Below are 225,402 nucleotides of genomic sequence, written 5' to 3' on the forward strand. Positions count from 1 at the left end.
CCGGTGGAGCCCAGGGCTTCGCGTTCCAGCAGGGCCTCGAAGATACGGCCCTGGTCCACGCCCAGAGCCTGGGCCGCAGCCTCGGCCACGGCATGAAGCGCCTGACGTTTCGACGAGGCGCCGCCACGCAGCACCACGCCGTTCGGCGCGAGCAGATCTGCGATATCCATGGGTAGCCCAACTCTAGATAAGCGACTGGCGGCCGCGGGCGCCCCTTTAGAGGCTCCCGCGGCAAAGTCAAACTAAGCCGTAAGTCTAATGCCCGTTCGACTTCTTCGTGCGCTCGGGGTCGATCCAGCCGACATTGCCGTCTGGGCGGCGATAGACGACGGACAGGCCGCCGTGCGCCGCATTGCGAAACAGCACCACCGGATAGCCGGTCATATCCAGTTCCAGGACCGCACGACCGACCGTGATGGAGCGGATCTCGTGCTCGGTCTCGGCGATGACCATGCCCACGGGCGGCGGGCCGTCGTTTTCGCCGGTGTCGCCGAAGACGTCGTCCTCGACGCTGTCGGGATCCCGCAGCACGATGCTGCGAGCGACTTCGCGGGCGGCGTTTTCGGTTTTTTCAGGCGACAGGCCCTTGGGCCCGATGTGGTGATCCTTGAGCCGGCGCTTGTAGCGACGGACCCGCTTTTCGAGACGATCCAGCGCCTCGGTGAAGGCGGAATGGGCGTCGCCGCCCATGCCCGTCGTCACCAGGGTCTGGCCCGACGCGAGGCGGACCCAACAGTCCACCTTGAAGTTGTGGCCGTCCTTGGACACCACGACCTCGGCGTCTTCACCGCCGCGGGCGAAGTATTTTCCGACCCCGTCTTCGAGTTCCTGGGAGATGCGCGAGCCTAACGCTTCGCCGACATCCACTTGCTTGCCGCTGACTTGGACTTGCATACGAATAGAACGCTCCCGCCCGCATTTGGTGTCAATCGGGATCACCGATTTGTGGTCACGCTTCAGCCGGTCTTAAGCATCCTGCGGCGCTCGACGGAGGACGGAATCCTCAAGGCTTCCCGATACTTGGCGACCGTTCTACGGGCTATATCTATGCCCGCCTCCTTAAGGATTTCGACGATCCGATCATCGGACAAAACGTCGCCCCCCACCCCTTCCCCATCGATCATGGTTTTTATCCGATGGCGGACCGCCTCGGCCGAATGAGTCGAGGCGCCGTCCACCGATTGGATGGCGGCGGTGAAGAAGAATTTCAGCTCGAACACCCCGCGCGGGGTCGAGACATATTTGTTGGAGGTGACGCGGCTGACCGTCGATTCGTGCATGCCGATGGCGTCGGCGACCGTCTTCAGATTCAGCGGGCGAAGGAATTCGACGCCGAAGGCCAGGAAGGCATCCTGCTGGCGCACGATCTCGGACGAGACCTTCAGAATGGTCTTGGCGCGCTGGTCCAGCGACTTGACCAGCCAGCTGGCCTGGGCGGCGCATTCGGCGACGAAGGTCTTTTCGGTGTCGGACCGGGCGCCGGCCTGAACCAGGCCGTGATAGCGTTTGTCGATCAACAGGCGCGGCAGGGTGTCGGCGTTCAGCTCGACCCGCCAGCCGCCGGCCGGGTCGGGCCGCACATGGACGTCGGGCACCACGGTCTGGGCCGGTTCGCCGCCGAATCCGGCGCCGGGGCGGGGCGTCAGGGCCTTCAGCTCGGCGATCATCTCGGCCAGGTCCTCGCCGTCGACGCCGCAGATCTTCTTCAGGCCCGCCAGGTCGCGCCGGGCCAGCAGGTCCAGATGGTCGAGCAGGGCGCCCATGGCCGGATCGAATCGATTGCGCTCGATCAGCTGCAGCTTCAGGCACTCGGGCACCGAACGGGCCATGATCCCGGTCGGCTCGAACCCCTGGCAGACGGCGACGACGGCCTCGATCCGGTCCAGGCTAACTCCGAGGCGATCGGCGAACTCGGCCATTTCGCCGCGCAGATAGCCGCCCTCGTCGGTGGCGTCGATCAGGGTCAGGGCGATGGCGTGGTCGGCGGCCGAAAGGCCGGCCGAGGAGGCCTGGGCCTGCAGATGCTCCCACAGGGTCAGTTCATGGGCGTCGGGGCGTTCGCCGTCGCCTTCGAAGACCTGGCCGCCCTTGCCGGCGCTGGACCAGTCGGACAGACCCGGCTGGGCCTCGTCCGTCATGCGGTCGCTGGTGCGTTCGCCGGGGGCGGCGTCGCCATAGACGTCGTCGGACCCGGCGTCCATCGACGCCACGGAATCCTGGCCGACCCCGTCGCCGAAGGACATTTCACCGTCCGGGGCGGCGTCGGAAACCGAAACCGGGGCCTCGGGGCCGTCGCCCTCGGGCTCGTCGCGTTGCAGCAGGGGATTGCGCTCCAGCTCGGCCTCGACGAACTCCTCGAGCTCGAGGTTCGACAGTTGCAGCAGCTTGATCGCCTGCTGCAGCTGGGGCGTGATGACCAGCCCCTGCCCCTGTCTGATCTCTAGACGTTGCCCGATCACGTTCGAAAAATCCTGCCGGCGCGCCAACTGGCCCGGAACTTGCTGTCAGCATGGATCGAGAGTGGTTAACGCCCGACAAACAGCGGTTCGCGTGGCGCCCGAACGCGGGCGCCGGAACACGGACGTGCAGAAGCCCCCTCGCGCTTTCGCTGCGAAGTTATGGAGGGCTGGGCGGGGCGCCGGGCCTTCGCCCGGAGTTTGGTGTTTTGAGTACCGTTTCGACGAAGGTTTGACGCTCCGCGCGAATGGTTGGCCTGCAAGCTCGGGGCGCCGAGCGGTGGCGGTCTTATCGCCTAACCCCATAAGCCTGCGACGGGTCGGCGGTCCCTGCGAAGAACCGTCCCGAGTGCGATCGAGTATCCCCCTCGACCCTCCGACGGCGTTTTGAGACATCGTCGGCGCGGAGGGATTGCACCCCCGCTCCCGTTCCATCCGCTCCCGCCGCCGCAAGGTCGCAGGCCTTACGAGCCCTCCAAGCGACGAGACCGAGGCGGATTATAGGGGGTGGGGAAACCCTGGCGGGGAAGTCGGGGCGAGAAACTGACAAGCCGTTGGAATCATTAGAGTGAGACCAGCGTCATTGTCACAGTTGGACCCGTTCGGACCCCCTCCGTCTCGCCGGCTTCGCCGGCGATCCACCTCCCCCAAGGGGGGAGGATTTCGGTCATCGCATTCCTCCCCCCTTGGGGGAGGTGGCGCGGCGCGAAGCGCCGTGACGGAGGGGGCGCGTCAGGCGTAGTTTTCGCCCAGATAGACCCGGCGGACCTCGGCGTCGTTGACCGCCTCTTCAGCCGTGCCTTCGAACAGGACCGACCCGCCCGAGATGATCGAGACCCGGTCGGTGATGTCCAGGGTTTCGCGGACATTGTGGTCGGTGATCAGCACGCCGATGCCCTGGTCCGCCAGATAGCGGATGACCGAACGGATGTCGGCGATGGCCAGGGGGTCGATGCCGGCGAAGGGTTCGTCCAGCAGGATGAAGGACGGCCGGCCCGCCAGGGCGCGGGCGATCTCGACCCGGCGACGCTCGCCGCCCGACAGGCCGGTGGCCGGGGCGTGACGCAGATGGTCGATGTGAAGCTCGTTCAGCAGGCGGTCGGTCTCGGCCTGAAGCTGATCGCGCGGATAGTTGAGCTCGACCACCGCCATGATGTTCTGCTCGACCGTCATGCCCCGGAAGATCGAGGCCTCCTGGGCCAGATAGCCCAGGCCCATGCGGCTGCGCTGGTACATGGGCTGGCTGGTGATGTCCTCGCCGTCCAGCCAGATCGTGCCGGAATCGGGCGGGATCAGGCCGGTGATCATGTAGAAACAGGTGGTCTTGCCGGCGCCATTGGGACCGAGCAGGCCCGCCACCTCGCCGCGCTGAACCGTCAGGGAGACGTCGCTCACCACCTGGCGCTGGCCGAAGGCGCGGGCGATGTTGCGCACCCGCAGGCCTTTTTCAGCAGCCGAGACCGCCGGTTCCGGCGTCGCCGCCGGCCGGTCGGACAGGTTCAGGGCGGAGAGTTCCTTGCGCGCCAAATCCTCAGATCCCGTTCTTACGTCCTGGGCCGGGCGGCCTCAGTTGGTTCCGTTGGGATAGAAGACGCCCTGGATGCGGCTGCCGGCGGTCCCGCCGCGCGGGGCGCCCGACATGTTGGCCGCGTCGGTGTTGACGTTATAGACCAGCCGCCCGCCCGTCAGGACGTTCTTGCCCTGGTTCAGGATGACGTTGCCGGTCACGACCAGTTCGCCGTTCGACAGGGTGTAGACGGCGCGGTCTCCGCGCATCGACTGGGTCGGGGTGACGAAATAGACGGTGCCCGTGGCCTCGACCCGCTCCGGATCGCCGGCGGCGTTGCGGAACAGGGTGATGGCCTCGGCCCGCAGGCGGTTCTGCCCCTGGGTCACTTCGGCCCGGCCGCGCAGGCTGATGCGTTCGGCGGACTGTTCGCCCGTGTCGGCGCCGAAGGCGATGGGCTGGTTCGAGCTGGTGCGCGCGCTCTGGGCGTCGCCCACGGCCGGCAGGGCCAGCAGGGCCAGGGCCGCCAGCGCCGCAACCGTCCGGGCGTAGTGGGTTTTCGCTGTCATCGCCGTCATTCGCCTGATCCCGAGGGATTGATGGTCCCGCTTATCTTGGTGTCGCCAGAGCCCTTGAACACCACGCGCTCGCCCTGATCATAGATCGCATAGGACGAAGCGTTGATGGTTCCAATAGGGCCGGCGCCCTGAACGCCCCGTGAACCGGTGATGATTCCGGTCGAGGTGTCGACCACCGCCTCGGGCGTGGTCAGGACGAAGCCGGAGCCGCCGTCCGAAATCCGCACGTTCGGACCGATGGTCACGGTCCTGGCCTGTTCGTTGTAGGTCCCGCCGTCGGCGGTCATTTCGGTGACCTTGCGGCCGCCCAGGTTCAGCTTCAGCGCCGGGCCGACCAGGCGGAAATGGCCGGTGGCGGGATCGCGGATCGCGCCCTGGGCGCCGACGGTGAAGGCGCGGCCTTGCGCGTCCTGGCCGTGGAACAGGGGCTTGTCCAGCCGGACCTCCTGGCCCTGGCTGGCCTTGCGCTCCACCCCCGACATGACGGTGCGGAACACGGTCCAGGTCAGGACGCCGCCCGCCAGCACCAGGATGATGATCGGCAGGACGCGGCGGTACAGTTTGACGCGCCGCGAACGCGCCCGCCAGCGCGCACCGGCCAGGACCACCCGGGCCTCGTCCGCGGCGTCCGCCTGGATCCGTGTCTGTTCGCCGGGGTCGGTCAAGCGCGCCTCAGCTATGGGCGAAGATGTCGATCTCGTCCCAGCCGGCGAGATCGAGCGCCGAACGGGTCGGCAGGAAGTCGAAACATTGGGCCGCCAGTTCGGCCCGTCCCTCGCGCGCCAGCATCAGGTCCAGCTTGGCCCGGGCGGCGTGCAAATAGAGGACGTCCGAGGCGGCGTAGTCCAGCTGGGCCTGGGTCAGTTCGGCCGCGCCCCAGTCGGACGACTGCTGGGCCTTGGACAGGTCGACCCCGACGGTCTCGCGCACCACGTCCTTCAGCCCGTGGCGGTCGGTGTAGGTGCGGGCCAGTTTGGAGGCGATCTTGGTGCAATAGACCGGCCGCGTCTCGACCCCGAGGTGCAGCAGGAACATGCCGATGTCGAAGCGACCGAAGTGGAAGATCTTGGTCACCGCCGGATCGGTCAGCAGCCGCTTCAGGTTCGGGCAGTCATAGCCGGGGCGGTTCAGCCGCACGACATGGGCGTTTCCGTCGCCGGCCGACAACTGGACCACGCAAAGGGGGTCGCGGCGGAAGCGCAGGCCCATGGTCTCGGAATCGATGGCGACGTCCGGTCCCAGGTCCAGGTCGTCGGGCAGGTCGCCCTCGTGCAGGTAAACGGTCATGGGCAGGTTCTTACACGGCTGGGGGACGGGGCGAAACGGCTTACAGCGCGACGGACGGGCCTCAAGCAGGCGAGCGCCGCGCGCGAGGCGATAGGCCCCAAAACGAAGATGGCCTCAAGCAGCAGAGCGCCGCGCGCGATGCGATAGGCCGAAAAAGCAAACGGCGCCGTGTCCGAAAACACGACGCCGTCTATAATATGGTGCCCAGAAGAGGACTCGAACCTCCACGGCCGTTAAGCCACTGGCACCTGAAGCCAGCGCGTCTACCAATTCCGCCATCTGGGCCCCGTCGGCAGCGCCTTGCGGCGTTTCCATCGGGAAGGCGCGGACCTCTAAGGGAGGGTCCGGGCGGGGTCAACAGGGATTTTTCGTCGGAGGTCGGTTTTATTTCGCAAGCGAGGCGGGAGGCCCCGACGCAGGCGTCGGTCGGACAGGGTTGCGGCCCGTTAAGCCTGTTCGCTTACCTCGCTTTGAGAGCCCGTCCCCTATCTGGGAGCGATGGCGGATCCGTCCCGAGTTCCCAAGGCGCACGAGCGGCGCACGACCCCTCGCGCGACCTATCGCAAGCGTCGGCGTCGGCGCGAGCGCGTCCACATGTTCGGCCAGCTGGTCGATCTGGTGAAGCCCGAGGAAGTTCTGCATCACGTCCAGGACGCCGTGGCCGAGGGCCGCAAGAGCGTGGTGGCCAACCACAATCTGCACAGTCTGTACCTGCTCCAGAAACATCCGGAGATGCGGGCCTTCTACGACATGGCCGAGCTGGTCGAGGTCGATTCGACGCCGATGATCTGGTTCTCCCGCGCCCTTGGGCTGCACAGCCGGGGCTTTCATCGCTGCACCTATCTGGACTGGCGCGACCATTTCTGGAGCGTCGCCAACCGCAAGGCCTGGCGGGTCATGGCGGTCGGCGGCGCGCCGGGCGTGGGCGAGGAGGCGGCGCGCCGGTTGGGCGCGCGCTATCCCAAGACCGAGATCCGCACCCGTCACGGCTTCTTCGACGCCCGGGCAGGTTCCGCCGACAACGCTGAAGTCGTCGCGGAGATTCAGGCCTTTCAGCCGCATATCCTGTTCGTCGGCATGGGCATGCCGCGCCAGGAGCTGTGGACCCTGGCCGTGTTCGACGCCCTGCCCGACTGCGTCATCCTGTCGGTCGGCGCCGCCTTCGACTATGAGGCGGGAACCCAGAATCCCGCGCCGCGATGGATGGGCCGCGCCGGGATCGAATGGGCCTATCGGCTGGCGCAGGACCCCCGCCGCCTGTTCCATCGCTATTGCATCGAGCCCTGGACCCTGGCGCCCCTGGCGATCCGCGACCTGCGCGCGGCCCGCCGCCGCATGTCCGGCAAGACGGCCGCCCGGGGCGCGGACTTCGGCGCGCCGCCGACCCGCAATTTTCCGCACGGAACCTGAAGGACCTGGGCCGCGCTCCGGCCGATCAGATCGGCATGGCCATGATTTCCTTGTAGGCGGAAATCACCTGGTCGCGGACGGACATCACGGTTTCCAGCGACGCCTCGGCCGAGCTGAGGGCCGTGACCACGTCGATCAGATTGCCGTTGCCCTGGATCGACTGGGTCATCTGGGTCTCGGCCGCGCGCGACTGCTGGGTCATGTCGGTCATGGCGTTCTTGACCAGGTCGGCGAAGCCGTTGTCGCCGGAGGCGGGCGGTTGCGCCGCCGTGGGCATGGCGCTGCCCTGAACGGCGGCGTAGGCGCGGGCGGCCATCATCGGGTTCATGGCCTAGTCCTCAGCGTTTGATGATGTCGAGGGTGCGGCTGTCCATGGACCGCGCCGTCTCGATGACGTTCAGATTGGCTTCGTAGGCGCGCTGGGCTTCGCGCATGTCCATGGCTTCCACCAGGGTGTCGACATTGGGCCGCATCACATAGCCCTGGGCGTTGGCCGCCGGGTGCGAGGGGTCGTAGTCCATCTTGAACTCGCCCTGGTCGGGCCGGACCTCGGCCAGGGTCACGCCGGTCGCGCCGTCGACCTCGCGCGCCTGAAAGACCGGGATCTGGCGGCGATAGGGCTCGCCGCCGGGGGTGCGGGCGGTGGACTGGGCGTTGGCGATGTTCTCGGCGATGACGCGCATGCGCGACTGCTGGGCCTTGAGGGCCGAGGCCGCCACCGCCATGGCGCTGTTCGAAGGGGGGATGGGATCAGGCATGGATCAGTCCTTCGTCTCAGCCCGCGCCAGGCTTGCGCGCGGCCATGCGGAGCATGGACATGGATTTCTGGTAGAAGCCGATGGCGGCGTCATAGGCCATGCGGCTCTCGGCCATCTTCAGCATCTGCTCCTCGACCACGACGGAGTTGCCGTCCAGCGTGGTTTCCGAGTCGGGCGACTTGGTCGGGTCGAACCGGGGCGCGCTGACGGGCGGGGCGATGTGGGCGCGGTTGGTGCGGACCACCTGAAGCCCCCCGCCCGAGCGCAGGGCGGCGGCGAAGTCGGTCGGCTGTTTCAGATCGCGGCCGCCGTAACCGGGCGTATCGGCGTTGGCGACGTTCTCGGCGATGACCCGCTGGCGTTCGTCCAGCCAGCCCAGCCGGCCCTTGATCTGCCCCAGCAGCGGAATGTCGGCGACGCCCATGGCGATCTCCCGTGGCGCAGATGCGCGCGATGGGCAGAAAATGCCGCCTCCATGGTTAACAGGCCGTTATCTAAACCCATCGTTAACCGTGGTGGTTAAGACTTGAGGAACAGCGCCGACTGCGCGGGGCCTTAAGCGTATGAATTTCCTCGATCTCGCCCGCGCCGTCTTCGGCCTGGCCTTCACCCTGGGCCTGATCGGCCTGGCCGCCTATGCGGCGCGCCGCTATGCGCCGCAGCTGATGGCCAAGCTGAACGCCCAGCGCGGCGAACGGCGGATGCAGGTGGTCGAGACCCTGGTGCTGGACCCCGCGCGCCGGCTGGTCCTGGTGCGGATCGATGCGGAAGAACGACTGATCCTTCTGGGCGAAGGGCGCGAACTGATCGAGCCGCGCCAGCCGGAGATCTTCAAGTGAAAGGGCCAAGGGGCGAGAGCGAGCTTCTCCCTCCCCCTGCGGGGGAGGGGGGCGAAGGCGTAGCCGAAGCCGGGTGGGAACGGCTGGGCCAAACACGCACCGGTCCTGTCTCAGTTCAGTGCGACGTCGCCTTGCCGCCCCCACCCCGTCGCTACGCGACGCCCCTCCCCCGCAGGGGGAGGGAGAAGGTGTTTGCGGTACCCGCCGCGTCCGAGCTGAAGCGCGCGGCCCTGCTGTCTCTGTTCACCACCCTGGTGTGCCTGGCCTGGCCTCTGGCGGCCTTCGCCCAGGACGCGGCGGCGGGCGGGTCGGCGATCAATATCGACCTGGGCAGCGGCGCGGGGCTGACGCAGCGGGTGGTGCAACTGGTCGGGCTGATGACCGTGCTGTCGCTGGCGCCCTCCATCGTCATCATGACCACCAGCTTCGTGCGAATCGTCGTGGTCCTGTCGCTGTTGCGGACGGCGCTGGGGATGCAGCAGTCGCCGCCGAACGCCGTCCTGGTGTCCCTGGCCCTGTTCCTGAGCGCCATCGTCATGGCCCCGACCTGGCAGGACGCCTATGATTCGGGCATCCGTCCGCTGCTGGATCAGCAGATGGAATTGCCCCAGGCCTTCGATGCGGCGTCGGAACCTGTGAAAACCTTCATGCTGGCCCAGGTGGACCGCGGAGACCTGGCCCTGTTCACCCGTCTAAGCCGCGTGGAGGCCCCGGCCAACCTGCAGGAGCTGCCCCTGCGCGTGGTCACGCCGGCCTTCATGATCAGCGAGCTGAAGAAAGCGTTCGAAATCGGATTTCTCCTTTTCGTTCCGTTCCTTGTGATCGATCTGGTGGTCGCCAGCGTGCTGATGTCCATGGGTATGATGATGCTGCCTCCGGTGGTGGTGTCCCTGCCGTTCAAGTTGATCTTTTTCGTGCTGGTGGACGGCTGGAGACTGGTCGCCGGCAGCCTGGTCGAGAGCTTCCAGCGGGCGTCCGGAACGGGATAATCCCCGCCCCATAAGGCTTTGCGCCTTTTACCCGCTTGCAATACCGGACGAAATCCGTGTTGATCCACCGGTCCTCGCCCTGAATCGGGCGACTAACACTGGAAACGCTTCTTATGACCACTCAAGCCGAACTGATCGCCGCCGTCGCCAAGGACGCCGGTGTCTCGCAGGCCGACGCCGGCAAGGTGCTGACCGCCATCGTCGAAAACATCCACGCCAGCCTGAAGGCCGGCGGCGACGTGCGCATCTCGAACCTGGGCGTCTTCGACACCGCCGCCCGCGCCGAGCGTGAAGGCCGCAACCCCGCCACGGGCGCGACCATCAAGATCGCCGCCTCGAAGGCCGTCCGCTTCCGCGTCTCGAAGCCGCTGAAGGACGCCGTCAACGGCTAAGGTTTTTCCGGTCCCCTCGGGGACCGATCAACCGATTCAACGGGCGGGGGTCGCTGGGCGATTCCCGCCCGTTTCCTTTCGGAAGTCCTGTTTGGCGGCGTTGACCCAGCCGACGAAGGTGTCGGCGTTGGCCGACAGGGCGGCGAAATCGTTCACTCCCGCCAGACCCGCCAGATTGTCGTCCAGGGCCACGCGGATCGCATTCGCTGACCGCGCCCGGGGGATGAAGGGCGAATACTGGCCGCGCAGACGATCCAGGGCGGCGGGGTTTCCACTCAGCGAATAGCCCACGCCGGCGCGAATCAGCCAGCTTTCCTCGGACGGGGTCAGGGGCGCCTCCGCCTGCTTGTAGCGGTCGCCCAGACGCGCTTCGTACAGGGGCGCGGCCTCGGCCCACTTCTGCTGTTTCCACAGGATGTCGCCGCGCACCTCGCGCGCCGGGGCGGACTGGTCGCGGTCCAGAACCTCCAGGGCGTGATCGTAGCGGCCCAGATCCATCAGGGCGCGGGCCTCCAGCGCCCGACGCTCGCTGTTGATGGCGTTGGGCAGCAGGGTGGTGCGCGAGCCCCAGATGGCCTGCAACGCCTTCTCCGGCTGACGGTCCATCAGATAGACGGTGGCCAGATCGGTGGCGACCTGGGCCTTGGCCACCCCGTCCAGCCGCTCGTCCACCTGGTGTTTCAGCAGTTCGGCGGCCTGGTCCAGCAGATCGACGTCGATCAGGCGGCGCGACAGACGGCGAACCATCTCGTCGCCGTCGGCGCCGATGGGGGTCAGTTCGCGGAAATCATAGAACAGCGCCAGGGCCTGAACCGGCTGCAGGCCGTCGGCCGCGCCTTCCAGGAACAGGGCGCGGAAGGCGTTGGACTGGTCGGCGTAGATTTCGGCGGCGCCGGGCACCCCGGACATCCGCTTGCCGGCGCCGCGCAGGGCGTCCAGGGCCTCGCGATAGCGGCCCTGCTGAAGATAGAGGTTGGCCAGTTTGCGGATGACGGCCAGTTCGGTGGCGTCGCCGCGCCAGCGCCACTTCAACTGCTCAAGCTGCTGGGCCGCCTGATCCGGCGTCAGGACGCCCTTGTCCAGCTCCAGACCGATGGCGCCCAGTTTGGCGGGGGTGGCGATGCCGTCCAGCGGCGCGCGGGCCACGGCCTTGTACACCGCCAGCGCCCGGTCCTTGTCGCCGGACAGTTCAAACAGCCGCGCCTGGACCACGCGCGCGGTCAGCTGATCGGCGGCCGAGGCGTTCTGGCTGAAGACATAGGCCAGCAGCTGGCGCGCGGCCGGCAGGTCGTTGGTCTGGATGGCGGCCAGGGCGTGGGCGGCGCCGAAGCGGGCGCGCCATTCCTTGGGGAAGTCGTCGATGACCGAGGCGCCGGCGGCGAAGGCGCGGCGCGCCCCCTCCCAGTCGCCCTGTTCGGCGGCGATATAGCCCTGCCAGACCTTGGCGGCGGGATCGTTCGACAGGGCCGAGCCGGCGAAGTCGGCCTGGGCCTCCTCCAGACGGCCGACGCCGACGCGGGCGGCGCCGCGCAGGCCGCGCACCTCGGGCTCGCCCTGCATGTTGGGGGCCTTGGCGACCAGGGCGTTGATGACGCCGATCGCCTCATAGTTCAGGCCCGAGCCGACCAGGAACCGGGCCAGGGCCATGCGCGCCGCGATGGGCGCGCGGGGATTGTCGGTTCCGGCGATGGTTTCCTGAGCCGCCGCGTCCTGAAGGCGGCGATAGCGTTGCGAGAAGCCGTCCTCGCCTGCGGTCGCCCATTCCTCCAGGATCAGGGCCGGATAGGCCGCCGGCTTCGGCGCGTCATCCTCATGGGCGGCGGCCTCCAGCGTCGCCGACGGCGGCGACAGGGTCAGGCCCTGCGGGCGGCTGAGGGTGACCAGATCGCCCGCCGCCTCGATCTTCAGATCGTCGGTCGTGGTCTCGACCGCCAGGCCCTGGGCGGTGGGGATCAGGCTGAGATCGACGGTGCTACGCGTGCCCGAGAACCCCTTGCCGGGCGCCAGGGCGGTGACGGCGGCGAAACGGTCGCCGACCAGGGGATCCGTCAGCCAGACGGTCTTGGTCGCGCCCGCCATCCGCGCCACCAGGGTGGCCGAGCCGTCGTCGGAGCGGTCGATCTCGACGCCCGAGGCGCCGGCGGGCGGACCGCCGATGGTCACGGTCCAGGTTCCGCCCTGCCCTTCGGCCGCCACGGGCAGGCCGTCGGGAGCGGCGATGCGGACGGCGGTGTAGTCAGGGCCGGCGGCCCAGCGGGCGTCCTTGGCCGGACCCAGGGCCTTGGCGCCGGTCAGGTCCATCTTGGCGGCGGTGTCGAACACGACCCAGACGGCCTCGCCCCGCCGGAAAACGGCGGCGCCCACCGGCGCGCCCCACTGGAAGGTCAGGACCGTCTTGTCCGGCGTCGAGACGGCGCGGACGGGCACAACGGAATTGATGGCCGCCGCCCGTTCTTCCGACGTCGGCTCGGGCGCCTTGCCCGGCGCATAGAGGTTCAGCCAGACCGCGCCGTCAGCCGCGCCGGACCGGGCGTCGGCGCCCTCGGCCAGGGTGATGACCAGATCGGTCGTTCCGCCCCGCGCCAGCCGCGTCTCGACGGCCTTGACCCCCTCCGGCGGATCGACGCGCAGGCGCGAGACGTCAGGCGCGGCCGAGACGCCCAGGCGGACGATCACCTTGTCGCCCTCGCGCCGGACCTGGCTGCGCGCGCCGATGACGCCGCCGAATTCGACACGGGTGAATTCGCTGGATTGGCCGATGCTGATCGACAGCGGATCGCGCGACCGGCCGGCTTCCTGGGCCAGCGGCGCCAGTGGCGCGAACACGACCGCGCCGGCCGCGGCGGCGGCCACGGTCGACTTCAGGATACGCTTGCTGTGCGGGGTCCCGGACATATCCGTCGAGCCTTGCCCCACAAGCTCTTTAATCACGGTTAACCGACATTGACCGGGATTCTACGGATAGGACGGTTCGTCCGGCGACAGGCGGCGCGATCCGGCCCATGATGGGGCCATGACCGATTACCCGCGCCTGAGCACCCTGAAAACCGGCCTGGCCTGTCGCTGTCCCCGCTGCGGCGAGGGGGCGCTGTTCAAGGGCTATCTGACCCTGCGCGAATCCTGCCCGAAATGCGGGCTGAACTATGGGTTCGCCGATCCGGCCGACGGCCCCGCCTTCTTCGTCATGACGGCGGTGGGCCTGGTCGGGATGATCCTGCTGATGGTCTTCGACTTCAGCGTGAAGCCGCCCATCTGGGTGCACGCGGTTGTGACCCTGCCGATCCTGGTGATCATGTGCCTGGGCTGCCTGCGGCCGTTCAAGGCCTGGCTGGTGGCGGAGCAGTTCATCCACAAGGCCGCCCCGCCGGAGTTCTCCAGCAACGGCAAGCACGGGGATTGAGGGCGGGGGCGCAGCCCCCCTCTCACGCCGTCATCCTAGGGCTTGTCCCTAGGATGACGGTCTTATGGGATAGGCGGTCTTCGCCCGAACCTTACGCCTCAGTCGATGCAGAGCGTCGGGCCGGCCTTGCCGTCCTCGACCGGCGTATTGCAGCCGAAACGGTCGCTGTCAGCCTGGCAGACGCCGGTCGTGGCCGCGCCCGGCGCGATGCCGCTGTTGCCTTCGACGCGGCAGTCGCCTTGGCATTGGTCGCCGTCGGTGCAGGACTTGCCCGCGTCGGCGTAGCTGATCACGCACTGCCAGGACTGCATCCGGCCGACCTGTTTCATCGTGCCGCCCCGCGTGGCGCAGGCCGAGGCGTCGGCGCTCTGCATCGGGGCGTCGGAGCCGGCGCCTGTCGTCTGAGGGGTGCAGGCGGCGGCCAGCAAGGCGGCGGCGGCGATGAGGGCTATACGGATCATTTGACCTGTCCTTTTGCGAAGCCCGACCAGACGTCGTCGTAGTCGAGCTGCATCTGCGGTGATTCCGACGCCCATTTCGTGACCCGGATCGGCGCCCGGGTCTCGAACATGAAGGCCAGGGTGTCAGTGATCTTGTGCGGTTTCAGTTCCGCCTGGATCGCGCCCTCATAGCTGGCCTGATCCGGGCCGTGGCCGCTCATCCGGTTGTGCAGGCTGGCGCCGCCGGGGGCGAAGCCGCCGGCCTTGGCGTCATAGGCGCCGGTCACCAGGCCCATGAACTCGCTCATGACGTTGCGATGGAACCAGGGCGGGCGGAAGGTGTGCTCGGCCACCATCCAGCGCGGCGGGAAGATGACGAAGTCGATATTGGCCGTGCCCGGCGTCTCGGACGGGCTGGTCAGGACGGTGAAGATCGACGGGTCCGGGTGGTCGTAGCTGACGGTGTTGATCGTGTTGAACCGCGCCGTGTCATAGCGGCAGGGCGCGAGATTGCCGTGCCAGGCCACCACGTCCAGCGGGCTGTGCGCAAAGGTCGTGGCCCACAGACGGCCGCCGTACTTCTGGACGCACTGGGTCGGGCGATCCACGTCCTCGAACGCCGCGACCGGGGTTTCGAAGTCGCGCGGATTGGCCAGGCCGTTGGCGCCGATCGGCCCCAGGTCCGGCAGGCGGAACGGACCGCCGTAGTTTTCGCAGACATAGCCGCGCACGGGCCCGTCGACTTCGACGCGGAAGCGGACGCCGCGCGGGATCAGGACCACGTGGCCGGGCTGGGCTTCGATCATGCCCATTTCGGTGACGAAGCGATGGGCGCCTTGCTGGGGCACGATCAGCAGTTCGCCGTCGGCGTCGTAGAAGACGCGGTCGATCATCGAGCGATTGGCGACATACAGGTGGACGCCCGCCCCGCCCCCGGCGTCGGGATCGCCCGCCCCGCCATAGGTGACCAGGCCTTCGACCCAGTCGGTCGGCGCTTCCGGGATCGGCAGCGGGTCCCAGCGCATCCGGTTGGGATTGGGCGGGGTCTCGTCGAACGGGCCCGACCGCACCCGGCCCTGGTCGAAGGGCGCATAGGGGCCGTGCTGGGCCGAGGGGCGCAGGCGGTACAGCCAGCTGCGCCGGTTCTCGGCGCGCGGGGCGGTGAAGGCCGTGCCCGACAGCTGTTCGGCGTACAGGCCCATCGGCGTCTTCTGCGGCGAGTTCTGGCCCTGCGGCAGGGCGCCAGGCGCGGCCTCGGTGGCGAAATGATTGCCGAAGCCGGTCAGATAGGCGGGCGCGTTGGATCGCGTCATGTGTGTGGTCTCCCTATTTCGCTGGTTTAGCGCCGCCGCCGGCCATCGTCACCCCAAGCCGTCATCCACCGAGCGGTGCAACAGCTTCGCCGTTCGCGCGTTCAGGGCCGCCAGGAGACGACCGTCATGACCTATCTGACCCGCGCGGTCTTCGCCTTCGCCAGCCTGCTGCTGCTGTTGTCGGCCTCGGCCCTGATCGGGTTCGGCCTGATGGACGCCATCCACACCATTAGGTCCCCGGACAAGTCCGGAGCGGACGCGGCGCTGGACATGCTGGGCTATGTCATCGTCGCCATCGCCGTCTTCGACGTGGCCAAATACATCTTCGAGGACGAGGTGCGGCGCGGCAACGAACGGCGCAGCGCGGCCGAGGCCCGGCGCAGCCTGACCAAATTCCTGTCCACCATCGTCATCGCCCTGTTCCTGGAGGCCCTGGTGGTGGTGTTCAAGACGGCGCGCCAGGACGTGGCCCTGCTGATCTATCCCACCGCCCTGCTGATCGCGGCGGTGCTGGTCCTGGTCGGGCTGGGCGTGTTCCAGCGCCTGTCGGCCACGGTCGAGGAGAAGGTCGGCGACGACGACGACGCCGAAGAACGCAAGGACAAGGTCAAGCGCAAGAGCGCCTAGCCGCCCTTGGGCAGGAAGGGCGAGAAGGTGATGACGGTGAAGGTGTCGCGGACATGCGGCCGGGTCTGGACCTGTTTGGTGACGAAGGTCCCGATGTCGGCGTCGCGCGGCAGGTTGAACTTGGCCAGCAGGTCGTGCTGGCCCGAGGTGGAATAGACCTCGGAGACGTTCTCGACATTATCGACGATGTCGGCCGCCACATCGTTGGCGTAGCCCAGCTCGGTTTTGATGAAGACGAAGATGGCGGTCATCATGGGCGGGGGCTCCTGTTGCTGGCCCGCGTCCTAAACCGTTTTGGACGCGGCGTCGAAGACGTCGGATGAAACAATATGTTCCGCCGCAGCGCCATGAACCCGGCCGCGCGGCTTTCGCTTTCGGCGGCGGCTGGGATAAGCAGGGGGCGAGGCCGGGCGACCGGTCGGTGCAACACAGGCGTTCCGGCGCGGCTCGGGACAGGCGGAGATTAAGACATGGCCCATGATCGCGTCAGCGTGCTTCAGGCGCTCGAGACCCAGGGCGTCTGCCCCGTCTTCTATCATCCCGATCCCGAGGTCAGCCTGAACGTCATCCGCGCCTGCGCGCGCGGCGGGGCGCCGGTGGTCGAGTTCACCAATCGCGGCGACTTCGCCTGCGACCTGTTCGGCGAGATCAATCGCGAACTGATCAGGACCGACCCGGACGTGGTGCTGGGCATCGGTTCGGTGGTCGACAGCGGCACGGCGTCGCTCTACCTGAACCGGGGCGCGCGCTTTGTCGTCAGCCCCTGCCTGGTCCCCGACGTGGCCAAGGTCTGCAACCGGCGCATGGTCGCCTATTTCCCCGGCTGCGGCTCGGTGACGGACATCGGCGAGGCGCACGAGCTGGGCTGCGACATCGTCAAACTGTTTCCGGGGTCGTCGGTCGGTGGGCCGGACTTCGTCAAGGCGGTCAAGGGGCCGATGCCCTGGGTCAAGATCATGCCCACGGGCGGCGTCGATCCCGATGAGGCCTCGATCGCCAAATGGTTCGGCGCCGGCATCGTGGCGGCGGGCATGGGCTCCAAGCTCGTGACCGACGAAGCGGTCAAGTCGGGCGACTGGGCCGCCATCGAGGCCAAGGTGCGCGCCACCGTGGACGCCGTCGCCGCCTATCGGGCGTCGAACAAGGGCTGAACCCGCCTCAGCCCGGACCGTCGGGGCCGTCCGGTCCCGGCGGCCGGGGCGCGGCGTTGCGGCCGGCGTCGGGCGTCGGGGGACCGGACCGTGGCCCACGCCGCATCAGCAGGCCGGACAGGACCTTGCGGTCCTCGACGTCCAGGTTTTCCAGCATGGTGATGGCCTCGCCTTCCAGACGGGCGCGACCGCGCATCTCGGCCGTGCGCGACTGATCCAGCAGGGCCTGGACCCGGGCCGCGTCCATCCGGGGCTGGGACGCCGCCTGGACCGCCTGGGCCCGCGCCGCGCGAGCGGCCTCGAAATCGGGCCGGGCCGCGAGCGCAGCAGCCCGCATCCTGGCGCGAACGTCGCGCCGGACTTCAGGCTGCAGCTGGGCGATCACCTCGCGGAAGGGACCGTGGCGCGCGGTGCGGCGCAGGTCGGCGACCCGTTCGTCCACCCTGGCCCAGCTGACCGCGAAGGCGACCCCGCCGGCCAGGGCGAACAGGTTCAGGGCCACCGACACCGCCAGGGCGATCTTCAGGCTGCGTCCGCTCATCCCAGAACCTCCGTATCGTCCACCTCGACCAGGGTGGATTGGTAAAGCACCGCGTCGGCCCGCTCGTCGGCGGTGACATGGGTGGTCAGACCCACGCCCGCGACCACGCCGGCGCAGGCGGCCGCCGCCCAGCCCGCGCCCAGGAACAGGGCGATCCGGTCCAGATGATAGCGGCTGGTCTTCGCTTTCGGCGCGGCGGCCAGCAGGCGCGCCGTCAGGTCGGCCGAGGGCGTCGGGGCGGGCGAGGCGTCCAGCAGGGCGTCCAGCGCCGCCGCCTGGGCCAGCGCCGTCTTCAGCGACGGATCGGCGGCGATCAGGCTTTCGGCGAAGACGCGTTCAGACGCGGGCCACCGACGCAGGTCGGCGCCGTAAGCCTCCGCCAGAGCGTGCAACCGATCCGCCTTCATCGTCCGACTCCCTTAGTCATCCCTGGCTCCATCCCCGGCGCGAGGTCCGCCAGGGCTAGACGCAATGCGCGGCGTCCGCGCGACAACAAACTCTCCAGCGCCTCGACGCTGATGCTCATCAGGGCGGCCGCCTCGATATTGGACAGCTCCTGATAATGACACAGGACCACCGCCTCGCGCTGACGGTCCGGCAGGCGTTTCAGCGCCCCGTCGACCTGAGCCCCCGTCTCGGCCGCCAACAGGGCGCGATCCGGCGCCGGGCCGTCATCGGGGCGATCCGGCGGCGTCTCCATGGGTATTTCGCGCCGTCGCCGCAGCCGATCGTAGCAGAGATTCAGCGCCACCCGGTGCAGCCAGGTGTCGAACCGGGCCTTGCCGGGGGTCCATTTCGGCGCCTGTCGCCAGGCCTTGAGCATCGTCTCCTGGGCCACGTCCTCGGCCTCGGCGGCGTCGCCCAGCATGCGTTGGGCCAGGGCCAGGATGCGCGGCAGCTTGCGCGACACAAGCGTCTGCGCGGCCGCCGGGTCGCCCTGACCCACGCGGCGCACAAGATCCTCGTCGGGGTCGACGATCGCGACCAAACCCGCCTCTTCCGCTGCTGACGAAAGGGACCGATTCGCCCAGGACGGCCGACCCCGACACCGTTCTTACTCCGAAGCCGGAGCCGGGGAAGCGGGTTGTTGCACCGGACGGACGGCGCGGCGTTGCTGACCTTGGCCTCCCCGTTCGGCTCGGCGCTCGGCGCGATTGGCGGTCATGGCGGCCCGGCGCTCGTCGGCGGTGACGACGCCGTTCTTGTCAGCGTCCATCTTGTCGAACTGTTCGCCCAGTCTGGCGGCGGCCTCGGAGATCACCACGGGGCCGCGTTCACAACCTTCCAGACAGCCGGGACCACGCATGGCGTGACGGGGACCGCCGCGAGGCCCGGACCGGCCGCGCGCGGCCCAGTCCGGGCGGACGGCGTGACCGGCTTCGAACTCCGCGCGGCTGATGGAGCCGTCGCTGTCGGCGTCCAGCGTGGCGAAACGGTCGTCGGCCCGCTCGGCGCGCTTGGCCTGCATGGCGGCCTGACGCTCGGCCACGCTGACCGTGCCGTCGCGGTCGGCGTCCAGCGCAGTCAGGCGGGCGACGCGAGCCTCGACGAAGGCGGCGCGGGTCAGGTCGGCGTTCCGGTCGGCCAGGCCGCGCGCATAGGGCGGCGGGGGACCATCCGCCGGCGGCGGCGGAACCTGGGCCGTGGCGACCCCGGCGCCGGCGCCGAGGACGGCGGCCAAGGCCATGGCGCTGAAACCGTTCAGAACGATGTTTCTCATCTCGATAATCTCCTCGAACCGCCTTGAGCGGTCGTTGACGACCCTGTCAGGAGATTGAACGCGGCTCCTCGGACTCTCCGTCGCGACTGATCTCTTCGCGCGTGAGCGGGACCGCCCGTTCGAAGGCCTTGCGCGCCCGCGCCCGCAGTTCCGTCAGTTCGGTCTTCAGCGACTCGAAGTCCTGAGCCCCCGCCGCCTCGGCCAGCCGCAGCCGGAAGACCGACGGCTCGGCCTCGGGATCGACCCGGCCCTCGAAGGCGGCGGCCAGCAGATGAGCCAGCCGCTGCTGCACCCGCCAGGCCTCGGCCAGGACCGGGTCGTCGTGCAGGGCCTCCAGCGTTGACAGGGTCAGGGGCTCGCCCGCGACGGCGGCCTGGAGCTGGCGGTACTGGGCCGCGAACTCGGCGTCCACCTGGCCGCCCGGCGACAGTTTCAGATCCCAGAAGCCGTGGGGGCGGCGCTCGCGATCCATCAGGGCGCGCATCCTGCGGACATCGGCGGCCACATCGACGCCGGGACGGGGCCGACGCAGGGCCGCCTCGATCGCCGCGGAGACCCGGTCGCCGAAGACCGGATCGCTGGCCCAGACGACGCGGGCGCGGGTCAGGACCATGAACTCCCAGGTCTCGGCCTCGCCGGCGTAATAGTCGTCGAAAGTGGACAGCCGCACCGAAACCGGCCCCTTGGACCCGGTGGGCCGCAGCCGCATGTCCACCTCGTACAGGCCGCCCTCGGCTGTATGGGCCGACAGGGCGGCGATCAGTCGCTGGGTGAACCGGGCGTAGAAGACGTCGGCGGTCCAGCCCTTGATCTCGGACACCGTCTCGGGCGGGGCGTCGTACAGGGTCATCAGGTCCAGGTCGGACCCGGCCGTCATCTCGCGTGAGCCGGCCTTGCCCAGGGCCACCACGGCGACCGCGCCGGGGAAGGCGCCGCCCAGCCGTTCGGTCTCGGCCAGGGCGGCCGGCGACAGGGTCCGCATGGCGGCGTCGGCCAGGGCGGCGTAGGCGCGGCCGGCCGCCTCCGGTCCGGCGCGGCCGGTCATGGCGTGGATGCCGATGCGGAACATCTGCTCGCGGTGGAGACGGCGCACGGCGTTCATGGCGCCCTCGAAATCCTCGGTCTCGCCGGCTTCACGCAGGATCTGTTCGGTCAGGCCGGTCTCGTCCGACAGGTCGGCCAGGAAGCGGGCGTCCAGCACCCCGTCAAGGGCCGCCGGCTGACGCCCCAGGGTCCGGGCCAGGCGGGGCGCGAAGGCCATGACGCCCAGCACCATCTCGAACAGTTTGGGCTGGTTCAGGAACAGGGCCTGGACCTGAACCCCGGCGGCCAGGCCCGAGAAGAAGACGGCGAACCGGCGAAAGGCGTCGTCGGGCGCGCCCGACCGGGCCAGGGCCTCCAGCAGGCGCGGCGCCAGACGAGTGAACAGTTCGCGCCCGCGCTCGGTGCGGGTCGCGGGGATGCGGCCGTGGTGCCAGGAGCGGATGGTGTCCGCCACCGACGGCGCCTCGGAAAAGCCCATGCGACGCAGGGTCTCCAGCGTCTCGGGATCGTTCTCGACCCCGGTGAAGACCAGGCTGCCATAGGCGGAGTCCAGTTCCTCTCCGCCTTCGAACAGTTCGCCGTAGCGGGTGTTGACCCGGACCAGCAGGGCCTCGACATGGGCGTCGAAGGCGGCCAGGTCGGTCCAGCCGGCCAGGGCGGCGACGGCGGCGCGGCGCTGGGGGTCCTCGGGCAGGCGGTGGGTCTGTTCGTCGTCCAGCATCTGGACCCGGTGCTCCAGGCCGCGCAGTTCGACATAGGCGGCCGACATCTCGTCGGCGACGGCGGCGGGGATGTGGTCGGCCTGAGCCAGGGCCGCCAGGGCGTCCAGGGTGCGCGTCGCGCGCAGGTCGGGGTCGCGACCGGCCAGGATCAACTGCTGGGTCTGGGCGTAGAATTCGATCTCGCGGATGCCGCCCCGGCCCAGTTTCAGATTGGCCCCGGCGGCCTGCAGCCCCTCGCCGGTCTTGTGGACGTGGATCTGTTTCTTGATCGACTGGATGTCGAGGACGGCGGCGTAGTCCAGGCTGCGGCGCCAGATGAAAGGGCGCAGGGCTTTCACGAACCGGGCGGCGGCGCGCGGGTCGCCCAGCACCGGCCGCGCCTTGATGAAGGCCGCCCGCTCCCAGTTCTGACCGACGCTTTCATAATAGGCCAGGGCCATCGGGCCCGACACCACCGGCGGGGTCGAGGACGGATCGGGCCGCAGCCGCAGATCGACGCGGAAGACATAGCCGTCGGCCGTCCGTTCGGTCAGCAGGGTCGCGATCCCCTTGCCGACGCGATTGGCGAAGTCCTGCATCTCCTCGCCCTCGCGCAGGGCCAGGCCCAGCAGGCGCGGCTCGAAGAAGAGCGAGATGTCGATGTCGGACGAATAGTTCAGCTCGTTCGCGCCATGCTTGCCCATGGCCAGACCGAACAGGCCGGGGATGGGGCCGCGCGAATCGTCGGGCGGCGAGACCAGGCGACCCCGCGCGCGCTGTTCGGCGGCGACGGCGCGCAGGGCGGCGCGGCAGGCGGCGTCGGCGAAGCTGGACAGGGCGCCCGTCACCTGGTCCAGGTCCCAGACCCCGCCCAGATCGGCCAGGGCCGTCAGCAGGTGCAGATCGGCCTTCAGCACCCGGAGCGGCGCGCGGACATCGTCGGGTTCGGCGTCCAGGGCGTCGGTCTCGGCGAGGATGCGGATCAGTCCCGAGGTCGGGTCCCGTTCCAAAATCCGACGCAGATGAGCCGGCCGACGACGCATCAGGCCCGCCAGATAGGGCGAGGCGCCGGCCACCGGCGCCAGGGCGGGCCAGGCGGCGTCGAGGGTCTCGCGCCAGCCGTCGGCATCGGCGGCCTCGATCAGGGTCTCCAGCAGGCGTTCGGCGGCGGCGGGGTTCGCGACGGGGCCGGCGGCCTTGATCCGCTGGCCCAGCGGGATCGTCGCGGAGGTTTCAGTATCGGCCATCAATTTATCCGCTCATCCCGGCGAAAGCCGGGACCCAGTGCTTTCGCTCGGCGCCGCCGTTGGACCACAATCCTGACACGCGCCACAAGGCCGCGCGCCCAAAGAACTGGGTCCCGGCTTTCGCCGGGATGAGCGGAAATGATGAAGTCAGGTCGAGGATGAAGCCGGGGGCAGCACCAGGGCCACCCGCAGGCCCGGCCCGAAGCCGCCATAGGCGCCGGGGCCTTCGTCCAGCACCACCCGGCCGCCGTGGGCCTCGGCCACCGCCGTGACCAGGGACAGGCCCAGGCCCGAGCCCGGTTCGGTGCGGCTGTTGTCCAGGCGCACGAACCGCTGGACGACGCGCTCGCGGTCCTCTTCCGGCACGCCGGGGCCGGTGTCGGTGACCGAATATTCGATCTCGCCCGACGACCGACGCCGCGCCCGCAGCTTCACCGCCCCGCCGGCCGGGGTGTATTTGATGGCGTTGTCGATCAGATTGGCCAGGGCCTGGGCCAGGAAGGGCTGGTTGCCCTCGATCATCAGGCCGGTCTCGACCTCGGACGAGAAGTCGATCGACTTGTCCTCGGCCGCCGGTTCGTACAGCTCGGCCATGTCGGCGGCCAGTTCGCCCGCGTCCATCGGCTTGGGATCCGGCGCCCCGCCGGCCTGAAGCCGGGCGATGGCCAGGACGGTGTTGAAGGTCTTCAGCAGGTGATCGGCCTCGTCCAGGGCGATGCCCAGGGCGTCCACCCCGTCGATCTTGCCCGCCTCGGCGTCGATCAGGGCCACCTCCAGCTTGGCCCGCATCCGCGTCAGGGGCGAGCGCAGGTCGTGGGCGATGGCGTCGCCGGCGTGACGGATCGAGGCCATCGACCCCTCCAGCCGGTCCAGCATGACGTTCAATCCCTGGCCCAGTTCGTCCAGTTCGTCGCCCGAGTTGCGGATGGGGGCGCGGACCTTCAGGTCGCCGTCCTGCACCGCCTGGACCACGCGGTTCAGCCCGGCCATGGCGCTTTCGACCCGGCGGCTGATGTAGAGACCGCCCGCCAGGCCCAGCAGCATGACCAGGGCCATCGCCCCCCACAGGGCCTGGGTCAGGCGCGACAGATATTCCTCGATCCCGCCGATGTCCTCGCCGACGAACAGGGTGTCGCCCCCCGCCAGCGGCATGATCACCCCGATGGAGCGGCGGGTCTGGACCCGGCCGTCGGGATCGGTGCTGGTCAGGCGGAAGGTGCTCCATTCGCCGGTCCCGGTCCGGCGCGCCTCCTTCAGGTCGAAGGGCATGACCGACAGATTGCCGGTGACGATCTTACCGTCCGGGCCGGTCAGCAGATACAGATAGGGACCGCCCCGGATCGTGCGTTCCACCAGGGCCTGGTTCAGGGCGTCGATCCCGCGCGTGCGGTGGACGGCGGTCAGGGCGGCCAGCTCCGTCTCGACGTCGGTCCGCGCCCGCGTCTGGGCCTCGGACGCCGAGGCGAAATAGACATAGGCCAGGATCGCCCCCGCCGCCGCCACGAACAGGGCCAGGAACAGCAGGGTCAGCCGGAAGGGCGTGCGGCGAAGGAGGGAGGGAAGACGCATGGGTTAAGAGAACTCTCCCTCCCCCTGCGGGGGAGGGGGGTCGCCGCGCTGCGGCGACCGGGTGGGGCGGGCCAGGCAATGCGCGCGCACATCTTCGATGACCTGGGCCAACTGATCCCGGACCCGGAGATTGTCATACCGCAAGGTTATCAGCCCCTCTCTGGCAAAGACCGCGTCACGCACGCGATCCTGCCGGGCGCGGTCTTCGTCGAGATGAGACCCGCCGTCCACTTCCACGATCACCCCTCGGGCCCAACAAAAGAAATCAATGTAGTAGCCCCGCAGGGGCGCCTGTCGACGAAAATGCAGACCGTCAGATCGGAGCGCGCGCAGGGCGATCCACAGACGGGCTTCCGCCGGGGTGAGCGCTTTCCGCATGGCGCGCGCCCGAGCAATGATCGCCATGTCGCCCTGCCCTCCCCACCCGGACGCTACGCGTCCCCCCTCCCCCGAGGGGGAGGGAGAATTATGGCTAAGCCTCCAGCCTGTATCCCGCGCCGCGCACCGTCTGCAGCATCGCCCGGTCGAAGCCCTTGTCGATCTTGGAGCGCAGGCGGCTGATATGGACGTCGATGACGTTGGTCTGGGGGTCGAAATGATATTCCCACACCTTCTCCAGCAGCATGGTGCGGGTCACCGACTGGCCGGCGTGGCGCATCAGGAACTCCAGCAGCTGGAATTCGCGCGGCTGGAGATCGATCTCGGTCGCGCCCCGATGAACCGTGCGGGCGATCAGGTTCATCTCCAGGTCGCCGACCTTCAGCACGGTCTGGACGCCGCCGGTCTCGCGACGGCGCGACAGGGCCTCGACGCGGGCGATCAGTTCGGCGAAGGCGTAGGGCTTGACCAGGTAGTCGTCCGCGCCGGCTTTCAGGCCCGTGACCCGGTCCTCGACCTCGCCCAGGGCCGACAGGAACAGGACCGGGGTCTGGTCCCCGCCCTTGCGCACCGTCTCGACCATGCCGACGCCGTCCAGGCGCGGCATCATCCGGTCCACCACATAGACGTCGTAGCCGCCCTTTTGCGATTCCAGCAGGCCGAAGGCCCCGTCCACGGCATGGGTGACGTCATGCCCGGCTTCGGACAGGCCCCGCACCATGGCGGTCGCCGCCTCCGCGTCGTCTTCGACCACCAAAATCCGCATGGAACCCCTCCCGGAATCAAAATCGCCGCCGATGGTAGCGCATCGGCGGCGATTGACGAGTTAAGGCTTGGTCAGAATGCCGATCATTCTTCCGTGGCGAAGCGGAGCGGCACCGGGCTGGTGCCCTGGGGCGTGCGGACGAACAGCAGGATGCTGGGACGACCGGCCGACTTGGCTTCCTGAACCGCCGCCCGCAGATCCGCCGCCGAGGCGATGGCGCGGCCGTTGGCGCGGGTGATGACGAAGCCGGGCTGGAAGCCCAGACGCGCCGCCGAAGACCCCTGGGCGACATTGGTGATGACAACCCCGTTCACGCTTTCGGGGATATTGAAGCGCGACCGCGCGGCGGCGCTGAGCGGGGTGACCGCCAGGCCTTCGATGGTTTCGCTCTGGCCGGGTTGAGCCTGACCGGGCGCGGCGGAGCCGCCCTCCTCGCCGGCGTTCAATTCTTCGTCTGACGGGCGGACGCCGGAGCGGACGTTCAGCGTCTGGCGACGGCCGTCGCGGATGACCTCCAGGCGGATGGTGTCGCCAGGCTTGGCCGCGCCGACCCGACGGGTGGCCTCGGCGCTGCTGTCGATGGCCTCGCCGTTCACGGCAACCAGGATGTCGTTGACCTTGACGCCCGCGCGGGCGGCGGGGCCGTCCTCGGTGACGGTCTCGACATAGGCGCCCTTGAAGTCCTTGGGCTGACCGAGGGCTTCCCAGGAGTCGGGGGACAGGCTGCGCAGGCCCAGGCCGACGTAGCCGCGCTCGATCGCCTGGCCGCGCATCAGCCGCTCGGTGATCGACTTGGCGGTCTCAGCCGGAATAGCGAAGCCGATGCCGACCGATCCGCCCGTGGGCGAATAGATGGCCGAGTTCACGCCGATGACGCGCCCGTAGATGTCGAAGGTCGGGCCGCCCGAGTTGCCCCGGTTGATGGCGGCGTCGATCTGGATGTAGTCGTTATAGCCGGACGGATCGATGTCGCGGGCCTTGGCCGAGACGATGCCGGCGGTCGCCGTACCGCCCAGGCCGAACGGGTTGCCGACCGCAATGACCCAGTCGCCGACGCGCGGCTGGGCGGTCTCTTCGAAGCTGACGTATTTGAAGTCGTTCCCCTCGACCTTGATCACGGCCAGGTCCGTGCCGGGGTCGCGGCCGATCAGGCGGGCCGGCAGTTCGCGGCCGTCCGACATCTTGACCTTGATCTCGGTGGCGTCGGCGACGACGTGGTTGTTGGTGACGATGAAGCCGTCCTGGGAGATGAAGAAGCCGGAACCGGCGCCCTGGGTCGTCTGAGGCTCGTCCTCCTCGCCCTGGCCGCCGCGCCCCTGGGGCGGAACGAACTGGAACGGCAGGCCGGGGATCTGGAAGGCGCCGCCCTGGGGCTGTTCGACCTTCACCGTCACGTCGATCTGAACGACGGCGGGGGCCACCTGTTCGAAGATGTTGGCGAAGCTGTTGGGCGCGCCCGGCGGGGGCGAGAAGCTGTTTCCGTTGGCCGGCACGGGGGTGAGCCGGTTCACCGCCTGGGGGTCGGCGTGCGCGCCGGGCCAGTTGATGACCCCGCCTGCGGTCGCCGCCGCCGCCAGGGTCAGGCCGGCCGCGGCCCCGAGAATGAACTCTTTGCGCTTCAGCATCTTGGTCCTTGCGATCCTCTCGGGGCGACGCCCCGTCTTGGCTCTTGATATAGGCCGAACCGGCGCGACGCCAATTCCGGTGTTCGATGGATGATCTCGACTAGCGCCCGTCGTGAGGCGAGGTTGCGTCCAGATCACGGCGAAGCTTCTCATTTGCGAGAATGTCTTGCAGTCGACGTTCCTCATCCGGGGAAAGGGGCTGCGCCTCGACGGCGCCGCGACCTGCGCGGACCAGGATGACCAGCAGCGCCAGGGCCGCCAGAGCGAACGGCCCGAACCACAGCAGCCAGGTTCCAGCCCGCACCGGCGGGGTGAACAGCACATAGTCGCCGAACCGACGCACCAGGTCGTCGCGCACCGCCTGATCCGTGGCGCCGGACGCGATTTCCTCGCGGATCAGGCGGCGCATGTCGCCGGCGACGCCTGCCGGACTGTCGGCGATGGCCTCGTGCTGGCAGACGACGCAGCGCACGTCCTCGAACAGGGCTTGGGCGCGGGCTTCCTGGGCCGGGTCGCTCAAGGGGCGGTCGGGGGCGGCGGCGGGCTCGGCCGCCGTCAGCATCAGCGCCAGAACGGGCGCGATCAGCAGGATCAGCCGCCTCATGGGGCCTTCCTCCGACGCGGCCCGACGCCCAGCCGCAGCCGGCGGTCCAGCAGGGACAGAAGCCCCCCAAACGCCATGATCATCGGCCCCAGGAAGATCAGCCGCGCCCAGGGGTTCCAGTACAGACGCACGACCCAGGCAGGCTCGGCCGGGCTGCCCGCCCGTTCGCCCATCACCACATAAACGTCGTCCAGCCCGCGGAAATCCAGCCCGACCTCGGTCGTGGTCTGGCCGCCGGCGGGGAAGAAGCGGCGTTCGGCCGTCACCGTCTTCGCCCGGCCCCGGTCGTTCGACGGCCGCACGGTCAGCCGGCCCTGTTCGGCCAGATAGTTGGGCCCTTCGACCACCCGGACCTGATCCAGGGTCACGGTCCAGGGGCCGGCGGAGACGCTCTGGCCCAGAGAAAGAGCGCGCGCGGCCTCGGCCTTGAAGCCGGTCTCGACCACCGCCCCCAGGATGAAGACGCCCAGGCCCAGGTGGGCCAGGCTCATGCCCCAGGCGCCCAGCGGCAGACCTTTCAGACGACGCATCGTCTCGGCGCCCGAGGCGCGGAACAGACGCGCCCGTTCGGCGACCTCGGCCAGCGAACCCAGGATCAGCCAGGCGCCCAAGCCGATCCCGGCGGCGGCGAAGGCCTTTCTGGGCTCCCACAGGGCGTAGGCGGCCAGGGCCGAAACCAGGGCCAGGCCCGCCGCGACGGCCAGCCTCTGCATCGCCCCCGTCAGGTCGCCCCGCTTCCACGCCAGCAGAGGCCCGGCGGGCAGGATCAGGAAGGCGACCGTCATCAGCGGGACGAAGGTGGCGGCGAAATAGGGCGGGCCGACCGAGATGGTCGCGCCGGACGCGGCCTCCAGGATCAGGGGATAGAGGGTGCCCAGCAGCACGGTCGCGGCGGCGGCTGTCAGGAACAGGTTGTTCAGCACCAGGGCGCCCTCGCGGCTGACGGGGGCGAACAGGCCGCCGCCCTTCAGCTGGGGCGCGCGCCAGGCGAACAGGGCGAAGGCGGCGCCGGCCGTAAGGCCCAGGATGGCCAGCAGCATCAGCCCGCGCTGGGGATCGACGGCGAAGGCGTGGACGGAGGTCAGCACCCCGGACCGCACCAGGAAGGCGCCCAGCATGGAGAAGCTGAAGGCCAGCAGGGCCAGAAACACCGTCCAGCCCGCCAGCGCCCCGCGCCGCTCGGTCACCACCGCGCTGTGGAGCAGGGCCGCGCCCGCCAGCCACGGCATGAAGCTGGCGTTCTCGACCGGATCCCAGAACCACCAGCCGCCCCAGCCCAGCTCATAATAGGCCCAGAAGGAGCCCAGGGTGATGCCGACGGTCAGCAGGGCCCAGCTGGCCAGGGCCCAGGGCCGCACCCACCGCCCCCAGGCGGGCCAGAAGGCGGTCTGGGCCCTGCCCTCGATCAGGGCGGCGACCGCCAGGGAGAAGCAGACGGAGAAACCGACATAGCCGGCGTAGAGCAGCGGCGGATGCACGGCCAGGGCCGGATCTTGCAGCAGGGGGTTCAGCGACGCGCCCTGGAACGGCGCGGGGTCCAGGCGGGTGAAGGGGCTGGAGGTGAAGACGGCGAAGGCCAGGAACAGCGATCCCAGCGCCCCCTGAACCGCCACGGCCGAGGCCTTCAGCCCGAACGGCAGGCCGCGCGCGCGGGCCAGGGCTCCGCCGAAGACGGTCAGGACCAGACACCACAGCAGCAGAGACCCCTCGTGACTGCCCCAGGCGCCGGCGACCTTGTACAGCATCGGCTTGTCGGTGTGGCTGTTGGCCGCGACGTTGGACACTGAGAAGTCGGACACGACGAAGGCGTAGATCAGTGCCGCGAAACTGAGGGCCACAGCGCCCGCCGCCGCCAGGGCCGCCCCTTGCGCCGCGCCCGCCAGCACCGGACTGCGCCGCCAGCGCCCTGCCGCCGACAGCGCCGTCTGCAGGATCGACAGGGCCAGGGCCAGGGATAGGGCGAAGGCCCCGAGTTCGGCGATCATAGACTGTTCGTTGCGCTATCGGCCTGCGGCCTGCTTGAGCGCGTGTTCTTGGTCGAGGTCTCCGGCCGCCACTCGCCCTTGGCCTTGATCCGGTCGGCGACCTCGCGCGGCATGTAGTTTTCGTCGTGCTTGGCCAGGACCTGGCTGGCGTGGAAGACGCGGTCGGCGCCGAACGAACCCTGGGCCACGATCCCCTGCCCCTCGCGGAACAGGTCGGGCAGGTCGCCGTGATACTGGACCTGGGTCACAGCGATATTGTCGGTGACCGTGAAGACCACCAGCCCGTCGCCGGATTTCCGCACGCTGCCGGTCTCGACCAGACCGCCCAGACGGATGTCGCGGCCTTCCGGCGCCTTGTCGGCGGTGGCCTCGGACGGGGAATAGAAGAAGGTCACGCTGTCCTGCATGGCCCACAGCGACAGGCCGACCGCCAGGGCCAGGATCGGGGCCACGGCGGCGACGACCCACAGGCGACGGCGCGCCTTCGGCGATTTCGGCAGCCAGCTCATGGCCTGACAGTCCCGCTCCCCGACGGAATTTTCCTCGGGTCTATAGCGGCGGGGGCCGGCCGCCAATGTGTCATTGCGCCTTATCCGCAGGCAGGCGCCGTTCCAGGTCGATCCGGCGCGGATCGGCCGGGTCCAGGGCGGCGATCAACGGCGTCCATTGCGCGCGCGTCGTCGTGGTATCGCCCCGCTCCAGCGCCGCCTGGCCCAGGAAGAAGCGGGCGCCCAACTGGTCCGGGTCCAGGTTCACCGCCTGGCGGAAGGCGGCCTCGGCGTCGCCGCCGATCCGGCCGTCATCGGCCCGCACCAGGCTTTCGCCCAGCCGCGCCCATGCCCGAGCGTCGGTCGGCTCCAGTTCGATCAGCCGGCGAAAGGCCGAGGCGGCGCCCAGCGGATCGTCGGCGGCGAACCGGGCCGCGCCCAGCATGGTCAGGGCCTGACGGTCCTGCGGATTGTCCCGCGCCACCCGCGCCGTCACCGCCGCCAGCTGCGCCGGCTCCAGGGTTTCCAGCTGGGTGGACCATTGATCGACCCGCCGCTCATAGGCCTGGTCCGGCAGACCCGGCGACCCGGTCAGGACATAGAGGACCAGCGCCCCCGCCGTCGTCGCCGCGATCCCGCCCAGAACCCAGAAGCGGTCATGCCGGCCGGCCACGGGCGTGGCCGCAGCCACGGCCTGACCCGCCAGCAGCCGCCGCCCCGCCTCGGCCCGTGCGGCGGCGTGGGCCGTTTCGTCCAGCAGGCCGCGCGCCTTCAACCGGTCCAGTTCGTCCAGTTCGCGACCGCCGACATCGGCGTCGGCGCCGGCCGCGTCAGCCCCGCGTCGCGCCCCGGTCAGCACCAGCAGGCCGGCCATCGCCGCCGCCAGGCCGGTCATTATCCAGAAGACGATCATCCCCGCCGTCTATCGCATCAGACGACGCCGGGCGAGGCCCCAGTCGTCGCGCCAGTCGTCACACCTGTCGTCGCCCTTGCGGCCTCGGCGGCGGCCGCGCGCCGTCGCACCGCCCGCGCCGCCTCCAGCGCCTCGACCAGGGTCAGGAAACGGGCCGCCGTTCCGACCAGCCGCAGGGCCTGATCGGGATCGGCCACATCGCCGTCGGCGATACTGTCCAGCGCCTCATTGGCCCAGGTGGACAGATAGTCGGTCAGCTCGGTCTTCAGCGCCATCCGGTCCGCCTCGCAGCCGAAGGTGTTGGCCGCGCCGCGCAGGCCCGAAACCGCCCCCAGCAGGGCGGCCGCCGCCTCGATGGGTTCGCCCTTGGCCGGCGCCTCCAGCCAGGGGCACAGGCGCGTCATCCGCCCGGTCAGGACCTGACGCTTCATCGGCAGGGCGGCGTGGACGGCGGCCGAGGTCGATTTCATCAGGCCCGACAGCTGGCCGGCCACCTGGACCCGCGCCATCCGCGCCGTCTTGCCCCAGGGAGAATCGGGCCGGACCATCAGGGTCATGTCCATTTCGGCCAGCACCCCGGCGCACCAGGTCGCATCCTCCACCGCCTGGGCCATGTCCGGCCCGTCGCGGGGCGACAGACAGGCGGCGATGCGCTGGACACGGCTCTGGACCGACGTCAGCAGCCGCTCGACGAAGACGCCCATTTCGGAATGGCTGAGAATGGCCTCGGTGTCGGCCAGGCGGCTGGTGCGCGTGACGATCCGCAGCATCCGCTCAGCGTCGGCGACATGGGCGAACAGAATGTCGATCATCCGCCGCCCGCCCTCGGGGGATATCGCCAGACAGTCCTGGATCAGCAGCCGCAGCCCCGCCAACTGATTGTCGTCGGGCCGCTCCAGCCAGACCGACAGGCGGGCCACGGCGGTTCGCGCCAGGGGCGCCAGGTCGAAACAACCGGCCAGTTCCGCCGGGCTGGCGGCCGGGGTTTCAGCCTGGCCGGCCGTCGGGTCGGGCCATTGGTCGTCCGGCCAGACGTCGCGAGGCCGGTCCCGCAGCACCGCAGCCGCCCGCGCGCACAGCCGATCCGCCGCCAGGGTCCATTCCCCCTCGCCGACGCCCGCCCCGTCCAGCAATCTCAGGAAGGCCTCCTCGCCCGTCCGCGCCTCGCGCCAGACCCGCGCCAGCACGGCCGGCGGAAAGATCAGGGCCGGAGTTCGGTCGGCGCGGGGTTGGAACAGGGGCAGAAGGGGGGCGAAGGCCAGGTCGCGCCGGGCGCGGTCGCGCGCCTCCTGCACGATCATGGCGGTCAGTTCCGCCGCCTTGTCCCCGCCCAGGGACGGGACGGCCGCCCGCAGCTGCGTCAGGACCGCGTCAGGCGCGGCCTGGACGACCGCCTGCAGGGCGGCGCGATGGGCGACGGACAGCGAGGACAAGAGGCACTCCCGTCTGCAGGCGACGAAGACGCCACCGTGCCGTCTTTGGGTTAACAACGGCTTCTCGTCCCTGCAGAGACCGGCGCCCCTTGAGCCCAGCCGATGGCACGCCATATTCCCGCCACGACGACGCCAGGCGTTTCCGCCTCGGATCAGGAGCGCCCATGCCGGTTATCGAGATCGAAGGCCTGACCAAGACCTACAAGTCGGGGCTTCAGGCGCTGAAGCGCGTGGACCTGACCATTGAGAAGGGCGAGATCTTCGCCCTGCTGGGTCCGAACGGAGCGGGCAAGACCACCCTGATCTCCATCGTCTGCGGCATCGTCAACGCCACGACGGGGACCGTGGTCGCCGACGGCCACGACATCAGGAAGGATTTCCGCGCCGCCCGCACCAAGATCGGCCTGGTGCCGCAGGAGCTGACCACCGACGCCTTCGAGACGGTGCTGGCCACCGTCACCTTCAGCCGGGGCCTGTTCGGCAAGCCGGGAAACCCGGCCCTGATCGAACAGATCCTGAAAGACCTGTCGCTGTGGGACAAGCGCGACGCCAAGATCATGACCCTGTCGGGCGGGATGAAGCGCCGGGTGATGATCGCCAAGGCCCTGAGCCACGAGCCGGACATCCTGTTCCTCGATGAACCCACAGCCGGGGTCGACGTCGAACTGCGCCGCGACATGTGGGCCATGGTGCGCAAACTGCGCGAGCGGGGCGTGACCATCATCCTGACCACCCACTATATCGAAGAGGCCGAGGAGATGGCCGACCGGGTGGGGGTGATCCTGAAGGGCGAGCTGATCCTGGTCGAGGAAAAGACCGCCCTGATGAAGAAGCTGGGCCGGAAGACCCTGACCCTGAACCTGGTCGAGCCGCTGGCCGCCCTGCCCGCCGACCTGTCGGACTGGGATCTGGCGCTGAAGGCCGATGGAAGCGAGCTGGAATACAGTTTCGACGCCCAGGCCGACGACACCGGCGTGCCGTCGCTGATCCGCCGGCTGGAACGGCTGAATATCGGCTTCAAGGATCTGAACACCCGCCAGAGCTCGCTGGAAGACATCTTCGTCAGCCTGGTCCACCGCGATGGGGAGACCGTCTGATGAACTTCAACGGACATGGCGTCTGGGCCATCTATCGCTTCGAGATGGCGCGGGCCCTGCGCACCATCTGGCAGAGCGTGGTCACGCCGGTGATCACCACCGCCCTCTATTTCATCGTCTTCGGCAGCGCGATCGGCAGCCGGATGGAGGCGATCGACGGCGTGGCCTATGGCGCCTTCATCGTGCCGGGCCTGATCATGCTGAGCCTGTTCACCCAGTCGATCTTCAACGCCTCCTTCGGCATCTATTTCCCGAAATTCACCGGCACCATCTACGAGATCCTGTCGGCTCCCGTGTCGTCGCTGGAGGTGGTGATCGCCTATGTCGGGGCGGCGGCGACCAAGTCGGCGGTGCTGGGCCTGATCATCCTGGCCACCTCGACCCTGTTCGTGCCGCTGCAGGTGCTGCACCCTGTAGGCATGCTGGCCATGCTGGTGCTGATCTCGGTGACCTTCAGCCTGTTCGGCTTCATCATAGGCATCTGGGCCGGCAGTTTCGAACAGCTGAACTTCATCCCCATGCTGATCGTGACGCCCCTGACCTTCCTGGGCGGCTCCTTCTATTCGATCAACATGCTGCCTGACGTCTGGCGCGCGGTGGCCCATTTCAATCCGGTGGTCTATCTGATCTCGGGCTTCCGCTGGACCTTCTATGGCCAGGGCGACGTTCCCATCGGCATCAGCGTGGCCGCCACCATGGGCTTCTTCGTCGTCTGCCTGGCCGTGGTCATGTGGATGTTCAAGACCGGCTACCGCCTCAAGAGCTGAGCCGTCACGAAACCGGCCAGATCGCCAGCGATTAGAGTATCATGTCCGACGACGCCAAGATCACCCCCGCTACGCCGCCCGCCTCGAACGGTCCATCGGGAGGACCGCCGGAGCCGTTCGTGCGCAAACAGGTGACCTGGGGGCGCATGCCCACGACCACCTTCCACGTCGGCCCGGTGCCGGTCGCGCCCAATCCGCTGGACCGGATTCCCAATCGCCCGCCGCGCACGACGCCGCTGGGCCAGACAGGCCCGAGCGGGGGCCAGGTTTCGGGACAGGTTCAGGAGCCGCCGCGCCGTGTCCCTGCGCCGCGCGCCGGCGGCAATATCCTGAGCGGGTCGCTGATCCCCCAGGCGCGTCCGCGCTCCGGTCCGGTGACGCCTGCGCCACAGCCAGAGCCCGCACCCGCGCCCGTGCCCGTGCCCAGCGCCGACACGACCGTGCGGCCCCTGCCCGGCGCGGGTCTGACCAACGCTCCTTCGGCGCCTGTCGATCAGCCCGATGTCGCCGAACAGGCCGCCGCGACGCCTGTGGTCGCGGCCCCCGCCCTGGCCCCGCTTGAGCCGTCTCCTGCTGTTGAGGCCGCCCCTTCGGTCACGCCCAGTTTCGCGCGCGCCGCGACCCGGCGGCCGTCGCGCCTGCCGCTGTACATCGGCGTCGGGGTGCTGGCGGTTCTGGCCGTCGGCGGCGGCCTGTGGTTCGCCCTGCGTCCCGCCCCTGTGGCCGCGCCGGTTGCGCCCGCCCCGGCGGCGGCGCCCGAAGCCGTTGCGCCTGAAGCCCTGACGCCGGCCGCCGCGCCCGTGGAGACGCCGGTCGAGACCGCAGCGCCCGTCGAAGCCGCACCGGTCGAGGAAACACCCGCGGGTGCGGCCGCGCGGCCTGCGGCGGCCCCGGTTCCGACCACCCCCCAAACCACGGGCCAGACCACGGCCCAGACCTCGTCCGCTCGCCCCGCGACGACGACGCGTCCCCAGACGCCGGCGCAATCAACGACGCAAACCCCGGCGCCCCGGGTCCCGACGGCTCAGGCCCCGGCGGCCGTCTCGACGCCCCCCTCCGCAACGCCGGCGCCGGTCGTCGTCGTCGCGCCCGCGCCGACCGCCGCGCGTCCGGCCCAGACCGACCCGAACGCTCCGGTCGTGACCCGGCCCCAGCCGCTGGACTGAAGCCGCTGGACTGAAGCCGCTTCCGCCCCCGCGCCCCGGCGTGTGGGGCGGTTAGGCCGTGCGGATGACGCCGCCGCTGGTCGTCACCGGCCAGGGCGTCAGTCGCCCGCCGGCGCAGGGGCCGCCCTTGCATTCGCCGGTCAGGGGTTCGAACACCGCCCCGTGCCAGCCGCACAGGATCAGGGCGCCGTCCGGCGTCAGATAACGGTCGATCTCCATGGCGATGGGAAAACCGGCGTGCGGACAGCGATCGACCCAGCCGGCCACAGCCCCGTCCTTGCGCACCACGAAACCGTGGAAGAAGGCCTCGCCGATCTGAAGCACGAAGCCGCGCGCGCCGGGCTCGGCGATGTCGGCCTCGGCGCACAGGGCCACGTTCGGCGGCGTCTTCCAGACCCGTTTGCGCTCGGTCGGCGCCTCGTCAGACACGCTCGGCCTTCAGCGGGCGCGACAGCAGGCCGTCGATCAGGCCATCCACGGTGATCTCGCCCGCCAGCAGGGCCGCGATGCCCTCTGCGATGGGGGTCTCCACCCCCAGACGGGCGGCCAGGGCGCGCACGGCCGGCGCGCTCTCATAGCCCTCGGCCACCGAGCGTTTGCCCGCCAGCGCCTGTTCCACCGTCTGGCCCTGCCCCAGGGCCAGGCCCAGGCTCATGTTGCGCGACTGAGGGCTGGAACAGGTCAGGACCAGGTCGCCCAGGCCGCACAGGCCCGCCACCGTCTCGGCCTGGCCGCCCATGGCGACGGCGAGGCGGGTCATTTCCGCAAACCCGCGCGTGATCAGGGCGGCGTGGGCGCTGCGGCCCAGCTGACGCCCCTCGGACACGCCGCAGGCGATGGCCAGCACATTCTTCAGCGCCCCGCCCGCCTCGGCCCCGATCAGGTCGGTGGCCAGATAGGGCCTGAAGCCCGGCGCCGACAGGGTGTTCAGCAGGGCCTGACCCAGGACAGGATCGGCGCAGGCCAGGGTGACGGCGGTCGGAAGGCCGCGCGCCACTTCGCCGGCGAAACTGGGGCCGGACAGGACCGCCGCCGGCGCGTCCGGCAGGGTCTCGGCCAGCACCTCGGTCATCAGTTTCATCGTGCCGCGCTCGACCCCCTTCGAGCAGAGCACCACCGGCACGCCGGCGCGATGATGGGGCGCAAAGGCCGTCAGGGTCGCCCGCATATGCTGGGCCGGGGGAACGGCCAGGATCAGGTCGCAGTCGCGCAGATCGGCCAGATCGGCGGTGAATTTGAGATCCTCGGCCAGGGTGACGCCCGGCAGATACAGGTCGTTGGCCCGCGTCGTCGCCAGGGTCTCGACCAGCTGGGGCTCGCGCGCCTGAAGCGTCGTGTCCAATCCGGCGCGGACGCAGACCTGGGCCAGGGCGGTGCCCCAGGCGCCGGCGCCGATAACCCCTGCGGTGCGGAATTCCATGCGCCCTCCCGAGGCGGTCTCGTTGGTCATGCTTTCGCGCCCTTGCGGCCCGGCTTGTGCGAAGGATCGGCCAGGGCGCGGGCTTCGTCCAGCGGCCATCGCGGCCGGGCGACCACGTCGATGTCGCTGGTCAGCCCCAGGGCCAGCCGCTCGGCTCCCGCCAGGGCGATCATGGCGGCGTTGTCGGTGCAATAGGCCATGGGCGGCGCCAGGAAGTCGAAGCCGTGTTTCGCCGCCGTCGCCTGCAAGGTCGCGCGGATCGTCTTGTTGGCCGCGACGCCGCCCGCGACCACGAACAGCCGGTGATCGTGGGTCTCGGCATAGGCGGCCAGGGCCCGCTCGGAGCGATCCGACAATTGCCGGGCGATGGCGTTCTGGACCGCATCGGCCAGATCGGCCCTGTCCTGCTCGGTCTCGCAGGTCTGGGCGATGCGGAAGGCGGCCGTCTTCAGACCCGAGAAGGAGAAGTCGCAGTCCTTGCGGCCCAGCAGGGCGCGCGGAAGATCGATCTTCGAGCCGTCGCCTTGCTGCGCCAACCGCTCCAGCGCCGGCCCGCCGGGATAACCCAGGCCCAGGGCCTTGGCGATCTTGTCGAAGGCCTCGCCGGCCGCGTCATCGATGGTGGCGCCGATCCGGCTCATGTCGCCGACGCCGCGCACCTCGAGCAGTTGGCAATGGCCGCCGGACACCAGCAGCAGCAGGAAGGGATAGGCGACCTCCTCGCCCAACCGGGCCGAGACCGCGTGCCCCTCCAGGTGATTGACCGCCACCAGGGGCAGACCCCGCGCCAGGGCCGCCGCCTTGCCGAAGCTGAGGCCCACCATGACGCCGCCGACCAGGCCCGGCCCGGCCGTCGCGGCGATTCCGTCGAGGCCGTCATAGCCCAGGCCGGCTTCGGCCATGGCGCGGCGCGTGACCCCGGCGATCATCTCGACATGGCTGCGGGCGGCGATTTCGGGGACGACGCCGCCATAGGCCGCATGGTCGTCGATCTGGCTGTGAACGACCGAGGACAGGACCTCGGCCCGACCGCCCCGTTCGGACGGGTGCAGGCGCACCACCGAGGCGGCGGTCTCGTCGCAGCTGGTCTCGAGACCCAGCACCGTCAGGGGTCGGACATCGCGTCCGGTTGCCGCTGCGGCGCCGCTGCTATAGTCGGCGGAACTCTCCATCGGGTCGAGGTAGCGATCCGGCGTCCGGTAAGCAACGATCATGAACCTTCCTCTCCGCATCGGCACCCGGCGGTCCAAGCTGGCCCTGGCCCAATCGGGCATGATGCAGCGGGCCATCGGCCGGGCGCTCGGCGTGGCCGAGGCCGAGATCGAGGCCGCCGTGCCCCTGGTCGAGATCGTCACCACCGGCGACCGGATCCAGGACCGCCGCCTGATGGAGATGGGCGGCAAGGCGCTGTTCACCAAGGAGATCGAGGAGGCGCTGCTGGACCGGCGAATCGACATCGCCATCCACTCGATGAAGGACGTGCCCGCCGAACAGCCCGAGGGCCTGTGCATCGCCGCCATCCCGGAACGCGAGGACGCCCGCGACGCCTTCATCAGCCGCGACTTCGACAGTTTCGACCAACTGCCCTTCGGCGCGCGGCTGGGCACCGCCAGCCCGCGTCGCCAGGCCCAGGCCCTGGCCCTGCGGCCCGATCTGAAGGTCGAGATGCTGCGCGGCAATATCGACACCCGGCTGCGCCGCGCCGCCGAGGGGGATTTCGACGCCATACTGCTGGCCGTCTCGGGCATGACCCGGCTGGGCGTGACCGAACATATCCGCGAGAAACTGTCGCTGGACGCCTTTTTGCCGGCGCCGGGCCAGGGCGCCCTGGCCATCCAGACCCGCGCCGACGACATCGACGCCCCCTGGGTCGCCGCCCTGAACCACCCGGAGACCGCCGTCGCCGTGGCCGCGGAGCGGGGGGCCATGACCGCGCTGGAGGGATCGTGCCGCACCGCCGTCGGCGCCTACGCCCTGATCGAGGGCGACACCCTGCGCCTGACCACCGAAATGCTGAGCCCCGACGGATCGGCCCGCTGGCGCCGCGTCGGCGAACTGTTCCAGCCCACCGAGGCCGACGCCCGCGCCCTGGGCGAACGGCTGGGCGGCGAGGTCCACGCCTTCGCCGGCGATCAGGAGGTCGATCCGGCGAGCCTGGACGGATGACGGCCCCGGGCGCCGCGGATCAGAGCCCCCGCGTCTGGATCACCCGCGCCCAGCCCGGCGCGTCGCGCACCGCCGCCCGTCTGCGCGGCATGGGGTTCACGCCCCTGATCCAGCCCCTGCTGGCGGTGGAGACCCTGAGCCCGCCCGTCCCGGATCTGGATCGGTTCGCGGCCCTGGCCTTCACCAGCCGGAACGGCGTCGCCGCCTTCGCCGCCCTGACGTCCCGGCGCGACCGGCCGGTCTTCGCCGTCGGCGACGCCACCGCCCAGGCGGCGCGCGAGGCCGGCTTCGTCGCCGTCCGTTCCGCCTCGGGCGACCTGACCGCCCTCGCCCGCCGGATCGCCGCTGAACTGAGCGACGCCGCCCTGCTGGCGCCCCAGGCCGAGACCCCCGCCGGCGACCTCGCCGCCGCCCTGGCCGCCGCCGACGCCCGCGCCGTCAGCCTGCACCCCCTGAACGTCTATCGCACCGCCCCGACCGCCGCCGCCGCGCCGCCAGAGGCGTTCGACGCCGTGCTGATCCACTCCCCGCGCGCGGCCCAGGCCCTGGCCGCCCTGGTTCCCGTCTCCCTGCCGGCGGCGCGCCTGGCCGGCGTCGTGATCGCCTGTATCTCGCCTGCCGCCGCCGCGCCCCTGAGCGCCGTCGGCCTGACGCCGGCGGTGGCGGACGCCCCGGACGAAGCCACATTGCTCGCGACCTTGAAAGCGGCGCTTGGCAAGCGCGATACGCCCGTATAAAGAGCCCCTCTCGCGCGGGCTGCTTCGCCTTCGCAACCGGGCCGCTTTAGCTCAGCCGGTAGAGCACCTCATTCGTAATGAGGGGGTCGCGTGTTCGAGTCACGCAAGCGGCACCACCGTTTCCGAGCTTTCAAATAGAAGAGTGTTCGCCCTGAACCTGGGTGCGAGGCCCAGTATCGGCTCGCTGCGGGCGTATCGATTTCGGATCCGAACCGTAGTCTTCAGGCTTCCCTTCGGTCAGTTTTCAGTCCCTTGAAACGGCCGGATAAGGTATCCTGTTCATCTGAGGCGAGCTTGAGACTCCAGTATCGACTGAAACAGTCTTGGTTACTTTCGTTTCAGTTGCGAAGGATTCGCTCACAACCTCTCCCTCAAGTTGAATATTTACCTATTCGCGGTACGTAGGATTCCCGTATCGTCGAGCTTTGGCTTGACGCCCTTGTCATTTTCAGGCCTGACGCAGGTATTCTCGCACGCCCGAAGGCCAAGATGAACGACGCAGTCGACCCAGTAGACATCGCAATCGGCGCCCGCATTCGCGCCCGTCGCGAGGAACTCCGCATCACCCAGGCGCAACTGGCCGCCGGCGCCGGCGTGACTTTCCAGCAAATTCAAAAGTATGAGCGGGGCGTCAACCGCGTCTCGGCCGCACGCCTGCTGCAGATCGCAGCGGTGCTGAAGTCCACGGGCGCGGCTCTGCTGGGCGAACTCGAGACGGCCGAAGGCGATGAACTGGCTCTGGCCGCGCCGGGCGTGGCGGAACTGTTGTCCGCCTTCCGCAGCATCCGGGACGCTGAAAAGCGCGACGCCCTCCTGGTCGTGGCCAAGGGCCTGCGCGACTGATCCGTCAGACCTGAGTCTGTCTCAACACCCGCTCCACCGGTTCGCCGCCCCGCGCGCCGACCGAAGCATCGGCGAGCCAGGTTTGGACCGCGACGATCGCACGAAGATCGAGACCGTCGGAGCGTCCCGCATCGGCGATGTTCTGGCGCACGACCTCAAGCAGACAGGCGGCCTCCGCAGCGTTCGCGGGCTGGTGGTTGAGCAGGCTCGTCTCCGCCTCGACCATCGGTCCGAGATCCAGGTCGGCCAGCAGATTGTCCTCGCTGCCCGAGAGTCCCGCTCCGCCGAGTTTGTCGGCCAGTCGGGTCGTGTCGAACCATGACCGGAAAAGCGGCATGAAGGTCTTCAGAGGTTGGGTATTCACGCTGTGATGTCCTTGTAGATTTCAGGCGATGCGCGACTTGGCGCTGAGGGATGTTTGAGGTCTGGCGTAGGGGGCCGCGGTCGCTTCCCAGACGCCGATCAGACCGAGGATCATGATCTCCACCCAGACCACCATCCGCGTGGTCACGATCGACCAGGTGAGGACGTCGGAACCAAACAACGACGCGGCATGGGTGCCGAGCGCGAGAAGCTGAGCCCCGGCCGCGAACAGCAGCCACCAACGGTCGTAACGAAGGCTGAGCCGGACCAACCAGACCAGAAGGCTGAGGGAGACCAAGGCGACCGCCCATCGGAATTGACCGATGATGAGGTGATCGACCCAGCCGGAAACCAGTTGCACGACGAAGAGGCCTGCGGCCGCCTCGCGCTCGGGCCGGCCGCCCTTCCAGATGAGCAGCACGAGCGCCAGGATGGTCAGGGCCGTACCGAAAAACCAGAGCGGCGAAGGCATTCCGTCGGAACCGATCAGGCGGCCAGATGCAACACGCCGGACGACGCCGACGACGACGCCTGAAGTATGCTCTTGTTCTCGCTCATGCCGTCCAAACGCCAACCGATCGCGTGGTTGTCAGCCACGGTTGACAGCCCCGCGTGGCCGGCGGCGACCGCCGCACGAACCGTCGTGAGCCGGTTCAGACCGGTCACGATGTCCTCCAGCGCCGCCTGACCGACCTCGGCCGCCAGACGCGCCTCGAGCCGCCCCTCGAGCGCGGTCTGGATCAGCTTGCAGACCTCGATCATGGCCTGGTCGATCGCGTGTTCGGCGGTCCTGACCTGGCGAGCGACTTTCACCCCGACGTTCATGTTTCGCATTCTGCCGTCCTCCAAAAGGATCCCCGCGTCAGCGAGCCCATTCGGGAGCGATCCGGTCGAACAGGGAGGGAACCACCATGCCTGCCGTCACGATCCCGATGGCGAGCAAGAGGGCGACGGCGGCCCCCGCCACGATGACCGCCAGTCGTGCGCCGACGCCGCGAGGCGGAACCGGCAAGGACCAGGCGGACCGAACGAGCGGGCCGTCGTCGTCCGATTGTCCGGCCGACGCCGCATCACCAAGCCCGTCTTCCGCCGGTTCGGGAATGAGTATCGGCTCCCCTGAGTAGCCGTTACTCAGCCGCCGGGCCGCCAGTCTGCGGTCAGAGACCTTCAGTTTGACGTAGGCGCGATGCAGGTGATTGCCGACCGTGCGGGGGGAAATGCCCAATCGCGCAGCGATCTCCTTGTCCTCGAGGCCCAGGCCGGCCAGGCGAACGCACTCGATCTCTCTTGCCGACAGGCTTTCAGGCATTCACGCGCTCCCCGCCTCGTCATAGCGGATTTCACCGGCACGACCAGACACGGCGTGGTTCCTGCGAACCAAAGACGGGAAGATCACTTGAACATATAAGCATGTCTTTATATGTTTGCCGGGCTGACATTGACAGGAGCCTCTTTTGGCCGCTCGTTCTTCCTTCCTCTTCACCTCGGAAAGCGTCTCCGAGGGCCACCCCGACAAGGTCGCCGACCGTATCTCGGATACTGTCGTCGACGCCTTCCTGTCGAAGGATCCCGAGGCCCGCGTGGCGTGCGAGACCCTGGTCACGACCCAGCGGATCGTCCTGGCCGGCGAGGTCCGCGCGACCCAGCCGGGCAACACCAAGGAACAGAACGAGGCCTTCACCCAGTCCATCATCGACAGCCTGGAGCCTCTGGTCCGCGCCGCGGTCAAGGACATCGGCTACGAGCAGGACGGCTTCCACTGGGAAACCGCGGAATACGCCTGCCACCTGCACGCCCAGTCGGCCGACATCGCCGTCGGCGTCGACTCGACCAATGAAAAGGACGAGGGCGCCGGCGACCAGGGCATCATGTTCGGCTATGCGTCGAACGAGACGCCGGAGCTGATGCCGGCGACCCTGCAGTACAGCCACAACATCCTGAAACGCCTGGCCGACGTCCGCCGCGCGGGCGGCTCGCAACTGGAGCCCGACGCCAAGAGCCAGGTGACGATCGAATACGAGGATGGCAAACCCAAGCGCGCCGCCTCCATCGTCCTGTCGACCCAGCACGCCAAGGGGCTGAGTTCGGAACAGGTCGCCGAGATCGTCAAACCCTATATCCTGGAAGTCCTGCCCGAGGGCTTCACCGACGAGAACACCGTCTGGCACATCAACCCGACCGGCATCTTCGAGATCGGCGGGCCGGACGGCGACGCCGGCGTGACCGGCCGCAAGATCATCGTCGACACCTACGGCGGCGCGGCGCCCCACGGCGGCGGCGCCTTCTCGGGCAAGGATCCGACCAAGGTGGACCGTTCGGCCGCCTACGCCTGCCGCTACCTTGCCAAGAATGTGGTCGCCGCCGGTCTGGCCGACCGCTGCACCATCCAGATCTCCTACGCCATCGGCGTGGCCAAGCCCCAGTCGATCCACGTCGATCTGCACGGCACCGGCAAGATTTCCGAGACCCTGCTTGAAGAGAAGCTGCTGGGCCTGATCGGCGGGGCGACCCCGCGCGCCATCCGTAGCCATCTGGGGCTGAACAAGCCCATCTACGCCCGCACCACCGCCTACGGCCATTTCGGCCGCGAGCCGGACGCCGACGGCGGTTTCAGCTGGGAAAAGACCGATCTGGTCGAGCAGTTGAAGGCGCTGGCCTGATCGCTCAGGCGGCCTGATCGTCCAGGGTCAGGCCGCGAACGCCCGTCAGATTGGCGCCCGTGAGGTCCAGCTGACGGGTCTGGGCGCCGTGCAGGATCGCCCGGCCGAGGTCCGCGCCGGTCATGACGGCCCGGCGCAGATCCGCGCCCGACAGGTCCGCTCCCCTCAGCACCGCCCCGGTCAGGTCCGCCGACAGCAACCGGTCGGCCGCGATCAGCAGGGGACCGAGTTGGGCGCCGCGCAGATCGGCGCCGTTCAGCTTGGCGTTCTTCAGGCGCGCGCCGCGCAGGTCGGCGCGATGGAGGTTGGCCGAACGCAGGTCGGCGTTCTCCAGATGCGCGCCCTGCAACTGCACCCCCTCCATATCCAGCCCGTAGAAGATCGCGCCCTTGGCCGAGAGGGCGGTCAGGTTCAGGCCGGTGATCGACTTCAGCGGTCGCAGGTCCACGCCGTCGAACACCGAGGGCTGCCCCTCGCTTCCGCCCGTTTCGCACCAGCGGGCGTGTTCGCGCAGCATTTCGGCCGCCGGCATCCGGGCCACGGACTCGCCGACCGTGCTCTTGTCCGTCAGGGCGCCTTCCATATTGGCGCCGTCGGCGCACCACATGGTCATCTTGCAGCCCACCAGAATGGCGTCGCGCATGTCGGCGCCGGACAGATTGGCGCCCGAGAGGTCTGCGCCCGCCAGGTCGGCGCCGCGGAAATCGGCCTGTTTCAGGTTGGCGCGGACCATCTTGCAGTCCTTCATCACCGCGCCGGAGAAGTCGGCCTTGATGGCGATGACGCCCGACATCTTGGAGCGTTGCAGGTTGGCGCCGGCCAGACAGGCGCCCGTCGCCTCGGTCTCCTCGCGCTGGCGCGGCTCGATCACCTTGAAGCCCAGTTTGGCGTCGGCGGCGGCGATGGTGCCCTCGCGCAGGTCGGCCTCGAACAGGTCCGCGCCGGACAGGTCGGCCCCGCGCAGACAGGCGCCGCGCAGGTCGGCGCGACGCAGGCTGGCGTCGGCCAGGACGGCGTCCTGCATGTCCGCACCGAAGAAGATGGCGTTGTCCAGCTTAGCCCCGGTCAGGTCGCAACCCTCAAGACAGGCGGCGGCGAAGTCGGCGTCGGCCAGGTTGCGTCCCTTCAGGCTCAGACCGGAGATGTCGAGCCAGGCGAAGACCGCGCGGGCGCCACCGGGGCGGGCCTGGAACAGACGGTCGTGCCGGGCGCAGACGAGGTCCAGCTCCGCCTGGGTGAGGCGCTTGCGTACAAGGGGTTCAGCAGCCTGGACCATTCAGCCAGATTAACCGCAACCGGCTTAAGAAAGCCTTGCGCAACAGGCGGTTGTCACTCGGTCAGCAGACCCTGTTCGCGAAGGGCGTCGGCCAGATCCCCCGCAGATGTCCAAAGGCGGGTGTAGCCCGCCTCGCCCAGCCGCTTCAGTTCGGTCACCAGATCGGCCTTGGCCGCAGCGACGAACCGACCGTCAAAGCCCACGCCGTCCGTGCTGATCCGCACCATGGGCCGCCCCGTCTCCAACCGGTGCAGGAAGCCCTCGCACAGGGCCGCCCCCTCGTCGCACATCAGGCCGGTCTCGACCGTCAGACCCTTCGCGCGCAGACGTTCGGTGCCGCGCCCGGCGGCGAAGGGCGAGGGGTCCAGACAGGCGATGACGACCCGCTCCACCCCCGCCTCGGTCAGGAAATGGGCGCAGGATTGGCGGCCCGACGACCGGGCGCCGCAGGGCTCCAGCGTGACATAGACGGTCGCGCCTTCGATCTCGGCCCCGGCGGCCGGCACGGCCTGTTCCTCGGCATGGGGACGCCCGCCCGGGGCCGTGGCGGCCTGGGCGATGATCCGACCGTCCTTGACGATGACGCAGCCCACGGCCGGATTCGGCCAGGTCTCGCCCATGCGGGCGGTGGCCAGATCGATGGCCTGGGCCATGAAGGCGCGGTCGGCGTCGGTCCAGCTCATGCGACGGTCGGCAGCTCTTCGGCGCGGGCGGCGTCGAGATAGCGGGCGGCGGTCGGCTTCAGATCGGCGTCCAGATCGATCTCCAGCGGATTGCCCGTCGGGATCTCCACGCCCACGATCTTGTCGTCCGGCACGGCGAACAGGAGTTTGACGATGGCCCGCAGGGAGTTGCCGTGGGCGGCGATCAGCACGTCCTCGCCCGCCTTCAGGCGCGGGGCGATCTCGGCGTTCCAATAGGGTTCGACCCGCTCCAGCGTGGTCTTCAGGCTTTCGGTGTCCGGGATGGGCTTGTCGGCGTAGCGGGGGTCGGCGTTGAAATCGAATTCGCCGCCCGGCGCCAGCGGGGGCGGCGGCACGTCATAGCTGCGGCGCCAGATCTTGACCTGATCCTCGCCGTGCTTCTCGGCCGTCTCGGCCTTGTTCAGCCCGGTCAGACCGCCGTAGTGGCGCTCGTTCAGGCGCCAGTCCTCGATCACCGGGATATCGGTCAGACCCGCCGACTGCAGGGCCAGGGCGCCGGTGCGCTTGGCGCGCGTCAGGACCGAGGTGAACATGACCGCAGGGGTGAACCCGGCCTCGGCGATCAGTTCGCCGCCGCGACGCGCCTGGGCCTCGCCTTCCGCCGTCAGATCGACATCGACCCAGCCGGTGAAACGGTTTTCAAGGTTCCACTGGCTCTGGCCATGGCGGAGCAGGATCAGGCGCGGCATTCGATCAGTCCTCGACAAAACAGTCTGTCCGGGTAAGCCGCAGTCATGAGCCGGTCAAGGCTTGCGCGCCTCGCCGTGTTGCAACGCACAGCCCAGCCGACGCGCGCTCGGCTTGTGGCGGCCTGGGGCGGCCGCTAGGCTGTCGCCATGTCCGACCGTCTGTTCTTTCCCCTGGCCTTCGTCGCCATCGCCGTCCTGATCGCCCTGGCGGTGGTCTGGCCCTGACAGGTCGGAGGGCCGACAGGGCGGAACGGCGCGAGCCCCGCCCTGCCCCTCGGATCAGTACAGGATCTTGCGCAGGTTGATCCGGAACACCCGCCCCTGCGGGTCCAGGTAGTCGCGCTGATAATTGACCGGCGTCGCCCCGTCGCTGCTGGTGACGGACGTTCGGTCGTCGAAGATATTCTGCACCCCAAGACCGACACGTGATCCCTTCAGGAAGGGAAAACGTTCGACCCAGGCGGTGCGCTGGGTCAGATCGGCGAAGGCGAACAGGTTGACCGTCGTGCGGTCCGAGAAGTCCAGATCGGCCGAACCCGCGGTGTCGCCCTCGACCGTCGTGCCCGACCGCCAGTTGGCGTTGACGAAGGCGCCGAAGCCGTTCTTGAACAGGCCGGTCTGCACCTGGACCTCGTGACGCGACTGGCCGCCCGAGCCGGAGATGGAATCCCCGTCCAGCAGGTTCAGGGGCGCCAGGCCGTCGCGGATCACCACCTCGTCCTGGACGCGCCAGGTGTGCGTCAGGGAGAAGTTGAACATGCCCTGGCCGGGTTGCATGCCGGGGGCGGCGGAGCCGCGCAGCCGCCCGCCGCCAGGACCGCCCGGCCCGCCCGGCCCGCCGCCCATACGCATCGCCCCCCCGGGGGGCCGGCCGCCAGGGCCGCCCGGCCTCTGCCCCATCATGGCCGGATTGGGCTTGCCGAAGGGCTTGGAGAAGTTGAAGCCCCACTGGACGTCCTGCTGCTCGCGGCTGGCGAAGTTCAGCGGACGGGCGTCGATGGACTGAAGCGTGCCGTCGTCGGCGCGGGTGAACCGCTCCGGCAGGGCGGCTTCGAGGTCGGGGGTGATGGCCGGGAAGCCGGAAATCTCATCCTCGACCTCGGTGCGGGTATAGGCGAGATTCAGGCGCAGGTCGGTGGCCGAAAGCGGTTGCCAGTTGACGCCCAGTTTCAGGATTCGACGGTTCTCCGCCTTCAGGTTCGGATCGCCGCCGGTGATCTGGACGACCTGGACGGTCTGGCCGGTCGAATAGTCGAAGACGGCGGTGTTCGGCGTCGAGATGGTGGGATCGTTCAGTTGCTGGATCGTCGGCGCCTTGTCCTCGTCCGAATAGTTGGCCGACAGGGACAGTCGGGCGACCGGCGACCAGTTCAGACCACCGCCCAGCGTCGAGACGCCGCCGAAGTCCGACAGTTCCTGATAGGCCAGGTTCATATTGGCCGACAGATCGCCGATCTTGGGCAGGACGCCGCGATCGACGCTGGAGATCGGAAGATCGAAATTGGCCTGCAGGCTGCCCAGGTCGCGCGACTGGGACCGGTCGGTCGTCACGCCCGAACGGACGCTTTCGGAATCCAGGGACTGATGTTCGCCTCCGACTTTGAAGGTCGTGGTGACGCCGCCGGCCGGCAGTTCCCAGGCCGTGCCGTTCAGCACCAGTTCGGCTTCCGCCGACTGGGAGATCGAATTGGCGGTGTCGCGGGCGGACGTCGTCACCGCGCCGGTCAGGTCGCCGAACGGGTTCACGGTCGTGTCGCCCGCCGTGATCGCGGCCTGCAGGGCGGCGGCGCTGACGCCGCGTCCGGTGGTGGTGTCCGTCTCGGTGCGGCTGTATTCGCCCGTGGCGGTCCAGCGCCAGTCCCCGAGGTAGCCGTCGAACACCGTGCCCAGTTCCGCAGCGCGCGTATTGGTCTGGCGCTGCAGGGCGTCCGGCAGGCCGACGTAGCGATATAGATCGGCCGCCGCCCCGCCGGGCGACCAGGGATTGCCGGCCGGCAGGCTCAGACTGAAGCCGGGCAGACCCGAGTAGCTGCGGCTGCTGCTGTCCTCCAGGCTGCCGCTCAGGGTCATGCCGACCTTGTCGTTCAGGTCGTGCTTGTAGGTCCCCGCGACCGACGCCTCGGCCGCGCGCGGCAGCAGGGTGCGATAGGCGTTCCGCTCGCCGTTGTCGCCCGCCGAGTCGACCCTGTTCGAGTCGGTGCGGTCGATATTGCGTTCGGTCTCGTACAGGGCGTTGCTGCTCTCGCCGTTGATGTCCAGCGACCAGCGGTCGGCCCCGGCGATCTTGAGAAGGTTGTTCTCGCTTGCCGTCGTCGTCCGGCCGCCCTGGTCCGACCGGCTGACGTTGACCGAGGCGGTCAGCGAGCGGAAGTCGGCCTTCAGCACGATGTTCACGACGCGCTGGTTGGCGCTGTAGCCGTAGGACAGGGCCGTCTCTTCCGGCAGGACGTCGAACCGCTCGATGGCCTCGGGCGGAATGCCGCGGATTTCACGGAAGCCGGAAATGCGACGGCCGTTGACCAGGAAGACCGGGGACCCGCCGCGCGCGCTGCGGGTCTGGGCCTCCAGCAGGGTCACCAGTTCGCCGATATTGGTGGCGCCGAAGGCCTGGATCTGGGCGGCGTCATACGAGACGATCGGTTCCTGCCCGCCCAGGGCCACGCCGCGCTTGGCGGCCGTCACCTCGATGTCGGGCAGGACCGTCGTCACCTCTTCCTGCTGCAAAGGCTGGATATCGGCGGCGCTGGCGGTCGGAGCGAGTGCGAGCAGCATGAGCGCGGTCGGAGTCATGAAAACCGTGGTCCAGAATGTAGATTTCAGGCCCTTTGGGCGTGAAAAACATGGCTGGAAAGCGGCGGAATTCATGACGTTTTGGAAAGCGTTGCATGCACCCCACACAGCCTGAACTTGTGCGACGGAAACGGATCGACGGCGCGTTCAACAGGGTTGGACTCGGGTCTTGCACGTCCGATGACAGGGCGGGGCGGAACCTTGGTCCCGCCCCCTTCTGATCAGAATTCTTCCCAGCCGTCGTCGTTCGAACCGACCGTCATGTCGCGGCCGTTGGCGACCTTGACCACGCGCTGTTCCGCACGCGGGGCCGGGCGAGGGGACGGGCGGGGCGCGGCGCGCGCGGATGGGGCTGCGGGCGCGGCTGAGACCGGCTTTCCGCCCGAGACCTGGAAGAAGGACACCTGGGCCGACAGCTCGGCGGTCTCCTGGCGCAGGGCGTTGCTGGCCGCCGTCGCCTGTTCGACCATCGCAGCATTCTGCTGAGTGACCTGGTCCATCTGGTTGACGGCGACATTGATCTCGTGAAGGCCGGTAGCCTGCTCCTTGGCGGAGGCGGCGATCTCGACCACCAGATTGCTGATGTCGTTGACCTGGGACGCGATGGCCTGCAGGGCCGAACCGGCCTCGCTGACCAGGCGCACGCCGTTCTCGACCTCGGCGCCCGAACTGTTGATCAGGGTCTTGATCTCCTTGGCGGCCTCGGCCGAGCGCTGGGCCAGGGCCCGCACTTCAGAGGCGACCACCGCGAAGCCGCGTCCGCTCTCGCCGGCCCGCGCCGCCTCGACCCCGGCGTTCAGGGCCAGGAGGTTGGTCTGGAAGGCGATCTCATCGATCACGCCGACGATCTGGCTGATCTGGCGTGAGCCGTCCTCGATCTTCTGCATGGCCTGGACGGCGTTCATCACGACCGCGCCCGAGGCCTCGGCGCTCTGGCGGGCGCCGCTGGTGACCGTGGCGGCCTGGGTGGCGCCCTCGGCGGTCTTGCGGACCGTGACCGTGATCTCGTCCAGGGCCGCGGCGGTTTCTTCCAGGCTGGCGGCCTGTTGTTCGGTGCGGCGCGACAGGTCGTCGGAGGCCTGACTGATCTCGCCGGCGCCGGAGTCGATGCCGCGGACCGAGCCGAGCACGCCGGTGACCGTCTCTTCCAAACGGGAGATCGAACGGTTGAAATCGGTTTTCAGGACCTCGCTGCGCGCCGGGAAGGGCGCGTCGATGCGGTAGAGCAGATCGCCGTCCGCCAGGGCGGACAGCCCCTTGCCCAGGCTTTCGATCACGACCGCATTCTCGGCCGCTTCCTGCGCGGCGGCGGCTTCGCGGCGCCGACGCTCGACTTCCGATTCGTCGCGCATGGTTTCCGTTTCGAGCTCCAGCGCCTTGGCGCGCAGGCTGTTGTCGCGGAAGATCTGCATGGCCTGGGCCATGGCGCCGACCTCGTCCTTGCGGTCGGTGTCGGGGATGGCGACGTCCAGCTTGCCGTTGGCCATGACCGACATGGCGCCGGTCATGCGGCGGACGGGCGCGACCATCAGGATGGACAGTTGCACGCCCAGGAAGACGGCGGCGGCGACCAGGATCAGCCCTCCGACCGCCAGGGCGATGAAGGAGGCGGTGATCGCCGACGCCTGTTCGGCGTCGCGCACGTTCATCCGCTCGATCTCCATATCGCGGATTTCGGTGACGGCCTTGGTGATGTGGGTGACGCGCACCCGATCGCCGGAATCGATCACCACGCGGCGCGCGGCCTCGATACGCGAAGGATCCAGCGCCGCTTCGGTCAGCGGCGTGCCGAACTCGGTGCGCCAGGCGGCCGCGTCGGTCTTGGCCTTCTCAACCAGCGCCTGCTCTTCCGGCGTCAGGTTGGCGGCGCCCAGAGCGGCGACCGAGGCTTCGAACTGTTCCCAGCCCTTGCGGTAGACTTCGAGATAGTCGGCGTTTCCGGTCAACAGCACGCCCCGCATCTGTGAGTTCAGGCGGATGAAGCCCTTCTCGGCCACATGGGTGTGGTCGATGATCGACTTGCTCTCGGCGTTCAGTTCGGCGGCTGTCTTCATCTCCGACAGCTGGAAAAAGACCGCCCCGATCATGGCGGCCGCTACGGTCAGCAGAAGGGCGAAGGCGATCGCCAGTTTCCGCTGCATCGGGATGTTCTTCGGGTTCATGCGATCATCTCGGCGGCTTTGGGGCGCAAGCCCGGAACGGCGGACCGTTCCGGGCGGGTTTCAGGTCTAGAAGGCGGTTTGGACGCGGATGGTGGCGGTGTTGCCGCTGTCGTCGCCGACGAAGGTCCCGGTGCGGTTGTCGACCGACCAGGCGCTCCAGTGGGTGGAGACGCGGGTGTTGTTCGTCGGATACCAGTTGACGCCCAACAGCCAGGTGTCGGCTTCCCCCCCGGTCGGGTTGTCGCTGTAGTCGGCGGTGTCATAGCGGCCGACGATTTCGACCGCGCCGTAACCATCGACGCCCAGCGGCTTCAGCACCTTGGGACGCGCCCAGGTGCCGGTACGGGGCGAAAGGGGCGGCTTCTCGCCGGTGATGAAGAAGCCCGCCGAAATGCTATAGCCGTCCTGGTCGAAGTCCCGCGCGGCGGTCTCCAGCAAACGTCGGCCGCCTTCGGCCATCAGCCAGCCCGAGCGATGCACCCCGCCCAGCTCAAGCCCCAGGCCCTTGCTGCCCTTCGGATCGGCATAGGTTCCGGCCGAGAGACGCAGATTGTCGTTACCGCGCGACGAGACCACCAGGCTGCGCGAAGCCACCGAAGCATTGGGCGTCAGATCCTCGATAAAGCCCCAGCCGCCGATGTGCAGGAAGCCGTCGTCGGTCTTGAAGGGCGACCAGTGGGTGCGGCCCATCAGGGTGACGGAGTCATTCGTCGTGCCGCTGCTGATCGCGTCGCCGGTCAATGACAACGAGGCGTGCCAGACGCTGCCGATCAGCTTGGAGGTCACGCCGACGCCGTAGGAGCCGCGCTCCGGCCCCACCGTCGAGATCGCCATGCTGCGCTCCAGGAACGGAACCACATCCTCGGCCGTGCCGCATTCGAAACAGCGGTCGTTCAGACGTTGGCCGACGGACACCTCGAGATCGCGGCCGCCCACTTTGCGGCTATAGGCGATGAAGGCGTTGGCGACGCTCATCGCATTGTCGGCGATGTCGCCTTCGATCCAGTAGCTGAAGCCCCCGGGGGTCTTGCCCTGGGCGCCCAGGCGCAGGCCGCGCAGTTCGGTGGTGGTCAGGTTGCGGCCGTCGAAGTCCGAACCGAAGGTGTTGGACAGGTCGGCCGTGACGCGGATGCGCGGCTTGAAGGTGAAGCCGCCGTCCGGGCTGCGCAGTTCGGGAAGGCCGCTCGACCAGTCGACGCTGGAGGGCGCGCTGGCGGCCTGGACGACCGGGCGCGGCGCGGCGGCGGCGGCCGGAGCCGGCGTTCCCGCGGCAGCGGGCGCGGCGGCGGCCGTCTGAGCCTGGACCTGCGACTGGGCCTCAAGCTGTTCGAGGCGCGCGGACAGGGCCTGCACCTGGGCGCGCAGGGCGGCGATTTCTTCCGCCGTCGGCGTTGACGACTGGGCGAAGGCGGAGGTGGCGAGCGCGGCGAGGCCGACACCCGCTGCGAGGGAGCGGTGAATAATCATGAATAACGCTCATAGGGTGCGACTGTTAAGGAAGGCCCAAATGGCTATAAGCAGAAATGCGTATCAGCGTTGGGCAAGGCGCCGGATGCAGTACAGGCGCCGCGCTTTCGCGACGGCGCCTGTGCAGGAAGCAACTCAGTCGGCGGTGACCAGCTCCTTGTCACCGGGGCCGGCCGCCGGATCGGGCTGGGCCGCGATCGGCTGCGACGGACCGTTCAAGGCCGCGTGCAAGGCGTCCCGGTCCAGTTCGCCCTCCCATCGGGCGACGACGATGGTGGCCACGGCGTTGCCGATGAAGTTGGTCAGGGCCCGGCACTCGCTCATGAACCGGTCGATGCCCAGGATCAGCGCCATGCCCGCGACCGGAACGGTAGGAACCACCGACAGGGTCGCCGCCAGGGTGATGAAGCCGGCGCCGGTGATGCCGGCCGCCCCCTTGGAGGACAGCATGGCGACCAGCAGCAGCAGGATCTGTTGCTGCAGGGTCAGTTCGATGTTCAGGGCCTGGGCGATGAACAGGGCCGCCATGGTCATGTAGATGTTGGTGCCGTCCAGATTGAACGAATAGCCGGTCGGGACGACCAGGCCGACGACCGACTTGGAGGCGCCGGCGCGTTCCATCTTGTTGAGCAACGACGGCAGGGCGGCTTCCGACGAGGAGGTGCCCAGGACCAGCAGCAGTTCCTCCTTCAGATAGCGGATCAGCTTCAGGATGTTGAAGCCGTTGGCCCAGGCGACCAGGCCCAGGATGCCGACCACGAAGATGACGGCGGTGAGGTAGAAGGTGGCGACCAGCGCGGCCAGATTGGCGATGGAGCCGATCCCATATTTGCCGATGGTGAAGGCGAAGGCGCCGAAGGCCCCGATGGGCGCGGCCTTCATCAGGATGGCCACCAGCTTGAAGAAGGCGTGGCTGATCGATTCCAGGAAGCTCAGCACCGGCTTGCCGACGTCGCCGACCAGGGCCAGGGCCAGGCCGAACAGGACCGAGACGAACAGGACCTGGAGGATATTGCCCTCGGAGAAGGCGGAAACCATCGTGTCCGGGATGATGCCCATCAGGAAGCCGGTGATGGTCGTCTCATGCGCCTGTTCCGAATATTTGGCGACGGCGCCGACATCCAGGGTGGCCGGATCGATGTTCAGGCCGCGTCCGGGCTGGACCAGGTTGGCGATGATCAGGCCGACGATCAGGGCCAGGGTCGAGAAGGTCAGGAAATAGGCGAAGGCCTTGGCCGCCACGCGCCCCACGCGGCCGAGGTCGCTCATGCCGGCGATGCCGGTGACGATGGTCAGGAAGATGACCGGGGCGATGATCATCTTCACCAACTTGATGAAGGCGTCGCCCAGCGGCTTGAGGCTTTCGCCGAAGCTGGGCCAGAAATGGCCGATGATCGCGCCGGCCACGATGGCGGTCAGAACCTGGAAATACAGATGCCGGTAAAAGGGCCGACGCACGGCCGGTTCTGCGGTGGAGGGAAGCGCGATCACGGAAGGCTCCTGTCACTGCGGGACCATCCCGCGGTTTCCTCGACGGGCCCCACGTCTGCGGCGAGGCTCCGAGGTCCAGTGTCCGGCAGGGTGAAGCCGCTTCCAAACCCCTTCGAAAGACGATCTAGAAGGCTGTTTTTTCAACAAAATATCCTAGCGATCCTCCCAGAATCGGGATCGGCAGTGCGGCTGGACGCACAAGGTGATGGCCTAGTCGTGCGAAATGTCGCACAGATAGGCGCATGACTCGTTCGTCGCCGCCCCTGACTATCGAAGGACTTTCGAGTATCGCTCGACAGCCCTGGGTCTTGCTGACGCTTGGCTGGCTGGCGGCGAGCGCCGTGCTGGCGGGCGTCGCGGGCGAGGCCGCGCGGCGCGATGCGACCGGCGAACTGGAACGCCAGGCGACGGCCGGCGCCGCCCTGCACGCCGCCGTGCTGCGCAGCGAACTGGACAAGCAGCGCGCCATCCCCATCGTCCTGGCCGGCGATCCCGATGTGGCCGCCCTGCTGACCACGCCCAGCGCCCAGGCCGTGAACGGGGTGGACCGCAAGCTGGAGCGGCTGGCGTCCCAGACCCGCGCCGCCGTCATCTATGTGCTGGACGCGCGGGGCCTGACCCTGGCGTCCAGCAACTGGCGGGCCTCGACCAGTTTCGTCGGTTCGCGCTACGAGTTCCGGCCCTATTTCATCAATGCGATGCGCGACGCCGAAGGCGAGTTCTACGCCCTGGGCACCCGCAGCGGCCGACCCGGCCTCTATCTGTCGCGCCGTGTGGACTCAGCGGACGGCGCGCCCCTGGGCGTGGTTGTGCTGAAGGTCGAGTTCGACGACCTGGAGGCCGAATGGCGCGGCTCGGGCGAGCCCGCCTGGGTCTCAGATCCGGGCGGCGTCGTCCTGGTCACCAGCATCCCGGAATGGCGCTTCCGCACGACCGAACCGATGGACGAGCGACGGCGTCGCCTCAGCCTGACCGACCTCACCCTCCACCCCGGCGCCCTGTCCCCCCTGCCCTTCCAGACGCCGAACGGCGACCGGCCCCGGCTGGTGCGGACGGCCGTCGGCGACGGCCGTCCGCAGACATGGGTGCATTCGGAGACGGATACGGCCGCGCCCGGCTGGACCCTGCATCTGCTGACGCCCGAACGGGGGGTGATCGGGGCGGCGGTGGCGGGCGCGCGCGGTCTGGCCCTGTTGATCACCAGCCTTCTGGCCCTGGGCGTGGCCGTGCTGCTGCGCCGGCGTCATCTGGCCCGCGCCAAGGCTCAGGCGGAGGAAGAAGGCCGGCTGGAGCTGGAGCGCCGCATCCACGAACGCACGCGCGAACTGCACGACGCCAATCTGGCCCTGAACCGCCAGATCGAGGAGCGCCGCCGCGCCGAGGCCGCGCGGGAGCTGCTGCGCGACGAACTGGTGCAGGCCAGCAAACTGGCCGCCCTGGGCCAGATCGTCGCCAGCGTGGCGCACGAGATCAACCAACCCGTCGCCGCCATCCGGACCTATGCAGAGACCGCGAAACTGTTGCTGAGCCGCGACCAGCCCGACAAGGTCGGAGACGTGCTTCAGCGCATCGGCGGTCTGACCAAACGGATCGGCGCCATCACCCAGGATCTGCGGCTGTTCTCACGCAAGGCCACGCCGACCATCGACGCCATCCGGCTGGAGGACGCCATCCAGGGCGGGCTGGAACTGACGCGCGGGCGGGTGGAGGAACGCGGGGTCAGACTGGAGCGGATCGGCGACGGCGACGTGCAGGTCCGCGCCCACCAGTTCCGTCTGGAACAGGTCATCGTCAATCTGATCAAGAACGCCGCCGAGGCGATGGAAGGCCAGACCGACGCCCGCCTGACCCTGGCCGTGGCGCGCGACGGCGAGCGGGTGCGGCTGATCTTCGCCGACAACGGGCCCGGCGTGGCGCCCGATGTGGCGCGCCAGCTGTTCACGCCCTTCGTCACCACCCGCGCCAACGGCCTGGGCCTGGGGCTGGTCATCTGCCGCGACATCGTCGCCAGTTTCGGGGGCGAGCTGGATCTGGTCCCCGCCGAACGGGGCGCGACCTTCGTCGCCGTCCTGAAGGCCGCCTGATGCGCCCGCCCCTGCCGCAGACCGTCGCCCTGATTGAGGACGACGCCGACTTTCGCCAGGCCCTGGTCGAACGCCTGACGCTTGAAGGACTGGAGGTGCGCGCCTTCACGGCGGCCGAGCCCGCCCTGAAGGCGCTGGACGCAGACTTCCCGGGCGTGGTCGTGACCGACCTGAGGATGCCGGGCATGGACGGCCGCCAGTTGCTGACGCGGCTGCAGGCCCTGGACACGAGTCTGCCGGTCATCATGATCACCGGCCACGGCGACATCGCCGACGCCGTGGCCGCCATGCACGACGGCGCCTATGATTTCGTCGCCAAGCCCTTTCCGTTCGAGCGGCTGCAGGACAGCCTGAACCGGGCGCTGGAGAAGCGCAGTCTGGTGCTGGAGAACCGCCGCCTGGTCGCCATGGCCGCCGAAGGCGGGCACGAACTGCCGCTGGCCGGATCGTCGCGCGCCATCACGGCGCTGCGGGCCACCATCGCCCAGATCGCCGACGCCCGAATGGACGTGCTGATCGAAGGCGAGACCGGGGTCGGCAAGGAGGCGGTCGCGCGCGCCCTGCACAACGGGGGCCGGCGCCGGCTGGCGCCCTTCGTCGCCGTCAACTGCGGCGCCCTGCCCGACGGCCTGATCGAGAGCGAACTGTTCGGGCATGAACTGGGCGCCTTCGCCGGGGCCATGCGGCGACGGGTGGGACATGTGGAGCGCGCCCACAACGGCTCGCTGTTTCTCGACGAGGTCGAGAGCATGCCCCTGGCGGTCCAGGTCAAGATGCTGCGGGTGCTGGAGGAGCGGGAGATCCATCCGATCGGCGCCAACGAGCCCCGGGTGCTGGACCTGCGCATCCTCGCCTCGGCCAAGATCGACCTCAGCGAGGCGGCGCGGCGCGGCGATTTCCGCGAAGATCTCTATTATCGCCTGAACGTGGTGCGGCTGCGCGTGCCGCCGCTGCGTGAGCGGCGCGAGGACATCCCCCTGCTGTTCGCCCATTTCCTGCGTCGCGCCGCAGACCGCCACGGCGTCGAGCCGCCGAGCGTGACCGACGGCGTCCGCCGCCGTCTGCTGGAAGAGGACTGGCCCGGCAATATCCGCGAACTGGCCCATTTCGCCGAACGCGTCGTCCTGGGCCTGGACGAGGGGTCCGGCGGCGCCGAGGCCGATCTGAGCCTGCCGGACCGGATGCATCGTTTCGAAGGCGAGCTGCTGCGCGGCGCGCTGCAGACCCATAGGGGCGACATCGTCTCGGTGCTGGAGGAGATGCGGATTCCGCGCAAGACCCTGTACGACAAGCTGCAGCGCCACGGACTGAAACCCGCCGACTTCCGCGCCTGACCCTCAAGCGGCGCCGCCTCAAGCAGCCCCCCCTCAAGCAGCGACGGGGTTTTCCCGCCGTTCAGCCGCAGCCAGGGCCGCCGCCACGCCGTCGAGCAGGCCGACCAGGGTGATCGGCTTGGACAGGTGGCCGTCCGCGCCCGCGACCCGCCCCGCTTCCACATGGTCGGGGAGGGCGTTGGCGGTCAGCATGATGATCGGCGTGCGCACGCGGTTCTCTCCGGTCTCCAGGGCGCGAATGGCGGCGGTGGCCGTCAGGCCGTCCATCACCGGCATCTGCATGTCCATCAGCACCAGGTCGAAGCCGCCCTTTCGGAAGACCTCCACGGCCTGCCGCCCGTCCTCGACCGCCACCAGTTCGGTCGGCATGTCGGCCAGCATGATCTCGACGACCTTGCGGTTCGCCGGATGATCGTCGGCCAACAGGATCCGCGCAGGGAAGGCGCGCGCGTCGGTCTCGCCGGCGTCGCCCGGGCCGAAGGGCGCGGATGGCGGCTGGACGCCCCCCACCCTGGTCAGAGGGATTTCGAACCAGAAGTCGGCGCCCTCGTCCGGCCGGCCGTCGCAATCCAGCACGCCGCCCATTAGCGCGACCAGGTCTCGCGAAATGGCCAGGCCCAGGCCCGTGCCGCCGAACCGGCGGGTAATGGAGCCGTCGGCCTGCTGGAAGCGATTGAAGATCCGCCCCTTCTGGCCCGCATCAAAGCCGCAGCCGGTGTCGCTCACCGTGAACCGGACCCGATCTTCATCCACCGCGACGGCGGTGACGACGACGGATCCCGTTTCGGTGAACTTCAAGGCGTTGGAGATCAGGTTCGACAGGACCTGGCGCACCCGGACCACGTCGCCCTCGACGGCGCCTTCGATGGTCGGCTCGACCTCAACCCGCAGGGCGACGCCCTTTTCATCGGCGCGCGGCCGGTAGAGGGCCGCCGCGCCGCGCACCGTGTCGCCCAGATCAAAGACCGACCGTTCCAGAACGATCTGGCCCGCCTCGATCTTGGACGTGTCCAGAATGTCGGACAGCAGCCGTTCCAGGGTCACGGCCGAGGACCGGATCACTTCGACCATCTCGCGTTCACGCGGCTCCAGCCCGGCGCGCGACAAGGCGTCGGCCATGGCCACGACCCCGTTCAGGGGCGTGCGGATCTCGTGGCTCATATTCGCCAGGAATTCCGACTTGGACCGGCTGGCTTCTTCCGCGCGGCGACGGGCGATGCGCAGATCCCGGGCCTGGCTTCCCATCCACAACAGGGCGGCCAAGGCCGACAGGATGAAGATTGCGGCGATGGTCAGGATCAAGCCCTGCAATCTTGTGTTCGAGCGCGCGGTCTCCAACTGGGCGCGACGTTCGGTCAGCTTGTGCTGCATGTCGCCGGTGACCTGGCGGATCCCTCCGCTGAAGACGCGGGCTTCGGCGACGCGCTCGGCGCTGTTGTAGGCGCGAAGCTTGACGTAGGCTTCCGCAGCCCGGCCCTCGGCGAACAGGATCTCGGCCTCGACATGCGCCACCTCCAGCCGCGCTTCCTCTCGGTAGCGGTCTACGGTGATGCGACGGCGGATTTGCGCAAGGTCGCGCCGCGCGGACTCGATCTGTCCGGTCTGGGCCCGGGCGATGGCGCGAGCCGGCAGCAATTGCGTCGCCAGGAAGGAGGCGTCCCCCAGGTTCTCGCCATAGGGCGCCAGACATCGCAGCACGTCCCGCGGCGCCTCTGCGGCCTGGGCCACCATGGCGCACAGGCGGGCGTCATAGACCCCCAGGCTGGGCAGGCCTGCGCGCAGCGTCAGCCGGTGATGAACCTGATACAGGCGTTTCGCCTGTTCGACATCGCCCAATTGGGTCGATAGCCGGGCCAGATTGTAGACGGCGTCGAAGTCCGGCCGGGGATAGTCCGGATTGGCCAAGTCGATCTCGAACCGCCCGAAGGCGGCGGTGGCCCCATCGATGTCGTTCAGCCTCATCAGGCCGATGCCGGTCATTTCCCACAGGCCCGCCTGCGCAATCCGCGCATAGACGTCGCCCTCGGGGATCAAGGCGTCGGCGTCGGTCAGCAGCTTCAGCCCTTCGCCGATCTGATCACGATCCATCAGGGCCAGCGCCCACAATCGGGTGGCGTGCGTGCGCGCGAACCAGTCGGGCTCCATCGACGCGAGCCGGCGCATCTCGTCGGCGGCGGCCGTCTCGCCCTCGTCGTACCGCAGGGCCAGGGCGTTCAGCCGGGCGATCTGGATGTAGCGGTGGGAGCCCTGGTGACGCGCGCCTTCCATGAGCCGGTCGTTCCAGATCCTGGCCGTGTCGAACTCGCCCTGGTTCAGAAATATCCAGGCGACATGATAGAGGCGTTGCAGACCTTCGCGGTCGTTACGGCGTATCGCCTCGCGGCCGAACGCCTCAAGCGCCCTGAAATCCGTCGTGCCGGCCCTCCGTTCGACAGCCTCTGCCAGTTGAAGGGGCGTCCGCGATTGCGCCGCAGGCTGAGCTGAGACGTCCTGTACGAAAAACGCCGACAGGACGAGGGCGAGGGCAAAGGCTGCGGCTTTTATAGGCATTCGGCTTCCGATCTGATCGGAAGCTGCCATGTTTTGGTTGAATAAGGTTTATCGACCCGGTGCGGGTTGCACCTCACCTGACCTTTGTCGGAACTGCGCGTTGACCACCCCCGGGCTTTCGGCTATAGGCCCGCCCTCTTGAGATTTCCGCGCCGTGGACGTGTGCTCCGCGGCGTTTTCCGTTCGAAGGTTTGAAATGGCTAACAACCCCGGCGCCCGCAAGGCGATCCGCAAGATCGAAGCGCGGACCGAAGTGAACAAGGCGCGCCGTTCGCGCGTCCGCACCTATCTGCGCAAGTTCCAAGAAGCTCTGGCCGGCGGCGACGCCACGGCCGCCAAGACCGCCTTCGTGGAAGCCCAGTCCGAGCTGATGCGCGCCGTCTCCAAGGGCGTCGTTCACAAGAACACCGGCTCGCGCAAGGTGTCGCGTCTGGCCGCCCAGCTGAAGAAGCTGTCGGCCGCCTAAATCCTTTAACGGATTTCCCGGACACGGAATGGCTGTCGCTGTTCCGTTACGGGATTTTGCAGACTTTTCAACGGCGAAGGGGCATCAGCTCCTTCGCCGTTTTGCGTTTGGCCGTTAACCCTCTCTACGCAGGAATACGGAGTTCGGGGCGCCTGGAAGGCGAATTCCTCAAGCAGGATTAGCGTTTGACGGAGTCAAACAATTTAACTGCGAATCGACCAACGAATCAGCGTTGACCCAACCGGCTCGCAGCGTAAGTTTTGGCCTCTAACGCACTTCCATCCCAACACGGATGAAGACGGCGCGGGACGATAGTTTCGCGTTGGCGGGAGATGTCTGTCCAGGAGCTCGGCCCCGCCCGAAAAGCATCGCTTTTCGGGGCAGGAGAAGTCGTCCCTGAACCGTCGCCCTGAAGTGCCGAAGGTCGGAATGGTTTTTTGAAGCGGGTGGCTGAACAATGGTTGGGGGTGCGACGGCGATGGCGGGCGGCGTGAACGGATCGAACATGACGGATCCGGATCGCATCTGGAATGAGGCCTCGGTGCGCCTGCGCGCCGAGATCGGCGACGGTCCCTTCTCGTCCTACATCGCCCCTTCCGCCGTTCGCGTGGATTCCTCCGGCCAGCTGATCCTGGTCACGCCCACCGCCTATGCCCGAGACTGGGTCCGCAAGAACGCCCTGCGTCGCATGAACGAGCTGTGGCTGGGCCTGGACGGCCTGAACCGCCGCCTGGACGTGCGCTGCCGCGCCGAGGTGGGCTCGGCCCCTCCGGCCTCGGCCGTGATCGCGGGCAATGTCCTGGACGCCACACCGCGTCTGGCGGCCTTCGCCAGCCCGACCGTGCCCCCCATCGCCGACGGCGCCCGCGCCGTGCGCGCCGCCGGCCTTCAGGACCGCCTGACCTTCGACAGCTTCGTGGAGGGCCAGGGCAACGCCTTCGCCCTGGCCATCGCCAAACAGGTGGCCAGCTGGGCCGACGGCCACTTCAACCCGGTCTTCTTCTGCGGCCCCTACGGCTACGGCAAGACCCACCTGCTGAACGCCATCGCCTGGGAGGCCCAGCGTCTGCGGCCCGAGGCCAAGGTGGTCTATCTGACCGCCGAACGCTTCCTGTCGACCTTCGTCAAGGCGATGCAGGACCGATCGACCGCCGCCTTCAAGGAAAGCCTGCGCTCGGCCGACATGCTGCTGCTGGACGACGTCCAGTTCGTCGGCGGCAAGACCTCGACCCAGGAAGAACTGCTGTCGACCCTGACCGCCCTGATCGAGGACGGCAAACGGATCGTCTTCTCGGCCGACCGCGCGCCCATGGCCCTGACCGAGGTCGAGCCGCGCCTGCGCAGCCACCTGGCCGCCGGCCTGACCTGCCCGGTCGAGGCGGGCGACCGCGAGCTGAAGATCGCCGTGGCCCAGAACCGTCTGAAGGCCCTGTCGGCCCTGGGCGTCGTCCAGGGCGAGGCCGCGCCCGAGGTGCTGGCCCAGCTGGTGGATCGCACGCCGGGCTCGATGCGCGAGCTTGAGGGCGCCGTGAACACCCTGGCCGCCGCCGCCGGTTCGCGCCTGGCGACCGTCTCGGTGGACGAGGCCTCGATCCTGCTGGGCGCCGCCCTGCGCGGCGGCCCCGAGCGCCGGATCACCGTGGACGAGATCCAGAAGACGGTGGCCGACCACTTCAACCTGAAACAGGCCGATCTGCTGAGCGAGCGCCGCACCCGTTCGGTGGCCCGCCCGCGCCAGATGGCCATGTATCTGTGCAAGCAGCACACGACCCGCTCCTATCCCGACATCGGCCGTCGCTTCGGCGGTCGCGATCACACCACCGTCCTGCACGGTGTGCGCAAGATCGAGGAGCTGATGGCCCAGGACGACCAGATCGCCCGCGACGTCGAGGCCCTGACCCGCAAGCTGCGGGGCTGAACAATCTCCCTCCCCCATGAAGGGGACGGGAGAAACAGAAATCTGTGAACGGCTTCCGTCGCCTTCCTTGCTCCTTGCGCCCAATCCGCTAGTGTCCAAGGCCCTCTATCGCGGCGCTCCAGCCTGAGTCGCCGCATCCGGGCGAGACGACATGCAACTGACCATCGAACGATCCGCGCTCCTGAAGGCCCTGGGCCATGTGCAGAGCGTCGTCGAACGCCGAAACACCATCCCGATCCTGTCCAACGTCCTGCTCAGCGCAGGCCGGGACCGGCTGGCCTTTGCAGCCACCGACCTGGACATGGAGATGGTGGACGAGGCCGAGGCGACGGTGAACGTCGAGGGCCAGATCACCGCCCCCGCCCACACCCTGTACGAAATCGTGCGCAAGCTGCCGGAAGGCGCCGAGGTGTCGCTGCTCTATTCGGGCGACGATCCCAGGCTGGTGGTCTCGGCCGGCCGGTCGCGCTTCAACCTGCCGGTCCTGCCGGCGGGCGACTTCCCCATCATGTCCACCGACAGCGCCGGCGCCTCCTACGTCATGCCCAAGGAAGACCTGGCGCGGCTGATCGACAAGACCCGGTTCGCCGTCTCGACCGAAGAGACCCGCTATTATCTGAACGGCCTGTATCTGCACACGGTGGCCGAGGCCGGCGTCGCCCTGCTGCGCGCCGTGGCCACCGACGGCCACCGCCTGGCCCTGGCCGAGACCCCGGCGCCCGAGGGCGCGGCCGGCGGCCCCGGCGTCATCGTGCCGCGCAAGACGGTGGATCAGGTCCGCCGCCTGCTGGACGACGCCGCCGGCCCGGTCGAGATCACCGTCTCGGCCCAGAAGATCCGCTTCCAGATAGGTGAGGCGTCCCTGACCTCCAAGGTCATCGACGGCGCCTTCCCCGACTATCTGCGCGTCATTCCCAAGGGCAATGACAAACAGGCCGACATCGACAACGCCCTGTTCGCCAAGGCCGTCGACCGGGTCGCCACCATCTCGGCGGAAAAGAGCCGGTCGGTGAAACTGGCCTTCGACAACGACCGGGTGAAGCTGACCGTCCGCAACATGGAAGCCGGCCAGGCCGAGGAAGAGGTCGAGATCGGCTATTCCGACGAACCGTTCGAGATCGGCTTCAACGCCCGTTACCTGCTGGACGTCGCCGGCCAGATCACCGGCGAAAACGCCGCCTTCCGCTTCGCCGACCCGGCTTCGCCGACGCTGGTGCTCGATCCGGGCGATCCGGGCGTGCAGTATGTGCTGATGCCGCTGCGGGTGTGATCGAGTGGCGAGTGGCGAGTGGCGAGCACACCTCGCCCTGCTTTCCTCGCCACTCGCCACTCGCCACTCGTCACTTCCTTGATCACCTCCCTCACCCTCACCGACTTCCGCTCCTATGCGAGCGCACGGCTGGAGCTCGCCTCCGGCCCGGTGGTGCTTCACGGCCCGAACGGGGCGGGCAAGACCAATCTGCTGGAGGCGATCAGCCTGCTGACCCCCGGCAAGGGGCTGCGGGGCGCGACCGCCGCCGAAATGGGTCGGCGCGAGCCGGGCGAGGCGGTGGGCCGAGCCTGGGCCGTCATGGTCGAACTGGACGACGAGACGCGGCTGGGCACCGGCGTCCAGACGGCGGGCGCGGCGCGGCGCATCGTCCGCATCGACGGCGAGACGGCCCAGCCCGGGCGGTTGCTCGATTATCTGCGGCCCGTCTGGGCGACGCCCGAGCAGGACCGACTGTTCTCCGACGCCCGGGCCGAGCGGCTGAAATTCTTCGACCGGCTGGTCTTCGCCGCCGATCCCGACCATGCCGCCGCCGTCTCCGCCTACGAAAAGGCCCTGCGCGAACGCTTGCGGCTGCTGAACGACGCACAGGACGGACGCGAAGCCGACCCCGTCTGGCTGGACGCCCTGGAGGCCCGGCTGGGCGAGGCCGGCGCCCGCGCGGCCCTGGCCCGCGTCGCCGCCCTGCACGCGCTCCAGGCCGCCATCGACGCCCGCCGCGACCGCCCCTTCCCCCAGGCCGACCTGGGGCTGGACGGCCCCGCCGAACAGATGGCCGAGGCCGGCGCCGAAGAAGACGAGATCGCCGCCGCCATCCGCGAGGGCCTGGCCAAGGCGCGCGCCCGCGACGGCGCCGCCGGCCGCTCCCTGTTCGGCCCGCACCGCACCGACCTGACCGCCCTTCACCGCGAGAAGAACCGGCCCGCCGCCGAGGGCTCGTCCGGCGAGCAGAAGGCCCTGGTCCTGAACCTGATCCTGGCCCAGATCAGCCGCCTCGCGCACCATGACGCCGCCGGGGCCGCCCGCCCCGTCCTGCTGCTGGACGAGGCCCCCGCCCACCTGGACGAAGCCCGTCGCGCCGCCCTGTTCGACGAGATCGTCGCCCTGGACCTCCAGGCCTTCATGACCGGCACCGAACGCAGCCTGTTCGCCGGCCTGGACGGCCGCGCGCAGTTCGTGCGCGTCGCCGGTGGAGCGCTGGAGAGCGACTAGGATTCCGGCACGGAATTCCTCGCTTTTTCGTCGGAAATTCCTATATGTTGCGGGCTTCGATGCGGTGCGATCCCGTCGTCGATTCGAGCGCCCGACGCGGCGCTCAATCCCCGTCCCGGTCGGGACTTCAGAGCTACAGATTTCATGACCGATCCGATTGCCGAAATGCCCGAATACGGCGCCGATTCCATCAAGGTTCTCAAAGGCCTGGACGCGGTGCGCAAACGTCCCGGCATGTATATCGGCGACACGGACGACGGCTCCGGCCTGCACCACATGGTCTATGAGGTGGTGGACAACGCCATCGACGAGGCCCTGGCCGGCCACGCCGACCTGGTCCAGGTCATCCTGAACGCCGACGGATCGGTCACCGTGACCGACAATGGCCGCGGCATTCCGACCGGAATTCACGAAGGCGAAGGCGTTTCGGCGGCCGAGGTCATCATGACCCAACTGCACGCGGGCGGTAAGTTCGACCAGAACTCCTACAAGGTCTCGGGCGGCCTGCACGGCGTGGGCGTGTCGGTGGTCAACGCCCTGTCCGACTGGCTGGAGCTGAAGATCTATCGCGACGGCAAGGCGCACCAGATGCGGTTCGAGCGCGGCGACACGGTCAAGTCGCTGGTGATCACCGGCGACGCCCCGATCCGCGAAGACACCGGCAAGCCCCTGAGCGGCACCGAGGTCACCTTCTATCCGTCGGTCACGACCTTCAGCCACATCGACTTCGATCTGAAGACGCTGGAACACCGGCTCCGGGAACTGGCCTTCCTGAACTCGGGCGTGGTCATCAAACTGGCCGACCAGCGCAGCGCCGAGCCGACCGAAACCATCCTGCACTACGAGGGCGGGGTCGAGGCCTTCGTGCGCCACCTGGACAAGTCCAAGGCGCCGATCCTGAAGGACGTCATCGTCATTCGCGGCAAGAAGGAAGGGATCGAGCTGGATCTCGCCCTGTGGTGGAACGACTCCTATCACGAGACCATGCTGTGCTTCACCAACAACATTCCCCAGCGGGATGGGGGCACCCACCTGTCGGCCTTCCGCGCCAGCCTGACGCGCGTCATGGGCGGCTATATCGAGAGCTCGGGCGCCGGCAAGAAGGAGAAGGTCTCCGTCACCGGCGAAGACGCCCGCGAAGGCCTGACCTGCGTCCTGTCGGTAAAGGTGCCGGATCCCAAGTTCAGCAGCCAGACCAAGGACAAGCTGGTCTCGTCCGAAGTGCGCCCGGCCGTCGAGGCCCTGTGCTCCGAGGGGCTGGCCCAATGGTTCGAGGAACACCCGGTCGAGGCCAAACAGGTCGTCGCCAAGATCATCGAGGCGGCGTCCGCGCGTGAAGCCGCCCGCAAGGCGCGCGACCTGACCCGGCGCAAGTCGGCGCTGGAGATCAGCAGCCTGCCCGGCAAGCTGGCCGACTGCCAGGAGCGGGATCCCGCCAAGTCCGAACTGTTCATCGTCGAGGGCGATTCCGCCGGCGGCTCGGCCAAACAGGCGCGCAACCGCGAGAACCAGGCCGTCCTGCCCCTGCGCGGCAAGATCCTGAACGTCGAGCGGGCGCGCTTCGACCGGATGTTGTCGTCGGACCTGATCGGCACCCTGATCCTGGCCCTGGGCACCGGCATCGGCCGCGACGACTTCAACGCCGACAAGCTGCGCTATCACAAGATCATCCTGATGGCGGACGCCGACGTCGACGGCGCCCACATCCGCACCCTGCTGCTGACCTTCTTCTATCGGCAGATGCCCGAGCTGATCACGCGCGGCCACGTCTATATCGCCCAGCCGCCCCTCTATAAGGTCTCCAAGGGCAAGCAGTCTCGCTACCTGAAAGACCAGGCCGAGATGGACGCCTATCTGATCGAGGAGGGCTCGTCCGAGGCCGAGCTGGACCTGTCCACCGGCGAGCGTCGCCTGGGTCTCGATTTGCAGGCTCTGGTGCGCGAGGCCAAGGCCTTCAAGGGCGGCGTCGATCGCCTCAGCCAGCGCGCCCCCGCCTTCGCCATTGAACAGGCGGCCCTGGCCGGCCTGTTCGCCGAAAACGCCGACATGACCCAGGCCTCGGCCGCCGCCGCCGTGCGCCTGAACCTGTACGCCGAAGAGGGCGACGGCAACTGGACCGGCGCGCCGGGCGAACAGGGCGCGGTCGTCTTCACCCGCACCCGGCGCGCGGTTCAGGAAACCATCGTGCTGGAAGAAACCCTGCTGCGTTCGCTGGACGCGCGTCGTCTGGCCGAGCGCGCCGCCGCCTTCGACGGCGTCTTCTCCGCTCCGGCCACCTATCGCCGCAAGGACAAGTCCACCACCATCCGGGGGCCGCTGGACCTGCTGAACGCGGTGCTGGACGCCGGCAAGAAGGGCCTGGCCATCCAGCGCTACAAGGGTCTGGGCGAGATGAACCCGGAACAGCTGTGGGAGACCACGCTGGACTCCAACGCCCGCACCCTGCTGCAGGTCTCGGTCGAACACGAGGAAGACGCCAACGACCTGTTCGCCAAACTGATGGGCGACGTGGTCGAACCCCGCCGCGAGTTCATCCAGGAAAACGCCCTGGACGCGGCGGTGGACGTCTAAGGAAGACGGCGGCGGTGGTCCGGGTCACTGCAGATGAGACCCGGGCCACAATAGATGAGACTGAAGTCACAGCAAACGAAACTCATCAGCAGAGTGGGGTCGATCATCACCGGCCTACGAGTACAAACCGCTTCACGTCTTCGCTTTCTTCGCCTTCGGTGTCTGTTTTGCGCCCACTTCTGCCCGCGAAAGCTCTTCCTCGGCCGCGAGTAACTATTCGGAGAGCTCCCCGGACAGGGCGCCGGAAAGCACGACCAAGGCGTCGAGTTTCGTACGCGGGCCTGGAGCCAGGCTACCCGCCTCTTCAGGCCTTCGACCGCCCGGTCTTCGCCAGACCGCAGGAAGGTGTGACGATCGCCCGCTCGGGCCCGTCCTCACCAAGGGCATCGCGCGCTGTGTCGAGCCAGGCCTCGTTGACCTCGATGCTCTCGTCCGGGGCCCGTCTCAGACAATAGCGGATCAATTCGAGGGCTGAATCGTCGATCATCGCTGCAAGCTCATCCACTGCCGTCCTTCCTTCGAAGGCCGACTCGCGAACATAGCGCCCTGAGATCGGCAAAGGCGGGTACGCCGCCGCCAACGCCATGCTCATGCGCTCGATCAAATGGTCGAGCCTGAAGGCCTGGGGCATGCGGCTGATGAAGACCAAGGGCCGTCGGCGTGCCATCGTAGCCGTCGCTCGCAAGATCGCTGTCGTCCTGCACCGCATGTGGGTCGATGGCACAGAGTTCCGGCTCGGATCGTCCCGCGCGGACGACGGGATGGATGAAGCCGAAAATGCTTACTGCGCTTCGAGCGCGCCCAAAAGCGAGGCTCTCAAGACCCCGATCCCATGCATGCGTACACCGGCTCCGCTCGCAAGGAGCCATCCAGACTGCGAAGAGAAGCGTGATCGCGTGATCGATCAGGCCGACAACAATCACAAACCAGCTTGCCCCCTACACCCGATTAGAGAAGCGCACATTGTACTTCCGCCGGAAAGCCGACGTTGGCGTCCAACTAAATGCCGCCGGCATGGCGCCCTGGCGAACCTGGTGAACGGCCGCGTCCTTCAAAATCTGAAGTTCACCCAGGCCGTCAGGTAGTCCGAGCTCTCGTAGCCTGCATCCTTGAGCACCGATCCGGCAGCCAGATGCTCATAGCGGGCGATCAAGCTGGTCCTGGGAGAGATCGTGTGCGCCAACTGCAGCTTCCAGACTTCGCCGACGTGGCGGCCCTCGACCACCTCAGTGCCGGCATAGGGCAGGTCGGTGGCCCGATACACGGCGTCGCGTTCCGACGCGCGCCAGGTGAACTGGACCTCGCCCGTAACGCTGGTCTTGCCCTGGCGAACCGTGACGCCTGGCGCGACCGCGATCATGTTCACGGGGTTGAAGACGTTCTGGTAGCTGTAGAAGATCGGCACGCCTTGTGGGGTCAAGGCGTTGCGGATCACGCCGCCATCATAGGCCCCGCCGCCTGAGCCATAGTCGACGCGCAGGCTGATGCGCGGCGCACCCGCTCCCTCCCCCGCACGCATGCTCTGGGTCGTGAAGACCTGCAACGCCTCGATATCGCGATCACCGAAGCGACCGGTCTGACGCGCCAGCGTCCAGTCCAACTGAGCCGGGCCGGCTGCGCCCCACAGACGGGCGCCGACATAGGTTCGCTCCTCCCGCGCCGTCTCGGCGCCCCAGCGACGAGCGTCCTGACGGAAACGCCAGACGAAAGGATCGAGATACAGCTTAGAGCCGCCGAACCAGTCGCTTGGAACCTGAGTGCTGACATTCAGACCGCTGAACCGTCGAGCGTCGTCTGTTCGGTCATCGGAGACGTCTCCTGTCCCCAGGCGGGTCGGATGCAGGTCAAACAGGTCGGCCCGCCAATGCTCGCCCCTCACCCACCCCCGGATTCCATTGAAGGGGGTGAGCAGGGTCGCGCCGTTGCGGGTGCTGATCAGATAGGGTGAGCCGTCGATGAAGAATTGGCGGCCATAGCGGACCCCGACCTCGCGTCCGCCGATCTCTCCCGTCACATCGAAGAACGCCTGGGTGACGGCCAGGTCGTTGCGGATGGCGCCGACCGGATTTCCATAGTTGTCGCCGCCCGCGCCGCCATGCGCCATTTCGCCGAAGACGCGCAGATGACGACCTATGTGCAAATCCGCGCCGCCGACAAGACGCAGGGTGTCCAGCCGCAGGTCCGCACCCTCCCGAAGGCCGGGACTGGTGGTCAGGGCGGTGCGCAGCCGCATCTCGCCCGACAGGCTGAGCCAGACCTCCCCATCCTGCGACAACGGAGTGTATTTCAGCCGATCAAACACGTCCTTGCGCCGCTCCGGGTCGCGCAGGGCGGACCAGTCCTCGGCCCAGCGCGCCTCGGCATAGCCGCCGACGACAGAGCCAACGCCGATGGCGGCGCGAGGATAGGGCGCAGAAGGCTCAGGGGTCTGAGTCACCGCAACGTCTTGGGCCTTCGCGGAGGCCGGCACGGCGGCCAGCGCCAGCAGGGTCAGGGCGGCGCTCCGCCCACGGCGCATCCCGCGCCGGTCTTTACGAACCGTCATGGTCTCGTCTCCCGATGTCTTGGTTTTCGCTACGCCCGCCCCGCCGGACGTCTGTGATCCGGCGGGGAACTCCGGAGAGGAGGCAGGCGCGGGCAAGCGCGATCAGCGCGCGATGACGCCCGTGAGGCTGAGGACCAGCAGGACGCTGGTGGCGAAGATGGAAATCAGGCCCACGGCGGCGAACAGGTTGTGCCACCACCTGTTGCGCAGATCCCCGAGCAGCCTGTTGTTGGCCGTCAGGACCAGCAGAACGCCCAGCATGGGGGCGACCAGCACGGTCATCGCCTGCGCCAGAATGATCAGCTGTATCCGCGAGCCCGGCGCAAACGCCACCACCAGCACACCGAAGAGCAGGACGCATCCCACCAGGATCTTGGTCCGCAGGGAATCGAACGACCCGCCCCAGCCGAGGCCGTCCGACAACAGGGTCCCGCCCGCCGTGGCGTTGGCCAGCATGGAGGAGAAGGCGGCGGCGAAGAAGCCCGTAACGAAGACATAGTAGCCGATCTGACCGGCCAGAGGCTCGAAGACGCTGGCCAGTTGCGGCAGGGTCTCGACGCGCTGTCCGGTATGTCCCAGCACGGCTGCCGCGACCATGATGACCAAGGCCGTCATGATGCCGGGCGCGACGATGCCCGGTATGGTGTCGGACAGGGTCGCATCCGCATATTCATCCCGGCGAATTCCCCGCGCCTTGGTGGCGTAGCTGGTGAAGAAGGCGGCGTTGATCGAGAAGTTGGTGCCGACAAGGGCGACGATCAGCAGTTCGGCGCCCGCCGGGAAGCTGGGCAACACGCCGGACACGCCGGCCGCCCAGTCCGGGCGTGCAAGAAAGGCGCTGCCGACAAAGCCCACGGCCATCAACGCCACCAGCACCAGAAGCGCGCGCTCGACCGTCTTGTAGACATTGCGGACCAGAAGAACGAACCCGACCGCCACGGTGACCAGCAGCGTCCAGAACACCGCGCTGCCGCCGAACAGCATCGATAGGGCCAGACCCGACCCGGCCGCATTGCCGACCGAAAAACACAGGGTGATGAAGAAGACGCCACAGCCGGCCAGCACCCCGACCGGCTTTCCCAGCGTCTGCTTGATTGTGCCGATCATGGACAGGGGCGAGGCGATTCCGACCCGCACGCTCATATCCGTGAAGAAGATCATCAGCACGGTCGAGACCAGGATCACCCAGATCAGGGCGTAACCAAAGGCGCTGCCCGCCTCGATCGCAGAGGTCAGATTGCCAGGGCCGAACTGCCAGGCGCCGGCGATGAAAGCGGGTCCGATCAGCGCCAGCTTGGCCACAAGCGACCGATTCGACGCGACTTTCGGGGGGTGCACGGGTGGAGCCGCGTGCACGACGTCACGATGCGACATGACTTTCCTTTCGGGCGCGGCGATCCTCGGACCGGTCCACGCCTGGCTGTTTCTCCCTTGCACAGTGACGCTTCTTTGGAGTCATCCGTGCGGTGATACGCGTTCCAGGGCCGGTGCGGGACCACCCCGGAAGCAAAAGGTCCTCGCACCCTGCGGCGCGAGGACCCATCAACTCATTCGGCGGCGATGGCCGCGGCGGAGACCGGTCCGATCCCCGCCGCGTCAAAGGCGGCGAAGATTTCCCGCTCCGCCGCTTCGCCCAGATTCTTGAGCGGCTCGCGGATGGTGGCATGGTCGAGCACGCCGCGCTTTACCAGACCCAGTTTGAGGGCGACCGTGCCCTCCATGTGCGAACCCCGATGATAGACGGCCTTGGTCACCGGCAGCAGCTGTTCGAAGATGCGGCGCGCCTCGGGATAGTCCTGAGCCTTGCCGGCCTCGATCAACTGAATCAGCAGCTCGGGCGCGATGTTGCCATAACCGACCAGCAAGCCGTCGACGTCGAACATGGTCGGCAGCAGCCATTCGTCATGGCAGGAAAGAACCTGCAGCTCGGGCGCGGCCTTCTTGATCTCGGGGATCTCGGTGTACCAGCGCTTCATGTTGCGTACGCCGTTCTTGGTGGCGACCACGCCCTCCTGAGTGGCGATGTCGATCTGGGTTTGCAGATCATAGGACGCCTTGGTGGCGTCAGGGTATTGGAACAGGATGCACTCCAGGCCGGACTCCTGCCAGATCGCCTTGTAGCGGTCCTGAGGCGCGCCCTTCTGGAAGCCGAACCGCAGCCAGCCGTGGTTCGGATAGACCAAGGCGCCCGTCGCGCCGGCGGCCTTCGAGGCCTTGGCCTCCTGGGCGGCGACGCGGGTGCCCTCACCCGTGACGCCGGCGATGATCGGCACGGCGCCATCGACCGCCTCAGCATAGGTCTCGATCAGCTTCAAGCGCTCTTCGACCGTCAGGAAGGTGCCTTCCCCGGCATGGCCCAGGATGACCAGGCTCTTCACGCCCTTGATCGACACCAGCCATTTGGCCAGCTGCGCATTGGCGGCATAATCGACCTCGCCATCGCGAGTGAAGACTGTGACGGGGGCGGGGCTGAGGCCTCGCAAGTCCATGACGCTCATGATTTCCTCTCTGGGGTTTCTTATGCGTATCGCCAAATAGGGAACGATACCGGGATCGTTCCCACTTTACATCCGGGTTTGGCCGGGTCAAGCGTTCTGGCAGGAGGCGTCATGGAATCAGAGCATCGACATGCGTGAGCGGCGCGGCGAAACGGGCCGCGTGACCATTCTGGACATCGCCCGAGCAACCGGCGTGTCCAAGAGCAGCGTGTCTCGCTTTCTTGACGACCGGTCGCCTTCCAATAGCGAGACGGCTCGTCTGGTCCGTCGCGTGGCGACAGAGCTGGGTTATGTCCGCGATGCCTCGGCCGCCAATCTGCGTCGAGGCTCGACCGGCACGATCGGCGTGATCGTGCCGCGCCTGACCGATACGGTGATGGCGATGTTGTACGAATCCCTCGCGCGCGCAGCAGGCCGCGCCGATCGCTTCACTATCGTCGCCACGAGCAACGACGAGCCGGCCGCAAATCAGCGCGCTGCCGAGATGCTGCTCGCGCGCGGCGTTGACGGACTGGTGCTGGCGACGACGCGGACCGGCGACGGCCTGGCCGACAAGCTGTCGGCCCAGGGCGTGCGCTTCGTCCTCGCCCTGCGCACGGACGGCGTGCATCCGTCATCGGTGGGCGATGACGCTCTGGGCGGCTATCTCGCCGCACGCCACCTCATCGACCTGGGACACCAGCGCATCGGCGTCATCGCCGGGCCCGCCGACACATCCAGCGCAGTGAGCCGGGTCGAGGGCTATCGCCGGGCGATGGAGGAAGCCGGCCTCGTCGTTCAGCCGGAATGGATCGTGCCATCCACCTTCGGCTTGGACGCCGGCCATCTGGCGGCGCGCGAGCTGATGACCCTGGCGTCTCCGCCCACCGCCATCTTCGCGATCAACGACAACACCGCCATGGGCGCCCTGTCGGCGCTGGCCCAACTCGGCGTGTCGGTGCCCGGCGACATCTCGGTGGTGGGCTACAACGACATCCCGATCGTCAGTCACCTGCCCACGCCCTTGACGACGGTGCGCACGCCCTTCGATCAGATCGCCGCCGCTGCGGTGAATCTGCTCCTCGACGGCGAAGATCCGGCCGAGCCGATCATACGGACAGCGCCGACCCTGATCCCAAGGCAATCGACGCGGCGGCTCTAGAGTTTAGATCAGATGGAGTCGACCACACTCGTCCTTGTCGCGGCCGCCTTCTTCGCCGCCGGTTGCGTCAAGGGCGTGTCCGGCATGGGCCTGCCGACGGTCGTGATGGGACTTCTAGGCGCGCTGCTGTCGCCATTGACTGCCGCCAGCCTGGCTACCGTCCCCACCTTCTTGACCAATGTCTGGCAGCTCTTCAGCGGCGGACGCTTGGGGCCTCTGGCAAAACGTTTCGGGCTCATGCTGGCCCTAACGTTCACAGCCACCCTCGCGGGCACAAGTCTGATCGTGAGACTGCAAGCCGCCCAGATCACAGGCGCCCTGGGAGTCGTGCTCGCGCTCTATGCGGCCTATGGCCTATTGGCGCAGCCGTTCAGCCTTTCGCCTCTATGGGAGCGCCGCCTCGCGCCGGTATCGGGTCTTTTCACCGGCGCCATCACGGGCGCGACCGGCGCTGCGGTGGTCCCGCTAGTCCCTTTCCTTCAGTCGCTCGACCTGTCGAAGGACGACCTTGTCCAATCCCTGGGCCTGTCCTTCACAGTCTCAAGCCTGGCTCTGGCGATGGGCCTGGCCTGGCATGGCGCACTGCAAATTGATGTCGGCCTGATCTCCATTGCAGCGACGCTCCCCGCGGTCGTCGGCATGATTGCTGGTCAATCTCTGCGCCGCCGCATATCCCAAGCCCTGTTCCGCCGCCTGTTCTTCATCGCCATCGCCCTGCTTGGTCTAGAAATGGCGACGAGAACCCTTCGTGGCTGAAATGAGGGCGCGGCCTATTCGATGTTTAAAGCAGACAGCACCACTCGCCTGCCTGAATGCGCGTGAAACAGACATTCGGCACCCCGCTTTGAGTCTCATGGCGGACAGCGTCTTTCGAATTGGCTCGCTGACAAAGCAGTTCACCGCCGCCGCCCTTTTGATGCTTGCGGAGGACGGGAAGCTCTCTCTGGATGCCCCTGTGAACCGGTATCTGTGACGCACGTTCTGTCGCTGGAGCCGACCCATCAATTTCCGCCCGGTACTGGCTGGGCCTACTCCAGTTCGAACTACGTCTTGGCTGGCGCAATAATCGAAAGGGTCTCCGGGCAGCCCTGACGGGAGTTTATGGCGGCACGGATATTCCGCCCACTGAGCATAACCGGTGCGCACTGGATGATGATCGCGCTCTCGCGTCAGGTAGGGCCTCGGGTTACGACCGATTGGTGGCGGAGAAGCCGGGCTATGTTAACGCCCACACGGTGAGCCTGAATATCCCATTTGCTGCCGGCGCAATGCGCTCGACGGTCGTCGATCTATTGATCTGGAGCCAAGCACTGAGCCACGGCCAAGTTCTGAAGGATGACAGCTACCGTCAGATGCTGACTGCGGCCCGCCTGAATGATGGAGCTCGCGCGAGCTACACGGATGAAAATGGTGATCATCCGATTGATTACGCCCTCGGAATCGGCGTGACGGAAACGCTGGCGGGGCCTGTGGTCTCCCATGACGGCGCGATCGATGGTTTCACCAGCAGCCTGACGATTTTCACCGGACCTGATCTCGCCGTTGCAATTCTGGTCAACACGTCGCCCAGCGCGCACCTTCCCTTTGACGATGTGATGGAGGCCATCAGAGGCGACCCGGCAGTGAGCGTTCGCTAGATCCTCCTGGCGACATGTCCTCCTAGTGGCCTCCGCTGGGATTTTCGAGGCGTCGGACTTCGGCCAGCAAAAAGCCGCTGAGCGTTATGCTCAGCGGCTGTTTTGTTTGGGTGCGGGAGTAGGATTTGAACCTACGACCTTCAGGTTATGAGCCTGACGAGCTACCGGGCTGCTCCATCCCGCGGCAAGCGGTAGTCGTGAAGGAAGAACGGTTCGAGAAGCCTGGGCTGAAGTAGCGCGAAGCGCGATAGCCCATGTATTTAGCAATCACTCTGTCCGCCCGGTAGACCCGGCGGCGACCTACTCTCCCGCGCCTTGAGACGAAGTACCATTGGCTCTGGAGGGCTTAACGACCGAGTTCGGAATGGGATCGGGTGGGGAACCTCCGACATAGCCACCGGGTCAACGGGGCGGACAGAGAGATTGCGAAGAAGACATTGTCGTGACGATCATCGGGTCAAGGATGATCATCGAATGAGTTTTGCTGAGAAACGATCAAACCGATCGGATTATTAGTACCAGTAAGCTGCATGGGTCGCCCCACTTCCACACCTGGCCTATCAACGTGGTAGTCTTCCACGATCCTCAGCGAAGCCTTGTTTTGAGGTTAGTTTCCCGCTTAGATGCTTTCAGCGGTTATCTATTCCATACTTAGCTACCCTGCTGCACAGCTGGCGCCATGACAGGTACACCAGAGGTATGTCCATCCCGGTCCTCTCGTACTAGGGACAGATCCTCTCAAGCTTCGAACACCCACGGCAGATAGGGACCAAACTGTCTCACGACGTTCTGAACCCAGCTCACGTACCACTTTAAATGGCGAACAGCCATACCCTTGGGACCTGCTCCAGCCCCAGGATGTGATGAGCCGACATCGAGGTGCCAAACTTTGCCGTCGATATGGACTCTTGGGCAAAATCAGCCTGTTATCCCTAGAGTACCTTTTATCCGTTGAGCGATGGCCCTTCCACTCGGGACCACCGGATCACTATGGCCGACTTTCGTCTCTGCTCGACTTGTCAGTCTCGCAGTCAGGCGAGCTTATGCCATTGCACTCGACGAGCGATTTCCGACCGCTCTGAGCTCACCATCGCGCGCCTCCGTTACACTTTAGGAGGCGACCGCCCCAGTCAAACTACCCACCACGCCATGTCCCGGGACCGGATAACGGCCCTCGGTTAGACGTCAACGACAGTAAGGGTGGTATTTCAAGGACGACTCCACCAGAGCTGGCGCCCCGGTTTCATAGTCTCCCACCTATCCTACACATACGGTCGCTAACGCCAAGGCGAAGCTATAGTAAAGGTTCATAGGGTCTTTCCGTCTGACCGCGGGAACCCCGCATCTTCACGGGGAATTCAATTTCACTGAGCCTATGCTGGAGACAGTGGGGAAGTCGTTACGCCATTCGTGCAGGTCGGAACTTACCCGACAAGGAATTTCGCTACCTTAGGACCGTTATAGTTACGGCCGCCGTTTACCTGGGCTTCAGTTCGTCGCTTTCACAACTCCCTTTAACCTTCAGGCACCGGGCAGGCGTCAGACCCTATACGTCGCATTGCTGCTTCGCAGAGCCCTGTGTTTTTGCTAAACAGTCGCTACCCCCTGGCTTGTGCCACTCAGTCCTGGTTGCCCAGGGTGAGTCACGCTTATTCCGAAGTTACGCGTGCAATTTGCCGAGTTCCTTCAGCATAGTTCTCTCAAACGCCTTGGTATGCTCTACCTGACCACCTGTGTCGGTTTCGGGTACGGTCTCTGCTGGAGTTATTTCCTGGGACAACGCCCCCGCACACACAATCCAATAAGTGGGTACGAGTTAAGCCATCCGTCACTTCCAGCTGGTGCAGGAATATTTACCTGCTTCCCATCGACTACGCTTTTCAGCCTCGCCTTAGGGGCCGACTAACCCTGCGCAGATTAGCTTTACGCAGGAACCCTTGGTCTTTCGGCGAGAGTGTCTCTCACACTCTTATCGTTACTCATGTCAGCATTCTCACTTCCGATACCTCCAGCCAGGCTCACGCCTGACCTTCACCGGCCTACGGAACGCTCCGCTACCGCTTGCAGTAAACTGCAAACCCATATCTTCGGCGCACGGCTTGAGCCCCGTTACATTTTCCGCGCAGGATCGCTTGATCAGTGAGCTGTTACGCTTTCTTTAAAGGATGGCTGCTTCTAAGCCAACCTCCTGATTGTCAAAGCAATCCCACATCGTTTCCCACTTAGCCGTGACTTGGGGGCCTTAGATGATGGTTAGGGTTGTTTCCCTTTTCACGACGGACGTTAGCACCCGCCGTGTGTCTGCCCGATAGTTCTCTTGGGTATTCGGAGTTTGGTTAGTATTGGTACCGCTCGCGCAGCCCGCAACCATCCAGTGCTCTACCCCCCAAGGAATTCGTCGGACGCTCTACCTAAATAGATTTCGCGGAGAACCAGCTATGTCCAGGTTTGATTGGCCTTTCACCCCTATCCACAAGTCATCCCAGAATTTTTCAACATTCACGGGTTCGGTCCTCCAGTTGGTGTTACCCAACCTTCAACCTGCTCATGGATAGATCACCTGGTTTCGGGTCGTCATACGTCGAACTTAGCGCCCTATTCAGACTCGCTTTCGCTGCGCCTACACCTAACGGCTTAAGCTTGCTCGACACATGAAGTCGCTGACCCATTATACAAAAGGTACGCCGTCACCCCGCTTGGGGGCTCCGACTGCTTGTAGGCTTCCGATTTCAGGATCTGTTTCACTCCCCTTGTCGGGGTGCTTTTCACCTTTCCCTCACGGTACTTGTTCACTATCGGTCGTAGAGGAGTACTTAGGCTTGGAGGGTGGTCCCCCCATGTTCAGACAGGATTTCACGTGTCCCGCCCTACTCGAGTCTCTTGCTGTTTGATGACTACGGGGCTTTCACCCACTATGGCCGACCTTTCCAGATCGTTCGTCTTTATTTCACAAGAGCACTGGCCTGGTCCCGGTTCGCTCGCCACTACTACGGGAGTCTCGGTTGATGTCCTTTCCTCCGGGTACTGAGATGTTTCAGTTCCCCGGGTTCGCTTAATGAAGCCTATGTATTCAGCTCATTATACCTTTCAACAATCCGCCAATCGCCGCTCCGGCCGAAACCGAAGCAGAGTTGGAAGACTGTAAAGGTGGGTTTCCCCATTCGGAAATAACCGGATCAAAGGGTGCTAGCGCCTCCCCGGTTCTTATCGCAGCTTGCCACGTCCTTCATCGCCTCTCTACGCCAAGGCATCCGTCAGAAGCCCTTCAACGTTTGATCGTTTCTCAGCAAAACTCATGCTCGGTTTATTCCGCCCGACTGGAAAGTCGCCGGGGGACCGAGCCTGATTTTTGTCAGACAATGTCTTCTTCTCGAACAAGACCTACAAGCTCAGGGGAGCCGGTCACGTTCTTCCTTTACGATTTCAATGCACGCCGGCCTTACGGCCAACGGCAAACTTGAATGCGATCACAAGATCCTGGTGGAGCCAGACGGAGTCGAACCGACGACATCCTGCTTGCAAAGCAGGCGCTCTACCAACTGAGCTATGGCCCCATTTCAACAGGAATGGTGCAAAGCCCAGGAGAGCTGTCATACGATACTGCCTGTGGGCTGGAGGCCAACCCCAGCAACCAGCATGAGCTGGTAGGCCCGGGCAGACTCGAACTGCCGACCTTACGCTTATCAGGCGTACGCTCTAACCACCTGAGCTACGGGCCTATGGCAGCGACAGCCAGGTCAAGAGACCCAGGCTCGCGATCGCGTCACCAATACATCAACCCGTATGGTCGATGCGTCGATGACGAAAGTGGAAAGAGAAACGGAGACGGCGGCATTCCGCATAGTGCTCGGCGCTGTGAAGCGCTCCGCTAAATCGGAGCCTCAATAGACAGCCTCGTGAGAGACGGCCTGGAGAAGCATCCTTAGAAAGGAGGTGATCCAGCCGCAGGTTCCCCTACGGCTACCTTGTTACGACTTCACCCCAGTCGCTGACCCTACCGTGGTCGCCTGCCCCCTTGCGGTCAGCGCAGCGCCTTCGGGTAGAACCAACTCCCATGGTGTGACGGGCGGTGTGTACAAGGCCCGGGAACGTATTCACCGCGGCATGCTGATCCGCGATTACTAGCGATTCCAACTTCATGCCCTCGAGTTGCAGAGGACAATCCGAACTGAGACGACTTTTAAGGATTAACCCTCTGTAGTCGCCATTGTAGCACGTGTGTAGCCCACCCTGTAAGGGCCATGAGGACTTGACGTCATCCCCACCTTCCTCCGGCTTAGCACCGGCAGTCCCATTAGAGTTCCCAACTAAATGATGGCAACTAATGGCGAGGGTTGCGCTCGTTGCGGGACTTAACCCAACATCTCACGACACGAGCTGACGACAGCCATGCAGCACCTGTGTCCTAGTCCCCGAAGGGAAAGCCAGATCTCTCTGGCGGTCCAGGCATGTCAAAAGGTGGTAAGGTTCTGCGCGTTGCTTCGAATTAAACCACATGCTCCACCGCTTGTGCGGGCCCCGTCAATTCCTTTGAGTTTTAATCTTGCGACCGTACTCCCCAGGCGGATTGCTTAATGCGTTAGCTGCGTCACCGAAATGCATGCATCCCGACAACTAGCAATCATCGTTTACGGCGTGGACTACCAGGGTATCTAATCCTGTTTGCTCCCCACGCTTTCGAGCCTCAGCGTCAGTAATGAGCCAGTATGTCGCCTTCGCCACTGGTGTTCTTCCGAATATCTACGAATTTCACCTCTACACTCGGAGTTCCACATACCTCTCTCACACTCAAGACACCCAGTATCAAAGGCAATTCCGAGGTTGAGCCCCGGGATTTCACCCCTGACTTAAATGTCCGCCTACGCTCCCTTTACGCCCAGTAATTCCGAGCAACGCTAGCCCCCTTCGTATTACCGCGGCTGCTGGCACGAAGTTAGCCGGGGCTTCTTCTGTAGGTACCGTCATTATCGTCCCTACTGAAAGAATTTTACAATCCTAAGACCTTCATCATTCACGCGGCATGGCTGCGTCAGGCTTTCGCCCATTGCGCAAGATTCCCCACTGCTGCCTCCCGTAGGAGTTTGGGCCGTGTCTCAGTCCCAATGTGGCTGATCATCCTCTCAGACCAGCTACTGATCGTCGCCTTGGTGAGCCTTTACCTCACCAACTAGCTAATCAGACGCGGGCCGCTCTAAAGGCGATAAATCTTTCCCCCGAAGGGCACATTCGGTATTAGCACAAGTTTCCCTGAGTTATTCCGAACCTAAAGGCACGTTCCCACGTGTTACTCACCCGTCCGCCACTAACTCCGAAGAGTTCGTTCGACTTGCATGTGTTAGGCCTGCCGCCAGCGTTCGCTCTGAGCCAGGATCAAACTCTCAGGTTGAGTTGACTTCTGACCTAAGCTTGAAGACCACCGAAGTGATCTTGGCATTAGTTCTACGTATTTTATTGACGAGTTCCCACGTCATCGATCCGAAGACCGACGCATGGTATCTTTTCAAAAAGACCGCAGATAGTCAGTGTCGTATAATGACCCGAAGGTCATCGCTAGAACACCGCCGCCTGCGTTTCTCTTTCCATATCAACAATGTCAAAGACCCAGAACCGCCTCAGCGGCCCGACTTGTTTAGCGCCTCGTCGTCGGCGGAGGCGGCGATTTAGAGAACCGCGAACCTCGTGTCAACCGCTCTTTTCAGAGATTTTGCAGAACTAAGACCGAAGCCTCAAAACCACAAAAAACCACCGGAGGAAAACGCAGAGGCTTTCCTCTTAACCGTTCGGCGATTCGATTGGAGCGCGGAACCTATTGAAACCAACCCAGGAAAGCAAGAAGTTTCTCAACTCTTTCTTCCCCTCAAAACCTCCGAAACCAAAGCTCCGAAGCCCTCAGGGCCGGCCCGTTTCCGAGCGAGGCGGTCCTATACGTAGGGGCCATTTCGTCTGCAACAGGATTCTGACATTCCCGCGAAGATTCTCGCCAACTCCCGATCGGCGAACAGCCGCGCTTGCCGCAGGGGCGCCCGCCCGCGCGGCGCTGGAACCGGACTCCTTTCAGATCGTTCTTGATCCGAAGCGGGGCCTCAATGCTGTCGAACTCCATGCCTGCGCCCCCTGAGGCTGCGGCCGACGCGCCGCATGTTCTCGTCGTTGAAGACGAGTTTCTGATCCGAATGCTGGTCTCAGATCACCTTCGTGATGTGGGCTTCGTCGTCATCGAGGCCTTCAACGCCGACGAGGCGGTCGCGATTCTGAAGTCGGGCGCTTGTATCGACCTGATCTTCACGGACGTACGCATGCCGGGGGCGATGGACGGGCTCGGGCTTCTGGCCTACGCACAACTTGGTCAGCCGAGGATTCCCGTGCTCGTGTCCTCCGGCCACCTCGAGCCCGAGACCGCCTATGCGGGCGGCGCCGCCGGTTTCCTGCCGAAGCCCTGCGACCTTGACGTTCTGGTCGTCGCGATGAGGACGGCCCTGGCAGCCGCCGCCTAGCAGATCGGCCTTCCGGCGCATTCAGCCTCGGCGACGGCTCTGGCCTTCTCGCGACGATAGTCCCTGCATGCCCCGCCGACCGAGGTGGGCCCTGTCCGCCCGGATCGAGGCCGTGCGCCTGGACGGCGCGTCCGTGCGACACCCTCCGTGCGGACCCTGGGCGGAATCACTGCGGCTTAATGGCGATGGCGGAAAGATCGGTCTGTGGGTCCAGAGGGACGCCCGCAGCCTTGCGCTCGGAATAGCGGTCGACCAGCTGGGCCGCGTGGGGGCGCAGCAGGATCGTGAAGCGCACCAGTTCCTCCATCACATCGACGATCCGGTCGTAATAGCTGGAGGGCTTCATCCGGCCGTCGTCGTCGAACTCGTTGAAGGCCATGGCCACGCTGGACTGGTTGGGGATGGTGAACATCCGCATCCATCGCCCCAGCAGGCGCAGGGTGTTGACGGCGTTGAAGCTCTGCGACCCGCCCGAGACCTGCATCACCGCCAGGGTGCGGCCCTGGGTCGGCCGCATCCCGCCCAGGCTGAGCGGCAGATGGTCGATCTGCAGCTTCATGATCCCCGAGACCTGACCGTGCCGCTCCGGGCTGCACCAGACCATGCCCTCGCTCCAAAGGGCGTGTTCGCGCAGTTCATGAACCGCGGGATGGTCGTCCGCGACATGCTGGTCCGTCAGCGGCAGATCGCGCGGATCGAAGATCCGGGTTTCGCACCCCATCCATTGCAACAGCCGCGCCGCCTCCTCGACGCACAGGCGCGAATAGGACCGGTCCCGGAGCGATCCGTAGAGCAGCAGGATCCGGGGCGGCGGGTCGTTCGGCCCCAGCCCCGCCGCCGGATCGCGCGCCAGATAGGCCGGGTCCAGGGCGGGCAGATGGTCGGGGTCCGGCAGGGGCCGCAGACGGTCGAAACTCATGAAATGGCCTTGGTCATATAGGCGGCGGACGCCGGGCAGAGCGCCGCGAACTCGCGCGTCCGAAGGATGGCCTCGGGGGCCGCCTCACGCGCGCCGCGCACAAATCCTCGGCGAGCGAAGAAGGCCTCCGCCGTAGTCGTCAGCAGGTGCAGGGTCTCCGCCCCCAGATCCCTGGCCACGTCTTCTGCGGCGGTCAGGAGGCGCGCGCCTGCGCCCCGCGCCCGATGATCGGGAAGGACGACCAGCGACCGCAACAGCAGATGCCGCCCCTTGCCTTCCAGCCCTGCGTAGCCGACCAGGGCGCCGTATTGGGTCGCGCCGAAATAGCGGCCGGCGCCAGGCTCGGGCAGGCCGGCCTCAGCCAGGGCTGCGATCAGGCCGCGATCGCTGGCGTCGACCACACGCAGGGCGACCATCAGGCGTCCGCCGGCGGGGCCGTGTCGGCGAACCAGCGCCGGCCCATCCACAGGGCGACCGACACCAGCAGGATCAGCACCGGCACCTCGACCAGAGGGCCGATCACCGCAGCGAAGGCGACAGGCGACGTCAGGCCGAAGGCGGCGATGGCCACGGCGATGGCCAGTTCGAAATTGTTCGAGGCGGCGGTGAAGGCCAGGGCCGTGGTGCGCGGATAATCCGCCTCGATCAGCTTGCCCATCAGGAAGCTGACCACGAACATCACCAGGAAATAGATGGTCAGCGGCACGGCGATACGCAGCGCATCCAGCGGCAAGGCCACCACCTCGCCGCCCTTCAGGCTGAACATGGCGACGATGGTGAACAGCAGGGCGACCAGGGTCATCTGCCCGATGCGCGGCAGGAACCGGGTCTCGTACCAGGTTTCGCCCTTGCGCCGGATCAGGACCAGGCGGGTCAGGAAACCCGCCAGGAACGGCACGCCCAGATAGATCAGCACCGCCCCCGCTATGGTCCAGAAACGGATCGCGACCACGCTGCCCTCGAGCCCGAACAGCGGCGGCAGGACCGACAGGAAGAACCAGGCGTACAGGCTGAAGAACAGGATCTGGAAGATGGAGTTGAAGGCGACCAGGCCGGCCACATACTGGTTGTCGCCGCGCGCCAGCTGGTTCCAGACCAGGACCATGGCGATGCAGCGGGCCAGGCCGATCAGGATGACCCCGGTCATATATTCCGGCTGATCCCTCAGGAAGATCACCGCCAGGGCGAACATCAGCACCGGCCCCAGCACCCAGTTCTGGAACAGGGACAGCAGCAGCACCCGCCTGTCCGCAAACACCTGCGGCAGGGCCTCGTAGCGCACCTTGGCCAGGGGCGGATACATCATCAGGATCAGGCCAATGGCGATGGGGATATTGGTCGTGCCGACCGACAGCCCGTCGAGCCAGGCCGGCAGGCCGGGAACGAAGGCGCCCAGCGCCACACCCAGCCCCATGGCGACGAAGATCCACAGGGTCAGCCAACGGTCGAGGAAGGACAGCCGCCGGGGCGCGGCCGCAGAGGCTGGGGCGACGGGCGTATCGACCATCAGCGAACCCTCCGCCCCTCGGCGTCGATCACCACTTCGCCGTCTTCCTTGACGAAGGGTTTGAGCCCGTCCTCGGGCAACAGATCCAGCACCGCCTCGGACGGCCGACACAGGCGCACGCCGCGCGGCGTCACCACGATCGGACGGTTCAGCAGCACCGGATGGGCCTCGATGGCGTCCAGCAACTGGTCGTCGCTGATGGCCGGATCGCCCAGCCCCAGTTCGGCGAAGGGCGTGCCCTTCTCGCGCAGGAGATCGCGCAGCGGCGCGCCCGTCCGCGCGGCCAGGTCCTGGATCAGGGCGCGGCTGGGCGGCGTCTTCAGATATTCGATCACATGCGGCTCGATCCCCACATGCCGGATCAGCGCCAGGGTGTTGCGCGACGTCCCGCAGGCGGGGTTGTGATAGATGATGACGTCCATGGGGTCCTCAGTCGCGGCAGGGCGCGAGTTCGGCGAGCCTCGGCTCGCAAAGATCGGCGCGACCCTGGCAGCAGTCCTCCAGCAGGAAGACGGTCAGGTCGCGCAGTCGGCTCAGATCGGCGCGATAGATGATGGACCGGCTGCGCCGCTCGGCCGTGATCAGTCCGGCCCGCGACAGCACGCCCAGATGGGCCGACATGGTGTTGGCCGGGATCGCCAGCCGATTGGCGATGTCGCCGGCGGCCAGTCCCTCCGGCTCATGCCGCACCAGAAGCCGGAACGTCTCCAGACGCGTGTTCTGGGCGAGCGCGGCCAGGGCGAAAATGGCGATCTCCGATTCCATACTTCTACTATAATGGAAATATTAGGACGGACAAGCGACCGAGGCCTGGCGATGTCGCCGATCGGCGTGGTCGCCCTGCTCGTTCCGGCCATGCTGACGCCGAGTCTCCGAACCCGACGGCGGTGATTCCAGCCCACCCGCGAACAGAGGCGGATGCGTGCGCAACAGATGACGTTGAAAGCTTCGCAGGCGGATTTAGCCCCCGGGCAGCCGGCTCAACGGGGATCAGGACCGTTTGGCTGCTGCGGGATACGAATCTGCAGTTCGCTGCGTGGGAAGTCGAGGGCGTAGGCGTCGAGGTTGTTCAGCAGATCGGCGCCGAGGATCAGGCTGGGACCGCCTTCCGCCCCAGCGTCGTCCGCCTCGCCCGCGATGAATATCAAGGGCGCATCGCGGAAATTCACCGGACCCAATCTGATGCGGCCGACGACCCCTTTCAGGACGACCGTCCCATGCTGCGTCGCTCCCCGGATCTCACCCGCCGGCGTGAGCCGCGGATCGGTTTCCGCCCAGCCCAGCGCACGAAGGGCTCCGCCCGACGCCACGGAGACGGCCGCGCCGGTATCGACGAGGGCGGTGAAGGTCACCCCGTCGATCTCGACCGGCACCGTCAGGAGGCCGCTGTCATCCAGACGGCCCGCCACGGCCACGAAGCCGTCGGCCGCCGCACCGGAGCGTTCGAGGCTCAGGCGGTTGGCGGCGTGATCAAACAGAAGACGATCTCCAGTGAACCTCTCCATGCCGATAATGCCGCGCGCCTCGGTGACGCCGGCGTTCGGAAGGGCGAGCATCCCGACGCTCTCGACGTCGAACAGGGGGGTCTTGAAGCGATCAACACCGTACAGGCCGGCTTGCTGCTGGCCTGCGACGCCGCCGATATTCATCTCGCCTATGGCGGGCAGTTTCAGTTCGTCGACCAGGGGCAGGGTGACGAGACTGGTCTGGGCGGCGGTGTCGACCACCATGCGGAACGGCCCCTTGCCGTTGATCTCGGCGTCTAGGGTCGGCCGACCGCGCGTGTCGCGGGTCAGGACCGCGACCCTCGACACGGCGGGCGCCGCTTCGGCCTGCGCGGGCGGCAGCTGCGGCTCCCCGGCGGGGGCCTGCGTGCTCAGGGCCAGACTGGCGATCAGGATCAACGCGTGCATGAAGGGCTCCAGGACAGATCGACCTCTGTACCGGACCAAGCTGATCGGAAGCTGGCGCCGTCTGCCCAGGACCGGATGCGTTGCGTGACCCTTCCCCAGGGCCGAGCCTCAGGGCCGGGCCGGAATGTTCGGATCGAAACGCAGCGCCACCTCCGCCCCACCGCCGGCGACCTCGCCGATCACCACCGCGCCCTCGTGGCGATCAACCACCGCCTTGACGATGGCCAGACCCAGCCCATAGCCGCTGCGTCCGGTGGAGAACCGGGTGAAGGGCTCAAACAGCGTCTTGATCTGTTCACTGGGTATGCCCGGCCCCTGGTCGCAAACCCGAACCCAGCCGTCCTTGTCCAGTCGAACGACGACACGCTGGCCCTGCGCCGAAAACGACAGGGCGTTGTCGATGACGTTGCCGATCGCGGTCTCGACGAGGCTGGGATCGGCCCAGAGCCCATAGCGGGTCACCTCCCGCTCGAAGACGAGATCGAGACCGCGACGGGCCGCGACGACCTCCCGCTCGCCCACCGCCCTGCCGGTCAAGGTCACGAGATCCGATTCCTTCAGGGGCTCCGGAGCCTCGCCGATGGTCATCAGTTTGAGCAGCTGATTGGCGAGATTCGTCAGGCGCCGAACGTCGGAGATCAGCTTGTCCTTCAACTGCCCGTCGTCCATGATTTCCAGCCGCGTTCTGAGCACCGTCAGAGGCGTGCGCATTTCATGCGCAGCGGCGGACAGGAAAAAGCGCTGACGCTTCTGGGCCTCGTCGACGCGCACGATCATCTGGTTCAGCGCCGACACGAGCGGCGCCACTTCCAGCGGCAGACCCTTTTCCGGAAACAGCTCGCTCAGATTGTCGGGATCGAGATCGCGCGCCATGGCGGCGACCCGCCGGATCCGCAACACGTTCGCCAACAGGATTATGGTGAAGACGACGAAGGCCGCCCCTACGGTAAACAGGAATATCCCGCCGTAGCTCCATATGAACTTGCCATAGAGCCGGGCCGAGCCTGCGGCGGCATTGGTCGTGGCGTGTTCGATCCCGGCGTATTCATAATAGCTCGCCTGTCCGCCGCAGTCCGAATAGGCGAGGAAACTGCGACCTGGGCCGCCGGGATCGCTGTTGGTGTTGGTGAGGCAGAGGCCTGGATAGACCTTCGTCAGATTCTGGCTCTGCAGCCGGTCGAACGCCAGGCGGATGAAGAAGGGCGTTCCCTCTCCGGAGCGGAACTCCCGCCCCTGCACCCGAACAAAATAGCGGAACTTGGGATTGTGCGCCTTGATGTCCCGCAAGACCGGATCGGCTTCCAGGTCGCCGCCGGCTCCCGCCTGCTCGCGTTCAGCGAAGGCGAAGCGGCTTAAGACCTCGGATGCGCTGGCTGCGGTGACCTCCAGAGGATCAGCGACGCCGGTCGGCTCGACCGACAGCAAAGGACGCAGGGTGAAGAAATAGACGCCGAAGCCGACGAACAGGATGGTGATGATCGCCAGTTGCGCGAACATGGATCGGTGCAGGCTTCTTAGCTTCAGGCCCAATCCATCCTCCTCGCCCCAAGGCGTCCCTGCCCCACCCTAGCCGATGCGCGCGCCGCGTCGAAGCCGCACATCGGGCCTTGGTCCGCAAGGTCAGTCGGCGGCGGAGGCCAATGCTGCGAAAGGAGCCATCACGGCAGGGCTGGCGGCCTGCCGTTGGGCCAGGCGCGCCAGATCGCCGCGTATCCGTCGCGCTGCCCCCTGATCCGGGAAGGCCGCCAAAACGGTCAGGAACGCGGCGGCGTCAGGAGCCGGATCCCCGGGATCGGCATAGTCGCGGCGGGTCGGATAAAGGCTTTGCAGCAGGGCGGCCTGAAGCAAGGCGCCGGCAGTGGCGCTTTCGCCCGCCCTCCCATAGGCGCGTGCGGCGGCCAGCCTCATCCCCGCTGACGGCGACATGACGAAACGAAGCTGCCGCGTCAGACCGGCCAACTGCTGTGCATCGAGCGCGACAGGCGCGCCCTGCTCCAGGGCGAGGAAGAGGGCCAGGTCGTGCAGCCTGACGGGCGGACCGCCAAGATCGGCGGACAGGGCGTCCAGGCGCGCTTGTCCGCCCCCCTGGCCCCACTGCGCCTCGGCGACCCGGTCATAGAGCCGCATCTGTCGGCCCTGCATCGCCCCGGAGAGACTCGAAAGCTCGTCTTCAAGCTCCTTGATGACGGCCGGGTCGCGCGTGGGCCACCTGACGGACGGCATGACCCAGGCCCTGCTCGACGAACAGCGGGCCGTGGTCAAGAACGAGAAGCGCCAGAATGAACTCGGCCCCGGCCGTTCGGCGGAAGCCCAGTTCCTGAAGGGCTATTATCCGGCCGGCCATCCCTACGGCCACACGACCATCGGCTCCATGGAGGACATCGACGCCGCGACCCTGGAGGACGTCAAGGCCTGGTTCGACGCCCACTACGGCGCATCGAACGCGGTGCTAGTCCTGTCCGGCGACATCGATGTCCAGACGGCGCGTGAGAAGACGGCCTTCTATTTCGGCGGCGTCCGCCAGGGCGAGCCGATCAGCCGCCCCGACCGCTGGACGCCCTCGTTTGCGGACATCCGACGCGACATCGTCTACGAGAACCTGCCGGCCGCCGTAATCTCCCGCACCTGGCCGTTGAACAACGGATCGCCACGCGACAACACGATGCTTCAACTCGCCGCCAAGGCGATGGCGCGGGGGCGAGGCACGCCGCTCCATGACGCGCTGGTCGAGAATCTCAAGATCGCCGACGGCGTGTCGGCCGGCGTCAGCGAGAGCCAGCTGACCAGCGCCTTCAATCTCTCGGTCGCCCTGAAGCCCGGCGTGACGCCCGAGGCCGCCAATGCGGCCATCGATCGCGAACTGGCGAAGTTTTTCCAGACCGGCCCTGACAGGGACCGCCTGGAAGAGATCGTCACGGCGAGCGACATCTCGCTGTTGCAGACGATGGAAAGCAGCGCCGCGATCGGCGCCTGGCTGGCCAGCGGCGCCGTCACCCACGACAACCCGGTCTATTTCCTGAAGCAGCGGGAATGGATCGGCGACGTCGACGCCAGGGCCGTGACGCAGTTGATCAAGGCTGCCCTGTCGCGCCCCTATTATGAACTCGTCCAGCTTCCCACGCCCGTTCCGGCCGCGGCGCCGACGGGCCTGGCGGACCCGACCCGCATGCCCGATCCCAGCCCCGCGGACGCGGCGATCGCCTTCCCCAGCGTCTCGGAAGCGGTTCTCGCCAACGGCTTGAAGATCGTCGTCGCCCATCGCCCCAATCTGCCCATCGTCAGCGCCAGCCTGCAGTTCTCGACCGGCTCTCTGGCGGAGGACGCCTATGGACGAGGCACGGCGAGCCGCGCCTTCGCCATGCTGACCAGCGGCACGCGCCGCTACGACGCCGAACAGCTCAAGCGCCAGGCGACGAAGGCCGGCGTCAACATCGCCGCCGCCGCCCAGGCGCGTGAAAGCGCTGTGATGTGGACCATGCTGAGCAGCCGTCTCGACGACGGTTTCAGCTTCGCCTCGGAGGTGGTGCGCCATCCCACCTATCCCCAGGCGGAGATCGACAAGGCGCTGGAGCGGGTCGGGCCGCAGTTCGACGCCTATGAACGCAATCCCCTGCAGTCGGCCGGCCCCGTCTATGGGCGGGCGATCTGGGGCGAGGACCATCCTCTGGGGCGGATCGGCACGCGCGAGGACGCCAACGCCATATCGCGCGACGAGATCCAGGCCTTCCATGATCGCGAGATCGGACCGAACAACGCGACCCTCTATCTGGTCGGCGACATCACGATCGACCAGGCCAAGGCCCTGGCCCAGGCCCACTTCGGCGACTGGCGCCGCGTCACGCCGACGCCTGTGAAAGAGCGAGGGGCGGCGACCGCGACGCCGGGCCGCATCATTCTGGTGGATGCCCCAGGCGCGGCCCAGACCAGTCTGACGGTCGGCGAGCTCACGACCGCGTTCGACGCGGACCAGGCGGCCGCCGGCGATCTTGCGGATGGAATCCTGGGCGCAGCCTTCAACAGCCGCCTGAACATGAATCTGCGAGAAGAGAAGGGCTGGACCTATGGCTTCACCGGCGGCGTCGCGGACACGCCGGTCGGCCCGCGCACCTTCACGGCGTCAGGCACGGTCGAGACTGACCGCACCGCCGACGCCATGAGGGAGGTCCGCAGAGAGATCGCCGACTATGTCGCCGACCGGCCCGCTACCCTCGAGGAGCTGGAGCGGGCCCGCACCGCGCGCATGCGGGCCCTGCCCTCGGCCTTCGCCGGCAACGCCGCCTTCCTCTCGGCGATCACAGGCGCCGCCGCCTATGGCCAGCCCTATGACCGCGCGGCTACGTCCGGCGCGCGGTTGGCGGCGGTGTCGCTGGATCAGGTTCAGGCCGTGTCGCGCACGACCTACGATCCGACGCGCCTGACCTGGGTGGTGGTGGGCGATCTCTCCAGGATCGAAGCCCCCGTCCGCGCGCTGAACTTCGGCCCTGTCGAGGTCTGGGACATCTACGGCCACAAGGTCCGCTAAGCGCGCGCCGAAAACAGAAAAAGGCGCCGCGGGCCATGCAGGATCCCGCGGCGCCCTCAAGCACCCTCGCAAACGGCCCAGATTGGGGACTAGTCCGTCGCGTAGGGCCGCTTCACTTGGGCCAGAACGTCTCCCAGGAGATCGTCGGCCGAAAGGGCGTTGGCCTGGGCGTGGTAGTTCAGCACCAGGCGGTGGCGCAGCACCGGCATGACCACAGCCGCCACATCATTGGTCGAGACCGCGAAACGGTCGTCCAGCAGGGCCTGGACCTTGGCGGCCAGCATCAGGCTTTGCACGCCGCGCGGCGAGGCGCCCAGCGCCACGCTGCGGTTGATGCTGTCCGGCGCATAGTCGCTGCCCGGCTGGGTCCCCATGACCAGACGAATGGCGTAGGCCTTGGCCGCTTCGGTCACCGGGACCTGCCGCACGACCGCGCGCATGTGCTGCAGGGTCTCGGCGTTGGTGACGGCGTTCAGCACCACGTCGTGGCCGCTCGTCGTGCGGTCGATGATGGCGTGATAATCGGCCTCTGAAGGATAGCCGACCACCAGCTTGAACAGGAAACGGTCCAGCTGGGCCTCCGGCAGCGGATAGGTGCCTTCCTGGTCCACCGGGTTCTGGGTCGCCATGACGCAGAACGGTTCGGGCATCTTGATGGTGCGGCGGCCCACCGTCACCTGTCGTTCCTGCATCACCTCCAGAAGCGCGGACTGGGTCTTGGGCGTCGCGCGGTTGATCTCGTCGGCCAGGACCAGGTTCGAGACGATCGGCCCCTGCTGGAAGGTCAGTTCATGGCCGCCGCCCTCGGCTTCGGTCAGAACGGTGGTGCCGACGATGTCGGCGGGCATCATGTCGGGCGTGAACTGGATACGCGAGAACGGCAGGTCGATGGCCCGACTGATCGAGGAGACCAGCATGGTCTTGCCCAATCCCGGCACGCCTTCGAGCAGGACGTGGCCGCCGGCCATCAGCGCCGTCAGCACGCCGTCGACGACGTCGGCCTGCCCCACGATCATCCGCCCGACCTCGGCGCGGATCTTGATGAAGGTTTCCTTGAACGCGGCCGCGCTCTGGCGGGCCAGTTCTACGTCGTCAGTCGAAACCATTGAAAATCCGCACACTTAGATTCAGTCAGACAGGGTATGACACATAAGGCTTGCACCAGTCTGGCAGGCTTTCGAATGACGCGGCGTCAGCCTTCGTCGGCCAGACAATAGCCCAGCCCCCTCACCGCACGGATACGCACCCGGTCCGTGCGCCGCGCCAGATTGGTGCGCAGCCTTGAAATCTGAGACTCGAGCGAGTTGGCGTTGACGACCTTGTCGTAGCCGTAGACCCGCGCCTCCAGCGTCTCGCGCTGGATCACCGCGCCGGGTCGGGCCATGAGCGCCTCGAGCACCAGGGCCTCCGTTCGGCGCAACGTCAGCGGAGCCTCGTCGATGAAGAAGACGCCGCTCTCGAGATCATACAGCAGCGGTCCGAACTGACGGGTCTCGCGCCGAACCTCGAGAGAGCGGCGCAGGGCGATGCGGATTCGGGCCAGAAGCTCGCGGGGCTCGAACGGCTTGGCGATATAGTCGTCGGCGCCGGACTCCAGGCCTTCGACCCGATGGTCCGGCGTCGCCATGGCCGTGAGGATGATGTAGCGCTGACGCCGGTTGCGATGGGCGGAATAGGCGATCAGCGAGACGCCGTCGCCATCCGGCAGTCCCCGATCCAGCAAGACCAGATCGAATTCATTGGCGTCCACGGCGCTGCGCGCAATGGCCAGGGACGGCGCGACATCGACGACGAACCCCTGGCGTTCCAGGTAGATGACGAGGGTCTCGGCGACATCCGCATCGTCTTCGACCAACAACAGACGCATCAGAAACACCTCGCTGGATCGAAGGCGTCGACCCCGTGGGCAATGCCGCACGCTTCTCCTTTAGCGAACCTGACGGCATGGGCGCCAGCGTCGGGGCGCGTCGTGACGCGCCCCGACCCCTTCAGAACGAATACTGAAGTTCGAGGGAGAAGGTTCGACCCGCCGCATTGTAGCGCGCCGTATCGTATGGACGGCCCTGAACCACGACGAACGGCGGAGCTTCGTCCAGAATATTCCGGCCGGCGAAGTTCAGACGAATGTCGTTGTTGATCCGCCAGGCCGCCGTCAGATCCATGATCAGCATGTCATCGACCGGGATCAGACGGTTTTCATACATGTTGACGCCGGCCGACCGGAAGATCTCGTAGTCGTTGGTGTATTCAGGCGTGTAATAGGCCCAGAGAGACGCGTTGAAGTCGTGATAATACCAGCCGAGCGACCCGACCACCTTGTAGTCGTCCGGTCCCTGCAGAAGGCCCAAGGCGGACAGCGGCTCGCGGTCAGGGAAGGCCTGGCGTTCGGCCTTGATGTTGTCGAGCACATTGATCTTGGGTTCGAACGTCCCCCAGTTCGTGTTCCACAGATAACTCAGTTCGTAGTTGATCGACTCATACTCCGACCCGACGATGTTGAAGGTCATCTGGCGCGCCTCGATGATCTTTCCGTTGGCGTCGCGCGGATAGAATTGCGTCAGGCGAAGGATTTCATCCCGGCGCAGGAAAGTCTGGAGATCGTTCTGGTTCGCATATTCGCTGTCGATCTTGGTCGAATTGTACGCAACGTCGAACGTCAATCCGTCCAGCATCCCCTTCGGCCGCCACGTCAGGCCATAGGACACCTGGGTGGACTTCTGAGGTTCAAGGTCGGGGTTCGGCGCAACGACCCTCGGCACCACATAGGTCCCAGGCCGCGAACAGTCCGTCGTGCACTTGTACAGCGGATCGTCGGAGATGGTAGTCGTCGTGCGCTGCGTGCCGAGCGGATTGAACAGTTGGGTATAGGGCGGCGCCTGGAAACCTTCCGTCCAGCGCGCGCGCAGGGCCAGGCCCTCGAAAGGCTCCCAACGCAGGCCGACGGCCGGCGTGGTGTTGGCGAAGGTGTTGGAATCGTAGAGCAGTTCTCCGCCCATCGAATACGGAACGTTGTTCACCGTCCCGATCGGCCCTTCTGTCGTATAGCTGTCACGACGGGCGGCGAGGCTGAGCAGAAGCGACCGCGCACCAGTGTAGTTGAAGTTCTCGCCGAAGATCGGAACCCTCAACTCCGCGAAATAGGCATGTCGATCTCGGGTGACAGGATTGATGGTGCGAATCCGCACTTCCTTACTATCGGTGTCGTCAACCGTCATCTCGGCGCCGACCGCATAGAACAGCTTGCCGGCCGGCAGCGTCCACAGGACGCCGTTCATACGCGCTTCCCAGTTCTGGGTGCCAGACGCGCGCGCTTCCGTCACGGGGATATAGTAGAAGTCAGCGACGTTGGACCCGCCGCCGTCGGCGGTGGACTTCCATGGATTGAAGGCGAGAGTCGGATCGCTGCTGGTCAAGGCCAGGCACTGGCGATCAAACACGCCTTGAAGATAGTCACGGTCGGCGCCGGTGACGCGATTTTCCGCCAGATCGCGATTGTAGCACTTCACCCCGCTCGGCGAGGTCGCATCCGCTTTGAAATCCACGATCGAACCCAGGTTCGGGCTCTGACCGGAGGTGTCGGCCTCGGACCGCGAATAGAGGAGCTCGATCTTGGTGTCCGCGTTGAACTGGTAGCTCAGGCCAGCATTGATGTTCCACTGGGTCGCGGTGTTCGAAATCCGTCCAGCCGGCAGTTGTCCAGCCTCGACCTCCGCCTGAGGATTGTAGGCGACGATCGGCCCCGGCGTGAACCTGTCGAACGGATTGGCGGGGAATGGATTATAGGCCTGACCCGGCGCCAACTGAACCTCAAGCCCCTCCGCATAGAGGATGTCCTGCTCGCTCTTGGAGCGCGTGTAGAGCGCATCCCCGAAGAACGTCAGCTTGTCCGTGATCTTCTGCTCGAAGTTCAGCGTAGCGCTGGTGCTTTCCGACTCCGGTCCGGCGAACTCGGGCACGTAGTCGGGCAGGGCTTCCGCGCCGACAGTGATGAAGTCGTTCAAGCCGGGCCGGCCGACGAAGCCAGGTCGCACGGTCAGGCCTTGCGAAACGTACCCGCTTTCGAACGTCACCGGATCGAAGCGATAGAAGCTCCGATCGATCACGCCGGGCTGCAGCCCCCGACTGAAGGACCGCGTATCGAAGGCGGTATCTCCGCCATAATAGCTGGAGTAGTTTTCGGTGACGTATCCGCTCTTGTGGTTGTTGACCGGTTTGCGGCGACTGAAGTCCAGCGTTCCCGAGATGTTTCCCGATCCCCAGGAATAGCCGGAGAACAGGCTGATGCGGCTGTTGTCGGCGTCATTGCTCGACACCTCGTGCTGAACCGTCAGCGTCGATCCGACGAAGTCCTTGCGCAGGATGAAGTTGATGACGCCGCCGATGGCGTCAGCGCCGTAGACAGCCGAGGCCCCGCCGAACGAGATTTCCACGCGCTCGACGGCGCTGAGCGGAATGCCGTTCAGATTGGCGAACCCGTCCTCGATGCCGGCGGCGCCCGCGACCCGTCGACCATTGATCAGGATCAGGGTGTTGCCCGCACCCATGCCGCCCAGGTTCGCCGCCGACACGCCGAGCGAGCCGATCTGCGAGACACCGACCTGCCCCCGATTGGAAAGGGGGCCACGCGCCCGTTCGTTGGTGACGGCGCCGATGGTGGCGACGTTCTGCGGCAGTGTGCGGATCAACTGCTCGACGCTGGTCACGCCGCGCGCCTGAATCTCCTCCTTGGAGATGACGATGACGCGCGAGGTCGGATCCCCGCTCCCCAGTCGGCTGCCCGTCACCTCGACCGAGTCCACGACGGCGGCCTCGCCGGCGGTGTCGATGGCGGCCTGCTCGGCGCGCGCGCGTTCCTCATCCGTCTTTTGCGGCGCCGCCGATTGCGCCCAGGCGCCGCCGGCCGATGCACAGAGCATCAAAGCCAACATCGAAGTGCTCATCGTCCTTGTCATAAGTCTCTCCCCCTGCCGGCTATGCCGGCGCAATTTCCACCTCCGTTGCACGGTGAAAGGAATGACGCGGTGTTCAGTGACCGGCAGAAATTCCGCAGCACGTTGCAACACCGTCATGGTTACGTCGCCAAGCTTGCACCAAACTGGCAGCACCAACGGCGTTCTGCTGAATTCGCCGATTTCAACACCCGCAAGCAATAATATTGCCCGGAGTGACGACGGAGACACAGCCCGTGCATGATCGAGCACAGGATCGGCCCATACCGGCAATCCCTTCCTTCAGACAGGGCAATGGAAACACCACGGGCGGCCGGATTTCCTACGCCCGTTCCGACGGAGGCGCTGTGTCCTTTGGTGGCGGCGACGGGTCTTCAGCGGGGCCCGCCCCTCAAGTCATCCGGGACGCCCCCCGCGGACGGGAGACCGATCTAGAGGGGCAGGTGCGCGCAATATCGGGCAATATAGTCATCCTGAGAGGGAAGCTTGTACGACGCTTCGCGCACCATCCTTCGCAGCCGCTCCAGGCTCGACATCAGTTGGGTCGCGCTCACTGCGTCGACGAGCGGGTGATGGCGTCGAGGCAGGATGTCCTGCCCCAGATAGACCGCGACCCAGCTCGGATGCAGGAACAGACCTTCTCGATAGTCTTGAACGACCCCGCGCGCGCGGAATAGCTCGATCTTCTCCGAGAGCGTATCCGGCAGCGGCATGGTGCGGACATAATCCCAGAAGGGCGTGTCGTTCCGGGCGGTCGCGCAATAGTGCAGGATTATGAAATCGCGGATCCGGATGTATTCGAGATCCATCTGGCGATTGAACTCAGCCTCCGTCGCCGGGTCGATCACGGCGGTTGGCCAGAGTTCGATCAGCTTGGTGATGGCGATCTGGATCAGATAGATGCTGGTCGATTCCAGCGGTTCGATAAAGCCCGAGGATAGTCCCACGGAGACGCAGTTGGCCGCCCAGTTCCGCGTCCTCTGACCCGCCGTGAACTTCAGGACGTTCGGCGCCTTAAGCGGCTTGCCCTCAAGGCGCCCGACCAGTCGATCCAGCGCCGCAGCATCGTCGATGAAGGCGCTCGAATAGACATAGCCGTTGCCGACCCGGTGCTGCAGCGGAATGCGGAACTGCCAGCCCGCTTCCAGCGCCGTGGCGCGGGTATAGGGGACGGTCGGCTGATCACTCTCGCACGGCAGGGCCACCGCCCGATCGCACGGCAGCCAGTGCGACCAGTCAGTAAAACCGGCCTTCAATGTCTGTTCGATCAGCAGCGCCCGGAATCCGGAACAGTCGACGAACAGGTCACCCTCGATCTGACGCCCATCATCCAGCGTCACCTTGGTGATCGCCCCGCTCTCGCCGTCCTGCGCCACATTCTGGATGCGCCCCTCGATCCGGCGCACGCCCTCCGTCTCGGCCATGCCCCGCAGGAAACGGGCGTACAGGGTGGCGTCGAACTGATAGGCGTAGCGGTACGTCGACAACAGCGAGCGGGGATCATCGGACGGCGGGGCGAACCGACCCTCCCGCGCCGCCACGACCGGCAGCGAATAGTCGTCGATCGGTCCGACGTCCCCCAGCTCGCGTCCCCGCAGCCAGTAGTGATGAAAAGGCGCCTCCCCGCCCGGCGCGCCGTAGTCGCCGAAGGGGTGGATGTAGCTGCCCCCTATCTGGCCCCAATTCTCGAACTGGATGCCCAGTTTGAACGTCGCCCTCGTGGCCTTCATGAACGCCGCTTCGTCGATTCCTAGGCGTTCGTTAAAGGCGCGGATGTGCGGCAGGGTGGACTCCCCGACGCCGACCGTCCCGATCGCCTCGGATTCCACCAGGGTGATCTGGACGCCCGAAGGCGCCACTAGCCGCGCGAGCGCCGCCGCCGTCATCCAACCGGCTGTTCCGCCGCCAACGATCACGACCCGTCGTACGGCTGTTGCGGATGGGATTGCAGTCGTCATCGCCCGCTCGTTTCAGGCGCAAACGCGCCGCATCTTGAGGTCCGGCACGATGGCCCGACCGGAAGGCCGCGACAACACCCCCGTTGTGACAGCGCTGTCAAGTGATAGACTCGCCGCTCTAATGCGGAGCGGATCGAGCCGCTCGCCTCGGAGGAAACCATGACACCCAAAACGCGTCTGTTGGCGGCGGCCGCCGCGCTTGCCTGCTTGCCCCCCGCGACTGCGACGGCTCAAAACCTCAACGTCATTCGATTGAATCAGGCGGGCTTCGAAACCCACGGCCCCAAGACGGCGACCGTGCCGAATCCTTCGCGCCAGCCGCTTGACTGGCGTGTGCTGGACGAAGCCGGCCGACAGGTCGCCGAAGGCCGGACCAGTGTCTTCGGAGAGGACGCCGCATCCGGCGAGCACGTCCAGGCGCTTCAGCGTCTCCAGCGGTTCGGTCGGCAGGAAGTCCAGCGTGTCGACGTCGCCCTGGAACTCGGCATAGGGGGTCTCGCCGAAGACGATGATCGCCACGTCTGGCTTTTGGGTGAAGGCGCCGTCAGGGCTGAGCGTCGCCTGACCGCCGCCGGCGGCGACCGCCTCCTGGATACCGCCCCAGATCGACTGACCGTTGGGGAAGTCGGCGTTGGTGTTCCCGGTCCCCTGCCAGGTCAGGGTCCAGCCGCCCGAAGCCTGGCCGATGTCGTCGGCATGGCCGGCGACCAGGACCCGCGCACCCGAGCGGATCGGCAGGACGGCGCCTTCGTTCTTCAGCAGCACCAGCGACTTGCGCACCGCCTCGCGGGCGATGGCGCGGTGGGCCGGGGAGCCGAGCTCGTTCAAACGGCCTTCCACAGGGCGTTCGTCGCTGAACAGGCCGGTCTTGACCTTGACCCGAAGAATGCGCCGCACGGCCTCGTCCAGACGCGCCGTCGGAATCTCGCCGGACCGCACCTGGGCCAGGGTGTTCTGATACAGAGGCTTCCAGCTATCCGGCGCCATAAGCATGTCGATGCCGGCGTTGACGGCCAGGGCGCAGCTCTCGTTCGAACAGCCGGGCAGTTGCCCATGAGCGTTCCAGTCGGACACGACGAAGCCGTCAAAGCCCAGCGGCCCGCGCAGGACGTCGGTCAGGATCGTCTCGTTGCCGGAGTGTTTGACGCCGTTCCAACTGGAGAAGCTGGCCATGATCGACAGCACGCCCGCGTCGATGGCCTGAGGATAGCCGCCGAGATGGACGTCGATCATCTCCCGCTCATGCCCCTGGAAATCGCCTTGGTCCTTGCCCTCGAAGGTGCCGCCGTCGGCCAGGAAATGCTTGGCCGATCCGGCGATATGGCCCGCAGCCAGGGGGCTGTCTGCGGAAAGATCGCCCTGCAGACCCAGCGTCATCGGCGCCGCATAGGCGCGCTGAATTTCCGGATTTTCCGCGTAGCCCTCATAGGCCCGCCCCCAGCGATCATCGCGCGGCACGGCCAGGGTCGGCCCGAAGGTCCAGTCCGCGCCGGTCACGGCGACTTCCAGCGCCGTGGCCTGGCCGATCCGGCGGATCAGGTCCGGATCCCGCGCCGCGCCCAGGCCGATATTGTGCGGAAAGATGGTGGCGCCGACGACATTGTTATGCCCATGAACGGCGTCGATGCCGTAAATCAAGGGTACGACCGTGCCCTTGCGTTGGGCGTTGGCCGCCCGGAACGCCTGCGCCAGGTCGACCCATTTCCCGGCCGAGGCGCGCTCGTCGCCCCCCGGGGAAGAGTTCCCTCCCGCCAGGATCGACCCCAGCGGATAGATCAGCAGGTCCTCCGGCTTGATCGAAGCAATGTCGGCCTGGATCATCTGCCCGACCTTCTCCTCGACCGTCATCCGCCCCAGCAGATCGGCGACAAAGGCCTCAGTCGCCGCGTCGGTCATGGCGGCGGGCGACGCCGCGTGCGGCCAGAGCGCGGGATCGGCGTGCGCCTCAAGGGCGACTGCATTCTTTTCCTGAGCCAAGGCCGCCAGTGGGCTGCAGACGAGCATAGGAACCGCAAGGACAAGCGTGATCAGAGAGGCGGCGTTGCGCATGGTGAGGCCCACAGAGGAAGAGAGCGCCCGCCGCGAGCCCAACAGGATTGCCGCGCAACAGGCTTCAAGGTTTTCGGTTGAGACATCGATCGGCGCGGATCATACGCACCACCGCTTGAGGGAGGTCGGCTGAATCCAGAGGTCTCCCCGGCGCTCTCGTCCGTCTCGAAGAAAGGGTCCATGGATTTGACAGCGCTGTCAAGACGAGGATGGATATGTGGCGCTCCGCTCGCGCCGGAATCTTCCCGGCCTAGGCCGCGCCCGTCGATCTCCGCACGATAAGTTCGTAGGGAACGATCAGGCATCCCTCCAGGGATTGCTTCAGCGCCTCGTCCTGGACACCCGAGATCACCGGCATCAAATGCCGCGCCGCGATTGCGGCCATCTCGGAAACGGGCTGGCGGATGGTGGTCAGCGCCGTCGTACCGAACATGGCGGCCGGCGTATCGTCGAACCCGGCCACGGAGATATCCTCAGGCGCCCGAACGCCACGCGCCGCAGCGCCCTGCAGCACGCCGAGCGCGGTGTCGTCGTTGCTGGCGAAGATCGCGGTCAGCCCGAGGCCGGCGCCCAGGAAGGCGTTGATCGCCGAGACGCCGGACTGGAAGGTGAAATCGCCGTACGCGACTGCGCCGTCCGCGACGGACAGGCCGTTGTCCGCCATCGCGGACAGAAAGCCGTCGAGGCGACGCCGGCTGGCGACATAGGCGACGGGGCCGGTGACGAAACCGATCCGACGGTGGCCCAAGGCGATAAGATGCGCCGTCATGTCGTAGGCCGCCTGCCGTTCATCCATGGCGATGCAGACCCCCCGCTGGAGGTCACGCTCGGGTCCGATGCGCGCATAGGCGACGCCGGCTTCGTCGAGCACATCCAGCACAACGGGGTGATCCGAGTTCGGCGGCGTCAGGATGACCCCTTGAGGTCGGATGGAGGTCAGCAGGGCCGAAAGATCCCTGCCGAGGCTTTCGGACGCATAATCCACCAGTTCGATCATCAGGTGATGGTCTGTGCGTCGCACCTCCATAAGGGCGCCCATTTCGAGCCGGCTGAGGTAATCATTGCCCCGGCCGCTCCGCCAATGCTCGATCGTCAGCTCGGCGTCCACCAGCGCCGCGATGATCGATGAGGAGGCGCCCGCGAGGCTGCGGGCCGACAGACTGCGCCGATAACCCAGGCTCTCGACCGCAGCCATCACACGATCGCGCAGACCGGGGGTGACGTTGGCCTCGCCGTTCAGCACCCGAGACACGGACTTGATCGAGGCGCCCGCTGCGGCCGCCACGTCATAGATGGTGGCTCTCGCCATGCCGCTCCCCATCGCGCGAGCCTCCCTGACCAGACAGATCACTGCGCTCGGGCGTCACCGCATCCCTAATCCCGAGACGCCCCCCTTCGCAACCGCTCTCGGGCGTCCGCCGTAATCGCATCGCCGGATCGCTCCCGTGGCAGACGATTTAGGGGGGCGGAGTCCAAATTGTTGACGACAGCGCTGTCAAAGCTGTTTGATACGTATCGACGATCTTTCGCGAATGGATACTGATGTCCCGCCCAAGTCCTGCTTTACAGATGATCTGTTTCATCGCGGCCGTGATGGCGTGCTGCCTCGTCATTCTTGCGATCAGTGGTCCGGCGCTCGCGTCCGCATCGTCGCAGGCGCCTACCGCTCGCCGAGCGGCGGATGAGATGGGCAAGGGATTCAATCTGGGCCAGATGTTCGACGCCGGCCAACACCCGCCGACGCTGGAGGCCGCCCGGGGCAAGATCGACGCCTACTATGACCGCGGCTTCCGCGTCGTCCGGATTCCCGTGACCTGGACGGAAGTCGTCGACGGCGGGACCCTGGCGGACCCGGACACCGGCGCCATTGATCGGGACGCCGAACGACTTGCGGCGCTGACAGCGGTCATCGACTACGCGCTCGCCAAACCCGGTCTCTACGTCGTGATCAACGCTCACCACGAAACCCGGCTGAAGGACGGCATGCGCGCCGACGTCCTCGAGCGACTCTGGTCGGATATCGCCAGCCTGTACCGCGACCGGGACCACAGGCTGGTCTTCGAAATCCTCAACGAGCCCCATTTCAGCAATCACGACGCGATGCCTGCTGACCGTCTGAGGGAAATGACCGGGCGCGCCTACAGGCGAATCCGGGCGAACGACCCCGAACGTGTGATCCTCATCGGCGGAAATCAGTGGTTCGGCGCCGACGAAATGGCCAAGACCTGGCCCGATCTCGAGGAGGTCGGCGGAGGGCGAGACCCCTACCTGATGGCGACCTTCCATCACTATAATCCCTGGACCTTCAACGGCGACAATCAGGGCGACTACGCCGATCCCTGGACCGAAGCCGACATTCACGGACCGATGCAGGTCATGGCCGAGTGGGCAGGCTCGACCGGACAAGGCATGCCCGTGTTCATCGGCGAATGGGGCGTCGGCTGGCACAGCCGATTGGCCGCCATGGACTGCAACAACATCCGGCTGTGGTACGCCCGGTTCAACGCGCACCACGCGGCCCCGCTCGGCATGCCTACCGCAGTCTGGGACGATGGAGGCTGGTTCCAACTCTACGACCACGAGAAGGAGGCCTTCAGCAGCAATCTCATCGACTGCATCGACGGCCAGTGTCGCTGGACGGGATCCGACCGTTTCAACGCGGATTGCGCATGATCCGAGCGTCCAGCGGCGCGACCGTTGAGCGGCGCGGCGCCTTCCCAACGGATTCATCGTCGATGTGAAGGGCGATGAACTCACCTTTGCACCGACGTGAACGCGCCGCCGAAGGGACTTCTATTTGCGGATCGAAGCCATTTTTCGGGTGCAAATAGAGTGCAGTGAGAGGTCGTTAAGAGGCCAAACCGTCGAAAAACGCGTAGAAGCGTCGGCGACCAACGTCTACAGACCACCTGAAACCACACAAAATGTCGATAAATCAATCACGTCGGCTGTCCGTGGCCCCGATGATGGACTGGACCGACCGTCATTGCCGGGCCTTCCATCGCGTCCTGACGGCGCGCGCCCTGCTCTATACGGAGATGGTCACTGCGCCGGCCGTCCTGCATGGCGATCGGGATTATCTGCTGGGCTTCGATGCGGTCGAGCATCCGGTCGCCCTGCAACTGGGCGGTTCAAACCCGATGGAACTGGCCGAGGCGGCCAAGGTGGGCGAGGCCTATGGGTATGACGAGATCAATCTGAACGTCGGCTGTCCGTCGGATCGGGTCCAGTCCGGCAAGTTCGGCGCCTGCCTGATGCGCGAGCCGGAGCTGGTGGCCGACTGTATGGCGGCGATCCGATCGGCGGTGTCGATCCCGGCCACGGTCAAATGCCGGATCGGCGTCGATGATCAGGAGCCGGCGACCAGCCTGTTCGCCACGGTGGACGCCTGCGCCGCCGTGGGGATCGAAGTCTTCATCGTCCATGCGCGCAAGGCCTGGCTGCAGGGGCTGTCGCCTAAGGAAAACCGGGACGTGCCGCCGCTGGATTATGATCTGGTGCGCCGGCTCAAGCGCGAACGGCCGCATCTGAACATCTCCATCAACGGCGGGATCGCCAATCTGGACGAGGCCGAGGCCCATCTGGCCGAGACGGACGGGGTGCGGCTGGACGGCGTCATGATGGGCCGCGCGGCCTATCACGAGCCGGCCATCCTGGGTCAGGCCGACCGCCGACTGTATGGCGCCGACACGGCGGACGTGGACGCCTTCGCGGCCCTCGACCGCTACCGGCCCTATATCGCCGCCCGGCTTGAGGAGGGGGTGCGCCTGCCCGCCATCACCCGGCATATGCTGGGCCTGATGCACGGCCGTCCCGGCGCGCGGGCCTTCCGCCGCATCCTGACGGTCGAGTCGATCCGGGCGGACGCGGGGCTTGAGGTGCTGGACAGGGCCGCAGAGGCGGTGCGCGAGGCCGAGGCGCGTCGCGAAGAGGCCGCCTGAAGGTCGATAAAAAGCGTCTTGTTTTCCTGCAGTTGAAAACTCGGCAGCGCGCTGGGGCGACCGCATGGAGCGCCGCGCCCCTTTCTAGCCACAAGTTAACGCGACAAACCGGGTGCCGGCGGCGTTGGGAGCCGGCGCTTCAATGAGCAAACCGGATGATCGGCGCTTCCGCTGCCTTCGCCATGATGTGGGCCGCCATGTCCTCGCTTTCGAGCGGACCGGTCCCTTACAATGTCGCTGTCGCGGCGGATGCAGCCAGGGTTGAAACCCCGGCGCCCGAGATCGGTTCCACCGACGCCTCGCCCGAAATCGCCTCTGATCTGGACGCCGTCCAGGCCGAGCTGATGGCCGGCGATCCGGACTGGCGCGCTTCGGCCCGCCTCTATCACGCAGGCGGCGGCGGGGCGACGGGCAATGATTCCCTGGGTTGCCGCCCCATCGCCATGCGCACCGTCGCGGTCGATCCCCGCGTCATTCCCCGCCGCACCAAGCTGTTCATCCGCGAGACGGTCGGCCTGCGTCTGGCCGATGGTTCGATCCATGACGGCTACTGGTACGCCTCCGACACCGGCGGCGCGATCAAGGGCCAGAAGATCGATCTCTACACCGGTCATGGCCGGGGCTCGATGGCCCAGGCCCGTCGCCTGAACATGCAGACCCTGACCATCGCCGACGCGGGCCGTTTCGACGGCTGCCCCCCGGCCTGGGAAAACGCCTCCAACTAAATCGCAGCCGCGACGAAAAACGCCGGCGCGCCTCGCGGCCGCCGGCGTCTTCGTGTCTGCGGTTCGGGCTGACCCTATTCCAGTTCGCTGACCTTCAGCGTCGACTGCACCATGTCGTCGCCATAGGTCCCGACCCAAACGTCGTAGCGTCCGGCCTGGGGATTGGTGATCAGGACCTTGGGGTTCACGCCGCCGCCGCTGTCGTCATCGCAATACCAGCGTCCGTTCGGCGTATTGATCAGAAGCGTGGTGTCCTCGGACGCCTCGACCAGAAAGGTCAGGTCCAGATCGCCGGGCTCGAAGAAGACCTGATAGTCCGCCGCCGCGCTGACCTTGCCCTCGCACCCCGACTTGGCCGCAGAGGCCGGGATCGACCCGCCCGCCAGGATCGCCTTCTCATGGGGATCGGGCGTAAAGCCCGAACGCAGCCTCACCGAGCCGAAATTGGGCTCCAGGTCCGCATCCGGCGCCCCTACGGCGCTCGTCTCCGACCCTCCCAGTTCGCTGATCTCCAGCGTCGACTGAACCATCCCGTCGTTATAGGTGCCCAGCCAGATGTCGTACCGCCCGCTTTGCGGGTTCGAGATCAGCACCTTCGGATTCAGGTCGCCGCCGCTGTCGTCGTCGCAGAGCCACTGTCCGCTGGGCGTATTGACCAGAAGCGTCGTGTCCTCGGACGCGACCGCGCGGACGGTCAGATCCAGATCGCCGGCCTCGAAGTTCAGTTGCAGATCCGGCGCGGCGCTGACCGACCCCTCGCATCCCGACTGGGCGGCCGAGGCGGGCACGGAGCCGCCGGCCAGAATGGACTTGGTCCAGGGATCCGGCGTGAAGCCGGTCTCCAGCGTGACCTCGCCATAGTTCGGATCGAGGGTGAAGTCCGGCTTGGCGCCGCTCTTCTGTGCGAGGCTGACGCCGGGCGCGAACGCGAGCGCGGCGCCGGCGACGATGGCGATGATCTTCATGGGGTCGATGTCCCTGCCCTGCGGCCTCCCGCCGCGGAGCGAACATATCCGCTTCCCGGCCACGGCACAGCTTCAAATCTCAGGGATCGCTAAAAACGACGCCTGCCCGTGACCGTCTCGAAGAACAGGCGGAAGTCGCCCATCAGGCTCCACAGCGGATACTGGAAGGTCGCGGGGCGGTTCTTCTCGAAGAAGAAATGCCCGACCCAGGCGAAGCCGTAGCCGATCAGCGGCATGGCCAGCAGCCACCAGGGATTCAGCGTCAGCAGGAAGCCGACGAAGGCCAGAATCACCAGACCGGTGCCGACCACATGGATCCGCCGGCAGGTCCGGTTGGAATGTTCGTGGATGTAATAGGGATAGAAGGCCTCGAACGAGGCGTATCGACCCTGGGGTTCGGGCGGCGCGTTCATGGGCGGAGGGTGCGCCTCCGCCCATGATCAGGCAAGCCCTAGGCCTTGGGCTTGAATCCGGCCTTCTTGAAGCCCGGCTTGGCCTTGAACGGCTTCTTGGCGAACGGCTTGTCGCCGGCCGCGTTCGAGCGCGGGTTCTCGCCGCCGGCGTCGGCCTTGGGCGCCCAGGGTTTCTTCTTGAACGGCGGCCTGGCGTCGCCCTCGCCGCCGTCGGCGCGCTTGTAAGGCGTCTTCTTGAACGGGCGGTCGCCGTCTTCACGACGCGGCTTGCCGGCGCCGGCGAACTTGCCCGCCTTCATCGAGCCCGGGGTCGGGGCTTCCGAGGACGTGATCTTGACCTCGTCGTTCGAGGCGGCGACGGCCTCGCGGAAGGCCTTCTCGTGGGTCTTGGCGATCTCGAACCGCGTCTCTTCCGGGAAGGTGCGGATGGCGCCGATCTGGGGCTTGGAGATGCCGCCGATACGGCAGATCAGCGGGATCAGCCATTTGGGGTCGGCGTTCTTGTTGCGGCCCACGTCCAGGCGGAACCAGACCACGTCGTCCGCGCCCAGGCGGTCGCCCGGCCAGGGCTGGGCGGCCGTGCCGTCTTCGTTGCGCACGGTGCGCTCGCGCTTGACGGGGCTGCGATCCGAGCCCGGATCAGACAGTTCTTCCGGCGCAGGCTGCTCCTTGCGCAGCAGACGCACCAGGGCGGCGGCGATCTCGTCGGGCGTGCGTTCGGCGATCATCCGCTTGGCGACGATCATGTCCTCATCGGACACGTCGGCCTCAAAGAACTCGGGCGACAGCAGACGGCCTTCATCGGCCTTGCGGATCTCGTCGAAGGTCGGGGCGCCGGACCAGACGGCGTCAATGCCAGCCTCGTCCATCAGACGCTCGGCCTTGCGGCGGCGCGAGTGCGGCACCAGCATGACGGAGACGCCCTTCTTGCCGGCCCGGCCCGTCCGGCCCGAACGGTGCAGCAGGCCGGCGCGGTTCATCGGCAACTCGGCGTGGATGACCAGGCCGAGGTCGGGCAGGTCCAGACCGCGCGCGGCCACGTCGGTGGCGACGCAGACACGAGCCCGCCCGTCACGCAGCGCCTGAAGCGCGTCGGTGCGTTCGCGCTGGCCCATCTCGCCCGACAGGGACACGGTCGAGAAGCCGCGTTCCAGCAGAGAGGCCTGGAGATGGCGCACGGAATCCCGCGTCGAACAGAACACCATGGCGCGCGGTGCCTCGTACCAGCGCAGGGTGTTGACCACTGCGTGTTCGATCTCGTTCGGGGCGATGCGATAGGCGCGGTATTCGATGTCGGCGTGCTGACGCGACTTGTCCGTCGCGTCGATGCGCACCGCGTCCTTCTGGTAGCGCTTGGCCAGGGTGACGATCTCGCGCGCGATGGTGGCCGAGAACAACAGGGTGCGGCGTTCGGCCGGCGCGTGGTCCAGGATGAACTCCAGGTCCTCGCGGAAGCCCATGTCCAGCATCTCGTCGGCCTCGTCCAGGACGGCGACCTTCAGCTCGGACAGATCCAGATTGCCCCGGTCGATATGGTCCTTCAGGCGACCAGGCGTGCCGACGACGATATGGACGCCGAAGCCCAGGGCGCGCGCTTCACGCCGCGCATCCATGCCGCCGACGCAGGTGGCGATCTTGGCGCCGGAGTCGGCGTACAGCCATTGCAGCTCGGCCGCGACCTGCATGGCCAGTTCGCGCGTCGGGGCGATGGCCAGGCACAGGGGCGCGCCGCCCGGACCGAAGATCGGCTTGTCGCCCAGCAGGGTCGGGGCCGCGGCCAGACCAAAGGCGACCGTCTTGCCCGAACCGGTCTGGGCCGAGACCAGCAGGTCGCGTTCGGCGTATTCGCCTTCCAGGACAGCGGCCTGAACCGGGGTCGGCTCGGCATAGCCCTTGTTGACGAGAGCGCGGTCGAGCGCGGGATGGACGGCGGGAAAGGGCATCGGCTACCTGGGACAACGGACAAGGCGGTCATCGAAACGACCGCGCCCGGCCGAGGACAGTCCTCAGGCCGGGCGAGTAATGCCGCTCTATACACGGATAAAGGCACGAGCGGGGCGAAAAACGCCGTTCACCACGACGCCCCGCTCAAGAACGACCCCGGATCAGACCTTGAACGACAGGAAACCGTCGTCCACCGCCACCGTCGAGCCATTGATGGCCGAGGCCGCGTCGCTGAACAGGAAGGCCACCACGCTGGCGACCTTTTCGGGCTGAATCAGTCGATTGTGCATATGCTGGGCGGCCAGGGGGGTCTTGGCCGCCGGGTCGTCGCCCAGGATCGGGGTGTCGATGAAGCCCGGCGCCACGCCGACGACCCGGATGCCGTATTCGGCCAGTTCCAGCGCGCCTGATCGGCTCATCGACACCACGGCGGCCTTGGCGGCGTTATAGTTGAAGCTGCCGCGCGCGGCGATGGAGCCGTAGATCGAGGCCGTGTTCACGAAGGCGCCCTTGGCGCCTAGCGCGACCATCTTCCTGGCCCCGTAATACAGACCATAATAGACGCTGTGCTGATCGACCTCGATCACCTTCAGATAAGAGGCGGGGTCCATCTCAAGGAAAGGCTTCACCAGGCCGATGCCCGCATTGTTGAACATGCCGTTCAGCGTGCCCAGTTTCTCGACCGCGAACTCGACCAGGGCTTCGACCTCCTCCGCCTTGGAGACATCGACCTTGTAGGCGAAGGCCTTGCCGCCGCGGTCCTGTGTCAGGGCCCCGACCTCTTTCGCCACGGCCTCGGCGCCGTCCAGGTTGAAGTCGGCGACGATCAGGTTCGCCCCCTTCTCGGCCAGGGCCAGACAGGCCGCTCGCCCGATTCCGCTGGCTCCGCCCGTGACGATCAGGGCTTGATCCTTCAGTTCCATGGCGAGGGTCTCCTTCAATAGACAGGACACCGGATATGGAGGCGCCGGGCCGGGATGAAACCCGATACGCGAGATTTCGTCGTTCACCCTGTTTGTTTCCCGGGCGTTGACGGAGAGCATTCAGACTGCAGGGCTGAAGGAGACCGTGATGCAGGTTATGCCCATCGCCGCCGGCGGAATGATGAACGCCCAGTCCCGCTTCGTAGCCAGTGCGCGTCGCACCGCGACCGCGCCTCTCGACAACCTCGCCGTCGAGGCGGTCGAGCGTATTCAGGCCAAGACCGCCTTTACCGCCAACGCCGCCGTGATCCGCACCGCCGACGATATGAGCGGAACCCTGCTGGACATGCTGGCCTGACGGTCGCCGGCGGCGGTCCCCCGGTCTAGAATTCTTCCCAGCCGTCCGCTGACGGCGCCGCCTGCGCCTTGGGCGCCGCGCCGCCGCGCCCAAGGGTCTTCAACGCCGCCGCCATATGGGGCGCCCGCGCTGGCGCTGAGGCCTGAGGCGGCGTCGATGCGCGCGCTGCCGGGGCGCCGACCTGGAATTGCGCCACCGACGCCTGCAGCGCCTCGGCGTCCTGGGCCAGAGACTGGCTGGCGGCGGTCGATTGCTCGACCATCGCCGCGTTCTGCTGGGTGACTTGATCCATCTGGTTCACGGCCGTGTTGACCTCGGCCAGACCCAGGGCCTGCTCCTGAGCCGAGGCCGAGATTTCCGTGACCAGGGCGTCGATTTCGGCCACCCGATCCACGATCCGTTGCAGGGCCTCGCCGGTTTGACCGACCAGTCTGACGCCCGAGCCGACCTGGTTGGTCGAGGTCGAGATCAGGGTCTTGATCTCCTTGGCTGCGTCGGCCGAACGCTGGGCCAGGGCCCGCACTTCGGAGGCCACGACGGCGAAACCGCGACCGGCTTCGCCTGCGCGCGCCGCCTCGACCCCGGCGTTCAGGGCCAGCAGATTGGTCTGGAAGGCGATTTCGTCGATGACGCCGATGATCTGGCTGATCTGCTCGGAGGAGCCTTCGATCGCCTGCATGGCCGAGACGGCGTCGCGAACGATAATGCCCGAGGTTTCCGCGTCGCCCTTGGCGGCCTGAACCACGTCCGAGGCCTGGCGGGCGCCCGAAGCCGTCTTCTTCACCGTGGCGGTGATCTCGTCCAGGGCGGCGGCGGTTTCCTCCAGGCTGGCGGCCTGCTGTTCGGTGCGGCGCGACAGGTCGTCGGCGGCCTGCGAAATCTCGCCGGCGCCCGAGCGGATGCTGGCCACATTGCCGACCACGACCGACACGGCCTGCTGCAGCTGGGCGATGGCGGCGTTGAAATCCGACTTCAGCTGTTCGGCGCGCGGGGCGACCTCTGCGGTGAACCGGTGGGTCAGGTCGCCGTTGGACATGGCCGCAAGACCCTGGCCCAGAGCCGTCAGGGCGACACGATCCTCTTCGGCGATGCGCGCCTTCTCGGCCTCGTTGGCGCGATGTTCGGCCTCGTTGATGGAACGCTGAGACTGGGTCTCGGCCTCCAGCCGGATCTTCTCGGCCGCATTGTCGCGGAAGGTGCCGACCGAGGCGGCCATGCGGCCGATCTCGTCGCCACGCCCCTGGGCGGGAATGACGACCTTCAGGTCGCCGGCGGCCAGTTGATCCATGGCGCGTGTCATGGCCACGATGGGCTGGCTGAGCGCCCGCACGAGCCACAGGGTCATGGCCCCCGCCACCAGCAGGGCCAGCACCCCGCCGATCACCAGGGCGGCGTAGCCGCTGTTGAAGGCCGTGCGCTTCTCGGCGTTCTTGCGGGTCAGCACGCCCTGCGTCTGATCGTCGATCGACTTCACGGCGGCGCGGACATCGGTCAGGCGGGCTGTTGTCGTCAGTTGCGACACCGCCTGCGGCCGCTGGGCCGGATCGCGGGCCAGGTCCATCAGGGCCTGGGACTGCTGGTTGAAGGCGGCGGCCGCCGCCGTCATCGCATTGAACCGACCGGCGTCGACGCCGTCGCTTGTCTTCAGAGACTGGACAGCCTGACCGAAGGCCGTCTTCGATTCAGCGTATTTCGTCAGGGATTCCGCCTCGCCCGTCGCCACATAGGAGCGCATGGCGTTCTGCTGTTCCACGGCTGCGGCCAGGGTCCGGTCGGCGGCCCGGCTGATCTGGGTGGCCGATCGTTCGGCGTCGTCAGATCGCTGCAGGGAGACCAGGCTGAACAGGACCACCAGGGTGGCCACACCGCAGGCGCTCATCATGGCGCCCAGGGCGATCATGAGTTTGATGGAAATAGACAAGGACTTGAGCACGTCCGCCTCCAAAGCAACCTGAGAAGCTTGTGCTAAGGCTCAGGTGTTACCAAACCTTGCTAAGGCCACGCTTTCCGTCGCTTTTTCCGGGAGGCGGAAGAAGTCGATGAACCGCTCGAACACCCCCTGGTCTCCGTCAATCGTCATGTCCGCCGCCAGGGTCGAGAGCGGAACCTTGCCGTAGACGGCGGCGGCGAGCAGCGGCGGCCGGGTCGTCACCGTCACGTCCGCGCCCGCGATCTGGCCGCGCTGCGCCTGAAGACGACCTTCGGACACCGTCACCTGGAAGCTCTCGTCGTCGAAGATGAAGCCGAGCGCCATGGCGGCCTTCCCGGCCCGGCCGGCGTCGAACATCGTCTTGAACGACAGCATGATCGAGACGGCGCTGATCGGCAGCGTCGGATCATGCGCCGGCGACCGTGCGGCCCAGCGGCCCAGAACCAAAAAGACCGGTTCGATCTCATACCCCCAGTCCGTCAGCTCATAGACCTGCACCGAGGCCGGCGGCGGCAGCTTGCGGCGACGCACCACGCCCGCCGCCTCCAGTCCCTCCAGCCGCTGCGTCAGCACATTGGCCGACAGGCCGCAGAGATCCTTTCTCAGATCACCGAACCGACGCGGCCCCATCATCAGTTCACGCACCACCAGAAGCGCCCAACGCTCGCCCACCAGATCCAGCCCGTGCGCGGCGCCGCACGCGTCGTGATACCGCCGACCCAACTTGGTAGTTACTTTTTCTAACTTCATGGTTGACTGTTCTAATCTCACGCGGCACGGTTAGCAAACATAGGGAGAGGAGAGACGTATGACCCAGCTGATTTTCATCAATCTGCCCGTCGCCGACCTGAACCGGTCCATCGCCTTCTATGAAGCCGTCGGCGCCACGAAGAACCCGATGTTCAGCGACGAGACGGCCGCCTGCATGGTCCTGTCGGACGTCATCCACGTCATGCTGCTGACCCACGACAAATGGCGCACCTTCACCGATCGGGCGATCCCCGACGCCCGCGCCTCGGCCCAGATGCTGCTGTGCCTGTCGCGCGACAGCCGCGAGGCGGTCGAGGCGGTGGTGGCCCAGGCCGGGGCGGCCGGCGGAACGGCGGACCCCAACAAACCTCAGGACTACGGCTTCATGTATGGCCGCAGCTATGCGGACCCGGACGGCCACATCTGGGAGACCATGTGGATGGATCCCGCCGCCGCCGCCGCCGGCCCCGAAGCCTTCGCCGCCCATGAACTGACGCCCGTCTGACCGGAAGGCCGATATGTCCGACCGTTTCGAACTCAGCGTCACCCGCCTGATCCAGGCCTCGCCCGAAGCCGTGTGGAAGATCTATGTCGAGCGGACCGGGGAATGGTTCTGCCCCCGGCCCTGGACTACGCCCGTCGTTGAGTGGGACCTTCGCCCCGGCGGCCGCGCCAATGTGGAGATGCAGTCGCCCGAGGGCGAGCGCCACGCCTATTCCGGCGTCTTCCTGGAGGTGGTTCCCGGCCGTCGGCTGGTCTCGACGGGGGCGCTGACCGAGGGCTGGCTTCCGCAGGCGGGCGAGATGAACTTCGTCCGGATCGACACCTTCGAACCCGAGGGCGAAGGCACACGCTATGCCGCCGTCGCCCGGCACTGGGATGAAAAGGCGATGCAGGCCCACCGCGCCATGGGCTTCGAACAGGGCTGGGGCGCCGTCGCCGACCAACTGGCCGAACTGGCCGAACTGGCCGAGAACAACAGCTGAGGAGGACGACCATGACCTATGTGACCGGCTTCGTGACCCCGGTGAAGACGGCGGACAAGGACGCCTATCTGAGGTGCGCCCAGGCCGCCGCGCCCATCTTCAAGGAGTTCGGCGCCCTGGCTGTCGTCGAGAACTGGGGCGCCGATATTCGCGACGGCAAGCACACCGACTTCAAGATGGCGGTGAAGCTTGAGCCCGACGAAACCGTGGTCCTGTCCTGGATCATCTGGCCGGACAAGGCGACCGGCGACGCCGCCGAGAAGAAGATGATGGAGGATCCGCGCTTCCACGAGATGGAGATGCCCTTCGACGGCAAGCGGATGGTCGTCGGCGGCTTCGAGACGATCTTCGAAGCCTGAGGTCGGTCGCCCTCCGCGACCGTCCGTTCACCCCGTTGCAATATCTTCGCGGCAGACTTGGTCTTCCACGGGGAAGCTGCCCATGCCGAGCGGTCAGACGACGGACATCGCCACATTCGATGTGGCGCAGTTCTGTCAGGCGGTCGAACATTCGCCCATCGGCACGGCCGTATTCGGGCTGGACGGCGTCTGGCTGAACGGCAACGCCGCCCTGCGTCGCTTCCTGGGGTACAGCAGCGACGAACTCAGGACGGTCAATTTCCGGGACGTGACCCATCCCGACGATCTGGACGCCGATCTCGTCCTCTTCGAACAACTGACCTCCGGCCGCATCCCGTCCTACGAGATCGAGAAACGCTATATCCGCAAGGATGGCGGCGTCGCCTGGGCGGCTCGCACCGTCTCCCTGGTTCGCAGCGCGGCGGGCGAGCCCCTGTTCTATATCTCTCACGTTCAGGACATCGCCGGCCGCAAGGCGGCGGAAGCCGAGCGGCTCAAGCTGGCCGACCGCGCCACCCTGGCCGCTCGCGCCGCCCATATCGGAATCTGGGAACTGGACCTGAACACCAACGCCCTGTCGTGGTCGCCGGAGATGTTCGACCTCTTCCTCACCCCGGCGCCGGACGTCCTGGACCTGGCATTCTTCACCAGTTTCGTTCTGGAGGATGATCGCGAAACGCTCCAAAGAGACACCGCCGCCGCCCTGAACGGCCTTCTGCTGGACACCGAGTTCCGCATACGCCGGACGGACGGAGAGATCCGGCACATCAAGGGATTCGGCAGCCTGGAGCGCGGCGTCGGCGGCGCGCCGGACAGGCTGGTCGGCGCCAACTGGGACGTCACGGAAATGCGGCGGCTCGCCGAACGGGCCGAGGCGGCCAGTCGCGCCAAGTCCCAGTTCCTCGCGGTGATGAGCCACGAAATCCGAACGCCCATGAACGGCATACTCGGCATGACCCAGGCCATGCAGGCCGATCCCCTGCCGGCCCTGCAACGCGAACGCCTGGACATCGTCGCCGAGTCCGGCGCCGCCTTGCTGACCATCCTCAACGACATCCTTGACCTGTCCAAGGTCGAGGCCGGCAAGATGGAGCTGGAAAGCGTGGCCTTCGATCTGGGGATACTGCTGGGCAATCTCCGCTCGACCTATGCGTCCACCGCCGACGATCAGGGCCTGATCCTGGCGCTGGATCTCGGCGACGCCGCCGGCCTTTATCGCGGGGATCCGACCCGCCTGCGGCAGATCCTGTCGAACCTGATCTCCAACAGCCTCAAGTTCACGGCTCGGGGCCGCATCGACATCGCGGCGCGCCGCGACGGCCAGACCCTGGTCCTGACCGTCGCCGACACAGGCGTGGGCATGACGACCGAGGTCATCGCGCGCATCTTCAATCCGTTCGCCCAGGCCGACGCCTCGACCACGCGCCAGTTCGGCGGCACGGGACTGGGCCTGTCGATCGTGCACGAATTGACCCGGCTGATGCAGGGCCGGATCGACGTCGACAGCCGGCCGGGCGAGGGGTCCCGTTTCACCGTCGTCCTCCCCCTGCCCTGGCTCGGCCCAGCGGTCGGAACGCCCGCCCCGTCCGCCTCCGACGTCAGACAGGGCGACGCCGGTCTGCGGGTTCTGGCCGCCGAGGACAACGCCATCAACCGCCTGGTCCTGCAAACCCTGCTGGGTCAATTCGGCATCGAGCCGACGATCGTCGAAAACGGCGCCCAGGCGGTCGAGGCCTGGCTGGGCGGCGATTGGGACATGGTCCTCATGGACGTGCAGATGCCGGTCCTGGACGGTTTCGGCGCCGCCCGCGCCATCCGCGAACGCGAGGCCGCCCAGGGTCTGCCCCGTACTCCGATCATCGCCCTGACCGCCAACGCCATGCCGCATCAGCGCGACGAGTGCCTGGCCCATGGCATGGACGCCGTCGTCGCCAAACCCATCGACGTCCGCGCCCTGATCTCGGCCCTGGAGACGGTGGGCCAAAAGGGCGCGCATCTGACGGAAAGCGGCCGCGCCACCGCCTGATCAGCCCCGGGCCGCCTTGAGGTTCCGGGTCAGCGTCTTGCGGCGCGCGCCATAGGCCTGTTCCAGATCCGCCCGCTTCGCCTTCAGTGCTTCAAGCTGATCGTCGAGGGACGACGAGGCGGCCTGATGGTCGGCGTCCAGCCGGTCCAGCTCGGCTTGCAGTCTTTCGAGCTTCGCACGCCGGGCTTTCGACGGTCCCGCAGCCTTCGGCCTGGTCGCCTTTCCGATCTTGCCGACATCGATCGCCAGGCCGCGCTCGATCACCTCGCCCGGCGCCGCCAGGGCGGCGTCATGGTCGGGGCCGCCGCTCAGTTGGCTGGCCAGGCCCGTGGCGAACAGGTCCTGCTTCGCCCCCCAGGCCTCCAGCGCCTTGGGGCGCGAGCTGGCGGCGACGGTGAAGGCGTGAAATCCGTCCGACCAGGTGAAGACCTTCAACCTCGGCGCCATACGACTGTCCCTCTGGCGACCGGATCGGCGCCTTAGCGGCAGAAACGCGTGTCGGTCGCTTCCAGATGCAGGTGGTCATAGTGGACTGCGTTGTAGTCGGGGCTCAGCACCGTGCCGAAGATGCGGCAGGCGTCGTCGCGGATACGGCGCAGGAACCTGGCCTCAGGCGCGTCGCCATTCCAGTCGGCGGTGACGCTAATCCGCCGCCCGTCCCTCAGCCGCACCCCTGCGAAATCCAGGGCCGCCGCCTGGGCGTGGGCGCTGACCCGGCTGGACCCCACACCGTTGTTCACATTGCGACAGGCGTAGGCCCCCATATGGTCGATCTGGACCACGTCCGACCCCAGAATCTGGCGCGCCGCCGGCTCCAGCGACTGCCGCCGCCAGATACTCAGGGCCAGGGCCGTCTGGCAGGTCATCTGCACATCCCCCGGCGCCATCCGCGCCACCGTGCCCATGTCGGGCCCCAACGCCCCGCCCTGTCTCAGGCCGCAGACGGCGCTGTTCTGACGGTCCTGCGCGGGGCTGAACGTCACGCGCGCGGCGCTCAGTTCGGCCAGGCATCGCCCCAGGTCCGCGCCCACGCGCACCACCGCCCCCTGGGTTCCCCCATCGACGGGCCGGTCGATCAGCCCCCCGACCAGGGGCGCAGGCGTCCGTCCCGGATAGGGCGACGGCCGCAGCGGCTCGGGCGCGCGCCGCACGCAGCCGCTCAGGATCAGCAGGACCGCCAGACCGACCGACACACGCATCATCAGGACATTGGAAGCCATCGCCCGAATCCTATCCGATTCCCGATGGCGCGTCGGTCACGAGGCGGAGAGCCGTCTATCGCCGTTCCGGGGCGGCTCCGGCGGCCCGACACCGATCCGAACAGAACCGCACCTGATCCCAGTCGCGCGCCCACTTCCTGCGCCACGCGAACGACAGGCCGCAGGCGACGCAGCGCTTTTGCGGCAGGTCGGCCTTGCCGGGCGCGCAGCCCAGATTGACGTGTTTTCGACCCATCAGACCCCAGACCAGCAATTCAGGACGACGGCAAGTCCGACCTATTCCTGCGCCCCTGGTGGCCGTTCCAGAGAAAGGTCGGGCCTGTTGCGACCACCCCGCAAACTGATATATGCGCCCCGTCGCCCAGGCGATCGTAAGCGTCTCACGTCAGGCAACGCATCCATCCCGGTTTTCGGCCGGGGCCGGACTTTCCGGCGGATGCCCATTGCCGAAGACCAAATTGAGAGACGCACACATGCACCCTCACCCTGCGATCATCCGCTTCCGCCGACTGCCCGCGCGCTATGCGCCGGTCATCATGCCCCTGATCCTGTCACTGTTCATGACTTTCGTGGTCTCGGCCATCGCCACGACGCGCAATCTGGGCTTCGTTCCGGCCTTCCCCTCCGCCTGGATGCAGGCTTGGGGCCTGTCTTGGCTGATCGCCTTCCCAGTGCTGCTGCTGATCCTGCCGCTGGTTCGGCGCATCGTCGGCTTGGTCGTCGAAACGCCCAGCTGACGGCAAAAGGGGCGGCCCTTTCGGCGCCGCCCCTGCTCGTCTTCAGCTGTCCAGGAAGGACCGCAGCTTCCGCGACCGGCTGGGGTGTTTCAGCTTGCGCAGCGCCTTGGCCTCGATCTGACGGATCCGCTCGCGCGTCACCGAGAACTGCTGGCCGACTTCCTCCAGCGTGTGGTCGGTGTTCATGCCGATGCCGAAGCGCATCCGCAGCACCCGTTCCTCGCGCGGCGTCAGGGACGCCAGCACGCGGGTTGTGGTCTCGCGCAGGTTCGACTGGATGGCGGCGTCGATGGGCAGGACGGCGTTCTTGTCCTCGATGAAGTCGCCCAGATGGCTGTCTTCCTCGTCCCCGATCGGGGTTTCCAGCGAGATCGGCTCCTTGGCGATCTTCAGGACCTTGCGCACCTTCTCCAGCGGCATGGCCAGCTTCTCGGCCAGCTCTTCCGGGGTCGGCTCGCGGCCGATCTCGTGCAGCATCTGGCGGCTGGTGCGGACGATCTTGTTGATCGTCTCGATCATGTGCACCGGGATGCGGATGGTCCGCGCCTGGTCGGCGATGGACCGAGTGATGGCCTGACGGATCCACCAGGTGGCGTAGGTCGAGAACTTGTAGCCGCGGCGGTACTCGAACTTGTCGACCGCCTTCATCAGACCGATGTTGCCCTCCTGGATCAGGTCCAGGAACTGCAGGCCGCGGTTGGTGTATTTCTTGGCGATGGAGATCACGAGGCGCAGGTTGGCCTCGACCATTTCCTTCTTGGCCTGACGGGCTTCGCGCTCGCCCTTCTGCACCGTCTGGACGATGCGGCGATAGTCGTCGATCGGCAGGCCGGCTTCCAGGGCCACAGCGGCGACGTCGGCGCGGATGGTGGCGATCTGGCTGGCTTCGTTGTCGCTGAACTTGGTCCAGCGCACGCCCTGTTCCTTGATCCGCTCGGTCCAGGTCGGGTCCAGTTCGGCGCCGAAATAGGCCTTCAGGAATTCGGGACGCGAGATGCCGTAGCTGTCGGCCAGGCGCAGCAGGCGCCCTTCCAGACCGATCAGGCGTTTGTTGATCGCATAAAGCTGCTCGACCAGGGCCTCGATACGGTTGTTGTTCAGCTTCATCGTCTTCAGACGATCCGAGATGGATTTCGTCAGCGTCTGATAGGCCTTGGAGTCCTTGGCGCTCAGCACCTCGCCCTTCAGGCGGGTCTGGACCAGCTTGTCCTGCAGCCCCCGGAACTCGCTGAAGTCGGCGGCGATGAGGTTCAGCACCTCCATCACCCCGTCGCGCAGCTCGGCTTCCAGCGCCGACACGGACATGCCGCCGCCGTCGTCGAAATCATCGTCATCGTCGTCGTCTGACTCGGGCTTTTCTTCAGCGGCCGGCTTTTCTTCAGCCTCTTCTTCCTCTTCCGCCTCGGGCTGGACGGCGCCGGGCAGGGACGAGGGGTTCAGCACGCCATAGGTGGCGTCCAGGTCGATGACTTCACGCAGAAGAATACGGTTGTTCTCAAGCTCGTCGCGCCACACCATGATGGCCTCGAAGGTCAGGGCGCTTTCGCACAGACCCGAGATCATGGCGTCGCGACCGGCCTCGATCCGCTTGGCGATGGCGATTTCGCCCTCGCGGCTCAGCAGTTCGACCGAGCCCATTTCGCGCAGATACATCCGCACCGGGTCGTCGGTGCGGTCATAGGCGGCCTTGGCGGGCGCCTCGGCGACGGCGGTTCCGGCGGCGGCGGCGACGTCGGTGGACTGCTGCTCCTGCGCGTCCTCCTCGGCCTCGACGACGTTGACGCCCATTTCGGACAGCATGGCCAGGGTGTCTTCAATGGCGTCCGGCGTGACTTCCTCGGACGGCAGGACCTTGTTCAGCTCCTCCATCGTCACATAGCCGCGCGCCTTGGCCTGTTTGATGAATTTCTTGACGCCGGCGTCAGTCAGATCGAGCAGGGGGCCGTCGGTCGTAACCTCGGCGTCCTGCGTCTCGGTCTGTGCGTTCATAGTCAGTTCGTCTCCGGCCGGAGGGGGTGATCAATCCACCCCGGCGAAAAATACAATGCCTGGCGAGGCGTAAGGTTACGCGCCCACTCTGTCTTCCCAAGTCGTTCCGGCTTTGATCGCATGGCGAAGCATGTTCCGCGCGGCCTTCCGCCGACGAAACGCTCCATCCTCGCCCGGGGCGCATCACGCGCCTGGGCTGAGGCGCCCGCCAACCCATCCAAACCAGGAGGTTGGAACGTCGAACGCCTGCGACCATCGGACCCTTGCCTCGGCGAGGGGCGCATTTGCGGCCAGGAATGGCGCGTCGGGCTTTGCCGCCGCCTTCTCGACCTCGCGCACTAAGGCATCATGATCCGATTGCGCCAGATGGCGTCGCGCGCCCGCAGAGTCAAGGCCGCCTAACCAGGACGCAGCCAGTTCTCAACCCGCAGTCCGGGCACACGCGAGAATTCACGTTCATTGTCGGTGACGAGGATACAGTCCAGCGCCAGGGCGTGAGCGGCGATCAGCAGATCGTTGGCGCCTATGAGTCGGCCTCGCCTCTGCAGGTCGGCGCGGATGTCGCCGTAGATGTAGTCGGCGGGCGCTTCCCACGCCCTGATGGACAGACCCGAAAGCACGGTCTCGAGTTGCGCGGCGATCCGGAGAGAACCGGACTTGGCGACGCCAAACCGCAACTCCGCAACGACGATCAGACTGATACAGACATCGCCCGTAGCGACCATCGCCATGCGCTGTCCGACCGGGCCGAGCGGATCGTACATCAGATCCGACACCGCATTGGTGTCCAGCATATAGCCGCTCAAAGATCGACCGGTTCTGGAGGGGGGTCATCGAAGGGAGCGAGCCGTTCGTCGATAGGCTCCATGGTCGCCAGAACAGCCAGAAGTTTTTCGACAGACCCCATCCGCGGCCCCGCCCGTTCGATGATCAGCCGCTCACCCTCCTGACGCACCACGGCGTCCGCCGGAACGGCGATGCCGCTCGGCAGGTGGACGACCTGATGATCGCCCTCGCGCGTGATCCTGACAGGCTGGGAACCATCCATGGCGCGAGACTACTCCAGATCGTGAAGCCCGCCAATCGGCGCGGATCAGATCAGGGTGGTCCAGAAGTCCGGCGCCGCGAACGAACGGGTGATGGCGTCGCGTTCGGCCTTCAGCCGCACCAGGGCGTCGATGCCCGTGCCCTGGCCCATGTCCTGTTTGGCGGTCTCGATGGCGCGCGACAGGGCGGCCAGATGGGTCATCAGGCCGAACACCTTCAACCAGTGAGCCCGCGATTCCGCCACGGTCAGATCCGACGACAGGAAGGAAGCGCCCGACTTGGACGCCGCCTTCTCGATTTCCTTCAGCAGAGGCTCGAAGCCGGAATCGCGCAGTCGATGCCGCACCACGGCCGCGTCCGACGGCTGTCCCGACAGCCGCAACCGCACCAGTTCCTGGGCCAGCCCCTCCAGCGCGGCGTCGCCGAAGCCCTGGACGCTGACCTCTTCCAGATGGTCGTCCAGCCGCTCGATATCGTCGATGGCGGCATAGGCCAGGGCGGCGGCCACCGGGCTGACGGCGCGGAACAGGGACTGCATCGCCTGCGCCCCCTCGACCGTCTGACCCAGTTTCGGCGGCGGCCCGAACCGACCCCGCCCCTGCCCCGGCGTCCAGGGCGCTCGCTGGGGGGCGCGCGGAAACAGGGCGTCGAACCGGTCGAACAGATCGCGGCGATACTGTTCCGCCAGGTCCTTGTCCTGAATGGCCGAGGCGGCGGTCCGCAGCCGCGCCTTGAAGCCGGCCTTGCGCTCCGGCGTATCCAGCGGCTCGACGTCCTGCTCGCGGCGGAACAACACCTCGGCGAAGCCGTGGGTGTCGGCCAGGGCCTGGCGCAGGGCGGGCGCCCCCTTGTCGCGCAGGATGTCGTCGGGATCCTGCCCCCCGCTCAGCAGCGAGAAGCGGAACGACCGCCCCGCCTTCAGCAGCGGCAGCGACCGTTCGATGGCGCGATAGGCGGCCCGCAGTCCCGCCGCATCGCCGTCGAAACACAGCACCGGCTCATGGCTGACCCGCCACAGCCGCTCCATCTGTTCTTCGGTCAGGGCCGTGCCCATGGGCGCCACGGCCGGCAGGCCCGCGCGCTGGCAGGCGATGACGTCCATATAGCCTTCGACCACGATGATGGCCTGGTCGTTCCGGCTCTCCGCCCCCAGGATACGCCGCGCCTCGGGCAGGCCATAGAGGGTGGCCCCCTTGTGAAACAGCGGGCTTTCGGGACCGTTCAGATATTTGGCCCGGTCGTCGGGGTTCATGGCCCGGCCGCCGAAGCTGACGATCCGGCCGCGCGCGTCCAGGATGGGGAACATCAGCCGGTCACGGAACCGGTCATAGGGCTGCCCTCCGCTTTCCGGCGAGATCAGCAAGCCGGCCTCGACCAGCTCGGCCGGTCGCGCCCCGCGCTGGACCAGGGCCTGTTTCAGTCCCTCGCGGTCATTGGGCGCATAGCCCAGGCCGAACCGCTCCCACTGATCCTCGGGCAGGCCGCGCTTTTCCAGATATTCGCGCGCCGCCTTGCCCGGCGTGCGCCGCAGATTGGCGGCGAACCACTTCTGGGCCAGGTCCATCCAGTCCGACAGGCCCTGGCGCTTCTGCTCGCGCTCGGCCTCCTTGGGGTCCTCGGCCGGCAGTTGCATGCCCGCCTCGCCGGCCAGCCGCTGCACCGCCTCGACGAAGCTGAGTCGCTCGGTCTCCTGCAGGAAGGAGATGATGTCGCCGTGTTTGCCGGACGAGAAGTCGTGGAAGAAGCCCTTGTCGTCATTGACGAAGAAGGACGGCGACTTCTCCTTCGAGAAGGGCGACAGGCCGACATATTCCCGCCCCTGCCGCTTGAGCTTCACCGTCCGCCCGATCACGTCGGACGGGCGAAGGCGGGCCTTCAGTTCATCGATGAATCTTTCGTCGAAACGCACCGGGCGATCCATAAGCCTTGCGGCGCTTCACGTCGATGATCGGGCACGTCGATGATCGGAGAACGATCAGGCGGTTCGTCCGGGCATCCCCCGAAGTCCGAACGAACCGCCGCATCGCAGAAGGCGTAACCGCAGCGTCCCCCAACGCCTTGGCTTAACGAAGTCCTAACGCCTCGCGGACCTGCATCTGACGTGCAGACGCAGGACGTGTCGAGAGGGCGTCAGGCGCGGGCCGGCAGATCAAGGCGAGACTGTGTCTTTTGCGTCTCGGGCGGTTCGCCCCAGCCGCGACCGAAGGGCGCTACCTTGTTGGCGTCGTCGTGCCCGATATCGGCCGGTCCCAGGAATTCTATGCCGGATCTCAGGCACCAGTATCGAACAATCTCCTCCGGAGTCTGTCCGAAATCGGGATCGTTTGGCGTGACATCGGAAACACGTCCCAGGCGAATTCCGGCAACACGTCGGATCGACTCCTGCCCCGTCAAGTGAAACATCATCCGGTCGATCCGATAGGCGGCCTCCGACACCTCCTCCAGCATCAGGACGTGGCCCGACAGATCGGGCTCCAGCGCCGTGCCGACCAGTTGGTCCAGGATGGTCAGGTTGAAGGCGACGGCGGGTCGCGGATCGATCGCCAGCGAGGGTTCGATCCAGTCGGTGCGTCCGGTCGTCAGCCAGGCCAGGGCGCCGCGCGCCGCCTCGTCGCGGCGCACCGCATCCGAGGCCATCGGGCCGTGGGCCAGATGTTCGAACCCGGCCCTGTACATTCCGGCCAGCAGGCTTCCTGCGTCGGAATAGCCCATATAGCGCTTCTTTCGGGCCACGGCGTTCAGGCGCGGAATGACCGACTCGGCGATGCGGCAGGATCCATAGCCGCCCCGCGCGAACCAGATCGCATCAATGCGCGGGTCATTGGCGAACTCGACGAAGGCGTCGGCCCGCGCCCGGTCGTCCCCGGCGAAATGGCCGTGTTTCAGGAAACAGGCGGGGTGGAAAACCACCGCCACATCCCTGTCGGGATGATGCTCGGCCATCCAGGCCTCGACCGCGTCGGCCCGCTCCTTCGAGAAGCGCGAACTGGCGCAGACCACGCCGATCTTGAAGCTGTTGCTGTTCACGTCCGTCTTCTTCGTCGAATATTGCGATCCTGCACTGGCGGACCGGCCCGATCCCCTGTTCTAAGGGGGCATGAACCAAGACGCCTCCTATTTCTTCTGCGGCATCGGCGGGTCGGGCATGCTGCCCCTGGCCCTGATCGTCCAGGCCCAGGGCCACGCCATCGAAGGCTCCGACCGCGCGCTGGACCAGGGCCGCACGCCCGAGAAGTTCGACTGGCTGCGCGCCCATGGCGTGACCCTGCATCCCCAGGACGGTTCGGGCGTGACCCGTTCAGCCCAGACCGTGGTGGCCACCGGCGCGATTGAAGACACCGTGCCCGACATCGGCGCCGCCCGCCGCGTCGGCGCCGTCATCAAGACCCGGCCCCAGCTGCTCAGCCAGCTGTTTAACGCCGCCCCGACCTCGGTCGGCGTCGCGGGCACCAGCGGCAAGTCCACCATCACCGGCATGATCGCCTGGATCCTGAGCCAGACCGACCGCAATCCCACCGTCGTCAACGGGGCGGTGATGAAGAATTTCGCCGACGCCGATCATCCGTTCGCCAGCGCCCTGGTCGGCGGGCCCGATCTGTTCGTGGCCGAGGTGGACGAGTCCGATGGCTCCATCGCCGGTTATGACCCGACCGTCGCCGTCGTCTCCAACATCTCGCTGGATCACAAGTCGATGGAGGAGCTGCGCGACCTGTTCGGCGGCTTCACCGCCCGCGCGACCACGGCGGTTCTGAACCTCGACAATCCCGAGACCGCCGCCCTGGTCCAGACGCTTCCGGCCGGGAAAGCGATCACCTTCGCCCTGGGCGAGGAAAAGGCCGACCTGTCCGCCTACGACCTTCAGCCGACGCCCACGGGCATGAAGTTCCGCCTGATGGAGGGCTGGAGCGAATACGACGTCGTCCTGAACGTCCCCGGCGCCCACAATGTCGCCAATGCGCTTGCGGCCCTGGGTGCGGTCAAGGCGCTGGACGTGCCGACGGGCCAGGCGGTCAAGGCGCTGGAGACCTTCGCCGGCATCCGTCGCCGGATGGAGGTGGTCGGGACGGTGAACGACATCACCGTCATCGACGACTTCGCCCATAACCCGGACAAGATCGCCGCCACGCTCAAGACCCTGCACGCCTTCGACGGCCGCCTGCTGATCCTGTTCCAGCCCCACGGCTTCGGTCCGCTGAAGCTGATGAAGTCCGAGTTCATCGACGGTTTCGCCGGCCTGATGCGCGAGACCGACGTCCTGCTGATGCCCGAGCCGGTCTATTACGGCGGCACCACAGACCGCAGCGTCGGCTCAGAAGACATCGCCACGGGTGTCCGCGCCGCCGGCCGTCAGGCGGAGGCCCTGCCGACCCGCGCCGACTGTGGCGACCGGATCGTGCAGATGGCGCAATCGGGCGACCGCATCATCGTCATGGGCGCCCGCGACGACACCCTGTCCAGCTTCGCGGTCGACCTGCTGGGCCGACTGGATCAGTCGGCCAGCTGATAGACCCGGACGTAGTCGACCTCCATCCGCTGCGGGAAGACGGCGTCGTCGACGCCCTCCTCGCCGCCCCAGGTTCCGCCCACGGCGACGTTCAGGATCAGATGGAACGGCTTGTCGAACGGCCAGGTCTCCACATCGCCCGTCTGATCGTTGGCGAAGCGGTGGAAGGGCTGGTCGTCGATCAGGAAGACGATCTCGTCCGGCGTCCAGCGCACCTGATAGCGGTGAAAGGCGTCGCAGGCGTCCGCGACCTGGTGCGTCGCCGTGCTTTGGGTGCCCTTCACATGGTTGTAGGCCTCGGTGTGGATCGAGCCATGCACCACGCCGGGGCGATGGCCGACATGCTCCATGATGTCGATCTCGCCGCCGATGGGCCAGCCGACCGCCTTTTCGGGCAACATCCAGATGGCCGGCCAACTGCCGCGTCCGCAAGGGATCTTGGCGCGCGTCTCGATGAAACCGCGTGACCAGGCGGTGGTCGAGATCATCCGCGCCGAGGTGTAGGCCTGTCCGCCCCAGTCGGCCGGGGGCGGGTTGAGGGTCTCTCGCCGCGCCTCGATGATCAGGACGCCGTCCTCAATCCGGGCGTTCTCGGGCCGCGCGGCGGAATAGTACTGCAGTTCCTCGTTGTACCAGCCGGTCTTGTTGGCCTGGGTGTCGTATCGCCACCTCGAGGCGTCGGGCAGGCCGTCGCCAGCGAATTCGTCGGACCAGGTCAGGGCGTATCCAGACGGAGCGGCGGACGTTTGCGGCAGGGTCGAAATCGCCGCCGCCAGCAGCATGGAAATCATCGGTTCCTCCCATTCATTGCGCCATTGATGGCAGGAAGGCCCGGCGGGCGGCAGCCCTAATAGACGTCGCGGCGGTAACGACCGGTTTCGAGCAGGTCCAGCAGAGCCTCGGCGCCCAAGGCGGTCTCCAGCGCCGCATGAACGCCTGCGGCCATGCCCTCCAGACTGCCGCAGACATGGATGGCGGCGCCGCGACCGATCCAGTCGCGCAGTTCGTCCGCCGCCCCGGCGACCAGATTCTGCACATAGCGGCCGTCGCCCGCATCGCGCGAGAAGGCGCGATCCAGCCGACGCAGCACGCCCGACTCCAGCCATGCCTGAAGCTCCGCATCGAAGAAGGCGTCGTGCGCCCGCGTCCGCTCGCCGAACAACAGCCAGGCCCCGCCCCCGGCCGGGCTCCGCGCCTTCAGATGCGCCCGCAATCCCGCGATTCCCGTGCCGTTGCCGATCAGGATCATCGGCGTCTCGTCCTCCGGCCCGTGGAAGCTGCGGTTGGTCCTCAGCCGCATGCCGATCTCATCGCCGACCGCCAGATCCTGGGTCAGCCAGCCGGACGCCAGACCCGGCGTTCCGTCGGGGTGACGCATCAGCCGGATCAGGCATTCGACCCGGCCATCCGACGGCAGGGAGGCGATGGAATATTCGCGCGCGCCCGGCGTGGCCCCGTCCCGTTCCGGCAGGCCGACCTCGACGATGTCGCCCGCGGCCCAGTCCGGGCTCGACCCGACCGGCTCGAACGCGAGGTGATAGGCCGGCCCGCCCGGACTGCCCGGATTGACCAGGGTCCGCTCGACCAGCCGCCACGGATAGAAGGCCGCCGGCGCCCAGTCGGGCGCCGCGAGACGGCCGGTGATCTGGTTCAACTGGTGCTGCCAGCGGCGGATGGCCCCGGCCTCGCCGTTGTCGACCTCGACCAGGTCGAACAGGGGTTCGGCGCCCGACCGCCGCAGCCAGCCGTCCACCGCATGGCCGAAGCCGCAGAAATGGTCGTAGCTTCGGTCGCCCAGGGCCAGCAGGCCGAAGCGCAGGCCCGCCAGATCCGCCCCCTGCCCCATGGTCTTGCGCACGAACCGCGCCGCTGTATCGGGCGGGTCGCCTTCGCCCGTCGTGGACACGATCAGCAAGGCCCGGCCGGCCGCCTTCAGCGTCGCGCTGTCCAGATCGGCGAAGGACAAAACCCGCGCCCCCACACCGCCGTCCTGCAGGGCCTTGGCCGTCATCCAGGCCAGTTGCTCGGCGAAACCCGTCTGGCTGGCGAAGGCGACCAGCACGCTCTCGCCGTCTCCGGCCATGGCGTCCGATTGGGCGCGCGCCGCCGCCTTCGCCCGGCGTTCGCGCCAGACGATGAAGCCGGTCAGGACCAACCACAGGGCCGCCGCACCGACGGCCCACAGCCAACGCGCCGGCTCGTGGGTCACCCCGGCCCCTCCAGGGCGGGGTCGTCCATCATGGCGGCGAAGGCGGGCGTCATCCGTTCGACCAGGCCACGCTCGGTCCGCTCGACGAAATGGGCGGCCAGGCCGATCGCCTCGGCATAGTCGGGCCCCTCGAACGGCCCCATGACCGTCAGGGCCGTGGCGTAGGCGTCGGCCTTCATGGCCGAGGCGTGCAGCACCGTCACCGACGCCAGGGCGTTGCTCACCGGCCGCCCGGTCGATCCGTCCAGCGTATGCGGATACAGGCGGCCGTTATGTTCGAAGGCGCGGCGATAGTCGCCGCTGGTCGCCATGGCCATGTCGTACAGGGCCGCCACGGTGCGCGGCGCCGGCGATCCTGCGACCCGCTCGATCTCGACCCACCAGGGCTGGGCGTCGGGCTTGACGCCGCGCCCCTTCAACTCGCCGCCGATCTCCACCAGGTGCGAGGTCGCCCCCATGGCCGTCAACCGGTCCGAGACCCGGTCCACCGCATGCCCCTTGGCGATGCCGGAGACGTCCAGCCTCATGCCGCCCAGCTGCATGACCGCGCGCGCCTCGCGGTTCAGCCGAAGCTTTCGCCAACCGGACAATTTCAGCGCCGCCTCGACCTCTTCGTCCGAGGGCACGGGCAGCAGGGGCGAACGCGGTCCGGGCGGGCCGAACCCCCACAGGTCGACCAGGGCGCCCAGGGTCGGATCGACCGCGCCGTTCGTCTCGTCGCCCAGGTCCATGGCGGCGTCCAGCAGGTCCCAGAAGGGCTGGGACACCGCCCACACGCCTTCGGGCGCGGCGTTGAAGCGGCTGATCTCGCTGGACGGCTCCCACGGACTGAAGACCGCGATCACCGCCGCCAGTTCTTCCTCCACGGCCGCCTGGACCGCCGCCTCGCTCAGGCCCGGCGGGCCGATCACCCGCGCGCTCCAGGTCGTTCCCATGGTCGGGCCGCCCAGCGACAGGATGCGGTCGCCGGGCGGACGGGGCGGAACCCCGTCCATCGGCGGTATCAGCACCCGGTTGTCGGCCCGATCCGCAAGCGGAACCGGGTCGCCGAGCGTGACCGTGGGCGGGGCGGCGCGGGATCCGCGCGAGAAGGGAGTGTCGGACATGCCCGTGGCTTAGGGCAGGACTTCCATCACCGCCACATAGCTGGCGTTCGAGCCCAGCGCCTCGCCCTGGGCCGGCGCGCGGACCGAGGCGTTCAGCCAGTACATGCCGGCTTCCGGCCAGGTGACGGTGAAGGCGCCGTCGGCGCCGGTCTTGACCGTCATCTCCTCGGGATTGTCGCGATAGCGCAGGCCGCCACGCGCGATGGTCACGTCCAGATCGGCGGCCGGCTGACCGTCCTTGACCAGTTTGAAGGTCGCGGCCTCGCCGGCGACCAGGTCATTGGGATGGGTCACCGGCACCAGCTCCAGCCCCTCGCCCGTGGTCTTGAACACGGTCTCGGTCGGGTTGTTCAGGGTGACGAAGGTTTCGATCCGGCTGGCGGTGCGGGTCGCCTGCACCTCGGTCGCGCCTGCGGGCAGAGCGGCCGGATATTCCGCCGCCGAACCGCGCCAGCGCTTCTGCTCGCCGTTCAATTTGTAGCTGGCCATCACGCCGCCCATGACATTGGCGACCTTGTAGGTGCCGTTCTGCGTCAGATGGACATCGAAGGTGGTGCGGTACTGGCCCTGCATCAGGTGTTCGGGCTGAACGGCCGATCCGTCCGGCGCGGTCACCACGAGGCCGCCCATCCGCATGGCGGCGTGGTCGGGGATGAAGACCCCGTTCGACATGCCGGCGTCGAACCCGACCCAGGCGTCATTGCCCGACAGGCTGGTCGAGGTGGGGGCCATCCAGGCGCGGTGGGCCTGGGCGGCCATGGGCGCGGCCAGGGCGGCGGCGAAGGCCAGAAGCGTGATCGTCTTTTTCATGGGTCTGTTCCTCAGCGAGAGACGGTGACGCGCACGGCGCCCAGTTCGGTGGAGCCGGAAGCATTGGCGGTATTGGCGCCGCCCCAGCGGAAGGGCACGCGCACGACCTCGCGGCCGCCCAGTTCGCGGGCCGCCTCGACAACGACGGTGTACTGGCCCGGCTGCAGGCCGCGCAGGCGGGCGGCGGGCACGGTGATGGTCTGGCGACCCGGCGCGCGGGTGGCGCCCGAGACGCCGTCGGCCGGCAGGCTCATGGCCCGGCCGCCCTTGCGCCACCAGGTGCGCAGGTCCTTCAGCCAGTCCTTGCCGTCGCCCTCGTTGTTGCGGGTCTGCTGGTACCAGACCGCCAGGGTCTGGACCGCCGTCTGATCCGGCCGTTCGATCCACACCGCCACATAGGGCCGATGATAGGAGGCGGTGTTCAGCCGCGGCACATCGACCGTGACCGACAGGTCCGCAGCCAGGGCGGGCGCGGCGGCGGCCAGGCCGACGGTGGTGACGACGATGGGGAGAAGGCGCATCCGGGACACTCTCAGCGAAGTTCAGCTCAATGAATGAAGATCAGGGCGATGACGACGGGCACGAGCAGCCCCAGGGCCGCCAGCGGCCAGGTGGAGGGCCGCCCCTTGGCGTGCAGCCACATCAGCCCCAGCCCCGTCAGGGCGAAGATCAGGCAGGCGACGGCGAAGACGTCGATGAACCAGAACCAGACCGACCCGGCGTTGCGCCCCTTGTGCAGGTCGTTGAGGTAGGCGATCCATCCCCGCGTCGTCTTCTCGTGCAGCACATCACCCGTTGAACGGTCGATGGTCACCCATCCGTCGCCGCCCGGCGTGGGCAGGGCGACGTAGATTTCCTCGGCCGTGGTTTCGGTCGGCTTGCCGGCGATCTCGGCCTTCAGCGTCTGCGCCGACCAGCGCGCCACGGCGTCGGGGACGGGATCGGTCGTCTCCTCGGGGAAGTCGGCCAGACGCGCCGCCAGGGGCGCCGGCAGGGCCGCCGTCTGTTCGACCGTCACCGGATCGGCGGGGATCGAGGCCGCGTGGTTCAGGGTGACGCCGGTGATCGCGAACAGGATCAGTCCGACCAGACTGACCGCCGCCGAAATCCAGTGCCAGGAATGAAGCTGTTTCAGCCAGAAGGACCGCGCGCCGTTCAGCGCCGCCTTCGGCTTCTTCGAGTCCTTGGCGGGGAGCTCGGCCTGAGGGTGTGCGGCGCGTTCGGTCACAAGGTGGCTGTGCCACTGTTGCGAACCGTTTTCAATAGCAGTCCGTGCGACGAAATCGCCGCAGAGAGCGTCAGTAGCTGAATCTCACCCCGGCCCGCACCGTGCGCGGCGGCGCATAGCCGGCGACGTCGGTCCCGGTCATCGACACCTCGACCTCTTCATCGAAGGCGTTGTCCACGGCGGCCCAGACCATGACGCCTTCGCGCGCCAGCCACTCCGCCCGGGCGTCCAGGGTCACGGCGGGGTCCAGGGTCCGGCTGTTCAGGTCATCGTCGAACCGCGCCGATTCATACCGCGCGGCCAGCCCAAGGGTCAGCCGCTGCGTCGCACGCCAGTCCAGGCCCGCTGTCGCGCTCCACTCCGGCGCCTGGGCCGGACGCAGGCCGGTCAGCTGCGGCGCCGCCGTCCCGCCGTCCACCTCGGCGTCGGTCCAGGACAGGGCCGCGTTCAGCGACAGGGCCTCGGTCGCCTGGATGGACCCGTTCAGCTCGACGCCCCAGGCCTCGATGGTCCCGGCGTTCTGGCGCTGGCGCAGCACGCCCCCGGCCAGCACGAAGCCCGCGCGGGGGAAGGTCCCCGGCCCCTCGCCGATGGTGACGTTGACGATGGCGTCCTCGATCTCGTTCCAGAACACCGTCGCCCCCCACGTGATCCCGTCCCGGTCGTAGGCCAGGCCCGTCTCGATCCCGCGCAGGGTCTCGGGCTCCAGCGCCGAATTGGCCTCGGTGATGTCGTTGCCGACCCGGAACGGCCGGTGCAGTTCGTTCAAGGTGGCCGGCCGGAAACCGGAATAGGCGGCCGCCCGCCAGGCGTAGCCGGCGCCCAGCAGGCGGCTCAGATCGCGTCGCGCCGCCAGACGGGCGCTGAACACCTCGCCCGACCGGTCCACATCCGTCTCGTCCAGGATCGGGACGCCGGTCGACAGGGTGTATTCGTAGCGGAATCCCGCCTCGTTCTTCCACTGGTCGTAACGCAGCCCGCCCGCGATCAACCAGTCCCCGCCGGTCCACGACCCGTCCACATAGGCCCCGGCCACCGAGGTCTCGCCGCCCGCGCGCCGTCCCCGGGCGAAGCCCGCGCCGGTGGGATTGCTGAAGAACTCGTTGGTCTCGCCCTCATTGAACCGGGCGTCGGCGCCGACCTCCCATTCCAGCCGCCCCCCGGCGAAGTCGGACGTGCGGCGGCGCAGGGCGGCGTTCAAACCCCAACCCGTGGCCGGGGTTCTGTACTGATCATTGGCCGGCGTCGTGGTCGACCGGTCCGCCGCCACCGAGGCCGAGCTGTTGGCGAAATTGCTCTCGATCCGCCAGGCCTGCAGCCGCCAGCCATAGCCGTCCGCATCCGGCGCCTTGGCCGCCGTGGCGCTCAGGCTGTGGCCGCTGGCGTTGGACCGGGCGTTCAGCAGGCCGGAGCCGCGATCCTCCTCCCAGGTCGCCGCTCGCAGCGACAGGTTCGCCCCCTCGAGATTGAGCCCGTCCAGCGGCGCATCGACCCGCAGGGCGGCGCTGCGGCTGTCCAGATCCAGCGGCGTGTCCGCCGCCCCCGCCGCCGGCCCGCGCACCGGCGTATAGCCGTCGCTGGCCTCATACAGGCCCGACAGGGTCACGCCGACCGGCCCCAGCATGGTCGATCCCGACCCCGCCGCTCGCGCCCCGCCGCGCTCGGCGACCGAGAGGTCCAGCACCCCGCCGCTGTCCCGTTCCGTCAGGCCGATGACCCCGGTCAGGGCGCCGGCGCCATAGGGCCCCGCGCCCGCGCCGCGCACCACATCCACCCGATCCAGCGATTCCGGCGCGACCTGGGACCAGATGACCCAGCCCCCGAACGGATCGTTCAGCGGAACCCCGTCCAGCGTCACCAGGGTCCGCCCCGCGCCGGACGGCGCTATCGCCCGCAGCGAAATCCCCTGGGTCGTCGGATTGGCGGCCAGGCTGGAGGTGCGGCGGAACAGGGACACGGCCGGCACGGTTCGCAGGGCCTCGTCCAGCCGGACGGACCGCTCCAGCACCCGTTGGTCTAGCCGCACCACCGAAAAGGCGGCGTCGGCGGCGGTGGGCGGCAGACGGGCGGCCGTCACCGTGATTTCGGACAATTGGGCGGGCGGTGCGGGGGGCGCGTCTTGGAACATCCCGGTCACAATAGACCAGCTCCGCCTTGGTTCATCCCTGCGACCTTATAACCTCGATTGAGGCCTCGAGGTCACAGGTGAAGGCGGTGTCAAACCTCGGACCAGCGCCGCAGAAGGTTGTGATAGACCCCGGTCAGCTCGATCACCGCCTGATCCTTGGGCCCCTTCTCGCGCGCCACGCGTTGGGTCGCCACGTCCAGCCGGAACAGCATCTCGCGGTCGCCGTCGTCGCGGATCAGGCTCTGCATCCACATGAAGGACGAGACCCGCGCCCCGCGCGTCACCGGCATCACCTTGTGCAGGCTCTTGGACGGATATAGCACCAGATCCCCGGCCGGCAGTTTGACCGACTGGGGCCCGTACATCTCCTCGATGATCAGTTCCCCGCCGTCGTAATCCTCGGGTTCGGACAGGAAGAGGGTCGCCGACAGGTCGCTCCGTATACGGATAGCGCCCCCGCCCCGCTGCTGGCGGATGGCGTTGTCCACGTGCAGCCCGAACTCGCCGCCGCCCTCATAGCGGTTAAACAGCGGCGGAAAGATCGTGTGCGGCAGGGCTGCGGCCACGAACATCGGATTGGCGTTGAGCGCCTGGACGATCAGGGCCGAAACCTCCCTGGCCACGTCCGAGTCTTCCGGCAGTTGTTGGTTCCGCTTCGCCGTCGCCGACTGGTGGCCCGAAGTCATATTGCCGTCGGCCCAGGGGCCTGCGTCCAGCCGCTCGCGCAGGGCCTTCACTTCGGCCTTGGAAAAGACTTCGGGGATCTGGAGCAGCACGGTCGGGTCTCGCTCGAAAAGAAAAGACGGCCCCGCCGGAAGGACGGGGCCGCCAGATATAGGCCGGGGATCGTGGCCTTTAGAAGCGCAGGTTCAGCGCCAGGATCGCCTGCCGGCCCGGAGCGGGGTCGGCATGGTGAACCCCGTTGGTCCGCATGATGTATTCCTCATCCGTGGCGTTCTTGACGTTCAGCTGCAGGCTGGCGCGGTCTGTCACGTCATAGGAGGCGAACAGGTCCAGGCGGGTGTAGCTGGGCGCATAGACCGCCGCCGTACCGCCGCCGGCCCCGCCCTGGTTTCCGCCGAACCGGTCGTCCACATAATAGACCCCGCCGCCCAGGCTCAGCTTGGGCAGGACGCGATAGGTGGTGAACAGGCTGAAGCTGTTCTTGGGCGTATTGGCCAGCGGATCGCCTTCGAAGGCGCTCGGAACAGGCGCGCCGTTCACGATGGTGACGGCGCCCCGAACCAGCTCGGAGTCCATATAGGTATAGCCGCCGAACACGGTCCAGGCCGGCGTGACGCTGCCCGAGAAGCCGAGCTCCAGCCCTTCGACCTTGACCTCGCCGACCTGAGCGTACCGGTCGGTGTCGACCAGCACTTGCGCGTTCTTGCGCGTCGTCTGGAACAGGGCGCCGCTGAGGGTCAGCCGCTGGCCGAACAGTTCGGCCTTGGCGCCGATCTCATAGTTCTCGGTGTCTTCCGGATCGAGGAGCTGGCCCGACAGATTGCCGCTGCCCTCGCCGCCGCTCGCGCCGTTCTGGTCGCCGCCGGACACGGTGGGCGGCGTCGAGGAGGTGGCGTAGGACGCATAGACGCTGGTGTTGGAGGTGGGCTTGTACACCAGGCCGACCTGATAGTTGACGAAGTCCCATTCGCCCTCGTGGAAGGTCGGCGTGGCGGCGCCGCGGGCGATGGACGTGCCTTCGGTCTCGTAACGGTCGTAGCGCAGGCCCAGGTTCAGCAACCACTTCGGCCCAAAGGCGATGGAGTCGGCGCCATAGACGCCCCAGCTGGTGGTGTTGGAGTGGGTTTCGGCTCCGCGCGCGATCGAGCCGGTCCACGGATCGTTCGGATTGGGATCATAGACCGGCGTGCAGTCGAAGCCGCCGACAGCGGTCGGACAGGCCGAGCCGCTGGTGGTGGTGATGTTGTAGGAGGCGTTGCGGTTGATCTCGCGCGAATATTCCACGCCCAGGTCGAAATCATGCTTCAGCCCGCCCGTGGTGAAACTGCCGTACAGGTCGGTGACATTGGCGAAGGTCTCGGCCGGGTTCCAGCGCGACTTCAGACCCCGCTTCATCCACCAGGTGTCGCCGACCAGAACCGCCGTGCCGCCGTCGCCCGGATTGGTCAGCACATAGTCGTTCAGCGTTTCGGAATAGCGGGTCAGGTTGCGCAGGGTCAGGGTGTCGCTGAACTTGTGCTCCAGCTTGACCGTCACGCTGTCGACCTCGTTGCGCATGTAGTCGCGCGCCTTCAGGCCGTAGAAGGTGTCGTAGGGCACGTTCAGGATCCGGCTGTCCGTCGTCTTGATCGCCCAGTTGTTGTCCAGCTTTCGGTCCAGCGGAATGCCGTAGTCCGGCATCGAGTCGGCGGTCAGGTGGTAGTAGTTGATCGTGGCCGAGGTGTCGGTTCCCAGGCCGACGCCCAGGGCCATGGCCAGGCCGTACTTCTCGAAGTCCACCGCGTCCCGGCCCGGAACATCGCCCTCGGTCGCCATCAGGTTCAGACGGAAGGCGCTGGTGTCGTTCAGGCGCCAGTTGCCGTCCACGGTGGCGCGGTAATAGCTGTCCGTGCCGGCGCCGAGGCTGGCGCTGACGGCGTCGGCCAGGCGCGGCTGCTTGGAGCTGAGATTGATGCTGCCGCCGCCCGAGCCGCGACCCGAATAGACGGAATCGGCGCCCTTAATGACCTCGACCTGCTCCAGGTCGAAGACCTCGCGCTGCTGGCCGCCCGCGTCGCGCACGCCGTCGACGAAGATGTTGTTGCCCGACGACTGGCCCCGGATGAAGGGCCGGTCGGCCAGCGGCTGGCCGCCTTCGCCCGCGCCGAAGGTGATGCCGGGGGAGTTGCGCAGCAGGTCTTCCAGCGAGGTCGCCGCCGTCTGGGTGATGACCTGTTCCGGGATGATCGTCACCGAGCGGGGCGTGTCCAGCAGGGGCGCCACGAACTCGGGACTTTCCGGCTGACGCTTCTTCAGTTGGCCGTTGACGTCGATCGTGCCGAGATTAGCCGGCTGCTGTTGCTGATCGGCGGTGACGATCACGCCGCCCTCGGACGTTACATCGGCGGCCAGGGCCGGCGCGGCGACCAGCATGCCGGCGGCGCTGGAGGCGAACAGAAGCGATCGGAGCGCGGCGGCGCGGGACTCGGACATATTGAGGCGACCTTTTGGCCTGATTTTGCGATGCGGTCGCAATAGCCAGCTTAACAAGTTCGCACAAGAGGAATTGCGACTTAATCGCAGACGCACGGTTGCCTTGACGGGTGCGCGCTCTGGCGGTGGTCGCCTCACCCTCCGCGAGACGGCCTGAGACGGCGGCGGGACCGCCCCCGGCTCAGATGACGATGCTCATGTTCCGCATCGGCGGCGACAGGTCCAGGTCCAGCCAGGTGGGATCGGGCATGGCCTTGTGGGCCGAGGCCAGGGCTTCCGACCAGCGTCGGCCCAGGTCGCGGAAATAAGGATCGTCCACGTCGATCCGGCGCTCCATCCCCGTCAGGTGGTCGCGGGGAATGACGATCAGGTCCAGCGGCGGCCCCACGGCGATGTTCGAGCGAATCGTCGAATCGAACGAGATCAGCCCCAGTTTGACCGCCTCGGACAGGGGGGTGGAACTGTGCAGCGCGCGATCCAGGATCGGCTTGCCGTACTTCAACTCACCGATCTGCAGATAGGGGGTGTCCGGCCCGCATTCGATGAAGTTGCCCTGCCCGTAGATCAGATACAGACCCATTTTTCCGCCGGCGATCTGGCCGCCCAGCAGCATGGAGGCGTTGACGTTCAGGGCGTCGGCGGTCGGCGAGGCGGGCGTGTTGATGGTGGCCCGCACCATGGCCAGGGCATGACCCAGGATCTGGGCGGCGCGGAACAGGGTCGGGGCGGTCTCCAGCGTCTCCAGCGCGGTCGAGTCGGGCAGTTTCACCCCCTCCGCCACCATGGCCAAGGCCGTCTGGGTGACCGACAGATTCCCGGCCGTCGCCACCGCCAGGATCCGCTCGCCGGTGGTCTTGAAGATATGCAGCTTGCGATAGGACGAGATGTTGTCCACGCCCGCATTGGTGCGGGTGTCGGCGATCATCGCCAACCCCTCGTCCACCAACATGCCCACGCAATAGGTCACTTCGCTCTATCCGCTCCCGGTTCCGCGAATCGTTCGACGCTAGCAGATTCCCCGGCCATGGCGATCAGGACCATCCCCTGGATTGATGTTGCTGCTGACTCTGTTGCACAGGCTGCACATGCAGGGCGACCGTCAGCGTCCCGATCCCGCCGCCGTAGCTGGTGCCCCGGATCGGCGTCGCGCCCAGGGCGTCCAGGCCCGTGGCGATGCGGACATAGTTGTCGGTCGGACAGATTCCGTTGGCCGCATCGAACCCGACCCAGCCCAGCCCCTCGATCCAGGCCTCGGCCCAGGCGTGGGCGGCGTCCTGGTCATGCTGTCCGTCCGAGCGGTTCAGATGGCCCGAGACATAGCGGGCCGGCACGCCCAGCGTCCGGGCGCAGGCGATGAAGATCTGCGCGTGGTCCTGGCAGACGCCGCGCCGGATGGCGAAGGCCTCGGCCGCCGTATGGGTCGCGGACGTGGCGCCGACCTCGAAGGCCACCCCGCCGTGGATCGCCCCCATCAGCCGGTGCATCCGCTCCAGCGGCGCGCCCTCGCTGATCTCCCTGGCGAAATCGACTAGGGCCGCGTCCGCCTCGGTCAGGCGGGTGTCGCGCAGATAGACGCCGGGCTGCAGCCGCTCGTTCTGGCCCCGGATCACCCCGCCGGTGTCCATGGTCGAAACCTCGCCCGTCACCCGGATGGTCAGGGCGTCGGTCGGGCGCTCGGTATAGAGGCTGTGAACGATATTGCCGAAGGCGTCCTCGCTGCGTCGCAGCCGCGCATCCACGTCGGTCTCGATGCGCCATTCGCGCACCTGCTGGCTCTCGCAGGACCGAGGCGTCAGCCGCAGCATCTGCACGATGAACCGCGCCGGCCGGGCGTAGGCGTAGCGGGTGGAGTGGTCGATCCGTATCCGCATGGTCAGACCAGATACTGTTCTTGGATGGCGGCGGCCAGGGCGTTGTTCTGGTTCAGGAAACCCTGGATGTATTCGTGCAGGCCCGACTGGAAGATGTCCTCGATCTTGGCCTCGTTGAACTGGGTCAGACGGTTGGACGCCAGCCGCTGCGCCGGTCCACGCCGGCCGTAATCGGTGGCCAGCTTCTCCAGATAGCTGACGATCATTCCCTGGCAGCTGGCCAGCGAGCGCGGCATCTGCCGGTTCAGCACCAGCAGGTCCGCCACCAGCCAGGGCCGCACGCTCTCGCGGTAAACCCAGCGATAGGCGGTCAGGGCCGAGACCTCGCGCAGCAGGGTGGTCCACTGGAAATAGTCCAGCTGTCCGCCCACCCGTTCGCCGGGCGGCAGGAGCAGGTGATACTTCACGTCCAGCAGGCGGGCGGTGTTGTCGGCCCGCTCGATCGCCATGCCCAGCCGCAGGAACCAGTAGGCGTCGTTGCGCAACATGGTCCGCGACGAGGCCCCTTCCACCGCCAGCGACGTCGACTTCACGAAGTCGAGGAAGTTGGTGAAATCATCCCGCTTGGTCGGCTCGCCCAGTTCGTTCAGCCCGTTCCAGGCGCCGTTGATCGCCTCCCACAGCTCGATGGTCAGGGCGGTCCGCACCGAACGCGCATTGGTCCGCGCCTTGGTGATACAGGCCTTGATCGAGGTCGAATTGTCGTAGCCGAAGGCCAGATATTCCCGGACCGACTTCTCAGAGATGGTCCGGCCCGAGGCGTCGAAGCCGCTCTTGACCCCCGACGAGGCGATGGCGCCGGCCCAGGCCGTGACCGTGGCCTGGTCCTTGGCCGGCAGGGCGGCCAGGCGAATGGCGGCCTCCAGAATGCGCGCGAGAAAGTCCGCCCGCTCCATATAGCGGCCGGTCCAGTACAGGCTGTCTGCGGTGCGAGAGAGCATCTATTCCTCCCCCGTTGGGGGAGGGGGACCGCCCGAAGGGTGGTGGAGGGGGCCAAACGCAAACAGGGTGTCCGGGGCGAGCCCCCTCCACCGCTTCGCGGTCCCCCTCCCCCGACGGGGGAGGATTTTCGTCCGCTTAAACATCCAGCACCCAGGTGTCCTTGGTTCCGCCGCCCTGGCTGGAGTTGACCACCAGCGACCCCTCCTTCAGCGCCACCCGCGTCAGCCCGCCGGGCGCGACCCGCACCCCCGCCGGACTGGACAGGACGAACGGCCGCAGATCGACGTGGCGCGGCGACAGGGCGCCGCCGTTCAGGGTCGGGGCCGTCGACAGGCTCAGCGTCGGCTGGGCGATAAAGTCGTCGGGATCGGCGATCAGCTTGGCGCGGAAGGCCTCGATCTCGGCCTTGGTCGAGGTCGGCCCCACCAGCATGCCGTAACCGCCCGAGCCGCCGACCTCCTTGACCACCAGTTCCGGCAGCTTCTCCAACACCTCATTCAGCGCGTCCGCCTCGCGACAGCGCCAGGTCGGCACATTCTTCAGGATCGCGTCCTCGCCGGTGAAGAAGCGGATGATCTCGGGCATATAGGTATAGACGGCCTTGTCGTCGGCCACCCCCGTCCCGACCGCATTGGCCAGGGTCACCCGCCCGGCGAAATAGGCCGACATCAGCCCCGGCACCCCGACCGCCGAGTCCGGCATGAAGGTCAGGGGGTCGATGAAGTCGTCGTCGATGCGGCGATAGATGACGTCGACCCGCTTGGGACCCTCGGTCGTGCGCATATAGACGGTGTCGTCATTGACGAAGAGGTCCCCGCCCTCGACCAGCTCCACCCCCAGCTTGTCGGCCAGGAAACTGTGCTCGTAATAGGCCGAGTTGAACGGCCCCGGCGTCAGCACGACGATGGTCGGATCCTCGCCCGCCCCCGACGGGGCCGAGGCCTGCAAGGATCGCAGCAGCATGTCGGTATAGATCTCGACCGGCCGCACCGCATGTTCGGCGAACAGGTCGGGGAACAGCCGCATCATCATCTCGCGGTTCTCCAGCATATAGGAGACCCCGGACGGCGTACGGACATTGTCCTCCAGCACATAGAAGCCGTCCTCGCCCGTGCGAACCAGATCGACCCCGGCGATATGGCACCAGACGTCGCCCGGCGGCCGGCGGCCCTGCATCTCGGGCCGATAGTGCGGATTGGTCAGGATAAGGTCGGCGGGCACGATTCCGGCGCGGATACAGTCCTGCGGCCCGTAGATGTCCTTCAGGAAGGCGTTGATGGCGGTGACCCGCTGCTTCAGCCCCTTCTCCAGCCCGCCCCATTCGTCGGCGCCGATGATGCGCGGGACGACATCGAACGGGATCAGCCGCTCGTTGGATTCCTCGTCGCCATAGACGGCGAAGGTCACGCCCATCCGGCGGAAGAACAGCTCGGCCTGGCGCGAGCGCGCCTGCAGCAGATCCGGCGGGGCGTTTTCCAGCCAGGCCGCCAGGGTCTTGTAGCTGTCGCGGATCGTCCCCGATCCGCCGCCGTTCATTTCGTCGAAAGCTCTCGTCATTCGCCCCCGCCGCGTTGAGTTCGCAGCTTGATCGCTACCCAACGAAAAGCGCAACAGTTTTGTTGCACTGCGGCGACGACGAAGCGGCGGGGCGCCTCTCCCTCCCCCTGCGGGGGAGGGGGGCTGAGCCGAAGGCGAAGCCGGGTGGGGGCGGCAGGGCGACACGGGACATATCTCGCGAAGCAGAACCAGTGCGACCCCGCCTAGCCGCCCCCACCCGGTCGCTCCGCGACCGCCCTCCCCCGCAGGGGGAGGGAGAAGGCCTGTGTCACACCCCCACAGCCTTCATCGACACCGCCTGATCCGCCAGCTTCGCCACATCCACCGGCGTCGCCTTCCCGATCAACTGCTTGCCCGCCATGAATTCCGGCGGCGCATTGACCGCCTCGACGCAGACCACCCGATCGCCGCTCAGATGAAACACCGCAAATCCGCCCGCCGTCGGATCGCCCCGCACCACCTGCCGGTCCGCATCGAACGGCAGGCCCGCGATCTGCAGCTTGAAGTCGTACTGATCGGACCAGAACCACGGGACCTCCGGCGCCGGTCCCGGCCGCCCGACGATGGCCGCCGCCGCCTGTTTCGCCTGTTCCAGCGCATTGGGCACGCTCTCCAGCCGGTGCGAGACCCCGCCGTGAACCGGGATCGGCCGCCGCGTCATGTCGCCGACGGCGAAGATGGCCGGGTCGCTGGTCCGCGCCTGATCGTCCACCACCACCCCGTCGTCGCAGCGCAGGCCCGCCGACCGCGCCAGGCTTTCACACGCCAGCGCCCCGACCCCGACCAGAACCGCATCCGCCTGCACCACCGATCCGTCGGCCAGGGTCACGCCGTCATGGGCCACGGCGACCACCTCGGCCCCGGTCAGGATCTCGACCCCGTGCGCCCGATGCTGGGCGGTGAAGAAGGTCGACAGGGTCTCGGACGCCACCCGCGCCAGCACGCGCGGCGCCCGCTCGATCACCACCGCCTCGGCGCCCAGGGCCCGGGCCGAGGCCGCCGCCTCCAAGCCGACATAGCCGCCACCGACCACCGCCAGCCGCTTGCCCGGTCCCAGCACGGCCTTCAGCCGTTCCGCGTCCTTCAGCGTCCGCAACTCCAGCAGATCGGGATGATCCCCGCCCGGAACCGGCAGTTTCCGCGCCGTCGATCCCGTCGCCAGCACCAGGACGTCATAGGTCTCGCTCGATCCGTCATGGAAGGCGACCGTCTTCGCCTCCGGATCCACCGACACGGCGACCGTCGACGGCCGGAACTCGATCCCCTGCTCCTCATAGAAGCTCAGCGGCCGCAGCAGCAGCGCCTCCAGATCCGCCTCGCCCTTCAGCCAGGCCTTGGACAGGGGCGGCCGCTGATACGGCGGCGCATCCTCCTCACCGATCAGCACGATGGGGCCGTCATGGCCGTATTGCCGCAGAAAGGCCGCGACGGAGCCGCCGGCGTGGCCGGCGCCGATGATCAGGATCTTGGTCATGGGCGGACAGATAGAGCGGCGCGCGGGCGGGCGTAAGTCGTGAATGGTGAATCGTGAATCGTGACTGGAGCCCGCGCGCGCCCAATCACGAGTCACGACTCGCGATTCACACCCCTTGACCGTTCCACTGTTACAGCATAGTGGAACGGTCATGACGACCCCGCCCGCCCGCGACGCCCTCCATGACGCCCTGCTGTCGATGCAGACGCGCGCCGAGATGGACGCCTTTCTGGCCGATCTGTGCACCCCGGCGGAACTGCGCGCCTTCGCCGAGCGCTGGCAGGTGGCGCGCCTGCTCGACGCCGGCGGCAAATCCTATCGCGAGATCGCGGCCGAGGCCCACGCCAGCCCCACCACCGTCGTCCGCGTCGCCCGCTATCTCAAAGACATGCCGCACCAGGGCTACCGCCTCGCCCTGGACCGCCTGAAGAACACGAACTGAGTATCCGAACATGAGCACCGCCCAGGGCCGGCTTCGCATCGCCGTCCAGAAATCCGGCCGTCTGGCCGACCGCAGCCTCGACCTGATCCGCGACGCGGGTCTGAAATGGGTCAAGGGCCACAACGACCTACTCTATCGGGTCGAGAATTATCCGATCGACCTGCTGCGCGTCCGCGACGACGACATCCCCACCTTCGTGGCCGACGGCGTCTGCGACCTGGGGATCGTCGGCGAGAACGTGCTGGAGGAAGGCCGCAACGGCGGACCCAACGCCTCCGTGGTCATGCCCCTGGGCTTCGGCCGCTGCACCCTGAAGATCGCCACCCCGCCGACCCTGGCCTATGACGGCCCGGCCTCTCTGGACGGGCTGCGCATCGCCACCTCCTATCCCAAGATCCTGCGCCGCTTCCTGGACGAGCGGGGCGTAAAGGCGGACATCGTCGTCATGCGCGGCGCCGTCGAGGTCGCGCCCCGGCTGAAGCTGGCCGCCGCCATCTGCGACCTGGTCTCGACCGGCGCGACGCTGGAGGCCAACGGCCTGGGCGCCAAGGAGACGGTGCTGGAAAGCCAGGCCGTCCTGATCCAGTCCCCCGTCGCCCCCGAGCCCGGCCTGCAGCACCTGCTGGACAGCGTCATCGAGCGGATGTCCGGCGTGGTGTCCTCGCAGGGCGCCAAATACGTGATGCTGAACGCCCCGCGTTCGGCGCTGGATGAGATCACGGCCATCCTGCCCGGCGCCGGTTCGCCGACCGTCATGCCCCTGTCGGGTCGCGACGACGCCGTCGCCGTCCACGCCGTCTGCCAGGAGGCCGTCTTCTGGGAGACGCTGGAGAAGCTGAAGGCCGCCGGCGCCTCGGCCATCCTGGTCCTGCCCATCGAGAAGATGATGTGATGAAACTGATCGACTGGTCTTCCCTCGACGCTGCCGGGAAACGGGCGGCCCTGGCCCGCCCGGCCCAGCGCACCGCCGGCGACGTTACGGACGTGGTCCGCACTATCCTGGACGACGTGCGCGCACGTGGCGGCGCGGCCGTCACCGACTGGTGCCTGAAACTGGACAAGGCCCCGCCCCGCCGCATCGCCATCACGCCCGAGGCCGTGGCCGAGGCGCGCAACGCCCTGCCCCCCGGCGACGTGCGCGCCCTGCGCATGGCGGCCGAGAATGTCCGCGTCTTCCACCAGGCGACCAAGCCGGAGGACACCCCCTTCATCGAGACCACCCCCGGCGTACGCTCCAAACTGGCCTGGCGCCCCATCGCCTCGGCCGGTCTCTACATCCCCGGCGGCACCGCCCCCCTGTTCTCGTCCCTGCTGATGCTGGCCATCCCGGCCGGCGTCGCGGGCGTTGGCGAACGCGTCGCCGTCACCCCGCCGGACAAAAATGGCGGCATCCACCCCGCCATGATCCTGGCCGCCGCCGAGGCCGAACTGGACGCCATCTGGCTGATGGGCGGGGCCCAGGCTATCGCCGCCCTGACCTTCGGCGTCGAACTGGAGGACGGGATCATCCCCGCCTGCGACAAGCTGTTCGGCCCCGGCAACGCCTATGTCGCCGAGGCCAAGAAACAGGCGTCTGCTCTTCCGGGCGGCCCCGCCGTCGACATGCCGGCCGGCCCGTCCGAACTGATGGTCATCGTTGACCGCGACGCCGCGCCCGAGATCGCCGCCGCCGACCTGCTGAGCCAGGCAGAACACGACGCCGACGCCCAGGTCATCCTGGTCTCCACCAGCCGCGCCACCATCGACTACATCCTGTCGGAGGTTGAGGTTCAGGTCGCTGCGCTGCCGCGCGAAGCCATCGCCCGCGCCTCGCTGAACGAAGCCCGCGCCATCCTGGTCCGCGACCTCGACGCCGCCGCAGAGGTCGCCAACCTGTATGGCCCCGAACACCTGGCGATCCAGATCGACGATCCCGAGCCCCTGGTGGATTCCATCAAGGCCGCCGGCGCCGTCTTCGTCGGCCGGTTCGCCGCCGAGACCCTGGGCGACTACGCGGCCGGCCCCAGCCACGTCCTGCCGACCGACGGCGGCGCCCGCACCCTGGGCGGCGTCACCACCGCCAGCTTCATGACCACCATGTCGGTCCAGCTGGTCAGCGAGGCCGGCGCCCGCGCCCTGGCCCCCATCGCCGCCCGCCTGGCCCGGATGGAGGGCCTCGAAGCCCACGCCCGCGCGGCGGATCTGAGGGCTGAAGGATGAACGTGTCCGCATCATTCCTCCCCCGTTGGGGGAGGGGGACCGCGTCTTCGCGGTGGAGGGGGCCAACCCCAGACACCGTGCGCGGATCAGCCCCCTCCACCGCCTGCGGCGGTCCCCCTCCCCCAACGGGGGAGGATTTCAAATGACCCTGCCCGCCCCCTATCCCCCGCTGGTCTCCGGCGGCGACGGCTTGGATCGCTATCCCGGCGACGCCTCGGCCCTCGCCGCCCGAATGGCCGCGATCTACGCCGTGCCCGCCGACCAGGTTCTGCCGGTGCGCGGCCTGACCCACGGGCTGGAGCTGGCCTATCGCCTCGCCGCCCGCGACGGCGGTTCGGTCGAGGCGCCCAAGGCCGAACCCTATGACAGTCTGGCCGCCATCTATCCGGCCAAGGGTGAACCCGCAGTCGTCGTCATCCGCGCCCTCGGCTCGCCCGAGGCCGTGGCCGAAATGGCCGCCCGCGTCGCCCCCGCCCTGCTGGTGGTCGACGAGGGCCTGATCGAGTTCTCCGACAGCGTCTCGGCCGCCACCGTCGTCGCCGACCAGCCGAACCTGGTCGTGCTGCGCAGCCTGTCCCTGGCCTATGGTTTGGCCGGCGCCCGCGTCGGCGCCGCCATCGCCCAGGCCCCGACCCTGGCCCGCCTCGCCTCGGTGCTGGAGCCCTACGCCCTGCCCGAACCCCTGGTGCGGCTGGCGCAACAGGCGCTGGACCCGTCGCGGATGATCGAGACCGCCGAGCGCATCGCCTCGGTCCGGCGCGAGCGTGAGCGGATCGCCCGCGAACTGGGCCGCCAGATGCCGGTCGAGCCCGGCGTCGGCCCCATCGTCATGGCCCGGCCGGAAGACCCCGCCGCCGCCCTGGCCGCCTTGGCTGCCTATGGCGTCGCGGCCGACCTGTCCGGCGAGCGCCTGCGCCTGCCCGTCTCGATCAAGCCCGAGATCAACGACCGGCTGCTGGCCGCCTTCGGCCTGACCCTCGCCAAGCGCCGCCCGGCCCGCGTCGGCCAGGCCGTGCGCGATACGAAGGAGACCCGCATCGTCTGCGCCGTCGATCTGGACGCCCCCGGCCCCATCAGGATCGAGACCGGCGTCGGCTTCTTCGACCACATGCTGGAGCAGATCGCGGCCCACGGCGGCTTCTCCCTGCGGCTCCAGTGCGAGGGCGACCTGCACACCGACCCGCACCACACCATCGAGGACAGCGCCATCGCCCTGGGCCAGGCGCTGAAACAGGCGCTGGGCGAGCGCAAGGGCATCGCCCGCTACGGCTTCGTCCTGCCGATGGACGAGGCCAACGCCACCGTCTCCATCGACCTGTCCGGCCGTCCCTATCCGTTGTTCGAGGGCGCGTTCGACACCCCCTTCATCGGCGACTACCGCACCGACCTGACGGCCCACGTCTTCCGCTCCCTGGCCGAGGCCATGGGCGCCGCCGTCCACATCAAGGTCACGGGCCAGGACGACCACCACAAGACCGAGGCCGTCTACAAGGCCTTCGGCCGCGCCCTGCGCCAGGCCATCCGGGTCGAGGGCGACGCGGTGCCGTCCACCAAGGGGGTGTTGTGATGAAATCCTCCCCCGTCGGGGGAGGGGGACCGCGAAGCGGTGGAGGGGGCCGGCCCGCGCGCCGACGTCCGACGCTCCGCACCTCGTGCGCCCTCGCCCCCTCCACCACGCTACGCGCGGTCCCCCTCCCCCAAGGGGGGAGGATCGCATGACCGAAGTCGCCGTCATCGCCTATGGCGCCGGCAATATCGCCTCGGTCCAGTTCGCGCTCGAGCGTCTGGGCGCCACCGTGCGCCTGACCGACGATCCCGCCGTGATCGCCGAGGCCGAACTGGTCATCCTGCCCGGCGTCGGCGCGGCCGGCTACGCCATGAGCCGCCTGTCCGAACTGGGCCTGATCGAGCCGATCCGCGCCTTCCCTCGCCCCCTGCTGGGCGTCTGCCTGGGCCAGCAACTGCTGTTCGAAACCAGCCAGGAGGGCGAGGCCGTCGATCTGCTGGGCTTCATCCCCGGCGCCGTGTCCCGGCTGGAGCCGGCGGGCGCCCTGCCCGTGCCGCATATGGGCTGGAGCCGGCTGACGCGCGACCGTGACGATCCGCTGCTGGAGGGGGTCGCCGACGGCGCCTACGCCTATTTCGTCCACGGCTATGTCTGTCCCGACGGCCCCGCCACCCTGGCCCGCGCCGACTATGGCGGCCCTGTCCCCGCCGTGGTCCGCGCCGCCAACCGCTGGGGCTGCCAGTTCCACCCCGAACGCTCGGCCGAGGCCGGCGCGACCATCCTCAGGAACTTCCTGGGCCTGCCCGAGGATCCATCATGCTGATCTATCCCGCCATCGACCTGAAGGACGGCGTCTGCGTGCGCCTGATGCACGGCAAGTTCGACCAGGTGACCCGCTATGACGAACAGCCGGCCACCCGTCTGAGCGCCTTCGCCGCAGAGGGGGCGGAATGGATCCACGTCGTCGATCTGGACGGCGCAGAGGCCGGCGAAGCCGTGCAGCACGCCCTGATCGGCGAACTGACAAAGGCCATCGACGTCAAGATCCAGTCCGGCGGCGGGGTGCGCAGCGCCAACGACGTCGCCAAACTGCTGGACACGGGCGTCTCGCGCGTCGTCGTCGGTTCGCTGGCGGTGACCCAGCCGAATGATGTCGCCGCCTGGCTGAAGGGGTTCGGCGCCGAGCACATCACCCTGGCCTTCGACGTCAAGATCGAGGACGGCGTGCCCGTGCCCGCCCTGAAGGGCTGGACCCAGTCATCGGGCGTCGATCTGTGGACCGCCCTCGACCGCTATCCCAAGGGACTCTTCAAACACCTGCTGGTCACCGACGTGGGCCGTGACGGCGCCATGACCGGCCCCAATCTGGAGCTTCTGGCGGAAATCCGACGGCGGCGGCCGGACCTGGTGCTCCAGGCCTCGGGCGGGGTCTCGTCGCTGGACGACATCGCGGCGGTCAAGTCGCTGGGCTGCAACGGCGCCATCGTCGGCCGCGCCCTTTACGAGAACCGCTTCACCCTGCCCGACGCCATAGCGACGGCGGCATGACGGCCCAGTCTTCAGCCAGGAGGGCGGTCCAATGACCGCCCGGCGCATCATCCCCTGCCTGGACGTCAAGGACGGCCGGGTGGTCAAGGGCGTGAAGTTCGTCGGCCACACCGACATGGGCGACGCGGCGGAGCTGGCCGCCCGATACCGCGACGCGGGCGCCGACGAACTGGTCTTCTACGACATCACCGCCAGCCCCGAGGGCCGGACCCTGGACTATGGCTGGATCCGGGACATCGCCCGGCTGCTGGACATCCCCTTCTGCGTCGCCGGCGGCATCCGCAGCGTCGATCAGGCGGCCCGCTGCCTGGACCACGGCGCGGACAAGGTGTCGATCAACTCCCCCGCCCTGGAACGCCCGGAACTGATCGCCGAAATGGCCGCCCGCCTGGGCAGCCAGTGCGTCGTCGTCGGCGTCGACAGTCGTCTGGAGGACGGCGAATGGGTGGTCCACAAATACACCGGCGATCCCGACGCGCGCCGCCGCGCCGGCAAGCGCACCCTGGACTGGCTGGACGAGGCGCAGGGCCTGGGCGCCGGCGAGATCGTGCTGAACTGCATCGACCAGGACGGGGTGCGCAAAGGCTACGACATCGAACAGCTGTCCGCCGCCCGCGCGCGCCTGACCATCCCCCTGATCGCCTCGGGCGGCGCCGGCGCGCCCGAGCATTTCAAGGATGTGTTCAATCAGGCCGACGTCTCCGGCGCCCTGGCCGCCAGCGTCTTCCACACCGGCGCCATCGCCATCCCGGACCTCAAGGCCTATCTGGCGGGCGAAGGCCTGGAGATGCGGATATGATTCCTGACCCGCAATCCTCCCCCCTTGGGGGAGGGGGACCGCCGCGCCTCTTGCGCGGTGGTGGAGGGGGCCCGCCCGCGCGCCGCCGCCCGATGTTCCACACCCCGCACGCCCTTACCCCCTCCACCACCCTTCGGGCGGTCCCCCTCCCCCAGAGGGGGAGGATTTTTGAGGAGAGGATCCCATGATCGACCCCGCTGCCATCGATTTCGAAAAAGGGAACGGCCTGGTTCCCGTCGTGGTGCAGGACGCCGCCACGCTTCAGGTCCTGACCCTGGCCTATATGGACCGCGCCGCCCTGGACGAGACGATCCAGTCCGGCGAGGCCACCTTCTTCTCGCGTTCGCGCGGCGGACGCTGGCGCAAGGGCGAGACCTCGGGCGACCGGCTGCACGTCGTCGGCATCACGGCCGACTGCGACAGCGACGCCCTGGTCCTGTCGGTCAACCCGGTCGGCGACGCCTGCCACCTGCACCGCACCAGCTGTTTCGGCGCGGCCGACGCGCCGGGCCTGGGCCGCATCGCCCGGCTGGAACAGACCATCGCCGAACGCGCCGCCGCAGATCCGTCCGAAAGCTGGACCGCCAAACTGATGACCCAGGGCGTCAAACGCATCGCCCAGAAGGTCGGCGAGGAGGGCGTGGAGACCGCCTTGGCCGGCGTCGCCGGCCCGGACGAGGAACTCGCCAGCGAGGCTGCGGATTTGATCTATCACCTCTTGGTGCTTCTCCACGCCCGTAACATGGTGTTTCAGGACGTGCTGGACGTGTTGGCCTCGCGTGCGGAAGCGGGCAAAGCCCCCGGCTAAGGCCCACCAAGACGAGGCCGAACCCTAAGGACGTGCATTCCCGCCCCGGGGATGATCGAGGAAATTGCGATGGCGGCTCTCATTCTGTTCGGCGGCGGCGGCGATCTGGCGATGCGCATGCTGCTGCCTTCGCTCTATTTCCTGGAGCATGACGGCCTCCTGCCCGAGGATCTGAAGATCATCGGCGCGGCCCGCTCCGAGGAGACCCCCGACGAATATGTGGCCAAGGTCCATGACGCCGTGAAGGCCAAGGCCGAGGCGGACAGGGCCTGGGACGACCACTCCTGGGCCAAGATGAAGGCCCGGCTCGACTATCTGGCCGTGGACGCCACCGATCCCGCCAGTCTGAAGGGCCTGAAGGACCGCGTCGGCGACGGCGAGGTCACCTCCTTCCTGGCCGTCTCGCCCTCGCTGTACGGCCGCATCGTCACGGCGATGAAGACGGCGGGCCTGGCCGAACGCAACTGCCGCATCGTGCTGGAGAAGCCGGTCGGCCGCGACCTCAAGTCCTTCCGCGAGATCGACGACGCCGTGTCCCACGCCTTCAGCGAGGACCAGGTGTTCCGCATCGACCACTATCTGGGCAAGGAGACGGTCCAGAACCTGACGGCGCTGCGCTTCGGCAACACCATCTTCGAGCCGCTGTGGAACAATCTGACGATCGACCACGTCCAGATCACCATCGGCGAGACGGTGGGCGTCGGCGACCGCTGGCCCTATTACGACGAGTACGGAGCATTGCGCGACATGCTCCAGAACCACATGCTCCAGCTGCTGTGCCTGGTGGCCATGGAGCCGCCGTCGGACCTGGATCCGGAATCGCTGCGCAACGAAAAGGTCAAGGTGCTGCGGTCCTTGCGGCCCATCACCCCCGAAGAAGCCGAACGCGTCAGCGTGCGCGGCCAGTATGTGGCGGGCGTGTCCGAGGGCAAGCCGGTCAAGGGCTATGACGAGGAGCGCGGCGCGGATTCCGACACCGAGACCTTCGTCGCCATCCGCGCCGACATCGACAACTGGCGCTGGGCCGGCGTGCCCTTCTTCATGCGGACCGGCAAGCGTCTGCCCGAGAAGCGCACCGAGATCGTCATCCAGTTCAAGCCCGTTCCCCACTCGATCTTCGACAATGAAGAAGGCGAGGCGCCGGCCAACCGCATGATCATCGAGCTGCAGCCCGAGGAAGACATCTCGCTGACGGTGATGAACAAACGCCCCGGTCTGGACAAGCGGATGCAGCTCCAGCCCATCACCATGAGCCTGTCGTGGGGCGTTGACGGCAAGTCGGCCGCGCCGCCGCGCCGCCGCATCGCCTATGAACGTCTGCTGCTGGACGCCATGGCCGGCGACTCCACCCTGTTCGTCCGCCGCGACGAGGCGGAACAGGCCTGGAAATGGGTCGACGAGGTCGCCGAGGCCTGGGCCGAGTCCGGCCAGAAGCCCGACGAATATGTCGCCGGCACCTGGGGCCCCGACAGCGCCGACATGCTGATGATGCGCACCGGCCGCGACTGGAACACGACCAATGTCTGAGACGCCCGTGATCGAAACCTTCCCCACCGTCGACGCCTGGGCCGAGGCCATCGCCGCCCGCCTGTCCGAGACCCTGGGCGGCGCCGTCCGCGACAAGGGCGCCGCTGTCTTCGCCGGCCCCGGCGGCACGACCCCCGCCCCCGTCTATCGCCGCCTCGCCGCGACCGATCTGGACTGGGCCAGGATCGCCGTCACCCTGGTGGACGAACGCTACGTCCCCGAGACCTCGCCTGAGTCCAACGCCCGGCTGATCCGCGACGTCCTGCTGCAGGACAAGGCCGCAGCCGGCCGCTTCATCCCCCTCTATACGCCCGAGGTCACGGTGGACCGCGCCGCCATCGTCGCCGCCCACGCCCTGGCCGATGCGGGCGGGCGTTTCGACGCGGTCCTTCTCGGCATGGGGGAGGATGGCCATATCTGCTCCATGTTCCCCAACAGCCCCACCCTGAAGACCCTGCTGACCCCGACGCTGAAGCCGACCGTCCTGGGCGTGCCCCACGGCCGCGACGGCGCGGCGCCGACCATCGAGCGCCTGTCGATCAACCTGCCCTATCTGATGTCCGCCGGCCGGGTGATCCTGGGCCTGAAGGGCGAGGCCAAGCGCCGCGTCTTCGAGCAGGAGGCCCAGGGCGATCCCAGGATCCAGCCCATCGCCGCCCTGATCGCCGCCGGCGTTCCCCTTGAAGTTCTGTACACGGAAGCCAGCTGACATGACCCTGCACCCCACGGTGGCCGCGGTCACCGCCCGGATCGTCGAAAAGAGCCGCGCGACCCGCGCCGACTACCTGCGCCGCATGGACGCCGCCCGCGACAGCGGGACCGGCCGCGCCAAACTGTCCTGCGCCAACTGGGCCCACGCCTTCGCCGGCCAGACCATCGCCGACAAGCTGACGGCCATGGACGGGTCCAAGCCCAACCTCGGCATCGTCACCGCCTATAACGACATGCTGTCGGCCCACCAGCCGTTCGAACGCTTCCCCGGCGTAGTCCGCGAAGCGGTGCGTCAGGTCGGCGCGACGGCCCAGGTCGCCGGCGGCACCCCCGCCATGTGCGACGGCGTCACCCAGGGCCGCCCCGGCATGGAGCTGTCGCTGTTCAGCCGCGACGTCATCGCCATGTCCACGGGCGTGGCCCTGACGCATGACGCCTTCGACGCCGCCCTGATGCTGGGCGTCTGCGACAAGATCGTGCCCGGCCTGTTCATGGGGGCCCTGGCCTTCGGCCACCTGCCCGTCGTCTTCGCCCCCGCCGGCCCCATGCCCTCGGGCATTCCGAACGCCGAGAAGGCCCGCGTCCGCGCCGAGTACGCCCAGAACAAGGTCGATCGCCAGACCCTGCTGGAAAGCGAGATCGGCTCCTATCACTCGCCCGGCACCTGCACCTTCTACGGCACGGCCAACTCCAACCAGATGATGATGGAGCTGGCGGGCCTGCACATGCCCTCGACCGCCTTCGTCCATCCGGACACCGGCCTGCGCGACGCCCTGACCGCCGCCGCCGCCCAGCGCGCCGTCGAACTGGCCCGCAGCGGCGAATGCCGCATGGCCGACGTCATCGACGAGAAGTCCATCGTCAACGCCATCGTCGCCCTTCTGGCCACCGGCGGCTCGACCAACCACGCCATCCACCTGGTCGCCATGGCCCGGGCGGCGGGCGTGCTGATCGACTGGACCGACATGGACGAGCTGTCGTCCGTCACCCCCCTGCTGGCGCGGGTCTATCCCAACGGCTCGGCCGATGTGAACGCCTTCCAGGCCGCCGGCGGCGTCGCCTTCGTCGCCCGCGAACTGGCCCAGGCCGGCCATATCCACTCGGACGTGACCACCATCATGGGCAAGGGAATCGAGCCCTATTTCCAGGAGCCGTCGATGGTGGACGGCCAGCTGGTCTGGCGCGACGGGGTCAAGGAAAGCCTGGATCTCGACATCCTGCGCCCCGCCTCCAACCCCTTCGACAAGGAGGGCGGCCTGCGCCTGGTCAAGGGCGACCTGGGCCGCGCGGTCATCAAGGTCTCGGCGGTCAAGCCCGAGAACCGCATCGTCGAGGCCCCCGCCGCCGTCTTCGAGACCCAGGAGGACGCGCTGCAAGCCTTCAAGGACGGCAAGCTGTTCCGCGACGTCGTCGTGGTCCTGCGCTTCCAGGGCCCCAAGGCCAACGGCATGCCCGAACTGCACAGCCTGTCGCCGGCCCTGTCCGTCATCCAGGACAAGGGGTTCAAGGTCGCCTTCGTCACCGACGGCCGCATGTCGGGCGCCAGCGGCAAGACCCCCGCCGCCATCCACGTCTCGCCCGAGGCCCTGGCCGGCGGCCCCCTGGCCCATGTGAAGGACGGGGATGTCATCCGTCTGGACGCCGAGGCCGGGGTTCTGACCACGGTGGGCGTCGGCGATCTGTCGGCCCGTCCCGCCGCCGCCCGCGCCGCCGCCAACGCGGCGGGCACGGCCTGGGGCTATGGCCGCGAGTTGTTCGCGGCCTTCCGCCACGTCGTCACCACCGCAGAAGAAGGCGCCACCGTCTGCTTCGCCTTCCCCAGCGGCGCCCAATCGCATACGGACACGCCGCCCGATCCCAACTTCGTCGACCGGACCGTGGACGCCTGATCCACCGAACCGACCGCAGGAAACGACCCCATGAATGACAAGACCCTCCTCGTCGGCGACGTCGGCGGCACCAACGCCCGTTTCGCCCTGGCCCGGATGGTGGACGGCAAGCCCGTGCTGGACCACCATGAGAGCTTCCCGGCCGAGCGCTATCCCACCTTCCTGAAGGGCGTCGCCGCCTTCATCGACGGCTGCGAGATCAAGCCGACCGGCGGCGTCATCGCCGTGGCCGGCCCCGTCACCGACGGCGCCATCGACCTGACCAACTCGCCCTGGCAGGTGTCCGAGAGCGAGCTTCAGACCCTGGGCCTGAAGCCGGTCAAGCTGATCAACGACTTTGAAGCCCTGGCCTGGGGCGCCCCCGTGGTGCCCGAGGACCAGCTGGAAAGCCTGGGCGGTCCCGTCGACGGCGACCCCCACTGCACCGTCGCGGTGCTCGGCCCCGGCACCGGCTTCGGCGTCTCCGCCCTGGTGCGCGACGCCCACGGCAAGGAGATGGCCATGCCGTCGGAAGGCGGCCACGCCTGTTTCCCCCCCGGCGATCCGGTCGAGGACGAGATCCTGCGCATCCTGCGCCGCCGCTATGACCGCGTCTCCATCGAACGCCTGATCTGCGGCCCCGGCCTGCTGAACATGCACCGCGCCCTGGCCGAGATCGACGGCCGCGAGACCCATATCGAGGATCCGGCCCAGATCACCGAGACGGCGATGAAGGACCCCAACAGCCCCTGCGGCGCCACCCTGGCCCGTTTCTGCGCCATCCTGGGCGCGGTCGCCGGCGACATCGCCCTGACCACCGGCGCGCGCGGCGGCGTCTATATCGCCGGCGGCATCGTCCCGCGCATCCTGCCCTTCATCAAGGCCAGCCCCTTCCGCCAGCGGTTCGAGCGCAAGGGTCGGTTCAAGGACTATATGGCCGAGATTCCGACCAAGGTGATCATGCACAAACATGCGGCCCTGCTGGGCGCCGCCCGCGTCGCCTTCGCCGAAGCCGAGGGCTGAGGCCTCACGAAAATATCACGGCGGCGTGAACCCATCCGCCGCCGTGACGTTTCCCCCGCTCCAAAAACGGAAGGAAACGCCATGAAGAAGTTCGCCATCGCCGCCGCCTCGCTGTTCGTGCTCTCGGGCGTCGCCGCCTGCGGTGAAAGCGCCGCCGACCGGGCCGCCGAAAGCCGCGCCGACGCCGTCGAGGCCACGGGCGAAGCCCGCGCCGACCAGCTGGAAGCCCAGGCCGACGCCGCCCCGACCGACGCCCAGGAAGACGCCCTGAACCGTCAGGCCGACCAGGTCGAGGAAAACGCCGACCGTCGCGCCGACCAGATCGAGCAACAGGGCGGCGACGCCGACCGCGGCATGACCACCCACAACACCCCGACCACCAACTAGGGTCGGCGCCTAGGCGATCCGTCGCCCCGTCCCCCGTCCGTCATCCTCGGGCTTGACCCGAGGACCGGGCGCGGGGCGGTCTGTGCTTCGCGTGTTCGCACCAGCGGCGGATCATCCGATCCTCGGGTCAAGCCCGAGGATGACGGGAGGGCGGCCACGGCACGAAGGCGCTGGTCCGCTTCACATAGTCCGCATACCCCGGCCGCGACCTGTTGATCGCCTTCTCCGTAATCCCGATCCCCGACCAGCGCGTCAGGGTGAAGGTCAGGAAGATCGGCCCCGCGATCGACCACAGGCCGACGCCCGTCTCCGCCGCGATCAGCCACAGCCCCCACCAGACGCAGGCGTCGCCGAAATAGTTCGGATGCCGCGTATAGCGCCACAGGCCGGTGTCCAGCACCTTGCCCTTGTTCGCCGGATCGCGCTTGAACGCCGCCAGCTGGGCGTCGCCGACGCTTTCGAACACGATCCCGACCACCGCCAGCACCGCCCCGAGCCCGGCCATCACGCCCAGCCCCGGCTGGGCCGCCACCTGACCCATCTGCACCGGCAACGACGTCAGCCAGGCCAGCACGGCCTGGGGCAGAAACACGAACAACAGCGCCGTCTTGCCGAAGGACCAGCCGTGGGACTTTTCCTGATCCTCGACGATCTGCACATACCGCCCATCCGCCCCGCTGGCCCGCCAGCGCCGGAACAGGTGCCAGCCCAGCCGCAGCGCCCAGACCGCGCACAGCCCCACCAGCAGCCCCTTGCGCGCCGGATCGCCCTCGGCGCGCGGCAGGGTCGCCAGCGCCAGCAGCAACATGCCCAGCGGCCAGACCGCATCGATGAAACTGACGTCCTTCAGCTTCAGCGCGACCAGCCACAGGCCGAGCATCACGGCGACGATCAGGGCCAGGTTCAGTCCCAGCAAGATAAAGATGTCGATCAGGGTCATGAGCCTGATACGGCGGCCGTCGGCCGATGGATGGCGCCTAGGCCGGTTCGACCACCGTCAACTCAGGCCACCGCCCCCGCGCGTTCTCGATGGTCTTGGCCCAGCCCTTGGCCAGCGGCCGGTTGGGGTTCGGCCGCACGACCATTGCGAATACATCCTCCAGCCCGAACGGCGCCGCCACGGTGATCGTGTCGTCCGCCTCCAGCCGCACCCCGACGGCGAAGGTCGGGGCCACGAACCGGCCCAGGGCTTCGTCGGTCGAGTGCAACGGCTCATAGGGTTCGCCGAACCGGTTCTGGAACCACAGGTGGACCCGCGCCTGATTGCGGACCTCGACCTGGCTGCGGAAGGGCTCGTCAAAGGCGGCGGCGACCTGTTGGATCACGACGTCCTCGGCCGCGTAGGACAGGTCCGAACCGTCGAAATAGGCCAGGTCATAGTCCTTGATCCCGTATCCCGCCGGCCGTCCCGTCCTGGCGTTCCACACCGCCTGATAGACTGCCCCCGACACCAGCCGCAAGTCGGGCAGGTCCAGCCCCCGCACCGTCCGCAAGACGTGCATCAGGCCGGGATCGGCGCGGACGATTTCGATTAGCTTCAGGCTCAGGGCGTCGCTCATCGCCTACCCTTAGCCTCCCCGTCCGATCAACGGGAGACGTCGCCCGGTTTCATCCCCAGCACTCTCTCTCCCCGTCATCCCAGGGCTTGTCCCTCGGATCCATACTCCCGGTATCGAAGAGGCGCACCGCGCGGAAACACCGAGCGTATGGATCCTCGCCACAAGGGCGAGGATGACTAACCCAAACCTTGTTTGCAGTGGGGAACAGGGTGGAAAGAGAGTCTAGTCACGGCTAGGCTTCGCTCATGAACACAGCGCCCCGGTCCACTGACGAGAAACTGAGAGAACTCTCTCGGGCGCTGGACGTGCTCGAACGCGAGAGCGCCGTGGTAGAATCGCCAGAAGCGCCGAAGCCTCCTCCCCGGGCCAAACGCGGCTCAGGCAATATGTTCGCAGACAAATTGAAGCTGTTCTTCGCCGCGCTCTATGCGGCGTTCGCCTTGCTGGCGCTTTACACAGGCGGCCTTCCTTCGAGTTGGTCGGAATTCTGCGCCGGATTCGTCGTCCCCGGTTTGGCCGCCACCTTCTTGTACTTCTTCTACAAGGGCGCGTGGTCTCGGGCGAAGAGATTCAAGAAGCCCTTCACGCCCTAGACTGCCCCTACCCCCGCACTGGCCAGCCGTGATCCAGCGGCCCATGCCCGCCGCCCAAGCCGGGCGCCCGCCGGATCGCCTCGCCGACATAGGCCCAGGCTTCCGCCACCGCGACCTCCAGCGGCCGGCCCAGGGCCAGGCCCGCCGCGCAGGCGCTGGCCAGGGTGCAGCCGGTGCCGTGGGTATGGCGGGTGTCGATCCGCTCGGCCTCCAGCACCGTCTCCCCGTCGGCCGTCATCAGCAGGTCGATCACCGTCGGCCCGTCCACATGACCGCCCTTCATCAGCACCGCCCGCGCCCCCATGGCCAGCAAGGCCTCGCCCGCCCGCCGCTGGCCGTCGATGTCGCGCACCGCCAGCCCGGTCAGGGCCTCGGCCTCGGGCGCATTGGGGGTCAGAAGGGCCGCGCGCGGGATCATCAGCCGCTTCACCGCCTCCACCGCCGCATCGGGCAGCAGCGGATGGCCGCCCTTGGCCACCATGACCGGATCGACCACAGCCGGGGCGTCCGCCTCGTCCAACAGGGCCGCGACCGTCTCGACTACCTCGACCGAGCCCAGCATGCCGGTCTTGAAGGCGTCGGTCCCGATATCCTCCAGCACCGCCCGCGCCTGGGCCGCGATCAGTTCCAGCGGCAGCGGATGGACGCCGTGAACCCCCAGGGTGTTCTGCACCGTGATCGCCGTGATCGCCGTGGCGGCGAACCCGCCCATCATCGTCACCGCCTTGATGTCGGCCTGGATCCCGGCGCCCCCGCCGCTGTCCGACCCGGCCAGGATCAGGACCCGGCCCATTTTTCTTTCGCTACCGCCGCCCGCGCGGCGGGCGTCTGCTTGAGCGGGGCTCATGCGTGCGCCCCCGAGAACAGCTTCAGCCCGACGATCCCCGACACGATCAGCAGGATGCACACCGCCCGCACCGCCGTCGCCGGCTCGCCATAGACGACGATCCCCACCAGGGCCGCGCCCACGGCGCCGATCCCGGTCCAGATCGCATAGGCCGTGCCGATCGGCAGCTTCTGCGTCGCCACCCACAACAGGATCATGCTGGCCGCCAGCGCGACCAGCACGCCCAGCGAGGTCAGCGGCCTTTGCAGGCTGACGTTCTTCAGGCCGGACGCCCACAGCACTTCCAGCAGACCGGCGACGACCAGCGTCACCCACGGATTGATCGACATGACCCAGGACATGCCGCCCAGATGGCCCAGCCGGTCCGCCGGGGCAAGCGTCGGCTTACCCGCCCAGCGGCCCCTTGAAGATGAAGAAGGCCCCCAGGCCGATGAAGCCGAACCCGACCAGATGGTTCACCGTCAGCTTCTCGCCCAGGTACAGCACCGAGAATCCGGCGAAGACCAGCAGGGTGATCACCTCCTGCATCGTCTTCAGCTCCGCCGCCGAATAGACCTGATGCCCGATCCGGTTGGCCGGCACCGCCAGCCAGTATTCGAAGAAGGCGATCCCCCAGCTGGCCATGACCAGCAGCCACAGCGGCTTGTGATCGAACTTCAGGTGTCCGTACCAGGCGAAGGTCATGAAGACGTTCGACAGGGCCAGCATGACGATGGGGGCGATATAGGGGCTCAGAGGCATGGGCTTTGATCAGGACGACGGTTCGCTTCGCCCCTACACCGGCCGCGACCTCGCGTCGCGGGTCTTCAGCCCGCCGCCGCCACCGCGGCCAGCAGCTTCAGCGCCTGGACCGTCTCGCGCACGTCATGGACCCGCACCATCCGCGCCCCGCGCCGCGCCCCCTCCAGCGCCAGGGCCAGCGAGCCGCCCAGCCGGTCGGTCGCCTCGACCGCCGTGGGATCGACCGCCTGGATCGTCCGCTTGCGGCTGGCCGCGTACAGCACCGGGAACCCCAGCGCCGCCAGTTCGCCCAGCCGCGCCGTCAGCGCCATATTGTGCTCCAGCGTCTTGCCGAACCCGATGCCCGGGTCCAGCCAGATATTCTCCCGCGCCACCCCCGCCGCCATCGCCGCCCCGGCCCGGTCGCGCAGATAGTCCCGCACTTCCGCCACGACGTCGCCATAGCGGGGGTCGGCCTGCATGGTCCGCGGCTCGCCCTTCATGTGCATCAGCACCACCGCGCAGCCCAGCTCGGCCGCGACCGCCAGACTGTCGGGCGCCTGGCTCAGGGCCGTCACATCGTTCCACATCGTCGCCCCGGCCGCCACGGCGGCGCGGGCCACGGCGGGCTTCATCGTATCGACGCTGATCGGCCCGCCCCAGCGGGCGCGAACCGCAGCGATCACCGGCGCGACCCGCTCGATCTCCTCGGCCTCGCCCACCGGCTCCGCCCCCGGCCGGGTGCTCTCGCCCCCGATGTCGAGCACGTCCGCCCCCTGTTCGACCAGCCGCATCGCATGGCCCACCGCCGCCGCCGTCGAGGTCCACCGTCCGCCGTCCGAGAAACTGTCCGGCGTGACGTTCACGATCCCCATGACCTGCGACAAGACGGACATCGGCGAGGTTTGACTTTCACGCTTCATGAGATCAGCCTCTAGACGTGATCACCCCGCTCGTCAGCCAGGCTCGACGCCTTTCTTACGCAGGACGCCTCGTCGCAGGCGACTGACCCGGAACGGCCGCGCGCCTTTCGCCCCGTTCCGGGCGACGATCTGAAACCCGATTATCCTCAGCCTTCATGTGACGCGCGAACGCGCGCCTGCAGGCGTCTGCGATCAAAGAGCCGAACCATGACCCAATCCACCGCCCGAACCGCGTCTCCCTCGCGCCCCGACATCTTTCTCAGCGCCAGGGACCACCAGACCCTGTCGCGCCTGGTGGGCGACATGCCTGCTGAAGGCGTCGCCGGCCTGTTGCAGGAGGAGCTGGAACGCGCCGTCATCTGCGAGCCCGGCGATCGGCCCAGGGGCGCGGCGCCGCTTCACCGCTGGCTGCACTATGTCGATGGCCGTTCGCCCCAGCCGCGCCGCATCCAGATCGTCCTGCCGAACGAGGCGGACATCGACGCAGGCAAGGTGTCCGTCCTGTCCTACGTCGGCGCCGGCCTGATCGGCCTCGTGGAGGGCCACACCATCGCCTGGACCGATCCATCGGGCGCGGACCGCCGCCTGACCCCGGTCATGATCGAGGATCCGGAAACCCCCGGCGGCGACTAACGCCCGATCAGCCCGCCCAGCGCCTCCAGATAGCCGGCGAAGGCCTTGCGGCCCTCGGGGGTGATCGACACCCGCGTCAGGGGCTTGTTGTTGACGAAGCTCTTGGCCACGGCGACGTAGCCGGCTTCCTCCAGCTTCTTGATGTGGACCGACAGATTGCCCTGGGTCGCCTCCAGCACCGTCTTCAGCTCGGTGAAGTCAGCGGCCTCGGCGTCTGCCAGATAGACCATGATCCCCAGCCGCATGCGGCCGTGGATGACCTCGTCGATCCGCCCCAGGTCGTTCAGCCCCATGGGTCAGCCGGCGTCCGCATCGACGGTGCGCTTCTTCAGCGCCTCGCGGGTGATGATCCAGCCCGGTCCCGCGAACAGCAGGAACAGCGCCGCCGTGGCGACATACAGATAGACCAGCGGCTGGCGCACCAGCAGCCCCAAGGCCACTGCCGTCGCCCATCCTCCCAGCGACGCCGCCAGCATCCAGCCCTTCTTCTTCAGGGTCCAGGCCACATACCAAGCCGCTGACTGAAGGGCGAAGATCATGGCCGGGTAATAGAGCCAGACGGCGAAATCCCCGTCCCGCGCCGCGCCGAAGCCGAAGACGATAATGATGGCCAGATTGGCCATGCCCGCCCCGCTGAAGGCCGCGTTCAGGGTCCGGGTCACGATGGGGCTGGCCTTGGGTCGCTTGCGGTCCTCGCGGATGGCCCAGACCATCACCACCAGGAAGGCGATGGTGATCCCGGCGACGAAGCCCAGGCTGACCGGGCCCGGCCAGCGGACCACGCCTAGCGACTGGCCGATGTGAACCAGGCACTGCAGGCCGTACAACAGGCCGCCGGCCAGATACATGACGCCCATGGTCAGGGTCGCGCGCGGATCGCCCCCGCCCTGGACGATGGACCTCAGGAAGGCCAGATCGGCCTCGGGCGTGCTGCGGGACGTGTCGATCATCGATGATTCCTCTGCGGCGGGCGCGTTCCTCGGATGGACGCAGCCGTGGGGGTTGGCAAGCTATTCGGCGGGTGACAGAGCGGGCGCGGGGCTGCGCCGCCAGGAAACCCGGCGGCCGTTCAGCCAGCGGCCCATGAAGCTATGGCGGATCAGAAGTTCATAGCTGGCCAGCGAGACGGTCAGCACCCCGCCGACGACCAGCGCCAGCTTGACCGGCCACGCCATGGCCCAGCTGTGTCCCCCGAAGAACCGCAGCGCCAGGGCCACGGCCGCAAAGACCGAGGCATAGGTCGCGACGCCGAACGCCGCCGCCGTCATCGCCTTGGTCGCCGGATCGGTCATCGGGACCAGATGCGGGTCCGGCCCGCCCGCCAGCATCAGGGCTGTGGTTCCGGCTCCCATCGCCAGGCCCAGATAGGCCGGCCACCAGGCCTGTATGCGGCCCAGCAGGTCACGCCGACGATCCAGCAGGGCGCCGAAGCCGAAGGCCAGGCCGAACCCGACCAGGGCCGACATATTGGGGATCAGGCCCGCATCCGGCGTCGGCACGCCGAAGAAGGCGATCCAATTCGGCTGGAACCACAGGGCCAGCGCGAGCGGCGCCCCCAGGACGAACGGTCCCCACGGGCCGATCAGGCCGGTCGTGATACCGTCGATCACCCTCCCCCAGGCGCCGCTCCGGTCCAGCGCGGCGAAAGGCGCCCTTAGAACCAGAAGGGCGACATAGAAGATCAGCAGCACCCACAGGAACCACAGATGGGTCAATGGGATGTTGGTCCAGTCATATTCAGGCGTCGGCGGCGCATCGGCGGCCGTCATGCCCTGCAGGCCCGCGTTCCAGATCAGCACCACGACGATGGCTGTCAGCACCGGCCCCCAGAAGACGGCCAGCGGCGCAGCGATCCGGGCCAGGCGGTTCTTCACGAACCCCCACACGCCCGCGCGCGCCAGCATCATGTGGGCGAACAGACCGGCGATCAGGAAGAAGGTCGTCATCCGGAACAGGTGGATGACGAAGAACAGCCCGCTGGCCCACACCGACCGCTGGTCGTCGCCGACGATCCAGATCTGCGTCGGAAAGAAGGACATCGAGCCGTGGAGCACCACGCCCAAGAGCAAGGCCGCGCCTCTCAGCGCGTCAAGCCCGTGAAGACGCTCGGATGAACCCGTCTCTGACATCGACATGACGCTCTCCCGTTCTGGATAACACTGTATGTCATAGACTAGTCTGTATTGCAAACTAGTTCACAGGAATCCTAACGCTGCTTGTCGGACTGGGGCGATGGGTGTGGCGACGCAGGCAAAGAAAAACCCGCCGGGAGATCGCTCCCGGCGGGTTCATTCAACATCGTCATCCTCGGGCTCGACCCGAGGACCGGATGTTCAACCGCGTTGCGTCAAAGGCGACGCACAGCCTGATCCCGCGCCGATCCTCGGGTCAGGCCCGAGGATGATGGAGAGAACGGAGACATCCCGCCTCAGTGAACCGTCGGCACGCTGGTCGCGGCCGGGGCGGCGACCGGGATCTCGACCGTGGTCCCGTCCGACACCGGCGTCACCGGCACCGAGACCGAGGGCCCGGCGTTGGGGAAGTTGTTCTCGTCGCGGTTCGGGGCGACGCCCTTCTCCAGCAGATCCTTGATCTCCTCGCCCGACAGGGTCTCGTACTCCAGCAGGGCCTGCGACAGCTTCTCGTGATGATCGGCCTTGGTCGTCAGGATCTTGCGGGCCTCGTCCCAGCCCGAGGCGACCAGACGGCGGACCTCCTCGTCGATGGTGCGGGCCGTCTCTTCCGAGACGTTCTGGCTGCGCGCGACGGAGTGGCCCAGGAAGACCTCTTCCTGATTGTCGCCGTAAGCCACCGTGCCCAGCTTCTCGGAGAAGCCCCAGCGCGTGACCATGGCCCGGGCCAGCTTGGTCGCCTGTTCGATATCGGAACTGGCGCCCGAGGTGATGTTTTCCTTGCCGAAGATCAGCTCCTCGGCCACCCGGCCACCGGCCATGATGGCGATCCGGTCGATCATCTGCTGGTATTTCATCGAATAGCGGTCGCCTTCCGGCAGCTGCATCACCATGCCCAGGGCGCGGCCGCGCGGGACGATGGTCGCCTTGTGCACCGGGTCGGCCATCTTGACGTTCATGGCGACGATGGCGTGACCGGCCTCGTGATAGGCGGTCAGGCGCTTCTCTTCCTCGTTCATCGCCATCGAGCGACGTTCCGAGCCCATCATCACCTTGTCCTTGGCGTCCTCGAAGTCGCGGTGCGTGACCATGCGACGGTCCTTGCGGGCCGCCGTCAGGGCCGCCTCATTGACCAGATTGGCCAGGTCGGCGCCCGAGAAGCCGGGCGTGCCGCGCGCGATGGTCTTGACGTTGACGTCGGCGGCCAGGGGCACGTCCTTCATGTGGACGCGCAGGATGCGTTCGCGGCCCGAGACGTCGGGGTTCGGCACCACCACCTGGCGGTCGAAACGGCCGGGACGCAGCAGGGCGGGGTCCAGCACGTCGGGACGGTTGGTGGCGGCGATCAGGATGATGCCTTCATTGGCCTCGAACCCGTCCATCTCGACCAGCAGCTGGTTCAGCGTCTGTTCGCGCTCGTCGTTGCCGCCGCCCAGGCCGGCGCCGCGATGGCGGCCGACGGCGTCGATCTCATCGATGAAGATGATGCACGGCGCGTTCTTCTTGGCCTGTTCGAACATGTCGCGCACGCGGCTGGCGCCGACGCCGACGAACATCTCGACGAAGTCCGAGCCCGAGATCGAGAAGAAGGGCACGCCGGCTTCACCGGCCACGGCGCGGGCCAGCAGGGTCTTGCCGGTGCCGGGAGGGCCGACCAGCAGGGCGCCCTTGGGGATCTTGCCGCCCAGGCGCTGGAACTTGCCCGGATCCTTCAGGAAGTCGACGACCTCCTGCAGTTCCTCCTTGGCCTCGTCCACGCCGGCGACATCGTCGAAGGTCTTGCGGCCCTTGTGCTCGGTCAGCAGCTTGGCCTTGGACTTACCGAAGCCCATGGCGCCGCGCGCCCCGCCCTGCATCTGGCGCATGAAGAAGATCCACACCCCGACCAGCAGCGCGATCGGCAGGATCCCCATCAGCAGGCTCATCCAGATCGACTGGCGCGTGGTCTTGGCGTCGACGTTGACGTTGGCGGCCAGCATGGAATTGACCAGCTGCTCGTTCGGGTAGGGGGTTGTGGCGGTGAAGCGGCCGTTGTTCTTGTAGACGCCGTTCACCTGGTCGCCGCGAATGGTGGCTTCCTTGACGTCGCCGGCCTCGACCCGCTGCACCAGCTGGGAATAGGTGATTTGTTCGGGGCGGCCGGCGCCCTGAGCGCCCTGGGCGCCCATGCCGGTCACGGCTCCGCCTTGCGACACGGCGGCGTAGGCCGCGAGCAAGGCCAGGATGATAACGCCCGTGATCGCCAGATTTCGCAGGTTCATTGAGGTCCTCGGTCGTCCGCCGGCCCGGATTGAGCCCACGGTCTGGATTGTCTGTCACCGAAAATAGGCGCTTCGGCTGCGTTACGCCATGGCGGCGCAATCAGATCGTCTTCATGCGTCGTTTCGTCCAGCGCCAGCCTGAGCCGTTCCGCGACAAGCTCGCGCCGTTCGACCCCCGCGCCTGCAAGAACCGGCCCGGCCTGGCCGTCCCGGATCAGGACGGGCGCCGCCCCCCGCGCCGCCGCCGGCGCCCGGTTCACCGCCGCTCGATCCGCCGCCGACAGGGCCGACAGCCGCCCCCGCGCCGGGGCGACCGACCAGCCGGCCCCCGACGCCCGAAAGGCGAACCGGCCGTCCCACACCGCCTCGACGCCGGGATGCAGCAACAGCGGCGGCGGCGCGCGGCGCGCCAGTTCCCCGGCCTCGCGCATCAGCAGAATCGTCTCGCCGTCCGCCTCGACCCGCGCCCCGCACAGGGCGGCGGCGAAATCCTCGCCCACCTGCAGCCGTTGCATCAGCCGGTCCAGCCGATCCCCGCGCGGCGGCGTCGCCCCGCCGCCGACACAGACCAGGGCCGCCGCCAGCCCCCTGGCCCGCACGTCGCGCGCGATCCGCACCGTCCCGTCGTGGTTCGCCGTGATCCCTTCGGACGACGGGCGGTCCCGCCCCGCCGCCGCCCCGTCCGGAACCGTCCCCGCCAGCGCCCGCCGCGCGCGGCTGCGGCCGAAGCGGGGGTCGGCGTTGGCAGGATCCTCGATCCACTCCGCCCCCTGCCCGGCCAGCCAGGCCCGCAAGGTCTCGCGGCGTTCATCCAGCAGGGGCCGCAACAGCATCAGGCCCCGCCCCTCGGGCCAGACCGGCGACGGCGACCATTCGCGCACCCGCCCCAGGGTCGAGCCCTCGGCCCGCATCAGATCCGCCTCCGCGATGTCGTCGGCCGTATGGGCGAACAGCACGACCCGCGCCCCGATCGCCCGCGCCGCCTCGGCGATCAGCCGATGACGCGCCGCCCGCGCCGCCGCCGTCAGTCCGGTCGCGGGCTTGTCCCCGTCCCAGACCAGTCCGCGCCAGTCCGCGCCCGCCGCCCGCGCCGCCTCGCCCGCAAACCGGGTCCAGTCGGCGCTGGCCGGGTTCAGTCGGTGATCAACGCTCAAGGCCGTCAGCGGCCGCCCTCGCGCCCTGGCCCAGGCGGCGGCCAGTCTCAACAGGGCGATGGAATCCCCCCCGCCCGACAGGGCCAGGGCGACCGGCTGGGGGGCGTCAGAACTCAGCCGCCGATCCAGCCGCGCAAAGACCCGAGCGACAAGGCCCGTATCGGTTCCGTCGATCCCGGGCCTCAGCTGCACCCGTTGGCGGTCTTCATCTGGGTCGCGCGGGCCTTCAGCGTGTCCGAGGCGGCGGGCGCATAGCGGCGCGTGAACTCGCCCAGGGCCGCGCAGCCCTGGGTCTTGCGGTTGGTGGCGAACAGGGCGTCGGCCAGTTTCAGCGTCGTATCGGCGGCCCAGCCGATGCGCGGCCAGTCCTTCAGGGCGGCGGCGTAGAAGGGCACGGCGCCGGCCTTGTCGTTCGACGAGGCGCGGATGTCGCCCAGACGGGAATTGGCCTCGCGCGCCTGGGGCGTGTCGGGCCAGGCGGCGACCACGGTTTCAAGCGCCCGCGCGCCGCGCGCTCGGTCGCTGCTCATCAGCTGCACCGCCGCGGCCAGATCCTGGGCTGCGTCGCCGGTCGGGGAATGGGCTTCGATGGGGGCGTTCAGCTCGGCCGCCGTCTCCAGCTTCTCGATCCGGGCCTCGGCGTCCAGCAGCCGGGCGCGCAGGGCGGCGGTGTCGCGCTGGGCCTCGTCCAGCTGGAAGGTCAGCCGCTCGTTGTCGCCGTTGATGCGGCGCACCGTGGCTTCCAGGTCCTCAAGACGCTGGTTCATCAGGCCGAACTGGCCCTGCAGGGTGACGACCTCTGGGTCGGGCTCGACCAGCACCGGCTCGCCGGCGGCGTTGCGCTGGGTCAGGGCGCGCTCCAGCCGACGGACATTGCGATCCAGCTGTTCCAGCCGGCGCTTGTCCCATTCGATCGGCTGCATGATGTTCGGCGCCGCCTGCTGGGCGACGGCGCCCCCGGCGATCAGGACCAGGCCGACGGCCGTGGCGGCGAAGGCGCGGCTGCGCATGAAGGAGAGCTTGAAGGTCATGGGTCGCTAGGTTCCACCGATTTGGGGCCGCCGCAAGGCAGGGTCAGTGCCCCAGCCCCAGATAGACGATGGCCATGACGAACAGGCCGATCACGATGTTGCAGAAGAACAGCAGCAGGACCGTCCGCCACAGGGCCGAAAAGATCGACAGACTGTACGCCCCCTTCAGCTGGGCGAACACATGGACGGGGATGGCGGCCACGCCGATGGCGGTGACCAGTCCCCCCAGCGGGCCGTTTATCGTTCTGGCCAGGACGATGACCATCAACAGCAGGGCCATGAAGGTCAGCGAATACAGCACGAACACCCCATGATCATACAGGGTGAAGCCGCGTCGCCACAGGAACAGCAAGGCCAGGAACGGGATCGAGAACGGCACCAGCAGGAAGGCGAACTTGTACATCGTCTGCTGCAGCTTGTAGAGGGCCAGGTCCGGGTTCTGGAGTTTTTTCAAGACTGTAGCCCCGAACCCGTGGTCATCCTTGTCGGCCTCGTGGCCCATGACCTTCAGCTTGGTCGTGCCGCCCGACACATCCTCGCCCGAGGCGATGTCCTTGATGCTGGCCTGCCAGCTGCCCGGCTTGAGCCCGTCGGCCCGCCCCTGGCTCTGCTCGGTTTCCAGTCGCGCCAGCGCCGCGCGCTTCTGCGCCACCAGGGCCTCGCCGGCCTTGATCCCCATGTCGGCCATGCCGGAGGGGTCGCTGGCGGCTTCGGCGCGGGCCTCGGCCAGACCGCGCTCCGCCTCGAGCAATTCCTGACGCTGCTCCTGAATGTCGCCGGCCAGCACCACGGGCGCCGACGGCTGGGGCATGAAGCTCAGCGCGAAGAACATGACGAACAGGGTGAACAGGAAGATCGCCAGCGGCGACACATAGCGGGTCCGCCGGCCCTCCACCCATTCCCGCGTCAGCCGGCCGGGATTGAAGGCCAGCAGCGGCAGGGTCCGCCAGACGCGGGCGTCGAAATGCATGACCCCGTGCAACAGCTCCTCGCCCAGGTGCAGCAAGGTGCGGTGCACATGGGTCGCCTGGCCGCAGTTGGCGCAGAAATTCCCGCTGGTCGCCGCGCCGCAGTCGGAACAGACGCCATGCCCCGCCTCGCCCGCATGCCCCGTCGGCTTCTCGACCGCCCCCGCGATCAGTCCCCCGGTGATCGCGCCACCGGCCCCTTCGATATCCAAACGCCAATCCCCCGATCGAATCCGCCGCCACCTTGATCACCCGGCAGGCAAAAAGAAAGAGGCGCCGGCCTTGGCCGACGCCTCCATCCGTCTCGTCCGGCCAGTCGTCTCAGCGCGGGGCGCCCGAGACGATGGCGGTGTGGGCGTTGCGGTTGCGCGCCCAGCTGTCCTCGCTGGACCCCTCGGCGATCGGACGCTCCTTGCCGTAGCTGATGGTGTCGATGCGGCCGGCCGGCACGCCGCGATTGATCAGATAGGTGCGCACGGCCTCGGCGCGGCGGGCGCCCAGGGCCAGGTTGTATTCGCGGGTGCCGCGTTCGTCGGCGTTGCCTTCGATGCGGACGGTCACCTGCGGATAGCGCTGCAGCCACTGGGCCTGGGCGTCCAGGCGCGGCATGGCTTCCGAACGGACGTCATAGGAATCCAGGTCGAAATAGATGCGGTCGCCGACGTTGACGACGAAGTCCTGTTCCGTGCCGGGGGCGGCGGCGCCCATGTTGCCGCCCGTCACCGGACCGGTCGGGGCGGTCGGATAGGCCGGGCCTGTCGGCGCGGTCTCCGGAGCGGCGGGCACGACGCCTTCGACCGGCTTGCGGGCGCAGGCGGCCATGGCGGCGACGGCGCAGCCGACCATGGCCAGGGTGATGATGCGGGAAGTCTTCATGGGGTCGTCTCCTGACACTTTGAAATTAGGACGGAGGCCTAAAGCTTGGCCATACAGTTTGCCCGGGCCCGATTTCGAGCGCCAGACGGAATAACACACTGTTGAGCCGAACGGGCTCAGCTCGGGCAGCTGTCGGCCCCCTGGCCATAGCCCAGGTTCGACGGCGGCGTGTCCAGCAGGGGCGACCAGGCCGGGTCGGTGCCGCGGCCGTTATAGCCCGCCTGGGCCACAACCCGCCCCGACAGGTCCACGGTCCACAGCCGCGTGTCCCCGCCCCGCGTCTGGCGCGCGAACATCACATAGCGGCCGTTGGGGGCCCAGTTCGGGCCTTCCTCGAAATAGCTGGACGACAGGATGCGTTCGCCCGACCCGTCGGCGTTCATCACCCCGGTCGAGAACCGGCCGCCGCCGCTCTTGGTGAAGGCGATCAGATTGCCCGTCGGGCTCCAGGCCGGCGCCGTATAGGTTCCGCCGCCGCGCGAGATCGGCCGCTGGCCCGAGCCGTCGGCCCGCATCACATACAAGCGCGCCTGGCCCGACCGGTCCGAGTTGAACACGATCTGGCTGCCGTCCGGGCTGAACGACGGCGAGGTGTCGATGCCGGGGTCCGACGTCAGGCGCGACAGCTGCCGGCTGCGCAGGTCCATCACATAGATGTCGGTATTGCCGCCCCGGATGATCGAGAAGGCGATCTTGTTGCCGTCGTTCGAGAAGCGCGGCGCCAGCACCTGGCCGTCGAACTCGCCCAGGCTTTCGGTGCGGCCCGTGGTCAGGTTGCGCAGATAGATCCGGCTATAGTCCTTGCCCAGCGCCACATAGGTGATCTCGTCCGGCTGCGAGGTCGAGAAGCGCGGCGACATGATGATCTCGTCGCCCTGGGTCAGATAGGTGGGATTGAACCCGTCCTGGTCGGCGATGGTCAGGCGGTTGATCCGGTTCAACTGCGTCCCCTCTTCCGAGACGAAGACGACCCGGGAATCGAAGAAGCCGGTCTCGCCGGTCATCCGCTGATAGATGACGTCCGAAATCTTGTGCGCGATCCGGCGCCACTGCTCCTGGGTGGCGGTGAACTGATAGCTGACCAGCTGGCACTGACGATACGGGTCATACAGGCGGAAGCCGACATCCAGCCGACCGTCGCCGCGCGGCGTCACCCCGCCGTACAGCACCGCCTGCGCCCCGATCTGGGTCCACTGCGGGAAGTTGGGCGCATTGGCCAGGGTCAGGCCGGTCTCGATGAAGCCGGCGGGGTTCAACGGCTCGAAGAAGCCCGACCGCCGCAGATTGCCGCTGACCACATTGGAAATATCCGCCCCATGATCGCCGGTGAAGGGCACGATGGCGATCTGCAGAGGTTTCAGCACGCCTTGATCGATCTCGACCTCGACCGGCTGGCCCGCCTGCGCCGGAGCGGTCTGGCCCTGGGCCTGGGCAGAGGACACGCTCATGGCCACGACGGCGGCCGAGGCCAGAAGAAGGTTCAGACGCATGGAATGCTCCCGTAAGTCTCGAAGGATCGCCGCCCCTTATCGCCGGGTCGTGTGACATTCGCCAGCTTCAAGCCGAATGGGGCGACTTTCAGGACGGCCTAATCACATTGATGCGTGATGCGTGATGCACTATCTTCCACCCATGCGCACCACCCTCGCCATTGACGACGACGTGCTGAACGCCGCACGAGCTATCGCGGTCCATCAAGACCGCACGATTGGCGAAGTCGTGTCCGAGCTCGCGCGAGAGGCGCTGCAAAAGCGGGAGACGACCGTCCGCTTTCGCAATGGCGTTCCTCTTCTGCCAGATCGACCGGGACCAATGGTCACGCTAGAGGACGTCAACGCGCTCCGCGACGAACTGCCTTGACCTATCTGCTGGACGTCAATGTGCTGATCGCCCTCGTCGATCCGCGTCACGTCTTTCACGATACGGCGAATGGTTGGTTTCAGCGCGAGGCCGCCGGGTCATGGGCCACCTGTCCGATAACCGAGAACGGCCTGGTCCGGATTGTCGGCAACAGTCGCTATCGCAATCCGGTCGGGCCTCCGTCCGAGATCGTTCGGATTCTCGAACTGTTACGGGACATGGCGGGTCACGTCTTCTGGCCGGACGCCATCAGCCTGGCTGACGACCGGTTGTTCGATCCATCGGCCCTGACGACGCCCGAACAGATCACCGACGCCTATCTGCTGGCTCTGGCCGTCTCGAACGGCGGTCGGCTGGCGACGCTGGATCGCCGCCTGTCGCCGGATGCGGTCAGGGACGGGCGAGCGGCCCTTCACCTGGTCACCGACGCCTAACCTTCACCGGTTGCGGCACGCCCGTTCGGTGTTGAACGTCGGGCGATAGGCCCCGCCGGGGAAGCCCTGGGGCACGTCGAACGGCGCGGTCTGGCGCAGCGCCCTCAGCGCCCCGTCGGCGGCGGCGCGATAGACCGACGACGACTGCGGATTGATCAGCGACGGCCCGCGCGTGATCCGCCCGTCAGCCGACAGGGTCAGCTCCACCTGGATCCGCAGCTGGTCGGCGCCGGGGATGTCGCAGGGCAGGACCCAGTTCGGATAGACCTGATTGAAGATGGCCGTCACCTGCGGCCCGGTCGCCTGGGACGCCGTCCCTGAACCCTGCTGACCCGTCGCCGGACGGCCGCGATTGTTGTTCGGCCGCGTCGGTCCCGCCAGGGCGTCCAGGTCCAGACTGGGCTCATTGCGTTTCGGCGCGGGCCGGGCCGGCGTCGGCGGGGTCGGTCGCGGCGGGGTCGGTCGCGCCTTCTCGGGCGTCGGCGGCGACGGACGGGGCGGCGTGGGCCGCGGCGGGGTCGGGGTCGGGCGCGGCGTCGGACGCGGCGGCGCAGGCGTCGGTGTCGGCGGCGGGGGCGTCGGTTGCGGAGCGGGCGGCGTCGGCTCTTCCGGCGCGCTGACCGGGGCGGTCGCGGCGTCGTCGGGCGAGGGTTCCGGCTGCGGGTTGTCGGCCGCCGCAGCCTCGATCACCGTCTCCGAGACGATGGTCACCGGCACCGAGTTCACCAGCGGCTTGGGCTCGTCCGCCTTGTGCGAAAACGAAACGAAGGCGAGCGCGACCACACCCGCGTGCAGGGCGATGGATCCCAGAATGGCAGGGCTGGGCCGACGCAAGCGATCAGGCCTCCGGCGCCGTGTCGGTGATCAGGTTCAGCTTGGTGAAGCCCGAGGCCGACAGTCGCGCCATCACCCGCGCCACCGCCTGATAGGGCGCCCGCCCGTCGGCGCGCACGAACACCGGCCGCTCCGACGCCTTGTCCGATCCGCCCGCCTCGGTCAGCAGTCGCACGGCCAGATCGTCGAACGACGTCTCGCTGTCGGCGATGAAGATGGCGCCCTGCTGGTCGATGCTGACCGACAGGGGCTCGTTGTCCGTCTCGACCGCGCTGGCCTCGGTCTTGGGCAGCTCCACAGGGACGCCCACGGTCAGAAGCGGCGCCGAGATCATGAAGATGATCAGCAGCACCAGCATCACGTCCACCAGGGGCGTGACGTTGATTTCGGTCAGGGGGCCTCTGCGTCCCCGCCGTCCCCGACGCCCGCCGCCGCTCGCACCGCCGCCCAGGGCCATGGCTCAGACGCTCCGGTTCAGATTGACGCCCGACGACGGCGCGGTCGGGGCCGGCGGCGTCGCTGAACTGCCCAGACGCCGCGCAACCGCCGCCTGCAGGTCGTCGGCGAAGGCGTCCAGCCGTCCCGCGAACTTGCCCGCGTCGATCGAGAACTTGTTGTAGGCGATATAGGCCGGGATGGCCGCCGCCAGGCCGATGGCCGTGGCGAACAGGGCCTCGGCGATGGCCGGCGCCACCGTCGTCAGATTGGTGTTGCCCGCCGCCGCGATCCGCCCGAAGGCGTTCATGATGCCCCAGACCGTGCCGAACAGGCCGATGAAGGGCGAGGCCGTCGCCACGACCGACAGCACGCCCAGGCCGTTCTCGATCCGCTGGCTCTCGCGCGAGATCAGGCTGTTCAGCGCCCGGTCGATGCGGGTCATCAGCAGGTCGCCCTGATGGTCGTTCAGCGCCCCGCGCTGACGCGCCTCGCGCCAGTCGGACAGGGCGATCACCAGCATGCGCGGCAGGGCGTGTTCCGGCGCGGGCCCGGCCTGGGTCGCCACGTCTTCCAGCGAACGCCCCGACTGAACCGCCTTTTCGAACTCGTCGGCCTGCCTGTTCAGGGCCGTGAAGCGGAAGGCCTTGTCGATGATGATGGTCCACGACCACAGCGACGCCGCCGCCAGGCCGATCATCACCGTCTTCACCACCCAGTCGGCGGTCAGGAACAGTTCGACGGGATTCATCATCGAGGCGTCGACGGGCGTAGTCATTCAGGCGCTCCGGGCGGGGTCGGCTGCGGATTGGAGATTGGCGACACCCTCTTCGACCGAGCGGGCGTGACCATTGTGTGGCGAGGGCGGCTTCTAACCTTCCCAAGCACGCGCGTCATCTGACAGGCGCGTCATAAAAGCCTACTCGGTCGTCGTCCTGCGGGTCGGATCGACCGCCACCGAGACGGGGGCGCCGACACTGATGATCACGCCCTCATGGCCTTCCTTGGCGATGGAATAGGTGGCGGCGTCGCGCACCAGCTGTTCCTCGCAGGCCCGGTCGCCGGGGCGGCCCAGGGCCTCGCAGCCGCGCTTGGCCGCATCGGTCCAGCCCAGCACCCGGCGCGTCGCCGCCTCGGCCCGCTTGATGGCGGCCTCGTCCTCGGCCGCCGCCTGGGCGATCAGGGCCTGGCGCGCGCCCTGCTGGTACTGAAGCTCGGCCTGGCCCGCCATCTTGCGCTCCCAGACCTTGTAATAGGGACAGCCGACCAGTCCCCCGCCGACCACCAGGACCAGCAGCAGAAAGGACACGATCACGGCGCTGGCGGTGATTCCCTGGTTCTGCATGTTCGACCCTCCCCGGTTCGCCTGTTTCTAGTCGCCGTCGCCGGCGCTTGCCAGCCACGGCGTGACCTTTTCGACCAGCGCCCTGGTGGGCCGGCGCGGGCGTCCGTCCAGATGGATGCAGACCGCCGTCACCTCGGCCCGGCACAGCACCTCGCCCGCCCGCTCCACCGTCTGGCGGATGATCAGCCGCGCGCCCTTCACCGCCTCGTACAGGGTCCGCACCACCAGGGCGTCGTCGATCCGCGCCGGCTTCAGGTATTTGATGTTCAGCTCGGACACGACGAAGGCCAACGGCTCGGCCTCCTCCAGAAGGACCGAATGGCCCACGCCGACGACCCGCAGAAAATCCGACCGCCCCCGCTCGAAATAGCGGACATAGTTGGCGTGATAGACCAGGCCGGTGAAATCCGTGTCCTCGTAATAGACGCGCACCGGCAGCAGGTGGGCGCGCCCTTCGAAACGGCCGGCGGTGGGAAGATCGGTCATGCCCCCAGTCTAGCGCGTCGGCGGCCGGGTCAGGAAGCCGGGACAGTAGCGTTCGCGCATGTCGCGGAACTCGGTCGGCAGCGGATCGTCGCTGAACAGGATGCGGCTGGTCAGGGACACGAAGCCCACCGCCTGCCCGCCCCGCGTCCGCCCCACATAGCCGCACACCGCCCGCCTCTGGCCGATCTCGGAATAGCGCAGTTCGGCCCCCGCCCCCAGCTGCTGGCGGATCTGGCGTTCAGCCCGGTGGATCGGCGATTCCGGCGGCGCGACCCGCGTCCCGTGCGTCATGGCCCACAGGCCCACGGCGGCGGCGATCAGGGCGACCGCCGCCACGGCCAGGGCGATCCGCCGGGTCGGGATCCTGCGTTTCGTCATCGAGCCGACGGTCATGGCGCGCTCCGCTTGAGCCGACACCAAACCGCGCCCGCCCGTGCTTGGCAAGTCGGGCCGGTGGCCGGGCTCAGTCGAACAGGTCGCCCGGCACGGGACCGGCGGCGGGCGGCGGCGGGGCGTTCAGGCCCAGGTGTGCATAGGCCTTGGCGCAGGCCATGCGGCCGCGCGGGGTGCGCATGATGAAGCCCTGTTGCAGCAGATAGGGTTCGATCACGTCCTCGACCGCGTCGCGCGCCTCGGCGATGGCGGCGGCCAGAGTGTCCATGCCCACCGGCCCGCCGCCGTAGTTTTCGATCAGGGCCTTCAGGAAGCGCCGGTCCAGACTGTCCAGCCCGGCCTCGTCCACCTCCAGCCGGGCCAGGGCTTTCGCCGCGACCAGTTTCGAGATGGTCTCGGCGCCGTCCGCCGAGGCGAAGTCGCGCACACGGCGCAGCAGCCGCCCGGCGATCCGCGGCGTGCCCCGCGCCCGCGAGGCGATCTCGCGCGCCCCGGCCTCGTCGATGGCCGCGCCCATCTTGCGCGCCGTGCCGCGCACCACCGCCGTCAGTTCGTCGGGCGTGTAGAACTCCAGCCGCAGAGGGATGCCGAACCGGTCCCGCAGCGGCGTGGCCAGCAGGCCCGCCCGGGTCGTGGCCCCCACCAGGGTGAAGGGCGCCAGGTCGATCCGCACCGACCGCGCCGATGGCCCCTCGCCGATGATCAGGTCCAGCACATGATCCTCCATGGCCGGATACAGGATCTCCTCGACGTTCGGGCTCAGCCGGTGGATCTCGTCGATGAACAGGACGTCGCGCGGCTCCAGATTGGTCAGGATCGCCGCCAGATCCCCCGCCTTGGCCAGGATCGGGCCGGATGTGGCCCGGAACCCCACCCCCAGCTCGCGCGCCACGATCTGCGCCAAAGTCGTCTTGCCCAGTCCCGGCGGCCCGAACAGCAGCACATGGTCCAGCGCCTCGGCCCGGCCCCGCGCGGCGTCGATGAAGACCTTCAGATTGCCCTTGGCCTGCGACTGGCCGACGAACTCGGACAGGGTCTGCGGCCGCAGGGCGCGGTCGAAGGCTTCGCCCGTTTCGGCTTCTGGAGAGATGATGCGGGTCATATCCAACTTCCGCTCATCCCGGCGAAAGCCGGGACCCAGTGTTTTCGCATCACTCTGCGCCGGGCGCAGACCCGAGCTCTCGGATCGACACCGGAGCGCCCAAAGACCTGGGTCCCGGCTTTCGCCGGGATGAGCGGAACAAAAAATCTCACCGCCCCAACTCCTGCAGGGCCGCCCGGATCACCGCCGGCAGTTCCGCCTCGTCGCCCAGCCGGATCAGGGCCTGATCCACCGCCCGACGCGCATTGACCTCGGCCACGCCCAGACCCAGCAGGGCCGAGACCGCCTCGCCGGTCAAGGACGGCGGCGGAGGCGCGATCTCGACATGGACGCCCGGCGCCGTCGGCGCAAAACTGACATCCCCCAGCGGCTTGCCCTTCAGCTCGGTGACGATCCGCAGCGCCAGCTTGGGGCCCACCCCATTGGCCCGCGCCACCGCCGCCTTGTCCTCGCGCGCCACAGCGCCCGCCAGTTCACCCGGCGGCAGCACGTCCAGCACCGCCAGCGCCGCCTTCGGCCCCACGCCCTGGATGGCCAGCAGGGTGGTGAAGGCCCGCCGCTCGTCGCGCGTCAGAAATCCGTACAGGCGCGGCCCCGCGTCCTCGCTCCACTGCGAATGGACATGGACCGTGGCCTCGTCGCCCGGCGCCGGCAGCCGTCCCAGGGTCCGCGCCCCGCACGACACGACATAGCCGACCCCGGCGCAGTCGATCAGGCAGTCCGCCTCCCCGACCTCGGCCAGCACGCCTCTCAGACGCCCGATCATGACCAATCCTCCCCCGTTGGGGGAGGGGGACCGCCCGAAGGGGGGTGGAGGGGGCCAAACGCAACCGGGGTGTCTGGGGCAGGCCCCCTCCACCGCGAAGACGCGGTCCCCCTCCCCCAACGGGGGAGGATTTCAGCAGCCGCCGTCACGCCGCCCCCCGGTGCATCGCTTCCAGCAAGGACCGTTTCCTCAGTTGCGCATGGGTGACCGCCACGGCCAGGGCGTCGGCGGCGTCGGCCTTGACGTCCCCCGCCGTCGGCAACAGCCGCTTGATCATGAAGGCGATCTGGCTCTTGTCGGCATGGCCCGCCCCGACCACGGCCTTCTTGATCAGATTCGGCGAATATTCCGCCACCGCCAGGCCCAGCTTGGCGGGGGCCAGCATCACCGCCGCCCGCGCATGGCCCAGCTTTAGCGTCGAGGACGGGTTCACATTGACGAACACCTCTTCCACCGCCGCCTCCTCGCAGCCGTGGTCGGCGCAGATGGTCCCCAGGGCCTCGAACAGGAACAGCAGGCGTTCGGAAAAGGGCGCAGCCTCAGGCGGGGCCACCACCCCGTGCGCCACCCACCGCAGACGCGCGCCGTCCGAGACGATCACCCCCCAGCCGGTGCGTCGCAGACCGGGATCCAGCCCGATGATTCTGACAGGTTCGTTCGCCATCCGTTCCCCTCATGCCGCAAAGAGGGTTATCGGGCAATGAACGGTTTCAATCGTCGCGCGGATCCAGGCGATAGCCGGTCACGCCCGGTACGGCGCCCAGCTGCTCCGCCAGACGTTGCAGGTCCGTCTCGCTCGCCGCCTTCAGCCGCCAGGTGCGTCGCGCCCGTCCGTCCTCCGTCATTTCGAACCGTCCGGGGCGCACGTCGGCGTCCGTCGTCCGCAAGGCCGCCTGGACCGCCGCCTCGGGCGAGGGCTCGCGCCGCTCCCAGCAGACGACGGCGTCGATCACGGTCCGCCCCGGCAGGCGCTGGTCGATCAACCTCAGCCCGCCCAGGATCGCCGCCGTCACCACCGTGCCCAGCGCCCCCAGTCCGTACAGGCCCACGCCGAACAACAGGCCGATGGCCGAGGTGATCCACAGCGACGCCGCCGTGGTCAGGCCGTGAACGGAAAACCCGGTGCGGAAGATCACGCCGGCGCACAGGAAGCCGATCCCCGTCAGCACCCCGTGCGCCATCCGGGTCGGGTCAGTGGTGATGGTCTCGTTCGGCAGGGCGCGAAACGCCCAGTCCGCCTGGGACAGGGCGGCCAGCATCAGCAAGGCCGAGGCCAGGCTGACGAGGATATGGGTTCTGAATCCGGCCGCCCGACCGCGCCATTCGCGCTCCAGTCCGATGACCCCGCCGGCGACGACGGCGCCCAGGACGGGCGGAACTGCATCGATGAGAACATCCGCGACCATGCCCGATCAACCGCCGGGGTCGGGCGAATGTTCCCCGTCGTCAGCCGACGATGGCCTGCAGCTGGGCGGCGGCGTCCGCGATGGTCGCCCGGCCGCCACGGCCGCGACGGGCGGCGTCCAGGGCGGCGGCCGACATGGCCCCCTCGGCGCGGGCGCTTTCCAGGTCTTCGCGCAGGGCGCTGATCTGCTGGCTCAGGGTCTGGACCCGGGCCTCGTGCTCGTCCTGGGCGGCGGCCAGCTTGGACTGCAGCTTCACCATCCGCTCCTCGGCGCGGGCGATGGCCTTGTCGTGGGCCATGGCCGCCTTGGTCAGGGCCTCGGCGCGGTCGACGGCGGCGACGCGGGCGACCTCCATGGCCGCCTGACGCTGACGCGCGTCCTCGGTTTCGGCTTCCAGCGCGCGCACCCGCTCGACCGCCCGGTCCAGGGCGACCTGCAGCGTGTCGGCGCGCCGTTCGACGGCGTGGCCGCCGGTCTGCAGTTCGTTCAGGCGCGAGGCCTGTTCGCTGTTCAGCACCTCCAGCCCGTTGGCGCGCGCCGTGGCGGTGTCCAGTCGGGCGGTCAGGGCGGCGATCTCGGCGCGGGCCGATTCGACCTGGCTTTCCAGCGAGCGGATCGAACGGGCGGCCTCGGCCTGTTCGGAGGCGGCGCGGGCGCGTTCGGTGGCCAGCTGGCCTTCGCCGGCGGCGGCGGCGCGGGCCAGACCCGCCACCTCGGTCCCGACCTCGTCCACGCGACGGCGCAGGGCGGTGTTCTCTTCCAGCACCAGGGCCAGATCGCGCTGGACCTGACCGCGCGTGGTGTCGGACTCCGACCGGGCGACCTCGGCCTGTTTCAACTGGTTGCGCAGCGATTCCTGATCCTGCTCCAGCTCGCGGATGCGCTGGGCGGAGGCGCGCTCGACCGTCTCAAGACCTTCCAGCCGCGTCGCCGCCTGGGCCAGTTCGTTGCGCAGCCGGCCCAGTTCGACCCGGGCCTCCTGCAGATTGACCGTGGTCTCGCCGCCGCGCGCCGCCAGGTCGTCGGCCTTGGCCTCGGACTCGGCCAGGGCGTCGGACAGCTTGCGGACCTCGGCGGTCAGCAGGCCGACCTGTTTCGTCGCCGCGCTGTTGGCGTTGCGCAGATTGACCAGTTCGACGTGGTTGTCGCGGCGCGAGCGGAACTCGGCTTCCAGCGGGTCCCGCAGTTGTCCCAGAAGAGTCTCGAAGGTGCCGAACCGCTGCGCCATCTCCGACAGCTGGTCCAGACTGTCCTGGATGGTCTCGAACCGCTCGCCGATCAGACCTGCGACGTCCTGCTCGGACCGCCCGAGCGCGGCCGCTTCGTCCTTGGCCTGTTCAGGCTTGCCGCGTGACAGCACGCGATCGATTCTGGTCAGTCTCATGGTCGCGCCCCGCGTCGTATGCCCGCATCGCGGTGGGCGACCTCGATCCCTGCCTCCAGAGGCGAATCGAACCGCTCACCGTCCTATGACCAGAGGTTAATCGCGGGTTACGAACGTGTCGAGACCTCCGTTCGTCGATCAGCGCGTGTACGTATTATCCGGCGTACTTGGCCGCATCCTCGTCCGAGATGTCCTCGTTCGAATAGACGTTCTGCACATCGTCCTCGGCGTCCAGGGCGTCCAGCAGCTTGAACAGGGTGCCGACGGCCTCGCCCGTCACGGTCACCTCCGACTGGGGCTTCCAGACGATGGCGGTCGACTTGGGGTCGCCCAGCACCTTGGACATGGCCTCGGCCACTTCGTTCAGGTCCTCGAAGGCGGTCCAGATGGTGTGGCCCGGCGCGTCCTCGTAGATGTCGGGCTTGACCAGATCGCTCTCGACGTCCTGGGCGCCGGCCTCGATGGCGGCTTCCATGACCTCGTCCTCGGTCCCGGCCTCGGCCTTGTAGATGATCTGGCCGACCTTATCCCACATGAAGGCGACCGAGTTCATCTCGCTCAGCGCGCCGCCGTTCTTCTTGAAGGCCGCGCCGATGTTCGACGCCGCGCGGTTGCGGTTGTCGGTCAGGGCCTCGACGATGATGCCGACGCCGCCGGGGCCCCGGCCCTCGTAGCGGACCTCTTCCATCGTATCGACGTCGCCGCCCGAGGCCTTGTTGATGGCCCGCTGGATCACGTCCTTGGGCAGGCTTTCGGCCTTGGCGTTGTTGACGGCCAGACGCAGGCGCGGATTGGCCGCCGGATCGGGCAGACCCGACTTGGCCGCCACCGTGATGTCGCGCGACAGTTTGGAGAACAGCTTGGAGCGCACCGCGTCGGCGCGCCCCTTGCGGTGCATGATGTTCTTGAATTTCGAGTGGCCGGCCATGGGATCGTCTTCGAGAGTCTGAAACCTGAGCCGCGCCTCCTAGCCGATGCGCGGCGGGCTGTCACGATGTACGGGCGTGATGAGCGTCGGGGGGTGGAACCTCGGCCGTTTGGGCGTATTGATCCCTGACGCTGCTATGGAGCCCCCGATGAACACCGCCGACATCTATGAGGCCGAGGGCCGCGCCGACGACGACCTGCACGAGGCCGACATCGTCGAATGGTACGAGACCCGCCCCGTCACCGTCTCCACCGCCGTGGCCGCCGGATCCATCATCACCGCCTTCACCCTGGGCGCCCTGACCGCCGTCGGCGTGCTGTTCCTGACCGGTCGGCTGGACGACTGAGGGCCGTCAACACCTCCGCCCTGGCGAGGGGCGGAGGCGGACTGGGGCGGGCCGCATCCGCCCCTCGCTCATTCCGCCGGCTCCACCGGCGTTGTCGCCGCCTCGCCAAAACCCTGCTGTCTCGAGCGGGCCATGTGGGCGAGCGTGAGCCAGAACACGGCGAACAGGACGGCGGAAAAGCCGAGCGAGCAGGCGATTTTTTCGGGCGTCGGAGCCTTGAGGTTGAAATAGACCATCTGGAAGATGTTGAGGGCCACAATCCCGCGCAGCATCCAGTCGATCTTGAGCTTGCTGAGCACATAGCTTCCAAGCGGGGCCATGAGGAGAACGACCGGATAGGCGCACAGCCACGTCCGAACCTGATAGTCCGTGATCCCCTGATCCCAGAAGGCGCGATAGCCGTAACCCAGGACGCTGATGGCCGCCATCACCATGATGCTCTGGTGCGTGGCGATCTTCTCATCCATCCGGAAACGGGTGACCAGGAGGGTGTACAGGACGATGTCGGCGCCCGTGCCGAACAGGCTGGCGCAGACGCCGCCCGCAAAGAGAATCGCGGCCAGCATCAGTTTGTCGAGGCGGCCCGTGTTCGGCAGCCTGTCCCGGTGCCCCCGGTGTTTGCTGGCGATATAGGCCAGGGCGAAGGTCATGATCAGGCTGAGAAACAGGGCCTGGATGATATAGACCGGAATGCCCTGCATCACGTTCATCCCGAACACGAAGCCCAGGAAGGCGACCGGGACGAACCAGAGAACCGGGGCGTAGGAGGCGAGACGGTTCTGTTTGCGGGACAGGATCCAGATGCTCGCGCTGGTCATGCCCACGCTCTGGATCATCAGGCTGAAGTCGCGCGCCATCCCCCGATCGATGTCGAGAAACACGCTGAGCACGGGGAAGGCCACGGCGCCGCCGCCCTCAGGCGTCAGGCCCGCCACAAAGGCGCCCAGCACCATGATGGCCGGGTAATACCAGTGCTCGACCAGGAACGGGATGCTGTTGAACGTCGCGAACAGGGCGACCCACACCACCATCATGCCGACATACCATCGCCGGAAGATGCGGCTATCGAAGAACATGGACCCCCGCCTCTTCACCTTGTGAACGCTACCATACCGCCGCTTCTGCGCAATTCGGATGTTGGAGCCAAGCCCATCTTCGACGCCCTGGGCGCCGGGCTCAGCCCCCGACCTGGATTTCCTTCACGCGACAGGCGCCGCAGTCCTCGGCTTTCAGGATCAGGGTGTTGGTCCCCGCCATGAAGGGCAATTCCACCGCCCGCCCCTCGCGCCATCCGTCGTCCGTGGGCAGATCGACCGCCGCCGCCGCCCCGCCGTTCAGCGAAACCGACACCCGGCCGCCCGCGCCGACCACCGTCACCCGCCGGTCGCCCGCCGCTTGCGCCGTCACCGTATAGCGCAGCCATTCCCCCGTCTCGAACTCGACCACCACCGGCGCGCCGCCGTCCAGACCGATGTCCACGCCGTCGTTGCGCCAGGTCCGTCCGGTGTTCCACCAGGGAATCCGCTCGCCCGGCCCGTCGGTGTCGGCGTCATAGACGTCCTTCCACGCCACGCCCGACCGGCCCAGGTCATAGTCGGCCGCGCGGAGCGTCGCGCCCGCCGCCCCGATCCGATGCGCCGTATACGGAACCGCCGCGTCCGAACGGGGCTGGCGCAGCATGGCGTCGACCACATCGCGGTGTTCGACATTGTTCTCGAACCGGATGTCGTGGGTCGCCAGCCGCATCAGCGTCTCTTGCGCCTCCTGCGCCGACGGCCGCGGCCCCTTGCCCGTCAGATAGGCGACCAGACGGGGCCAGCCGGGGTTGGGCGCGATCTCCAGCGGCTGGTTGAAACCGATCTTCTTCAGCGGCCAGAAGGCCCAGCCGATCCCCTCGCCCTCGACCAGGGCGATGGTCTCGGTGAACCAGGTATTGGAATTCTCGCCGGATTCGCCCAGCCAAACCGGCGCGTTAGTCTCGTCCCTCAGCCGCAGGATATCGGCGATCGAGGCCCTGTCGGTCGCATTCCAGTATTTGTGGAAGCTGATCACGGTGTTGTCGTCCCACAGGGGCGTGACGCCGCGATAGTTGTTGCCCCAGCAATTGCCCTCGATGACGATCATGTGCCGCGGATCGACCTCGCGGATCGCCGTCGTGATCTCCCTCATCAGCGACCGCAGCGGGGCGTTGGTCGTCTCCTCGCAGCCATGGCCGCCGCCGGGCTTCTCGAAGTCCCAGTTGGGTTCGTTGATCAGGTCATAGGCGCCGATGGCCGGCTCGTCGGCGTAGCGTTCGGCCAGCCGCCGCCACAGGGCCACGGTCTTGCGGCGGTTCTCGGCGCTGTCCCACAGTGACGGTTTCGACGGATCGCGATCCGAGATGGCCAGGTCGCTGCCCTGCCCGCCCGGCGCGGCGTGCAGGTCCAGGATCAGATACAGGCCGTTGGCCTTGACCCAGGCCAGCAGGGCGTCGATCTCGGCGAAGCCCTCTTCCTTCCAGGTGTCCCGCCCCGCGACAGGCTCCTGATCCACAGGCAGGGTCAGCCGGTCATAGTGCATCGGCAGCCGCACCGAGTTGAAGCCCCATCGCCCCATGGCGTCGATGTCGGCCTTGGTCGTGTGATTGGCGCGCCAGGCGGCGTAGAAGGCCTCCGTATTCTCCTCGCCGATCAGATCGGCGATCCGCGCCCGGATCACATGCTGCGGACCCAGCGCGCCCAGCTGCAGCATATAGCCTTCCTGCAGCACCCAGCCACCCAGCCCCATGCCGCGCAGTATGACCGGCTCGCCCGCCTCATCAACGATCCGCGTCCCCTCGGCCCTCAGGAAACCGCCCGTCTGCGCCTTGGCCGCACAGGGCGCGCACAGCGCCGCCGTCACGGCCAGGGCCGCGATCCATCCCGTCTTCATGGCGTTCCTCCACGCTCCGTTTTGAGAACGTTCTCACGAGATGCGCGGAATGGCTAGGGTGAGCGATGCCGCCTTGAGGAGACGCCGGAAATGTCTGAGAGGGGTGATGGGGTGGACGCCCCCCGACGGCATCTATGTGCCAGAGTGAGGTGTTGAACAGCACTCGAAGGAGGCGTCCGTGGAACAAGTTAGCACTGTCGGTCTGGATCTCGCCAAGAACATCTTTCAAGCGCATGGCGCTGATGCCTCGGGCGAGGTGGTGTTTCGCAAGAAGTTGGGTCGAGGCCGATTGCTGGCGTTCTTCGCTGGCCTGTCGCCCTGCGTGGTGGCGATGGAGGCCTGCGCCGGCGCCCATTACTGGGGGCGTGAGCTGGCCCGCCAGGGTCATACGATCCGATTGATCCCGCCCATCTATGTAAAGCCGTTCGTGAAGCGTCAGAAGAACGATGCGGCCGATGCCGAAGCCATCTGTGAGGCGGCGCAGCGCCCCAGTATGAGGTTCGTGCCGCTGAAGGAGGAGGAGCAGCAGGCCAGCAGCGTGGTCTTTCGGGCCCGCGACCTTCTGGTCCGGCAGCGAACCCAGACGATCAACGCCCTGCGCGGTCACCTGGCCGAATACGGCTGGATTGTTCCCAAGGGCGTTCCGCACGTCGATAGGTTGATCGCGCGCGTCGAAGATCCGGCAGAGGCGCTTCCAACCGCCGCGCGGACGATTCTTCTCGTCCTGGTCTCGACCCTCCGATCGCTGGACCAGCAGATCGCCGTGCTCGATGCGGAGATTGCTTCCCGGGCCAAGAACGATCCGGTTGCGCGTCGACTGATGACCATTCCCGGGATCGGTCCCATCACAGCTACAGCCTTGGTCGCACTGGCCCCGTCACCCGAAGCCTTCAAGAGCGGTCGGCACTTCGCCGCCTGGCTGGGACTGACGCCGCGACAACGATCCACCGGCGGTCAGCAGAAGCTCGGCGCGATCACCAAGATGGGCGAGCGAACGCTTCGACGGCTGCTGACCATCGGGGCCAGCGCGGTGATCAAACAGGCCGTCATTCGGGGCGCGCCAGCAGGTTCCTGGCTGAGCCAGATGCTGGAGAGAAAGCCCAAGATGTTGGTCATCGTCGCCTTGGCGAACAAGAACGCCCGCATAGTCTGGGCGCTCTTGGCCAAGGGCGATGTCTACCGAGCTCCGGTCGTGTCGGCCTAGCCAGCACGACCGCGAGACGTCGAAGCGTAGGGATGAGCGAAGGAGCGTATGGCGCAACAGTCGGCGAGACGGGATCAGGAAAACCAGGGCTTTCCACTGTGCTTCGAGCACGCCGTGGGTGATTTGGACCGGATCCGCGAACTCCCATACAGGCCAGCGGTCTTTGAGCGACCGCATCAACAGGCCGGACAGATGGCAGCATCCGACTACGTGTCAGAAATTCCCGAAAATCACTCTTGCGCTGAAGGGGGCGTCCACAGATGGAAAGCGGACATCAAGCCGCGCGTCGCTTTCGGGTCGCCACCTTCAGTGCAACGAACTGGGAGGCTAAAAAGCCAAGCGTCAAGACTACGACCAAGAGCCAAAACAAGCCGCCGGATTCGGGCCGACTGCTCGGGCCGGGCCCGATAGCCCAGACCACAAAACTCGCCAAAGCGATGTACGAAACCATCCCGTACAGTGCAGATACCAGCACGAAAGCTACGAAACCGCGAAGCAATCGCGTAACGAGGGTGGTCGGCATGGTGGCCTCGCAGGAACGATGCCCGCAGTCTCCACGATCAAATCAGTGTCCGCAACGGGTCGAAGGCGGTCATCGACACTTGCGCCGAAAGCCGCGCCCGCCCCAGGACGCCGCCCTTCCCTCACCCCGCCTTCAGATTCTCCACCACCGCCCTCAGCTTGGCCGGCAGGGGCTTGGGTCGGCGCGTCTCGGCGTCGACATAGACGTGGACGAAATGGCCGACGGCGGCGGGCACGTCGGCGCTGCGCTTGAACACGGCGAAGCCATAGCTGACGCTGGAGGTGCCGATCCGGTCCACCTTGATCCCGACCTCGATCACATCGGGGAACTTCAGCGCCGAGGTGTATTGGCAGCCGCTGTCCACCACCAGGCCGATGGACTCGTCCAGCGCATTGGCGATCATCAGATGGGCGTTCACCGCCGAGTCCACGAACTCGTAGAATTTGGCGTTGTTGATATGGCCGTACTGGTCGTTGTCGGCCCAGCGCGTCGAGACCATGTGAAACGCCTTGTAGGTCGCGCGTTCGGCCAAGGGGCCCAGTTCCGTCTTCGGCATTGCGGTCTTCCTCCTGGGCGACATTCGGCGTCGCTCTCGATGCGAGGCTCGGGCTTGGACGCCGTTGCGTCAAGCGCCTATCGATAGCGCATCGATGACGAAGGCTTGACCCATGAGCATCACCACCCGCGCCGCCGTCCTGTCCGCCATGGGCGCCGCGCACCCCTACCGCGACAGCCGCCCCCTCTCCATCGAGACGGTCACGCTGGACCCGCCCGGTCCCGGCGAGGTTCTGGTCGCGATCAGGGCCGCCGGCCTGTGCCACTCGGACCTCAGCGTCATCAACGGCGACCGTCCCCGCCCCCTGCCCATGGCCCTGGGGCATGAGGCCGCAGGCGTGGTCGAGGCCCTGGGCGACAGCGTCACGGACCTCGCGGTCGGCGACCACGTCGTCATGGTCTTCATGCCGTCCTGCGGCCATTGCGACCCGTGCGCCGGCGGCCGTCCCGCCCTGTGCGAGCCGGGCGCCGCCGCCAATGGCAAGGGCGAGCTGCTGTCCGGCGCCCGCCGCCTCTTCCGCGAGGGCGAACCGGTCAATCACCACCTCGGCTGCTCCGCCTTCGCCGAACGCGCCGTCGTCTCGCGTCGCTCCCTGGTCAAGATCGACCCCGACCTGTCGTTCGAGGAGGCGGCCCTGTTCGGTTGCGCCGTCCTGACCGGCGTCGGCGCCGTGGTGAACACCGCAGGGGTCAAGGCGGGTCAGAGCGTCGTGGTCATCGGCCTGGGCGGCGTGGGCCTGTCCAGCGTCCTCGGCGCCCTCGCCTCCGGCGCCTCGCCGGTCGTCGCCGTCGATCTGTCGGAGGACAAGCTGGCCCTGGCCCGCACCCTCGGCGCCACTTCAGGCTTGGTCCAGACCGTCAACGGCGCCGATCCCGATGCGGTGGATCAGGTCCGCGCCCTGACGAACGGCGGCGCCGACTTCGCCTTCGAAATGGCCGGCTCGGCCCGCGCCCTCGACACCGCCTGGAAGATGACCCGGCGCGGCGGGACCACCGTCACCGCCGGCCTGCCCCCGCCCGAGGCGGCCCTGGCCGTCAACATCGTCTCCCTGGTGGGCGAGGAGCGCACCCTGAAGGGCTCCTATATCGGAACCTGCGTCCCCAGCCGCGACATCCTCCGCTACGTCGCCCTCTACCGCCAGGGCCGGCTGCCGGTGGACCGGCTGATGAGCGGCGTCATCCCGCTCGACGACATCAACGCCGGCTTCGACCGCCTGCACGCCGGCGAGGTGGTGCGGCTGGTGGTCAGGCCCTGACCACCAGCCCTGAAGTCACTCCGCCGCCCGCGGCGGGGCGTTCTTCACATACTGGTCCATCCAGCGGGTCATCTCCCAAAGCGTGTGGCCCACCGATTCCCGCGCGCGGTATCCGTGGGCCTCGAGCGGCAGGGTGACGTAACGCGCCGTCGCCCCCAGCCCCTTCAGCGCCGCATAGAAGCGCTCGCTCTGGACCGGGAAGGTGCCCGAGTTGTCGTCCGCCTCGCCATGGATCAGCAGGATCGGCTCGTTCAGCTTGTTCGCGTAGGTGAAGGGCGACATCTCGGTATAGATCTCGGTCGCCTCCCAATAGTTGCGCTGCTCGGACTGGAAGCCGAACGGCGTCAGGGTGCGGTTATAGGCGCCCGACCGCGCGATGCCGGTGCGGAACAGGTCGCTGTGCGCCAGCAGGTTGGCGGTCATGAAGGCGCCGTAGCTGTGGCCCCCGACCGCGATCCGGTCGCGATCCGCCACCCCCATGCCGACCACCGCATCGACCGCGGCTTTCGCGTCGGCGACCAGTTGTTCGACATAGGTGTCGTTCGGCTCGGCCCCGTCCTTGCCGATGATGGGCATGGAGGGGTTGTCGAAGATCGCATAGCCCTGGGTCAGCAGGAACAGGTGGCTGGACCCGCCCGGCCGCACGAACCGGTTCTGCACGTCCACCGTCTGGCCCGCCACCGCCGCATCGGTGAACTCGGCCGGATAGGCCCACATCAGCATCGGCAGGGGCCCGTCGCGATCCTTGTCGTAACCGGCGGGCAGATACAGGGTCCCCGACAGCTTGACCCCGTCGGCCCGCTCATAGGTCACCAGCTGGCGCGTCGCCCCGGCCAGCTGCGGCGCCGGATCAGGGAACTGGGTCAGTTGCGTGGTCTGGCCCGTCGTCAGGTCGCGGATCTGCAGGTTCGGCGGGTCCAGCCGCGTCTCGCGCTGCGTCACCACCCGTTTGCCGTCCGCGTCCAGGAAGCCGACCACCGCCTCATAATCCGTGTCGGCCGAGGTCCACAGCCGCTCGCTGCGCCCCGTCGCCGGGTCCATGGCCGCCAGGAAGGGGAAGGCGCCCCGCGGCGTCGCCCCGGCCCCCGACATCAGGATGCGTCCCTGGGGATCGAACCGGATCACCGACCGGCCCGCCGCATTGGGCTGGGTCACCGGCTGGCCCGGATCGTCGTAGCGCGCCTGATAGTTCCGTTCCAGCAGCACCCGCCCCTCGCCGGGGTTCGACGGATCGACCACGAACCGCGTCTCGTGCCGGGTGTTGAACCAGCGGCTGTTGACCACGGCCAGGTCGTCCCTGCCCCACACGATCCCGCCGAACCGTTCCTTCAGGTCGATCAGCTTGACCGGCTCGGCCGTGAAGGGCGCGGCCTGCATGAAGACCCGGTCGCGGAACTCCACCTCGCGCTTGAGGTCGCCGCCGTCCAGGGCCTCGACCCAGGTCAGGGTCGCCGGCGCATCGGCCCGCCAGCCCACCGATCGCGGCCCCGGCGCCACGGCGTCAAACGCGGTGGGCACATCGTCCCGCAACGGCAGATCGGCGATGGTCCGCACCACACGCCCGTTCAGGTCCGTCACAACGATCTCGGTGGGGAACAGGTCGTCCGGCACCGCATAGGAGTAAGGCCGCTTGGCGATCTCGTGCAGGATGTATTTCCCGTCCGGTGATGCGGCGCTGTCCAGATAGACCGCCGGCGCCCCAATCGTCCGTGCACGGCCGTTCAGCGGAACCAGGGTCAGCTGCGAGGTGAAATAGTGATCGAACAGGGCCTCGTCGCCGGGGTTCGACAGCAGGTCCTGATAGGTCCGCACCGGCGCCACACGCCCGGCCGTCTCCTCGATGTTCGGCCCCGTCGGCGCCGTCGTCACATCGGGCGCCGGCCCCCGCCCGGCCGGAACCGCCTCGACCAGCAGGCCCGAGCTGTCGGGCAGCCATTCATAGCCCGTCCCGCCCGTCATATTGACCACCGGCTCGGTCAGTTTCCGCGCCCGCGCCGTCGCCACGTCCACGACCCACAGCTCCAGCCCCGTCGGCCGGTCCAGCACGAAGGCCAGGGATTTCGCATCGGGCGAGAAGCGCGGCGCCGTGAACCGCGCCTCGGCCGGCAGGGCCACGACCCGCGCCGGTCCCCCGTCCACCGCCTGTAGGCTCAGCCCGGTCAGCCAGGACACCCGGCTCTCGGCCATGCCGTTGTTGCGCGGATTGATCCGCGTCCCCGCCAGCCGCAGCATCGGCTCGGCCAGGGCCTTGATGCTGGGCAGGTTGGACCGGTCCAGCAGCACCAGGGTCTTGCGATCCGGGCTCAGCATCGGCGACGGCGTCGGCTTGGCGTCCAGGATGTCGGCGATCGGCGACGGCGGCTGCTGATAGACAGAAACCGCCGGAGCGGCCCCGTTCTGACCGGCGCCCTGGGCCAGCGCCCCGCTCGCTACGCCGGCCATCAACACCGCCGCCAGCGCAAGACCGGCCCCACGAACACGCATCATCATCCGAAATCCCCCACAAGTTACAAGCGTGAAACCTAACGACACCCGACGCGCGCCGCCAAGCCGTTTTGACGTTACACTGTCACAGTCGCTCTACTGGCCCGATGGACCGCTCAACGAAAACGGCGGCCCCGTCGGGGCCGCCGTCTCCACGTCCCGACCCGGTGGATCAGAACTTCATCGTCACCGTGGCGTTGTAGGTCTGGTAGTCCAGATCCTCGCGATCGACCATCGAGGCGGCCTTCAGCGTCACGCCGAACCGGTCGCCCTCGATGGCGACCGAACCGCCGATCTCGGCCCATTCGCTGTCATTGCTGGCGCCGGCGAAGACCCCGCCGAAGCCGTCGGCCGCGACGAAGGCGGCCTCGACATTGCGGTTGTCGCCCGCCAGCTCATGCACCCAGCGCACGTCCAGCGCCGGCTTGATGCTCCAGCGGCCGCGACTTGTCTCGCCGCCGACCCGCAGGCCGATATGGTGCTGCAGCGAATCGAACGACTGGTCGGCGACGCTCAGGGCCGCGACCCCGCCCGTCTCCTGATAGGCGTCCAGATCGACCGAATAGGCGTTCAGCCCGATGTTCGGCTGCAGCTTGAGCCCGCCGCGCGTCAGGTTGAAGCCCAGTTCGGCCCCGCCGCTGACCACCTTGCCGTCCGTCTCCCCGTCGGCGCGGAAGCTGGCGCCGCCGATGGCGAAGGCCCGTTCGGTGTCCAGATCCGCCGCGCCATAACCGACCTTGGCCCCCAGATAGGCGCCGTAAGCCAGGTCCACCGCCCCATAGAGGGTCGCCTGAACCTGACGGCTGTCGGCCGTGCTGATCCCCTCGGCGAAGTCGGACTCGCCCTCGGCATAGGCCAGGCTGGCCCCCACGGTCAGGGCGTCGATGGTCCGTTCCAGGCCGCCGACGACATACCAGGCGCTCTGGTCGTCGCTGCGGCTGTCCGCCAGGGTTCCGCGCAACTGGCCCGCCTCGCCCTCGATGGCGCCGGCGCCGAAATAGGCCGAAACTCCCTGTTTCCATCCGCCCCAGCGCGCCCGTTCCTGGGCCTGGCGGGTCGCCATGCCGGCCGCTGCGGCCGTCGCCGCCGGATCCAGCGACGCGACCTCCACGCCCGACCCGATCAGGGTCAGGCCTTCGCTCGCCCCGCCCGAGCGATCCCGCGCGATCCGTCCGTCCACCACGCCGCGCAGAGCCTCGGTCTGGGCCGACAGCAGGGTCACGCCGGAGTGGGCGGCGAAGGGCGACAGGCTCTCCAGCCCGGCCTCCAGGGCCTCGCCTTCCAGCAGGTCCGTCTGGGCGTAGATGTCGCCCAGGGCCGCATAGTCCGTGGCCCGCGCCGCATCCAGCATGCCGCCGACGGTGCGTTGGGCGCGCGAATTCGGATTGATGAAGTCCAGATAGGACGCGGCCTCGATCTCCACCTCCACGCTGGTCGTGGTGTAGTCCAGCACCGGGTACAGCACGCCCGAGATGTCGGTGACGGCGTCGAATTCGCCGTCGATGGCGCCCTGGGCCGTCAGCACCGTATAGGTCTGGCCGAACTTCGGCGCGCTGATGAAGTTGAGCCCCAGCAGCCCGCCCAGCGAGGCAATGCCGGCCGTGCCCTCGAAACTGTCGGCCAGAACCGTCAGACGGTCGGATTGATCACCACCGATGTCGATGAACAGGCGCGAGCCCGACGCCAGCACCAGATCGCTCAACAGGGTCAGCTCGCCGATCTCGCCCTGCCCGCCCGGGGCGATCGAGCCCATGGCCGAGGTCAGCACCGTGGAGTCGACTACGCCCGAACCGCTCAGAACCCCGCCCGCCAGCAGCATTTCAAAGGTCAGCAGCGCGCCGTCCACGTTCAGCTGGCCGGCCCAGACGCCGACGTCGTTCTGGGCGAACAACAGGCCGTCCGCGCCGATGTCCAGCACCGCGCCGCTGGTCCCGATGGTCAACCGGTCGATGACGGCGGGGGCGTTCAGCGTCGTCGTTCCCGCCGACATCAGGTTGACGTCGTAGAACAGCGGCTTCTCGCCGGCCAGCACATCGCCCTGGACGTTGAACGGCACGAAATTCGTCGAACCCGGTCCGCCCGGAACGATCTCGAACGGCAGGGTCGCGCCCGGCGCCGCGCCCACCGCCGAGGCTTCGTGCCGCACCGCCAGTCCGGAGGCGGTCTGACCGCGCGAACTGCCGGCCGCCCCGCCGGCCCCGCCCGCCCCGCCCGCGACGATCCCGCTCATATCGACGATCGTGCGGCCGCCGGTCACCTCGGCCTTGACCGGCTGAGCGCCGCCGCTCAAGCCGTCCTCGCGGTCATGGTTGTAGTCGGCCAGTTGTCCCGCATCGGCGCAATCGCCGAAGAAGCAGATGCTGCCCCATTCGCCGCCGCGCGAATCCACGCCCTCGGCCGGCGTGGCGGGCAGGCCCGTGACCAGATTGCCGTTGGCGTCGATGATCTTGTAGTTCGGATCCATCATCTGGACCCAGTGGGTCGGATCGAACCAGTCGCCGTTCCCGCCGGTCGTGGTGACGTATTTGTAGGGGTTGTTGGCGACGATCCAGTCGGTGAACAGATACAGGGGCTGATAGCCCGCCGTCGTGCCGTAGCTGGCCGCCCCCTGGCCGTTGAAATAGCGCGATCCCAGCGACAGGACGCCCACGACCACCGGCGTGTCGAAGGCCCGATCCAGGATCAGGGGACCGCCCGAGTCGCCCCCCGCCGTCATGCCTTCGTTCTCCAGCGCGACGTCGTCGCCGAAGATGTTGAAGTCGAAGGTCGCGGTCCCGGCCGGATCGTCGAAATCGACCATATAGAGGTTCTGACTCAGCCCGCCCTGGGCGCCGTCGCCGAACAGGAACAGGTTGATGTCGTCCAGCGACGTCAGGGCGCCGATCATGTTCTCGGCGGCCCGACGGCGGAAGTCGATCCCCTGAACCGAACCTAGGGACCCCGTCCCGCTGCGGCCGTATCCGCCGGTGATCACGTGCCGGTCCTCGTCGCCGGTCAGGGGCGAGAACAGCATGGCCCAGGTCGGCACGCCCTTGGCCGGCGAATCCAGCACGCCGATGGCGACATCGCCCTCATAGAAGCCGCCGCCCTGGGCGTCTTCCAGCGAGCGGGGGTCATAGAAGACCCGGCTCATATTGTAGTGCTGGTCGATATAGCTGGTGGCGTAGTCGCCGCTGGTGATCCAGTTCAGGATGCCGTCGAAGGCGTCGCCCTTGAACCCGATGCTGATCGGTCTGCCCTGGCCCTGGGATCCGTAGGCGACGTCGGGGAGGTCGTTGACGCAGTGGGCGGCGAACAGCACCGTGCGCGGATTGATCAGGCTGCCGGTGCAGACCCCCACCGAGCCGCCGCCGGTGTCGACGATGATGTTGCCGATGCCGTTGATCGCATCGGGGTCGGCCAGGACCGGCGGCGCGTTCGGGCTGAAGTTGTCATTGGGCACCTCCGCCGCCGCCGTTCCCGCCGCCGCGATCAGCCCGATCACCGACGCCGTCGCCAGCCAGCGACGACGACCCGTCCCGTTACGTTCAATCATGCCGTGCACTCCCCTCAAAATCCTGGGAGCCACCGTGCCGTATTATTTCCCGACTGCAATAGGCTTACGACCAGCCTGGACCAATTTGTGTCAAAAACGTTACACCCGGTACAGCACAGCTTGGGCGCGACGACGCTCCGGGCTTCACCGGGCCCTCGCGCGACACGCCCCTCTCAGACCGTCACCATCCCGAACGCCGGCTCGATCCCCCGCGTCGTCTCCAGCCGCAGGAAATAGACGCCCGGCCGAAGCAGCAGCGTCGCCCGCGCCTGTCCCGGCTCCAGCAAAAGATGATCGGCCGGGATCACCGCCCCTTCGCCCCTATGCAGGGCCTGCACCAGGGCCGGCCCCTCGAACGCCGGAACCGAAACTTCGACGGCCTTGCGCGCCGGATCCGCCGCCAGCCAGCCCGGACGCCCGGCGACCTTGGGCAGGCGCGGATGAAAGACGCTCAGATCGACCTTGCCGTCAAAAATCCTGTCGGCGAAGGCCCGTCCGGCGCGTGACACCGCGATCGGTCGCGTCGGTGCGAACCGCTCCAATACGGCGGCGACCTCCGCCGTATCCGCTTCAGGCCGGGTCGCGGGCCAGTGGCCCGACTGTTCGATGGTCAGGGGGTCGATCCCCGTCGCCGCCTTCAGCTGGCCGGCGAACCACAGCCCGCCCAGCCCCTCGATCTCCATGGCGTGACTATAGCCGCACAGGACGAAGATCCGCGCGTCGGGGCGCGGCTTCAGCACATTTTCGATCAGATTCCTGGCCTGGGCGACCTCCCGCGCGGTCGTGCGCGCGTCCATGTCGGCCTCGGCGGGCGGCTGCTGGTCCGGCCGCTGCTCATAGTCGGCGAACACATAGCCCAGGGCCGCCGCTTCCCGCACCGTCTCGGCATAGACGGGGTCGGCGATGTAATAGCCCAGCCCCTGATGAAAGGGCGCGCCGGTCCGATAGGAGTCGATCCTGCCGAAGGTCTCGGCCGCGAAGGTGTCGAAGCCCAGCGGACGCAAGGCGCGCATCACCCGCGCCGCAAAGCCGCGATGGCCCGAGACGTTGTGCGCCTCGTTCAGGATGACGATCTGCCTGTCCGCCGCCGTCCGAACAATAGCCTCCAGAGCGTCTTCGGCCTCGGCGTCGGCCAGATCGGGCATCGGCCGGTCGGGGGACCGCGTCCGCTCGTCAAACCCGACCGCAGTCGCCTCGTCTCCGACGAAGGCGGCGAACCAGGGCAGATAGAAGCGCGCATTCTCATCGCCGGCTTCGACCTGGGCCTTCAGTTCCAGATAGAGGGGCAGATAGCGGCCCTCGGCCTGATACTGATCGCTCGCCGTCAGGGCCTCCTGCGCGCCCGCTCGCCGTCCCGCCATGGCCGCCGCCGCCATCAGCGACAGACCCAGAAATCGCCTCGTCAGCATCACCGCCCCACACGCAACCTTCAGGTGCGATCCAGCGACACTATAGCGAGGCCGTCAACCCGCCAGCAGCGCCTCGACCTCATGCCGCTCCGGCGCCGACGGCTGGGCGCCGGGCCGCGTCGCCGCAAAGCCCCCCGCCGCGCAGGCGAAGCGCAGGGCCTGCGTCGGCTCCATGCCTTCCAGCAGGGCCACGGTGATGGCGGCGACGAAGGCGTCGCCGGCGCCGGTGGCGTCGACCGCCTCGACGGTCGGCGGGGTCGCCCAGGCCATTTCGACGCCGCGCTGATACATCGCCGCGCCCCTGGCGCCCTTGGTCACCACCACCCGGCCGCCGCCGCGGTGCAGGCCGTCGCCATAGAAGGCGGCCTCGGTCTCGTTGACGACGATCAGGTCCGCGCGGCGCAGCAGCATTTCCGACACCGGCTGGGCGGGGGCCAGATTGGCGCAGACGAAGCCTGTGGCCCGGCCCACCGCCGCCTCCACCGTCTCGACCGGCAGCTCCAGCTGGACGATCAGGGCGCCCTCGATCCGCTGCGGCAACTGCTCGGGCGTCACCAGATGATTGGCGCCGGCCGCCACCACGATCTGGTTCTCGCCCGTCGGATCGACGGCGATCAGCGCGACGCCGGTCGGCGCCGCCACATCCGTCTCGACCCCCGCCAGATCGACGCCCAGGTCCGACATCAGGGACAGGGCCTCGCCGGCCAGGGAGTCGTTGCCGACCCGGCCGATCAGGCTGACCTCGGCGCCCAGTTTCTCGGCGGCATAGGCCTGGTTGGCGCCCTTGCCGCCCGGATAGCGGGCCAGGCTGGCCCCCGTCACCGTCTCGCCCGGCGCCGGCAGCCGGGGCGCCGTCGCGACCAGGTCCAGGTTGATCGAGCCGACGACGGTGATCCGCATCATCTGGCCTTCAGCGTCTCGGTCAGCAGGTCGAACACCCCCTGTCCGTCCGCCGCCACCGCCCAGCGGTGCCGCGCCGTGGCGGGATCGACGCGGAACTCCACCGCCGTATGGCCGCGCGTCAGGTCCGAGCCCGTCTCGACCTCGATCCGGCAGGGCTTCAGGGTGAACAGCTCCGGCTTCATCAGCCAGGCGATGGGACAGGGGTCGTGCAGGGGCGGGGCGTCTGCTCCGGTCGCCTGCCGCTCGACCCGCTGCGAGAAGCGCAGCAGGGCGGCGACGGTGCGCGCCGGGTCGGTGCGGATCGTCTCGACGGCGCGGATCCGGGCCTCGGTCGCCCGCACCTGATGGGTGGCGTCCAGGCCGAAGGCGATCACCTCGCAGCCCGAGCCGAACACCACCGCCGCCGCGTCCGGGTCGGCCCAGATGTTGAACTCGGCCGAGGCGGTGATATTGCCGCCCTCGGACCGCGCCCCGCCCATGACCACGACCGGCCCCAGATGCTCGGCCAGCCGCCGTTCGCGCTTCATCGCCAGGGCCAGGTTGGTCATCGGCCCCAGGACGGCGACGGCGACCGATCCGGCCGGGCGTTTCATCACCAGGTCGACGATGGCGTTGGCGGCGGGTCCGTCGCCGATGATGCCGGTCGGCGCGAAGGGCTCCAGGTCGCCCAGCCCCTCGGGCCCGTGGAAGTCGCCCGCGCCCGCCGGCGGTCGTTTCAGCGGCCGTTCGGCGCCGCCGAACACCGGCACGTCTTCACGGCCGGCGATCTGGCGCACCATACGGGCGTTGCGCTGGGTCAGGTGGGCGGGGACGTTGCCGCCCACGGTGGTGACGGCCAGCAGCGTCGGCTCGGCCGCCGCAAAGGCCAGGAACAGCGCCACGGCGTCATCCACGCCGGGGTCGCAATCGATGATCAGGGATTGGATAGACACATCCCTCGTTTGACGCTCCGGACGCCGGCGGGCAAGTCCGTTTCACCGCTTATCCCACGCGAATCCGACGCCTTTTCCAGCCACGCTTGCGCCCGCTTGACGTCCGCCTCCCCCGGCGTCACCCTGAGCCTCGTTCTCCGGGGGGTCGCAATCGAGCGGCTGAGATTGGCGTAGCCGCCTGACCCGTCGAACCTGATCCGGGTCATGCCGGCGAAGGGATGGGAAACGCTTTTGGTCCTCAAGACAGGACCTCGCGCCCGACGTCGGCGGACCTCAACCGTTTGAGGCCGCCATGAATATCCAAGTCACCCCGCCCGCGCTTCCCGAAGAACCCAATGTGGATCTGGCGCTGAAAGACGCGCGCGAGCAGGTGATGCGAGAGACGGGCGCCATCCCCACCGGCGAACGCGCCGGCAGCCGCAAGGTCTATGTCGCCGGCGAGCTCTACCCCGACATCCGCGTCCCCTTCCGCGAGGTCGCCGTCCACCCGTCGGCCAACGAGCCGCCGGTCACCCTCTATGACAGCTCCGGCCCCTACACCGACCCGACCGTGACCATCGACATCAAGCGCGGCCTGCCGCACGTGAAGTCGTCGTGGCAGCTGGATCGCGGCGACATCGCCCCCGTCGCCAACCCGCGCGAGGTCAAGCCCGAGGACAACGGCCACGCCAGCGGCAAGAACCTGGCCCCCCGGTTCGACACCTCGAACCACCGCGTCTTCAAGGGCGTCGAGGGCCGCCCGGTGACGCAGTACGAATACGCCCAGGCCGGGATCATCACGCCCGAGATGGAATATGTCGCCATCCGCGAGAACCTGCGCAGGGAAGTGGCGAGTGGCGAGTGGCGCGTGGCGAGCGAAACCGCTCAGACCATCACCCTCGCCGACGGCTCGACCGTACCGCTTCCCGCATCGAACTCGCCACTCGCCACTCGCCACTCGCCACTCGAGCGCGACGGCGAATCCTTCGGCGCATCCATCCCCGACTTCGTCACCCCCGAGTTCGTGCGCTCCGAGATCGCCCGCGGCCGCGCCATCATCCCGCACAACATCAACCACCCCGAGGTCGAGCCGATGATCATCGGCCGCAACTTCCTGGTGAAGATCAACGCCAACATCGGCAACTCGGCGGTCCTGTCGTCGGTGGACGACGAGGTCGACAAACTGGTCTGGGCCACCCGCTGGGGCGCGGACAATGTCATGGACCTGTCGACCGGCCGCAACATCCACAACATCCGCGACTGGATCATCCGCAACAGTTCCGTCCCCATCGGCACCGTGCCCATCTATCAGGCGCTGGAGAAGGTGAACGGCGTCGCCGAGGACCTGACCTGGGAGGTGTTCCGCGACACCCTGATCGAACAGGCGGAACAGGGCGTGGACTATTTCACCATCCACGCCGGGGTGCGCCTGCCCTTCGTGCCGATGACGGCGAAACGCGTCACCGGCATCGTCAGCCGGGGCGGCTCCATCATGGCGAAGTGGTGCCTGGCCCACCACAAGGAGAGCTTCCTCTACGAGCATTTCGAGGACATCTGCGACATCATGCGGGCCTATGACGTCAGCTTCAGCCTGGGCGACGGTCTGCGCCCCGGCTCGATCGCCGACGCCAACGACGAGGCCCAGTTCGCCGAGCTGCGGACCCTGGGCGAACTGACCAAGATCGCCTGGGCCAAGGGCTGCCAGGTCATGATCGAAGGCCCCGGCCATGTGCCGATGCACAAGATCAAGGCCAACATGGATGAGCAGCTGAAACACTGCCACGAGGCGCCCTTCTATACGCTTGGCCCGCTGACCACCGACATCGCCCCCGGCTATGACCACATCACCAGCGCCATCGGGGCGGCCATGATCGGCTGGTTCGGCACGGCCATGCTCTGCTACGTCACGCCCAAGGAGCATCTGGGCCTGCCGGACCGTCAGGACGTCAAGGACGGCGTCATCACCTACAAGATCGCCGCCCACGCCGCCGACCTGGCCAAGGGCCACCCCGCCGCCCGGTTACATGACGACGCCCTGTCGCGCGCCCGGTTCGAGTTCCGCTGGGAGGACCAGTTCAACCTGGGCCTGGACCCCGAAACCGCCCGCAAATACCACGACGCCACCCTGCCCAAGGAAGCCCACAAGACCGCCCACTTCTGCTCCATGTGCGGCCCGAAATTCTGCAGCATGAAGATCAGCCAAGACATCCGCCGCGATGCGATGGCGCAGAATGATGCGGGGGCCTCGCTAGCGGAGGCGGAGGCCGGGATGGCGGAGATGAGCGCGAAGTTCCGCGCTGGGGGCGGGGTGGTTGACGTCACGGTGGCCTAATCGGCTAAGGTCGCATATGTGCACCGCACGTTTGGGAGCTAAGCACCGTGCCAATTATTGAGGGCTTCCGGGTCCAAAACTACCGTGCACTCCGCGACGTCACGTTGGGCAAGCTTTCAGGTCAGTCAGATCGGGAGCCGTTAACGCCGTTCACCGCAGTCATTGGCAAGAACGGCGCTGGGAAAAGCACTCTCTTCGACGCTTTCGGGTTCGTGGCTGATTGCTTGACCTTCGACGTAGAGACTGCGTGCGACATGAAGCAACGCGGTGGATTTGACCGCTTAAGATCGATGGGAACCTCGGAAGCGATCCGATTCGAAATCTATTATCGCGAGGCACCAAACGAGCGCCCAATAACCTATGAACTCGCAATCGCCGCAGATGCTTATGGACGGCCATTCGTTGAAAGCGAACTGCTAAAACAGCGTCGCAAAGGTCAGAAACACGGCCGCCCCTACCCATTCTTACGGCTATTTCACGGGAGAGGATTGGTATGGGCAGGGGAAGAAGCCGTAGAGCTTGAGGGTGAAGAAGACCGCGCCCAGGAATCCGTAGAGCTAACTGATCTTCGACAGCTCGGAATTGCCACCCTTGGAACGCTACGCGAGCATCCGCGAATCAAACGATTTCGTGATTTTTTGAAGGGTTGGTATCTTTCATATTTCTACCCTGACGCAGCTCGAAGCTTGCCATCTGCGGGCCCTCAAAAGCACCTAAATGAACACGGCGATAACATAGGAAACGTCGTCCAATTTATGGAGCGAGAGCACAAAACCCGCTTCAAGAACATACTTCAACGGATCGCTTCAAAGATTCCCGGCGTCACGACGATTGACACCCACGTCACTGAAGACAAACGCGTACTGCTAAGATTTAACGATGGTGCTTTCGACGATCCGTTTTTTGCTCAACAAATGTCGGACGGCACTCTTAAGGTATTCGCATACTTACTTTTGCTAGAAGATCCCGAGCCCCCTCCCTTTATATGCATAGAAGAGCCAGAGAATGGCCTCTATCACAAACTTCTAGAGACGCTAGCGGAAGAATTCCGAGCTCACGCTACCGGAAAAAGAAACGCGCCACAAATATTTGTTACCACACACCAACCCTATTTTGTTGATGCGCTGTCCCCAAAAGAAGTTTGGATTCTTGAAAAGGGAAAAAATGGCTTTTCTCAGGTCAGAAGAGCCTCCGATCTTAAACTAGTGACCAATTTGGTGGACGAGGGACTCCCATTGGGTGGACTTTGGTATAGTGACTATCTGGATGCTATCTAGATATGCACATCGAAATATTGACCGAAGATAGTTCAGGCGCGACTTTACTTGAAATACTGGTCCCCATGGCGCTTGGCGTACAAGGGGAAGGCCATACATGGCGGATCCACTCTTACAGGGGGGTTGGTCGGCTTCCGAAAGGGCTGACTGCTGCAGGAGATCCGAGCAAACGTATTTTGCTCGATCAGCTCCCGCGCATTCTTGGGGGATATGGAAAAACGCCGGGGATCGACGTCGTTATCGTTGTGGTCGACACAGATGTCCGCGACTGTAAACAAATGCTGGCTGAACTGACGGCGTCAGCCGCAGCTTCAGGTCGGCCCGATACAATCTTTCGGTTGGCAATCGAAGAAGTGGAATCGTGGTATCTAGGAGATAGAGCCGCTGTTTTGGAGGCGTATCCTCGCGCGCGTAAAGACGTGCTTGATCGGTACGAACAAGATTCAGTCTGCGGGACTTGGGAACTACTCGCAGATGCACTCCACCCTGGAGGTGCCACAGCGGTGAAGACAGCAGGCTGGCCGCTCCCGGGTCAGATCAAGCACGAATGGGCACAGGCTATTGGTCCAAAAATGGATTTGCACCGAAACTTATCGCCCAGTTTTAACAAGCTAGTCGAGGCGCTTTCAAAGTTAGCCGCAGCCTAGGCGCAGCCGTCATTACTGTTTCCATTTCGTGCTCCTCACCGGTGCAAAAGGCACCCGCAAGACCCCCCCCCTTAACCGCTTCCTGCGGCAGCGGGCGGAGGCGTTTCGGTTCGTGAACCCGGACGCGGCCTCCCTCTCCCGTCGGGAGAGGGACGCACAGTGAGATTTCCGCTATGCTGCGCCAATGTTCAGCATCCTCAACTATCCTGAACTGATCGAAAGAGCGCTCCAGAACGCCGCCGATGCTCCGGCCGCGCCCCGGAAGAAGCGGGCCTAACCCTCTCCTTTCGTCATCCTCCGGCAAGCCGCGTCTTCGCGGCGCAGACCGGGGGACCCAGCGGCCTGCGTGAGCAGGACCCTGTCGCGGATGCGGGCGTCTGACATCGCGCAGCGGACGCATTTCGCCTTCGGCGCCTCCCCTGGTCCAAGCTTCGCTTGGCCAGAGGATGACGAAGGGTCCCCCGGTTCCGCTGCGCGGCCCGGAGGATGACGAAAGGAAGGGAGGCGGCCGGGGGCGGCAAAAGCGGGATCACCCCTTTGCGCTCCTAATTCCGTCGCTCCACCCGTTGAATATATTGAGCTTTCCGGCCCCGCGCGCCAATCAACCCAGCACGGTTTCCCGCCGCCGTATAATCCCCCGGTCCCGTTCCGGGGCGGATCGGCCCGGGAGGGGCGTATGGATGGGATCGAGGGACGCCGGCCCTATGGGGACGAGGACGAGGGCGGGGGCTATGGCGAGAGCGACGGCGGGGGCGGCTATTTCGACCGGCGCCTGACCAACGAGGACTTCGTCGATCCGCCACGCCAGCCGTCCTGGGATAAGTCGTCCTGGGACGGGGCGTCGCCGGATGAGGCGTCGCACGACACGCGGCCGCTGTATGACGGGCGGCCCGGGCGCGATCCCTATGACCGGGGCGGCGGCTATCGCCGGGCCTCGGACGAGGCCTGGGCGGCGGCGCGCGACGACTATTTGGCCGGCGACACGGCCGAGACGGTCAGCGCCCGCTACGGCATGGGGGTCAGCACCTTCCGCCTGCGCGCCCGGGACAAGGGCTGGCGGCGCATGGACCAGGTCGATCCCCCCTATGATCCGCTGGACCCGGACGAGGCGGCGGCGGACGGCCCGGCCGACTATGGCCGGATGGCGGACCTGGCCCGGATGCGGCTGAACCGCGCGCTGGAGGCCGGCCGCGCCGTCGAGGCGGCGCGCTGGATGCGCCTGCACCTGGGGCTGACGGCCCTGGCCCGGGACGTGTCGCCGGCCCCGCCGCCTGCGCCCCCCACGCCGGAAGCGCCGCCGGAAGCGCCGCCGCCCGCCCCGAAGGAACCCGACCTCGCCGCGCGCGCCGAAGCCCTCGCCCAGCAGATCTGCGTCATCGCCCAGGAAGCCGCCGCCCTGAAGCCCGGCGACTACGCCGGCCGCGACGCCCTGATGGCCCGGATCGACGCGCTGGACGACCTGGAGCCGGCCGGGATTTCAGACGAATTAGACGATTCAGACGGTGTTTTTTCGCAGGGAGAGTCTGAAACCGGGCCGCCGTGACCGGGGCGGGTGAGGCGTGCGCGTGAGCGAAGGCGTGAGGGGTGAATCGTGACTGGCGAGGGGTGAGTAGCGAGCAAGGGGCGAGCGGGGCGATGCACCGGCGCAAGATCTGCGCTCACCAATCACCAATCACGACTCGCCAATCACCCTCCCCTCACACCTCCGACGCGATCTTCCTCAGCGCCTCTTCGAACACCTGGGCCGGCTGGCCGCCGCTGATCAGATATTTGCCCTCGACCACCACGGCGGGGACCGAGCTGATGCCGCGCGACCGCCACAGGTCCTCGGCCGCGCGCACGGCCTGGGCGTAGCGGCCCGAGGCCAGGACCTCGCCCGCCTCGGCCCGGTCCAGCCCGGCGGCCTCGGCGGCGGCGGTCAGGACGCCGGCGTCGGTCAGGTTGCGGTTCTCGGTGAAGTGGGCCGTGAACAGGGCCTGTTTCAGCGCCTTCTGCTTCTCGGGCGCCGTCTCGTGGGCCCAATGCAGCAGGCGGTGGGCGTCGAAGGTGTTCCAGATGCGGCTGTCGTCGGTCATGCGCATGTCGAAGCCGACCTCGGCGGCCCGCTCGCGGATCATGGCGCGGTTGGCGGCCGACTGCTCCGGGCTGGCGCCGTATTTGCGGCCGATGTGTTCGACGATGTTCTCGCCCTCGGGCGCGATCTGGGGGTTCAGTTCGAACGGCTGAAACGCAATATCGGCGCCGATCCCCTCGCCCTTGAGGGCGTCCAGCGCCGTCTCCAGCCCGCCCAGCCCGACCGCGCACCAGGGGCAGACCACGTCGGAAACGAAGTCGATCTTCAGGGTCTTCATCGGCACGGCTTGGGTCATGGCGAGGGCCTTCTGGAACAGGATGTGTTGCGGAGCATATGGGAAGGCCCCGCGCGACGCCAAGGCCTCAGCCCAGCGTCAGGTCCCGGGGCGGCCGGATCCGCCGCCAGCGCGCCTCCACGAAGGCGAAGGCGCCGAAGGCCATCAGCCCCGCCGCCGTCAGCCCCAGCACCCACGACCCGCCGGGCTGGGCCTCCAGCGCGTCCAGCGCCGCCGCCGTCGTCGTCACCTCGCCCGACCGCGCGTGCAGCCCCGCCAGGACCACGAAGGTCCCCAGCGGCAGATAGGCGAAGCCCCGCGCGCCATAGCCCGCCCGCGCCAGGGCCGTCGCCGGCCGGCGCACCGCCTCGGGACAGGCCAGGGCCGCGTCGAAGTCGTCCCGGAAGGCCCTGACGATGTTGCCGATCCCGACGCCCAGCACCACCAGCCCCGCCGCGATCAGCAGCAGACCGCCGAACGGCAGGTCCAGGATCCAGGCCGCCTTCTCCTGGTTCTCGGCGATGCTCTCGGCCCGTTCCGCCGCCTGGCTGGTCGCCTCCCCCGCCTCGTCCAGATACTCGAACACCCCCGCCGCCAGCAGGCCGTAGAACAGGCCGCTGGCCGCCTGGCCCGCCCGCGTGGCCCAGCCCTTGAGGTCGGTTCCCTCATGGTCGGCGTCGAACAGGGCCTGCAGCACGCGCCAGCCGACGAAGGCCCACAGGCCCAGGCCCAGCAGCACCAGCCAGACCCGCCCGAACGGCTGCTCCGCCAGCCAGCCCGCCGCCCCGCCCGCGCCCACCGCGTCGCCGATCCTGTCGGTCGCCGCCAGCAGGGTCAGCGCCCCCGCCGACAGATAGACGAAGCCCCGCGCTCCGTATCCGACCCGCGCCGCACCCTCGATCAGGCGCGACAGCCGGGGCGCGCGGCGCGCTGCGGGGACGCGGCTGCGGACGGCCTCGCCCAGGGCGGCGGCGGCGTGACGAAGACGGGCGAACATGGCGGCTCCAGCGCGGCGGAGCGGTTCAACGCCCCCGCCCGCCGATGGCTCCCGCGCTCAGGCGCGCGCGGCGTGAGCCGCCGGCAGCTCCAGCACGACCTTCAGCCCGCCCATGTCGCTGTCGCCCAGGGTCAGCCGCCCGCCGTAGGCGCGCGTCAGGTCCTCGACGATCGACAGGCCCAGGCCCGAGCCGGGCGCGCTCTCGTCCAGCCGGGCGCCGCGCTTCATCACCGTCTCGCGCTGGTCGGCGGGCAGGCCGGGGCCGTCGTCCTCGACCACCACCACCATCTGGCCCAGGCCGTTCTCGCCGGCCGAGACGCGGACGCGGCGGGTGCTGAACTTGGCCGCGTTCTCGATCAGATTGCCCAGGATCTCCTGCAGGTCCTGCCGCTCGCCCAGGAAGGCCAGGTCGTCGGGCGCGCGCCAGTCGATCTCGGCGCCCTTGTCGCGGAAGACCTGTTCGATCATGACCGCCAGCTCGTCCAGCACCTCGGGCACCGGCGTGGTCTCGCCCAGGCCGTGGGCGGCGCGGGCGGCGGCGCGGGCGCGGCGCAGATGGTGGTCGACCTGGCCCTGCATGACCCGGGTCTGGCGCCGCACCAGTTCGGGCAGCGAGCCTTCGGCGGTCCCGGCCTCGGCCAGCATGACCGAGATCGGGGTCTTCAGCGCATGGGCCAGGTTGCCGACATGGGTGCGCTGGCGCTCGACCACCTCCTGGTTATGGTCCAGCAGCCGGTTGACCTGTTCGGCCAGGGGCTGGATCTCCAGCGGATAGGACCGTTCGATCCGCGCCGCCTGGCCGTGGCGCACGGCCGCGATCTCGTTGCGCAGGTCATACAGGGGCCGCAAGCCGACCTGAACCTGAATGAAGACCGCCGACACCAGGATGAAGCCCAGGATCAGCAGGGCGACCCAGGTCAGGGTGGCGAACTGCCGGGTGTCCACATCGACGTTGGACCGGTCGATGGCGGCGAAGAAGACCACCGGCGTGGTCCGTCCCGGCAGGGACTTCATGCTGGCCGCCACCCGCAGCGGCTCGCCTGCCGGGCCTGTGGCGTTATAGGTGATGGTCTGGCCGTAGGCGTCGTCCAGCCGCCCCGGCAGGTCCGCCGGCACCGTCAGGTCCTCGCCGTACAGCGAGTCCGAGCGGGTGATGATCCGCAGCCCCCCGGCCAAAGTCGGCTCGGCCGTCATCCAGTACTTGCCCGAAAACACCCGCAGGGTGGGGGCGTCCATGATCTGGGGCGTCAGAACCTTGCCGCTCGCCGTCACCGTGCGCACCACCAGTTCGTCGGTGGTCTCGCTCAGTACATTGCCCAGGCGGCGCAGGGCCGATTCCTGGAACTGGTTGGTCAGGACGAAACCGGTCGCCACCAGGGCCAGCAGAATCCAGCCGGCGGCCAGCCAGATCAGCCGCCGCGTCAGCGACCTGCCCGGCCGCCCGAACCAGCGGCCCCAGCCGCCGGGCGGCGTCCGCCGCGCCCCAGCCCCTGCTTCGGTCATTGCGGCGCGATCACGCCGCCTCGGACTCGCCCGTCAGGGGCGCCAGGCGATAGCCCAGGCCGCGCACGGTCTCGATCCGGTCGGATCCGATCTTCTTGCGCAGCCGGCCGATGAAGACCTCGATGGTGTTGGAATCCCGATCGAAGTCCTGATCGTACAGATGTTCGACCAGCTCCGTGCGGCTGATGACCCGGCCCTGGTGCATCATCATATAGTGCAGCAGCCGGTACTCCAGCGAGGTCAGGCGCAGGGGCTCGCCGTTGACATTGGCGCGGGCCGCGCGCGGGTCCAGACGCAGGCCGCCGCACGACAGGGTGGCCGAAGCGATGCCGGCCGAGCGGCGCAGCAGGGCCCGCAACCGCGCCAGCAGTTCTTCGGTATGGAAGGGTTTGGTCAGATAGTCGTCGGCCCCGGCATCGAAGCCCGACACCTTGTCCGACCAGGCGCCGCGCGCCGTCAGGATCAGGACCGGCGTCGCCTTGCCCTCGCGCCGCCAGCGCTCCAGCACCGAGACCCCGTCGATCTTGGGCAGGCCCAGGTCCAGCACGATCACGTCATAGGGTTCGGTGTCGCCCAGGAACCAGGCCTCTTCGCCGTCGGCGGCGTGGTCCACCGCATAGCCGGCGTCGGCCAGGGCGCCCTTCAGCTGACGCGACAGGTCGGCGTCGTCTTCAACCAGCAGGACACGCATCGTCAGTCTTCTCCCACCACGCGGCCCGAGCGGGCGTCCACGCGAATATCAGCGACCCGCCCGCCGGGATATTCCCAGCGCACCACCACCGTGTCGCCGCGCGGGCTGACGCCCAGCATGCGTCCGTCGCGTCCGGCCCCGACCCGGCGCACCACGGCGCCCAGATCGGCGCGCGGCCCGTCGGCCGAGGGTCGGTCGCGCGAGGGGGCGTCGCGGCGCTGGTCCTGCTGCGGACGCTCTCGGTCCTGGTCGCGCGACTGCGCCAGGGCCTGGGTCGCGGGGACCAGGGCCATCAGGGCGGCGATCAGGAGGGCGCGGGTGCGGTTCATGAAGTCGCTTCTACGGGGCCGGCTCTGAACAGCCGCTGAACGGGGTGTTTGGAAACGGGCGATACGGCCGAAAAGCCGCACGTCCGTCGCATCTATAACAGAGATCGCGCGAACGGGTCTTCCTGCGCCGAAAAGATGAACGGCGGCTGAAACGCGGCGTTCAGATCGGGCTCAGGCGGGAGATGGCTTTCTGGGGACATCGCAGCCCCCGCCGGGGCGCCCCGCACCAGAAGGAACGATCCGATGCTGAACAAGAAAGTCTTCCTGCCCGCCCTCATCCTCGCCGCCGCCGCCTCGGCCGCCCTGCCCGCCGCCGCCCAGTCCTATGGCCCGTCCCATCACGCCCGACCGCCTGTCCATCATGCGGGCTACGGACACTGGTCGTCGATCAACGCCCGCCAGGCCAGTCTGGACCGCCGCATCGACCAGGGCGTCCGTTCCGGCCAGCTCAGCCGCCGCGAGGCGACCCGTCTGCGGGGCGAGTTCAACGGCCTGCTGCGGCTTGAGGCTCACTATCGTCGCGGCGGCCTGACCGCCTGGGAACGCACCGACCTGGACCGTCGCTTCGACCGTCTCTCGGCCCAGATCCGCAACGAACGCCACGATTGGGACCACCGTCGCGGCTGAACGCCATCTCGGTGATTTCCACGGGAGCGCGGTCCGAAAAGGGCCGCGCTCTTTCTCTTTGGGACGGCCCCGTGGGGCTTCGCCCTCGCTTCACAACCGCCGCCGCCAAAGATCGTCATTCGCCCTGGTGCGAAGTTTGAATGACCGTCAGACCTGGCCCGCCTACAGCTTGATGAACGGCTGCATCAGCCGCCCCAGCCAGCCGTCCAGTTCGATCTGCCCATCCAGCGCCACCACGCACAGGCAGGGATCGGGCGAGACCACGCGCGGTTGGTGCAGCACTTCGCCGTCCGCCTCCTCGAAGTCGCCGACATCGAACCGGGCGGTTTCGGTGGCGTAGGCGCCGTGGATGACGCAGGTCAGTTCGATCCCGCCGTGGGTGTGGCGCGGCGTCTCGCGGCCCGGACCGATCTCCAGCAGGATGACGCGGCAATCGCCGTCGCGCGGCGCATGGACGTCGCGGGCGCGCATGCCTGGTCCCAGCCATCGCCACGGTCCCAGCGCGTACCGGCGCAGGGGCTCAGGCAGGCCGACCATGTCGTTCAACGGCGTGGAGGCCAGAACCTGTCCGGCGTCGGCCTCGGCCCGCGCCAGGACGCGCGCCAGGGCGTCGTCCGGCATCGGCTCGGGCTCCAGATCGTTCAGCAACTCGCCGCCCACCGACTGGAGCGTGCGGACCCAGGCGTCGTTCTGCGGCCGCATCGCCAGATGGGCGGCGACCACCACGGCCTCGGGCGGGCTGAGGGTGCCGGCCGCATAGGCCAGGAGCCGTTCTTCGGAGGGGTTGTGACCGCCGGTCATGCCTCGCCTCCGGCGTCGTCCAACAGGGTGCGCAGTTTGATCATGGCCTTGCGTATTCGGGATTTCACTGTGCCCAGCGGCAGGTCCAGCCGCCGGGCGATTTCGGAATGGGGATTGTCCTGGAAGAAGGCCAAGCGAAGGACCTCGATCTGATCCGCCGTCAGCCGCGCCATGGCCGTCTTCAGGCGTGCGGCATCCTCGGCCATCAGCACGAGTTGGTCCGGCCGTTCCGGCTCCTCCTGCAACAGTTCGATCTCGGGCATCGGGGTGCGCCGGGCGTCCTGGCGCAGCACGTCCAGGCGCCGGTTGCGGGCGATGGTGAAGATCCAGGTCGCGGCCCGCGCCTTGGAGCTGTCGAACAGCTCGGCCTTGCGCCAGACGGTCAGCATGGCGTCCTGGGCGAAGTCCTCGGCCGCCCCCGCAGGCGCCCCGGCCTTCATCAGATAGGCCTTCAGACGCGGCGCGAAATGTTCGAACAGGCGCGCGAAAGCCTCGCGGTCCCGCCGTAACGCCACCGCCTCGATCAGCCGGTCATGCTCGCCGCCCATAGCCGTCACGGGTGGCCGAATCCGCTGAAGCGTTGAAACCTGTCCATCCATGAAACCTAGTACGGTTCTGGCGAAAGTCTGGATCATTTCGTGATCCGGCCGCGTGCGCGGCGCGTATCTTCGCCACCTGTAGCCCGCCCTCGGAGTCTTTATGTCCTTGTCGTCCCCTTCCAGCGAGACCGGTCCGCGCCTGCGGATCGCCGTCGTGGGCTCGGGGATCGCCGCCCTGTCCAGCGCCTGGCTGCTGTCGAAGCGCCACGACGTGACGATCTACGAGCGCGACGACCGCCTGGGGGGCCATTCCAACACCGTGGACGTCCGCGCCCCGACCGGAGAGACGGCGGTGGACACCGGCTTCATCGTCTTCAACGACGCCACCTATCCGAACCTGATCGCCCTGTTCGCCCATCTGGGGCTTGAGACGCGGGCCACCGACATGTCCTTCGCCGTGTCCCTGGATCTGGGCCGGTTCGAATATGCGGCGCCCGCCCTGTTCGCCCAGCGTCGCAACCTGTTCCGCCCGCGCTTCTGGTCGATGCTGAAGGAGATCCTGCGCTTCTATCGCTCGGCGCCCGGCGGCATGGCCGCCCTGGGCGACAGCGACGTGACCCTGGGCCAGTATCTGAAGCGCGAGGGCTTCAGCGAGGCCTTCCGCGACGACCATTTGCTGCCGATGGCCGCCGCCATCTGGTCGTCGCCGGCCCATACGCTGATGGATTATCCGGCGGAATCCTTCCTGCGCTTCTGCGGCAACCACGGCCTGCTGAAACTGGTCGGCCGGCCCCTGTGGCGCACCGTCGTCGGCGGCAGCCGGGCCTATGTCGAGGAACTGGCCCGTCAGGTCGGGGCCGGGCGAAAGGGCGACGCAGTCCGGCTCCGGCGCGGCGTGGACCAGGTCCAGCGCGTCGACGGCGGCGTCGTGGTCCACGACACCACCGGCGCCCGGGAGCGGTTCGACCATGTCGTCATCGGCGCCCACGCCGACCAGGCCCTGGCCATGCTGGCGGAGCCCACGGCGCGGGAACGTGAACTGCTGGGCGCCTTCCGCTACAGCCGCAACCTGACCATCCTGCACACCGACGCGGGCCTGATGCCCCGGCGCCGGCGGGCCTGGGCCTCGTGGAACTATATCGGCGCGGACGGCGGCCTGTGCGTCACCTACTGGATGAACAGGCTCCAGGGCCTGCCGGGCCAGGACCTGTTCGTCACCCTGAACCCGCCGCGCCCGCCGGCCGCCGGAACCCTGTTGCGCAGCGAAGTGTACGAGCACCCGATCTTCGACCCCGCCGCCATCAAGGCGCAGAAGTCGCTGTGGAGCCTGCAGGGCCAGGGCGGCGTCTGGTTCTGCGGCGCCCATTTCGGGGCCGGCTTCCATGAGGACGGGCTTCAGTCCGGTCTGGCGGTGGCCGAACAACTGGGCGGGGTGCGTCGTCCCTGGACCGTCGAGAACGAGAGCGGCCGCATCCATCTGTCCTCACCCTCGGTCCAGATGGAACCGGCGGCGTGACAGGCTCGGCCCTCTATGTCGGCAAGGTGTTTCACGCCCGTCTGCGGCCGACGCCGCACCGGCTGAACTACCGCGTCTTCTGGCTGATGCTGGACCTGGCCGAGATCGACGCCCTGCACGGCCGGCTGAAGACCTTTTCACGCAACCGGTTCAACCTACTGTCCTTCCACGACCGGGACCACGGCGACGGCTCGGACCGTCCGCTGCGGGCCCAGATCGAGACGCGGCTGGCCGAGGTCGGGGTGGACGTCGGCCAGGGCGCGATCCGTCTTCTGACCATGCCGCGCGTGTTCGGCTTCGTCTTCAACCCGATCAGCCTCTATTACTGCCATCACGAAGACGGGCGGCTGGCCGCCATGGTCTATGAGGTCACCAGCACCTTCGGCGAGCGGCGGTCCTATGTCCTGCCCGTCCTGGCGGCCGACGCCCAAGCCGGCCGGTTCCGGCAACAGACCGACAAGCGCCTGTATGTCTCACCCTTCATGGCCATGGGCATGACCTATGACTTCCAGGGTCAGACGCCGGGCGACACCCTGGGCCTGGCCATCAACGGATCGGATAGCGGGGGCCTGCTGATCGCCACCAGCATGAGCGGCGCGCGTCGGCCGATGTCCGACCGCGCCCTGATCGCCGCCGCCCTGTCCATGCCCCTGCTGACGCTGAAGGTCGTGGCCGCCATCCATTGGGAGGCGCTGAAACTCTGGCTGAAGCGCGTGCCCCTGACCCGCAAGCCCGCGCCGCCCCCCGACGTGCTGGACCTGCGGCACAGGGGTTAGGGGCCTCAGCCCCCCAGGGTCATGGCGCGCGCCAGATCGGCGATTTCGTCGCGCGTGATGAAACCGTCGCGGTTGCGGTCGGCGGCGGCGAAACGGTCGCCGTTCAGGGCGCGGAACTCGTTCAGATCGACGGCGCGGTCATTGTTGCGGTCAATGGCGCGCAGCTTCTGAATCTGCTCGCGGCTGGGTCGCCGCTGCGGAGCGGGCGCGCCGTCCGGGCGCAGGGCGCGCAGTTCGGACATCGTCAGACGGCCGTCGCGATCGGCGTCGGCCCGGGCGAACCGGCCCTCGCGCGCAGCGTCGAACTCGACCCGCGACAGGCGCCCGTCATTATTGACGTCCGCCTGCTGGAACAGGGCGCGACCGGCGCCTGTCGGGGTCTGGGCGGGCGCGGCCGTGGCGACGACGGCGATCGCCGCGGCGGACAGGACGGACAGAACAAGGCTTTTCATCGGGCTCTCGATCGGAAAAAGGGGCCCCGGCCGCACGGTTGGGGGGACGCGGCCGGGGCGACGGGCGGAGCCGGGGGTGAGGCGCTCCGCCCGAACCTGGAAAGGGGGTCAGTAGGGGCGGGTGACTGTAGAACTGCGCGTGGCGCCATTGTTCGCGGTGGCGGTGCGGTTCACGGTGACGCCGTCGTCGTCGCGATAGGCGTCGATCTGGCGTTCATAGCCGTAGCCGTGCGAGGTCTGCACGGTGGACGACCGGCTGTAGTGGTCGTCGCCGTAGGCGGTCGAAGCCGCGCGGGTCTGGGTGTTCCCGGCCGGGCCGGTGCGAACGGCCGTCGTGGCGTAGCCGTTCCCGGTGTCCACCGTGGTCCTGGCGCGGGCGCTGGACCAGCCCTGGCCGTCCACTGATCCATAGCGGGAGACCGACGCCGAGCCGGGGCTGCGATAGATATCCGCGCCGCGCATGGCGCTGTGCTGGGCGCCGGTGACGCTGGCCGAGCGGTGGCGGGAAACCGACTGAGCCATGGCGCTGTCGGCCGCAGCGACGAGGCCGGCGACCACCAGCAGGCCCGTCAGGGCGGCGGCTGCGAAGGGACGACGGGAGGTCATGGGCAGGCTCCTTGTGCGAGGTCCGGCCTGTTCCGGACGACTGCAGACTGACAGATCGGCCCGTCCGGGGTGTGTCGCCCCGGCGCCCGTGCGTAACAGCGTGTATCCTCTACTGGCGGGGCCGAGGCGGTTGCGCCAAAGCTTGGCCCATGACGACGGCTTTGATCCATCTGGTCGAGGACGACCCCGAAATCCGCGACCTGGTCTGCGCCCTGCTGGCGCGCGAGGGTCTGGACTGCGCGGCCTTCCCCGACGCCGCAGCCTTTTGGCGAGCCTGGGCGGTCCAGCGACCGGACCTGGTGGTGCTGGACCTGATGATGCCGGGCGAGGACGGCCTGTCGGTCTGCCGCCGCATCCAGGGCGCGGTCCCGGTGCTGATCGCCTCGGCGCGAGGCGAACCCATGGACCGGATCGTGGGGCTGGAGGTCGGGGCCGACGACTATGTCGCCAAGCCGTTCGTGCCGCGCGAGCTGGTCGCCCGCATCAAGGCCCTGCTGCGTCGCCGCGACCGGGCCGAACCCCGGCCGCCGGCCCGCCGTCTCGCCTTTGGCGGCTGGCGCCTGGACCTCGCCTCCCGCGCCCTGACCGATGCGGATGGCCAGGCGGTGGAGCTGACCGGCGGGGAGTTCGACCTGCTGGCCGCCTTCGTCAGGCGTCCGCAGCAGGTCCTGTCTCGCGACGACATCATGGACGTGCTGAAGGGCCGCCAGGCCGACGTCTTCGACCGCTCCATCGACATCCAGGTCTCGCGCCTGCGCCGCAAGCTGGGCGACCATCCCCGCGAATCCCGGCTGATCCGCACGGTGCGCAACGCCGGCTATCTGTTCACCGCAGACGTCGAGGTCCAGTCGTGAGACGCCTGGGCCTCGCCAACCGCCTGACGCTGACGCTGGTCCTGGTCGTGGTGGCGCTGCAGGCGGTCAGCGTCCTGGGCCTGATGAGGTTCCAGCGCGGCGATCAGGACGAATGGCGCCTGCCTGTGCCGGTGCGGATCGCCGCCGCCGCCGCCGCCCTGGACCGCACGCCGTCGCAAGAGCGGGACGACCTGCTGGTGGCCCTGAACGGCGACGCCACCCGCTTCTTCATCGCCGACGGGGTTCCGGCCGGCTATCGCGCGCACGGCGGCCCCCTGCCCGCGCTGTTGCGCAGCTATGACGCGGCCCTGGGCGCGCGCGACGTCCGCCTGCTGGTTCCCGAGGAGCGCCGCCGCTTCCGCCCTCAAGTCCAGCGACGACAGACCGCCGTCTATGCGGTGTCGGTCGCGTTGGCGGACGGCCAGAGGCTGGTGGTCGCGCCGGGCCTGGGGCAACGTCGCCGCAGCATGGCCATGGCCGCCCTGGTGTTCAGCCTGCTGGTCGGGCTGACGGCCGCCTTCCTCGTGTGGCGGATGGTGCATCGGGCGACCCGCGACCTCCAGGCCATCGCCGACGCTTCCGACCGTTTCGCCCGCGATCTCGGCGCCCCGCCGATGGACGAGACCGGCCATGCCGAGGCGCGCCGCGTGGCCTCGGCCTTCAACCGCATGCGGGCGCGCATCAAGGCCCTGGTAAGCGAGCGCATGCGGATGCTGGCCGCCGCGGCGCACGACCTGAAGACCCTGATGACCCGGCTTCGGCTACGGGTCGCCCTGATCGAAGACCCGGACCAGCGGGCGCGGGCGGACCGGGACGTGGCCCTGATGGCCACCTTGATCGAGGATGTGCTGCTGGTCGCGCGCGGCGAGGAAAGACCCGCTGTCCTCGCCCCCGTCGATGTCGCCGAACTGGTGACGGAACTGGTGCGGGAACGCGCCGCCCTGGGCCAGGCGGTGACCCTGGGACGGCTGGAGGCGGGACGGGTCCAGGCCGACACGGGCGGCCTGCGCCGGATTCTCGAGAACCTGATCGAGAACGCCGTGACCTACGCCGGTTCAGCCGAGGTCGGCTTCGAACGCGACGACGACCGCTGGCGGCTGACGGTCGTCGATCACGGTCCCGGCCTGTCGCCGGCGTTCGAGGCCCAGGCCTTCGAGCCCTTTGCGCGGGGCGAGGCGTCGCGCAGTCGCGAGACCGGCGGTTCCGGTCTGGGCTTGGCGATCGCCCGTTCCCTAGCTCAGCAGATGGGCGCGAGCGTCCGCCTGGAGACCACGCCCGGCGGCGGCCTGACCGCCGTGATTCTGTTCAGGACCGACTGACTACCGCGCCCTACCGCGCCGAGGATCCGACGATCCTCGACAGGCCTTCGACCAGGGCGTCGAAAACGGCGCGGCAGCGGGCGTTTCCGCGCAGATCCCCGTGCATGACGATCCAGGTCTCCAGCGCCATATGAAAGGCGTCGGGCAGGACGCGGACCAGATCCGGCTGGCGCGCCGCGACGACGGTCTGGCAGATGCCGATCCCGAACCCGGCGCGGATGGCCGCCAGCTGGGCCACGTCGCTGTCCACCCTCAGGGCGAAGGCGTCGCGGCTCAGGGCCGGATACTGCTGGACCGCAGCCCGGATCGCGGGGGTTTCGACATCATAGCCGATCAGGTCGTGATCCTTCAGATCGGCCAGGGTCCGGGGCGTCCCGCGTCGCGCCAGATAGTCGCGATGGGCGTGCAGGCCGATGGCCAGGGCGCCGACATGGCGCGAAACCAGGGCCTGCTGCTCGGGCCGGACCATGCGAACGGCCACATCGGCCTTGCGCTGCAACAGATCGTCCAGGGCGTTGGACGGCGACAGCTCCAGCGCCAGCCCCGGATGGGCCTGACGCATCCGGGCCAGTATGGGCGGCAGATGTTCGACCGCCACCACCTCGCTGGCGCTGATCCGCACCGTGCCGGAGAGGGCGCCGCCCCCGCCCCCACCCTCGGCTGTGCGGCGCAGGGCGGCCGAGGTCGCGGCCAGCCGCTCGGCCAGGGGCTTCAGCTCCAGCGCCGCGTCCGTGGGGGACAGGCCCCGGGGCGTGCGCAGGAACAGCTTGGCGCCCAGGGCCGTCTCCAGGGCGTCGATATGGCGGGCGATGCTGGGCTGGCTCATGTCCAGACGCCGCGCCGCGCCGGACAGCGACCCCTCGCGCAGCACGGCGTGGAAGGTGCGATACAGATCCCAGCTCGGCTCACTGTTCATTGGTTTTCGTATAGCAGGTGCAGATATTTCGACAATTCCGTTGATCCGGCGTTCGGTCGATACAGGCTTCATCAAACGGATGGAGCGCGACATGACGACGAAATCAGCCCTGGTTCTGGGCGCCACGGGCGGCGCGGGCGGGGCGGTGGCCGAGCGGCTGCTGAAGGCGGGATGGTCGGTGCGCGCCCTGCATCGCCGACCCGAGGGCGTGCGCGGCGACGCGCGGATCGCCTGGATCAGGGGCGACGCCATGTCGGCGGCGGACGTCGCGGCGGCGGCCGAGGGCGTGTCCCTGATCGTCCATGCGGTCAATCCGCCCGGCTATCGCAACTGGAACACCCTGGTCCTGCCGATGCTGGACAACACCATCGCGGCGGCCGAACGGAACGGCGCGCGCATCCTGCTGCCCGGCACGGTCTATAACTACGGCCCCGACGCCTTCCCCGACATCGCCGAGGATGCGCCCCAGAACGCCAGGACCCGCAAGGGCCGCATCCGGGTCGAGATGGAACGTCGCCTGAAGGCGGCCGCCGATCGCGGCCGGGCCAAGGTGCTGATCGTCCGCGCCGGCGACTTCTTCGGGCCTGAGGCGGCCAACAACTGGTTCAGCCAGGGCCTGGTCAGGGCCGGTGAACGGCCGACCGCGATCACCTATCCGGGCAAGCCGGGCGTCGGGCACCAGTGGGCCTATCTGCCGGACGTGGCGGAGGTGATGGTCCGCCTGGTCGAACGCAACGACCTGGAGGCTTTCGCCCGCTTCCACATGGAGGGCCAGTGGGACGCCGACGGAACCCGGATGACCGGCGCCATCCGCCGCGTCCTGGGCGAGCCCAAACTGCCGATCAAGCCCATGCCCTGGCTGGTGATGCGTCTGGCCGCGCCCTTCGTGCCGCTGATGCGCGAACTGATGGAGATGGCCTATCTGTGGAAACGCCCGGTCCGCCTGACCAACGCCCGGCTGGAGGCCCTGATCGGCCCCGAACCGCGCACCCCGCTCGACGAGGCCGTGCGGGCCACCCTGGCGGGGATCGGCAGCCTGTATCCGGCCCATGCGGACAGGCGCCCGTAGAGGCGACGGGCGAAGAAGACTGACTGTAGAAGGGAGAATGGTGGACGCGACAGGGATTGAACCTGTGACCCCCTCGATGTCAACGAGGTGCTCTCCCGCTGAGCTACGCATCCGCCGTAGAGCCCCGGGAAATCGCCCCAGGGCGGGAAGAGCGGTCGTATAGCGGCCCGGCCTGGCGGCATCAAGCCGATTTCACGGCCAGATTACGATTTTTGGGAGAACAGCGTTAAACGCGCCGCTCCGGTTTCAACGTCAGGCCGCGACCATCCGTTCGACTTCGCTGACCAGGTCGCGCAGATGGACCGGCTTGGACAGGACCTTGGCCTGGGGCGTGGCCTGGGCGGCGGTCAGGGCGACGGCGGCGAAGCCGGTGATGAACATGATGCGCAGGCCCGGCTGGCGGGCGGCGGCGACGCGCGCCACCTCGATCCCGTCGGCGCCGGGCATGACGATGTCGGTCAGCAGCAGGTCGTAGGGGCCGTGTTCCAGGGCGTCGATGGCGTCGTCGCCGTTCTCGCAGTCGACGACATGATGCCCTGCCCGCTCGAGCGCCCGGGTGAGGAAACCGCGAAGCGAACTGTCGTCTTCGGCCAAAAGGATGCGCGCCATTCGAGAAGTGCCCGTTTAATCAGGGACGCAACCTAGGCCGACAAGCGTAAACCGGCGATGAAATTCACCGGTCGAACGTCTTCCTTCCACAGCGAAACCCGCTATGCGGGGATCATGACCACGGACGGGGCCAGTTTCGCGATCAGCCTGCCGCCCGCCGCGGCCCCGGAAACGGCCCTGGTCTTCGCCTCGCCCCATTCGGGCGAGACCTATCCCGACGACATGGGGGCCTTCGCCGGACTGGCCCGCGCCAGCCTGAAAAGCGCCGAGGACGCCCTGGTCGGCGCCCTGGTGCGCGAAGGGCCGGCCCATGGGGCGCCCCTGATCGAGGGGCGGATCGGCCGGGCCTATCTGGACCTGAACCGCGACCCTGGCGAACTGGATCCGGACCTGATCGTCGATGCGGACGGGCCGGTGGGGGCCAAGACCCGGGCTGGATACGGCGTCATCCCCCGGCTGTCGGGCGACGGCCTGGCCCTGTATGATCGGCGGCTGTCCCTGGCGGAGGCCCAGGCGCGCATCCGGACCGCCCACGCCCCCTATCACACGGCCCTGGCCGAACTGATGGAACGGACGCGGGCGCGACGGGGCCGGGCCGTGCTGATCGACTGGCATTCGATGCCGACGCGGGCGGTGGGGGCGGAGGTGGTGCTGGGGGACCGGCACGGGTCGTCGTGCCAGGCGCGACTGACCCGGCGACTGCGCGACCTGTTCGAGGGGCTGGGCTGGCGGGTGGCGCTGAACCATCCCTACGCCGGGGGCTGGTCCACCCAGTTCTGGGGCCGGCCGGCGGACGGCTATGAGGCGATCCAGATCGAACTGAGCCGCAAACTGTATCTGGACGAGGCGACCCAGACGCCCAACGCGGCCCACGCCGCGACCCGCAAGGCGCTGAATCGCGTCATCGCCGCCCTGTGCGCGGATGACGGGGCGGCCTGACCCCGGCCCCCTGCCCCCGGATCGCGGATCGGCACGGGACGAAAAAAAGCCGCGCCCGGAGGCGCGGCATAAAAGTCTATAGGGAGGAAACGCCCAGGAAGGGCAAGACGCCCGGAGGCGTCGAAGGTCAATCTAGGTTGCGATGCACAATCGGTCAAGCGCTGCGCGCGGTTTTCGGGTCACGGCATGTTACGCAATTACGGCGCTTTCGCCCCAATTCGACGCACCGGGGCAGGAGAGGACGTCCCCTGTCGCACCTGCAAAATAACCGTCATTCACCCAGCAGGCGCCGCGCATTTCGAATGGCGCGGGCGGCGGGCGACGCCTCCTGGCGATAGATCAGCAGGCCGAAGGACGAGGCCACGCCCAGGGCCAGCCACAGAGGGCCGAACAGCCAGGCCGCCGCCGCCAGGGCGAAATAATAGCCCCGGACCCCCTGGCTGAACGAACTGAGCGCGGGATTGAGCAGTTCGGCCGCCGCCTCGCCGAACGCCTTGCGGTCGATCTCCTTGTTGATCTCGGGCGCCGAGCCGATCAGGGCCAGGGTGTAGTTCATCTGGCGCAGGGCCCAGATGAAATCCAGGAAGCCGCGCGCCAGGCAGATCAGCACCAGGGCCAGCTTGGCCTCCAGGATCCTGGTCGGCACATTGTCCGCTCCGACGGCGGCGAAGCCTTCCAGCTTGCTCTCGCCCCCGAACAGGATGCCGCCCACCGCCGCGATCAGCAGCAGATTGGTCGAGGCGAAGAAGGAGGCCGAGTTGATCGAATGGCCCATCAGCTGGCTATCGACCAGGCGGATCTCGCGGTGGGTCATCGACGCCATCCAGACCCGGCGGACATGGCTCATGTCGTCGTTCAGCGAACCGCCGTGGCGGCCGATGAACTTCAGGATCGGCGCATAGCCGAGCCAGCAGATGAAGAAGAGCGCCAGCGCGGCCCAATCAACCCAGGTCATCGCGCGAATTGAGCCCAGTCGCCGCTGTGGCGCAAGTCCGCCGACTCAAGTCGCGCTTGCCGAGGCCGCGCGCGCGTCCTATCACGCGCGCCTCACAGAATTTCGCAGACGCAGCAAAGACCCCGCCATGAACCTCGACGCTATTCCGGTCGGCCCGAACGCTCCCTGGGACGTCAATGTCGTCATCGAAATCCCGCAGGGCGGGCTGCCGGTGAAATACGAGATGGACAAGAAATCCGGCGCCCTGTTCGTCGATCGCTTCCTGCACACCGCCATGTACTATCCCGGCAACTACGGCTTCATCCCGCACACCCTGTCGGACGACGGCGATCCCTGCGACGTGATCGTGCTGAACCCGACGCCGGTCGTGCCCGGCTGCGTCATCCGCTCGCGCCCCATCGGCGTGCTGATGATGGTGGACGAGGCCGGCGGCGATGAGAAGATCCTGGCCGTGCCGGTCGACAAGCTGAACCCCTATTACACCGACGTCGCCAGCTATCGTCAGCTGCCGGCCATCCTGATCGAGCAGATCGAACACTTCTTCACCCACTACAAGGATCTGGAGAAGGGCAAGTCGGTCACGGTCAAGGGCTGGGGCGACGCCGGCGAGGCCGCCGAAATGATCGCCAAGGGCATGCAGGCCCACCAGGACAAGCTGGCCGCCAAGAAGGCCGGCAAGGCCGCCTGATCCAGGCTCTCGCCTCCTCCCCCTCCGGGGGAGGTGGCGCGGCGCTTCTCCAGCGCCGTGACGGAGAGGGCGCCCCCGCAAGACCGGCGCCTCTGCGACGCCCAGAACCCCTGCCCGCCACGCCTGCCCTCGCGCTCGCTTAGGCCAGGCCCATGGGCGATCTCCTCCCGCCCGAAGGAGACGGGCGCGCGCCAAAGTCTGCTTTCCGGCCTGCCGTCGATTTCGCAAACCGACCCATAGCGGACCTTCGTCGGCGAGCTGATCAGCAGGTCGGAGGAGCCCCTGCCTTGAAGCTGTCGACATATTCGGCAACCGGCCCGAGGCCAACCGAAGCTCTAAATTCGTCGACGCGCCCCGCATCCTCAAGCCGCCAAAGCGTCCACTGACCGGTGCCGTAAGGGCAGGTCATCTGTGTCCCGTATCTCTGCGGTTGATCTCTCGTCATCTGAAGCCGGTCATACATCATGGCGTACTCCGAACCGGCGACTTCCCCGCTGGGTACAAGGTCGGCGAGAATCGGCAGAAAGCGCTCCCACAGCGTCTCATCGCCATGCTGCACAATGAGGAACGCCGACGCGGCTGCGTTGTCGCCGTAGCGACTTTTTCTGAACCACCCCTCCTCCGGAACCATCGCCAATAACTGCTCTTGGTTTTCGATATCGATCGCCCGCACCTCTGGCCAAAGCGCGCGTCGAACTCGCCCGCGTTCGGGGGGCGGCACGTTCGCCATAGCCCTCCAAAGACCTTGTCGAGCGGCCTGGTCGATAGCCCCCATGCGCTCCAGGCGTTCTTGATCCGTCTGTGGTGGAGGCAATGCACTCTGAGCGCCCTTTACTTCCGCGATGCTGGTACGCAGAGCGTTCAAGGCCGTTTCAGTTAGCGGATCAGGCGCCGTCGCTTGCGCAACCATCAGTGTAAGCGTTGCAATGTTGTGGATCATGACGCTCTCCCTAGAACACCCATCAGATGGTGCTCAGGATGAGCAGTCAAGGATTGGAAAATGTCGTTTGGCTGTGCCCGCTTCCCATCTGTGGACGCCCCCTTCAGCGCAAGAGTGATTTTCGGGAATTTCTGACACGTAGTCGGATGCTGCCATCTGTCCGGCCTGTTGATGCGGTCGCTCAAAGACCGCTGGCCTGTATGGGAGTTCGCGGATCCGGTCCAAATCACCCACGGCGTGCTCGAAGCACAGTGGAAAGCCCTGGTTTTCCTGATCCCGTCTCGCCGACTGTTGCGCCATACGCTCCTTCGCTCATCCCTACGCTTCGACGTCTCGCGGTCGTGCTGGCTAGGCCGACACGACCGGAGCTCGGTAGACATCGCCCTTGGCCAAGAGCGCCCAGACTATGCGGGCGTTCTTGTTCGCCAAGGCGACGATGACCAACATCTTGGGCTTTCTCTCCAGCATCTGGCTCAGCCAGGAACCTGCTGGCGCGCCCCGAATGACGGCCTGTTTGATCACCGCGCTGGCCCCGATGGTCAGCAGCCGTCGAAGCGTTCGCTCGCCCATCTTGGTGATCGCGCCGAGCTTCTGCTGACCGCCGGTGGATCGTTGTCGCGGCGTCAGTCCCAGCCAGGCGGCGAAGTGCCGACCGCTCTTGAAGGCTTCGGGTGACGGGGCCAGTGCGACCAAGGCTGTAGCTGTGATGGGACCGATCCCGGGAATGGTCATCAGTCGACGCGCAACCGGATCGTTCTTGGCCCGGGAAGCAATCTCCGCATCGAGCACGGCGATCTGCTGGTCCAGCGATCGGAGGGTCGAGACCAGGACGAGAAGAATCGTCCGCGCGGCGGTTGGAAGCGCCTCTGCCGGATCTTCGACGCGCGCGATCAACCTATCGACGTGCGGAACGCCCTTGGGAACAATCCAGCCGTATTCGGCCAGGTGACCGCGCAGGGCGTTGATCGTCTGGGTTCGCTGCCGGACCAGAAGGTCGCGGGCCCGAAAGACCACGCTGCTGGCCTGCTGCTCCTCCTCCTTCAGCGGCACGAACCTCATACTGGGGCGCTGCGCCGCCTCACAGATGGCTTCGGCATCGGCCGCATCGTTCTTCTGACGCTTCACGAACGGCTTTACATAGATGGGCGGGATCAATCGGATCGTATGACCCTGGCGGGCCAGCTCACGCCCCCAGTAATGGGCGCCGGCGCAGGCCTCCATCGCCACCACGCAGGGCGACAGGCCAGCGAAGAACGCCAGCAATCGGCCTCGACCCAACTTCTTGCGAAACACCACCTCGCCCGAGGCATCAGCGCCATGCGCTTGAAAGATGTTCTTGGCGAGATCCAGACCGACAGTGCTAACTTGTTCCACGGACGCCTCCTTCGAGTGCTGTTCAACACCTCACTCTGGCACATAGATGCCGTCGGGGGGCGTCCACCCCATCACCCCTAGCGGCAGTTCGGCGCGTCCGCTTTTGGGCTGTGGGCCCGACGTCCGTTTTCCGGGCTGGTGTCGATGTCGTGGTCCGACCCGAGGCAGACATCGGGAACCGCCCCCCCCCCCCACGGCCATTCGACAGGCCTGGTTTGCGCCTGATCAAGGCGGCCGCCGGAACTGTCCTGCAATCAGAACGCTGTGTCTTCTATAGTCACGCTTGGAATGGTCCTTTGAAAATCGCCTGTCCCCTCGTCGTCCTGCCAATCCTGGCCTTGGGCCTATCCAGCCTTGGGGCCTGCGCCTCCATGCCTGGCCTATCGGGCGTCGAGCTGAACCGGGATCAAGCGTCCCAGGGCGGAAAGACTTTTGGCGAGGGCGTGGGCCAGGCGGCGACGGCTCCACTGGACGATCTCAACCTGCGGCGACAGGAGGTGCCAGAGGTTCTGATCACCGCGCGCCGCGCCCCCTATGCGACGGCGGGCCTTCAGCGTTGCTCGGCCGTCGTCGCCCAGATCGACGCCCTGGACGAGGCCCTCGGCCCGGATGTCGATCAGCCGACGCCGGCGACCGGCACGGGCGACCAGGCCGCCAATGCCGCGCTCGACATGGTTCGCGACACGGCCACGGATTTCATCCCGCTAAGGAGCTGGGTGCGTCGTCTGTCGGGCGCTGCGGCCCATGACCGGGAGGTTCAGGCGGCGATCCGTGCAGGCCTGGTCCGCCGCGGCTTTCTCAAGGGCATCGCTCATCAGCGCCGCTGCACGCGGACGGCGGGATAGTCACCGTTCGGAGGGAAGCGGATCGGCATCCGGCGGAAAAGGTCCGGCAAGCGCCGGGACCGGTCACGCCCGACCGCTCTAAAGGACAATATTCCGCTCTTGGCGCCGATGCCGGCTTCCGGGCGTGACGCCTTTGGCCGACGTCGACCCGTTGCGGAAATTTGCACCCCCTGGCTGTCGCTCGGGGCCGCCGTTCGCTAGTGGCGTCTGTCAAACAATGCGACGATGCTAAGCGGCACGCCAGGGCCGAAGAAACGCTCGTGGTTCAATGCGGTTTCCTCAGCGATTTTCGCGCTGCGGGGGAAGAGCCTGCGCTCGTAATTCGCCAGCGCTTCCTCGACATCCGGCGAGTCTGTGATCGCCAGCGCCAGCTCGGCGCCGTCCAGTAGGGCGAGATTGGCGCCTTCTCCGGCGAACGGGGACATCAGATGCGCGGCGTCGCCGACCAGGGTCAGCCCTGGCGTCCGAAGCCAGCTATGACCGACGGGAAGCGCGTGGACCGGACGCAGAACCGGCGCTGTATCGCTCTCGGTGATCAGGGCGGTGAGCTCAGGCGCCCAACCCGCGAACTGGCCCGCGACCTTGTCGAGAACACCCTGGGGGTCCCCGGGATCAAGGTCGGAAAACCATGCCTCCGGCCTGTTCAGAGCGGCATAGGTGTGCAGCCGGCCATCCGAATAACGGTGTGCGAGGATGCCCTTGCCGGGCATGACCGCCATCAAGGTGCCCTCGCCGATTGCATCCGCGCTCGCTTTCAGATGTTTGTCGCCGTCGAGGATGATCGTCTCGATGAAGGACGTCCCGGAATAGGCGGGAGTCGATCCGGACAAAAGTGGGCGAACCTTTGACCATGCGCCATCCGCCCCGACGACCAGGTCCGCCACAGTTCTGGAGCCATTGACGAATACGATCTCATGCCGGCCGTCTCCGCACGCCTCGATAGCAGTCACCTTTTGCCCCCAGCGGACCGCGTCCTCTGGAAGCGAGTCGATCAGCATGTTGCGGAGATCGCCCCGGTCGATCTCCGGTCGCTCGCCGCGACCGCTGCCCGGCCTGTCGAACAGTATGCGCCCCTGATTGTCCATGATCCGCTTGGCGTCCTCGCCGGGCCGAACGCGTTCTAGGAAAGCGTCAAAGAGGCCGGCTGCCTTCATGGCGGCCTGGCCAGTGTCCTCGTGAAGATCCAGAAGGCCGCCCTGCCCCCTGGCGGTGGCGGATGCTTCCGCCTCGAAAAGAGTGGCGGGGACGCCGTGCAGGTTCAGCACGCGGGCAAGCACCAGTCCGCCAAGGCCTGCGCCGACTATTGAGATAGTTTTAGCCATGGTCGCGCTCCTTCTGCCGCCCGGAGGTCAGGCAGTTGCTATGGGAGCCGCTGGCTCGGCAGCATGTGGCTGGCCGAGATGCGTGCGACAGACAAGGCGAGGCTGTCATTTTCGCGACAGGCCCAAGTTACCTCAACTCATCGCTCCAGGCAAAGTCGATGCGTTCGGGCAAGCCGATGTCCGCTCTTCACCCCTTGCCGACCTTCAGCATATCCGCTTTCGGCGTCGGACGGTCTTTTCTACAACGATCTATCTCCGTCATTCAGGGGGAAAGTCGGGGAGCCCAGCAGCGCGCCAGTGGGCGACCCGAAGGCCGGCGCGGAGCAACCAACCTGTAGCGGACTCGATCGTCCAACGGCATGGGCTAGAGGCGCACGAGAGGTTTCGGACCTCCGCCGTGCTCGCACGTCGGCGAAGACGCCAACCATCCTAATTCCGCAAACATTCTGTCGGCAAAACAACCGCTTGGCTGAAAAGTCAGCTCCCAACCACCCGCCGTTCCAGCGGGTCTATACTCCCGGCTGTCGGTAGCGAAAGAGAGGCCCGTTCGTTGCACCATCGTACACACCGCACGGCTATCGCGGGCGTAGTGCGATTCCCCCACCCCGATTTCAGACAATTCATACTATTCAGACGCTGTTTTTTCGCCGCACAGTCTGAAATCCTCCGCCGCCTCCGGGACAATCGACGAAGGGGGATGGAGTCTGGTCTCGCCCCGGAACGCCCCGTCGCCCCGCCCCCTCCCGCTCGGCTTCCCGACCCCCTATCTGCATCCCATGACTGACCTCTCCCCCCGCGAAATCGTCTCCGAACTGGATCGCTATATCGTCGGCCAGGACGACGCCAAGCGCGCCGTGGCCGTGGCCCTGCGCAACCGCTGGCGTCGCAAGCGCGTGCCCGAGGATCTGCGTGATGAGGTGACGCCCAAGAACATCCTGATGATCGGCCCCACCGGCGTCGGCAAGACCGAGATCGCCCGGCGGCTGGCGCGGCTGGCCGGGTCGCCCTTCCTCAAGGTCGAGGCGACCAAGTTCACCGAGGTCGGCTATGTCGGGCGCGACGTCGATCAGATCATGCGCGACCTGGTCGAGAGCGCCCTGGTCATGGTGCGCGACCGCCGGCGCGGCGAGGTGCGGGCGCGGGCGGAAGGGGCGGCCGAGGACCGGATCCTGGACGCCCTGGTCGGTCCCGGCGCGGGGCAGGCGACGCGCGACAGCTTCCGCAAGAAGCTGCGGGCCGGCGATCTGGACGACAAGGAAATCGAGATCGCCCTGGCCGACACCGCCTCGCCGATCCAGGGGCTGGATATTCCCGGCGGCGGGGCCGTGGGCCTGCTGAACCTGTCGGAGATGCTGGGCAAGATGGGCGGCGGCCGGACCAAGACGGTCAAGCTGACCGTCCGCGACGCCACCGCCCCCCTGATCGCCGAGGAGGGCGACAAGCTGCTGGATCAGGACAGCCTGACCAAGGAGGCCCTGATCCTGGCCGAGAACGAGGGGATCGTCTTCCTGGACGAGATCGACAAGGTGGCGGCGCGCCAGGGGGCCTCCGGCGCCGACGTCTCGCGCGAGGGGGTGCAGCGCGACCTGCTGCCCCTGATCGAGGGGACCACCGTCTCGACCAAATACGGGCCGGTGAAGACCGACCACGTCCTGTTCATCGCCTCGGGCGCCTTCCATGTCGCCAAGCCCTCGGACCTGCTGCCGGAGCTTCAGGGGCGGTTGCCGATCCGGGTCGAGCTGAAGGCCCTGACGCGCGACGACTTCAAGCGGATCCTGACCGAGCCCGAGGCCAATCTGATCCGTCAGAACCAGGCCCTGCTGGCCACCGAGGACGTGACCCTGACCTTCACCGACGACGCGATCGAGGCCCTGGCCGATGCGGCGGTGGCGGCCAACTCGGCCGTCGAGAACATCGGGGCGCGGCGGCTTCAGACCGTGCTGGAGCGGGTGCTGGAGGAGACCAGCTTCAAGGCCTCGGACCTGGCGGGCCAGACCGTGAACTTCGACGGGGCGGCGGTGCGCGACAAGCTGAGCCTGCTGACCAAGGACGTCGATCTGAGCCGGTTCATTCTTTAGCGGCGGCCTCGCGCTCGCGGCGGTCCCGGCGGCGCATCAGCCGGTCGGCGACCGCCTCGGCGTGGCGCTGGGTGAAGGCCAGGGCGGCGGGATTGCCCCGCTTGGCGCCGATGCTGTCGGCCACCTTGGCGCCCCGCTCGCCGATCGGCATGGCCTTGCCCGTGGTGGTGTCCAGGGCCGTCTGATGCTCGATCTCGGCGTTCAGCTCGGCCCCCATCAGGATCACCTGGACCGACAGCCAGGTCCACAGCAGGAAGCCCATCATGGCCGCCAGCGGGCCATAGGAGTCAGTGCGGACGAAGTTGGTCAGATACCAGCTGAAGACGAAGGAGACCGTCAGGCTGACCACCGCCGCGAAGATCGCCCCCGGCGTCAGCCAGCGCCAGCGCGCCTTCTGCCGGCACGGGCCGAACCGGTAGATCAGGGTCAGGGCGGCGACATAGCCGACCAGCAGCAGGGGCCAGCGCAACAGGGCCAGCAGGCCCCATTCCTCCTGCAGTCCGAACAGCCCCACCACCACCGGCACCCCGACCACCAGCAGCGAGCTGAACAGGACGGCGGCCACGGCCCCCAGGGTGAAGCCCATGCACAGCAGGTTGTAGCGGACGATGTTGCGGCGCTCGACCTCGTGATAGGCGATGTTCAGCCCGTAGAAGAGCACCTTGACCGCGCCGTTGGCCGTCCACAGCGACAGGGCCAGGGTCCAGATCAGGGTGAAGGTCAGCTGGCCGTTCGAGTTCGCGGCCAGCCGCTCCATCTCGCCGCCCAGGAAGGCGGCGATGCTGCTGGGCATGACGCCGTACAGGAACTGGAGCCGGCTCCAGGCGTCGGCCGGATCGGCGAACAGGCCGTACAGGGTGACGAACGTCCCCAGCAGGGGAAACAGCGACAGCAGGGTGAAGAAGGTCACGCCCCCGGCGACGAAGCCGACCCGGTCGCCGAAGTAGGAGGCGCCGGTGCGCCACAGGATGTCGCTCCAGCCCTTGTGCGGGATCTGTTCGGGCCGTTTGGCCAGGCGGCCGCGGCCGGGCTCCCTGAGGTCGTAGTCCTCGGGCGTCGGCGGGGCGGGCGGGGCGGGTTCGGGACGGGGCGGGCGCAGCTCCAGCCCGACCTTGTGGCCCTGGGTGATGGGGTGGACGCCCCCCGACGGCATCTATGTGCCAGAGTGAGGTGTTGAACAGCACTCGAAGGAGGCGTCCGTGGAACAAGTTAGCACTGTCGGTCTGGATCTCGCCAAGAACATCTTTCAAGCGCATGGCGCTGATGCCTCGGGCGAGGTGGTGTTTCGCAAGAAGTTGGGTCGAGGCCGATTGCTGGCGTTCTTCGCTGGCCTG

212 protein-coding genes, 6 tRNA genes, 3 rRNA genes, 3 pseudogenes and 1 riboswitch (2 of these 225 running past the window's edge) are annotated in these 225,402 nt (G+C 67.7%); of the genes and pseudogenes, 76 read left to right on the plus strand and 148 right to left on the minus strand.

Annotated features, from left to right (window positions below):
- From ptsN to GYM46_RS04480, 8 genes are all read right to left on the minus strand, one after another.
- Positions 1–170, minus strand: the start of a protein-coding gene (ptsN, locus tag GYM46_RS04445; RefSeq protein ID WP_008262263.1) for a PTS IIA-like nitrogen regulatory protein PtsN. The gene continues 298 nt to the left of window position 1, outside the view; only the first 170 of its 468 coding nucleotides appear in the window; the start codon lies at positions 168–170; its stop codon lies beyond the left edge, outside the window.
- 85 nt (positions 171–255) lie between these two features.
- Positions 256–894, minus strand: a complete 639-nt coding sequence (gene hpf / locus GYM46_RS04450; RefSeq protein ID WP_008260210.1) for a ribosome hibernation-promoting factor, HPF/YfiA family — start codon at positions 892–894, stop codon at positions 256–258.
- Between the two features lie 62 nt (positions 895–956).
- Positions 957–2,459, minus strand: coding sequence for an RNA polymerase factor sigma-54 (rpoN, locus tag GYM46_RS04455; protein WP_040349932.1), 1,503 nt, complete (start codon positions 2,457–2,459; stop codon positions 957–959).
- Positions 2,460–3,188: 729 nt separating this feature from the next.
- Entirely contained in the window at positions 3,189–3,983 is a 795-nt protein-coding gene (gene lptB, locus GYM46_RS04460; protein WP_008262903.1) for an LPS export ABC transporter ATP-binding protein, read from the minus strand.
- 39 nt (positions 3,984–4,022) lie between these two features.
- Positions 4,023–4,541: an LptA/OstA family protein gene (locus GYM46_RS04465; RefSeq protein ID WP_008264206.1), complete on the minus strand. Its 519-nt coding sequence runs from the start codon at positions 4,539–4,541 to the stop codon at positions 4,023–4,025.
- Entirely contained in the window at positions 4,538–5,206 is a 669-nt protein-coding gene (gene lptC, locus GYM46_RS04470; protein ID WP_008259992.1) for an LPS export ABC transporter periplasmic protein LptC, read from the minus strand. The genes GYM46_RS04465 and lptC overlap by 4 nt, the downstream gene beginning before the upstream one ends.
- A 7-nt stretch (positions 5,207–5,213) precedes the next feature.
- Complete coding sequence (locus GYM46_RS04475; protein WP_008261131.1) at positions 5,214–5,828, minus strand: ribonuclease D; 615 nt, start codon at positions 5,826–5,828, stop codon at positions 5,214–5,216.
- Between the two features lie 198 nt (positions 5,829–6,026).
- Positions 6,027–6,113, minus strand: a tRNA-Leu gene (locus GYM46_RS04480).
- A gap of 213 nt (positions 6,114–6,326) precedes the next feature.
- On the opposite strand from GYM46_RS04480, the gene GYM46_RS04485 reads away from it, so the two are divergent.
- Positions 6,327–7,238, plus strand: a complete 912-nt coding sequence (locus tag GYM46_RS04485) for a WecB/TagA/CpsF family glycosyltransferase (protein ID WP_008261429.1) — start codon at positions 6,327–6,329, stop codon at positions 7,236–7,238.
- A gap of 25 nt (positions 7,239–7,263) precedes the next feature.
- Here the strand turns inward: GYM46_RS04485 and fliE are convergent, their stop codons facing one another.
- From fliE to flgB, 3 genes are read right to left on the minus strand one after another with little or no spacing between them, the layout of a single operon-like run.
- Positions 7,264–7,566, minus strand: coding sequence for a flagellar hook-basal body complex protein FliE (gene fliE / locus GYM46_RS04490; protein WP_008262620.1), 303 nt, complete (start codon positions 7,564–7,566; stop codon positions 7,264–7,266).
- Between the two features lie 10 nt (positions 7,567–7,576).
- Positions 7,577–7,963 carry a flagellar basal body rod protein FlgC gene (gene flgC / locus GYM46_RS04495; RefSeq protein WP_008261179.1) on the minus strand — a complete coding sequence of 129 codons (387 nt, stop codon included), beginning with the start codon at positions 7,961–7,963 and terminating at the stop codon, positions 7,577–7,579.
- Between the two features lie 49 nt (positions 7,964–8,012).
- Positions 8,013–8,420 (minus strand): flagellar basal body rod protein FlgB, encoded by a 408-nt coding sequence (gene flgB, locus GYM46_RS04500; protein ID WP_008263186.1) that lies wholly within the window; start codon positions 8,418–8,420, stop codon positions 8,013–8,015.
- 139 nt (positions 8,421–8,559) lie between these two features.
- Between flgB and GYM46_RS04505 the strand changes: the two genes are divergently transcribed.
- The 3 genes from GYM46_RS04505 (at position 8,560) to GYM46_RS04515 (ending at position 10,216) form a co-directional block, all read left to right on the plus strand.
- Positions 8,560–8,835 (plus strand): flagellar biosynthetic protein FliO, encoded by a 276-nt coding sequence (locus tag GYM46_RS04505; protein ID WP_008260176.1) that lies wholly within the window; start codon positions 8,560–8,562, stop codon positions 8,833–8,835.
- A gap of 188 nt (positions 8,836–9,023) precedes the next feature.
- Entirely contained in the window at positions 9,024–9,824 is an 801-nt protein-coding gene (fliP, locus tag GYM46_RS04510; RefSeq protein ID WP_008260623.1) for a flagellar type III secretion system pore protein FliP, read from the plus strand.
- A gap of 113 nt (positions 9,825–9,937) precedes the next feature.
- Positions 9,938–10,216 (plus strand): HU family DNA-binding protein, encoded by a 279-nt coding sequence (locus tag GYM46_RS04515; RefSeq protein ID WP_008263548.1) that lies wholly within the window; start codon positions 9,938–9,940, stop codon positions 10,214–10,216.
- A 36-nt stretch (positions 10,217–10,252) separates the two neighbouring features.
- Here GYM46_RS04515 and GYM46_RS04520 read toward each other — a convergent pair whose 3' ends face one another.
- Complete coding sequence (locus GYM46_RS04520; protein WP_040349248.1) at positions 10,253–13,111, minus strand: tetratricopeptide repeat protein; 2,859 nt, start codon at positions 13,109–13,111, stop codon at positions 10,253–10,255.
- Between the two features lie 118 nt (positions 13,112–13,229).
- Here GYM46_RS04520 and GYM46_RS04525 point away from each other — a divergent pair, with 118 nt between their 5' ends.
- Positions 13,230–13,616: a DUF983 domain-containing protein gene (locus GYM46_RS04525; RefSeq protein ID WP_008260146.1), complete on the plus strand. Its 387-nt coding sequence runs from the start codon at positions 13,230–13,232 to the stop codon at positions 13,614–13,616.
- A 98-nt stretch (positions 13,617–13,714) separates the two neighbouring features.
- On the opposite strand, the gene GYM46_RS04530 is transcribed toward GYM46_RS04525, so the two are convergent.
- Positions 13,715–14,077, minus strand: coding sequence for a hypothetical protein (locus GYM46_RS04530; RefSeq protein WP_008261787.1), 363 nt, complete (start codon positions 14,075–14,077; stop codon positions 13,715–13,717).
- Positions 14,074–15,369, minus strand: a complete 1,296-nt coding sequence (hmgA, locus tag GYM46_RS04535) for a homogentisate 1,2-dioxygenase (protein WP_008260360.1) — start codon at positions 15,367–15,369, stop codon at positions 14,074–14,076. Before hmgA ends, GYM46_RS04530 begins: the two co-directional genes overlap by 4 nt.
- Before the next feature lie 126 nt (positions 15,370–15,495).
- On the opposite strand from hmgA, the gene GYM46_RS04540 reads away from it, so the two are divergent.
- Positions 15,496–15,996, plus strand: coding sequence for a hypothetical protein (locus GYM46_RS04540; protein ID WP_040349246.1), 501 nt, complete (start codon positions 15,496–15,498; stop codon positions 15,994–15,996).
- Here the strand turns inward: GYM46_RS04540 and GYM46_RS04545 are convergent.
- Positions 15,993–16,250 carry an Lrp/AsnC ligand binding domain-containing protein gene (locus GYM46_RS04545; RefSeq protein ID WP_008262170.1) on the minus strand — a complete coding sequence of 86 codons (258 nt, stop codon included), beginning with the start codon at positions 16,248–16,250 and terminating at the stop codon, positions 15,993–15,995. The genes GYM46_RS04540 and GYM46_RS04545 overlap by 4 nt on opposite strands.
- Positions 16,251–16,466: 216 nt before the next feature.
- Between GYM46_RS04545 and GYM46_RS04550 the strand changes: the two genes are divergently transcribed.
- A complete protein-coding gene (locus tag GYM46_RS04550; RefSeq protein ID WP_008259465.1) occupies positions 16,467–17,147 on the plus strand; it encodes a bifunctional 4-hydroxy-2-oxoglutarate aldolase/2-dehydro-3-deoxy-phosphogluconate aldolase in 681 nt (226 codons plus the stop codon).
- A gap of 7 nt (positions 17,148–17,154) precedes the next feature.
- Here GYM46_RS04550 and GYM46_RS04555 read toward each other — a convergent pair whose 3' ends face one another.
- From GYM46_RS04555 to GYM46_RS04620, 14 genes are all read right to left on the minus strand, one after another.
- A complete protein-coding gene (locus GYM46_RS04555) occupies positions 17,155–17,688 on the minus strand; it encodes a periplasmic heavy metal sensor (RefSeq protein WP_008263813.1) in 534 nt (177 codons plus the stop codon).
- A complete protein-coding gene (locus tag GYM46_RS04560; protein ID WP_008261951.1) occupies positions 17,685–18,095 on the minus strand; it encodes a hypothetical protein in 411 nt (136 codons plus the stop codon). The genes GYM46_RS04555 and GYM46_RS04560 overlap by 4 nt, the downstream gene beginning before the upstream one ends.
- Positions 18,092–18,676, minus strand: a complete 585-nt coding sequence (locus tag GYM46_RS04565) for an RNA polymerase sigma factor (RefSeq protein WP_008259791.1) — start codon at positions 18,674–18,676, stop codon at positions 18,092–18,094. Before GYM46_RS04565 ends, GYM46_RS04560 begins: the two co-directional genes overlap by 4 nt.
- Positions 18,677–18,742: 66 nt before the next feature.
- Positions 18,743–19,408, minus strand: coding sequence for an EF-hand domain-containing protein (locus tag GYM46_RS04570; RefSeq protein ID WP_008260672.1), 666 nt, complete (start codon positions 19,406–19,408; stop codon positions 18,743–18,745).
- Positions 19,409–19,454: 46 nt separating this feature from the next.
- Complete coding sequence (locus GYM46_RS04575) at positions 19,455–22,400, minus strand: bifunctional [glutamine synthetase] adenylyltransferase/[glutamine synthetase]-adenylyl-L-tyrosine phosphorylase (RefSeq protein WP_008258975.1); 2,946 nt, start codon at positions 22,398–22,400, stop codon at positions 19,455–19,457.
- A 147-nt stretch (positions 22,401–22,547) separates the two neighbouring features.
- Positions 22,548–23,969 carry a sensor histidine kinase gene (locus GYM46_RS04580; protein ID WP_008261058.1) on the minus strand — a complete coding sequence of 474 codons (1,422 nt, stop codon included), beginning with the start codon at positions 23,967–23,969 and terminating at the stop codon, positions 22,548–22,550.
- Positions 23,970–23,972: 3 nt separating this feature from the next.
- The gene (locus GYM46_RS04585) at positions 23,973–24,374 is read right to left on the minus strand and encodes an endonuclease domain-containing protein (RefSeq protein ID WP_040349244.1); all 402 of its coding nucleotides are present in this window, start codon (positions 24,372–24,374) and stop codon (positions 23,973–23,975) included.
- 67 nt (positions 24,375–24,441) lie between these two features.
- Positions 24,442–25,113 carry a response regulator transcription factor gene (locus tag GYM46_RS04590; protein WP_008258750.1) on the minus strand — a complete coding sequence of 224 codons (672 nt, stop codon included), beginning with the start codon at positions 25,111–25,113 and terminating at the stop codon, positions 24,442–24,444.
- Positions 25,114–25,196: 83 nt separating this feature from the next.
- Entirely contained in the window at positions 25,197–26,738 is a 1,542-nt protein-coding gene (locus GYM46_RS04595; protein ID WP_008259005.1) for a Do family serine endopeptidase, read from the minus strand.
- 100 nt (positions 26,739–26,838) lie between these two features.
- The gene (locus GYM46_RS04600) at positions 26,839–27,342 is read right to left on the minus strand and encodes a cytochrome c-type biogenesis protein (protein ID WP_008263128.1); all 504 of its coding nucleotides are present in this window, start codon (positions 27,340–27,342) and stop codon (positions 26,839–26,841) included.
- Positions 27,339–29,327 (minus strand): heme lyase CcmF/NrfE family subunit, encoded by a 1,989-nt coding sequence (locus GYM46_RS04605; RefSeq protein ID WP_008261449.1) that lies wholly within the window; start codon positions 29,325–29,327, stop codon positions 27,339–27,341. Before GYM46_RS04605 ends, GYM46_RS04600 begins: the two co-directional genes overlap by 4 nt.
- Positions 29,324–29,836, minus strand: coding sequence for a cytochrome c maturation protein CcmE (gene ccmE / locus GYM46_RS04610; protein ID WP_008261178.1), 513 nt, complete (start codon positions 29,834–29,836; stop codon positions 29,324–29,326). Before ccmE ends, GYM46_RS04605 begins: the two co-directional genes overlap by 4 nt.
- Before the next feature lie 70 nt (positions 29,837–29,906).
- Complete coding sequence (gene ccmI / locus GYM46_RS04615; RefSeq protein ID WP_008263057.1) at positions 29,907–30,728, minus strand: c-type cytochrome biogenesis protein CcmI; 822 nt, start codon at positions 30,726–30,728, stop codon at positions 29,907–29,909.
- A 17-nt stretch (positions 30,729–30,745) separates the two neighbouring features.
- Positions 30,746–32,161: a hypothetical protein gene (locus GYM46_RS04620; RefSeq protein ID WP_008262992.1), complete on the minus strand. Its 1,416-nt coding sequence runs from the start codon at positions 32,159–32,161 to the stop codon at positions 30,746–30,748.
- Positions 32,162–32,325: 164 nt separating this feature from the next.
- Between GYM46_RS04620 and GYM46_RS04625 the strand changes: the two genes are divergently transcribed.
- The 3 genes from GYM46_RS04625 to GYM46_RS04635 are packed head-to-tail and all read left to right on the plus strand — an operon-like array spanning position 32,326 to position 35,191.
- Positions 32,326–33,258, plus strand: a complete 933-nt coding sequence (locus GYM46_RS04625) for an ABC transporter ATP-binding protein (RefSeq protein ID WP_008261416.1) — start codon at positions 32,326–32,328, stop codon at positions 33,256–33,258.
- Positions 33,258–34,025 carry an ABC transporter permease gene (locus GYM46_RS04630; RefSeq protein WP_008261957.1) on the plus strand — a complete coding sequence of 256 codons (768 nt, stop codon included), beginning with the start codon at positions 33,258–33,260 and terminating at the stop codon, positions 34,023–34,025. The genes GYM46_RS04625 and GYM46_RS04630 overlap by 1 nt, the downstream gene beginning before the upstream one ends.
- A gap of 41 nt (positions 34,026–34,066) precedes the next feature.
- Positions 34,067–35,191 (plus strand): hypothetical protein, encoded by a 1,125-nt coding sequence (locus GYM46_RS04635; RefSeq protein WP_164952609.1) that lies wholly within the window; start codon positions 34,067–34,069, stop codon positions 35,189–35,191.
- A gap of 51 nt (positions 35,192–35,242) precedes the next feature.
- On the opposite strand, the gene GYM46_RS04640 is transcribed toward GYM46_RS04635, so the two are convergent.
- Genes GYM46_RS04640 through tsaD form a run of 3 tightly spaced genes read right to left on the minus strand, consistent with a single transcriptional unit; the run spans position 35,243 to position 37,825 of the window.
- On the minus strand, positions 35,243–35,620 hold the full coding sequence (locus tag GYM46_RS04640; RefSeq protein ID WP_008262825.1) for a Rieske (2Fe-2S) protein: 378 nt from the start codon (positions 35,618–35,620) through the stop codon (positions 35,243–35,245).
- Positions 35,613–36,611 carry an NAD(P)H-dependent glycerol-3-phosphate dehydrogenase gene (locus GYM46_RS04645; protein WP_040349927.1) on the minus strand — a complete coding sequence of 333 codons (999 nt, stop codon included), beginning with the start codon at positions 36,609–36,611 and terminating at the stop codon, positions 35,613–35,615. Before GYM46_RS04645 ends, GYM46_RS04640 begins: the two co-directional genes overlap by 8 nt.
- Positions 36,612–36,637: 26 nt before the next feature.
- A complete protein-coding gene (gene tsaD, locus GYM46_RS04650; protein WP_008262762.1) occupies positions 36,638–37,825 on the minus strand; it encodes a tRNA (adenosine(37)-N6)-threonylcarbamoyltransferase complex transferase subunit TsaD in 1,188 nt (395 codons plus the stop codon).
- Here tsaD and hemC point away from each other — a divergent pair.
- From hemC to GYM46_RS04670, 4 genes are all read left to right on the plus strand, one after another.
- Positions 37,824–38,777 (plus strand): hydroxymethylbilane synthase, encoded by a 954-nt coding sequence (gene hemC / locus GYM46_RS04655; RefSeq protein WP_164952610.1) that lies wholly within the window; start codon positions 37,824–37,826, stop codon positions 38,775–38,777. The two genes, tsaD and hemC, sit on opposite strands and share 2 nt — an antisense overlap.
- Positions 38,774–39,514: a uroporphyrinogen-III synthase gene (locus GYM46_RS04660; protein ID WP_008259711.1), complete on the plus strand. Its 741-nt coding sequence runs from the start codon at positions 38,774–38,776 to the stop codon at positions 39,512–39,514. Before hemC ends, GYM46_RS04660 begins: the two co-directional genes overlap by 4 nt.
- Before the next feature lie 40 nt (positions 39,515–39,554).
- A tRNA-Thr gene (locus GYM46_RS04665) sits at positions 39,555–39,630 on the plus strand.
- Between the two features lie 373 nt (positions 39,631–40,003).
- Entirely contained in the window at positions 40,004–40,357 is a 354-nt protein-coding gene (locus GYM46_RS04670; protein WP_008262454.1) for a helix-turn-helix domain-containing protein, read from the plus strand.
- 4 nt (positions 40,358–40,361) lie between these two features.
- Here the strand turns inward: GYM46_RS04670 and GYM46_RS04675 are convergent, their stop codons facing one another.
- From GYM46_RS04675 to GYM46_RS04690, 4 genes are read right to left on the minus strand one after another with little or no spacing between them, the layout of a single operon-like run.
- Positions 40,362–40,721, minus strand: a complete 360-nt coding sequence (locus GYM46_RS04675; RefSeq protein WP_008259135.1) for a hypothetical protein — start codon at positions 40,719–40,721, stop codon at positions 40,362–40,364.
- 21 nt (positions 40,722–40,742) lie between these two features.
- Entirely contained in the window at positions 40,743–41,192 is a 450-nt protein-coding gene (locus GYM46_RS04680; RefSeq protein WP_008263356.1) for a hypothetical protein, read from the minus strand.
- A 14-nt stretch (positions 41,193–41,206) separates the two neighbouring features.
- Positions 41,207–41,554 carry a hypothetical protein gene (locus GYM46_RS04685; protein WP_008263264.1) on the minus strand — a complete coding sequence of 116 codons (348 nt, stop codon included), beginning with the start codon at positions 41,552–41,554 and terminating at the stop codon, positions 41,207–41,209.
- Between the two features lie 28 nt (positions 41,555–41,582).
- Positions 41,583–42,029 (minus strand): helix-turn-helix domain-containing protein, encoded by a 447-nt coding sequence (locus tag GYM46_RS04690; RefSeq protein WP_164952611.1) that lies wholly within the window; start codon positions 42,027–42,029, stop codon positions 41,583–41,585.
- Between the two features lie 145 nt (positions 42,030–42,174).
- On the opposite strand from GYM46_RS04690, the gene metK reads away from it, so the two are divergent.
- Positions 42,175–43,380: a methionine adenosyltransferase gene (gene metK / locus GYM46_RS04695; RefSeq protein ID WP_008264360.1), complete on the plus strand. Its 1,206-nt coding sequence runs from the start codon at positions 42,175–42,177 to the stop codon at positions 43,378–43,380.
- A 4-nt stretch (positions 43,381–43,384) separates the two neighbouring features.
- On the opposite strand, the gene GYM46_RS04700 is transcribed toward metK, so the two are convergent.
- The 7 genes from GYM46_RS04700 to GYM46_RS04730 form a co-directional block, all read right to left on the minus strand.
- Positions 43,385–44,656, minus strand: a complete 1,272-nt coding sequence (locus GYM46_RS04700) for a pentapeptide repeat-containing protein (protein ID WP_008262301.1) — start codon at positions 44,654–44,656, stop codon at positions 43,385–43,387.
- A gap of 53 nt (positions 44,657–44,709) precedes the next feature.
- Positions 44,710–45,339 carry a bifunctional diaminohydroxyphosphoribosylaminopyrimidine deaminase/5-amino-6-(5-phosphoribosylamino)uracil reductase RibD gene (locus tag GYM46_RS04705; RefSeq protein ID WP_008263703.1) on the minus strand — a complete coding sequence of 210 codons (630 nt, stop codon included), beginning with the start codon at positions 45,337–45,339 and terminating at the stop codon, positions 44,710–44,712.
- Positions 45,336–46,049 (minus strand): 2,3-diphosphoglycerate-dependent phosphoglycerate mutase, encoded by a 714-nt coding sequence (gpmA, locus tag GYM46_RS04710; RefSeq protein ID WP_008260311.1) that lies wholly within the window; start codon positions 46,047–46,049, stop codon positions 45,336–45,338. Before gpmA ends, GYM46_RS04705 begins: the two co-directional genes overlap by 4 nt.
- A 279-nt stretch (positions 46,050–46,328) precedes the next feature.
- Positions 46,329–48,839 carry a TonB-dependent receptor plug domain-containing protein gene (locus GYM46_RS04715; protein ID WP_040349238.1) on the minus strand — a complete coding sequence of 837 codons (2,511 nt, stop codon included), beginning with the start codon at positions 48,837–48,839 and terminating at the stop codon, positions 46,329–46,331.
- 221 nt (positions 48,840–49,060) lie between these two features.
- Positions 49,061–51,001 (minus strand): methyl-accepting chemotaxis protein, encoded by a 1,941-nt coding sequence (locus tag GYM46_RS04720; protein ID WP_008259619.1) that lies wholly within the window; start codon positions 50,999–51,001, stop codon positions 49,061–49,063.
- Positions 51,002–51,067: 66 nt separating this feature from the next.
- Positions 51,068–52,468, minus strand: a complete 1,401-nt coding sequence (locus GYM46_RS04725) for an OprO/OprP family phosphate-selective porin (protein WP_008261554.1) — start codon at positions 52,466–52,468, stop codon at positions 51,068–51,070.
- A gap of 135 nt (positions 52,469–52,603) precedes the next feature.
- Positions 52,604–53,959: a dicarboxylate/amino acid:cation symporter gene (locus GYM46_RS04730; protein ID WP_040349236.1), complete on the minus strand. Its 1,356-nt coding sequence runs from the start codon at positions 53,957–53,959 to the stop codon at positions 52,604–52,606.
- Between the two features lie 308 nt (positions 53,960–54,267).
- Between GYM46_RS04730 and GYM46_RS04735 the strand changes: the two genes are divergently transcribed.
- Together GYM46_RS04735 and GYM46_RS04740 are read left to right on the plus strand one after the other, a co-directional pair.
- On the plus strand, positions 54,268–56,043 hold the full coding sequence (locus GYM46_RS04735; protein WP_164952612.1) for a sensor histidine kinase: 1,776 nt from the start codon (positions 54,268–54,270) through the stop codon (positions 56,041–56,043).
- A complete protein-coding gene (locus tag GYM46_RS04740) occupies positions 56,043–57,377 on the plus strand; it encodes a sigma-54-dependent transcriptional regulator (RefSeq protein ID WP_008258643.1) in 1,335 nt (444 codons plus the stop codon). Before GYM46_RS04735 ends, GYM46_RS04740 begins: the two co-directional genes overlap by 1 nt.
- 33 nt (positions 57,378–57,410) lie before the next feature.
- On the opposite strand, the gene GYM46_RS04745 is transcribed toward GYM46_RS04740, so the two are convergent.
- On the minus strand, positions 57,411–59,927 hold the full coding sequence (locus GYM46_RS04745) for an ATP-binding protein (protein ID WP_040349235.1): 2,517 nt from the start codon (positions 59,925–59,927) through the stop codon (positions 57,411–57,413).
- A 196-nt stretch (positions 59,928–60,123) separates the two neighbouring features.
- On the opposite strand from GYM46_RS04745, the gene rpsT reads away from it, so the two are divergent.
- From rpsT to gyrB, 5 genes are all read left to right on the plus strand, one after another.
- Positions 60,124–60,393 (plus strand): 30S ribosomal protein S20, encoded by a 270-nt coding sequence (gene rpsT, locus GYM46_RS04750; protein ID WP_008262250.1) that lies wholly within the window; start codon positions 60,124–60,126, stop codon positions 60,391–60,393.
- A 478-nt stretch (positions 60,394–60,871) separates the two neighbouring features.
- Positions 60,872–62,311 (plus strand): chromosomal replication initiator protein DnaA, encoded by a 1,440-nt coding sequence (gene dnaA, locus GYM46_RS04755; protein ID WP_008258751.1) that lies wholly within the window; start codon positions 60,872–60,874, stop codon positions 62,309–62,311.
- 151 nt (positions 62,312–62,462) lie between these two features.
- Positions 62,463–63,581, plus strand: coding sequence for a DNA polymerase III subunit beta (gene dnaN / locus GYM46_RS04760; RefSeq protein ID WP_008258859.1), 1,119 nt, complete (start codon positions 62,463–62,465; stop codon positions 63,579–63,581).
- A 78-nt stretch (positions 63,582–63,659) separates the two neighbouring features.
- A complete protein-coding gene (gene recF, locus GYM46_RS04765; RefSeq protein ID WP_008261710.1) occupies positions 63,660–64,793 on the plus strand; it encodes a DNA replication/repair protein RecF in 1,134 nt (377 codons plus the stop codon).
- A gap of 144 nt (positions 64,794–64,937) precedes the next feature.
- The gene (gene gyrB, locus GYM46_RS04770) at positions 64,938–67,364 is read left to right on the plus strand and encodes a DNA topoisomerase (ATP-hydrolyzing) subunit B (protein WP_008263675.1); all 2,427 of its coding nucleotides are present in this window, start codon (positions 64,938–64,940) and stop codon (positions 67,362–67,364) included.
- Positions 67,365–67,668: 304 nt separating this feature from the next.
- Here gyrB and GYM46_RS04775 read toward each other — a convergent pair whose 3' ends face one another.
- Positions 67,669–68,013 carry a hypothetical protein gene (locus GYM46_RS04775; protein ID WP_008263127.1) on the minus strand — a complete coding sequence of 115 codons (345 nt, stop codon included), beginning with the start codon at positions 68,011–68,013 and terminating at the stop codon, positions 67,669–67,671.
- On the opposite strand from GYM46_RS04775, the pseudogene GYM46_RS16805 reads away from it, so the two are divergent.
- Positions 67,931–68,104: pseudogene (locus GYM46_RS16805) on the plus strand (IS110 family transposase); the annotation flags it as partial. The gene GYM46_RS04775 and the pseudogene GYM46_RS16805 sit on opposite strands and share 83 nt — an antisense overlap.
- 311 nt (positions 68,105–68,415) lie before the next feature.
- On the opposite strand, the gene GYM46_RS04780 reads toward GYM46_RS16805, so the two are convergent.
- From GYM46_RS04780 to GYM46_RS04790, 3 genes are all read right to left on the minus strand, one after another.
- The gene (locus GYM46_RS04780) at positions 68,416–69,909 is read right to left on the minus strand and encodes an alginate export family protein (protein WP_198004265.1); all 1,494 of its coding nucleotides are present in this window, start codon (positions 69,907–69,909) and stop codon (positions 68,416–68,418) included.
- A 102-nt stretch (positions 69,910–70,011) separates the two neighbouring features.
- Positions 70,012–71,211: an Nramp family divalent metal transporter gene (locus GYM46_RS04785; protein ID WP_008260810.1), complete on the minus strand. Its 1,200-nt coding sequence runs from the start codon at positions 71,209–71,211 to the stop codon at positions 70,012–70,014.
- A 245-nt stretch (positions 71,212–71,456) separates the two neighbouring features.
- The gene (locus GYM46_RS04790) at positions 71,457–72,407 is read right to left on the minus strand and encodes a dihydrodipicolinate synthase family protein (protein WP_008264264.1); all 951 of its coding nucleotides are present in this window, start codon (positions 72,405–72,407) and stop codon (positions 71,457–71,459) included.
- A 130-nt stretch (positions 72,408–72,537) separates the two neighbouring features.
- Here GYM46_RS04790 and GYM46_RS04795 point away from each other — a divergent pair, with 130 nt between their 5' ends.
- The 5 genes from GYM46_RS04795 (at position 72,538) to GYM46_RS04815 (ending at position 75,185) form a co-directional block, all read left to right on the plus strand.
- Positions 72,538–73,548, plus strand: coding sequence for a LacI family DNA-binding transcriptional regulator (locus tag GYM46_RS04795; protein WP_008260005.1), 1,011 nt, complete (start codon positions 72,538–72,540; stop codon positions 73,546–73,548).
- Between the two features lie 12 nt (positions 73,549–73,560).
- A complete protein-coding gene (locus GYM46_RS04800; RefSeq protein ID WP_008261729.1) occupies positions 73,561–74,304 on the plus strand; it encodes a sulfite exporter TauE/SafE family protein in 744 nt (247 codons plus the stop codon).
- Positions 74,305–74,401: 97 nt separating this feature from the next.
- Positions 74,402–74,521, plus strand: coding sequence for a serine hydrolase (locus GYM46_RS16810; protein WP_008259887.1), 120 nt, complete (start codon positions 74,402–74,404; stop codon positions 74,519–74,521).
- Positions 74,518–74,640, plus strand: a complete 123-nt coding sequence (locus GYM46_RS17010) for a serine hydrolase (RefSeq protein ID WP_154726872.1) — start codon at positions 74,518–74,520, stop codon at positions 74,638–74,640. Before GYM46_RS16810 ends, GYM46_RS17010 begins: the two co-directional genes overlap by 4 nt.
- Before the next feature lie 53 nt (positions 74,641–74,693).
- Positions 74,694–75,185, plus strand: coding sequence for a serine hydrolase (locus GYM46_RS04815; RefSeq protein ID WP_255343280.1), 492 nt, complete (start codon positions 74,694–74,696; stop codon positions 75,183–75,185).
- A 107-nt stretch (positions 75,186–75,292) separates the two neighbouring features.
- Here the strand turns inward: GYM46_RS04815 and GYM46_RS04820 are convergent.
- The 6 genes from GYM46_RS04820 to GYM46_RS04845 all read right to left on the minus strand — a co-directional run bounded on the left by GYM46_RS04820 (position 75,293) and on the right by GYM46_RS04845 (position 80,571).
- Positions 75,293–75,369, minus strand: a tRNA-Met gene (locus GYM46_RS04820).
- Positions 75,370–75,472: 103 nt separating this feature from the next.
- A 5S ribosomal RNA gene (gene rrf / locus GYM46_RS04825) occupies positions 75,473–75,587 on the minus strand.
- 89 nt (positions 75,588–75,676) lie between these two features.
- Positions 75,677–78,463: ribosomal RNA gene (locus GYM46_RS04830) — 23S ribosomal RNA — on the minus strand.
- 200 nt (positions 78,464–78,663) lie between these two features.
- Positions 78,664–78,739 (minus strand) — tRNA-Ala (locus GYM46_RS04835).
- An 88-nt stretch (positions 78,740–78,827) separates the two neighbouring features.
- A tRNA-Ile gene (locus GYM46_RS04840) sits at positions 78,828–78,904 on the minus strand.
- Between the two features lie 207 nt (positions 78,905–79,111).
- A 16S ribosomal RNA gene (locus GYM46_RS04845) occupies positions 79,112–80,571 on the minus strand.
- Together the 16S, 23S and 5S rRNA genes with 3 tRNA genes alongside form the textbook arrangement of a ribosomal RNA operon.
- Positions 80,572–81,271: 700 nt before the next feature.
- Here GYM46_RS04845 and GYM46_RS04850 point away from each other — a divergent pair.
- Positions 81,272–81,679 (plus strand): response regulator, encoded by a 408-nt coding sequence (locus tag GYM46_RS04850; RefSeq protein WP_008262157.1) that lies wholly within the window; start codon positions 81,272–81,274, stop codon positions 81,677–81,679.
- A gap of 166 nt (positions 81,680–81,845) precedes the next feature.
- Here GYM46_RS04850 and arsH read toward each other — a convergent pair whose 3' ends face one another.
- The 8 genes from arsH to GYM46_RS04890 form a co-directional block, all read right to left on the minus strand.
- Entirely contained in the window at positions 81,846–82,598 is a 753-nt protein-coding gene (arsH, locus tag GYM46_RS04855; protein ID WP_008262206.1) for an arsenical resistance protein ArsH, read from the minus strand.
- Positions 82,595–83,014, minus strand: coding sequence for an arsenic resistance N-acetyltransferase ArsN2 (gene arsN2 / locus GYM46_RS04860; protein ID WP_008263990.1), 420 nt, complete (start codon positions 83,012–83,014; stop codon positions 82,595–82,597). Before arsN2 ends, arsH begins: the two co-directional genes overlap by 4 nt.
- Positions 83,014–84,105, minus strand: a complete 1,092-nt coding sequence (arsB, locus tag GYM46_RS04865; protein WP_008261001.1) for an ACR3 family arsenite efflux transporter — start codon at positions 84,103–84,105, stop codon at positions 83,014–83,016. The genes arsN2 and arsB overlap by 1 nt, the downstream gene beginning before the upstream one ends.
- Positions 84,105–84,527 carry an arsenate reductase (glutaredoxin) gene (gene arsC, locus GYM46_RS04870; RefSeq protein WP_008261063.1) on the minus strand — a complete coding sequence of 141 codons (423 nt, stop codon included), beginning with the start codon at positions 84,525–84,527 and terminating at the stop codon, positions 84,105–84,107. Before arsC ends, arsB begins: the two co-directional genes overlap by 1 nt.
- A gap of 7 nt (positions 84,528–84,534) precedes the next feature.
- Positions 84,535–84,870, minus strand: coding sequence for an ArsR/SmtB family transcription factor (locus GYM46_RS04875; protein WP_008263976.1), 336 nt, complete (start codon positions 84,868–84,870; stop codon positions 84,535–84,537).
- A gap of 215 nt (positions 84,871–85,085) precedes the next feature.
- Positions 85,086–86,018: an aspartyl protease family protein gene (locus GYM46_RS04880; protein WP_008263158.1), complete on the minus strand. Its 933-nt coding sequence runs from the start codon at positions 86,016–86,018 to the stop codon at positions 85,086–85,088.
- 108 nt (positions 86,019–86,126) lie between these two features.
- A complete protein-coding gene (locus GYM46_RS04885; RefSeq protein ID WP_008262230.1) occupies positions 86,127–87,515 on the minus strand; it encodes a sensor histidine kinase in 1,389 nt (462 codons plus the stop codon).
- A 123-nt stretch (positions 87,516–87,638) separates the two neighbouring features.
- Entirely contained in the window at positions 87,639–88,145 is a 507-nt protein-coding gene (locus GYM46_RS04890) for a hypothetical protein (protein WP_156796396.1), read from the minus strand.
- Positions 88,146–88,200: 55 nt separating this feature from the next.
- Here GYM46_RS04890 and GYM46_RS04895 point away from each other — a divergent pair, with 55 nt between their 5' ends.
- Positions 88,201–90,540 (plus strand): M16 family metallopeptidase, encoded by a 2,340-nt coding sequence (locus GYM46_RS04895; protein ID WP_008261135.1) that lies wholly within the window; start codon positions 88,201–88,203, stop codon positions 90,538–90,540.
- 89 nt (positions 90,541–90,629) lie between these two features.
- On the opposite strand, the gene GYM46_RS04900 is transcribed toward GYM46_RS04895, so the two are convergent.
- From GYM46_RS04900 to GYM46_RS04915, 4 genes are all read right to left on the minus strand, one after another.
- Positions 90,630–91,646 (minus strand): AAA family ATPase, encoded by a 1,017-nt coding sequence (locus GYM46_RS04900; RefSeq protein ID WP_008263564.1) that lies wholly within the window; start codon positions 91,644–91,646, stop codon positions 90,630–90,632.
- 86 nt (positions 91,647–91,732) lie between these two features.
- Positions 91,733–92,407: a response regulator transcription factor gene (locus GYM46_RS04905; RefSeq protein WP_008262845.1), complete on the minus strand. Its 675-nt coding sequence runs from the start codon at positions 92,405–92,407 to the stop codon at positions 91,733–91,735.
- A gap of 121 nt (positions 92,408–92,528) precedes the next feature.
- Positions 92,529–95,762, minus strand: a complete 3,234-nt coding sequence (locus GYM46_RS04910) for a TonB-dependent receptor domain-containing protein (protein WP_198004264.1) — start codon at positions 95,760–95,762, stop codon at positions 92,529–92,531.
- 158 nt (positions 95,763–95,920) lie between these two features.
- Positions 95,921–97,447 (minus strand): tryptophan halogenase family protein, encoded by a 1,527-nt coding sequence (locus GYM46_RS04915; RefSeq protein WP_083793324.1) that lies wholly within the window; start codon positions 97,445–97,447, stop codon positions 95,921–95,923.
- Between the two features lie 159 nt (positions 97,448–97,606).
- Here GYM46_RS04915 and GYM46_RS04920 point away from each other — a divergent pair.
- Positions 97,607–97,810 (plus strand): annotated as a pseudogene (locus GYM46_RS04920) (cellulase N-terminal Ig-like domain-containing protein); the annotation flags it as partial.
- Positions 97,811–97,861: 51 nt separating this feature from the next.
- Here GYM46_RS04920 and GYM46_RS04925 read toward each other — a convergent pair.
- Positions 97,862–99,424 (minus strand): annotated as a pseudogene (locus GYM46_RS04925) (glycoside hydrolase family 3 protein); the annotation flags it as partial.
- 322 nt (positions 99,425–99,746) lie between these two features.
- Positions 99,747–100,805, minus strand: coding sequence for a LacI family DNA-binding transcriptional regulator (locus tag GYM46_RS04930; RefSeq protein ID WP_008259295.1), 1,059 nt, complete (start codon positions 100,803–100,805; stop codon positions 99,747–99,749).
- Between the two features lie 260 nt (positions 100,806–101,065).
- On the opposite strand from GYM46_RS04930, the gene GYM46_RS04935 reads away from it, so the two are divergent.
- From GYM46_RS04935 to GYM46_RS04945, 3 genes are all read left to right on the plus strand, one after another.
- Positions 101,066–102,169: a glycoside hydrolase family 5 protein gene (locus GYM46_RS04935; protein ID WP_008263268.1), complete on the plus strand. Its 1,104-nt coding sequence runs from the start codon at positions 101,066–101,068 to the stop codon at positions 102,167–102,169.
- Between the two features lie 251 nt (positions 102,170–102,420).
- On the plus strand, positions 102,421–103,437 hold the full coding sequence (dusA, locus tag GYM46_RS04940; protein WP_008260648.1) for a tRNA dihydrouridine(20/20a) synthase DusA: 1,017 nt from the start codon (positions 102,421–102,423) through the stop codon (positions 103,435–103,437).
- Positions 103,438–103,592: 155 nt separating this feature from the next.
- Entirely contained in the window at positions 103,593–104,162 is a 570-nt protein-coding gene (locus GYM46_RS04945) for a 3D domain-containing protein (protein WP_008260580.1), read from the plus strand.
- Between the two features lie 74 nt (positions 104,163–104,236).
- Here GYM46_RS04945 and GYM46_RS04950 read toward each other — a convergent pair whose 3' ends face one another.
- The 4 genes from GYM46_RS04950 to GYM46_RS04965 form a co-directional block, all read right to left on the minus strand.
- A complete protein-coding gene (locus GYM46_RS04950) occupies positions 104,237–105,127 on the minus strand; it encodes a hypothetical protein (protein ID WP_008260138.1) in 891 nt (296 codons plus the stop codon).
- A gap of 89 nt (positions 105,128–105,216) precedes the next feature.
- Complete coding sequence (locus GYM46_RS04955; RefSeq protein WP_008260771.1) at positions 105,217–105,540, minus strand: Mpo1-like protein; 324 nt, start codon at positions 105,538–105,540, stop codon at positions 105,217–105,219.
- Positions 105,541–105,578: 38 nt separating this feature from the next.
- Positions 105,579–107,483 carry a DEAD/DEAH box helicase gene (locus tag GYM46_RS04960; RefSeq protein ID WP_008260808.1) on the minus strand — a complete coding sequence of 635 codons (1,905 nt, stop codon included), beginning with the start codon at positions 107,481–107,483 and terminating at the stop codon, positions 105,579–105,581.
- Between the two features lie 162 nt (positions 107,484–107,645).
- Positions 107,646–108,407 carry an SDR family NAD(P)-dependent oxidoreductase gene (locus tag GYM46_RS04965; RefSeq protein WP_008260075.1) on the minus strand — a complete coding sequence of 254 codons (762 nt, stop codon included), beginning with the start codon at positions 108,405–108,407 and terminating at the stop codon, positions 107,646–107,648.
- Between the two features lie 148 nt (positions 108,408–108,555).
- Between GYM46_RS04965 and GYM46_RS04970 the strand changes: the two genes are divergently transcribed.
- Positions 108,556–108,765 (plus strand): flagellar basal body rod C-terminal domain-containing protein, encoded by a 210-nt coding sequence (locus GYM46_RS04970; RefSeq protein WP_035306812.1) that lies wholly within the window; start codon positions 108,556–108,558, stop codon positions 108,763–108,765.
- Positions 108,766–108,790: 25 nt separating this feature from the next.
- Here GYM46_RS04970 and GYM46_RS04975 read toward each other — a convergent pair whose 3' ends face one another.
- Positions 108,791–110,665 carry a methyl-accepting chemotaxis protein gene (locus GYM46_RS04975; protein ID WP_083793409.1) on the minus strand — a complete coding sequence of 625 codons (1,875 nt, stop codon included), beginning with the start codon at positions 110,663–110,665 and terminating at the stop codon, positions 108,791–108,793.
- Positions 110,666–110,737: 72 nt separating this feature from the next.
- The gene (locus GYM46_RS04980) at positions 110,738–111,445 is read right to left on the minus strand and encodes a winged helix-turn-helix transcriptional regulator (RefSeq protein WP_040349228.1); all 708 of its coding nucleotides are present in this window, start codon (positions 111,443–111,445) and stop codon (positions 110,738–110,740) included.
- 58 nt (positions 111,446–111,503) lie between these two features.
- Here GYM46_RS04980 and GYM46_RS04985 point away from each other — a divergent pair, with 58 nt between their 5' ends.
- From GYM46_RS04985 to GYM46_RS05000, 4 genes are all read left to right on the plus strand, one after another.
- On the plus strand, positions 111,504–111,950 hold the full coding sequence (locus tag GYM46_RS04985; RefSeq protein WP_008263565.1) for a VOC family protein: 447 nt from the start codon (positions 111,504–111,506) through the stop codon (positions 111,948–111,950).
- A 13-nt stretch (positions 111,951–111,963) separates the two neighbouring features.
- On the plus strand, positions 111,964–112,431 hold the full coding sequence (locus tag GYM46_RS04990) for an SRPBCC family protein (protein ID WP_008260664.1): 468 nt from the start codon (positions 111,964–111,966) through the stop codon (positions 112,429–112,431).
- 11 nt (positions 112,432–112,442) lie between these two features.
- A complete protein-coding gene (locus tag GYM46_RS04995; protein WP_008261111.1) occupies positions 112,443–112,790 on the plus strand; it encodes a DUF1428 domain-containing protein in 348 nt (115 codons plus the stop codon).
- An 82-nt stretch (positions 112,791–112,872) separates the two neighbouring features.
- A complete protein-coding gene (locus GYM46_RS05000; RefSeq protein WP_008259951.1) occupies positions 112,873–114,816 on the plus strand; it encodes an ATP-binding protein in 1,944 nt (647 codons plus the stop codon).
- On the opposite strand, the gene GYM46_RS05005 is transcribed toward GYM46_RS05000, so the two are convergent.
- The 3 genes from GYM46_RS05005 to GYM46_RS05015 are packed head-to-tail and all read right to left on the minus strand — an operon-like array spanning position 114,817 to position 116,271.
- Positions 114,817–115,263: a hypothetical protein gene (locus GYM46_RS05005; protein ID WP_040349226.1), complete on the minus strand. Its 447-nt coding sequence runs from the start codon at positions 115,261–115,263 to the stop codon at positions 114,817–114,819.
- A 32-nt stretch (positions 115,264–115,295) separates the two neighbouring features.
- A complete protein-coding gene (locus GYM46_RS05010; protein ID WP_008260616.1) occupies positions 115,296–116,036 on the minus strand; it encodes an extensin family protein in 741 nt (246 codons plus the stop codon).
- Positions 116,037–116,091: 55 nt separating this feature from the next.
- Positions 116,092–116,271 carry a DUF2256 domain-containing protein gene (locus GYM46_RS05015; protein WP_035307813.1) on the minus strand — a complete coding sequence of 60 codons (180 nt, stop codon included), beginning with the start codon at positions 116,269–116,271 and terminating at the stop codon, positions 116,092–116,094.
- Positions 116,272–116,509: 238 nt separating this feature from the next.
- Here GYM46_RS05015 and GYM46_RS05020 point away from each other — a divergent pair, with 238 nt between their 5' ends.
- Positions 116,510–116,773: a DUF2798 domain-containing protein gene (locus GYM46_RS05020; protein ID WP_008259051.1), complete on the plus strand. Its 264-nt coding sequence runs from the start codon at positions 116,510–116,512 to the stop codon at positions 116,771–116,773.
- 42 nt (positions 116,774–116,815) lie between these two features.
- Here the strand turns inward: GYM46_RS05020 and rpoD are convergent, their stop codons facing one another.
- The 5 genes from rpoD to GYM46_RS05045 all read right to left on the minus strand — a co-directional run bounded on the left by rpoD (position 116,816) and on the right by GYM46_RS05045 (position 122,836).
- Positions 116,816–118,762 carry an RNA polymerase sigma factor RpoD gene (gene rpoD / locus GYM46_RS05025; RefSeq protein WP_008262412.1) on the minus strand — a complete coding sequence of 649 codons (1,947 nt, stop codon included), beginning with the start codon at positions 118,760–118,762 and terminating at the stop codon, positions 116,816–116,818.
- A gap of 398 nt (positions 118,763–119,160) precedes the next feature.
- Complete coding sequence (locus GYM46_RS05030; RefSeq protein ID WP_197019741.1) at positions 119,161–119,556, minus strand: type II toxin-antitoxin system VapC family toxin; 396 nt, start codon at positions 119,554–119,556, stop codon at positions 119,161–119,163.
- Positions 119,557–119,564: 8 nt separating this feature from the next.
- Positions 119,565–119,810 (minus strand): hypothetical protein, encoded by a 246-nt coding sequence (locus GYM46_RS05035; protein ID WP_008260809.1) that lies wholly within the window; start codon positions 119,808–119,810, stop codon positions 119,565–119,567.
- Positions 119,811–119,855: 45 nt separating this feature from the next.
- The gene (dnaG, locus tag GYM46_RS05040) at positions 119,856–121,718 is read right to left on the minus strand and encodes a DNA primase (protein WP_040349918.1); all 1,863 of its coding nucleotides are present in this window, start codon (positions 121,716–121,718) and stop codon (positions 119,856–119,858) included.
- A gap of 221 nt (positions 121,719–121,939) precedes the next feature.
- Positions 121,940–122,836: an LD-carboxypeptidase gene (locus tag GYM46_RS05045; RefSeq protein ID WP_008262677.1), complete on the minus strand. Its 897-nt coding sequence runs from the start codon at positions 122,834–122,836 to the stop codon at positions 121,940–121,942.
- A gap of 70 nt (positions 122,837–122,906) precedes the next feature.
- Between GYM46_RS05045 and GYM46_RS05050 the strand changes: the two genes are divergently transcribed.
- Positions 122,907–124,313 carry a UDP-N-acetylmuramate--L-alanine ligase gene (locus GYM46_RS05050; RefSeq protein ID WP_008262022.1) on the plus strand — a complete coding sequence of 469 codons (1,407 nt, stop codon included), beginning with the start codon at positions 122,907–122,909 and terminating at the stop codon, positions 124,311–124,313.
- On the opposite strand, the gene GYM46_RS05055 is transcribed toward GYM46_RS05050, so the two are convergent.
- The 14 genes from GYM46_RS05055 to GYM46_RS05120 form a co-directional block, all read right to left on the minus strand.
- On the minus strand, positions 124,298–125,104 hold the full coding sequence (locus tag GYM46_RS05055; RefSeq protein ID WP_008261588.1) for a glycoside hydrolase family 16 protein: 807 nt from the start codon (positions 125,102–125,104) through the stop codon (positions 124,298–124,300). The genes GYM46_RS05050 and GYM46_RS05055 overlap by 16 nt on opposite strands.
- 56 nt (positions 125,105–125,160) lie before the next feature.
- Entirely contained in the window at positions 125,161–126,522 is a 1,362-nt protein-coding gene (locus GYM46_RS05060; RefSeq protein WP_008261163.1) for a sulfite reductase subunit alpha, read from the minus strand.
- Positions 126,519–127,628 (minus strand): FAD:protein FMN transferase, encoded by a 1,110-nt coding sequence (locus GYM46_RS05065; RefSeq protein ID WP_008260631.1) that lies wholly within the window; start codon positions 127,626–127,628, stop codon positions 126,519–126,521. Before GYM46_RS05065 ends, GYM46_RS05060 begins: the two co-directional genes overlap by 4 nt.
- Before the next feature lie 9 nt (positions 127,629–127,637).
- Entirely contained in the window at positions 127,638–128,438 is an 801-nt protein-coding gene (locus GYM46_RS05070; RefSeq protein ID WP_008261392.1) for a DUF4198 domain-containing protein, read from the minus strand.
- Positions 128,439–128,449: 11 nt separating this feature from the next.
- Positions 128,450–128,959, minus strand: coding sequence for a DUF2271 domain-containing protein (locus GYM46_RS05075; RefSeq protein ID WP_008262166.1), 510 nt, complete (start codon positions 128,957–128,959; stop codon positions 128,450–128,452).
- Between the two features lie 26 nt (positions 128,960–128,985).
- Positions 128,986–129,666, minus strand: coding sequence for a PepSY-associated TM helix domain-containing protein (locus tag GYM46_RS05080; protein WP_008263993.1), 681 nt, complete (start codon positions 129,664–129,666; stop codon positions 128,986–128,988).
- A 70-nt stretch (positions 129,667–129,736) separates the two neighbouring features.
- Positions 129,737–131,794, minus strand: a complete 2,058-nt coding sequence (locus GYM46_RS05085; protein WP_040349225.1) for a TonB-dependent receptor — start codon at positions 131,792–131,794, stop codon at positions 129,737–129,739.
- 89 nt (positions 131,795–131,883) lie between these two features.
- A complete protein-coding gene (locus tag GYM46_RS05090) occupies positions 131,884–132,570 on the minus strand; it encodes a Fe2+-dependent dioxygenase (RefSeq protein WP_008264290.1) in 687 nt (228 codons plus the stop codon).
- A gap of 79 nt (positions 132,571–132,649) precedes the next feature.
- Complete coding sequence (locus GYM46_RS05095) at positions 132,650–134,950, minus strand: TonB-dependent receptor (protein WP_008260003.1); 2,301 nt, start codon at positions 134,948–134,950, stop codon at positions 132,650–132,652.
- A 181-nt stretch (positions 134,951–135,131) separates the two neighbouring features.
- A complete protein-coding gene (locus GYM46_RS05100) occupies positions 135,132–135,917 on the minus strand; it encodes a peptidase (protein ID WP_008262736.1) in 786 nt (261 codons plus the stop codon).
- Positions 135,918–135,981: 64 nt separating this feature from the next.
- Positions 135,982–136,821, minus strand: a complete 840-nt coding sequence (locus tag GYM46_RS05105; RefSeq protein WP_008264078.1) for a transglutaminase family protein — start codon at positions 136,819–136,821, stop codon at positions 135,982–135,984.
- Between the two features lie 2 nt (positions 136,822–136,823).
- Positions 136,824–137,762, minus strand: coding sequence for an alpha-E domain-containing protein (locus GYM46_RS05110; RefSeq protein ID WP_008258825.1), 939 nt, complete (start codon positions 137,760–137,762; stop codon positions 136,824–136,826).
- Between the two features lie 136 nt (positions 137,763–137,898).
- On the minus strand, positions 137,899–139,320 hold the full coding sequence (locus GYM46_RS05115; protein WP_008260423.1) for a circularly permuted type 2 ATP-grasp protein: 1,422 nt from the start codon (positions 139,318–139,320) through the stop codon (positions 137,899–137,901).
- Positions 139,321–139,588: 268 nt separating this feature from the next.
- Entirely contained in the window at positions 139,589–140,794 is a 1,206-nt protein-coding gene (locus tag GYM46_RS05120) for an NAD(P)/FAD-dependent oxidoreductase (protein WP_008259225.1), read from the minus strand.
- A gap of 151 nt (positions 140,795–140,945) precedes the next feature.
- On the opposite strand from GYM46_RS05120, the gene GYM46_RS05125 reads away from it, so the two are divergent.
- The 13 genes from GYM46_RS05125 (at position 140,946) to GYM46_RS05185 (ending at position 153,613) form a co-directional block, all read left to right on the plus strand.
- Positions 140,946–141,236, plus strand: coding sequence for a YerC/YecD family TrpR-related protein (locus tag GYM46_RS05125; protein ID WP_008264321.1), 291 nt, complete (start codon positions 140,946–140,948; stop codon positions 141,234–141,236).
- A gap of 10 nt (positions 141,237–141,246) precedes the next feature.
- Positions 141,247–142,128, plus strand: coding sequence for an ATP phosphoribosyltransferase (gene hisG, locus GYM46_RS05130; RefSeq protein ID WP_008262146.1), 882 nt, complete (start codon positions 141,247–141,249; stop codon positions 142,126–142,128).
- Positions 142,128–143,435, plus strand: coding sequence for a histidinol dehydrogenase (hisD, locus tag GYM46_RS05135; protein WP_008264198.1), 1,308 nt, complete (start codon positions 142,128–142,130; stop codon positions 143,433–143,435). The genes hisG and hisD overlap by 1 nt, the downstream gene beginning before the upstream one ends.
- A gap of 142 nt (positions 143,436–143,577) precedes the next feature.
- Entirely contained in the window at positions 143,578–145,002 is a 1,425-nt protein-coding gene (hisB, locus tag GYM46_RS05140) for an imidazoleglycerol-phosphate dehydratase HisB (protein WP_008262830.1), read from the plus strand.
- Positions 145,003–145,150: 148 nt separating this feature from the next.
- Positions 145,151–145,765: an imidazole glycerol phosphate synthase subunit HisH gene (hisH, locus tag GYM46_RS05145; protein WP_008263874.1), complete on the plus strand. Its 615-nt coding sequence runs from the start codon at positions 145,151–145,153 to the stop codon at positions 145,763–145,765.
- Complete coding sequence (hisA, locus tag GYM46_RS05150) at positions 145,759–146,490, plus strand: 1-(5-phosphoribosyl)-5-[(5-phosphoribosylamino)methylideneamino]imidazole-4-carboxamide isomerase (protein WP_008261983.1); 732 nt, start codon at positions 145,759–145,761, stop codon at positions 146,488–146,490. The genes hisH and hisA overlap by 7 nt, the downstream gene beginning before the upstream one ends.
- A 31-nt stretch (positions 146,491–146,521) precedes the next feature.
- Positions 146,522–147,289 (plus strand): imidazole glycerol phosphate synthase subunit HisF, encoded by a 768-nt coding sequence (gene hisF / locus GYM46_RS05155; protein WP_008262560.1) that lies wholly within the window; start codon positions 146,522–146,524, stop codon positions 147,287–147,289.
- A 184-nt stretch (positions 147,290–147,473) separates the two neighbouring features.
- The gene (hisIE, locus tag GYM46_RS05160) at positions 147,474–148,097 is read left to right on the plus strand and encodes a bifunctional phosphoribosyl-AMP cyclohydrolase/phosphoribosyl-ATP diphosphatase HisIE (protein ID WP_008261513.1); all 624 of its coding nucleotides are present in this window, start codon (positions 147,474–147,476) and stop codon (positions 148,095–148,097) included.
- Between the two features lie 69 nt (positions 148,098–148,166).
- Positions 148,167–149,624 carry a glucose-6-phosphate dehydrogenase gene (gene zwf, locus GYM46_RS05165; protein WP_040349914.1) on the plus strand — a complete coding sequence of 486 codons (1,458 nt, stop codon included), beginning with the start codon at positions 148,167–148,169 and terminating at the stop codon, positions 149,622–149,624.
- Entirely contained in the window at positions 149,617–150,333 is a 717-nt protein-coding gene (gene pgl / locus GYM46_RS05170) for a 6-phosphogluconolactonase (protein WP_040349223.1), read from the plus strand. Before zwf ends, pgl begins: the two co-directional genes overlap by 8 nt.
- 1 nt (position 150,334) lies before the next feature.
- The gene (gene edd, locus GYM46_RS05175) at positions 150,335–152,224 is read left to right on the plus strand and encodes a phosphogluconate dehydratase (RefSeq protein WP_008258676.1); all 1,890 of its coding nucleotides are present in this window, start codon (positions 150,335–150,337) and stop codon (positions 152,222–152,224) included.
- Positions 152,225–152,254: 30 nt separating this feature from the next.
- The gene (gene glk / locus GYM46_RS05180) at positions 152,255–153,226 is read left to right on the plus strand and encodes a glucokinase (RefSeq protein WP_008258989.1); all 972 of its coding nucleotides are present in this window, start codon (positions 152,255–152,257) and stop codon (positions 153,224–153,226) included.
- An 81-nt stretch (positions 153,227–153,307) separates the two neighbouring features.
- Positions 153,308–153,613: a hypothetical protein gene (locus GYM46_RS05185; protein ID WP_008260679.1), complete on the plus strand. Its 306-nt coding sequence runs from the start codon at positions 153,308–153,310 to the stop codon at positions 153,611–153,613.
- A gap of 127 nt (positions 153,614–153,740) precedes the next feature.
- Here GYM46_RS05185 and GYM46_RS05190 read toward each other — a convergent pair whose 3' ends face one another.
- Entirely contained in the window at positions 153,741–154,553 is an 813-nt protein-coding gene (locus tag GYM46_RS05190; protein ID WP_008264325.1) for a DUF1295 domain-containing protein, read from the minus strand.
- 37 nt (positions 154,554–154,590) lie between these two features.
- Positions 154,591–155,172, minus strand: a complete 582-nt coding sequence (locus tag GYM46_RS05195; RefSeq protein WP_008260481.1) for a nucleotidyltransferase family protein — start codon at positions 155,170–155,172, stop codon at positions 154,591–154,593.
- 245 nt (positions 155,173–155,417) lie between these two features.
- Between GYM46_RS05195 and GYM46_RS05200 the strand changes: the two genes are divergently transcribed.
- Positions 155,418–155,765 carry a hypothetical protein gene (locus GYM46_RS05200; RefSeq protein WP_156796393.1) on the plus strand — a complete coding sequence of 116 codons (348 nt, stop codon included), beginning with the start codon at positions 155,418–155,420 and terminating at the stop codon, positions 155,763–155,765.
- A gap of 7 nt (positions 155,766–155,772) precedes the next feature.
- On the opposite strand, the gene thiD is transcribed toward GYM46_RS05200, so the two are convergent.
- The 4 genes from thiD to folP form a co-directional block, all read right to left on the minus strand.
- Complete coding sequence (thiD, locus tag GYM46_RS05205) at positions 155,773–156,558, minus strand: bifunctional hydroxymethylpyrimidine kinase/phosphomethylpyrimidine kinase (RefSeq protein WP_008264097.1); 786 nt, start codon at positions 156,556–156,558, stop codon at positions 155,773–155,775.
- A 50-nt stretch (positions 156,559–156,608) separates the two neighbouring features.
- A complete protein-coding gene (locus GYM46_RS05210; RefSeq protein ID WP_008262594.1) occupies positions 156,609–156,953 on the minus strand; it encodes a DMT family transporter in 345 nt (114 codons plus the stop codon).
- Between the two features lie 43 nt (positions 156,954–156,996).
- Positions 156,997–157,353, minus strand: coding sequence for a DMT family protein (locus tag GYM46_RS05215; protein ID WP_008260636.1), 357 nt, complete (start codon positions 157,351–157,353; stop codon positions 156,997–156,999).
- A gap of 65 nt (positions 157,354–157,418) precedes the next feature.
- The gene (gene folP, locus GYM46_RS05220; protein ID WP_164952613.1) at positions 157,419–158,255 is read right to left on the minus strand and encodes a dihydropteroate synthase; all 837 of its coding nucleotides are present in this window, start codon (positions 158,253–158,255) and stop codon (positions 157,419–157,421) included.
- A 207-nt stretch (positions 158,256–158,462) separates the two neighbouring features.
- On the opposite strand from folP, the gene GYM46_RS05225 reads away from it, so the two are divergent.
- Positions 158,463–158,888 carry a GreA/GreB family elongation factor gene (locus GYM46_RS05225; protein ID WP_008259126.1) on the plus strand — a complete coding sequence of 142 codons (426 nt, stop codon included), beginning with the start codon at positions 158,463–158,465 and terminating at the stop codon, positions 158,886–158,888.
- Here the strand turns inward: GYM46_RS05225 and GYM46_RS05230 are convergent.
- The 9 genes from GYM46_RS05230 to tolB all read right to left on the minus strand — a co-directional run bounded on the left by GYM46_RS05230 (position 158,885) and on the right by tolB (position 168,800).
- Positions 158,885–159,181, minus strand: a complete 297-nt coding sequence (locus GYM46_RS05230; protein WP_008259231.1) for a winged helix-turn-helix domain-containing protein — start codon at positions 159,179–159,181, stop codon at positions 158,885–158,887. The genes GYM46_RS05225 and GYM46_RS05230 overlap by 4 nt on opposite strands.
- Positions 159,182–159,184: 3 nt before the next feature.
- On the minus strand, positions 159,185–159,838 hold the full coding sequence (locus tag GYM46_RS05235) for a hypothetical protein (protein ID WP_008264141.1): 654 nt from the start codon (positions 159,836–159,838) through the stop codon (positions 159,185–159,187).
- Between the two features lie 60 nt (positions 159,839–159,898).
- Entirely contained in the window at positions 159,899–161,023 is a 1,125-nt protein-coding gene (locus tag GYM46_RS05240; RefSeq protein ID WP_164952614.1) for an acyltransferase family protein, read from the minus strand.
- A 293-nt stretch (positions 161,024–161,316) separates the two neighbouring features.
- Positions 161,317–163,281, minus strand: coding sequence for an ATP-dependent zinc metalloprotease FtsH (gene ftsH, locus GYM46_RS05245; RefSeq protein ID WP_035310714.1), 1,965 nt, complete (start codon positions 163,279–163,281; stop codon positions 161,317–161,319).
- Positions 163,278–164,627, minus strand: coding sequence for a tRNA lysidine(34) synthetase TilS (gene tilS / locus GYM46_RS05250; protein ID WP_008261130.1), 1,350 nt, complete (start codon positions 164,625–164,627; stop codon positions 163,278–163,280). The genes ftsH and tilS overlap by 4 nt, the downstream gene beginning before the upstream one ends.
- Positions 164,618–165,466, minus strand: a complete 849-nt coding sequence (locus tag GYM46_RS05255; RefSeq protein ID WP_008260269.1) for a tetratricopeptide repeat protein — start codon at positions 165,464–165,466, stop codon at positions 164,618–164,620. Before GYM46_RS05255 ends, tilS begins: the two co-directional genes overlap by 10 nt.
- 43 nt (positions 165,467–165,509) lie before the next feature.
- Positions 165,510–166,646 carry a DUF3667 domain-containing protein gene (locus GYM46_RS05260; protein ID WP_008262016.1) on the minus strand — a complete coding sequence of 379 codons (1,137 nt, stop codon included), beginning with the start codon at positions 166,644–166,646 and terminating at the stop codon, positions 165,510–165,512.
- A gap of 109 nt (positions 166,647–166,755) precedes the next feature.
- Positions 166,756–167,310 carry a peptidoglycan-associated lipoprotein Pal gene (gene pal, locus GYM46_RS05265; RefSeq protein ID WP_008259557.1) on the minus strand — a complete coding sequence of 185 codons (555 nt, stop codon included), beginning with the start codon at positions 167,308–167,310 and terminating at the stop codon, positions 166,756–166,758.
- 116 nt (positions 167,311–167,426) lie between these two features.
- Positions 167,427–168,800, minus strand: coding sequence for a Tol-Pal system beta propeller repeat protein TolB (gene tolB, locus GYM46_RS05270; protein WP_008264114.1), 1,374 nt, complete (start codon positions 168,798–168,800; stop codon positions 167,427–167,429).
- A gap of 142 nt (positions 168,801–168,942) precedes the next feature.
- Here tolB and GYM46_RS05275 point away from each other — a divergent pair, with 142 nt between their 5' ends.
- Together GYM46_RS05275 and GYM46_RS05280 are read left to right on the plus strand one after the other, a co-directional pair.
- Positions 168,943–169,170 (plus strand): hypothetical protein, encoded by a 228-nt coding sequence (locus tag GYM46_RS05275; RefSeq protein WP_040349912.1) that lies wholly within the window; start codon positions 168,943–168,945, stop codon positions 169,168–169,170.
- Positions 169,167–169,604: a TA system VapC family ribonuclease toxin gene (locus tag GYM46_RS05280; protein WP_008263481.1), complete on the plus strand. Its 438-nt coding sequence runs from the start codon at positions 169,167–169,169 to the stop codon at positions 169,602–169,604. The genes GYM46_RS05275 and GYM46_RS05280 overlap by 4 nt, the downstream gene beginning before the upstream one ends.
- Before the next feature lie 3 nt (positions 169,605–169,607).
- Here the strand turns inward: GYM46_RS05280 and GYM46_RS05285 are convergent, their stop codons facing one another.
- The 12 genes from GYM46_RS05285 to GYM46_RS05340 all read right to left on the minus strand — a co-directional run bounded on the left by GYM46_RS05285 (position 169,608) and on the right by GYM46_RS05340 (position 178,683).
- Positions 169,608–170,438, minus strand: coding sequence for a hypothetical protein (locus GYM46_RS05285; RefSeq protein WP_008262228.1), 831 nt, complete (start codon positions 170,436–170,438; stop codon positions 169,608–169,610).
- A gap of 4 nt (positions 170,439–170,442) precedes the next feature.
- Complete coding sequence (tolR, locus tag GYM46_RS05290) at positions 170,443–170,895, minus strand: protein TolR (RefSeq protein WP_008260741.1); 453 nt, start codon at positions 170,893–170,895, stop codon at positions 170,443–170,445.
- Positions 170,896–170,898: 3 nt separating this feature from the next.
- Complete coding sequence (tolQ, locus tag GYM46_RS05295) at positions 170,899–171,651, minus strand: protein TolQ (RefSeq protein WP_008259719.1); 753 nt, start codon at positions 171,649–171,651, stop codon at positions 170,899–170,901.
- A gap of 141 nt (positions 171,652–171,792) precedes the next feature.
- Entirely contained in the window at positions 171,793–172,218 is a 426-nt protein-coding gene (locus GYM46_RS05300) for a hypothetical protein (protein ID WP_008262994.1), read from the minus strand.
- A 27-nt stretch (positions 172,219–172,245) separates the two neighbouring features.
- Entirely contained in the window at positions 172,246–172,704 is a 459-nt protein-coding gene (ybgC, locus tag GYM46_RS05305) for a tol-pal system-associated acyl-CoA thioesterase (RefSeq protein WP_008261752.1), read from the minus strand.
- Between the two features lie 9 nt (positions 172,705–172,713).
- Complete coding sequence (locus tag GYM46_RS05310) at positions 172,714–173,097, minus strand: hypothetical protein (RefSeq protein WP_008261413.1); 384 nt, start codon at positions 173,095–173,097, stop codon at positions 172,714–172,716.
- Positions 173,098–173,167: 70 nt separating this feature from the next.
- Positions 173,168–174,199 (minus strand): Holliday junction branch migration DNA helicase RuvB, encoded by a 1,032-nt coding sequence (gene ruvB / locus GYM46_RS05315; protein ID WP_008260837.1) that lies wholly within the window; start codon positions 174,197–174,199, stop codon positions 173,168–173,170.
- Positions 174,200–174,347: 148 nt separating this feature from the next.
- Positions 174,348–174,965 (minus strand): Holliday junction branch migration protein RuvA, encoded by a 618-nt coding sequence (gene ruvA / locus GYM46_RS05320; RefSeq protein WP_008261054.1) that lies wholly within the window; start codon positions 174,963–174,965, stop codon positions 174,348–174,350.
- Positions 174,966–175,110: 145 nt separating this feature from the next.
- Entirely contained in the window at positions 175,111–175,629 is a 519-nt protein-coding gene (gene ruvC, locus GYM46_RS05325; protein ID WP_008259243.1) for a crossover junction endodeoxyribonuclease RuvC, read from the minus strand.
- A 46-nt stretch (positions 175,630–175,675) separates the two neighbouring features.
- On the minus strand, positions 175,676–176,371 hold the full coding sequence (locus tag GYM46_RS05330) for an MgtC/SapB family protein (RefSeq protein WP_008259017.1): 696 nt from the start codon (positions 176,369–176,371) through the stop codon (positions 175,676–175,678).
- Positions 176,372–176,411: 40 nt separating this feature from the next.
- On the minus strand, positions 176,412–177,755 hold the full coding sequence (locus tag GYM46_RS05335; RefSeq protein WP_008263484.1) for a hypothetical protein: 1,344 nt from the start codon (positions 177,753–177,755) through the stop codon (positions 176,412–176,414).
- A 154-nt stretch (positions 177,756–177,909) separates the two neighbouring features.
- Positions 177,910–178,683 carry a YebC/PmpR family DNA-binding transcriptional regulator gene (locus GYM46_RS05340; protein ID WP_008262780.1) on the minus strand — a complete coding sequence of 258 codons (774 nt, stop codon included), beginning with the start codon at positions 178,681–178,683 and terminating at the stop codon, positions 177,910–177,912.
- Positions 178,684–178,831: 148 nt separating this feature from the next.
- On the opposite strand from GYM46_RS05340, the gene GYM46_RS05345 reads away from it, so the two are divergent.
- Positions 178,832–179,029 (plus strand): hypothetical protein, encoded by a 198-nt coding sequence (locus GYM46_RS05345; RefSeq protein WP_008260485.1) that lies wholly within the window; start codon positions 178,832–178,834, stop codon positions 179,027–179,029.
- Between the two features lie 68 nt (positions 179,030–179,097).
- On the opposite strand, the gene GYM46_RS05350 is transcribed toward GYM46_RS05345, so the two are convergent.
- Together GYM46_RS05350 and GYM46_RS05355 are read right to left on the minus strand one after the other, a co-directional pair.
- Positions 179,098–180,105, minus strand: coding sequence for a sulfite exporter TauE/SafE family protein (locus GYM46_RS05350; RefSeq protein WP_008261887.1), 1,008 nt, complete (start codon positions 180,103–180,105; stop codon positions 179,098–179,100).
- A gap of 100 nt (positions 180,106–180,205) precedes the next feature.
- Positions 180,206–181,939 (minus strand): cellulase family glycosylhydrolase, encoded by a 1,734-nt coding sequence (locus GYM46_RS05355; RefSeq protein WP_008261819.1) that lies wholly within the window; start codon positions 181,937–181,939, stop codon positions 180,206–180,208.
- A 178-nt stretch (positions 181,940–182,117) separates the two neighbouring features.
- Between GYM46_RS05355 and GYM46_RS05360 the strand changes: the two genes are divergently transcribed.
- Complete coding sequence (locus tag GYM46_RS05360; protein ID WP_008258776.1) at positions 182,118–183,143, plus strand: IS110 family transposase; 1,026 nt, start codon at positions 182,118–182,120, stop codon at positions 183,141–183,143.
- 644 nt (positions 183,144–183,787) lie between these two features.
- Here GYM46_RS05360 and GYM46_RS05365 read toward each other — a convergent pair.
- Entirely contained in the window at positions 183,788–184,222 is a 435-nt protein-coding gene (locus tag GYM46_RS05365) for an acyl-CoA thioesterase (protein ID WP_008258890.1), read from the minus strand.
- A gap of 112 nt (positions 184,223–184,334) precedes the next feature.
- Between GYM46_RS05365 and GYM46_RS05370 the strand changes: the two genes are divergently transcribed.
- Positions 184,335–185,477 carry a zinc-dependent alcohol dehydrogenase family protein gene (locus GYM46_RS05370; protein ID WP_008262002.1) on the plus strand — a complete coding sequence of 381 codons (1,143 nt, stop codon included), beginning with the start codon at positions 184,335–184,337 and terminating at the stop codon, positions 185,475–185,477.
- Between the two features lie 15 nt (positions 185,478–185,492).
- Here GYM46_RS05370 and GYM46_RS05375 read toward each other — a convergent pair whose 3' ends face one another.
- The 5 genes from GYM46_RS05375 to GYM46_RS05395 form a co-directional block, all read right to left on the minus strand.
- Entirely contained in the window at positions 185,493–187,967 is a 2,475-nt protein-coding gene (locus GYM46_RS05375) for a S9 family peptidase (protein ID WP_008260290.1), read from the minus strand.
- Positions 187,968–188,133: 166 nt separating this feature from the next.
- On the minus strand, positions 188,134–191,496 hold the full coding sequence (locus tag GYM46_RS05380) for an autotransporter domain-containing protein (protein WP_008261308.1): 3,363 nt from the start codon (positions 191,494–191,496) through the stop codon (positions 188,134–188,136).
- Between the two features lie 173 nt (positions 191,497–191,669).
- On the minus strand, positions 191,670–192,905 hold the full coding sequence (locus GYM46_RS05385) for a hypothetical protein (protein WP_008263681.1): 1,236 nt from the start codon (positions 192,903–192,905) through the stop codon (positions 191,670–191,672).
- 54 nt (positions 192,906–192,959) lie between these two features.
- Complete coding sequence (locus GYM46_RS05390) at positions 192,960–193,808, minus strand: ribokinase (RefSeq protein WP_008264322.1); 849 nt, start codon at positions 193,806–193,808, stop codon at positions 192,960–192,962.
- A complete protein-coding gene (locus GYM46_RS05395; RefSeq protein WP_008260379.1) occupies positions 193,805–194,740 on the minus strand; it encodes a nucleoside hydrolase in 936 nt (311 codons plus the stop codon). Before GYM46_RS05395 ends, GYM46_RS05390 begins: the two co-directional genes overlap by 4 nt.
- Before the next feature lie 128 nt (positions 194,741–194,868).
- Positions 194,869–194,977: riboswitch (TPP riboswitch) on the plus strand.
- A 55-nt stretch (positions 194,978–195,032) separates the two neighbouring features.
- Here GYM46_RS05395 and thiC point away from each other — a divergent pair.
- The 4 genes from thiC to GYM46_RS05415 all read left to right on the plus strand — a co-directional run bounded on the left by thiC (position 195,033) and on the right by GYM46_RS05415 (position 200,518).
- A complete protein-coding gene (thiC, locus tag GYM46_RS05400) occupies positions 195,033–197,051 on the plus strand; it encodes a phosphomethylpyrimidine synthase ThiC (RefSeq protein ID WP_164952615.1) in 2,019 nt (672 codons plus the stop codon).
- Between the two features lie 47 nt (positions 197,052–197,098).
- The gene (locus tag GYM46_RS05405) at positions 197,099–198,328 is read left to right on the plus strand and encodes an AAA family ATPase (protein WP_083793322.1); all 1,230 of its coding nucleotides are present in this window, start codon (positions 197,099–197,101) and stop codon (positions 198,326–198,328) included.
- A gap of 2 nt (positions 198,329–198,330) precedes the next feature.
- Positions 198,331–198,975 (plus strand): hypothetical protein, encoded by a 645-nt coding sequence (locus GYM46_RS05410; protein ID WP_083793321.1) that lies wholly within the window; start codon positions 198,331–198,333, stop codon positions 198,973–198,975.
- Between the two features lie 676 nt (positions 198,976–199,651).
- Entirely contained in the window at positions 199,652–200,518 is an 867-nt protein-coding gene (locus GYM46_RS05415) for a hypothetical protein (RefSeq protein ID WP_008260534.1), read from the plus strand.
- Between the two features lie 154 nt (positions 200,519–200,672).
- Here GYM46_RS05415 and GYM46_RS05420 read toward each other — a convergent pair whose 3' ends face one another.
- The 5 genes from GYM46_RS05420 to GYM46_RS05440 form a co-directional block, all read right to left on the minus strand.
- On the minus strand, positions 200,673–201,344 hold the full coding sequence (locus tag GYM46_RS05420; RefSeq protein ID WP_198004262.1) for a DsbA family oxidoreductase: 672 nt from the start codon (positions 201,342–201,344) through the stop codon (positions 200,673–200,675).
- A 67-nt stretch (positions 201,345–201,411) separates the two neighbouring features.
- Positions 201,412–202,320 carry a DUF1206 domain-containing protein gene (locus tag GYM46_RS05425; protein ID WP_008263961.1) on the minus strand — a complete coding sequence of 303 codons (909 nt, stop codon included), beginning with the start codon at positions 202,318–202,320 and terminating at the stop codon, positions 201,412–201,414.
- 57 nt (positions 202,321–202,377) lie between these two features.
- Complete coding sequence (locus tag GYM46_RS05430; RefSeq protein ID WP_008262714.1) at positions 202,378–203,823, minus strand: sensor histidine kinase; 1,446 nt, start codon at positions 203,821–203,823, stop codon at positions 202,378–202,380.
- 10 nt (positions 203,824–203,833) lie between these two features.
- Complete coding sequence (locus GYM46_RS05435) at positions 203,834–204,514, minus strand: response regulator transcription factor (protein WP_008263586.1); 681 nt, start codon at positions 204,512–204,514, stop codon at positions 203,834–203,836.
- 2 nt (positions 204,515–204,516) lie between these two features.
- Complete coding sequence (locus GYM46_RS05440) at positions 204,517–204,843, minus strand: hypothetical protein (RefSeq protein ID WP_008259736.1); 327 nt, start codon at positions 204,841–204,843, stop codon at positions 204,517–204,519.
- A gap of 243 nt (positions 204,844–205,086) precedes the next feature.
- On the opposite strand from GYM46_RS05440, the gene GYM46_RS05445 reads away from it, so the two are divergent.
- Positions 205,087–205,470: a hypothetical protein gene (locus tag GYM46_RS05445; RefSeq protein WP_008260745.1), complete on the plus strand. Its 384-nt coding sequence runs from the start codon at positions 205,087–205,089 to the stop codon at positions 205,468–205,470.
- 162 nt (positions 205,471–205,632) lie between these two features.
- Here GYM46_RS05445 and GYM46_RS05450 read toward each other — a convergent pair whose 3' ends face one another.
- Complete coding sequence (locus tag GYM46_RS05450; protein WP_008262026.1) at positions 205,633–206,271, minus strand: ChrR family anti-sigma-E factor; 639 nt, start codon at positions 206,269–206,271, stop codon at positions 205,633–205,635.
- Complete coding sequence (locus GYM46_RS05455; RefSeq protein ID WP_008261895.1) at positions 206,268–206,819, minus strand: sigma-70 family RNA polymerase sigma factor; 552 nt, start codon at positions 206,817–206,819, stop codon at positions 206,268–206,270. The genes GYM46_RS05450 and GYM46_RS05455 overlap by 4 nt, the downstream gene beginning before the upstream one ends.
- Positions 206,820–206,970: 151 nt before the next feature.
- Between GYM46_RS05455 and GYM46_RS05460 the strand changes: the two genes are divergently transcribed.
- Both GYM46_RS05460 and GYM46_RS05465 read left to right on the plus strand, forming a co-directional pair.
- Complete coding sequence (locus tag GYM46_RS05460) at positions 206,971–208,326, plus strand: NAD(P)/FAD-dependent oxidoreductase (RefSeq protein WP_008259909.1); 1,356 nt, start codon at positions 206,971–206,973, stop codon at positions 208,324–208,326.
- The gene (locus tag GYM46_RS05465; RefSeq protein WP_008260574.1) at positions 208,323–209,102 is read left to right on the plus strand and encodes a DUF1365 domain-containing protein; all 780 of its coding nucleotides are present in this window, start codon (positions 208,323–208,325) and stop codon (positions 209,100–209,102) included. The genes GYM46_RS05460 and GYM46_RS05465 overlap by 4 nt, the downstream gene beginning before the upstream one ends.
- 5 nt (positions 209,103–209,107) lie before the next feature.
- On the opposite strand, the gene GYM46_RS05470 is transcribed toward GYM46_RS05465, so the two are convergent.
- Complete coding sequence (locus GYM46_RS05470) at positions 209,108–209,554, minus strand: EF-hand domain-containing protein (protein ID WP_008260600.1); 447 nt, start codon at positions 209,552–209,554, stop codon at positions 209,108–209,110.
- Between the two features lie 108 nt (positions 209,555–209,662).
- Entirely contained in the window at positions 209,663–210,160 is a 498-nt protein-coding gene (locus GYM46_RS05475) for a hypothetical protein (RefSeq protein ID WP_008258851.1), read from the minus strand.
- 149 nt (positions 210,161–210,309) lie between these two features.
- Between GYM46_RS05475 and GYM46_RS05480 the strand changes: the two genes are divergently transcribed.
- Together GYM46_RS05480 and GYM46_RS05485 are read left to right on the plus strand one after the other, a co-directional pair.
- Positions 210,310–211,014: a response regulator gene (locus GYM46_RS05480; RefSeq protein WP_008262241.1), complete on the plus strand. Its 705-nt coding sequence runs from the start codon at positions 210,310–210,312 to the stop codon at positions 211,012–211,014.
- The gene (locus GYM46_RS05485; RefSeq protein WP_008259032.1) at positions 211,011–212,333 is read left to right on the plus strand and encodes a sensor histidine kinase; all 1,323 of its coding nucleotides are present in this window, start codon (positions 211,011–211,013) and stop codon (positions 212,331–212,333) included. Before GYM46_RS05480 ends, GYM46_RS05485 begins: the two co-directional genes overlap by 4 nt.
- Positions 212,334–212,343: 10 nt before the next feature.
- Here the strand turns inward: GYM46_RS05485 and GYM46_RS05490 are convergent, their stop codons facing one another.
- A complete protein-coding gene (locus tag GYM46_RS05490; protein WP_008261539.1) occupies positions 212,344–213,249 on the minus strand; it encodes a LysR family transcriptional regulator in 906 nt (301 codons plus the stop codon).
- A gap of 91 nt (positions 213,250–213,340) precedes the next feature.
- On the opposite strand from GYM46_RS05490, the gene GYM46_RS05495 reads away from it, so the two are divergent.
- Positions 213,341–214,318: an NAD-dependent epimerase/dehydratase family protein gene (locus GYM46_RS05495; protein ID WP_040349902.1), complete on the plus strand. Its 978-nt coding sequence runs from the start codon at positions 213,341–213,343 to the stop codon at positions 214,316–214,318.
- A 38-nt stretch (positions 214,319–214,356) separates the two neighbouring features.
- Here the strand turns inward: GYM46_RS05495 and GYM46_RS05500 are convergent.
- Positions 214,357–214,431, minus strand: a tRNA-Val gene (locus GYM46_RS05500).
- A gap of 139 nt (positions 214,432–214,570) precedes the next feature.
- Positions 214,571–214,927, minus strand: a complete 357-nt coding sequence (gene cpdR, locus GYM46_RS05505) for a cell cycle two-component system response regulator CpdR (RefSeq protein ID WP_008263073.1) — start codon at positions 214,925–214,927, stop codon at positions 214,571–214,573.
- 114 nt (positions 214,928–215,041) lie between these two features.
- On the opposite strand from cpdR, the gene GYM46_RS05510 reads away from it, so the two are divergent.
- Positions 215,042–215,866, plus strand: a complete 825-nt coding sequence (locus GYM46_RS05510) for an N-formylglutamate amidohydrolase (RefSeq protein ID WP_040349901.1) — start codon at positions 215,042–215,044, stop codon at positions 215,864–215,866.
- A gap of 271 nt (positions 215,867–216,137) precedes the next feature.
- On the opposite strand, the gene GYM46_RS05515 is transcribed toward GYM46_RS05510, so the two are convergent.
- Positions 216,138–216,821: a DUF599 domain-containing protein gene (locus tag GYM46_RS05515; protein WP_008259721.1), complete on the minus strand. Its 684-nt coding sequence runs from the start codon at positions 216,819–216,821 to the stop codon at positions 216,138–216,140.
- A gap of 127 nt (positions 216,822–216,948) precedes the next feature.
- On the opposite strand from GYM46_RS05515, the gene ppa reads away from it, so the two are divergent.
- On the plus strand, positions 216,949–217,509 hold the full coding sequence (gene ppa, locus GYM46_RS05520) for an inorganic diphosphatase (RefSeq protein WP_008261086.1): 561 nt from the start codon (positions 216,949–216,951) through the stop codon (positions 217,507–217,509).
- A 262-nt stretch (positions 217,510–217,771) separates the two neighbouring features.
- Here the strand turns inward: ppa and GYM46_RS05525 are convergent, their stop codons facing one another.
- Positions 217,772–218,449 (minus strand): DUF6624 domain-containing protein, encoded by a 678-nt coding sequence (locus tag GYM46_RS05525; RefSeq protein ID WP_050771590.1) that lies wholly within the window; start codon positions 218,447–218,449, stop codon positions 217,772–217,774.
- Between the two features lie 348 nt (positions 218,450–218,797).
- The gene (locus tag GYM46_RS05530) at positions 218,798–219,823 is read right to left on the minus strand and encodes an IS110 family transposase (RefSeq protein ID WP_008258776.1); all 1,026 of its coding nucleotides are present in this window, start codon (positions 219,821–219,823) and stop codon (positions 218,798–218,800) included.
- Positions 219,824–220,194: 371 nt separating this feature from the next.
- Here GYM46_RS05530 and GYM46_RS05535 point away from each other — a divergent pair, with 371 nt between their 5' ends.
- Complete coding sequence (locus GYM46_RS05535) at positions 220,195–220,668, plus strand: hypothetical protein (RefSeq protein ID WP_197019798.1); 474 nt, start codon at positions 220,195–220,197, stop codon at positions 220,666–220,668.
- Positions 220,669–220,865: 197 nt separating this feature from the next.
- Here the strand turns inward: GYM46_RS05535 and GYM46_RS05540 are convergent, their stop codons facing one another.
- Complete coding sequence (locus GYM46_RS05540; protein WP_164952616.1) at positions 220,866–221,990, minus strand: FAD-dependent oxidoreductase; 1,125 nt, start codon at positions 221,988–221,990, stop codon at positions 220,866–220,868.
- 776 nt (positions 221,991–222,766) lie between these two features.
- Here GYM46_RS05540 and hslU point away from each other — a divergent pair.
- Positions 222,767–224,068 carry an ATP-dependent protease ATPase subunit HslU gene (gene hslU / locus GYM46_RS05545; RefSeq protein WP_008261329.1) on the plus strand — a complete coding sequence of 434 codons (1,302 nt, stop codon included), beginning with the start codon at positions 222,767–222,769 and terminating at the stop codon, positions 224,066–224,068.
- On the opposite strand, the gene GYM46_RS05550 is transcribed toward hslU, so the two are convergent.
- Positions 224,058–225,221, minus strand: a complete 1,164-nt coding sequence (locus tag GYM46_RS05550; protein WP_164952617.1) for a YihY/virulence factor BrkB family protein — start codon at positions 225,219–225,221, stop codon at positions 224,058–224,060. The two genes, hslU and GYM46_RS05550, sit on opposite strands and share 11 nt — an antisense overlap.
- Before the next feature lie 46 nt (positions 225,222–225,267).
- Here GYM46_RS05550 and GYM46_RS05555 point away from each other — a divergent pair, with 46 nt between their 5' ends.
- On the plus strand, positions 225,268–225,402 hold the beginning of the coding sequence (locus GYM46_RS05555; RefSeq protein ID WP_008258776.1) for an IS110 family transposase. 891 nt of this gene lie beyond the right edge of the window; the window shows 135 of its 1,026 coding nt (coding positions 1–135); its start codon is at positions 225,268–225,270; the stop codon falls past the right edge of the window.

This window comes from Brevundimonas mediterranea, assembly GCF_011064825.1.
Taxonomy (GTDB): domain Bacteria; phylum Pseudomonadota; class Alphaproteobacteria; order Caulobacterales; family Caulobacteraceae; genus Brevundimonas; species Brevundimonas mediterranea_A.

Excerpts from the sequence above, each read along its gene's own strand:
- GYM46_RS05410 (WP_083793321.1), top strand. The coding sequence starts at position 198,331 with ATGCACATCGAAATATTGACCGAAGATAGTTCAGGCGCGACTTTACTT.
- cpdR (WP_008263073.1), bottom strand. The coding sequence starts at position 214,927 with ATGGCGCGCATCCTTTTGGCCGAAGACGACAGTTCGCTTCGCGGTTTC.
- GYM46_RS04575 (WP_008258975.1), bottom strand. The coding sequence starts at position 22,400 with ATGGCCGATACTGAAACCTCCGCGACGATCCCGCTGGGCCAGCGGATC.
- folP (WP_164952613.1), bottom strand. The coding sequence starts at position 158,255 with ATGAAGCGTGAAAGTCAAACCTCGCCGATGTCCGTCTTGTCGCAGGTC.
- GYM46_RS05310 (WP_008261413.1), bottom strand. The coding sequence starts at position 173,097 with ATGACCGTCGGCTCGATGACGAAACGCAGGATCCCGACCCGGCGGATC.
- GYM46_RS04740 (WP_008258643.1), top strand. The coding sequence starts at position 56,043 with ATGCGCCCGCCCCTGCCGCAGACCGTCGCCCTGATTGAGGACGACGCC.
- hisF (WP_008262560.1), top strand. The coding sequence starts at position 146,522 with ATGACCGCCCGGCGCATCATCCCCTGCCTGGACGTCAAGGACGGCCGG.
- GYM46_RS05550 (WP_164952617.1), bottom strand. The coding sequence starts at position 225,221 with ATGCCGTCGGGGGGCGTCCACCCCATCACCCAGGGCCACAAGGTCGGG.
- GYM46_RS04630 (WP_008261957.1), top strand. The coding sequence starts at position 33,258 with ATGAACTTCAACGGACATGGCGTCTGGGCCATCTATCGCTTCGAGATG.
- GYM46_RS05390 (WP_008264322.1), bottom strand. The coding sequence starts at position 193,808 with ATGATGCGGATCACCGTCGTCGGCTCGATCAACCTGGACCTGGTCGCG.
- ccmE (WP_008261178.1), bottom strand. The coding sequence starts at position 29,836 with ATGAGCTGGCTGCCGAAATCGCCGAAGGCGCGCCGTCGCCTGTGGGTC.
- GYM46_RS04690 (WP_164952611.1), bottom strand. The coding sequence starts at position 42,029 with ATGCCTGAAAGCCTGTCGGCAAGAGAGATCGAGTGCGTTCGCCTGGCC.
- ppa (WP_008261086.1), top strand. The coding sequence starts at position 216,949 with ATGAACCTCGACGCTATTCCGGTCGGCCCGAACGCTCCCTGGGACGTC.
- GYM46_RS04660 (WP_008259711.1), top strand. The coding sequence starts at position 38,774 with ATGACGGCCCCGGGCGCCGCGGATCAGAGCCCCCGCGTCTGGATCACC.
- tsaD (WP_008262762.1), bottom strand. The coding sequence starts at position 37,825 with ATGATCGTTGCTTACCGGACGCCGGATCGCTACCTCGACCCGATGGAG.
- GYM46_RS05020 (WP_008259051.1), top strand. The coding sequence starts at position 116,510 with ATGCACCCTCACCCTGCGATCATCCGCTTCCGCCGACTGCCCGCGCGC.
- GYM46_RS05335 (WP_008263484.1), bottom strand. The coding sequence starts at position 177,755 with ATGAGACTGACCAGAATCGATCGCGTGCTGTCACGCGGCAAGCCTGAA.
- GYM46_RS05255 (WP_008260269.1), bottom strand. The coding sequence starts at position 165,466 with ATGACCTTCAAGCTCTCCTTCATGCGCAGCCGCGCCTTCGCCGCCACG.
- GYM46_RS04720 (WP_008259619.1), bottom strand. The coding sequence starts at position 51,001 with ATGAACCCGAAGAACATCCCGATGCAGCGGAAACTGGCGATCGCCTTC.
- GYM46_RS05475 (WP_008258851.1), bottom strand. The coding sequence starts at position 210,160 with ATGACCTCCCGTCGTCCCTTCGCAGCCGCCGCCCTGACGGGCCTGCTG.
- pgl (WP_040349223.1), top strand. The coding sequence starts at position 149,617 with ATGTCTGAGACGCCCGTGATCGAAACCTTCCCCACCGTCGACGCCTGG.
- GYM46_RS05515 (WP_008259721.1), bottom strand. The coding sequence starts at position 216,821 with ATGACCTGGGTTGATTGGGCCGCGCTGGCGCTCTTCTTCATCTGCTGG.
- GYM46_RS04780 (WP_198004265.1), bottom strand. The coding sequence starts at position 69,909 with ATGACGGTTCGTAAAGACCGGCGCGGGATGCGCCGTGGGCGGAGCGCC.
- GYM46_RS04945 (WP_008260580.1), top strand. The coding sequence starts at position 103,593 with ATGATCGGCGCTTCCGCTGCCTTCGCCATGATGTGGGCCGCCATGTCC.
- GYM46_RS05240 (WP_164952614.1), bottom strand. The coding sequence starts at position 161,023 with ATGTCGATGTCAGAGACGGGTTCATCCGAGCGTCTTCACGGGCTTGAC.
- GYM46_RS04790 (WP_008264264.1), bottom strand. The coding sequence starts at position 72,407 with ATGAGCGTCATGGACTTGCGAGGCCTCAGCCCCGCCCCCGTCACAGTC.
- GYM46_RS04525 (WP_008260146.1), top strand. The coding sequence starts at position 13,230 with ATGACCGATTACCCGCGCCTGAGCACCCTGAAAACCGGCCTGGCCTGT.
- GYM46_RS05385 (WP_008263681.1), bottom strand. The coding sequence starts at position 192,905 with ATGCTGACGAGGCGATTTCTGGGTCTGTCGCTGATGGCGGCGGCGGCC.
- hemC (WP_164952610.1), top strand. The coding sequence starts at position 37,824 with ATGAACCTTCCTCTCCGCATCGGCACCCGGCGGTCCAAGCTGGCCCTG.
- GYM46_RS04990 (WP_008260664.1), top strand. The coding sequence starts at position 111,964 with ATGTCCGACCGTTTCGAACTCAGCGTCACCCGCCTGATCCAGGCCTCG.
- GYM46_RS05510 (WP_040349901.1), top strand. The coding sequence starts at position 215,042 with ATGACCACGGACGGGGCCAGTTTCGCGATCAGCCTGCCGCCCGCCGCG.
- GYM46_RS04715 (WP_040349238.1), bottom strand. The coding sequence starts at position 48,839 with ATGACTCCGACCGCGCTCATGCTGCTCGCACTCGCTCCGACCGCCAGC.
- hisA (WP_008261983.1), top strand. The coding sequence starts at position 145,759 with ATGCTGATCTATCCCGCCATCGACCTGAAGGACGGCGTCTGCGTGCGC.
- GYM46_RS04465 (WP_008264206.1), bottom strand. The coding sequence starts at position 4,541 with ATGACGGCGATGACAGCGAAAACCCACTACGCCCGGACGGTTGCGGCG.
- hpf (WP_008260210.1), bottom strand. The coding sequence starts at position 894 with ATGCAAGTCCAAGTCAGCGGCAAGCAAGTGGATGTCGGCGAAGCGTTA.
- GYM46_RS05420 (WP_198004262.1), bottom strand. The coding sequence starts at position 201,344 with ATGACCCAAGCCGTGCCGATGAAGACCCTGAAGATCGACTTCGTTTCC.
- GYM46_RS05345 (WP_008260485.1), top strand. The coding sequence starts at position 178,832 with ATGAACACCGCCGACATCTATGAGGCCGAGGGCCGCGCCGACGACGAC.
- GYM46_RS04485 (WP_008261429.1), top strand. The coding sequence starts at position 6,327 with ATGGCGGATCCGTCCCGAGTTCCCAAGGCGCACGAGCGGCGCACGACC.
- GYM46_RS04580 (WP_008261058.1), bottom strand. The coding sequence starts at position 23,969 with ATGCGTCTTCCCTCCCTCCTTCGCCGCACGCCCTTCCGGCTGACCCTG.
- GYM46_RS04980 (WP_040349228.1), bottom strand. The coding sequence starts at position 111,445 with ATGAAGTTAGAAAAAGTAACTACCAAGTTGGGTCGGCGGTATCACGAC.
- GYM46_RS05015 (WP_035307813.1), bottom strand. The coding sequence starts at position 116,271 with ATGGGTCGAAAACACGTCAATCTGGGCTGCGCGCCCGGCAAGGCCGAC.
- GYM46_RS04800 (WP_008261729.1), top strand. The coding sequence starts at position 73,561 with ATGGAGTCGACCACACTCGTCCTTGTCGCGGCCGCCTTCTTCGCCGCC.
- tolB (WP_008264114.1), bottom strand. The coding sequence starts at position 168,800 with ATGCGTCTGAACCTTCTTCTGGCCTCGGCCGCCGTCGTGGCCATGAGC.
- GYM46_RS04685 (WP_008263264.1), bottom strand. The coding sequence starts at position 41,554 with ATGCGAAACATGAACGTCGGGGTGAAAGTCGCTCGCCAGGTCAGGACC.
- GYM46_RS04950 (WP_008260138.1), bottom strand. The coding sequence starts at position 105,127 with ATGAAGATCATCGCCATCGTCGCCGGCGCCGCGCTCGCGTTCGCGCCC.
- GYM46_RS04915 (WP_083793324.1), bottom strand. The coding sequence starts at position 97,447 with ATGACGACTGCAATCCCATCCGCAACAGCCGTACGACGGGTCGTGATC.
- hslU (WP_008261329.1), top strand. The coding sequence starts at position 222,767 with ATGACTGACCTCTCCCCCCGCGAAATCGTCTCCGAACTGGATCGCTAT.
- dusA (WP_008260648.1), top strand. The coding sequence starts at position 102,421 with ATGTCGATAAATCAATCACGTCGGCTGTCCGTGGCCCCGATGATGGAC.
- GYM46_RS04585 (WP_040349244.1), bottom strand. The coding sequence starts at position 24,374 with ATGGCGATCATTGCTCGGGCGCGCGCCATGCGGAAAGCGCTCACCCCG.
- GYM46_RS04895 (WP_008261135.1), top strand. The coding sequence starts at position 88,201 with ATGACGGCCGGGTCGCGCGTGGGCCACCTGACGGACGGCATGACCCAG.
- GYM46_RS05435 (WP_008263586.1), bottom strand. The coding sequence starts at position 204,514 with ATGCGTGTCCTGCTGGTTGAAGACGACGCCGACCTGTCGCGTCAGCTG.
- GYM46_RS04900 (WP_008263564.1), bottom strand. The coding sequence starts at position 91,646 with ATGGTTTCGACTGACGACGTAGAACTGGCCCGCCAGAGCGCGGCCGCG.
- hisG (WP_008262146.1), top strand. The coding sequence starts at position 141,247 with ATGAGCACCGCCCAGGGCCGGCTTCGCATCGCCGTCCAGAAATCCGGC.
- GYM46_RS04930 (WP_008259295.1), bottom strand. The coding sequence starts at position 100,805 with ATGGCGAGAGCCACCATCTATGACGTGGCGGCCGCAGCGGGCGCCTCG.
- GYM46_RS04795 (WP_008260005.1), top strand. The coding sequence starts at position 72,538 with ATGCGTGAGCGGCGCGGCGAAACGGGCCGCGTGACCATTCTGGACATC.
- thiC (WP_164952615.1), top strand. The coding sequence starts at position 195,033 with ATGAATATCCAAGTCACCCCGCCCGCGCTTCCCGAAGAACCCAATGTG.
- GYM46_RS05490 (WP_008261539.1), bottom strand. The coding sequence starts at position 213,249 with ATGAACAGTGAGCCGAGCTGGGATCTGTATCGCACCTTCCACGCCGTG.
- GYM46_RS05330 (WP_008259017.1), bottom strand. The coding sequence starts at position 176,371 with ATGGTCGCGGATGTTCTCATCGATGCAGTTCCGCCCGTCCTGGGCGCC.
- ruvB (WP_008260837.1), bottom strand. The coding sequence starts at position 174,199 with ATGACCCGCATCATCTCTCCAGAAGCCGAAACGGGCGAAGCCTTCGAC.
- tolQ (WP_008259719.1), bottom strand. The coding sequence starts at position 171,651 with ATGACTACGCCCGTCGACGCCTCGATGATGAATCCCGTCGAACTGTTC.
- GYM46_RS04475 (WP_008261131.1), bottom strand. The coding sequence starts at position 5,828 with ATGACCGTTTACCTGCACGAGGGCGACCTGCCCGACGACCTGGACCTG.
- ruvC (WP_008259243.1), bottom strand. The coding sequence starts at position 175,629 with ATGGCGAACGAACCTGTCAGAATCATCGGGCTGGATCCCGGTCTGCGA.
- GYM46_RS04975 (WP_083793409.1), bottom strand. The coding sequence starts at position 110,665 with ATGATCGCCCTGGGCGCCATGATGAGCGCCTGCGGTGTGGCCACCCTG.
- GYM46_RS05030 (WP_197019741.1), bottom strand. The coding sequence starts at position 119,556 with ATGCTGGACACCAATGCGGTGTCGGATCTGATGTACGATCCGCTCGGC.
- GYM46_RS04875 (WP_008263976.1), bottom strand. The coding sequence starts at position 84,870 with ATGGAATCGGAGATCGCCATTTTCGCCCTGGCCGCGCTCGCCCAGAAC.
- GYM46_RS04555 (WP_008263813.1), bottom strand. The coding sequence starts at position 17,688 with ATGAGCGGACGCAGCCTGAAGATCGCCCTGGCGGTGTCGGTGGCCCTG.
- zwf (WP_040349914.1), top strand. The coding sequence starts at position 148,167 with ATGGCGGCTCTCATTCTGTTCGGCGGCGGCGGCGATCTGGCGATGCGC.
- GYM46_RS05225 (WP_008259126.1), top strand. The coding sequence starts at position 158,463 with ATGACCCAATCCACCGCCCGAACCGCGTCTCCCTCGCGCCCCGACATC.
- GYM46_RS05115 (WP_008260423.1), bottom strand. The coding sequence starts at position 139,320 with ATGACGAGAGCTTTCGACGAAATGAACGGCGGCGGATCGGGGACGATC.
- GYM46_RS05035 (WP_008260809.1), bottom strand. The coding sequence starts at position 119,810 with ATGGATGGTTCCCAGCCTGTCAGGATCACGCGCGAGGGCGATCATCAG.
- GYM46_RS05190 (WP_008264325.1), bottom strand. The coding sequence starts at position 154,553 with ATGACCCTGATCGACATCTTTATCTTGCTGGGACTGAACCTGGCCCTG.
- GYM46_RS05185 (WP_008260679.1), top strand. The coding sequence starts at position 153,308 with ATGAAGAAGTTCGCCATCGCCGCCGCCTCGCTGTTCGTGCTCTCGGGC.
- GYM46_RS04965 (WP_008260075.1), bottom strand. The coding sequence starts at position 108,407 with ATGGAACTGAAGGATCAAGCCCTGATCGTCACGGGCGGAGCCAGCGGA.
- GYM46_RS05230 (WP_008259231.1), bottom strand. The coding sequence starts at position 159,181 with ATGGGGCTGAACGACCTGGGGCGGATCGACGAGGTCATCCACGGCCGC.
- arsN2 (WP_008263990.1), bottom strand. The coding sequence starts at position 83,014 with ATGGTCGCCCTGCGTGTGGTCGACGCCAGCGATCGCGGCCTGATCGCA.
- GYM46_RS04960 (WP_008260808.1), bottom strand. The coding sequence starts at position 107,483 with ATGCCCTTTCCCGCCGTCCATCCCGCGCTCGACCGCGCTCTCGTCAAC.
- GYM46_RS05415 (WP_008260534.1), top strand. The coding sequence starts at position 199,652 with ATGGATGGGATCGAGGGACGCCGGCCCTATGGGGACGAGGACGAGGGC.
- GYM46_RS04905 (WP_008262845.1), bottom strand. The coding sequence starts at position 92,407 with ATGCGTCTGTTGTTGGTCGAAGACGATGCGGATGTCGCCGAGACCCTC.
- GYM46_RS05195 (WP_008260481.1), bottom strand. The coding sequence starts at position 155,172 with ATGAGCGACGCCCTGAGCCTGAAGCTAATCGAAATCGTCCGCGCCGAT.
- GYM46_RS04955 (WP_008260771.1), bottom strand. The coding sequence starts at position 105,540 with ATGAACGCGCCGCCCGAACCCCAGGGTCGATACGCCTCGTTCGAGGCC.
- dnaN (WP_008258859.1), top strand. The coding sequence starts at position 62,463 with ATGCAACTGACCATCGAACGATCCGCGCTCCTGAAGGCCCTGGGCCAT.
- GYM46_RS05340 (WP_008262780.1), bottom strand. The coding sequence starts at position 178,683 with ATGGCCGGCCACTCGAAATTCAAGAACATCATGCACCGCAAGGGGCGC.
- GYM46_RS04885 (WP_008262230.1), bottom strand. The coding sequence starts at position 87,515 with ATGTTCGCGCAACTGGCGATCATCACCATCCTGTTCGTCGGCTTCGGC.
- arsH (WP_008262206.1), bottom strand. The coding sequence starts at position 82,598 with ATGAGTTTCGACCGTCTGCGGCCCCTGCCGGACCCCGACCATCTGCCC.
- GYM46_RS05375 (WP_008260290.1), bottom strand. The coding sequence starts at position 187,967 with ATGATGATGCGTGTTCGTGGGGCCGGTCTTGCGCTGGCGGCGGTGTTG.
- GYM46_RS04515 (WP_008263548.1), top strand. The coding sequence starts at position 9,938 with ATGACCACTCAAGCCGAACTGATCGCCGCCGTCGCCAAGGACGCCGGT.
- GYM46_RS05120 (WP_008259225.1), bottom strand. The coding sequence starts at position 140,794 with ATGACCAAGATCCTGATCATCGGCGCCGGCCACGCCGGCGGCTCCGTC.
- GYM46_RS05010 (WP_008260616.1), bottom strand. The coding sequence starts at position 116,036 with ATGGCTTCCAATGTCCTGATGATGCGTGTGTCGGTCGGTCTGGCGGTC.
- GYM46_RS04595 (WP_008259005.1), bottom strand. The coding sequence starts at position 26,738 with ATGCTGAAGCGCAAAGAGTTCATTCTCGGGGCCGCGGCCGGCCTGACC.
- edd (WP_008258676.1), top strand. The coding sequence starts at position 150,335 with ATGACCCTGCACCCCACGGTGGCCGCGGTCACCGCCCGGATCGTCGAA.
- GYM46_RS05450 (WP_008262026.1), bottom strand. The coding sequence starts at position 206,271 with ATGACCGGCGGTCACAACCCCTCCGAAGAACGGCTCCTGGCCTATGCG.
- GYM46_RS04570 (WP_008260672.1), bottom strand. The coding sequence starts at position 19,408 with ATGAGAAACATCGTTCTGAACGGTTTCAGCGCCATGGCCTTGGCCGCC.
- arsB (WP_008261001.1), bottom strand. The coding sequence starts at position 84,105 with ATGGTCGATACGCCCGTCGCCCCAGCCTCTGCGGCCGCGCCCCGGCGG.
- GYM46_RS05440 (WP_008259736.1), bottom strand. The coding sequence starts at position 204,843 with ATGAACCGCACCCGCGCCCTCCTGATCGCCGCCCTGATGGCCCTGGTC.
- GYM46_RS05110 (WP_008258825.1), bottom strand. The coding sequence starts at position 137,762 with ATGCTCTCTCGCACCGCAGACAGCCTGTACTGGACCGGCCGCTATATG.
- GYM46_RS04605 (WP_008261449.1), bottom strand. The coding sequence starts at position 29,327 with ATGATCGCCGAACTCGGGGCCTTCGCCCTATCCCTGGCCCTGGCCCTG.
- GYM46_RS05125 (WP_008264321.1), top strand. The coding sequence starts at position 140,946 with ATGACGACCCCGCCCGCCCGCGACGCCCTCCATGACGCCCTGCTGTCG.
- GYM46_RS05300 (WP_008262994.1), bottom strand. The coding sequence starts at position 172,218 with ATGCAGAACCAGGGAATCACCGCCAGCGCCGTGATCGTGTCCTTTCTG.
- GYM46_RS05380 (WP_008261308.1), bottom strand. The coding sequence starts at position 191,496 with ATGATTGAACGTAACGGGACGGGTCGTCGTCGCTGGCTGGCGACGGCG.
- hisH (WP_008263874.1), top strand. The coding sequence starts at position 145,151 with ATGACCGAAGTCGCCGTCATCGCCTATGGCGCCGGCAATATCGCCTCG.
- flgC (WP_008261179.1), bottom strand. The coding sequence starts at position 7,963 with ATGGCGGTGGCGGCCTCGGCCCTCAAGGCCCAGCAGTCGCGCATGCGC.
- GYM46_RS04560 (WP_008261951.1), bottom strand. The coding sequence starts at position 18,095 with ATGAAGGCGGATCGGTTGCACGCTCTGGCGGAGGCTTACGGCGCCGAC.
- GYM46_RS05055 (WP_008261588.1), bottom strand. The coding sequence starts at position 125,104 with ATGATTTCCATGCTGCTGGCGGCGGCGATTTCGACCCTGCCGCAAACG.
- GYM46_RS04985 (WP_008263565.1), top strand. The coding sequence starts at position 111,504 with ATGACCCAGCTGATTTTCATCAATCTGCCCGTCGCCGACCTGAACCGG.
- fliE (WP_008262620.1), bottom strand. The coding sequence starts at position 7,566 with ATGAACCCGATGATGGCCGCCCGCGCCTACGCCGCCGTTCAGGGCAGC.
- GYM46_RS05535 (WP_197019798.1), top strand. The coding sequence starts at position 220,195 with ATGCCTGGCCTATCGGGCGTCGAGCTGAACCGGGATCAAGCGTCCCAG.
- GYM46_RS04540 (WP_040349246.1), top strand. The coding sequence starts at position 15,496 with ATGACCTATCTGACCCGCGCGGTCTTCGCCTTCGCCAGCCTGCTGCTG.
- GYM46_RS04745 (WP_040349235.1), bottom strand. The coding sequence starts at position 59,927 with ATGCCTATAAAAGCCGCAGCCTTTGCCCTCGCCCTCGTCCTGTCGGCG.
- GYM46_RS05085 (WP_040349225.1), bottom strand. The coding sequence starts at position 131,794 with ATGTTCCAAGACGCGCCCCCCGCACCGCCCGCCCAATTGTCCGAAATC.
- GYM46_RS05540 (WP_164952616.1), bottom strand. The coding sequence starts at position 221,990 with ATGGCTAAAACTATCTCAATAGTCGGCGCAGGCCTTGGCGGACTGGTG.
- GYM46_RS04850 (WP_008262157.1), top strand. The coding sequence starts at position 81,272 with ATGCTGTCGAACTCCATGCCTGCGCCCCCTGAGGCTGCGGCCGACGCG.
- GYM46_RS04995 (WP_008261111.1), top strand. The coding sequence starts at position 112,443 with ATGACCTATGTGACCGGCTTCGTGACCCCGGTGAAGACGGCGGACAAG.
- GYM46_RS04700 (WP_008262301.1), bottom strand. The coding sequence starts at position 44,656 with ATGGTCCAGGCTGCTGAACCCCTTGTACGCAAGCGCCTCACCCAGGCG.
- GYM46_RS04520 (WP_040349248.1), bottom strand. The coding sequence starts at position 13,111 with ATGTCCGGGACCCCGCACAGCAAGCGTATCCTGAAGTCGACCGTGGCC.
- GYM46_RS05235 (WP_008264141.1), bottom strand. The coding sequence starts at position 159,838 with ATGATCGACACGTCCCGCAGCACGCCCGAGGCCGATCTGGCCTTCCTG.
- GYM46_RS05065 (WP_008260631.1), bottom strand. The coding sequence starts at position 127,628 with ATGTCCGACACTCCCTTCTCGCGCGGATCCCGCGCCGCCCCGCCCACG.
- GYM46_RS05350 (WP_008261887.1), bottom strand. The coding sequence starts at position 180,105 with ATGTTCTTCGATAGCCGCATCTTCCGGCGATGGTATGTCGGCATGATG.
- GYM46_RS05425 (WP_008263961.1), bottom strand. The coding sequence starts at position 202,320 with ATGTTCGCCCGTCTTCGTCACGCCGCCGCCGCCCTGGGCGAGGCCGTC.
- rpsT (WP_008262250.1), top strand. The coding sequence starts at position 60,124 with ATGGCTAACAACCCCGGCGCCCGCAAGGCGATCCGCAAGATCGAAGCG.
- gpmA (WP_008260311.1), bottom strand. The coding sequence starts at position 46,049 with ATGCCGCGCCTGATCCTGCTCCGCCATGGCCAGAGCCAGTGGAACCTT.
- GYM46_RS04725 (WP_008261554.1), bottom strand. The coding sequence starts at position 52,468 with ATGATTATTCACCGCTCCCTCGCAGCGGGTGTCGGCCTCGCCGCGCTC.
- GYM46_RS04645 (WP_040349927.1), bottom strand. The coding sequence starts at position 36,611 with ATGGAATTCCGCACCGCAGGGGTTATCGGCGCCGGCGCCTGGGGCACC.
- GYM46_RS05445 (WP_008260745.1), top strand. The coding sequence starts at position 205,087 with ATGCTGAACAAGAAAGTCTTCCTGCCCGCCCTCATCCTCGCCGCCGCC.
- GYM46_RS05075 (WP_008262166.1), bottom strand. The coding sequence starts at position 128,959 with ATGCGCCTTCTCCCCATCGTCGTCACCACCGTCGGCCTGGCCGCCGCC.
- GYM46_RS05525 (WP_050771590.1), bottom strand. The coding sequence starts at position 218,449 with ATGATCCACAACATTGCAACGCTTACACTGATGGTTGCGCAAGCGACG.
- GYM46_RS04635 (WP_164952609.1), top strand. The coding sequence starts at position 34,067 with ATGTCCGACGACGCCAAGATCACCCCCGCTACGCCGCCCGCCTCGAAC.
- GYM46_RS04545 (WP_008262170.1), bottom strand. The coding sequence starts at position 16,250 with ATGATGACCGCCATCTTCGTCTTCATCAAAACCGAGCTGGGCTACGCC.
- GYM46_RS04600 (WP_008263128.1), bottom strand. The coding sequence starts at position 27,342 with ATGAGGCGGCTGATCCTGCTGATCGCGCCCGTTCTGGCGCTGATGCTG.
- GYM46_RS05460 (WP_008259909.1), top strand. The coding sequence starts at position 206,971 with ATGTCCTTGTCGTCCCCTTCCAGCGAGACCGGTCCGCGCCTGCGGATC.
- GYM46_RS04935 (WP_008263268.1), top strand. The coding sequence starts at position 101,066 with ATGATCTGTTTCATCGCGGCCGTGATGGCGTGCTGCCTCGTCATTCTT.
- GYM46_RS04625 (WP_008261416.1), top strand. The coding sequence starts at position 32,326 with ATGCCGGTTATCGAGATCGAAGGCCTGACCAAGACCTACAAGTCGGGG.
- arsC (WP_008261063.1), bottom strand. The coding sequence starts at position 84,527 with ATGGACGTCATCATCTATCACAACCCCGCCTGCGGGACGTCGCGCAAC.
- GYM46_RS05105 (WP_008264078.1), bottom strand. The coding sequence starts at position 136,821 with ATGCGGATACGGATCGACCACTCCACCCGCTACGCCTACGCCCGGCCG.
- hisB (WP_008262830.1), top strand. The coding sequence starts at position 143,578 with ATGACCCTGCCCGCCCCCTATCCCCCGCTGGTCTCCGGCGGCGACGGC.
- GYM46_RS05070 (WP_008261392.1), bottom strand. The coding sequence starts at position 128,438 with ATGAAAAAGACGATCACGCTTCTGGCCTTCGCCGCCGCCCTGGCCGCG.
- GYM46_RS04590 (WP_008258750.1), bottom strand. The coding sequence starts at position 25,113 with ATGCGGATTTTGGTGGTCGAAGACGACGCGGAGGCGGCGACCGCCATG.
- gyrB (WP_008263675.1), top strand. The coding sequence starts at position 64,938 with ATGACCGATCCGATTGCCGAAATGCCCGAATACGGCGCCGATTCCATC.
- GYM46_RS05495 (WP_040349902.1), top strand. The coding sequence starts at position 213,341 with ATGACGACGAAATCAGCCCTGGTTCTGGGCGCCACGGGCGGCGCGGGC.
- hmgA (WP_008260360.1), bottom strand. The coding sequence starts at position 15,369 with ATGACGCGATCCAACGCGCCCGCCTATCTGACCGGCTTCGGCAATCAT.
- GYM46_RS04505 (WP_008260176.1), top strand. The coding sequence starts at position 8,560 with ATGAATTTCCTCGATCTCGCCCGCGCCGTCTTCGGCCTGGCCTTCACC.
- ybgC (WP_008261752.1), bottom strand. The coding sequence starts at position 172,704 with ATGACCGATCTTCCCACCGCCGGCCGTTTCGAAGGGCGCGCCCACCTG.
- GYM46_RS04530 (WP_008261787.1), bottom strand. The coding sequence starts at position 14,077 with ATGATCCGTATAGCCCTCATCGCCGCCGCCGCCTTGCTGGCCGCCGCC.
- glk (WP_008258989.1), top strand. The coding sequence starts at position 152,255 with ATGAATGACAAGACCCTCCTCGTCGGCGACGTCGGCGGCACCAACGCC.
- GYM46_RS05200 (WP_156796393.1), top strand. The coding sequence starts at position 155,418 with ATGAACACAGCGCCCCGGTCCACTGACGAGAAACTGAGAGAACTCTCT.
- thiD (WP_008264097.1), bottom strand. The coding sequence starts at position 156,558 with ATGGGCCGGGTCCTGATCCTGGCCGGGTCGGACAGCGGCGGGGGCGCC.
- GYM46_RS05275 (WP_040349912.1), top strand. The coding sequence starts at position 168,943 with ATGCGCACCACCCTCGCCATTGACGACGACGTGCTGAACGCCGCACGA.
- rpoD (WP_008262412.1), bottom strand. The coding sequence starts at position 118,762 with ATGAACGCACAGACCGAGACGCAGGACGCCGAGGTTACGACCGACGGC.
- ccmI (WP_008263057.1), bottom strand. The coding sequence starts at position 30,728 with ATGATCGTCTTCTGGATAATGACCGGCCTGGCGGCGGCGATGGCCGGC.
- pal (WP_008259557.1), bottom strand. The coding sequence starts at position 167,310 with ATGAAGACTTCCCGCATCATCACCCTGGCCATGGTCGGCTGCGCCGTC.
- GYM46_RS04670 (WP_008262454.1), top strand. The coding sequence starts at position 40,004 with ATGAACGACGCAGTCGACCCAGTAGACATCGCAATCGGCGCCCGCATT.
- GYM46_RS05480 (WP_008262241.1), top strand. The coding sequence starts at position 210,310 with ATGACGACGGCTTTGATCCATCTGGTCGAGGACGACCCCGAAATCCGC.
- hisD (WP_008264198.1), top strand. The coding sequence starts at position 142,128 with ATGAAACTGATCGACTGGTCTTCCCTCGACGCTGCCGGGAAACGGGCG.
- GYM46_RS05050 (WP_008262022.1), top strand. The coding sequence starts at position 122,907 with ATGAACCAAGACGCCTCCTATTTCTTCTGCGGCATCGGCGGGTCGGGC.
- ftsH (WP_035310714.1), bottom strand. The coding sequence starts at position 163,281 with ATGAACCTGCGAAATCTGGCGATCACGGGCGTTATCATCCTGGCCTTG.
- GYM46_RS04880 (WP_008263158.1), bottom strand. The coding sequence starts at position 86,018 with ATGCACGCGTTGATCCTGATCGCCAGTCTGGCCCTGAGCACGCAGGCC.
- GYM46_RS16810 (WP_008259887.1), top strand. The coding sequence starts at position 74,402 with ATGGCGGACAGCGTCTTTCGAATTGGCTCGCTGACAAAGCAGTTCACC.
- tolR (WP_008260741.1), bottom strand. The coding sequence starts at position 170,895 with ATGGCCCTGGGCGGCGGTGCGAGCGGCGGCGGGCGTCGGGGACGGCGG.
- GYM46_RS05455 (WP_008261895.1), bottom strand. The coding sequence starts at position 206,819 with ATGGGCGGCGAGCATGACCGGCTGATCGAGGCGGTGGCGTTACGGCGG.
- GYM46_RS05210 (WP_008262594.1), bottom strand. The coding sequence starts at position 156,953 with ATGTCCTGGGTCATGTCGATCAATCCGTGGGTGACGCTGGTCGTCGCC.
- GYM46_RS04890 (WP_156796396.1), bottom strand. The coding sequence starts at position 88,145 with ATGCGGCTCTATGACCGGGTCGCCGAGGCGCAGTGGGGCCAGGGGGGC.
- flgB (WP_008263186.1), bottom strand. The coding sequence starts at position 8,420 with ATGGGCGTCGCCGACATTCCGCTGCTGGGGCAGATCAAGGGCCGGCTG.
- GYM46_RS04970 (WP_035306812.1), top strand. The coding sequence starts at position 108,556 with ATGCAGGTTATGCCCATCGCCGCCGGCGGAATGATGAACGCCCAGTCC.
- GYM46_RS05005 (WP_040349226.1), bottom strand. The coding sequence starts at position 115,263 with ATGGCGCCGAGGTTGAAGGTCTTCACCTGGTCGGACGGATTTCACGCC.
- hisIE (WP_008261513.1), top strand. The coding sequence starts at position 147,474 with ATGATCGACCCCGCTGCCATCGATTTCGAAAAAGGGAACGGCCTGGTT.
- GYM46_RS04550 (WP_008259465.1), top strand. The coding sequence starts at position 16,467 with ATGGCCCATGATCGCGTCAGCGTGCTTCAGGCGCTCGAGACCCAGGGC.
- GYM46_RS05365 (WP_008258890.1), bottom strand. The coding sequence starts at position 184,222 with ATGCCGAAGACGGAACTGGGCCCCTTGGCCGAACGCGCGACCTACAAG.
- GYM46_RS04680 (WP_008263356.1), bottom strand. The coding sequence starts at position 41,192 with ATGCCTTCGCCGCTCTGGTTTTTCGGTACGGCCCTGACCATCCTGGCG.
- dnaA (WP_008258751.1), top strand. The coding sequence starts at position 60,872 with ATGGCGGGCGGCGTGAACGGATCGAACATGACGGATCCGGATCGCATC.
- GYM46_RS04705 (WP_008263703.1), bottom strand. The coding sequence starts at position 45,339 with ATGAGCTGGACCGACGCCGACCGCGCCTTCATGGCCCAGGCCATCGAT.
- GYM46_RS05215 (WP_008260636.1), bottom strand. The coding sequence starts at position 157,353 with ATGCCTCTGAGCCCCTATATCGCCCCCATCGTCATGCTGGCCCTGTCG.
- GYM46_RS05430 (WP_008262714.1), bottom strand. The coding sequence starts at position 203,823 with ATGACCGAAGCAGGGGCTGGGGCGCGGCGGACGCCGCCCGGCGGCTGG.
- GYM46_RS05000 (WP_008259951.1), top strand. The coding sequence starts at position 112,873 with ATGCCGAGCGGTCAGACGACGGACATCGCCACATTCGATGTGGCGCAG.
- GYM46_RS05470 (WP_008260600.1), bottom strand. The coding sequence starts at position 209,554 with ATGAAAAGCCTTGTTCTGTCCGTCCTGTCCGCCGCGGCGATCGCCGTC.
- GYM46_RS05355 (WP_008261819.1), bottom strand. The coding sequence starts at position 181,939 with ATGAAGACGGGATGGATCGCGGCCCTGGCCGTGACGGCGGCGCTGTGC.
- GYM46_RS05095 (WP_008260003.1), bottom strand. The coding sequence starts at position 134,950 with ATGTCCGAGTCCCGCGCCGCCGCGCTCCGATCGCTTCTGTTCGCCTCC.
- GYM46_RS05370 (WP_008262002.1), top strand. The coding sequence starts at position 184,335 with ATGAGCATCACCACCCGCGCCGCCGTCCTGTCCGCCATGGGCGCCGCG.
- ruvA (WP_008261054.1), bottom strand. The coding sequence starts at position 174,965 with ATGATCGGGCGTCTGAGAGGCGTGCTGGCCGAGGTCGGGGAGGCGGAC.